This window comes from Bacillus sp. FDAARGOS_527, from assembly GCF_003812125.1.
GTDB lineage: Bacteria > Bacillota > Bacilli > Bacillales > Bacillaceae_G > Bacillus_A > Bacillus_A paranthracis.
Window position 1 is genome coordinate 1,596,916 of the sequence record NZ_CP033795.1, and the last position, 230,686, is coordinate 1,827,601.

The window sequence follows — 230,686 nt, forward strand, 5'->3', positions numbered from 1 at the left end:
AGGAACATAAAGGGATAATAGCAGTTCCGAATTGTTCAGCATTACAGATGGTAACAGCTCTTCAGCCAATACGAAAAGTATTCGGATTAGAACGAATTATCGTTTCCACTTATCAGGCTGTATCGGGTTCTGGTATTCATGCAATTCAAGAATTAAAAGAACAGGCTAAGTCAATACTTGCAGGTGAAGAAGTGGAGAGTACTATATTACCAGCGAAAAAAGATAAAAAACATTATCCAATTGCATTTAATGTACTTCCTCAAGTAGATATATTCACGGATAATGATTTCACCTTTGAAGAAGTAAAGATGATACAAGAAACGAAGAAAATTTTAGAAGACCCAAACTTGAAAATGGCAGCTACTTGTGTGCGTGTTCCAGTTATATCAGGTCACTCAGAATCGGTTTATATAGAGCTTGAAAAAGAAGCAACTGTTGCAGAAATTAAAGAAGTATTGTTTGATGCACCAGGTGTTATTTTGCAGGATAACCCTAGTGAACAGCTGTATCCAATGCCATTATACGCAGAAGGGAAAATAGATACATTTGTCGGTAGAATTAGAAAAGATCCTGATACACCAAACGGATTCCATCTTTGGATCGTTTCCGATAATTTATTAAAAGGTGCGGCGTGGAACTCGGTGCAAATTGCAGAAACGATGGTGGAAGAGGGAATCATTTAGTATGAAGGAAACTAGGGAACTGTTAAAGATTACAGTTTCCTAGTTTTTATTTTATAACTGTTCGCTTTATTCCAGCCGTATTTGATTTGAAAGACAGTAAAAAACATCAAGAATGAATACAGTTTATTTGGTACAATATGGATAAATTCAATAAGGGGGAATTAGATGTATCAAGTAAAGGGGTATTTTTCATCGCTAAAAGGAAGTCATTATGAAATCGGTAAGCAACAAGGGGAATTTGTAAAACAACATCCTTACCTTATTCCGCAATTTATACAGAAAGAAAATTTAATATCGCATCAGCATTGGACAGAATCTAGAAACATATTACATAATTATTGTCCAGGAATTAATGAAGAGATTGAAGGGTTTTGTGAAGTATTAAAAATTCCATCTGAAAATATGATGTATTATTATCAAACACTATTAAAAGCAGGTTGTAGCCATTGTGCTGTTTTACCTAAAAAGACAGATTTAAAGCATACTTATGTATTAAGAAACTATGATTTGTCACCAGTAATAGATGATATGCGTTTTTGTTCGACTCATGTTGAAGGTGCATATGCACATAGTGGCTTTTCTACTCAATATTTTGGCCGAACGGAAGGAGTTAACGAGCATGGATTATCTGTTACATTTTCAGCATGTGGTCAACCGGTTGGAAATATTGCGGGTTTAAGAAAGCCAGCGGTAAGTGGTTTACAATGTTTTGCGGTCATTAGAGTATTATTGGAGAAATGCAAAAATGTGCAGGAGGCTAAGTCACTAATAGAAGAAATACCAATTGCTAGTAATATGAATCTAATAGTAGCCGATCCTGTAGATGCAGTATGTATTGAAATATTTGATGGATATAAATCAATAATCACAATTGTTGAGGAAAGCCAAGATTTTATCGTATCAACAAACCATGCAATTAGTTTACCTATTCAAAAACTGAATAGTAGAAGATTAGAACAATCTACAAACCGATATCACACATTGTATGAACATTTAAATCGAAATGAACAAGTGAGTATAGAGTCTTTAAAAGGATTAGTACAAAAAGAATATCCTGCCGGGCTGACGGTGCATAATTATGAAGAATGGTTTGGAACTTTACATTCCGTATTATTTGATTTGCATGAATGCACAATGAATATTTGTTTTGGGTCTCCACTTTTAAATGACTGGTACTCGTTGGAGGTTGGAGGGAGTCTTCCTTTTTCTGAGGTGAATGTGAACTTTGAAAATAAAACTTATACTGATTTTTGGAGAGAAGAGAATAATAAATTGATTCCAAAAGGGTAAATGGGGTAATATGGTAGCACCGAAGGAAGGTTATTTATACTGGAGGGATTACCGATGCTAAACATTTTATTAATGATTGTTTTTATCATTTTTTTAGCCGTTTCCATGTATATTGCGTATCAAAAAAGAAAAAAAGCAGAAATAAAAGGATTGAAGAGTGCATTAACTTCAATTTGTTTCTTTTCACTTGCAATTTTTAATTTGTTCGCATATTGGTTTCAGTTCGGCGGTATGTTGACAGTGCTATTTTCAATCGTATTATTGTTAGTTGGGGCTTATTTCACAAAATATATTCCAATTTCCAAAAAGGTACACTAAAATTTATAGTTAATACTTTATTTCATTATGAAAAGAGATTATTCTACTAGGTCGTTATGAAATGACTTCATAGGATAATCTCTTTTGTTCGTTTAATTTTGTAAAGAATGTACGGTTAGTTTCAATTGTTTAATAAATTCTCGAGTTGCAGCACACATATATTTATCTTTTCTATAAATAAGCCCTATTTCTATTGTTGGAGTAGGATTTTCTATTTTAATAGCTTGGATGTTTTTATTTTGTAAAAAGTCTATATACGGTTTTGGTAAAACTGTAATTCCCATGCCTTTTGAAACCATTTGGATTAAAGATTCCATTGTACTAATTTCTAAAATTGGTTTTGGTTTAAAGTTGAATTTTTGACAATGGGATGTAATTAATTCGGTTAAAAAGAAATTTTTAGGTAAAAGAATTAAAGGGTAATTCTGCAATTCAGCAATAGATACATGATTATGTTCAGCTAATTGATGACCAGTTGGTACGACTATTATAAGTTCACTTTTGTAGAGAGGGGTAGAAATAATTTCTTTATCTTGCACCGGTAGAAATGTAATGCCAATATTTAGTTCGTTTTGTAATAATTTTTCACGAATATCTCCTGTGCGAAGTCCTAATACAGAAAGTTCTATATTAGGATATAAATTATTAAAATTTAAAATAGCTGGTGGTAGTAAGTAATTTACGACGGTTAATAATGATCCAATTGTTAAGGAACCTTGTTGTAATCCGTTTAAATCTTGAATAGCAGAACGGGCTTGTTCAACTTCATGAAAAATTGTTTTACTATGTAATAATAAAATCCTCCCAGCTTCGGTTAAAGATATTTTTTTACCAATTCGATCGAAAAGGGGCATTCCAACTTCATGCTCTAATGCACGTATTTGTTGACTTAGTGAAGGCTGTGAAATATTTAATTTCTCAGCTGCTTTTGTGAAATGCAATTCTTTTGAAACAGCTAAAAAATATTCAAGTTGTCGTAATTCGATTTGGATCACCTCAAGTATAATAATAGGTTTTACCTATTATTATTATATAAATAATTGGATTTAACAATGATTTTTTAGGTTTTATAATCATCTAAAAGAGATAGTAGTGAAAATAAATCGAGTGAGAAAATACATGGAACAATCTTAAAGGAGGAAATAGAATGGCTAATGAATACCAATTATTATCTTTAAATATAGGGTTACCGAAAGAGGTTACATACGGAGGAAAGGTAATTCATACAGGAATAAATAAGAAACAAGTAAAAGAACCGGTGTTTTTATCCTTTGTAAAATTTAATGGAGATGGTCAAGCGGATTTAGTTCATCATGGTGGAGTAGATAAAGCGGTTTGTGTGTATTCGGGAGAACATTATGGATATTGGGAAAAAGAGTTGAATCAAGTACTTATATATGGAGCATTCGGAGAAAATATAACAATTAGTGGTATGTGTGAAGAGGATGTTTGTATTGGTGATACATTTCAAATTGGAGAAGCAATTGTACAAGTAACGCAGCCAAGGCAACCTTGTTTTAAATTAGCTAAGAAATACAATATCCCGAAGTTACCACTATATTTTCAAGAAACAGGATATACAGGGTTTTATTTTCGCGTATTAAAAGAAGGATGGGTATCACCTGCTGATACATTAAAGTTACTGAAGTCGGATCTAAAAGGTGTGACAGTAGCTTTTGCTAATCGTATTATGCATAAGGAAAAACAAAATTTGGAAGGGACAAAGAGGATCTTAGAAGTACATGCACTTTCTACAAGTTGGAGAAATACATTTGAAAAGCGAATGAGAGGAGAAGAAATGAATACGAAGGAAAGACTAGAAGGGAAAAAATAATAAAAAATATTTTTTTATAAATGGTGCATTTCTATTAGTAAAAACGAATTAGAAAGCGCTATTTTTATATTATAAACTTATTAATATTCAAAAATCTTAATATCTTTTTATTCGACTTATTTTCGAATAGTCGAAACATAAAATTAATTAGACTTTTTTTTTATATTTTATGATAGTATATTGATTGGTAAGACCTATTACTTTAAGAGCAGGTTCTACAACTATATCTAATTTGATGGAATTAACATATGGAGGGACAACATGGGGAATGTTGAAAGTTTTGAAAAACTTCTTTTAGAAGAACCGAAAAGAGAGCAGTTATTTCCTTTATTTGAAGAAGTGTTTGGGATTCCAAGTCAAACATTGCATGATTTTTCAGAGAGAGGTTATTGGGATGATACATATAAAGCTTTATCATTTTTACAAGAAGATAAAGCGATTGCAAACGTTGCGGTATTCTCGTTACCATTGCTAGTGAATGGTGAAAGAATAAATGCAGCAGGCATTCAATCGGTAATGACACACCCTAATTTTCGAAGACAAGGACTCATGACGCAATTAATGAGTAAAATGATAGAAGAAATCGATAAGAAATGTGAATGCACATTATTGTTTACGGAAAAACCTGAACTATATACATCATATGGTTTTAAAGTTGTGCAGGAGTATTTGATGACTATTCCATATGATAAAAAGAATAATAATGATTCCTTACTTAGAGAGCTAGATTATTATATGGAAGAGGATAGAAAATTAATACATGAAACTATAGATAGTAGCCAAAGACTTTCAAATAATTTTTCAACATTAAACTTCCATCCTTCGTTTTATTTGAATATGTACAATTCGGAATGGAATGAGAAATTGTATTATTCAGAGAAACTAGATGCTCTAATTGTGTATGAAGTAGATAATGAAAAGTTGAAATTATATGGAGTGTTTGCACCAGTAATTCCAGTTTTAGATGAAATATGTGGGGAGATCGCTGAAAGATTTACAGAAATCGAATTTTACTTCTCTCCAGATCAATTAGGGGTTGAGGATGTACAGTTTACAGAATTACAATCAAGTAAGTATTTAATGGTTCGAAGTAATAGAGAGTTGGATTTGAAAGGTTATAAATTCCCAGTATTAGTAGAATTTTAAATGTGTATATAGATGCTTTATTAGGGAGGAACTATGAAAATATCACATATACCAGAACATATTGAGCAACTTACTATAATGAATGTACCTGAATATTATAAGCTTAATAACAATCATGCGCTTATTGTCCGCTCGAAAGCCGAAACAGATTTTTGGCTTAAAACACATTATGGATTCGAAGTAATGAATGGTCATGTATTTTATACAGAGACGATGACAGACTTTCAAGCTGAAGTTCAATTGCGTATGAATCCAAATTCAAAATTCGATCAAGCTGGTCTTTTTGTTATGGTTTCGGAAAAGTGTTGGCTGAAAACTTCATTAGAATATATTCCAGATGGTCCATCTCATTTAGGAGCTGTCGTAACGAATAATGGATATTCCGATTGGTCCACGCAAGACTTTCCGACAGAATTAGCTAACGAGCAACTTCGTTTTCGAATTGTTCGTAAACGTGGTGATTATACAATATATGTGAAGAAGATCCACCAATGAGAACAAATAAGAATCGCTCATTTGATGGAGGATATAGGAAATAAGCCTATTAAAATAGGTTTTTACACGTGTAGTCCGTCTAAAAATAATGGATTTGAGACTGAGTTTTTAGAGTTTACAACTGAAAAAATATAGATGAAAAACCGTATTCTTTTCATTAGGAATGCGGTTTTTATATGTATATAATAAAAAGCACATTTATTGACCGTAAAGTCATTAATGCTTATCATTTAATAATGTTAAATATTAATTTACATAATATAATAGGAATAAGAAAGAAATTACAAACTACAGCGCTTAAATAAGGAGGGATATGAGTTATTCGGGAGTAATTTCATGGGAAAAGGAGATTATGTATGAAATCATTTCGTAAATTATTACAGTATTTAAAACCATACATGTTCTTCGCTATTATTGGACCACTATTTATGGTACTTGAGGTTGCGATGGACTTAATTCAACCGACTATTATGCAACATATTATTGATGTTGGGATAGCAAATCGGGATATGAATTATGTAATAAAAATGGGACTTCTTATGATAGGAGCTGCAGCACTCGGTTTAGTTGGAGGGCTTGGGTGTATGATGTATTCTACAAAAGCAGCTGTTAATTTCGCTACTGACATACGAAAAAATGTGTTTACGAAAATAGAAACATTTTCTAGTGAAAATCGTGATTCGTTTGGAACTGGAAAGTTATTAACGATAGTGACAAATGATATTACATCTATTCAATCGGCGATGACGATGACATTACGTGTTCTCGTTCGTGGTCCTTTGTTATTTATCGGAAGTATCATAATTGTTTTTGTGACAGCACGCGAGTTATTTCCTATATTACTCGTAGTCGTTCCAATTTTATTACTTGCGATTATATTCATTGCGAGTAAAGCGAGCGGGACGTTCAAAAAGGTGCAAGAAGCATTAGATAAAGTGAATACAAAGTTACAAGAAAATTTATCTGGGGTACGTGTTATTAAAGCGTATGTAAGACAAAAATATGAAATTAATCAGTTTGGAAATGTTAATACAAATTTAACGAAGATAAATATTCGAGCGGTGCAGCTTATTTCCTTAATGATGCCAATCATAATGTTAGTTGTAAGCGGAGGGATTGTCGCAACATTATGGATTGGTGGAGAAAAAGTATTTAACGGGACTCTTCAAGTAGGAGCTATATTAGCGTTTATAAATTATTTGAATATCATTTTAATGTCACTTATGTCTATCAGTATGGTATTTATGCAAATCGCGCGAGCATTTCCGTCTGCGGATCGAGTACAGCAAGTTTTAAATACTGAAGTTGATATTACGAGCGAAACAAATGCGCTTGTACCTAAGGAAATTGAGGGGAATATTGATTTTAAAAATGTTAGTTATAGTTATACGAAAAATAATGAATATGTTTTAAAAGATATTTCATTTCGCATATGTAAAGGTGAAAAAGTAGGGGTTATCGGTTCTACAGGAAGTGGTAAATCTACTTTAGCAAAATTGTTACCACGCTTATACGATGTTGATCAAGGTGAAATATGTATTGATGGAATAAATGTTAAGGCATACGATTTACAAAAACTTCGTGGTTCAATCGGGTTCGTACCTCAAAAGGCATTGTTGTTTTCAGGTAGTATAGAAGAGAACTTACGTTATGGAAAAGAAGATGCAACGAAGGAAGAGCTGGAAGTGGCGGCTTCATCAGCTTGTGCGACTGAGTTTATTAACAAACTGGAAGATTCTTATCAATATCATGTAACACAAGGTGCGACGAATTTATCAGGTGGACAAAAACAACGTGTATCCATTGCAAGGGCGCTTGTGAGAAAGCCATCTATTCTTGTATTAGATGATTCTACATCAGCAGTTGATGCTAAATCAGAATCTAACATTCAATCAGCATTAAGGAGAGAATATAAAGGAACAACAACATTATTAATTGCTTCTAAAATCTCATCAATAATAGATGCTGATAAAATTCTCGTGTTAGATAATGGTGAATTAGTTGGTGATGGTACACATAAAGAACTGTTAGAACAATGCGAGGTTTATCAAGAAATCTATCTTTCCCAAGGTGGCAATTTGTATAAGGAAGGTGGGAAAGAACATGCGTAATTTTCAAGGGCAATTTGCTAATAAAGGTGGGCGTAACGCATCAAAGATGGGGAAGGCTAAAAATACGAAAGGAACTGTGATGAGAGTATGGAACTATATGGGCTACCAAAAGGCTGCCCTTACGTTCATTATATTCTTAGTGTTTGTTACGACGTTACTTGGGTTATTAGGTCCGTATTTAATGGGAGTAATTATCGATCAATATATTGTACCGAAAGATTTAAGCGGTACGGCGAGAATGTGTTTGTTACTTATCGCGATTTACGGTGTAACAGTATTCTTAACTTGGTTACAAACATTTGTAATGGTTAATGTTGCATTAAAAACGATACAAAAAATACGACAAGATATTTTTGAGAAAATCCAAACACTTTCTTTACGGTTCTTTGATGTACGTTCTCAAGGGGATTTAATGAGTCGTGTAACAAATGATATAGATAATTTGAATCAAGCGTTGACACAAAGTGTTGTACAAATTATTTCATCAGCGCTAACTTTTATAGGTGTGGCGATTGCGATGTTCGCATTAGATTGGATCTTAGCAATTGTTACTTTAATTACAGTACCTATTATGTTTTTCGTTACAAAAAAACTAGTTGCTTATAGTGGCAAAAACTTTGCAAAGCGTCAAAAAGATTTAGGAGAATTAAATGGATTTATTGAGGAAGCTATAACAGGAGCGGATGTTACAACGTTATACGGGAAAGAAAAAAAAACCGTACAAAATTTCAATAAAATTAATGAACAACTAAGAGTTTCAGCAACGAAGGCGGATACATTTTCAGCTTTTATTTTTCCAAGTATGAACTTTATTAACAACTTAGGTATGGGACTTGTAATTGGAACTGGATCAGTAATGGTTTTAAATGGAATGACAACTGTAGGTGTCATTGCAGCTTTTATTAATTATTCTCGTCAATTCTCAAGACCACTCAGTCAATTCGCAACTTTAATGAATACGATTCAAGCGGCAGTGGCTGGTGGGGAACGTGTCTTTGAAATTATGGATGAAGTACCGGAAATCAAAAATAAAAAAGATGCATTCGTTGTACAAAATTTACAAGGACATGTTGCACTCGAGAATGTTTCATTTGGGTATGAGGAAAATAAAACGATTTTAAAAGAAGTGAGTCTTAAAGCGCGGCCAGGGGAGACAATTGCTTTAGTAGGTCCAACTGGATCAGGCAAAACAACAATCATTAATTTGCTAACGCGCTTTTACGATATACAGCAAGGGCAAATTCATATTGATGGAAAAAACATAAAAGAATATGATATGAATTCGTTGCGAAGTAAAATAGGAGTAGTTTTACAAGATACGTATTTATTTGCTGGGACGATTATGGATAATATACGTTATGGTCGATTAGATGCTAGTGATGAAGAGGTAATCAATGCAGCTAAGGCAGCATCTGCACATTCTTTTATAAAACATTTACCGAATCAATATGAAACGAAAATTGCTTCAGAAGGATCGAATTTAAGTCAAGGACAAAAACAACTTCTTGCGATTGCACGGGCAATTTTAGCAGATGCAGATATATTAATTCTCGACGAAGCAACATCTAATATTGATACGAGAACAGAATTACAAATACAAGAAGGACTAAACAATTTAATGAGAGATCGAACAAGTTTCGTAATCGCTCATCGACTGAAAACGATTGAAAAAGCAGATCAAATCCTTGTTATAAAAGATGGAAGTATTTTGGAAAAAGGGAACCATGAATCTCTCATGGAAGATAGAGGATTTTACTTTGATCTGTATACGAGTCAGTTTAAAATTTAATAAGAATTTTTGATAGGGTGCGGTTTCTCTAGAAAGGAGACACCGCACTATTATATTTGAAAAGATAATTAGAAATGTAGAGTTGAAACTTTTTATATATACGAATTGTTAGCAAAAACTAGCAGCTTCAGTGACAGATGGAAGAATTAATTTACGTGGAATTGTAATAATCTCAAGAGCCATCTGTGCTGAATAGATAAGTATTGGAGTTAATTCTAAAGTGTGAGTTAATAATAATATAAAGCTTGTTAGGATTGCAAAGCTTCCCCAAAAGAAACTTTTTGAAGTGTTACGGAAATCTTTTATTAAGGAAAAGAAAGAAAAAAATGCTGTAACAACAAGAATTAAAAATTTATACTTATCAGCCATTAAACCCCTCCTAAAGAACAATAACTTATATTATAGCGTATTTTTCTGTATTATTATAAAGAGATTTTAAAATGAATGATAAAAAGTAGAGGCCGCAACTTAAAGGAATGACGGATTACCTTGAGCGTAGAGACTGGTGGTATGAAAAGTTAAGTAAAGATTTTATTTTAGTGAAACAGAAAAATCACTCGGCCTCAAAAAGAGGATACTTTTATTGAGTAATCCTCTTTTTTTTAATAAAGGAAATTTAATTGGTTATAATGGAAAGCGCACTGAAAACTAATAAAACGGCCATAATGATGTTAAATGATTTAGTATGCTTCAACAAAAGTTTTTGAAACATGGAACCGAATAATGTCCAACTAAATGTGCTCATTAATCCAACTACACCTAGAAATAATGAAAAAAGTAGATAACTTGAATATGAATTGTAGTAAGGAAGAATAAAAGTTGATACTACAGTTAGTCCGAATAGTATTCCTTTAGGGTTAATAAACTGAAGGGAAATCCCAACTGTAAATAAATTTTTATTATATTTTTCATCGGAATTTATGCTAGTTTTACTTGTGAGTATTTTAAGAGCTAAATATAGCATATATGCTACACCTAAGATTTTTAAAGGGAATTCAATTATAGGTAGGATATTAATTAGTACAATATTAAAGAAGCTACATAATGAAGTGAGGATGAAAAAACCGAAAGCTACTCCGAAGCAAAATTGCATACTCCTTTTTAAACCATGTTGATTAGCGTATGTCATAGCTAAGAAATTGTTAGGTCCTGGTGTGAAGCTACTTATAAAAACAAATAATAAAAAAGAAAATATAGGCATTTCAAAACCCCCTATTTTTTGTATGTTATAATGACCGAAAAGAACAATATAACGTGTGCTTTTTATTGTACATTATGGTCGTTATGTTGTATATATTGTAGGAGTGTTTCTTATGGAAGAAATTCAACTTATTTTGGCGAAAAATTTAAAGACAATACGAGAGAAGGAAAAATTAAGTTTAGAAAAGGTTTCCCAATTAACAGGTGTGAGTAAAACGATGATTGGACAAATTGAACGAGGAGAGTCAAGTCCAACATTAACAACGATATGGAAAATTGCCAATGGTTTGAAAGTGTCTTTTACTTCTTTAATCAATAATCCGCAACCGGATACGAAAGTTGTTTTACGAAATGATGTTCAAGTATTATCAGAAGACAATGGAAGATATAAAGTGTATCCTTCTTTTCCTTTCCAAGATGATAGGAACTTTGAAGTCTATACGGTTGAAATTGAAACAGAAGGAAAGTTAAATTCGGAAGGTCATAAAGAAGGGACCGAAGAATTTATAACGGTATTTGAAGGGGAATTGACAATTGAAATAAAGGATTGTCAATATAAATTAAATAGTGGGGATTCAATTCGCTTTAAGGCGGATAGACCACACTCTTATCATAATTTCGGAAGAACGCTAACTAGGTTAAGTATGACCATACATTATCCGGTTATATAAATTTACTATTACACGAAGAATATAAAGAAAAGTGCGTTGATAAACCATCTATAAAAGATGGTTTTATTTTTGAAATTCATAAAAAAGGACACTCGTTTGAGTGTCAACATAGTATTGCTCTCGCGTATAGGATTGGAGTTTGTTTCTCATATACGTATTGAGATGGTTCGCATTTGAGAAACTACCTTCACCTTTAATGTAACATTGGCAGAGAGCAGTGTAAATTGATAATGTATATACGGAAAATTTAGTATAGATACTTTGTACTATGAATATAGTACAAAGTGTTTCTTATTGCAAAATCACTGTCGTGAAGTTATTAATATATAAGCTTAAGGAATGATGTAATAGTTACTATTTTAGCATTTAAGAATGGTTATTATAAAAAAGAACGAATCATTTTTTAATCGATTCGTATAATTGTTAAAGAGGCACCTGTTGAACCACCCCCAACTAAATTAACTATGGATAATACGCCGAATAGTTGAAGTGAAATTGTATTACCAGCAATTAAATTGATTATTAAATTATTATTATAATTTGAAGTTGATATTGCGGGTGAAAAGATAGATCCGGAAAGTGGAATCGAAGAGTTTAATAGTAGCGATTTAGTATTTTGGAATGGAACTATCATTTTATTATATTAATACTACTAGTTATAGTAACGGTAAAAAGTTTACTTTATGTAAAATCATTTGAGTATGAAAAAGTAGTTATGGAATTTTTCTAAAATAATAGAGGTTTTATTTTGTTAATTAGTAAACAAAATGTGAAATGAGGTAGAAAATTGAACAGCGATGAAAAATTATCTTTGAATAAAGGTATGGTAAGACCAGAAAATATTGGACCTACTTTTCCGGTTCTTCCGCCAATTTATATTCCAACGGGAGCAACAGGAGTAACGGGAGCAACAGGAGCAACAGGAGTAACGGGAGCAACAGGAGCAACAGGAGCAACAGGGTCAACGGGAGCAACAGGATCAGCAGGAGCAACAGGAGCAACAGGAGTAACGGGAGCAACAGGAGTAACGGGAGCAACAGGAGCAACAGGAGCAACAGGGTCAACGGGAGCAACAGGATCAGCAGGAGCAACAGGAGCAACAGGAGTAACGGGAGCAACAGGAGTAACGGGAGCAACAGGAGCAACAGGAGTAACGGGAGCAACAGGAGCAACAGGAGTAACAGGGACAACAGGAGCAACGGGAGCAACGGGAGCAACAGGGGCAACAGGAGCAACGGGAGCAACAGGGGCAACAGGAGCAACGGGAGCAACAGGGGCAACAGGAGCAACAGGTCCAACAGGCGTTATTGGCCCCATAACAACAACTAATTTATTATTTTACACTTTTTCAGATGGAGAAAAACTTACATATACAGATTCAGATGGGCTAGCTCAATATGGTACAACTCACATATTATCTCCTGATGAGGTTTCTTACATTAATTTGTTTATTAATGGAATACTTCAACCACATCCATTATATCAGGTTAGTACTGGCCAGCTAACTTTATTAGATAATCAACCACCATCACAAGGTTCTTCAATTATTTTACAATTTATCATTATTAATTAAAAAAGACAGATTCTTAAATAAGAAGGATCTGTCTTTTTGCTCTACATTAAAATAGTTAAAACTAAGTGACGATAAATTCGATTGTAATTGGAATTCCACCGTCTAATGCATCTCCGCCAGGAATTGTAATAGCACCAGTAGGTCCAGTAGTAACACTGGAGTTCACACTAGGTTGAAGAATGCCGTTTACATATAAGTTGTAATACGTAAAAGTCGGAAAAGCAGTTGCAGTAGTGCCGGCATCGTTTAAACAAGCTGTAGCAGCAATTGCAAAAGCTGCACCTGTTCCTGTACCAGCTCCTAATGTAGATGTAAATCTTCTAGATGCCATAAATGGTTGAATAATTGGCAATTAATTCTCACTCCCTATATTGTTTTTTGGAACGAAGTATACAATAACTTGTCCACTATATTGTATGAGAGTTTTTGATAATAGAAACGGCTTTATGATAATAGAGGGAACACAATTTAAGTAAAGATATTATTGTTATTTATTTGAAAAGGTGGTGTTATTACTTATTATTTGTAAGTTATTGGTTATATGCTAATGCTTAGTTTTAATATTTAAATTAAAATGTGCTTTTAAACCTAAGAGATAAACGTGGAAAAATAAAATAAACTCTTAAGTTTAGGTGTTTAATCTAAGCAGTCAATTATTAAAAACATATAATTAATATGTGAGTCATGAACATAATTAAATTAAGCTTTCAAGTTTAATTATCATTCATGTTTCCTATCTTAAATGAAAAAAATAACTCAATTATTTTTTTCAATCGGATCTTTTATAGTTCTTAGAATAGGAAAACACTCAACTATAAGACAAGTCAGGAGGAAATAAATGTCACATAACAATTGTTTTGGTCATAACAACTGCAATAATCCGATTGTGTTCACTCCAGAATGTTGTAACAATCCACAAACAGTTCCAATTACTAGTGAGCAATTAGGTAGATTAATTACTTTACTAAACTCTTTAATTTCGGCTATTGCAGCGTTTTTTGCAAATCCAAGTGATGCAAACAGATTAGCTTTACTCAATTTGTTTACTCAGCTATTGAACTTACTAAATGAATTAGCACCTTCTCCAGAAGGAAATTTCTTGAAACAATTAATTCAAAGTATTATTAACTTACTACAATCTCCTAATCCAAATTTAGGTCAATTACTTTCTTTATTACAACAATTCTACAGTGCTCTTGCACCATTCTTCTTCTCATTAATTATTGACCCTGCAAGTTTACAACTTTTATTAAACTTATTAACTCAATTAATTGGTGCTACTCCAGGAGGCGGCCCAACAGGAGCAACAGGGGCAACAGGAGCAACAGGCCCAACAGGAGCAACAGGCCCAACAGGAGCGACAGGTCCAGCAGGTACTGGTGGCGGAGCAACAGGAGCAACAGGAGCAACAGGAGCAACAGGAGCAACAGGTCCAACAGGCCCAACAGGAGCGACAGGTCCAGCAGGTACTGGTGGTGCAACAGGTTTAACAGGAGCAACAGGCTTAACAGGAGCAACAGGCCCAACAGGAGCAACAGGCCCAACAGGAGCGACAGGTCCAACAGGAGCAACAGGCCCAACAGGAGCAACAGGAGCAACTGGTGGCGGAGCTATTATTCCATTTGCTTCAGGTACAACACCAGCTGCGTTAGTTAACGCGTTAATAGCTAATACAGGAACTCTCCTTGGATTTGGATTTAGTCAGCCTGGTGTAGGATTAGCCGGTGGAACGAGTATTACATTAGCGTTAGGTGTAGGTGATTATGCATTTGTAGCACCACGCGCAGGTGTTATTACGTCATTAGCAGGTTTCTTTAGTGCAACAGCTGCATTATCTCCATTATCACCTGTTCAAGTGCAGATACAAATATTAACTGCACCAGCTGCAAGTAATACGTTTACAGTACAGGGTGCACCTCTATTATTAACACCAGCATTTGCTGCAATCGCAATTGGTTCTACAGCATCAGGTATTATACCTGAAGCTATCCCAGTAGCTGCAGGAGATAAAATACTACTATACGTTTCATTAACAGCAGCAAGTCCAATAGCTGCAGTAGCTGGATTTGTAAGTGCAGGTATTAATATCGTCTAGTTTGCTGTAATGTCTGTTAGAAATTTGAACTGGCATTTGTATATAGCCCTTCCTAATTGTATTAGGAAGGGCTATATTTTATGGAAAGATAGGTGATAAATCAATTGAGAAAGTACTCTTTGTTAAAAAATCAAAATTAATGATTTATAATCTATTGTTTATGGAATAAGTTATAGGATATGAAAAATTATCTATAAATAAAAAAGATGAATTCTATTAAAAACAGAATTCATCTTTTAAATAAAAGGGAAGTAATTTATTTATCGTGAGTGTTAAAATGTTATTGTACAAATTAGTAATCAACTATTTGTTTTTATTACAGTTACATCCTTTTTTCTTTACATAGCCTTGATTGGCTAAGTCTCTTTGTGATTGGGAATTGGAAGATTGAGAATTCGAAGACTGAGAGGATGTTGATGAACTACTATTTTTATTATGAGAGTAGTTTTTTCGATAGTTATAATTACTCATAGTACTATCACCTCCAATTAAATATATAACTATTATATGTAGCTATTCTATTAATTGTTACGATAATAAATAGGAATGGGTATATAATAAAAAAATCTCCTACGTATTTTCCGAGGAGATAAATAATTGTCCTTTCATAATATAAATTAATATCCCCAGTAAAGAGGAAAATAATATGAGTCTTGGTAATATAAATTTTGTTGTGGATTAGGAGGATGAGTTGCAGGGGGTATCGTTCCGCGGTTCTGATTACAATTTGCTGGAGGACCGATTACTGTAGTGGATTGAATAGGGGATACCGCTTGTTTCCATTGTTGCTCATCGAGACAGTAAGTATGGGCCATTATATTAGCGGGAGTTAATCTTAAAATATCAGAACCAAAAATAACTTCTGGTGTTGGGGCATCGAAAATTGCTAATAAATGAGTGTTATCTGCTGTAGCAATTTCATAATGCCACCACGCTTGTGGAATGTTGGCAACTTGCCCCGGTTTTATTGGTAAGTTTAATATTTGATTTGTAAAAGGGTTAAGTAAAGAAACAACTGCAGAGCCTGAAATGCAGTAAACAAGTTCAGCTGCATTTTGATGTATGTGCGGCTCTACAACATTTCCTGTACTTAAATAGATATCTAATAAAGAAGTGTTTTCTAACGTATTTAATTGTTTCTCGCCAAGTACGTTTATATAGTTTTGAGCATCTTTCTGAAAAAAATTACTTTTATTTAAATCATAAGTGAAATTAGTTGAGGGGGAGGTGTAGTCGATATTAGAAGTCAATTGTATTACCTGCCTTTCTATTAGTAAGTAAGGTTATAAAATTAGGATATGTGTCTAGTGTTTGTTATGTGCGGTTGTTGGTATCATAATAAATTTGCCTATGCCATAAAGAATATGGGTTGTATTTCGTATTTTGAATAACAGACCAATCCTTTTTCATAGAGGTATTGGTCTGTTATTCAAGATAGTTTTTGCTGAATAATTAATTGTGCTTTAGCGGTATTGGCGTAATTTAGCCGCTCTAATGCCGAGTTTTGTTTTAAACCAAAATGGATTTCTATGATGTCAAAATGAGATACCTTTGTTTTAAGTGGAACAGGTATACCGTTTACTTTTGCATTTTTCATTTTATGTGCAATTTTTGGAAATGCAGAGAAAGTAAAATCAATAATTGTAGCACCATCTGGTAAATAAATAGGTTGTAAATCTGAAGTATAAGCCGTTATGGTATTTTCAAATAGTTCGTACGATACTAGATTGTGGAACGCAATTGGATCTGTAGTTAATAAATTGTTATGCACAATTGTATCATTCATTATTTTATAAGATATGGATTGGACATTTGCAGTTCTATTATTTAATAAAGAAAAAATGCCGTTATCTTTTAATGTTTTTGCTAATTGTGTTTGAATGATAATTGTTTGTTCAGTATTATTCATATTGACTTTAGTTTTTAAATTGTTATTAAAATAGCTATTTTCAAGAGTTTTAATTCGTTAGATTGTAGATAATTTGCCTTTTGTAATAATACCTCGCTCATATAAATCCGTCCCTTAAAATTATTTTTAATAGTAATTCTATATAATAGAATAAACCCCCTTTGAAATTATTTTAATTATGTAAAAAATAAAGGTGTTGAGATGAAACTATATTCGTATATCCATTCATACTTTGGATTGATGGAAAAAAGTAAAGAACGTGTTAATTTAATATTACATCAATCATTAATAAGGGGTGAAGGTTCATGTCATTTAGTGAAATGATTAGAAATGAAGTGCTTGGCTGAGCAGGTGTCTCTGAAAAACCGCATCGATTTGGCGGCATTGAAATAAATTATGGCAAGAAAGAACTTGGTCATCTGCATGGAGATAAGTTAGTTGATTTACCATTTCCAAAGTTAAAGCGGGATGAATTAGTAAAACAAGGATTGGTCAAACCACATCACGTATTACCTGAATCAGGATGGATCAGTTATTATATAAAGAGTGAAGAGGATATACCATTTGCAATTGAGTTATTTCGTATGCAATATGACCGAATAAAAAAATAATGAAATAAAATAGATGAGTAAAAATATATTTTCATGTCACATCCCTCCTTAATCGTTCGTCTTGTATGTAGAACGATAAGGAGGGATTTTATTATGAAGAAATTTGATGTAGCAATTGTTGGTGGTGGCCTTGCTGGATTAACAGCGTCTATATATTTAGCGAAAGCCGGAAGAAAAGTGATTGTATTAGAAAAGTCCAGTCGCTTTGGTGGTCGAGGGATGACTATTAATAAAAATGGGATCTGTATGAATCTTGGTGCACACGCCTTATATAGAGGAGGAGCCGCATTTTTAACTTTTAATGAGCTCGGTATGAATCTACCGGGTGGAATTCCATCTACAAAAGCACATGGAATATGGAAAGGGGATATTTTCACTATACCAACAGATTTCCGCTCAATTTTATCAACACCACTACTTTCGTGGTCTGCAAAAGTACAATTCTCACGTCTTATGATTCGTTTAGGGAATTTAGATGTAAGAAAAGTTCAAAAAGTGAGCCTAACTACATGGGCAGAAAATGAAATAAAAGATCCAATGGTTCGCAATATATTTTATGCGCTATGCCGAACAACAACATATACGTTTGCTCCTACAATACAATTAGCATCATCTGTACTAAAGCAAATACAGCTTTCGATAAAAGATGGGGTATTTTATGTAGATGGTGGCTGGGAGACGATAATAACAAAATTAAGAGACATTGCGAATCATGCCGGGGTGCAATTTTTGGATAAAAAGCATGTTTTGGAAATAGAGCATTACGAAGATAAACAAAGAATATATTGTTTTGATGATGAGGTATTTGAAGTAGGTACAGTCATTGTGACGACTCCACCGAAAGAAGCTTGTAACATAATTAAAGGTGTGGAAGGAACAAGTTTGCATAGATGGAGTAAACAATCGGTACCAGTTACTGTTGCTGCATTAGATATTGGTTTGAGACGATTACCTAATCCGACACATCAATTTGCATTAGGGTTAGATCAGCCTATATTTTTCACGAATCAATCAAGAGCAGCTAAATTAAGTGATGATGGATCAATTACAGTGAGTTTAATTAAGTACCATAATCCTGTACTAGAGATGAAACAAACTCATGAAGATAAAGAACAGTTAGAAAGTACAATGGATTTGCTACATCCAAATTGGAAAAGAGAAGCTGTTGCACAGCAATATTTACCGAAAATAACAGTAGTATATGATTTCCCTCATATAAACCGAGTTGAAAAACCAGGTCCTAATATCCCTGAAATGCCAGGTATTTACGTTGCAGGTGATTGGACTGGGCATGATGAAATATTAGCTGATGCTGCAGTAGCAAGTGGAAAACGTGCAGCGTTACACATTTTAAAGCAATTAGAAAGTGAGGGAGTTCATCATGGAAACGGAGCAATTATATGAAGCGTATCAACCATTATTATTTTCGTTAGCATATAGAATCCTTGGGAGTGTTATGGATGCTGAGGATATCGTTCAGGATGTATTTATCTCGTTAAATAATATAGAGGATCTTCAGTCTATAGAAAATATGAAAGCATATTTGTGTAAGGTGGCGACAAATCGTTCAATTGATAAATTACGTTCGGCAGCGCATAAACGTAACGTGTACGTAGGGATGTGGTTACCAGAGCCACTTGTAGAAGAAAGTAATGAGCCATCAGAGTCATTTGTTATGAAAGAATCCCTTTCCACAGCATATTTATTACTTTTACAACAACTGTCTGAGGTAGAAAGGATTGTTTTCATATTAAGAGAGGTTTTCAGTTATGAATACGAAGAAATAGCTTCAATTGTTGATAAGAGTAGTGTGAACTGTAGGAAGATCTTTCAACGCGCACGAAATAGTATATTGGATAAGCCGAAGCAATCAACATTAAGTACGAAGAAAATGGCTGATTATGTTGAAAAGTTTGTATCATCACTACAATGTGGTGATGCGCAAGGTATGTTAGAAGTATTAAAAACAGATGCGATATTGAAAGCAGATGGTGGTGGTAAAGTTACAACTGCGATTCATCCGATTTACTCTGCGGATCGAATTATACGTTTGTTCTTTGGGATTGCACAACGATTGACAGAAGAGTACACTGTTGATTTCAAAATGGTAAATGGTATGCCTGGGGTAATAGTTACAATAAATAATAAAATAACGTATGTTCTTTCGTTTGCATTTGAGGATGAGAAGATTTCAAACATTTATATGATGGTTAATCCTGAAAAACTTATGCATTTAAATGTAAAAATATAAAAAACGCATTTCTTCAGAAATGCGTTTTTTTATTATTTTTCTAACATTTCAAGAGGTACATCTTTTTCACCAGCTACCTCAAATTTAATTTCCCCGTCTTCTTCATAAATACGTGAAATAATCGGTATAGTAATCATTAATTTTTTATGTTGCTTGCGCTTTCGAGCAGCATCTAAGCTAATCACGTTCATTGTAAGCATCCTTTCTTCTAGAAATATATAAACAAAAGAAAATGCGTCCGGAAAGGGCGCTTAATTGAATTTGAAATACCGATTCATTTAAATGAGGTTTATATGATTTAACAACTGCAATTGAATTAAAAATAGTATGAATGGAATAATTGCACGTAGAAATTAACTTTACCAAAAAACGAAACAATATGCTATAAAAAATTATAAATCTTTGTCATATAACGGGAAAAAGGTTTTTGTTTCGCATATAATGAAAGTAGACGAGCAACAAGAGCTTTTTCATCATATTGCTTTAGAAAGGGATGAAAAGAATGGATACATTAGATTCATTATTAATTCAACTTGAACAATATGGAGAAGAGCATGATCGAAATAAAAAAACACGGGAAGAAAAATTACGGAATATTTCTCGTGAGATGGGGCAATTTTTATCAATTTTAGTAAAAGGGTGTAGTGTAAAAAACATTTTAGAAATTGGAACTTCTAATGGTTATTCTACATTGTGGTTAGCTAATGCGGTAGAAGAAACAAATGGAAATGTAACAACTGTAGAGCTTTCTTCAGAACGAGTTGGAGAGGCACTTGCCAATTTTGAAAAGGCAAACCTTTTACAAAGGATTGATGTTCACAATCAAGAAGCAGGGGCATTTTTAGATTCACAACTAGATCATTCATTTGATTTTATTTTCCTAGATTCAGAGCGTACGCAATACATGTGGTGGCTTGAGCATATAAAACGCATTTTACAACCAAAAGGTCTTCTTGTTGTCGATAATGCTACTTCTCATGCGAGTGAATTAGCTGAGTTTATAAAAATGATTGAAGAAGATAAAATGTTTGAAACAGTGTTATTGGCATTTCAAAATGGTGCATTTGTAGCGCGTAAGAAGCAATAGGATTGAACGCAATATAATTATCACATTGAAAAAGGGTGTATGTCAAAAGATTGAGTACAGTAGGATGGGAAGGACGTAATTTATATATGTGACATACGAAGAATCCGCCTTCAGCATGTCGGTCTCTAGGTCTTAAGTCTGAGGAAAATTATGTTGTTTACAGGTATACTTATAGTAAGAAACAGGGAATGAATGCATAAGCAGGTATTTCTTGAAAATTGATTTCATATAGGCTGTTTGCACATGAAATACAATATATTAGATGAAATATAGTGCACATAAATTCGCACATATAAATAAAGGAGCGATTTTGTTGACTGAACTCGAGAAAAAAGAACCCGTATCAATTGTGAAAGATAATAATGTAGAAGTAGTAGTTGATACAGTTATAAAAGATGAAGAACTTGATGAATTAAATAAAGAAGCCGATCTTTATGTACAAAAATTAAATAGCGAGCAAAATACAGATTTATCGAAAGTATTGTCTCAGCTAGGAGATTTAGGGGATAAAGAGCAACAAGCAGCAGGACAAACGTTATCAGCATTAAAACGTCCTGTCACAGCGATGATGAATGGAAAGAACGAAGAAATTCCAAATACATTGTTAGAGTTACGAAAAGTGGTATCAGAGCTTGATCCGAATTCATTAAAAGCAAGTGGTATGAAAAAAATTATGTTTAAAGTATTCAAGAAAAATCCACTTGAAACATACGTGCATAAATATCAATCTATAGATAAGCAAATTGAGGAGATTATAAGATCGCTTCTAATTGGTCGTGATAATTTACAAGAAGATACAGTCGGTCTTGAAATGCTTAAAGAGCAATCACACGATAAAATTCATGCGCTTGATAAGCAAGTATACTTAGGGAAAAAACTTGCTGGCATGCTGGAAGCTGAGAAACAAAATCCAGAACGTCAAAGGGATATTCCATTAATTAATGATGCATTAGAAAAGATTTTAGTGCGTACGCGCAATATGCAGCAAGCGAAAAGTGTGTTATTACAATCTATCGCATCAGTAGACATTATTAAGAAAAATAATGAAAAGTTAACAGAGGCAATTCGTAATGCAATTACGATGACGCAAAACGTTGTAACAGTTTCTGCTGCTATCCAGTTAGCATTAACAAATCAGCGTAAAACAATTGATGCAGTGAATGCAACAAATGAAGCAATTGAGTCTATGGTATTAAGTAATTCTCAGGCATTAAAACAAAATACAGAAGAAACAACGAAATTACTTGAAAATCCTGCAATTAGCATGGATAAATTACGTGAATCATTCCAAAACGTATTTGCTGCAATTGAAGCTTCTGAAAAATCGTCAGAACGTATTATCGAGTCAAGTAAAAAGTTTGTTATTGAACTGGACACATTTAATGATGAAATGAAACAAAAACTCATTCAGCGCCCAAGAAAATAGCAGACTTTTAGAGGAGGTGAAAAAATGAGTTTTATTCAAACTGTATTATTACTACTCGGTACATTGTTTTTAATCGCATTTACTGTCGTTGTTTTAGTTGTATATTTCGGACGTAAACTGTATTTTTCGTGGACGAAGCCATATAAAAGAGCACACGATTCTTTAGATAAGTTATCGAATAAATCATTACCGTTTCTACAAGAATTTACACAACATCCACTCTTTTATCGTTGGATTCGTACGGAAGGAAAAAAAGAACAACATATATTAAATACGCTTTTCTGTGCATCAGGTCAACGTACGAGAGAGCAAGTATTCTCAATGTTACCGAAAGAAAAACAGAAAAAAGTACATGTAATGGCAAAAACGACGAAAAAGCTTACTAATGAAGATATTGATGTAGCAGCGATGAAAGTAAAAGATTTTTTAAGACAAGAAACGCAGCAAACAGTAAAACCGACAGATTTATCGTTTTATAAATTGTATTTTTATGATCGATATCCAGATGCATTAAATACAATTCAAGCGTATAAACGCTCAATAAATCCTTCATTACAAAAAACAGTTGATGATATTACAATTTCAGTATTAAATGCACTGCCATACTATCAAGAGCAACGTATGTTTGAACAACAACATAAACTTGAAACGTTCTTAATGAAAGATTTAATAGCGATGTTATCTTTAGTGGTGCAACTACCACCATCACAACGTCCCGAAAAAGAAGAAGAATTGAAAATCTACTTACAAAATTTCCAAAAAGAAATGGAAGTAGTAGAGCGGGATATTCGTGACTCGATTGATCACGATTTGAATGTGAAGATGAGAGCAGCGACTGAGAAGTTTAAAAATAAATAAAAAGGCGCCTTAAAGCTATAATACTTAGCTTTAAGGCGCCTTTTTATTAGCTATTATTTCGCTTTAACGATAGTAGGACTAGAAGCAACACTTTCATTATGCAATCGATCAACTGCAGTTACTACATACGTATACGTCTCACCAGAAATAACTGCTTTATCTACATAAATTTCTCCAAGTTTTGTTTTTCTTACAGTAGTAAGTAAATTTTTCGGATTTTGTATATCCACTTCATTTTTTCCATTCGCGCGATAAATGGCGTAATAAGCAGAGTCATTCTCTCTATTATCAACGATACCTACAGCAATACCTTCATCTCTTGGAATAGCACCTTTTAAAGTCGGTTGTTTTGGTGGATCATGATCAAGCCAAGGCATAGAGGGGATTAATGCAGGATATTTATATATGTCTTTTGAGAGTCTATCTTTAATTCCTAGTGGATTGTTATTAATATCTTTCAAGCTAAAATGCATACTACCTTTTATTTCAGGATATAACCGATTTAATTCAATTTGTCTTGGGTATTCTTCTGGATCAGACCAAGCTGGGACAGAATTATTATTAATTTTATAGGCCGCCTGACCGATGTATAGGTGGATCGGTTTATTATTTGTTTCTTTTACCCACCAATCTACTAATATGTCATACGCAGCAGGAGTGAAACCTATATTCCAATATATTTGCGGTGTGATGTAGTCAATGTAACCTTTTTGTATCCACTCACGTGTATCAGCATAAAGATCATCAAAGTTTCTTTGGCCGGCAGTTGTGTTTGAGCCAGTCGGATCATCAGCTATATTTCGCCATACGCCAAATGGGCTAATGCCAAACTTTACGTATGATTTTTCTTGTTTGATAGTAGCATTTAAATCTTTTACAAGCTCATTTACGTTGTCACGTCGCCAATCTTCTATATTTGTAAATCTACCGTTATTATATGTTTCATACGTTTTTTGATCGGGGAATTGTTCGCCCGCTACTTTATATGGATAAAAATAATCATCCATATGTAACGCATCAATATCGTAATTTTGTACGATTTCTAAAGCACCTTCAGTTATAAACTTTTTTACTTCTGGAATACCGGGGTTGTAATATAATTTTCCGCCATAAGGTACAACCCAATCCGGGTGCTGTCTTGCAGGGTGATTATTTGATAATCGATTTATATCAGTGTGATTCATCGTTATTCGGTATGGATTAATCCATGCGTGGAATTCTATATTTCTTTTATGTGCTTCTTCAATCATAAATGCTAGTGGGTCGTATCCGGGATCTTTTCCTTGTGTACCGGTAATATATTCAGACCAAGGGCCGTAATTGGAAGGATAAAAGGCATCAGCAGTTGGTTTTATTTGTACAATGACGGCATTCATACCAGTGTTTTTTACATCGTCTAATAATTCAATAAATTCTTGTTTTTGATTTTCAATTGGTAAGCCAGTTTTTGAGGGCCAATCAATATTAAGAACAGATGCAATCCATACAGCACGTAATTCGTGTTTTTTGTACGTAGTAGTTACTTCAGCATAAGTAAAGTGAGGGGAAATGAAAGAGAAAGGGATGAACAAGATGACGATGCAGCATATCATAAACAAACGTTTAACGATCATGTATACGCCTCCCTATCATATGATTATCTAAAATAATATTCGAGGTGAGGTTGGCCTTGCAATAGAGAAAATTGCATATTGAAACATTAATTTAATAGGAAAAATATTTTTGGTGAAATTTACTTTCATTATAACTAAATTCATTTACTACTTCATATGCTTGTTAGTAAAGTGAAACTTCCTTTCATTTGAAGGGTAGTAAATTATAAGTATAGGAGGATTCATAAATGAAGGTTTTGTTCGTTTGTTCTGGAGGAATGTCCAGCGCAATTGTTGTAAACGCTTTAAAAAAGGAGGCGGAGAAAAAGGGTATGAACATGGAAGTGTATGCGATTGGAACAAATGAGGTAGAGGAAGAAGTAAAGAATGGCTGGGACGTTGTAATGGTTGCACCACAAGTTAGACATCGATTTGACTCTGTAAAAAAATTTGCAGAAGAGGAGTCTATTCCGTGTGGTATCATTCCGCCGCAAGCGTATACGCCGCTTGGTGGACCGACTTTATTAAAGACTGTAAATGATTTAATTCGTTAGGGGGAACCGTTATGAATAAGTTTGTCACGTTTCTTGATAAAAACTTATCTGGACCGATGGCAAGACTTTCTGAACAAAGGCATTTACAAGCAATCCGTGATGGAGTGATTTCAGCATTACCATTTATCATCGTAGGAAGTTTCTTTTTAATCGTAGCATTTCCACCATTACCGAAAGATAGTTTCATATCTGTTTGGGCATTAAAAAATCAAACAAGTATATTAATACCATATCGCCTAACGATGTTTATTATGTCTTTATATATAGCATTTGGAATAGGATATAATTTGGCGAAAAGTTATAAACTAGATGCTTTATCAGGAGCACAGCTTGCAGTATGTTCACTGCTATTAACATTAACTCCTGAATTAATTGATAAAAAAGGATTTATGCTTCCGATGACAAATCTTGGAGGTCATGGATTATTCGTGACGATGATTGTTTCTATTTTATCCGTAGAGATTTTAAGGTTTTGTAAGAAGAAAAATGTAATGATTAAAATGCCAGAACAAGTACCGCCATCTGTGTCGCGTTCGTTTGAAGCACTTATACCTGCTGCATTCGTTATTATTATTATGAGTCTAGTAACTGTCGTTTTTAGCATTGATTTACACCATGTTGTTGATAAACTAGCAGCACCATTAGTAAAAGCTGGCGATAGTTACTTCGGTGTAATGATTCCAGTGTTTTTAATTACGTTTTTTTGGTCATTCGGAATCCATGGTGTGTCGGTTGTTGGAACTGTTGCTCGGCCATTATGGGAAGTATATCTAGGGAAAAATGGAGAAGCAGTTGCTAGTGGAGCAGATCAGTTGCCATTTATTTCACCAGAGCCGTTATATCAATGGTTTATATGGATTGGCGGTTCTGGTGCGACATTAGGGCTTGTATTAGCTATGATTGTATTTGGTCGATCAAAATATTCGAAAGCATTATCAAGAACTTGTATTGTTCCGGGTATTTTTAATATAAATGAGCCAGTCATATTCGGCTTGCCGATTGTACTAAATCCAATTTTAATTATCCCATTTATCATTACACCACTTGTAACGGCAACTGTTGCATATTCTGCAACTGCAATGGGATTTGTAACACCAACGCATATTATGCCGCCATGGACATTACCTGCTCCAATTGGTGCTTATTTAGCAACAGGTGGGGATTGGCGTGCGATTGTATTAGTTTTTATAAATATAGCAATATCGTTCCTTATATATTTACCATTCTTTAAAATGTACGACAAAAATATGCTTGAAATTGAGAAGAATGGTGAAGGCGAATCTGTTAATCCATAATCTTTATGCTTTAATTTATGAGTGATAGGTATTTTGCCTATCACTTCTTTCACATGAAGTCCAGAGAGGATGAAATGGAATGAATATAAAATTTAGTTATAAAGGTGTATTTTTATTATTATTTGGAGTGATATGTGCGAATTTACTTTTTGTGCCTTTATTAAGAATGCTACATCTATCACAAATGCATAGTATATGGTTTGTTACAAGCATTGCGGCAAGCATTTTGCTTACAGTAGTTGTTTCTTTCATTGATGGATCGTTTGCATCGAAAGCTCAGTTGTTTTTTAGATTTATATTCTTTTCGATCGGTTGTACGTTTGTAACTTACATGATTGTTTTTTAATAAATAGGAGGTCACGCATGTTATGTATATTGCAGGTGTAATGTCCGGTACGTCATTAGATGGAATAGATGTAGCGCTCGTTCGTATAGAAGGGAGTGGTGTAGATTCTAAGGTTAAACTCATCCATTTTACTACAGTTCCATTTTGTAATGATATAAAAAGTGAAATACAACAAGCATTATCAATAGAAAATTCAAATGTCCAACTCATATGTAGTTTAAATTTTAAGTTAGGTTTATGTTTCGCCAACGCTGTAAAAGAAGTTTGTAAAGAGGCCAATTTTTCTTTGGAACAATTAGATTTGATAGGTTCTCACGGACAAACGATTTACCATCAGCCAAAGCCAGAAGGGAATATGATAGCTTCCACATTGCAAATTGGGGAGCCTGCAGTAATAGCGTATGACACGAACACGACGGTTATCTCAAATTTCCGAACGATGGACATGGCAGCAGGAGGACAAGGTGCACCACTTGTACCATATTCAGAAGTTATTTTGTATCGTGACCCAAGTAAAAATAGACTACTACAAAATATTGGTGGGATTGGTAATGTTACAGTAATACCAAGTCAAAAAAGTGATCAGAACGTTATAGCTTTTGATACTGGTCCGGGTAATATGATAATTGATGAAGTATGTCAAAGGTTATTTCAGTTGCCATATGATCAAAATGGTGAAATTGCAGAACAGGGTGAAGTTGTAGATGAAATTTTGACATATTGTATGAATCATCCATTTTTGAAAATGAATCCACCGAAATCAACTGGTAGAGAACAGTTTGGTGAAGAGTTTGTAAGTCAGTTATTGAAGCGGTATGAAAAGTATAGTAAAGAAAATATATTAACGACTGTCACGATGTTTACAGCAAGTTCAATTGTTTATCATTATAAGGAGTTTATTCTGCCGTATTATGAAATTGCTGAGGTAATTTTAGGCGGTGGCGGCAGTTATAATGACACACTTGTTGAAATGATACGGTATGGATTGAAGGATGAAAAATGTACAATATTCATTCAAGAAGATATAGGCTATTCTTCAGAAGCGAAAGAAGCAATCGCCTTTGCCATTTTAGCAAATGAAACATATCATCGTAATCCGAGTAACGTGCCGAGCGCAACAGGTGCAAAGAAATCTGTAGTTTTAGGGAATGTAACGTACCCTTCAATATGAAGAAAATGAGGAGAACGTATATGAAGTATATGATTGGAATAGATGGCGGGGGAACGAAGACAGAAGCAATTGCATTTGATAAAGACGGAAATGAACTTGTAAGAGCTACTAGTGGATTTGGAAACATATTAATAGATTTTGAAGAAGCTCTTGTGCATATTATGGAAGCGATTGATCATTGCCAGATAAGTGTAGTGAAAGAGCATTGTGTGTGTATTTGTTTAGGATTAGCAGGTATAAGCGGAGCAAATATAAATGAATTAACATTACGTCTAAAACAGAAGTACGGAATACAAATTGAAGTTTTTAATGACGCAATGATAGCACATGCCGCCGCTTTAGAAGGAAAGGATGGAATTTTAACGATTGGTGGCACAGGTGCGATTTGTCTAGGGAGAAAAGGAGAAGTACATGAGTATAGCGGCGGATGGGGACATATTTTAGGAGATGAAGGAAGCGGATATTGGATTGCATTACAAGCTTTAAAGAGAATGGTAAATCAATTGGATCAAGGAGTTAGACTTTGTCCATTAAGCTTAAGGATTCAAGATGAGTTTCAATTATTAACATCGTCTCATATAAAAAGACTAGTTTATAGTTCTTCAAAAGATAAAGTTGCAGCAATCGCACCATTCGTTGTTCGGGAAGCTAGAAATGGGAATGATGCTGCACATGAAATTATGATGCAAGCTGGAAAGGAATTAGCAAGGATTACAATAGATGTTTATAACAAGATGCAATTTGATTTATCAGCTTCCATTGCAGTAAGTGGTAGCATATTGCGTTTCGTTCCTGAAATATATGATGAATTTAAGAAATGCTGTGAGAAAAGCTTAGGAAAAGTTACATTTATATCACAATCACAATCTGCAGTGAAAGGAACATATTATTTAATGAAAAATACATATTTTAAAAAATAGCTGTATGAGAATTTTTGTATGATTTGTAAATATATGATGTTAAAATGTATAAAGGGATGTGGATAGAAACGTACAATATACATAGTTCTTGAATATTGTATAAGTACTCCTACGTAGAAAGTGAATGATTACATGATTAATAGTATGCAATTTTTGTATTTGGTCGCTTCTTATTTATTTGGAAACATATTGACCGCTTATATAGTAACGAAATGGAGACATAACGTTGATATTCGTGATGAAGGAAGTGGTAATCCTGGTGCAAGAAACATGGGCCGTGTGTATGGAAAAGGGTATTTCGTCGCTACATTTTTAGGCGATGCGATCAAAGGGGCAATCGTTGTTTCTATGGCAAAATACCTTTTTGAAGATTCTACATTTGTAATGCTAACATTATTGGCTGTAATAATTGGACATATTTATCCAGTTTTATTTAAAGGTAAGGGCGGTAAAGGTATTTCAACATTTATCGGAGGATTAATCGCATTTAATTATTTAATAGCGCTTACCCTTGTTGCAGTTTTCATTATATTTTATTTAATCTTTAAAGGATTTACGAAGCCAGGACTAATTACAATTGCTTGTTTACCACTTTGCATGATTTTGTATTCTTACTCAATTGTTACGACTATTTTAAGTGCACTCATCATTGTACTTATTTTATATGTAAATCGCGAATGAAATAAACATTTAATAAGTGGGGTTAATCTCCACTTATCATTTTTTATTAAATAGATAAAGGAGATAGGGCATGGGGTTAATTTATAAAGTTGCTGATCAAGTTTGGGAATTTGAAAGTATACATAAATTGAATTATAAAACATTTGTAGAAGAAATTCCGCAACATGAAGAAACGAAAGATCGTGTTCGTATAGATCGTTTTCATGAAGAAAATACATATTTAATTTGTTTAGATGACGATAAGTTAGTAGGTATGGTTGCGTTGCGAGGAAAACGACCATTCTCGTTAGATTATAAAATTTCAAATCTAGATTTTTATTTGCAAGAACATGGAGAAAACGTATATGAAATTCGTTTACTTTCAGTAGAAAGTGAATATCGAAATGGAAGAGCGTTATTAGGTTTAATTCGCTTTTTACATCGTTATTTGCTTCTAAATGGATATGAATTGGCACTCATTTCTGCAACAACACGTGAACTACCTTTATATGAGCAAATGGGATTCAAATCTTTCCATTCGTTAGTTGGTACAGAAGCAGCAGCATTCCAGCCCATGTATGTTACCCCTGCTATGTTTGAAGCGTCGAGTGTTGGGGGAATTATGACGAAAGAGTATACGTTTTTACCCGGCCCAGTAGATATTGAAGAGAATGTTCGAAAGGCATTTTCTACTAAGCCTATTTCACACCGTTCTAAGTCATTTCAAGTGACGATGGATAATGTAAAGAAACGATTACTTCAAATGACAAAAGCAAAACGTGTGCAAATGATGTTAGGAACAGGGACATTAGCGAATGATGCCATTGCTTTACAGTTACGTTCTTTAAAAGGAAAGGGGCTCGTATTAACAAATGGGGAATTTGGTAATAGATTAGTCGGGCATGCAACACGTGCAGAGTTACATTTTGATACGTATAAAAAAGAAATAGGAGAATCGTTTATCTATACAGAATTGGAAAAAATAATGGGAGCTGGACATTATGAATGGCTTTGGTTTGTTCACCATGAAACATCAACTGGAATGTTAAATGATTTAGACGAGCTAAATGTTTTATGTGAAAAGTATAAAGTGAAACTATGTGTAGATTGTATTAGCTCAATTGGAGCGATACCGATAGATTTAAAGGATGTATATTTTGCGAGTGGCGTGAGCGGAAAGGCAATTAAATCGTTTACTGGATTATCTTTCGTTTTTCATAATCATAATGTGAAAGTAAACGAGACATTACCAGCCTATATGGATATTGGTATGTACGAAGAAAATGAAAGTATTCCGTATTCCCATTCATGGAATTTAATTTATGCATTGCAAGAAGCGTTGAAGAGATTTGAAGATGAAAAAGCATTTGTAAAAATTAAAGAGACATATGATTATATGGAAGAAGCTATGACTAGTATAGGCCTAAAACTTGTTTCACCTAAAGAACATGCCGCACCAATTATACTTACGATTCAATTAAATGAAGGTCTTTCTTCTAAAGCGGTCGGTGATGCGTTAGCATTACAAGGATATATTGTCCATTATGAATCAGCGTACTTACAAAAGAATAACTGGATCCAAATCGCATGCCTAAATCATTATAAAGAACGTGATATGAAGAGGATGTTAAATTGTTTGCAGATGTATGTATTACAGAGTGGGGTACATATATAAAGACTTTTTCATTTCGTATAAAGGAGCTGCGACTTACGAAAACTTAGGAATAGAACATTGGAAGAGGTGTTAGTATGATAACTAAAAAACTACCATTGCATATAGACGATATTAAAAAAGCTCAAACTATTTTGGACAGAAATGTTCGTAAAACTCCATTAGTAAAATCATTTTATTTGACTAGTAAAACAGGTGGAGAAATTCACTTGAAATTAGAAAATATGCAATTAACAGGTTCGTTTAAATTCCGTGGTGCGTTTAATAAAATGTCACAGCTGACAGATCAAGAAAAAGAGAGAGGAGTAATTGCTTGTTCTGCTGGTAATCATGCGCAAGGAATTGCTTTATCTGCTCATTTACTCGGTATTAAAAGTAAAATTGTAATGCCGATTTCTGCCCCTCAAGCGAAAGTTGATGCAACGAGAGGATATGGATCTGAAGTGGTTTTACATGGTGAAACCTTTGATGATGCGAAGGCAAAATGTGAGGAGATTATTAGAGAAACAGGTGAAACATACTTACATCCATATGACGATGTAGAAGTAATGGCTGGTCAAGGTACAATAGGATTAGATATTCTTGATGGTATGTGGGATGTTGATACGGTCATTGTACCAATTGGTGGAGGAGGAATTATTTCTGGAATTGCTGTTGCATTAAAATCTTTTAATCCGTCGATTCATATAATTGGTGTCCAAGCAGAAAATGTTCATGGGATGAAGGCATCTTATGACAAAGGTACAATTATAGAACATTATGAGGCACCTACGATAGCAGATGGTTGCGCGGTAAAAGTACCAGGCAATTTAACTTTTGAAGTTGTAAAAGAATTAGTAGATGATATTGTAACAGTATCAGAAAAAGAGCTGGAAGTAGCGATGAAAGACTTATTACAACGCGGGAAAGCTGTTGTAGAAGGTGCAGGCGCATTAGCTACTGCTGCTCTACTTGCAGGGAAAGTGGATACATATATTAAAGAAAAAAAAGTAGTAGCAGTTATATCTGGTGGGAACGTAGACTTACAGCGTATATCGAGTGTTTGTGAACAATTTTTTGTGGCGAATGAAGTGAAATAGTTTCATGAAAAAGGAGCTAAGTAATATTATATTAGCTCCTTTTTCATTATGTTTGTGCGGGAGTAAATAATGACTCCATTTTTACTTTGCTCTTTTCTCGAATTTCAGCGTCTGCATGGCGCATCACGTATTTATGAGCTACAGCGATCGCCAAAACATCATCTAATAAGCCAATCCCAATAATAGCAGCTATATCTGGAATAAAGTCGATTGTTAATACGTAATAGGATAGAGCGGCTAATATGATGAATTTCGCTTTAGTAGGTAACCCTTTTTTTCTCATTGTGTAATATAAAATAATACTTTCATATACGCTAGATTTACCGAGATCTGCTGAGCTTTTCTTGAATTTTTTCCAAAGTGTCTGTTTCTCCATATAAACACTCCTTTTACAAAAAATAGATTTTTTAAAAGGATAGACAAAGAAGTGAGAGACTAATCAATTTCATAGTTTTTCTTAATGTATATTTCAATAAAAATAGGGAATTACCTGTTCAAAATAATAGAATGTTGGTTATGTAACAACATACAGTGTATGTGTTCGTTCCAAGTAAAGGTACTACGTAGATAATGTTTGGTGGTAATACGTATTAAAGTTCATTTTTTACATTAATCTCTGCATTCGTACAATGTTGAATTACTTCTAAATAATCTATTGGTGAGAAATTTAGTAATTCTTGAATAGCCCCTTTACTCGCTGGTGATTCATAAGCTTCTAATGTGATTCTGTTATTAATCGATTAGCTGCTTCATCTAGCATTTCAGGTGTTACTTTGTTTTGAATTATTTTTCCTCTCTTTTCTCTCATCTTCTTAAAAGTTGTCACTTCGGTGATGTTTTTTTTATTTTTCAGATGAAGCCGATGAGTTTGAGTTTTAGAATTTTATCGTGGTATTATTTATGTAACAAGGGGATATTGTAAGAAAAAAATACAATTTGAGGGGAAGATGGGAATGGGAATTTATAACTATGAAGCGAAAGAGGATTTGCAAGTAGGGGAAGTTTGTTTAGAACGAGATATTTATGAAATTATTAATTTTTACAAGAAAGGTTCAATAGTTTTATGTGATTCAGTATCTCGTTTCAGTGCGAATTCAGACAGAATGTTTGAAGTGATAAATAGGATAGAAACATATATGCATAAAAATGAAGACTATACATATCAGGTTTCGGATAGACCTAAGTTGATTTATGTAGTTGAACAGGTAAGATAAGGAAAGCATTCATAACGGATGCTTTTTTCTTTGCTATATAGAAAGTACACATTAAACGTAAATTTGAACGAAATGTATGTAAATGATTTAGTTTTTATTAAACATTTATTAAGTGGTATGGGGGAAGAAAAATGAAGATAATAGAACTACCAATTGAATTCGAATTTAACGAGCAAAAACAATGTATTTATCCAAGTTTAATAATAGTAAACGATGAATTAACTTTAGTAGATACAGGGTATATGAATTTTTTACCTTTAATTGAAGAGGCAATTTTAAAACATGGATACAAGATGAAAAACTTAAAAAATATAATTATTACTCATTATGATGACGATCATATAGGATCTTTATATGATTTTAAAGTGAAATATCCTCAAGTTAATATTATTGCTAGTGAAATTGAATCTAACTACATTAATGGTGATATAAAATCAGAGAGATTAGTTCAAGCAGAAGAAATGTTAGAACGTATGCCAAATGAAGAAAAAGAATTTGGTAAATGGTTTATACAACAGTTAAAAAATATAAGACATATTTTCGTCGATGAAAAAGTACATGATGGACAAATGATTTTGAATGGTGAATGTCAAATAGTAGCGACCCCAGGACATACTTCGGGACATATTTCATTATATTTTCCGGACTTACACAGTGTAATTACAGGAGATGCAGCCGTTCAAGATAATGGTGAATTAGTAATAGCTAATCCGAATTTTTGTTTAGATATAGAAAAAGCGGAAGAGTCTTTAAAGAGGATTAAAGACCTTAAAGCTGTAAAGTATTATTGCTATCATGGAGGGAAAGTCAATATATAAAATAATAAAAAATCGATCTTTCTTATATAGAAAAGATCGGTTTTTTAATTCATAGATTCTGCAATTTGAATTAAAGCCTTTACGTTATATTTTCCTTGTATATAGCGTTTGTTACCAACTGCAAGTATATATTGAAAACCATTCTTCTGAAAGATAAGTTCATATGCTGAATCAAAATGAGGATTATATAATGCTTTTATATTATTTTTTAAGCTGTAGAGCTTAGCTCCCCTATAACATTGAAATATATGTATTGGAGGGGAGAAGATGAGTTTATTGTTTGATGTAATAATGGATATAATTACATTTTATCCTCGAAATGACATGAAATTAAAACATCATATTGCCAAATTAAGCGAATTTGAGTGGTTTCGAAAGTTACACGAAGATACAAAGTATACAAGATTAATTTGGAGTAATAGAAAAGTTAAGAAGTTCATTTTGTCTTCTGCTAACATGGAAGCATTAATAAATTCTGAGAAAAAACAAAAAGAACTTGTCCAACTAGTACATGATGAATATAAAAAAAGAAGATAAGAATTTTTTTATTTTTCATATTTGGGGAAACAAATGGTACAATGAAAGCTAATGTGAAAAATAAGGAAAAGAAGTGGTCAATGTGAAAAACTTTTTAGAATTAGGAATTAGTGAAACGTTTAATCATACATTACGTGAAAATGGAATTACAGAAGCAACCCCAATTCAAGAGCAGGCAATTCCTGTTATACTGTCAGGTAAAGATATTATTGGGCAGGCGAAAACAGGAACGGGTAAAACGTTAGCATTTGTGTTACCAATTTTAGAAAAAATCGATCCAGAATGTAGCGATGTTCAGGCTTTAATTGTTGCACCAACAAGGGAACTAGCACTGCAAATTACAACTGAAATTAAAAAAATGCTTGTGCAAAGAGAAGATATTAATGTATTAGCGATTTATGGCGGTCAAGATGTAGCACAACAATTGAGAAAGTTAAAAGGTAATACACATATTGTTGTTGCGACACCAGGACGATTATTAGATCATATACGACGTGAAACAATTGATTTGAGTAATCTTACAACCATTGTACTAGATGAAGCGGATCAAATGCTTTATTTCGGTTTCTTATATGATATTGAAGATATTTTAGATGAGACACCTGGTAGTAAACAAACGATGTTATTCTCAGCAACGATGCCAAAAGATATTAAAAAATTGGCAAAGCGTTATATGGATGAACCGCAAATGGTTCAAGTACAAAGTGAAGAAGTAACGGTAAATACAATAGAGCAACGTGTCATTGAGACGACAGATCGTGCAAAGCCAGATGCACTTCGTTTTGTTATGGACCGTGATCAGCCATTTTTAGCAGTTATTTTCTGTCGTACAAAGGTTAGAGCGAGTAAGCTTTATGATAATTTAAAAGGACTAGGTTATAATTGTGCTGAACTTCATGGTGATATACCTCAAGCGAAACGTGAAAGAGTTATGAAGAGTTTCCGCGAAGCAAAAATTCAGTACTTAATTGCAACGGATGTAGCAGCTCGTGGACTTGATGTAGATGGTGTAACGCACGTATTTAACTATGATATCCCTGAAGATGTAGAAAGCTATATTCACCGCATTGGCCGGACAGGACGTGCAGGTGGATCAGGTCTTGCAATTACGTTCGTTGCAGCGAAAGATGAAAAACATTTAGAAGAAATTGAAAAAACGCTTGGTGCACCAATACAAAGAGAAATAATCGAACAACCGAAGATAAAACGTGTAGATGAAAATGGAAAACCGGTACCAAGGCCGGCTCCGAAGAAATCAGGCGAGTATCGTCAAAGAGATAGCCGTGAAGGTTCAAGAAGTGATTCAAGACGTGGTTCGAGAAATGGCTCAAGAAGTGATGCAAGAAATAGTTCAAGAAATGAAAACAACCGATCATTTAATAAGCCAAGTAATAAAAAAGGTAGTACAAAGCAAGGTCAGCAAAGACGTGGCCGTTAAATAGTTATAATTGTAAAGAGTCGCAAAATGTTGTGGCTCTTTTTTTGTTTGTATAGAACAAGGATGATAGCAAGAAAAAAACGGAAATTTCATTCACCGTATTTAAAACTTACAAAGGAAAGTTTATAGTCCAAAACCAGTAGAACAAGGGTATTACAACCATGTCGTAATTCAAGAACAAGTGCAACTTACGTATGGACAATATTTAATCGAAAAAAATCGAGAGAAAGCAATTCGTACTAGCTCCTCTGATGATGATACGAATTATGAAAAAATCAATTGGTATAACGATATAAAAACATCTTTTGCAAACAAAGAATTGGCCGATTTGGTGAAAGAAATTTGTAACTTTGTTAGTTTTGTTCGATGGGAACTCGAGATGCACAACTGCCATCCTTATTGGGAAGTTACTTACTACGGCGATGAAGATAATGTAGTGTGAAGTTAACAGAAGGGATAGTATGCGAAATAAGAAAAAGGACTAGCAGTCGTACCTGCTGTCCTTTAATAGGAGAAAAAGTAATCTTGTTGAGAACTACGCATAAACAGAAAATCTGCTTGTGATTAGTTTTACCCTAAATATAAGTGTCTATACAAAAAAGGGATAAGTAAAAAATACTTATCCCCGGAAGGGAAATCCCAAGCACCAAAATGGCTCGTATTGGTCTGCAGGTTCAAAAGTAGTATATGTAAAACAAAAAATCTCATACAAAAAGCAGACAACGATTTTGGTTGTCTGCCAGTGAGCTCAATGAGTTAGCTAATTGTGATAATTTGCATCCCCATTGCGAGAAGAGTGAAGCTGCTAGTTCAAACAGCTTGTTCGTATTATTTTCGATTCCCTAAAAAATATACAGAGAAAGCAGATAAGTGAAAAATCTATCTGCTTCTGCTGTAACAAAAGAAAGAAGTATTAGCCGTGGACACGGCGGCTTGAAAATAGTATGTATTTTTATTTGGAAAATATTCAGGGGGTGAAGAAACATGGAATGTTTAATAAATGGTGTTTGCGAAATTAATCAACTAATTAGTAAAACAAAGTAGAAAAAGAATGAGCAAATATAACAATAAAAAGGTAAATGTTCAAAAGAGTGATGAGTATAAAGTAAAACAGAATAGCTATATTAAAGCTTGATTTTCATAAAAAATAAAGCACACATATAAGTGTGCTCTTATGAACGCTTTAGATTTGTGTGACTACATAGTCACCATACAATAAAATATGCTTGTTTGATATAAATGTGTGTCAAATCTATAACATATATTTTGGGGTGTATAAGGAATATTAAATGTTAATTAGCCAAGCATATTGTTTTTATTAACGAATTTGTGCAACTGTTAAAGCGGCAGAACGAATATCTACTGTACCAATTACTTCAACGGGTACAATTTGAATTAAATCACCAGGGTTTAAGTTTATTAGAATGACACCGCTGGATACATCTACTTCACCAGTGCCAATGATATTAGAACGGACTGCGGTTCCTGATCCTGCAATAATATTAGTTGATGAGTTTAGTGTTAAGAAAAAGCGCGCTGCTTCCGGGGCTACTGGAACATTATCGAGGCTGATTGTTAATGTATAACTGATTTGATAAATACCAGCTACTTGAATTCTAATACCAGTTCCTGTACTAATTGTATCATTGATTACAGGGACAGTAATGTTTGGATTTGGGCCCGTACTAGGTAGTAGTAGTGGCGTGAATAGTGTAGCAAATTGAGGTGAAGTAGCATTAAAAGCAAAACCGAGAGCTGGTAGTGTACTGGGGGCTTGTGCTCTACAATTAAAGTTCGTGAGCTTACGACTAGATGATCGCATATTTTCACTCCTTTCTTTCATTTAGATTGCGTGAGTAACAACCTCACGTTTTGGACAAGCACAATACAATATATGAAAATTTATAGTGAATAGTGCAGAAGTGTACTGTTATGGGTAATACTAATTGCCTATTGTACAAAGGAGATACTACGCTTACAGAAATAGTTTGTAACCTAAAGTTGAAAAAATAGTATGAATAGAGTTAAAAATGCTATTTAGAAATGAAAGGAAACATAATAAAAAGGAACATACATATAAGCATGCTCTTTGACAAGAAAGGTAGATTTTTATGAGTGGATTCCTCCATACAATAATATATGCTTGTCCGGTTAATAGTTGAGAAAGGGAGAATGCATATGGAACGAATGGAAGCGTATAACAAAATAAAGATTTCATTTTATAGTAAAGGGGAATAAATATGTGTATTTATTGGGAAAGCGTAGTTAAAGACTTCTTTAAGAGGTAAGGACTGGATCAAAATAAAAGAGCAGCTAGCAAAAGCTAACTGCTCAATACAAGGAGATACAGAGAAGAATACTTTACATGAATGTTGGCATACAGCCTACATTCAGTATTGACCGAATATTTATTTTAAATCCAATTTATTTAAAGTAAACATCCCAACAGATAAAATAGCTGCGCTTGCTACAGAACCTAGCCAGTCTCTCCAGCTTAATGTATTTAAAGATGCATCTGTTAAATCCATAATTAAGAAGATAGCAAACATTAATACACCAAATGCTAAGCATCCCCAAAATGTTTGCAAATATTTAATCATCTTATTTCGGAACTTGCTCATATAAATCACCCTTATTAATAATTTATATTTTTATAAATAAATTATCGCATGTGCAAAAATTAAAAGTATGAAATATGCAAAATTACATATTGGAACTTAACAAAATAATCCATTCATAAGTAAATAGATCGAACAGAGGGAAACCGTTTCGTATGAATCAATTTTCATTTTTTGAAGTCATCGATGAAAAGGAGATGCGTAGATTTGTGGTAAAGGTGCTGAAAAACTACAAAGTATTGTGCGTTTGAATGAAGAATCAAGAAAAATAGGATCAAGCGGGGGCATCGTTCTTTTCCTCAAATGAAAGGTGACGGTAAGAAACATGAGATACATTTTAAACAAATTAAACGGACGTTGAAAAATAAAAATTTATAAAGGAAATAGAAAGTAGGGAGTTGTATATATACGATAATAGGAAACTTTTTACTAACTAAGCATATAATTTAAATAGACCGACAGTCGGTCTGATGGGAAGGGGAACTTGAATGCGAATAGTAAAGGAATATGAGGAGCGTAGAAAAGAAATTTTAGAAACGGCTGAACGTTTATTTATTACGAAAGGTTATACGAAAACAACAGTAAATGACATTTTAAAAGAGATAGGGATAGCAAAGGGGACTTTTTATCACTATTTTAAGTCAAAAGAGGAAGTAATGGATGAGATTATTATGAGGATTATTAAAGAAGATGTTGCTAAAGCGAAAGTAATCGTCTCTAATCCAAATATACCAGTATTAGAAAAGTTATTTCGAGTGTTAATAGAGCAATCGCCAAAATCAGGGGATGTAAAAGATAAAATGATTGAGCAATTTCATCAACCAAATAATGCAGAAATGCATCAAAAAAGTTTAGTACAATCTATTATTCATTTATCTCCTGTATTAACGGAAGTTTTAGAGCAAGGAATTGAGGAGGGGATATTTTCAACTTCATACCCACAAGAAACGATTGAACTATTACTATCCTCAGCGCAAGTCATATTTGATGATGGGTTATTCCAATGGAAACCGGAAGAAATGATGAGGAGAGCTAAAGCTTATATTAAAATGATGGAAGTATCTGTTGGAGCGAAAGAAGGATCCTTTGATTATATGATGGAGGTTTTAATGAAACAGAAATAATGTTTTTCTGTTTGTTTATTATAGACCGACAGTCGGTCTAGGTTAAATGAAGGGCGTGATTATGATATTTATTAGTATAAAACCTTCGATGAAAGATTTTTATTTAATGGTGAGTGGGCAAATTATTACTATTTTGGGTTCAACACTTTTACGTTTTGCGCTGTCATTATATGTACTAGATATAACTGGGCGTGCTGATATATTCGCAGGATTATATGCAGTAACGAGTATTCCGTTTTTGCTAGCTCCTCTTGGGGGAGCGATAGCAGATTGTTTCAATCGCCGTAATGTAATGGTTATATTTGATTTTATAAACGCTGCGATTGTATTAAGCTTTATAGTTTTGTTATTTACTGGATCTGTATCTATCCTATTGATTGGAACAATTATGTTTTTACTAGCAATCGTTAATGCAATGTACGCACCAGTTGTAATGGCAAGTATTCCGCAATTAGTTCCAGAGAAAAAATTAGAACAAGCGAACGGTATCGTAAATGGTGTGCAAGCATTATCTAATATAGTTGCTCCTGTATTAGGAGGAATATTGTACGGCATAATTGGTTTGAAAATGCTCTTGATAATAAGTTGTCTTGCTTTCTTTTTATCTGCGATTTTAGAAATGTTTATTACAATACCTTTTATAAAGAGAGTACAAGAAAGCCATATCATACCGACAATTGTAAAGGATATGAAAGAAGGGTTTATATATGTTTTAAAACAACCATTTATTTTGAAAGCTATGTTACTTGCAACTTTACTAAACTTAATTTTGACACCGTTATTTATTGTTGGAGGACCTATTATTTTACGAATAACTATGCAGATTAGCGATACGATGTATGGAATTGGGATGGGGTTAATTGATTTTGCCACCATATTAGGTGCATTGTCAATCGGTTTCTTTGCTAAAAAGTTACAGATGAAAACATTATATTATTGGATGCTTATTATAGCTCTATTAGTAATACCGGTGGCGCTATCGGTCACACCATTTATTCTTAATTTAGGACACTATCCACCATTTATCCTCTTTATACTTGCTTCTATTTTAATTGCAATGATCATGACAATTGTATCCATCTATGTGATTACTGTAGTTCAAAAGAAAACACCAAATGAGAACTTAGGAAAAGTAATGGCAATTATAACAGCGGTATCCCAATGCATGGCACCGATTGGGCAAGTCGTTTATGGTTTTATGTTTGAAGAATTCAGTATGAAAATTTATTTACCTATATTAGTTATTAGTTTCATAATGTTATTAATAGCAGTTGTGACGAAGAAAATACTATCGAATGAAGGGAACTAGCTTTATATGATTAGGAGAATGTTAAAAAGAGATTTCTCTCAAAATAAAATGATAATTACTATTTTATTTATGTTTATCATGTTATCAAGTCTTTTAATGGCTAGTGCTTCAAGTAATGTTATCAATCTATTGAACTCAATGGATCAATTGGTTAAAGTATCAAACGCACCGCACTTCGTACAAATGCATGCAGGAGAAGTAAATCAAAAGTCAATTGATTCCTTTGTAGAAAAAAATCCGTTTGTAAAAAAACAGCAAACGGCTGAGATGGTTCAAATAAATGGATCTAACATTTTTATTAAAAAGAAAAATCAAGCAGAACATAATAGTGTAATGGACATTAGTTTCGTGAAACAAAATAGTAAGTTTGATTTTTTATTAAATTTAAATAATGAAGTGGTCGATGTTAGGAAAGGGGAAATAGGTGTACCCATTTATTATATGCAAAAATATAATTTGCGGATGGGAGATAAAATATGGGTTATTAAAGATAATAATGAACTGGAATTTACGATTTCAGCATTTGTTCGTGATGTTCAAATGAACCCATCAATCGTTAGTTCAAAACGATTTGTAATAAGCAATAAAGATTTTGAAAGAATAAAAAGAAATTTTGGAGAAAGCGAATATCTTATTGAATTCCAGCTAACAGACGAAAATAAAATAAATGAATTTGAAAATCTATACGAGTCATCGAACTTACCACAAAAAGGTCCCTCTATTACGTATTCACTATTTAAAACACTCAATTCATTAACAGATGGAATAATAGCTGCAGTACTTATCATAATAAGTGGATTATTAATGTTAATTGCAATGTTATGTATTAGATTTACGATCATTACTTCGATGGAAGAAGATTATCGAGAAATTGGTGTTATGAAAGCAATTGGGATTCATAACAAAGATATTCAAAAATTATATATAACAAAATATATTGTGATTTCAGCTGGTGGATGTATAAGTGGATATATACTCTCACTATTTATTACAAAAATCTTCACTTCAAATATCACCCTTTATATGGGGGCGGCAAATAAAAGCATTTTACACAATATTGTGCCATTCATAATTACAACATTGTTATTTTTAGTCGTTATCCTGTTCTGTCGTATTATTTTGCGGAATTTTAGGGGAATTACAGCAATAGACGCTTTACAATCAAGAGATAAACTAGGAAAAAGAAAGATTAGAAAATCCTTTTCACTCAAACAAACTAAATTTACAAATGTAAATATATTTATTGGTATACAAGATGTTATAAAAAGATTTAAGTTATATCGCGTATTAAGTATCGTATTAATAATAGCTGTGTTTATGATTGTTGTACCTATTAACTTTTTGTATACGATTCAGTCACCGAAGTTTGTTAATTATATGGGAACAGGAAAAAGTGATATTCGAATAGATTTACAGCAAACTGAAAATATAGAGAAACGATTTAAGGACGTTATATCATATTTACGAAATGATGATGAAGTAGAAAAATATGCAACATTTGTAACGAGTACATTTAAAATGGTAAGCGCTGATGGTACACATGAAAACTTACATGTAGAAGTGGGAGACTTCACTACATTTCCATTAGACTATATGCAAGGTAGGGCACCAAAAAATGAAAATGAAATTGCTCTTTCTTATTTGAACGCAAATGAATTAAAAAAGAATGTAGGGGATTCTATCGTTTTATTTGTTGATGGGAAAGAGAAAACACTTACGATTAGTGGTATGTATCAAGATGTAACAAATGGCGGGAAAACAGCTAAAGCGAGCTTTTCTTATAATAACGAAAACATATTATGGTATGTAGTAAATGTAGATTTAAAGTCTAATGTTGATTTGCAAGAAAAAGTGAAGGAGTATAAACAAAAATTTAGTTCTGCAAAAATAACAGATACGGATGATTATTTAACGCAAACTTTAGGAGAGACAATTAAACAATTAAGACTTGTGACTCAAGTGGCTATTTTGATTGCGATATTGATATCAGTTTTAATTACTGCAATGTTTTTTAAAATGTTATTAGCAAAAGATTCTTCGCAAATTTTAATTATGAAAAATATCGGTTTTTCTTATAAAGATATTCGTATACAGTATATAACTCGTTCTATTGTGATCGTATTATTAGGCATTGTGACAGGGACATGTATAGCTGCTACGTTTGGTGAAATGTTAGTAAGTTGGTTAGGCTCATTTATGGGAGCAGCTCATATAAAGTTTGTCGTAAATCCTATCGTTTCTTATATAATATGTCCAGCTATTTTATTTATATCTGTGACTGCAACAACACTTTTCAGTAGTTTTACTATGAAGCAAACAAACGATGTAAAGCCAAATGGGGAGTAGGGGTGTATCACTTGAAAAAAATTGTAGAAGTAAAGCAAGTAAACAAAACATATTCAATAGATGGAAATGCAAATTATCACGTGCTAAAAAATATAGATTTAGAGGTTTATGAGGGAGAATTTGTATCGGTTATGGGGCCTTCTGGTTCTGGGAAATCGACGTTACTATATAATATTAGTGGAATGGATCAAATGTCATCAGGAAGTGTGAAAATTGGTAGTAAAGAAATATCTTGTATGAAAGAAGAAGCGTTAGCCAAATTGCGCCTGACTGAAATAGGATTTATTTTTCAGCAGAGCAACCTTCTTAGAAACTTGAATCTATTTGATAATATCATCTTGTCAGCATATTTAGCGAAATGTGAGAGTAAGAAAATAGTAAATAAACGTGCTCTAGAGCTAATGGAGAATATGGGGATAAGTGATATAGCGTCACATTATATAACCGAAGCATCTGGGGGGCAATTACAAAGAGTCTCTATTTGTAGAGCGCTCATTAATAATCCAAATGTTATTTTTGCAGATGAGCCGACTGGTGCTCTAAATTTAAAATCAACAGAAGAAGTAATGCAAATCTTATTAAATATTAATCGTGATGGAACTACTATTATGTTAGTGACTCATGATGTAAAGGTAGCAGCGAAAACAGAAAGAGTGCTCTTTATGGCGGACGGAGAAATTGTTAGTGAGTTACAGTTAGGTAAGCTTAGGAACGATGATTTAAAAGCGCGAGAAGAGAAGTTGTTAAACTGGTTAGCTGTACTTGGATTTTAAAGAGAAAAACTCCTATTGAATGTAGGAGTTTTTCTTTGTCTTAAAGTTCTAAAAGATATATAATAATTTTCTGAATATTAAAATTGGAGGGGTGCAAATGAAAAATGAAACGTTGCACACGCAAGAAGATATTATTAAAATGCTGGATTCATTATTAAGACCAGCAGAACCATTTTGGAATGAATTTTATGCGAATAGAGAAAAAGATGTTCCGTTTTTTGAAAATGTTCCAGATGAGAATCTAGTTTCGTATATACAAAAAAAGCGGGTTTCAAAAGGAAAAGTACTGGAACTTGGATGTGGTCCGGGTAGAAACGCAATTTATCTAGCAAATGAAGGGTTTGATGTAACAGCAGTAGATTTATCTATAGAAGGCATTAGCTGGGCGAAAGAGAGGGCGTTAGCAAAAGGAGTAGAAATTGAATTTATTTGTAATTCAATTTTCAATTTAGAGGTTCAAAATGAATTTGATTTTGTATACGATTCGGGCTGTTTGCATCATATTCCACCACATAGAAGAGTCAATTATGTGGATTTAATTAAAAACGCATTGAAATCAGGTGGTTATTTCGGATTAACGTGTTTTGCGGCAGGCGATTTAGATGAGCGAAATGGCTCAGAAATAACAGATTGGGACGTATATAGAAGATGGAGTCTGCAAGGTGGTCTTGCTTATTCGGAAGAAAAACTAAGAGAGATATTTAAAGGATTTGAAGTGATTGAAATTAGAAAGATGGAACAGATTGAACAACCAAATACTATGTTTGGAGAATCATTTCTTTGGACAGCATTATTTAAGAAGAAATAAGAATGTAGATAATTGACAAACTCATCGTTTTTATAGACAATACACTTATGAGAATGTATGTTCGTTTTTGTTAACCGATGTATATTTTGCATAAATACATAACAAGGGGTTGTCTCTAAATGAGTAACACAAATCAAAAAATTACTACGTTTTTAATGTTTGAAGGAAAAGCTGAGGAAGCGATGAATTTTTACACGTCGCTATTCGATCAATCAGAAATTGTAAGTATCTCTCGTTACGATGAAAACGGACCTGGTAAAGAGGGTACTGTCATTCATGCAACGTTTACGTTACATGGGCAAGAGTTCATGTGCATTGATAGCTATGTAAATCATAATTTTACATTTACACCAGCTATGTCTCTTTATGTAACTTGTGATACGGAAGAAGAAATTGAAACGGCTTTTAATAAACTAGCGGAGGATGGAGCAGTACTTATGCCTTTAGGTGCCTATCCGTTTAGTAAAAAATTTGGTTGGTTAAATGATAAGTATGGTGTGTCTTGGCAGTTAACACTTGCTGAATAAAAAAGAAAAATTGTAGCTTATTTGTTTAATGGGTTCGGTTAAGAGCTTGAGAAATTAAATAACATTAATAAAGGTATTCCAACTGTCAACAGGTTTGTAATGCCTTTTTATGAGGATGATTTTGGTGGAACAAGGATATTAGATAAGCATATTAAAACATTTATTGCTACAAAAGCTATAAAGTTAAAGGTTGATTAAGAATTTTGACTTGTCACACGAGACTTTAGTCGAAGAAGGTTCTTAAAATAGTATATATAAAAGGAAAAGGGTGGCACTTTCCATCCTTTTCTTTTTATATAATTAGGTTATGCTTTTTATATTAAGAATTTTGTTGGCCGAATCTTTTCCCAAGTTTAGCTAGCAGTTCAGGCTGATCCCCTTGGCTCATTACAACTTCAACAAAGGTAAGTTGATCCTTATCATTACTTATTTTAGTTAAGACTTCTTGTAACTCTATTTCATTTTCCACTTTACATGTTAGGCTTTTTTCTTCTGTTCCGAATACGTTCGCTAGTTTTGTGTAATCCCACATTTGTATGTCATTATACGGTTCGTTTTGACCATGAATTGCACGTTCAACAGTATAACCATTGTTGTTAATTAAAAATATAATTGGGTTTAAATTTTGACGTAGTATAGTTGATAATTCTTGGACAGTTAATTGAAAAGAACCATCACCAATAATTAAAATGTTGCGCCGCGATAAATTAGCGAGCTGTGTACCAAGTAGAGCAGGTAATGTATAGCCGATCGATCCCCATAATGGTTGCGCTACATATGTAGTGTCGTTTGGTAAAGGGATAGTGGCACTACCAAAGAAAGGTGTTCCTTGTTCTGCAAGTAAGACGTCCTTTTCTTGTAAGAAATGGTATATTTGTTGACAAAAACGTTTTTGTGTAACCATTTGTGGCTTTGGATTAAACTTTTCAGTAATAGATAGTGATTCTGAAATAAATGGCTTAATATCAAGCGTTTCCCCATTGCGATGCTCAATTAAGTCACTTAAATGTTGTAAAACATCTTTCATTACAACTGGTCCATATTTTTTATCTGTAATTTTCACAGTGTAGGGATGAATTTCAATAACTTGTTCTTTCATAAAACCTTGTGTGAAGCCACCTGTAATAGTATCAGTTAACTTCACACCAATACTAATAATACAATCAGATTCATCAATTCGTTTACGCAAGTATGGAGAACTTACATCACCAGTATAAATCCCTATAAATTGAGGGTGTTTTTCTGGGAATATTCCTTTTCCCATACTTAACGTTGCGATGGGAAACCCAGTTTTTTCTACGAATTGATATAAATATTCTTTAGCGTGAAATCGTTCTACTTCAAAATCCGCTAAAATTACAGGTTTTTTGGCACTGTTTATTTTTGAAGTGGCATGTAGAAGCATTTTATCCAGCGCATCTTTATTACTTACAACTGGTTTATGTAAAATCGGTTCCGTAGGTTTATTAATTGGTTTATTATACACATCAATCGGTAATTGAATATGAACAGGGCGTTTCGCACTCCAACATGCACGTAACACACGGTCAATTTCTTCAGCGGCATGCTCAGGTGTTAATTTTGATTGTGCCACCGTGATTTCTCTATACATATTAGAAAAATGATCGAACTTTCCATCACCTAACGTATGATGAACGAGTGCTCCATTTTCCATTACTGTTGTTGGTGGTGTCCCCGTAATTTTTATAACAGGTACATTTTCGGCATATGATCCAGCAATACCGTTAATGGCGCTTAATTCTCCAACACCGAAAGTGGTAATAAGAGCAGCGATTCCTTTTATACGAGCATATCCATCAGCAGCATATGCCGCATTTAATTCATTACAATTGCCAATCCACTCTACATTTTCATGTGCTATTACATCATCTAAAAAAGCCAAATTATAATCACCAGGGACACCAAAAATATGCTCAATTCCTAATTCGCTTAGTCGGTCTAATAAATATGTACTTACAGTATATTGCGTTTTCAAGTGAATCATCTCCTCATTGTTTTGCTGTCTTGTAATAAACGAAAGTAGCTCTAGAGTATGGATTTAAAAATTCATTACGAGAATGTGGTATAATTTACATACAGGGGGAAAGTAGATGACACAACATAAAGAAGAACAGATGAATGAAGCATTAGCCTTATTTTACTTTGCATATAAAACATTTACTGAAAAGCCAGATGAAATTATAAAAGAGTATGGCATACAACGAGTACATCACCGAATTTTATTTTTTATCGCACGCTTTCCAGGTATAAGCGTAAATGAGTTATTATCACTGTTAGAAATAAGTAAACAGGCTCTACACGGACCATTACGACAACTTGTGGAAAAGGGCTTAATTGAGAGTAATGAAGCTACACATGATCGCCGTGTGAAACAGTTATCTTTAACAGAACAAGGTGCCGATTTAGAGAAAAAACTGAGCGATGTACAAAGACAACAAATGGGTGCTATTTTTTTAAAATTTGGTGAATCGTGTGAAGAAAATTGGCATCAAGTTATGAATGAAATGGCACATAGCCGATCAGGTTTTGACGCTTGGCTATCGAAACGGGAAGTTGCAATCGATCAAAAATAATGAGAAATATATCTGTTTTTATAGTTTGAAAAAGAACAAAATTTATCCATACATTTGGCAACTATGGAGCTATCATAGAGTGAATGGATAAAAAGATACATTACTAGATACTTTATACGTGTACGCAATGGAACAATAAAATTCACATTTCGGAGAGGGGAATTATAATGATAAAACTTGTACTTATTCGTCACGGACAGAGTTTATGGAATCTTGAAAATCGTTTTACTGGATGGACAGATGTAGATTTATCAGAGAAAGGATTAAGTGAAGCGAGAGAAGCAGGAGCGATATTAAAGAAAAACGGATATACTTTTGATGTAGCTTATACATCTGTATTAAAACGAGCAATTCGGACGTTATGGATTGTACTTCATGAGATGGATCTTGCCTGGGTGCCAGTACATAAATGTTGGAAGCTAAATGAAAGACATTATGGTGCATTGCAAGGGTTGAATAAAGATGAAACCGCGCAAAAATATGGTGAGGAGCAAGTTCATATTTGGAGAAGAAGTATTGATGTAAGACCACCTGCTCTTACTGAGGATGATCCCAGGTATGAAATGAATGATCCAAGATATAAAGCACTGAAAAAAGGTGAGTTTCCATTGACAGAATGTTTAGTGGATACGGAGAAAAGAGTACTTGCTTATTGGCATTCAGAAATTGCGCCGAAATTAAAGAATGGTAACAAAGTAATCATTTCATCACATGGTAACACAATTCGCTCGCTAGTAAAATATTTAGATAATCTTTCAAGCGATGGTGTCGTTTCATTAAATATTCCAACGAGCATACCACTCGTGTATGAATTAGACGAAAATTTACGTCCGATTCGCCATTATTACTTAAGTATGGATGGAGAAGTACCTGAAGGAGAAATTCCGAAACATATTACTTTTTAACATGAAAATTTGAAACCCATGCTTGTCTACATATACAATGTAGATTCAGGATAAAAGACGTGGCACCTTCTAATGTATATGCAATGTAGCTAAATTTAGAAGCTTGTCCACGTCTTTTGTCATAAAGAGAGTTGCTTGTGCATGTAATGATATCGTGAGTAGTTTTTGAATGGAGGGTGATGTCATTGGTGATCTCTAACATTCGAATCGGCTTATTTATTTTAGCAATCGTTTTTCTAATACTTGTTTTCTTTTATTGGAAAAACGAAGAGTTGTACGAGGAGAAGAAGCAACGTATTAGAAAGACTTGGTATGGGTTGTTTATAATATCAGTCACCGTGTATTTCATGATAAAAGGAATTGATTTAACCCTCTGGAAAAATCTTTTAATGTTCACTGCAATGGTTATTTTCGTTGATATTGCATTTATTTTAACACCTAATATTTCAGAAATATGGGGAGCGAAATTTAGCGATATCGGCAAGACGGTTCAATCGATAAAACGGTCATTAATTGCTTCTAAAGCAAGAGGAGAAATATACACATCAATCATTCAAAATGTCAATCCAGTAGTGTTCGGTACGATGGAATGGCATACGGAGGAAGAATATACAAAAAGCTTAAACGTATTTTTAGATTCGTATGGGGAAAAGATTGGAGCAAAAATTGTTGTATTTGAAGCGGCAAAGGAATTAAATACAAACTTTCGTGGTATCCGTTCTCAATTTAGTACGATTATTCCGTTAGAGTACATTGAGCAATTGAATGAGCAGAGAGCAGTACAAGTAGAAAATGTCGGAATTATACCAGCAAAAATAGTGAGTGATGTTTTCATTGTTATTGATGGGAAGAAAAATAACCTGCAAGATCGAGATTTTGAAAATGTATATAATTTAACAATACATCATAGTTATTTTAGTAAATAAGGACAGAAATTTTTTCTGTCCTTTTCACTTATACATAAAGGTAAAGCGAATTTAGACAAACTTGTATAAAATCGGACAATCATTCCTACACTAGCACGTAGAGGTGATTGTAGTGATAAAAGATTATGACAATGATTTTTTTAAAGAAGATAATGAAGATACAACAGATTTCTCGTTAATAAAAGGAGATACATTACAGCAAGTAGAAGAATTAGAAGAAGAATTAAAAAGAAAATGATACGTGTACATGCTATTTATATTTACGATATAATATAAATAGAAGATTGTATCTTTTTGAAAAGGGGGAGAAGAGATGGCTGAAGTAAATGTACAAAAGTCTTCATTTTTTAAAGAAAAAAAAGAAGAACCAAATACAGATTTCTCTCTTGTGAAAGGTGCATTAACGGAAAATATAAATCGGTTAGAGAAATTAATGAATAATGGTACTTCAAAATATATGAGAGCAAAAAAAGAGAAAGAAAATGCATAGTGCATTTTCTTTCTCTTTTTATATGCAATTTAAATGTTTAACAAGCAGATATTAAAGCATGAAATAGAAAGTGAAAATAATGAATCATGGTATAATGATAAAAGACTTACATATTATTTTGTCATTTTGAGAGGAGCTTAAAAATGTATTCTACTTTAGAACAATTAACAAAGCACCCTGTATTTTATCATTTTGCAGAAATTTCAAAGATTCCTAGAGGATCAGGTAATGAAAAAGAAATTAGTGATTTTTTAGTTGGCTTTGCGAAAGAGCGTAATTTAGAAGTGATTCAAGATGAAGCATTAAATGTCATTATTAAAAAAGAAGCAACTGCTGGTTATGAAAATGTACCAGCTATTATTATTCAAGGTCATATGGATATGGTTTGCGAAAAAAATCAAGCAACCGTACATGATTTTGATAAAGATCCAATTGAATTGCGAATTATTGGGGACATGTTATATGCAAATCAAACGACTTTAGGAGCTGATAATGGTATTGCAGTTGCATATGCATTAGCTTTATTAGATTCAAAAGACATTCCGCATCCAGCACTAGAAGTAGTTATTACTACTGAAGAAGAAACGACAATGGGCGGAGCTTTCGCTGTTGATTCAAATCATTTTGAAGGAAAGATTTTTATTAATATTGATTCTGAAGAAGATCATAAATTACTTGTAAGTAGCGCAGGTGGTGCAAAAGCTGTTGAAACGATTCCAGTAATTTGGGATGAAGCACCAGCGAATATGGATGCATACCGTTTATATGTTGGCGGTCTAAAAGGCGGACATTCTGGTATGGAAATTGATAAACAACGTGGTAATGCGAACAAAGTATTAGGACGAGTATTACATGATTTATCAGTAAATATTCAATTTGATATAAGTGAAGTTCACGGTGGATTAAAAACGAATGCAATTCCGCGTGAAAGTGTAGCTACAATTTTATTATGTCAAGAAGATGTAGAGAAGGTAGAAGAAAAGTTAGAATCATGGACACGAGTATTACAAGAAGAAATGCGTGCTGTTGATCCAGATGTTCATGTTACACTTACAAAATTAGATGAGAAAGTAGAAAAAGTATTTGCTAAAGAAACACAAAAGCAACTTATTTCATCATTATTCTTAATTCCGAACGGCATTCAAAGTATGAGCATGGATATTAAAGGTCTAGTAGAAAGCTCAACAAATTTAGGTGTTATTGAAACGTTGCAAGATGAAATTAAATTACGTAACGAAGTGAGAAGTTCTGTAAATAGTTTAAAACAACATATTGCAGATGAGATTAAATGTATTGCGGAATTAGTTGGCGCAACATTTGAAATCGAGTCAGAGTATCCAGAATGGCCATACAATCCGAATTCACAAATTCGTAATTTATTTGAAAAAGTGCATCAAGAAAAATACAATAAAGATGTTGAAATCTTCGCTGTACACGCTGGGATTGAATGTAGTGTATTCGTTCAAAAGATGCCTGAATTAGATGCAATTTCATTCGGTCCAGATATATTCAATGTCCATACTCCAGATGAACATATTAGTATTTCTTCTGTTGTGAATAACTGGGGATTCTTCGTTGATGTAATGAAGGGTACGAAAGAATTAGCTAAGTAATAATGATGAAATGAAAAGTAGCCTATAAAATTTTATAGGCTACTTTTTTGTATAGAGTTTTATTAGAAATTCGTTTTTATGTAAGTATTTCATTTTTGCTTTTATTTGTAAAAGAGATTGTAGCAAAGATTGCTCCGGATATCGCTCCGATTAAAGTCGTAAAAATTGCACTCCATGCTGCAAATGACATTATTACAATACCATTATATATAGTAACATCGAATGTATCTCCATGCTTTAAGTCACCAACTGCTAACTCTTCTATAAAATCTGCATTATGATGTAATAAAAAATAGTTTTGCCACCGCCAAGTATCTAAAAATCGTGATTCTTTTTGTGTAGGTTGCGATTCAGCAGAGGCAGGTGGGAGCGTACCAATTGTATTTGAATATAAAAATACTCCAACAGTCAATGCGCCAATAATGGTTGATTGCCTTAAAAATTTCATCTTTTAGACCTCCTAATTAATAAAGAATTTAGAAATCGTTTTTGTAAAAAACTAGCTGTGAAATCTAAAGGATGATAATATCTTCTATAATCATATTAACATTTATAGTAGAGATATGGTTCATAATAAAGGGGGAATACATATGTGGAAGCGATTTGTAGCGATTGGTGATAGTTTTACAGAGGGGATAGGGGATGAAGTTGAGGGTATAGCATTAAAAAGCTGGGTAGATCATTTTGTTCAACTGTGTGTAAACGATATAGAATATGCCAATTTTGCAAAGCGTGGGTTAGTAACGAAAGAAATTCGCTCGCAACAATTGGAAAAGGCGTTAACTTTTAATCCAGATTTGGTTAGCCTCATTGCAGGTGCAAACGACGTATTAAAAGGACGTTGGAATCATTATGCATATAAGGAAGATATGAAATGTATGATAGATACATTAAGTAAAACAGGTGCTGATATTATGATAGCAAACCTTCCAGATTTTACAGTCAGACTTCCATTTTCTACAGAAAAAAAACAAGTGTTAAAAGAACAATTATTAGAGGCAAATGAAGTTATACTTTCATTGAGTAGAGAGCATCAGCTTCATCATATTGACTTTTGGAATCATCAGTTAGTTAATGACAATACGCTTTGGTCTAAGGATTTCATTCATCCAAACTCAAAAGGATATGTAAAAGTTGCTGAACTGATCTTTAGTAGTTTGCCTGTACATGATGCTTCTAAATAAGCTTTTGAATGAACTAATCCCTTGCGCAGGGGGCTTTTCATATTTTCTGTTGCAGAACCCTTAGTATAAGGGTTCTTTTTTGTATCAAAAATCTAAAAAAGATACAATTGGAGAACTCGAACTAAATGGAACAAATGAAACTTGTATCTTGTCTATATATTGAAACCATAATAAAAGTGAGGGTAGTTTTACGTTTATTCAAATAAGTTTGAGGTGTGGAAATGGAACAGACGTTTATTGAAAAGTGTAATCATGATGAGCTGGACGATGTTATAAAAGACTATTGGCAAGATGTATGGAATTATTCATTTATTATTACGAAAGATCCACACTTATCAGATGATATTACGCAAGATGTATTTATAAAGGTATTTAAAAATTGGAATTCATTTCGAAAGGAGTCATCTATTAAAACGTGGATATTAAAAATCACAAGAAATACGGCAATAAACTATTTGAAATCATCTTATTTTAAAAGAATATCTTTAATAGGTTTTTTTAGTGACGATAAGCAATCCCAGTCGGCAGAACAAGAATTTTTTAAGCAAGAAGAAATGAATGATGTTTGGAAAGTTGTATTAAAACTACCTAAAAAGCACCGCGAAATAATAATATTGGATGCAAAATATGAATTATCTTATGAAGAAATGGCTGAAACACTAGGAGTATCCATTGGAACTGTAAAATCTAGATTAAGTAGAGCAAGAAGTAAGGTTTCAAAATTAATAGGGGAGGGTAGTAGTGATGAACAATAAACAAAATCCTGACTGGTATAGAAGATTAAAAAAAGGCCCAATGGAACACCGTAAAAACGAAGAAGAATATATTTATAAAATAAAGCAATCTATATATGAAAGTAATGAGGGAGGCTCTCTAAAACAAACAAGAAGATTTCGTAAAAAAGCATTGCCAATTGTTGTGGTTTTAGCTTGTACATTTTTATTTTTTATTGTTCAACAACCTTGGCTTGATGATAATAAATCACCGGTACAAAGTAGTACACAAATTAAGCCTAAAACAAAAGATGAGTCTGCTCAAGATCCATCACTAAAACAATTTATGAATGAACTATATCAAAGTACGAACTCAAAAAATGAAAATGAGCTATACAAAGCGTTAAATGATGAAGTTCTATTTAAAGGGAAGAGTTATAAGAAGGATGAATTGAAGTTTGATGAAGATATTTTTCATGAGTTGCAAGTCGCTCTTACAATGGGAGGAGAATTTGCGAATGATACAAAACAAGTATACAGAGTACCAAGTGGATTGACAGAAAGTAACCAACCAAAGCAAGCACACTTTATATATGCAACTGTTACTGGAAATAAAACGAAAATTTTAGCTGAACCAAAGCGAGAATCACAAGTTTTATATGAAGTATCTAACGAAATGGTAAAAGCTTGGATTCCAGAAAAAGTGCAGAATGATGAATATATAAAAATTTCGACAATTAACGGTAATACTGGATATGTACAAAAAGAGTATGTTTTAACTGACATTAAATACTCATTTATGTTTGAAAAGAATAATGAAGGTGAATGGAAAATAATAAATATAGATTCTATTTGGTAAAAAAGGAAGGTTCACTTTAATGAACCTTCCTTTTTGTTTTTATTCTCTTTTTGAAGAGTATTCCAGGACTCTAAAATTTCTGATGTAACGAGAGCAGCAATGTTTTTTTCTGAATTACTACCAGGAATAACGACAGAAACGGCAATCTGTGGATCTTCGGTAGGAGCATATGCAATGAATAGAGAATGATTGATCATTCTTGCTTGCTCATTTGGAAAACCTGTAATACCTGTTTTACCAGCGACGTCGAAGGGCAACTTTTTAATCTCCTCTATATTTTGACTCATTCCACCTTGCATGACACTCCAAAAGTTCATTGGGTAACGATTTGAACTTTCTAAAATTGGTTTAAACTTTTTTGTTTCTTTACCATCTTTACCAATAATAGCACTTACGATTTGTGGTTTATATTTATCACCTTTACTTGCTAAAGTTGCTGCATATTGAGCAAGTTGAAGAGGAGTATGCACTTCATTTCCTCCCCAAGAGGCATTTAATAAAGCGGAAATTCCATTTTCAAACTTATTAGAGGGATGGAATTCATATTGTCCGTCTTCTTCAAAGGGTAAATCAATCCCGGTTTTAGAACGTAGGCCGAATTGCATTAAATAATCTGTCCATATATGTGCCACTTTTTCTACATTTCCATTATGTTGGTTAAATAATGGTAGAGCTACTTTTGCTGTCATAAATGTGTTAGATGAATTAATGATAGCCTGCCTCGGTGTAATCTCACCTGTTGGCGTTCCGGGTGCATTTGTAATGTTATTTTGATTATCATACTCAAAAGTACCGTTATCTAAATACGTATCTTCAGGTTGAAAAAGCTTTTCGTTTAATCCAATTAAAATAGTAAGTGGCTTTATAGTAGAAGCCATATTTACATAAGACTCACCATATTTTAATTTTTGAATTGCTTTATTTTGCGAAAGTGATTTTATGTTATTTATTTTAGTTGTTACATGTGTATGTAATATATTTGGATCAAAAACTGCTGAGTTGGCCATAGTTAAAATCGCGCCAGTTTTTGCATTGCTCACTACAGCATAACCACCTTTAGCATCAGGTAATTTCTTAATTTGTGATCGTAATGCTTCCTCTGATTTTTGTTGCAATTTAGAATCTAAAGCTAGCCTGATATCCTTACCTTTTTGTACTTTTTGAATGTTCCATAAGAACTCTTTGTTATTCATTTTAAAAATAAGAGTTTTACCCGGTTTTCCTTTTAAATCACCTTCATATTGCAGCTCAATCCCACTTTTTCCAACCGGCATATGCTTTGAATTAAGGTTACTTTCTACATACCCAATTACCTGTGAACCAATTTCATGTTTAGGATAATATCGAATCCATTCATCTTTAATTATTACATTATTCGGTTTGTTTTTGTTTATGAATGCAAGTTCATTCTCAGCTATATCAGAGTATAACGGTATATCATGCATAGTCTGTTTTTTACAAGATTGTTGTAATTGAGATTTTATGCTCTCTGAAGAAATATCATGTTGAAACTTACTTGAAAATTGATCGAAAAAAGCTAATGTGTTTGATGTATCTTGTTTCGATAACTTTTCATCATTAGAAGTACAATATAGAGACTTAACTTTCTTATTTGTAGCTAGTATTACACCATTTTGATCAAAGATTTTTCCTCTTTCGGCTGAAGAAGTTGCGATAGTAATTGAAATGAAGTTGATTTTAAATAAAATTAGTAAAATCAAACCTACAATAGAAAGAACCGCAAAAAATCCCCATTTTTTTATTTTTGTATGTAACATAAAATCCTCCCTTTTGTAGCCTACTTCATCTTATAGTTAATTATTTTTTTTGTAAATGTGGAACAACTTTATTATTTAGATTGTCTATTAAGTACTACAGCATGAAGAAAGGAATAATCAGTATGAAAAGTTACTAGTCAGCCTATGTGTAAATATATTATGAGTCACATTGCAAGCGACAAAAAACAAGTGAGAAAAAAGGAAGGGAGATGTATTAATTACGCGGCTATACAAAAAGGAATTAATACTTACAAAGATTTAGAAAAAAAGATAAGACACTATTTATAACCGAATAATGGTTTGTAATATATAGGGAACGTTTAAGTATTAGTGAGGAGTTCCGGAAGAATTATATGGAGGATTTATGAAAGAACAAAAAGGAAAGAAGCAGAAGACATATATATCTATTCGATTAAATATAATGTTCCTTTGTATATTTTTACTATTCTCAGCTATTATTATGCAGCTAGGAAAAGTACAAATCGTTGAGGGAGAGGCTTATAAGAATCAAGTGGAAAACAGTCAAAATGCAACAACTAGCATACCAGTTCCGCGTGGACAAATTTTAGATCGAGAAGGGAAAACGGTCGTTAATAATAAGTCTCTTCGTACAATTACGTATACAAGGGTGAAGGGGATTACGAGTGACGATATTTTAAAAACAGCAAAAGACTTGGCGAAAGTACTAGAAATGCCTGAACAAGATATTAATAAATTAACTGATATCGATAAAAAAGATTTTTGGATGCAGTTGAATACGAAACGTGCGGATACAAAGATTACTAAAAAAGATATAGAAAAGTTTAAAGAAAAGGGAATAGAGGGAAAAGAGTTAGATAAAAAAATAGAAGATTTAAGACGAAATCGCGTTACAGAAGTAGAATTGGGTGAATTAACAGAACAAGATTTAAAGGTGTTAGCTATTAAAAGTAAAATGAGTTCGGGTTATCAACTAACACCACAAATTATTAAAAAAGATGTAACAGATGAGGAGTATGCACGGATAAGTGAAAATCTTGCGAATTTTCCAGGAGTAGATGCAACGGTTGATTGGGAACGTAATTATGTAAATGGTAATTTGTTTCGTTCCGTATTAGGTAATATTACGAGTAGTGAAGAAGGTCTGCCAAAAGAAAATTTAGATTCTTACTTAGTACGTGGATATAACCGGAATGATCGTGTCGGAAAAAGTTATATTGAACAGCGATATGAAGATGTATTACATGGTACAAAAGAAGAAGTGAAAAATGTTACTGATAAAGCAGGAAACATTGTTAGCACAGAAATAATCTCTAAAGGAAAAAGTGGTAACAGTATAACATTAACGATTGATATGGAATTACAAAAGAAAGTGGAAGAAAGTATAGAGAAAAACTTGAGAGCTTTTAAGAGTTCTGAGCCGCTGCTCGATCGAGCTTTTGTCGTCATGACGAATCCAAATAACGGACAGGTTTTATCGATGGCAGGCAAAAAGATTGTAGAAAAAGAAGGAGTACTAGAGATTGAGGATTTGGCATTAGGTAACATGACAACTTCGTATGAGCTAGGGTCTGCTGTAAAAGGTGCTACTTTATTAACGGGATATGAGACAGGAGCAATACATCCAGGAGATCAATTTTATGATGCACCGATGAAATTTAAAGGTACACAAGCCAAGAAATCATGGAATGTATCCGGATTTGGTAATATTAATGATTTACGTGCTTTGCAAGTATCTTCGAATGTATACATGTTCCAGACAGCTTTAAAAATTGCGGGAGTTAATTACGTACCAAATGGCTCATTGGACATTAAACAAGGAGCATTTGATACGATGCGCTATTATTTCAAGCAATTTGGTTTAGGTGTCCCAACAGGTATTGATTTACCGAATGAAATAATTGGACAAACGAGAAAAGTAGATAGTCAACCTGGTTTTTTACTAGATTTTTCTATCGGTCAGTATGATACGTATACGCCCTTGCAATTAGCTCAATATATTTCAACGATTGCGAATGGTGGTTATAGAATGCAACCTCAAATTGTACAAGAAATACGAGAACAATCAATTAAAGAAGAGGTTGGTAAAGTTATTCGTTCTATAGAGCCTGTCGTATTAAATCGGATTGATATGAAGACAGAATATATTGATCGAATAAAAGAAGGGTTTAGATGGGTATTCCAAGAAGGGGATGGAACTGGCGTAAAGCATTTCAAAAATGCTCCATATAAACCAGCAGGAAAGACAGGGACAGCCCAAACTGTGTATGGTGGAGATGATCCAATTGGTAGAAATGCAAAAGGAGAACGTATGGAATGTTACAACTTAACGTTAGTTGGATATGCTCCATATGATAATCCAGAAGTAGCATTCTCAGTAGTAGTTCCGTGGCTTCATAATGATAAAAGTGGAATTAATTCTATAATCGGAAAGGAAGTTTTAGATGTATACTTTGATTTGAAAAAGCAGCGTATGCATGATGAAGCTGCTAGTACAGATAATTCGAATCAAAATTAGTAAAATTTGTGTACTTTTCTCAGGGAAGAACCCCCTGTTTGTATAAAGGCATTTATAAGTAAAAAGATGAAATGTGAAATAAGAGATAGCAGCGGTCATAGTTGTTATCTCTTATTTTATTAATAACTGTGATACGAGCGATAAAAATTTTTAAGTTTATGGAACAAATTTGTTTCGGTGATTGTCTATTATGTGTACGTATAAAAAGGTATTAAGTATTTGAAAGGAATGATAGTTTTGAAAAACAAGAAAATGCTAAAAATAGGGATGTGTGTTGGTATATTAGGTTTAAGTATTACAAGCCTAGTAACTTTTACAGGAGGTGCATTGCAAGTTGAAGCGAAAGAAAAGACTGGACAAGTGAAACATAAAAATCAGGCGACGCATAAAGAGTTCTCTCAACTTGAAAAAAAATTTGATGCTCGATTAGGTGTATATGCGATTGATACTGGTACAAATCAAACAATCGCTTATCGACCTAACGAAAGGTTTGCCTTTGCATCAACTTACAAGGCTTTAGCGGCAGGGGTATTACTGCAACAGAACTCTACTAAGAAATTAGATGAAGTTATTACTTATACGAAAGAAGACTTAGTGGATTATTCACCTGTTACAGAGAAACATGTAGATACTGGAATGACACTAGGAGAAATTGCGGAGGCTGCTGTTCGTTACAGTGATAATACTGCAGGGAACATTTTATTTCATAAAATAGGCGGACCGAAAGGATATGAAAAAGCGCTTAGAAAGATGGGGGATCGGGTTACTATGTCTGATCGCTTTGAAACAGAGTTAAACGAAGCTATTCCAGGAGACATTCGTGATACTAGTACAGCAAAAGCAATTGCTAGGAATCTTAAAGATTTTACGGTCGGAAATGCGCTTCCGCATCAAAAGCGTAACATTCTTACAGAATGGATGAAAGGGAATGCTACAGGAGACAAACTTATTCGTGCAGGCGTGCCAACTGATTGGGTAGTTGCAGATAAATCAGGAGCTGGAAGTTACGGGACAAGAAATGATATTGCTATCGTTTGGCCGCCAAATAGATCACCAATTATCATCGCAATATTATCTAGTAAAGATGAGAAAGAGGCTACCTATGATAATCAACTAATTAAAGAGGCGGCTGAAGTTGTAATTGATGCTATTAAATAATAATCTCTTAGTTATTTCAGTTCTTTACCATATGTTATTGGATGTATAAAATTAGAAAACGATTCTTTTTCGTATGAAAAGAATCGTTTTTGTATTTTGATTATTAAGAGGATAAAGGTAAAATAAATATATATGACGTATCCGATGTGAAATTTCATGTACTGTACTATATTCAATAAAAATCAAAAATGTATTATATAATTCTGTTAACATAAAATAAGTGTTTTATAAAAATAAAAGGAGAGAATATGAAGAGAAATATTAATAGAATCATATTGTTTATTGGCATATTAGTAGCTTTTATTACTTTTTTATATTTACAGAACAATTTAATAGGTATAACTGAGGTTAAAATAACCTCTAGTAAAATACCCTCCTCTTTTAAAGGGTATAAAATTCTACAAATTTCAGACTTACACAATAAACAATTTGGCAATAAGCAAGGTGTGTTAATTCAAAAAATTGAAAGTATAGACCCAGATATTATTGCGATTACGGGTGATTTAATTGACAGTAAATCATACGATGCAGAAGTTAGTATGCAATTAATACGAGAAATTGTAAAGAAGTATCCTGTATATTTTGTGACAGGAAACCATGAACAATGGTCTGGAAAGTATAACCGTTTAGAAAAAGAGTTGAAGAAATATGATGTCAATGTTTTAAGGAATGAACATGTAGGCATTCGAAAGGGTGAGCAAGAAATAAACTTGCTAGGTATTGATGATCCGGAGTTTGTAACTGGAAACCGTGATGAAGGAAATATTATAATAGATGAAATTAAAAAAGCGAAAATTGAAATGCAGCCAGATAAATATAATGTATTATTATCCCATCGGCCTGAATTTATAAAGGAATATACGAATGAGAGGTTGGATTTGGTTTTATCGGGACATGCTCATGGAGGGCAAGTTAGATTGCCATTTATCGGAGGATTAGTTGCGCCAAATCAAGGTGTTTTACCTAAATATACAGCGGGTTTATATGTAGAACAAAATACATCAATGGTAGTGAGTAGAGGATTAGGAAATAGTATCATTCCGCAAAGGATTTTGAATAGGCCAGAAATTGTAGTCGTGCAGCTAAATTAAGCTGTACGATTTTTTTATACAAAAATGAGTAAAGGGGCTTTCTGTATTTTGCAGGAGTAAACATTACAATTTTGTTAAAAATTTTCTACGTTACATAAAGTAACAAAATTTGACCCTCAGTGTTTGTTATAGTGTAAATAATCAAAAAACTTAAAATTTGTCGAGTGAAAAGTGTGATAAGTAATTCATGTAAAAAACTTAAAGGGGTGTACACATGCATAAAGAATACGAAATTGAAGAGTATACGGCGATTGAGGAACAAATACATTATTATTGTAAATGTTTATTAGTAACTCATCCTGATCAAATTATAAAGTATTTAGAAAAAAGATTAGAAAAATATGCAGAAACATTACAATATGCACATTTATATCCCGACACAGTTATATTACCGTTACAGCAATTAGTTATCGAATATTCTTTAGATGTTGCTAGAATTAGGAAATATATGAATTTAAAAACGTAAAGCAAATTATATAATTTAAATGAAACAGAGTCGACTTTAAGAAAGGATATTCTAATGTCGACTCTGTTTCATTGTTTAATATTATTGACGGAAAACCATACTAATCAATGAAGTTTGACATATAATTACGCAAGAGTAAAATAAAAGTGAGTACTCACTCATTTTAGAGAAGGGGGAAGAATACGTGAAGCAGCCTGCCATTATTTTACGGACTGTATCAAAAAGTTTTGGGAAAAAAGAAGTTTTACACAATCTTTCATTACAAGTTGAAAAAGCAGAGATATTTGGTTTAGTTGGGCCTTCAGGTTCTGGGAAAACGACTCTTATTAAATTGATTGCAGGTATTAACGAAGCAACGGAAGGTGAAGTGCTTGTTTACAACACGAACATGCCTAATTTAAATGAAATGAAAAAAATTGGTTATATGGCTCAAGCTGATGCATTATACGAAGAACTATCAGCATATGAAAATGCAGATTTTATGGCAACGATGTACGGATTAAAGGGAAAGCATAAAAAAGAAAGAATTGAAGAAGTTTTTGACCTTGTACAATTATCACAACATATGAAAAAGCAAGTGCAGCATTTTTCAGGCGGGATGAAGAAGCGTTTATCATTAGCAATAGCACTCCTTCATGAACCAGAAATATTAATTTTAGATGAGCCAACAGTGGGGATAGATCCGCTTCTTAGAAAAACGATTTGGGAAAAATTTTATGATTTGAAAAAGAAAGGCACAACGATAATTGTAACGACACACATTATGGACGAAGCTGAATTTTGTGAACGTCTAGGGTTAATTAGAGAAGGAAAGCTAGTTGCGACTGGTACAACTGAAGAATTGAAAAAGCGGGTATCATCAGGAAGGATTGAAGATGTCTTTTTGTTGGAAGAGGTGGCTGAATTATGAGAGTTACCGGTGTAATCATTCGTATTATTCGCCAATTTTTTCGAGATAAACGTTCGTTAGCGATGATGTTTGGGGCACCTATGTTATTACTTTGGTTATTGTCGCTAGTGTTTACACAAAAAGACTATGTACCGCATATTGCTGTTGTTGATATGCCCGCTCAGTTAGTAAAAGTGATGAAAAATCAGGAAGCGTCAATTTATGAATATAATATAGAAAAGGCAATGTCTGAGCTGGAAAATCAAAAGGTAGATGCAGTCATTCGTTTAGAAAATGGAAAAATGAATATTGTATTAGAAGGTAGCGATTCGTCAAAAAATCGTGCTGTACTTCAAATATTACAAAAAAGTACAGAGAAGAACGATATATCGATTATGAAACCTGAAGTGAATTATTTACATGGCTCTAAAAACTTTACAATGTTTGATGGACTTGGTCCTGTATTAATCGGTTTCTTTACCTTTTTCTTTGTATTCATTTTATCAGGGGTATCTTTCGTAAGAGAACGTTTAAGTGGTACTTTAGAAAGGTTATTATCAACTCCAATTAAAAGAGGGGAAATAGTTGTAGGATATATTATTGGTTTTGGGATCTTTGCATTTATACAATCCATTATTATCGTAAGTTTTTCAGTTTACATTTTAGACTTGTATGTAGCTGGCTCCATATGGCTAACGCTACTTATTACATGTATGCTTTCTTTAACGGCATTAACTTTAGGGACGTTTTTATCGGCATACGCAAATAATGAATTTCAAATGATCCAGTTTATACCGCTTGTCATTGTGCCACAAATTTTCTTTTCGGGTTTGTTTCCAATTGAATCGATGAATAAGTGGCTTCAAATGTTAGGGAAATTATTTCCACTCACATATGGCGCTGACGCAATGAGACAGGTGATGATTCGAAATCAAGGATTTACAGAGATTGCATTAGATCTTACCGTATTATTACTTTTTTCAATATTATTTGCAGTAGGAAATGTATTTGCTTTAAAGAAACATCGCAAAATATAAAAATGACAAAAAGGGGCTTTATAAATGCAGAAAGATTGGCTGGAGGAATTAATAGCTGCAACTAACACAGATAAACGAAATCAACGTCAAATGCGTATATTAGAGGCGGCTGTTGATATGTTTGGAGAAAAAGGATATGCTTCAACTTCAACAAGTGAAATTGCAAAGCGTGCTGGTGTAGCGGAAGGAACAATCTTCCGCTACTATAAAACGAAAAAAGATTTATTATTAGCAGTCGTCATGCCGACATTAACAAAGTTTGCTGCACCATTTTTCGTACAAGCCTTCGCAAAGGAAATATTTAAATCGGAGTATGAATCGTATGAAGGGCTTCTAAGAGTTGTTATTCATAATAGATTTGAATTTGCAAAAAAACATTTTCCAATGATAAAAATATTAATTCAAGAAGTGCCATTTCAGCCAGAACTGAAAAATGAAATACAACAGTTAGTTGAAACAGAATTACTGTCACATTTTAAAAAGTTGATTGCAAAGTTTCAAGAAGAAGGGGAAATTATTGAAATGCCTCCATCTTCTGTTTTACGACTTACTTTATCAGCTGTATTAGGTTTATTATTAACACGATTTTTATTATTGCCCGAAGAAAAATGGGATGATGAAGTGGAAATTGAACATACGATTCAATTTATATTGTTTGGATTAACGCCACGAATTTAATTATAGGCAAAAATGTGATGCAATGTGAAGTACATTTTTTACATTTAAGAAAATAATAAATCGCCTTTAAAAAGGCGATTTATATACAATATATATTTTTGATAAATAAGTACTTGTTTACTAAAAATCTTCTAAATTAACGTGTTTCTTTGTCTCTTCTTCTAAGACCTAATAATCCTGCTAGTCCTAATAAACCGAGCCAAGCCCAATTATTATTTCTATCACGATTATCATTTAAATCATTTGTTGTATTTACATTTCGAGTTCTTACATCATTATTAACTCTGTCTAAGTTATTGTCATTAACTCGAGTTGAAATGTCAGTGTTATTAACTCTATTCATATTAGTTCCATCATATTCAGCTTGGGCAGATGTACCTAAAAACATAATAGATAGTGCTAAAACACTTACAATAGATGATAATTTCTTTTTCATAACGCTCCCTCCTTTCTTACGTGTTAATTTCTCCAGAGTATGTGTATATTATTCGTTTCACAGTATCTAAACCATCATTATAGAGCGCACATTTATAGAAAATAGAGTTGAACGATTGCTAATATATTATTTGATATATATTTGTCATAAAATTAAATGAATCAAACTTTGCTTAAAATGTTAATCTTAGTACAATTTATATTATACGGACTAGCACTAAGGAGGTAATGAGATGCGACAATTTGCAAAACCAACAATCGTCGTAAGTAAATGTTTAGAATTTGATGCTTGTCGTTATAATGGAGAGATGATTCCAGATGTAACAATACGAAATTTGCAGCCATTTGTTACATTTATACCTGTCTGTCCAGAAGTCGAGATTGGATTGGGGACTCCTCGTGAAACGATACGCATTGTAGAAGAAAGTGGTGTGAATAGGCTTGTGCAACCGTCTACAAGAGAAGACGTCACTGAAAAAATGAATCAATTTTCAAATGAATTTTTACAAACGATATCTGATGTAGATGGTTTTATTTTAAAGAATCGCTCACCAAGTTGTGGTACGCGTGATGTGAAAATTTATTCTGGTTTTGAAAAAGCACCAGCAAAAGGAAAAGGACCAGGCTTATTTGGTGGTGCAGTATTAAAAAATTTTTCGCATCTTCCAATTGAAGAAGAAGGTAGATTGTCGAATTTTATTATTAGAGAACACTTCTTTACAAGGCTATTTACAATCGCATATTACAAGATGATTAAACATAATAAAAATATGAAAGATCTTGTATCGTTTCAGTCGGATAATAAATATTTATTTATGGCATATAATCAGGTGAAACAAAAGGAATTAGGGCGTATAATTGCAAATCACAAAAATGAAAAGATTGAAGTTGTATTTGAAAACTATGAGAAGACTTTATATGAATTGTTTATGCGCACACCCCGCTATACATCAAATGTAAATGTATGTGAGCATATTTTTGGATACTTTAAAACAAAGCTGAAAAAACAAGAAAAAGATCATTTTTTAAATTTAATACAAAAGTATATAGAAAAGAAAATTCCGCTTAGTAGCTTACTTGCGATTTTAAAATCATGGGCTCTTCGATTTGATGAAAAGTATTTATTAAGACAAACATATTTCGAACCATATCCTGAAGCTTTAGTAGAGATTTCAGATTCAGGTAAAGGTAGAGATTATTAAACATAAAATTACATAATTCGACAAGAAAACTCCTATGTTGTTGTAGAACAATGTAGGAATTTTTTTGTGCATTAGTACAGAATCTGTTTTAAAATTAAATTATGACAGAATTATAACAATTATCTAACTAATGTTCTTGTCTTTTCATTCGTAATGTTTGTAGTAGAAACTCGCACGCTGTCGAAACTCAATATTCGATAAGGGGTGTGTAGCGGAATGGAATTTACTCTAACTCGCGAAAAACAAATGATTAAAGAAATGGTACGTGACTTTGCTGAAAAGGAAATCGCACCGAAAGCTGTGTATTATGACAAAACTGCAGAGTTTCCATATGAAACATTTCAAAAAATGGGCGAACTAGGATTATTAGGCATCCCATTCCCAGAAGAGTATGGAGGTTCAGGTGGCGATACAGTATCGTACGCGTTAGCAGTTGAAGAAATTGGTCGTGCTTGTGGTGGAACAGGATTAAGTTACGCTGCAACAATTTCATTAGGTGCTTCTCCAATTTATTATTTCGGTACAGAAGAACAAAAACAGAAATATTTAGTTCCAATGGCATCAGGCAAAACGTTAGGTGCTTTCGGACTAACTGAGCCAAATGCTGGATCTGATGCAGGTGGCACACAAACGAAAGCTATATTAGACGGAGACGAGTATGTTATTAGTGGTGAGAAGTGTTGGATTACAAATGCAGAGTATGCAAATACAATTATTGTAACCGCTGTCAACGGTGTTGAAGAGAATGGTAGAAAACGTATTTCTGCATTTATCGTACCGACTACTAGTGAAGGGTTAACGATTTCAAGCCCTTACGATAAGATGGGCGTACGTGCTTCTAATACTTGTGAAATCGTACTTGATGGTGTACGTGTACCGAAAGAAAATATTCTTGGTGATGTAAATAAAGGATTTAAACAATTCCTATATACACTTGATGGAGGACGTATTTCAATCGCAGCATTAGCTGTTGGTATTGCGCAATCTGCATTTGAACGTGCATTGCAATATGCGAAAGAACGTCAACAATTTGGAAAGTCAATTTCTAATTTCCAAGCGATTCAATTTAAATTAGCTGATATGGCGACTGAAGTAGAGCTAGCGCGTAATTTAGTACATAAAGCAGCTTGGTTAAAAGATAACGATAAACCGTTCGGTAAAGAAGCGGCTATGGCAAAACTTTTCGCATCTGAGGCTGCTAGTCGTATTGCAAATCAAGCGGTACAAATTCACGGTGGATACGGCTATATGCGTGAATATGAAGTAGAACGACATATTCGTGATGCAAAACTATTAGAAATTGGTGAAGGAACTTCTGAAATTCAACGTCTCGTAATTGCTAGACATTTAGGATGTAGATAAAAAGGAGGAATCACTATGTTTCAAAAAATATTAATTGCTAATCGCGGGGAAATCGCAGTTCGTATTATGAAAACTTGTCAAAAACTTGGCATTCGCACTGTTGCTATTTATTCTGAGGCAGATGAAAATGCCTTGCATGTAAAAATGGCAAATGAAGCTTACTTAGTAGGTGGGCCACGTGTCCAAGAAAGCTATTTAAACCTTGAAAAAATTATTGAAATAGCTAAGAAGACAAATGCTGAAGCAATCCACCCGGGGTATGGATTATTATCTGAGAATCCATCTTTTCCGGTTCGTTGTAAAGAAGAAGGAATCGTATTTATCGGTCCATCAGAAGAAATCATTACGAAGATGGGAAGTAAAATCGAATCACGTATTGCGATGCAAGCTGCAGATGTGCCAGTAGTTCCGGGTATTACTACAAATATTGAAACTGCTGAAGAAGCAATTGAAATTGCTAAACAAATTGGTTACCCATTAATGTTGAAGGCATCCGCAGGCGGCGGAGGCATTGGAATGCAGTTGATGGAAACTGAGCAAACGCTCACCAAAGCATTTGAAAGCAACAAAACGAGAGCACAAAACTTCTTCGGTAACGGAGAAATGTATTTAGAGCGCTATATTGCAGATGCACATCATATTGAAATTCAGCTTTTAGCAGATACACATGGTAACACAGTGTATTTATGGGAGCGTGAATGTTCAGTACAGCGCCGAAATCAGAAAGTAATTGAAGAAGCACCTTCACCATTTTTAGATGAAGGTACACGAAAAGCGATGGGTGAAGTTGCTGTACAAGCTGCCAAAGCTCTAGGGTATACAAATGCTGGTACAGTTGAGTTTCTAGTAGATGATCAGAAGAACTTCTATTTCTTAGAGATGAATACGAGATTACAAGTAGAGCATCCAGTTACAGAAGAAATTACAGGTTTAGATCTTGTAGAACAACAACTTCTAATTGCATGTGGTGAAAAATTATCGTTTACACAAGATGATGTAAAACGTAGTGGTCATGCCATTGAGGCACGTATTTATGCAGAAGATCCGAAAACTTTCTTCCCATCACCTGGGAAAATTACAAATTTAACGCTTCCAACAAATGTACGTATCGATCACTTTTTGGAGAATCAAGTAACGATTACACCTTTCTATGATCCAATGATTGCGAAAGTCATTGCTCATGGTGAAACGCGTGAAGAAGCAATTTCGAAATTACATGATGCTCTGGAAGAATTAAAAGTAGAAGGTATTAAAACGAACACGCCAATGCTGCTTCAAGTATTGGAAGATGATGTGTTCAAAAGTGGTATTTATACAACGGGTTTTGTAACGAAACAACTTGTTAAAAAATAAGATTTAACAATACTAAGGGGGAAAAAATGATGACGAAAGTATATGCATCGATGGCAGGAAATGTATGGAAGATTGTTGTAGGAGTAGGAGATACAGTAGAGGAAGAGCAAGATGTCGTCATTTTGGAATCTATGAAAATGGAAATTCCAATCGTTTCAGAAGAAGCTGGCACAGTTATGAAAATTAATGTGCAAGAAGGCGATTTTGTAAATGAAGGAGATGTATTACTAGAAATTGAATAGGGAGATATAGGGGGAAGCGAATTGAAACTACCTAATTTTGCTGTCATTAAAGAAGTCGGGCCACGTGATGGCTTACAAAATGAAAAAAAGATTGTTGGCACAAAAGATAAAGTAAAATGGATTCAACTACTTACAGAGGCTGGATTATCGTACGTTGAAGTTTCCTCATTCGTTCACCCTAAATGGGTCCCTGCATTAGCAGATGCAAATGATGTGTTTTCTGAGCTGAAAAGGGATCCTAATGTTACATATGCAGCGCTTGTTCCAAATCAAAATGGTTTGGAACGAGCTTTTTTGCAAAATGTAGATGAGGTGAATGTTTTTTTATCAGCAAGTGAATCTCATAATAAAAGTAATATTAATAAATCCATTAAAGAAGCATTAGTTGTAATTGAAGATATAACAAAACAGGCATTATTCGAAGGGAAAAAAGTAAGAGGCTATGTTTCTACTGTATTTGGATGTCCTTATGAAGGGGATATAAGTCTCGTAGCAGTTGACGAATTATGTAATCAACTATTTTCATACGGCATTTATGAAGTATCTCTTGGCGACACAATCGGAGTAGCAAATCCACTACAAGTAGAGCAAGTTTTAGAGCATTTATTAAAGAAATATGATGCTTCGCAGTTTGCAATGCACTTCCATAATACGTACGGAATGGCTCTTGCGAATGTAGTAAAGTCTTTAGAATATGGTATTACAACATTTGATAGTTCTTGTGGTGGCCTTGGGGGATGTCCATATGCACCAGGAGCATCAGGTAATGTTGCAACTGATGACTTAGTTCATATGCTCCATAAGTTAGGTATCCAAACGAATATTGATGAAGAGAAGTTATTGAGAGCGAGTCAATTTATTCAGAGTAAATTAAATATCCAATTACCGAGTCATGTGTATAGAGCGCTTCAACATAAAACGATAAGTAGGTGAGAAGATGCTACAATTACAAAACATTTCAGTTGATTATGTAACACCTCACGTTGTAAAGATTTCCTTAGATCGTGAAAGACAAGCCAACTCATTATCTTTAGCTTTATTAGAAGAGTTACAAAACATTTTAACTCAAATAAATGAAGAGTCAAATACTCGTGTAGTTATTCTAACAGGTGCTGGTGAAAAAGTGTTTTGTGCTGGTGCTGATTTAAAAGAACGTGCTGGCATGAATGAAGAACAAGTTCGCCATGCTGTTAGTATGATTCGCACTACTATGGAAATGGTTGAACAATTACCACAGCCAGTTATTGCTGCTATAAATGGAATCGCACTTGGTGGTGGTACGGAATTAAGTTTAGCTTGTGATTTTAGAATTGCGGCTGAATCTGCAAGTCTTGGTCTTACTGAAACTACACTTGCAATTATACCAGGAGCAGGTGGTACGCAGCGTTTGCCAAGATTAATTGGTGTTGGTAGAGCGAAAGAATTAATTTATACAGGTAGACGTATTTCAGCACAAGAAGCAAAAGAATATGGTCTAGTAGAATTTGTTGTACCACCTCATTTACTTGAAGAGAAAGCGATTGAAATAGCAGAGAAAATTGCTAGTAATGGTCCGATTGCTGTTCGATTAGCGAAAGAAGCAATTTCAAACGGTATTCAAGTTGATTTACATACCGGATTACAAATGGAAAAACAAGCGTATGAAGGTGTAATCCATACGAAAGATAGATTAGAAGGATTACAGGCATTCAAGGAAAAACGCACACCAATGTATAAGGGGGAGTAAATATGTTAGACCAAAAACAACAATCGAATACATTTGAAGAACGAGTTGAAACGATTAAACAAGGCGGCGCACCAAAATATCATGAACAAAACAAAGCGAAAGGTAAACTATTCGTTCGAGATCGCTTAGCTCTTTTATTTGATAATGGTGAATATGTAGAAGATGCATTATTTGCAAATTGTGAACAAACAGGATTACCTGCTGATGGTGTTATAACAGCAACGGGAAAAATACATGGTCGTACTGCATGCGTAATGGCAAATGATTCTACGGTAAAGGCTGGTTCATGGGGCGCACGTACAGTTGAAAAGATTTTACGTATTCAAGAAACGGCAGAAAAATTACGTGTTCCTTTATTTTATTTAGTTGACTCTGCTGGGGCGCGTATTACTGATCAAGTTGAAATGTTCCCAGGGCGCCGCGGGGCAGGAAGAATCTTCTATAATCAAGTGAAATTATCAGGTAAAGTCCCGCAAGTATGCTTATTATTTGGACCTTCTGCAGCTGGTGGTGCTTATATTCCAGCCTTTTGTGACGTTGTAATGATGGTAGAGGGAAATGCATCTATGTATTTAGGATCTCCTCGTATGGCTGAGATGGTTATCGGTGAGAAGGTAACTTTAGAAGAGATGGGCGGAGCTCGTATGCATTGCTCTGTATCAGGATGCGGAGATGTTTTATGTAAGACAGAAGAAGATGCGATTACACAAGCAAGACAATACATTTCATATTTTCCAAATAACTACTTAGAAAAGACTCCATTGGTTACACCTCAAGAACCGAAACAATTCGATAAAACGTTAGAAGAAATCATTCCAGAAAATCAAAATGCTCCTTTCAATATGAAAGATCTTATTAATAGAGTTATTGATGAAGGTTCTTTCTATGAAGTGAAAAAATTATTTGCTCAAGAACTCATTACAGGTTTAGCACGTATTGATGGTAAGCCAGTAGGTATTATTGCAAATCAACCGCGAATGAAAGGCGGCGTATTATTCCACGATTCAGCTGATAAAGCAGCGAAGTTTATTAATTTATGCGATGCATATCATATTCCGTTATTGTTCCTTGCAGATGTACCTGGATTTATGATTGGTACAAAAGTAGAACGTGCTGGTATTATTCGTCACGGTGCAAAAATGATTTCCGCAATGAGTGAAGCAACTGTACCGAAAATTTCTATCGTTGTTCGTAAAGCATATGGTGCTGGTTTATATGCGATGGCAGGTCCAGCCTTTGAGCCAGATTGCTGCCTAGCATTACCGACAGCTTCTATTGCGGTAATGGGTCCAGAAGCCGCGGTCAATGCTGTATATGCAAATAAGATTGCAGCTTTACCAGAAGAAGAGCGTGATAGCTTCATTGCTGAAAAACGCGAAGAGTATAAGAAGGATATTGATATTTACCATTTAGCATCAGAGATGGTCATTGATGGTATTGTTCATCCAAACAATTTAAGAGAAGAGTTAAAAGGACGATTCGAAATGTATATGAGTAAATATCAAGTATTTACGGATCGTAAACATCCTGTTTATCCAGTTTAAAAGCCCTATTTAGGGCTTTCTTGCTCAAAAAGTTAAGGAGGGGAAAACATTGAAACAAGCAGTTTGGTTTCCAACAGAAGAGTATAAAGAAAAAACACGCTTATATGGTTGGATGAAATCATTGGGGTATGAAGACTATGAAACGTTTTATAATAAATCTATTGAAGAAACAGCTTGGTTTTGGGGAGAAGCTGAGAAAGCGGTTGGCTATCAATGGATGAAACCTTATACAGAAGTGTTAGACCTGCAAAATGGTACGCCGTTTGCACAGTGGTATAATGGCGGAACATGTAATGTTGTAGAATCGGTTTTATCACGCTGGCTTGCAGACGATGAAACAAGAACACAACCAGCACTTCAGTATGAAGGGGAAAATGGAACTTCAAAATCATTTACATATGAAGAGCTTGATAGCTGGGTAAGTCGCGTTGCAAACGGTTTGAAACATGCAGGTATTGAAAAAGGTGACCGTGTCACAATTTATATGCCGATGATTCCAGAAACAGTTGTTGCGATGCTAGCGGTTATGAAGATCGGAGCAATTATTTCACCAATATTCTCAGGATTTGCGTCTGATGCAGTCATGACACGTGTGCAAGCGGCAGGATCTAAAATGATTATTACTGCAGATGGTTTTTCACGCCGAGGTAAAGTTGTTTCATTAAAAGACGAAGTAGATAAGGCTTGTGAGCATTGTCCAACTGTTGAAAAAGTTGTTATCGTGCGTCATGCAGGAAATGATTTTACACCGCATAATTATGATTTCTCATGGAGTACGTTAGAAAAAGAAAAGCCATTTGTACATGCTGAAGAAATGCATAGTGATGATCCATTAATGCTCATTTATACATCAGGTACAACTGGAAAACCGAAAGGGACAGTACATACTCATGCTGGATTTCCCTTAAAGGCAGCTTTTGATGCGGGGTTCGGAATGAATATTAAACAAGGTGACCGCGTATTATGGGTAACTGATATGGGATGGATGATGGGACCATTTTTACTATTCGGTTCTCTTATTAATGGGGCAACAATGGTTATGTACGAAGGCGTTCCGGATTTCCCAGAAGCAGATCGTTTATGGGAGACAGTTGATAAATATGAAATTACACATCTCGGTATATCACCAACATTAATTCGTGCGTTAATGGCAAAAGGTGATGAGTATGTAAATAAACATTCGCTTAAGAGTTTAGAAGTATTCGCCTCAACAGGCGAGCCTTGGAATCCAGATCCTTGGATGTGGCTATTTGAAACGGTTGGAAAAAGTAATGTACCAATTTGTAACTATTCAGGCGGGACTGAAATTTCTGGTGGAATTTTCGGAAACGTCCTTATTAAACCAATTGCACCGATTAGCTTTAACGCTTCTTTACCAGGAATGGCAGCGGTTGTGCTCGATGATCAGGGCAATCCGATTCGTGATGAAGTTGGAGAATTATGTTTAGAGAAACCTTGGGTTGGTATGACGAAAAGTTTCTGGGAAGATGATGAGCGTTATGTGAACACATATTGGTCACGTTTTGAAAATAAATGGGTTCATGGTGACTGGGTGGTTTATGATGGTGAACAATATATTATTACAGGACGCTCAGATGATACGCTAAACATTGCTGGAAAACGCATTGGACCTGCTGAATATGAATCTATTCTTGTGAAGCATAATGATGTCATAGAAGCTGCTGCGATTGGTGTACCAGATGATGTAAAAGGTGAAGTTTGTCATTGTTTTGTAGTATTAAGAGACAATGTAACATTCTCAGGTGAATTAAAGAAAGAATTAATGAGTTTAGTAAACTCTCATATTGGAAAAGCATTATGTCCAAAAGATATTCATGTTGTAGAAGATTTACCGAAAACGCGTAATTCTAAAGTAATGCGACGTGTCATTAAAGCTGCTTATTTAGGGAAAGAATTAGGTGATTTATCGTCACTTGTGAATCCTGAGGTAGTTCCGTTTATTCAGGGGTTGCAGTCTAGTAAATTATAAAATTAAAGCATGTATAATGTGAACTGACCTCTAATTGTTAGAGGTCAGTTTTTATGTATACAGAATAGTTTAGTACATGTGTTTGTTTTTTCTTTTCTATGTTTTTGCCTCATACACTTTGAAGCTAGTGGACATACTATATTAATAGAAATGACTAGGGGGTGAGATTTTGGGATCTCGTTATAGTAATTCTAGAAAAAGGTGTTCATGTAAACAGTGTTCAGGCAAACAGGATGATTGTTGGGATGTTTTTGAAGAGTGTAAAAAAGAACATGAAGAGCAAAATAAGGCATGTGACTGTTGCTGTGTACAAGGAATTAGAGATGAGCTGAGAAAGTTAGTAAACAGATCAGTGCGTATTACAACAGGAAGTAATAATTATGCAGGAACTGTTTCTTCCGTCACTTGTGATGTTGTAAAGCTTGCTAATAGTGCTGGGGTAGTTACAGTAATTATTTCAGTTTGTAAAATTGAAGCGATTGAACCATTATTGACATAGGGAAAAGAGTAATTTCGCTTTTTTGTAAAGCCATTCTTAAGAATGGCTTTATTTTAATTTTTCATATAAAGGAGAATATATTATTTATATAGAAATAGGTTTGGGGCTATAAAGTATGATGTATGAAAGGAGCATAAAAGTGGTTAAACTGGAAACTTTTAATAAGTCTGATTTCAAACAATTAATGGGTTGGATTGACTCTGAAGCGTTTTTAATACAATGGTCAGGAAATGCATTTACATATCCTCTAAATGAACAACAATTAGAAAATTATATAGAAAGCTCAAATACACTTGCATTTAAAGTAATAGATGAGGAGTCTAAGAAAGTAGTTGGTCATATTTCACTTGGGCAAATAGACAATATTAATAAGTCTGCAAGGGTTGGAAAAGTGCTAGTTGGTGATACAAAAATGAGAGGACGTTCTATAGGGAAACATATGATGAAGGCAGTACTTCATATTGCATTTGAAGAATTAAAACTACATAGAGTAACACTTGGTGTGTATGATTTTAATACGTCCGCCATTTCTTGTTATGAAAAAATAGGATTTGTAAAAGAAGGTTTATTAAGGGATTCAAAAAAAGTAGGGGAAACGTATTGGAATTTATGGGAAATGAGTATGTTAGAATATGAATGGAGAGCTAAAATATAATTGTTTTCTATAATTATGTTATGTTAATTAAAAGGGGATTGGGGGAAAATGATGAATAAAAAGACGAAAATCATTACAATTGCAGCTGTTTCAGGAGGAGGTAAAACTACTGTTACTGAAAGATTAACTCATAAATTAATGAATTCAAAAGCTCTATATTTTGATAGCTATAACTTTGATAACTGTCCTGCAGATATTTGTAAATGGATTGATGATGGAGCAAATTATAATGAATGGGTACTCACACCATTAATTAAGGATATTCAGCATCTTATACGAGATAGTAATGTAGATTATATTATTGTAGATTATCCTTTTGCATACTTAAATAGTGAAATGCGACAGTTCATTGATGTAACTATATTTATCGATACGCCTTTAGATATTGCGATGGCTAGAAGAATTTTGCGAGATTTTAAAGAAGATACAATGAGTGAAATACATAATGATTTAAAGCATTATATAACATATGCTAGAAAAGGCTATTTGGAGGCGCTTCATACTGTAAAGCCAAATTCAGATATTGTTTTGGATGGAGCTTTATCTATAGATGAAATAATTAATCAAATTGAAGAAGAACTTTATCGGAGAGAAGTAATCGTCCATGGTTAAATGTATAGAGGGATATGTACAAGTTGATGATTTTAAAATGTATTCAAGTATTCAAAAAGATGAGCCGCAATATATAATAGATGCTGTAAAGTGGATAATCGAGGTAGGGGAGAGATAAATGTGTACACTTTATTTCGATACAATTGGCAAGTAAGAGATGATTGGTTTAAGTGGTGTGAGCAACTTTCAGAGGAAGAATTACTCCGCAAACGTGTTGGTGGTGTTGGAAGTATTTTAGAAACATTATTTCATATTGTTGATGTTGAGTATAGCTGGATTAATGCGCTTCAAGAAAAAGAAGATCGGGCACCGCAGTTTAAAGAGTATCAATCTATCCAAAAAGTGAAAGCGTTATCTGATTTATATAAAAGAGAAATAGAAGATTTTTTACAAGTATGGTCAGCTAACTTAGAAGGTAAAATATTAAAAGCTTCATGGACAGATAAAACATATACATATGGTGAGGTCTTAAGGCACGTAATTGTACATGAAATTCACCATATCGGTCAGTTATCTATATGGGCGAGGGAGTTAAATCTTCAGCCTGTTTCAGCGAATTTAATTGGGAGAGGACTATAGATTTAGAAAACGGCTTGCATTGTAAATGTAAGCCGTTTTTTATATATAAGAAGATTTCCTAGTTGAAATCCTCGGATTTTTTTTGACGTATATGTAAGAACATTAAAATTGTAATAATAAAGAAAATCAACAATGTTTGTATGATCAAATTTTTAAACTGAAGCAAAACTGTCCAAGATGTAACAGCATCTTTAAATGCTTGGAGTGCAGAGTACGAGGAGGGGTCAAAGCCGTACTGTAGTAATTTTTTAGTTTCAATAAAAGTGCTGTTTTCATTATCGGCGTCTAATATTACTGAAATAAGTCTAGTATCTCCTCGTTTTGCTGTACTGACAAAACTATAATTACCATTAGTTGAAAAACTAGTTTGTAAGCCATCAACACCTTGGTGTTTAATGTTTTTATTAAGGGAATATATCATTTTATTGGTGTTGAAAACTTTCGTATCTTTGAAGGTGAACTGGTAAGAGGTTAGTTTTGTAACGTTCAGTACATCTGGAAAGTCTGTTACTAATTGTGTTGCTAGTTTAGCAACTTCAATTGCTGTTGTAGTTGAAAGTTTATTTGTATCGTTATTCATTCCAGTAGCGTTTAGAAACGGAGATGATTGTGATAACTTTAGGTGTTTTGCTTTTTCATTCATTAACTGTGTGAATTTATCTTCGTTTCCAGCGATGTGTTCTGCAAGAGCAAGTGCGGAACGATTATTTCCTGTCAATAACAGTGTATGAAGTAAATCACGAACCGTCGTTTTATCTTTCGAAGTTACTTGTATAGGACTCGTTTCTGCTCGGAAAACTTCGTTACTTATTTTTACTACTTCATCTAACTGTATAGTTCCTTCATTTAGTTGTTCCAGTGTGATATATTCAGTCATTAATTTAGATAAAGTAGCCGATTGTATAGGAGTTTCTTCATTTTTTGTATAAACAACTTCACCTGAATGAGCATCTATTAAAATAGCTGATTTAGCTTGAATAATTGGGCCATTTACATAAAGATAAAAATATAAAACGATAAGTGCAGTAATAACAAAAGATAATAATAAAATTGTGAATTTTTTTAAGAATTGCATAAGCGATCCTCCTATTATGACATCGATAATAATATTGTAAAAAGGAATGCTTAATTAGGAAGAAAGAAAAGGTAAAGAATTTCTAAAGAATTATAAAGGATTATTAAATTTTGGATGTTACTGGAAAATAAAAGGTCCAATTTCTTATATCGTAAGAAATTGGACCTAAAATTAAGCTGTATTAACATTTATATGGTTGTAGTTTTACAGTGAATGTTGTTTTTTTGTCATCACTATACACTTCGATTGTTCCTTTATGCAATTCGACAATACTTTTTGCAATTGCCAATCCGAGTCCAGATCCACCAGTGTTTGTAGAGCGCGATTTCTCAACGCGATAAAAACGTTCAAAAATATGAGGTAAATCGGTACTTGGAATAGGTTGGCCGTAATTGGTTATATCGATTGCGATCATATTATTACTTTCATAAGCAGTAATATCAATATAATCACCATCGTTACCGTAAGCGATAGCATTAATAATTAGATTTTCAAATACGCGTACTAATTTGTCTCCATCAGCTAATACCATTAGCTTCTTTGATGGGAAAAAGGGACGACAATCAATATTAGCCTCTTGCAGCTGTATTCGAAATTGAACTGTTAATTGTCCAAGAAGCTCCACAATATCAATAGGGACAGAATATAAACTTAATTCTTTATTTTGAACACGTGTATATTCAAACAAATCATTCATTAATGCGTTAAGACGAGTTACTTTATCGTAAATGACCTGTATATAATGACGTAATTCTACTTCATCTCTATAATTATCATGGTGGATTAAATTCACGTATCCAACTATAGAGGTAAGTGGAGTACGTAAATCATGCGATACATTTGTAATCAGTTCGCTTTTTGCTTGTTCTGCCTGTCTTTCTTCATCAATCGAGACTTTCAATTGTTCAACAATTTGATTAACCCCGCTTGCTAACTCTTCTAGATAATTATGGTTTACGATAGAAACTTTATGATTGAAGTTTCCATTTGCAATATAGCGAATCTCTTCTATCATTTTTTTTATACAAGTTTCATAGTAAAGCTTTCTTTCATGACGATAAAAAATGTATAGGTAAGATGAGAAAATAGAAAATAAAAATAAATAAGAGACAATCATCATCCATAGAGATTCTTTTATTCCTTTATATTTTTCATAACCAAAAATTCTAATGAATTCTTTGCCAAGTTCGCTTAACGTAAGCGAACTCTCAATTACACTCGTAACGAGGCGATATATAATTAATTCAGTAATAGGAGTGAGTGTGATAGCTAATAAGAGCCAAAAAATAAGTTTCCATTTCGGGATATCTTTTAATATATCAAATGCTTCATTTCTCAATTTTATAGCCTACTCCCCAAACAGTATGAATAAATTTTTCTCCATTCATTCCTGTTTCAAGTTTGTCCCGTAAATTACTAATGTGGACCATTACAGTTTTATTTGAACCATAACCATCTTCATTCCAAACACGTTCAAAAATTTCTTCGGAACTAAATACTCGTCCTGTATTACTCGCAAGTAAATATAAAATATCAAATTCAATAGATGTAAGTTTAATATATTCTCCATTTACTTTTACAGTATGATTATGTTTGTGAATTTCAGCAGAACGAATGCGAATCATACCATCTTCATTTTTGGGAGAAGTAGCATTTTGGAAAGATGATCTTCGTAGTAAAGCTTTCACTCTAGCTACTAATTCTAATGGATTGAATGGTTTAATCATATAATCGTCTGCACCAGTCATAAGACCTAATATTTTATCCATATCTTCTGCTTTTGCACTCAGCATAAGAATAGGTACAGTATTATTTTCACGAACTTCTTGGCAAACTTCTAATCCATTTCGTTTTGGCATCATAATATCCAAAATCATAAGGTCAATTTCATATGTAGAAATCATTTGTAATGCTTCATCGCCATCATATGCTTTATAAATGTTATAGCCTTCATTTCGCAAATAAACAGCAAGTAATTCAACAATTTCTTTATCATCATCAATAATTAATATATTTTTATTCATTATGTAGTTCCTTTCCTTACAAATCATTAACATTACTATAATATCAAACATTTATGTACTTGTAGCGATGATTCTGTATAAAATTTCATGTAACGTATTAAAAAAGGGATTACAACATTTATAACGAATACAAAACACAAGGATATTAAGATTATATATTATATTGAAAGTTAGTTTTAAGGAGGATTTACTATGTTATATAAGGAGATATATTCATTTTCTCCAACTGGAAAAATAGAAAATGATATTAAAGATTTTTTATTAAAATATAATCAGAAGCCTACATATAAACATTCAATTCGTGTAGCAAATGAGGCGAGGAAAATTGCAAAAATGTTTTATGAAGATGAAGAAAAAGCAGCGATTGCGGGATATTTACATGATATTAGTGCAATTTTTCCAAATGAAGTACGGATTGTAGTTGCTGAAGAATTTGGAATAGAGATATTAGAAGAAGAACGAAAATTCCCAATGATTATTCATCAAAAACTTTCGAGAGTAATCGCAAAAGAGATATTTAAAGTGCATGATGAAGAGACTTTAAATGCAATTTGTTGCCATACCACACTGCGTAAACATGCAACGAAGATGGATTTAGTGTTATTTGTTGCTGATAAAATAGAATGGGATCAAAATGGGACACCACCATACTTAGTAGAAGTAAAAAAGGGGATAGAAAAATCTTTAGAACATGCAACTTTTGCATATATTTCATATTTGTGGGATAGAAAAGATACGTTGAAAGTTTTACACCCTTGGCTAGAAGATGCATATTGGCAGTTAAAAGAAATTGTAGAGTAGAAAGAATATAAAATACAGTTAAAAGAATATATGAATGAAATATTTACTGGGGTTACATTAGTACCATACATATAATAAACACTTATTTGAAGATATATTTTCAAAAGAAGATAAAGTGTTTTTAATAGCAAATGTTTATTGACTTAAAAAGGGAAATGTAAAAAATCCACACTTTTTTTTTGAAGATGAAGAAACTGACTTGTATTGTACATATCAATTTTCATTAAAATATTTCGCTGGTGATATAAAGTATAAACGACTTATTAAAGCGGCGAATCATGAAGATTTACCAGGTCTTTATCCCCGTTTAGGACGCAAAAAAAGAAATTTCTTATCCAGATGTATTTCTCATAAATGCAACAAAAGATATTATCATGTTTATGCATGATGATAGAGGAAGTGAAGTAATTTCGAAGAATAAAGAAACAATACGAAATTTATATGAGAAATATAAAGAGTGGATACCAGATTATAAAAGAGAAAGCATAGATAAATTATTTAAATGACAGTGAGGGAAGTGAAGTTTGTAATGAAACGTATTGCAATCGTAGCCGCTTGGGAACCTGAACTTACGTATTTGCATCAATCTTATCCAAGTGAACGCATTGAAAAAAAAGCCGCTTGGGAATTTCATTTTCATACTATAAATGATCTGGAAATTATTTCAGTTATAACTGGTGTTGGGAAGGTAAGTTGTGCTAGTTGTGTACAATTATTAATTAGTGAGTTTCAGCCGGATGAGTTGTTTATGACAGGGATATGCGGGAGTTTATCAAATAAGGTGAAAAATGGTCATATTGTAGTGGCACTGAACGCAATACAACACGATGTCACTGCTGCTGGTTCGGGTGAAGATGTTTTTAACTTATATAATGGTAGAACAGCACCTATTGAAACAACAAAATCACTTGTAAGAAGAATAAAAAAAATACGATCGTATGATCCGATTCATTTCGGGACATTTTTATCTGGAGATCAACGTATCCGTAGTTCGGAAATGAGATATTTACTCCATACTGTATATGGGGCATTGGCAGTTGATCAAGAAGTGGCAGCTTTTGCTTATGTATGTCAAATCAATAAAAAACCTTTTTTATGTTTAAAAGCTGCTTCAGATCAAGCAAATGATAAAACGAAAGAGGAACAAAAAATCTTTAAAATGTTAGCATGTGAACGAGCGTGTGAGCATTTAATTGCTTTTTTACGTGTATATGAGATTAATGTAGTAAATCATAGATAGTAAGAGGGGTTAATATTGGAAAGTACAAATAAAATAGCTATTTTGGGTGCAAACGGAAAAGCTGGAAAAATTCTTGTAAATGAAGCGTTAGAAAAGGGATATCAAGTAAAAATATTAACGAGAAACTCTACAAATACAGAGAAAATAAATGAAAATATAGAGACTATTATTGGGGATGCACGTAACTTTTCAACGATACAAGACTTACTTCAAGGTTGTAGTGCTGTAATTAATGCAGTAGGTCAACCGAAAAATGAATCTTACATTTTTAGTACAGTAACGAAGCATATTTTAGAAGCGATGAAGGAGTCTAAAATAAAAAGATATATTGTAATTTCCGGAGGTTCTTTAAATGTTACGGGAGATCAGAAGGGAATTGTAAATAAAATAGGAGCTACTTTGTTTAAATTGTTTTTACCAAAAATGATGCAAGATAAATATAAAGAATTACAAATTATCCAAAATAGTGAGGTAGATTGGACAATTGTTAGATTACCATTTGTTATAGAGGGAAATGGTATTGGAAGTATAAAAGAGAGTTTAGTTGATATGCCAGGAATTAAAATACAAAATGGCGATATTGCACCGTTTGTTATAAAACAAATTAATAGTGATAGATATGTAGGGAAGTGTCCGTTCATTTCAAATTAAGCAGTAGAATTCAAAATTAAAGTATGATGTGACTAGTAGATCTTATGTATTTGAACGTTAAGTTTAACACGAGTAAGTGGGGGATAATTTTATATGATTCAATATAAAAGATGCAGTGAAATAAATATAGATTTAGTGTATGAAGCTTTTAGGGATGGGTTTTCAGATTATATTATTAAGATGGAAGTTTCAAAAGAAGATTTTATAAAAAGGTTTTTTGGAGCTGAAGGGAATTCGTTAGAACACTCGTTTCTTTCTTTAGACGGTGACAAACCAGTTGGTGTAATACTTGGTGGTATTAAGATTTATGAAAGTATAAAAACAATGCGTTGTGGAACATTAGCTATTCACCCTAAGTATCGCGGTATTGGTGTGAGTCAAAAGTTATTTGAACTGCATAAAGATGAAGCGATTCAAAACGGGTGTAAGCAACTTTTTCTTGAAGTCATTGTAGGTAATGACCGGGCGATTCGTTTTTATAATAAATTAGGCTATGAAAAAGTGTACGATCTATCTTATTATAATTTAAAAGATATGACTAAAATAATGCTTAAAGAATGTAAAGGAATTGAAGTAAAACAATTAGAATTCCCTGCTTTTAAAGTTGAAATTCAGAAATGGTTACACTTCCATATAAACTGGCAAAATGATATGGATTATATCGAAAAAACAAATCATACATTTTATGGTGCATATGTCGATAATGATTTAAAAGGTTCTATATGTATAAATGAACAAGGTAAAATTAGTTTTATTTTCATAGACAAAGATTATAGAAATCGTAGTATTGGATCAAAATTATTACAAGTAGCAAGAGATGAGTTGAATTTAGAAAGTTTATCAATTGGATTTCCAAATAACAATTTACTAGAAGGGTTTTTAAAGAAAACTGGATTTGAAAAGAATTCTTTAGCACAATATGAAATGTATTTATTGATATAATAAGCGGGAGAATTTATTCTTTCGCTTTTTATTTTTGTACTATATTGATATTTTACTTTGTATAATATTCTTTTTTTATGTAGAATAGATAGGATGGGAGGGGATGAAATGAATAATGGATTAAAGTTTAAGATTTTTGAATTGCATTCTTTCGTTCAAAAGACTTATTCTGATATGAAAATAGCATGTGATATTGCTATTTATCAAGAAAACACTTCTAAATATTTAATTTCATTAGGTTTTTTAAATAAATCATACATGACTTATATAGAAACAAAAAGATTTTATCGTGAAAATGAAGAGCTTGTAAGTGTAGAATTTGATAATTTCTTTGATACATATGATATATTAGAACAGGAGTTAAAAAAAGTTATTTCAACTGAAGATAAGAATCCTTCATTGTTACATAGTAGATTTGATCAGTTTCAGCAGAAAGTTGAAAATATAAATGACCTAATAAAAGTAATGCAAAATGCTCGTTAATGAATGCTTTTTCTGTTTTATATAGAAATTATGCATTAAAAATATATTAGGGGTATTACATATTGAAGAGGTGACTTTTGTTGATTACAGAAGTCATCTTTTTACATTAGAAATAGATTGTATAAATTTTAGTAATTTCATATTTTAGGAAATCATAAGAGGGAAATAACATGAAAAATAAAAAAGAAATAGCTATAGTTGCATTAACAACAGGATTAGCTTTGACAAGCATAGTACCATACGAGAAAGGTTATGCGGAGGAAACGGATCAAATGCAAGTTGATATTCAAGAGGATTCGTTCCGTACAGGTGAACTTACAAAACCATCACAAAAAACGCCAGAGAACGTAGTGAAAGATGCACTTAAGGAAAAGACGGAACATGCTTTGTCTCCAAAACAAGTTAGTGGAGACAAAGGGGTAGATTACAAGGTTCTTCAAAAACGTGGTTCATATGATGGGACTACACTTGTTCGTATGCAACAAATATATGAAGGTAAAGAAGTATACGGACACCAATTGACTGCTCATGTAGATAAAAAGGGTATTATTAAAAGTGTTTCAGGGGAAAGTGCACAAAACTTAGAAAAAGAAGATTTAAAGAATCCTATTAATTTATCAAAAGAAGAAGCAAAACAATATATTTATACGAAGTACGGAAATGATATTCAATTTATTTCTGAGGCAGAAGTTAAGGAAGTTATTTTTGTTGATGAAAATCGTGGGCAAGCTACAAATGCATATCAAGTTACATTTGCAGCTGCCACACCAAACTATGTATCTGGAACTTATTTAGTGGATGCTCATAGTGGTGATATGTTGAAAAATATGGTGCAAGAGTCAGATTTAAAAGTAAATGAAGAGCGTGTTGAAGCTATTCAGGAGAGTAAAAAAAGTAATTTTAAATCATTAACCGGGACTGGAAAAGATGATTTAGGAATAACTCGTACATTCGGTATTTCTGAACAAAGTAACGGGAAATATGCGCTTGCTGATTATACAAGAGGGCAAGGAATTGAGACGTATGATGTAAATTATAGAGATATTACTTTTGAAGAAAAATATTATCCTGGTATATTAACAACTAGCACATCAACAACATTTAATGACCCAAAAGCGGTAAGTGCTCATTTCTTAGCGACAAACGTATATGATTTTTATAAAGACAAATATAAGCGTAATAGTTTTGATAATAAAGGGAAAAAAGTAGTTTCAGTTGTACATGCATGGGATTCTGGAGAAACAAGTGATCCTAAAAATTGGGGGAATGCATTTAGCGCTAATATTAACAATGTTAGTATGCTTATATATGGTGATCCAATGGTTAGATCGTTTGACATAGCGGGTCACGAATTTACACATGCGGTTACATCTAGTGAATCTAATCTTGAATTTTTTGGAGAATCTGGAGCAATTAACGAGGCGTTATCTGATATTATGGGAACGGCTATTGAGAAATATATAAATAATGGGGAATTTAATTGGACAATAGGAGAACAAAGTGGATCAGTTCTCCGTAATATGAAAAATCCATCTTCAGTCAAATTTTTTAATGGAGTACCGTATCCAGATGATTATAGCAAATACAGTGATTTAAACGGAGAGGATAATGAGGGCGTTCATTTCAACTCAAGTATTATTAATAAAGTCGCGTATTTAATTGCACAAGGTGGCACTCATAACGGTGTAACTGTAAATGGTATTGGTGAAGATAAAATGTTTGATATTTTCTATTATGCAAATACTGATGAATTGAACATGACTTCTAATTTCTCTGAATTAAGATTAGCGTGTCTTAAAGTTGCAACAAATAAATATGGGGCAAATTCCATTGAGGTTGAAACGGTCCAAAAAGCTTTTGATGCAGCAAAAATTAAAGGAACAGTGAAAGAAAACGAAAAAACTGAGGCAAACCAAGTCCCAGAGCTAACAGTACCGCCAACAATTACACTACGTGTCGGTGATAAGTTTGACCCAATGAGCAATATAAAAGCTATTGATAAAGAAGATGGTGATTTAACAAATCGAGTAGAACATAAAGGTGATGTAGACACTTCTAAACCAGGCAAATACATTGTGGATTACTCTGTCGTTGATTCTCAAGGTGGGAAAGCAACGGTAACACAGACCGTAATTGTAGAGAGGGATGGAGAAACATCAGATCTAAAACCTACATTAACAGTTCCTATTGCAACGACAATTACTGTAGGAGAATCATTCGATCCGATGGAAAAAGTAAAAGCTATTGATAAAGAAGACGGCGATCTTACTTCTAAAGTAAAAGTTGAGGGGGAAGTAGATACCTCTAAAGTCGGTACTTACATAGTAACGTATACAGTTACAAATTCTAAAGGCCATGAAGAAATTGCGAAACAAACTGTAACAGTCACAGGTAGAGAAGAAGTTAAGAATGACATACCAATACTAAAAGTACCTTCTACAACTACAATTACTAAGGGAGATGAATTCAATCCAATGGTAGGTGTATCAGCTACGGATAAAGAAGATGGTGATCTTACTTCTAAAGTAGTATATAAAGATATTGGAGATACCACTAAAGTTGGTACTTTTGAAATAATATATAGTGTCACAGATTCTGTAGGTAATAAGGTACATGCCATACAAAAAGTATTAGTGAAGGATACAGACGCTAGCAAAGCTAAAGGTAGTACTAATAACAGTAATAGCGGTAATATCCAAAACAACAGTAATTCTGATAAAAAAGAATCTACATATAAAGAGCTTCCAAACACGGGGGGCAGTACAACTAATAGTACAACAATGGGCTTATGGATGGTTTTTGCAGGTATAGTGTTCACTTTAGTTCGCAAATTTAGAAAAATATAAAAGTAGATAGTACAGCTTATTTGTTTGAAGAAGGTGTAAGAGCTGCTGAAATTTGCTATGAATTTTTAAAGCAAGAGGGGCATATGCGGTGCGGTGTTCCTGATGCATTTTTCCGAGATGAGGCGTACCAAAATGTAGTTCAAATAGGTGGACCTGGCCCAAAAGATCACCCAGCAGCAAGTCATAAAATTGTCCATACCTATAAAACAATAACGAAAATGTTTGAAACTGCTGGATTTGAGGTAGTTTTACTTGAATATTGTGATGAAAATGGTCAGTTTTATTATAATGAATGGGATGCAAACGACGGTGTTATTTTCCGTTCGAAAAGGTATGATTCTAGAAATAAAGGTGATAAACTTGGTTTTCCATCGTTAATTGTTGATGCGATTAAGCGGTAAATCATTCAACAAAAACAGGAGTAATTCTATAAATTTATGAGTCGCAAATGCGGCTCTTTTTATTTGAGCGTAAGTCTATATTTTGGGAAGAAACGTGCATAAATGATATTTATTTTTCAAGATTATTTAAATTGATTTAGAAAAGATTAAAGTTTTTCTCATCACGTTTAACTTTAAATTACTACTTCGTTTATATAAAGATTTATTTTATATTTATATTCGTGTAAAATAAATTAAGAACATACATTCTATATAGGGAGGCAATCAATATGATAGCTGAAATCGGGAAACTAACTAATGGATATATTGTAAAATTTGAACGCGAATTTCCATATACAATAGAGGAAGTTTGGTCTGCTTTAACAGAAACCAGTAAGCTGAAAAAATGGATGTCTAATTTACAGGTTGAAAGCCTTAAAACAGGTGGAGTCATAAAGTTTGATATGATGGATGGTTCATTCATAAATATTGATATTTTAGAATGTCAATTAAACTCAGTACTTGAATTTACTTGGGGTAAAGATCGTGTCCGATTTGAAATACATAAAGAGGAAAATGGTTCTCTTTTACTTCTTAAAGAATACATTCATGAATTAACTGATCATACACCGAAAGATATAGCAGGTTGGCATATTTGTTTAGATCTTTTTTCTGCCGTTTTAGAAGGAGAAGAAAAAGAATTTTCTAAAGATAAATGGCAACAATGGTTTGAAATATATAAAGATAAGGTTTTTGAATTAAGAGGATAATAACGTTAAAGGTTATATTAATTATGTAATTATTATATTATAAAAATAATTGTTGAGATTAAAAACGGTTGATGAGTGGTATTGTTGTTTGTTAATTTTTTTGTTTTATTGTCTGTTTTTTTGCATTTAACAGAAATATATACTTGAATGAAGTATATATTTCTGTTAAATTTATCCTATGGATAGAACGAGTTTAATTAAAGGGCATTTAGAAATGTGTGTATTATCTATTTTGTCAAAAAAGAAAAGTTATGGTTATGAGATTATGAAAGAGCTAGAAGTACACAATTTAAAATTGAAAGGAGTAGGAAGTATTTATCCAATTTTAACTAAGTTAAAAAATCAAGATTGGGTTAATACTTATCAAGAAGTAACAGACAGTGGTAAAGTTAGAATTTATTATGAAATTAATGAAAACGGTAAAATACGTCTTGAGAAGAAAATTAATGAGTGGTTAGAATTGCAATCGGATATTCAAACATTATTAAAAAGCGGTTTGAAAGGAGACCTTCTGAAATGAGGAATAGATTGATAGGTAAAGAAAAGCAATTTTTAACAGACGTACTAAAGGAATTAAAGCAATACGATATTAGTTTAGAAGAAAGGGAAAATATAAAGCGACAAATATTAGAACATATTCAAGAATGTCGTGAACATGGTGAAGACAGTATAGATGATTTAGGTACCCCTCAATTATTTGTTCAAGATTTTTTAGAAATAAATGAAATTGATTTACAAGTTAAAATGAAACAACTTCAAAATGAAAAAGGAAAATACAACACATTTGTCTTACGTGGCATATTCATCGCATTTATTACTTACCTTATCTCGCAAACTACATTTTCAATATTTTTAACTGAATCATTTAACCAAACTAATAGTAAAGCTATATTTGATTATAATATTTTATATCGTATATCAGAGAATCAATGGTGGAACTCATTATTAATAATGAGTAGTTTTACAATCTCTGTAGTAGTATTTATTAGTTTAGTAAATTATAAAAAAAGAAAGCTATCTAAAGTATAATGAAGAAAACTATTTATAAATTATTCCAAATATGTATTCTTTGTAATGTATTAGTATTATGTATCGTTCATCCAAAAGTGTATGCTCAGCAAAATATTAAAGCTACTTTAGATAAGTATATTGAAGAATTTATAAATGAACAGAATATTCCAGGAGTTGCTGTTGCAATTGTACATAATAAAGAAGTATTCTTCACAAAAACGATGGGGGTTATTGGAGAATCTGAAAAAAGGGTAACTAGTAAAACGCCATTTGCAATCGGCTCAATAAGTAAATCTTTAACAGCTTTAGCTATAGTGAAATTAATAGAAGATAAAAAAATAAAATTAGAGGATCCAGTTCAACGATATCTCCCCTGGTTTAAACTAAAAGATGCTCAAATATCCTCAACTATAACAATCCAACATCTACTAACTCATACAAGCGGAATCAACACATATGAAGGCTTAGCATTATCAGATAAGCAATCTAAAAGTTCTACAGCATTAAAAGAAAATGTAATGAAACTTTCAAATGTAAAAGTAACTGCTTCACCAGGTGAAAAATATCAATATAGTAATGCAAATTATATTGTTTTAGGCGCACTTATTGAAGAAGTTACAAATGAAACATATTCATCATATATGGAAAAGTATATTTTTCAGCCGTTAAATATGAATGGTGTGGCAGCAAGTAAAGAAACTGCATATGAAAAAGGTTATTTAACGGGTTATCAGTCGTGGTTTGGCATACCAAGAAAAAGTGTAGTGTCCTATGATAATGCCGGGGCACCATATGGTTATATTACCGCGAATTTGGAAGATATGATTCAATTCATTATGTTTTTGAATCGCCAAGAAAATCTTCAATTTTTAAAGCAAGAAAACATGGATCTTTATCTTTCACCACTTTATAAAATAAATTCAGAAAAAAGTTATGGTTTTGGATTAAGAACAACAAATATAAATGAAAGCGAAACGATGATTTGGCATTCAGGATCAACGCCCGATGCTCGTGCAGAAATATTTACTTTAAATAAAAGTGGCTGGAGTGGTGTGATTTTAACAAATAAAAATCATGTATTAGAAGAAACCGCACTATCAGAATTGAAAAAGGGGATTATTAGTATTTTGAATGGAGAAGAACCGGTTGATATCCCTAAAAACATCCCATTAATACAAATTGTTTTGTTGCTAGTTACACTTATACTTTTCATAATATCAATTATGTTAATTAAAAAGTATAAACATGTGAAAACTGTAAAAAAGGTAATTTGGTTATTCATAGGGAGTCTATTTCTACTATCATCTATTATTTTTATCCCACTGCTTACTTATAGTACAAGTTCACCATGGCGTACGATAAAAATATTTGCGGCAGATATAGGTTTACTTACAAGTATTATAGTAATTTTATTAGCTGTGAACGGATTATTATCAATCTTCATAGGTTTAAGACGAAAGAGGTTATACAATATAATTCAAGTGTTATAAACAGTTGACTCTCACACGATGTCATTGTTTAAGATAAAGTTGAGCTTCGAAGTAGATGTAATTTATAGGAGGAAAATATGTTTAAAATAGGGGATTTTTCAAAACTATCTTCCATTAGTATTCGTATGTTGAGGCACTACGACAAAGTGGAATTATTACAACCAGTAAAAGTCGATGAGCTGAGTGGAGATCGATTTTATTCAGCAGACCAATTAAAAAAAGTAAATCAAATTCAAACATTAAAAGGTATGGGGTTTAATATTGCTACCATTAAAGAAATAATAGAATGCAATAATATAGATAGCATAAAAGAGCAATTTTTAAATCGTAGTGTTCAAATTAAAGAAGACATGACTAACCTCCAAAAACAATTACGTCTCCTCGAAGATTCAATGAAATCGATGAGAGAGGATGTAGTTGAGATGAACTATCATGTTTCAATAAAGGAAATTCCAGAAAGAAATGTAGCTAGTGTTAGAAAGATTATTCCATCTTATAATTGCGAAGAGGATTTATGGGGTGTATTAATGCAAGAAATACAAATGAAAAATATTAGTATTGCCCATCCGAGTTATAGTATTGCAGTTTTCCATGATCGTGAATACAAAGAAAATGATGTAGATGTAGAAATACAGCTAAGTATTCTAGGGAAGCACGAAAATACAAAAGACGTTACATTTAAAAATGTGGAATCAGCTAATGTAGCTTCTATAACAGTTAATGGAAGTTATGAACAGATGACAGCTGTAAATGAAGCTGCGGCAAAATGGATTGAGACAGAGGGTTACGAATTAGCAGGTCCAATGTTTAATATTTATCATGTGAGCCCAGCGATGGAATCGGATGCTAATAAATGGGTTACAGAAGTTTGTTATCCAGTTAAATGATTGTAAAGAAAAAAGGCATTATAATATGCCTTTTTCTTTATAAACTTATCCATAATTGCAATTAACCAATCATAGTTATCTTTCCTTCTATTATAGTTTTCGTATCGGACTATATAAAGCAATAAAGACTTCAATTAATTTAGTAAAAGCAGCTAAAGCAAATACAAAGACAGGATTATAAGCTGAAATAATACCTCCTACTAACGCTCCAAGTGGCATAGCTAATCGTGTAAGTACACGTGAAAACCCTAAAACTCTCCCTTGCATATTTGATGGAACTGTTTCCTGGCGAACGGTGGCTACAATTGTATTCCATGCAATATTGCAAGTCATTGCAATACCGAAAGCAATTCCGGGAGCAAGCCAATATGTACTCCAAAGCGCAAAAGTTAAGCCAATTGCTCCAACAAATAGGAGTAATGGAATTAGAAGACCACATTGCAATCTCTTTTCTAAAGGAACTGCAATCAAGCTTCCTAAGAGCCCGCCTATTCCAATTAGTGAATAATTAAAGCCACTTTGTTCCGGCGTAAGTTGCAATGTGGATAGTAAATAATACATGAACACACCTAAAACCGCACTTGCTCCAAAGTTTCCAATCATAGCTTGAAAAGATAAAGCTAAATTTAAACGGTCATTTTTGAGCCATTTACATCCATTAACCAAATCAGCTAGTACATTTTGAAGTGTATTTTTATCTTGGCATTTCTTGTTTACGGTTTTCATAGACGGTAATAATATCACAGCAATTAATGTTGCAATAAATGAAAGAACATTAATCCAAAGCATCTGAAAGCCACCAATAAAAGAAATGAAAACCCCAGCTATCATTGGACCAAATAAACTAGCCAATTGATTAACCATTTGATAGAAAGAATTGGCCTTCGTTAAGGATGCTCCAGCAATTTGCGGAATGACTGTAACAGTGGTTACATCAAAAAGCATGGACATAACTGCTAACATAAAAGTAATTATGTATAAATGCCAGATTTCTAATAGATGTAATGAATGTAGTATTGGAACAAGACTTACTAAAATAATATTAGTAATATCCGCTACCAAAAGTAACTTTTTTCGATCATAACGATCAATTATTACACCAACTAAAGGGCCAAATAAAACGATTGGCAATACGTTAATAGCAAATAAAGAACTCATAATTACAGCTGAACCGGTTAATTGATAGGCAATCCAAGGTAACGCAAAAGTATATAGTGAATCCCCAATTCGTGAAATGAGTAAACCCAAAATAAAAATCTTGTATTCTTTAGTAAAAGTTGTCTTTACGGTAAGGCTACGTTCTTGCATAAGTTTCACACTGTTTATACCACCTTTATTATAGAGAAATTTGAAAATAATTCGTCCAATACTTGTCATATATAGAATTCTTTAATTTTTTGGTGAATCCTACTTTTTACATGTATTTTAAGGAGGAAATAAAAATGAAGAATGTAAAAGCAGTCTGTACTGTTTTAAATAGTATGTGTGGTTGGGGAGAGATGTAGATTACACACATAAATAAACCATAAAAATATTATGTAAACTATTTATGCATATGGAATATATTTTCCTTATAATTTGTATTTTATAATATATAATAGAAAGTAATTAAGGCCGGTTATTTGAAAGGAGTGATGTTTTATGAACAAACAGAAGAAAATCAAGCATGAGGTAAAAATAATTTGAGTATGCGTATCATACCTCTATCAACTACGTTCGCTCAAAGCTAGGAGCAGCACATGATAAATATTAAAATTGGAAAAAATCAATACCCATTAACATTGGCTGAGGAGCATAATTTTGATTGGTTAAAGGATGTAGAAGTGTTTACTGTGTTTGATCAGCAAGATTCAGGAAATATTAGCTTTGGTATTATTGAAAATGGAAAACGTTATTTTTTGAAGTATGCAGGTGCACGCAATTTAGAATACAAAGGCAAGATAGAGGACGCGATCCAACGATTAATGAAGGCAAAAGAAGTGTATGAACAAATTCAACATCCTTTACTAGTTCCATATATTAATCCTATTCAAATGCAAAACGGATTTTGTTTAAGGTTTCATTGGATTGATGGGGAATGCATGCACAATCATTGGGACTTTACACCGTTTGAAAAGCACCATGCACCAAATTCGCCTTTTGTTAAGCTAAGACAATTATCAGTGACGGAGAGACTTAACATATTGACACAAATTTTTGAGTTTGCAGCCTATGTGGAGTCATTAGGATATGTCATGGTTGATTTTTATGACGGTAGTATTTTATATAATTTTGAGCAATCAAAACTTACGATCTGTGATATTGATTTCTTTCAAAAAAAACCTGTATTCAATAAAGTTGGGGAGGATTTTTGGGGAGCAGGTCGTTTCAAAGCACCTGAAGAATATGAACTGCATGCACAAATTACAAGCGAAACGAATGTGTTTGTGTTAGCCGGAATTGCTTTTGCTTTTATTGGCGGGAAAAATGATAAAAGCTATGAGAAATGGGAGAGCACACTAGAATTATATAATATATGTAAAAAAGCTCTACATAAAGAAAAAAATAAAAGATATCGCACTGTTCAAGCGTTTTATGAAGATTGGCTGGCATATATAGGGGAAATTGATGGATCTTTTTCACAAAGAATCAATAGCATAAGCGTTAATAGAGGGGAAAATACAAAATGAACGAATTAGAGTACAAAAACTTTTATGATAAAGTAGGAAGAGTAAATGGTTGGGATTTTAGTAAAATAAAATGTGAAACTGTAGGAGATTCATGGGACTTTTACGGGGAAGTGAAAGAAAGATGTAAACTTTCAGACACCCTACTTGATGTTGGTACAGGTGGAGGAGAAAATGTACTTAATATAGCATCTTCAGCTAAATTGCTAATTGGAATTGATAATTCTAACGGCATGATTGAAACGGCACATTCCAATTTAAAAAAATCAGGTGTACAAAATGTTGAGTTTTTTCAAATGAATTCTGAAGCGTTAACGTTTCCGCCTGCCCATTTTGATATCGCTTCTAGTTGTCACGCACCGTTTATAGCATCTGAATTAGCAAAAGTAATGAAACAAGGTGCTTTTTTCTTAACACAACAAGTAAGCGAACATGATAAATTAAATCTGAAAGAAGTATTTGGCAGAGGACAATGCTTTGGTGAAAGAGACGGAACTTTAAAAGAAAAGTATATGAGGGAACTTATTAGTGCGGGATTTAAAATCATACAAGTACGTGAATATGATGTTACTGATCATTACAGTACGCCTGAGGATCTTATTTTCTTATTAAAACATACGCCTATTATTCCTAATTTTGGAGAAGAGGAAGAGGATTTTAATATTTTGCAAAAGTTCATTAAAGCTAATAGTTCTGAAAAAGGTATTCGTACGAATTCAAAAAGGTTTATGATTATTGCTGTAAAATCTTAATGTATTTTATTGTAAAAGCTGCTTTTCGTTTAAGGCAAGGCAGCTCTTTTTATATAGAAACAATGCAGGGGAAACTTGAAAAAATAAAATTAAGTAAAGTGTTAATCAAAAAAATGAAATATGGAGGATAATGGTGTTGAAATGTTACTGTACTAGCAATGAAAGAAGCTAACATATTCATACTAAAGTTGTAGCTTTTATATGAAAAATCCATCCTTCCGTTTGATTTTATCTATTTATAATTGTAATACAATACGTATAGATAGTATGAAATAGGGGGACGTAAAATGATTACACATATTTCTGATATAAAACTACAAACTGTTTCCATAGAAGGGGTAAAACAAGTTTATAGGGACGTATTATCTTTTCCAATAAAAAAAGAAACAGCATCCTACATTCAATTTGAAGTAACACCATATACAACAATTAGTTTTCAAGAAGTGTATGAGCCAATTGCACCTGCGCACTTCGCCTTTGAAATTTCATATTCAAAATTTCATGAAACAGCAAAATGGCTTGAAAATTCTGGGTTATTCATTGTGAAATGGAAAGATGGAAATATAATTGGTGAGGAGAATAATCTATTCAATTTATACTTTAAAGATGGAGATGGAAATCTTCTCGAAATTATTGCACATAGTTATGTTAAAGAAGATGTATTAATACCGCATTCACCATTAAACGTTTTATATGTAAGGGAAATCGGTCTTCCCGTTAAAAGTGTACCTGTATTTACGGAATGGTTGAAATTAAATCTAAATTTGAAAACAATGGAAGATAGGGATATTTTTAACTTTGTAATAGGCGGCACTGCATACATTGTTGCAACTTGGTGGCAGCGACCATGGATTCCGATTGCGATGAAAGCTTTACCACCGAAAGTACATGTTTCTTTTGGAACACCAGATCAAGCATTTTTACAACGCATACAAAATAATTTGAAGAAAAATAGTGTTCCATATGAATGTAAACATAATGAAGTATCATTTATTCAGCAAGGGTATTCATTTACTATCTTGCATACACCAAATCTCCATGCTCATATTCCAAGTAAATTAAACTTACCGCTTTCTATTTAAGGATGGAAAGCGGTAAGTTTTTTTGTATAGTCGTGAAGAAGGTTTTAGCTAGGGTTATAGTGAATGTAAAGAGAAGTATAAGATGTTATTCTAATTTATGTTAAGGGGAGAAATGAAGTGGTTTTAGGTAATCCAATTGCAAAAGGGAATACAGCGGAAATTTATCTATATGATAATAAGATTGTGAAATTATTTAAAGAATATCTTCCAGATACAGAGTCTATGAATGAAGCAAAAAAACAAAAATATGCTTATTCATGCGGGCTGTCAGTTCCAAACGTATTTGAAGTGATAAAGATACAAAATAGACAGGCAATTATTATGGAATACATAAAAGGGGATAGTATTGGTAATCTCCTGCTTAATAATTTAAATAAAGCAGAGCATTACATATGTTAAACTCAATATAAATAAGGAAGGAGAGTTTAATATGAATATTTCTAGAAAAATAGAGGTTGAGCAATTACGAAATGCGAAGAGCGAGCTGTTTGATAAAGATGTATTAAACATATTGAATGGTCAAATGATGTATGAAGAATTTAAAAATGAAAAGCTAATGGGTGATTCTGATTACGCACCATTTAATGAAGCGATGTGTGTAAACCAAGTTACTACACTAGTTTTTGATAAAGAATTTATTAAGACAAGGGCAGCAGGACATAACAGTTCAGTAGAAAGTTACACAAAAAAGGTTATAGATCCATTAAAGAAACTTTTTACGAAAGAGTATAAATGTATTGTTTTATGGTTTGGTGAAGATATGTTTTGTCAAATGAACTTACTTACAATACTTTCATACCTTGAACAGTCTCGTTATGAGGGGAAGGTATACTTAAATAGCTTCAGAGAAGATGAATTTAAAGTAAATCAAATTGAACTTGAATTAGGAAATTATTCTTCGGTATACAATGAAGTATTAGTAAATCATAAAAAGACTTTCTATAAGGTACCACCTGTAATGTATCAGGCTATAGATCTATATTTAAAAATGCTAAAAGAAGATAATGCTGTAATGAAATTTATCTCTAAAAATAAAGATTTATCAACTCAAGAATTATTAACAAAGTTGTTTCAACTATTTCCAACAATCGGATATGGTGATTCTCAGTATATAGAGCTGATTAATAAAATAAAGAAGAAAGCTACACCAAAAATATAGGTGCAGCTTTCTTCTTATAATTGCTCAAGTAATTCTAATTCTTTTTCTACAAATGCCATTAGTTCCTTAATTGTTTCGCTAGAAAAATCAAAACGAATTCCAGCAGCTTCATATACTTCTGTTAAAGATTTAGAGCTACCTAATGATAAGGCCTTTTTATAATTTTCAAGTGCTTGTTTAGGATTTTCTTTATATTGTTTATACATTTGCAGCGCACCAAGTTGTGCAATTGCATATTCAATGTAATAGAATGGTATTTCGAATATATGTAGCACAGGTAACCAGCCAGTTGCAACCCAATTTTCATACCCCTCAATATTTACTACATTCGATTGATAAGTGTTATGTAATTCTAAATATTTTCCATTTCTTTCTTTAGCTGTATGATTAGGATTTTCATACATCCAATGTTGGAATTGATCAACTATAAGCATTTGTGGCAAATATTTAACAATATCTTTAAAGAACTCTAATTTTACTTCTATAAATTCTTCTTTATTTTCATAAAAAGTATCCCAATACTCCATCGAAAACAATTCCATTGTCATACTAGCTAGTTCAGCTGATTCTGAAGGGATTTCTAAATACTTTTGAAGTTCTAACTGTTTCATACAATCATTATGAATACTATGGCCCATTTCATGGAGGAAAGTAGTAACATCATAATGTGTATGATTGAGATTCATGAAAATAAAAGATAATTGAGATGCAGGTAAATATTCGCAAAATCCTCCTGGTCCTTTTCCTTTACGACTTTCTAAATCTAAGCAATTATTTTTATGCATACGTTCCAGTAATGCGGAAAATTCAGGGTCAAGTTTGTGTAAAATATGAGAACTTTTTTCGATTAAATCACTCGCTTTTTCAATAGGTTTTAATACTTTTTGATTTGGTGCAGTTGCTTTTAAATCCCATGGACGAAGACTTTCTACTTGAAGTTCAGATTTTTTCTTATTATATATTTTATCGATAAGTGGTACTACGTATTTACGAATAGATTCAGCAAGCTCATAGCAATCTTCTGGTGTATAATCAAAACGTTCATGTTTTTTAAACATATAATCACGATAATTATGTAATTGAATGTTTTTTGCTTTTTGGTCACGGATTACGATTAATTCATTTAATATATGTTGTAATTTATCTTCAACAGATAAGAATGTTTCAGAAATGAGCGTTTTTGCTTTTTTTCGTATATGACGATCCGGATTTTGTAAGTAAGATTGTAGTTCTGTAATTGTTTTTTCTTCACCGTTCCATAATGCAGTTAAACCACCTGTGATTTCGAAGTATTTGGTTACTAATTTGTCTTCGTTCACTTCTAAATCAATATTCTTTTCACAAAATAATGTTTGCGCATTCTTAATTTTTTTATTTAGTAAGCTGTACGTTTTTGGATCAAGTTCCATTCGAAAAGGGGACTCTAAATATTTAGTATCAAATGAATTTTGATAACGTTTCAAAAGAGGTCGTACATATTTTTGATCATATTCAAAAGTATCTTTTATTTCTTTATTATCTGTATTACATTGAAAAGCGATATAGTGCAACCTTAATTGTTCTTCAATTCCCCAAATGAAAGTAGACTGTTTTTTTAACCAGTTTTCAAGTTCTAGCTTTGAAGAAATCATTTCATTCAATAAAGTAGAAAGAGTATTTTCTAATTCTAGAACGTTACTAATATCAATTGTATTTAAACGCTGCATGACATATCCCTCACTTTTTATTTGTTCATGAAGATATTCTATTTATTAATTGTAATTTCCTTTTTAAGAGGAGGAAATGTGAAATAATGTTAAATTTTAAAATTATAGAAGGTATTTATATGTGAAAGTAAAAGTTTATCGTAAATGAAAATTTACGGAGGGAAGTGCAATGAAAAGAGGAAAGAAGTTGATTGTATTTTTATTTTCAATTGCTTTATTTTGTGCTTGTGAGCCTGAAAGGGAAGAATCCAAAAGTGAAGATTCTAAAGTTATGGATATTGCTACAGCGACAGTCAAGGAGGAATCTTTTTTTAGTGCTGCTATATGGGATGAAAAGGAAAGAATAGTAGATTTAGAGATTGCTGATAGCGAAAATGCTAACGAAATAAAAAAAGAAATTAATAAAAGATTGCAAATTCAAGGCATTATGTCCTATAAAGTAAATATATCTCAAAGAAACAAGGAGATTGTAAATGCAGAACATAGATGGGAGTTAGTTTTTGGACAGATATTTGATGATGTATTCAGAAAGAATGGATATGAAGGGTTTGGTATTCAGCAAATAAATTATAAAAAGAATCAACCTGTTACCATAGATATAAAAACTAAGATTAGCGATGATGAAGTAGGAGCGAGAGAACTTGGACAGAAAATAGAAAAAGAAGTTGAAGGTGTACTTAAAACAGAAGCAATAAAGAAATGGATTGAAAATGATTCATATGCTATTGGGATTTACGATATAGAAAATCGGAAAATTAACTAATTGAGGAATGGATGGTATATAAATGAAAAATTGATGTAATTAAATATAGAATTGCTGAAGGAGATGTAATATGTATAAGTATTTACATATTTTAAATGATATAGAAAAAATGATTCAACATGGAGAGATAAAAGAAGGACAGAAATTACCATCAATACGGTCACTCGTTGCGCAATATGAATGTAATAAGGCAACAGTTATACGTGCGCTTCATGAATTAGAAAAGCGTCACATTATATATTCTGTCCCTCAAAGTGGATACTACGTTGTTAAGAAATCTGGGAGTACTATAGAAAATAAAGAGATAATTGATTTCGCTTCTTCGGCACCAGATCCAGATGTGTTCCCATATTTAGATTTTCAGCATTGCATTAATAAGGCTATTGATACTTATAAAAATGATTTGTTCGTATACGGAACACCGAAAGGGTTACCATCTTTAATTCCAGTCATTCAAAAACAGTTGGCAAATTATCAAGTGTTCACGAAAGAAGACAATATTTTTATAACGTCAGGCGTGCAACAGGCACTTGCAATATTAACTTCTATCTCATTTCCAAATGAAAATGAAACAATATTAGTTGAACAGCCAACGTATCATTTATATATAGAATATCTAGAAATAAATAAAGTTCCAGTAATCGGTATTAAACGTACGAATGAAGGTATTGACTTAAATGAATTGGAACGTATTTTTCGAACAGGTAAAATAAAATTCTTTTATACAATACCAAGATACCATCATCCACTTGGAACTTCTTATTCTAAAGATGAGAAAGAAGAAATTGTACTATTGGCTAAGAAATACAATGTATTTATAGTAGAAGATGATTATTTAGCAGATCTAGAAACAGATTCAAAAGCCGATCCGTTATATAGCTTGGATCATAGTAATCATGTCATATATTTGAAAAGTTATTCTAAAATTATTTTTCCGGGTTTACGAGTTGGTGTAGCAGTTATTCCACCGGTTATTTCGAGTGCTTTCCATACATATAAAAAAATTTTAGATATAGATAGCCCAATGATATCCCAAGCTGCTTTAGAAATTTATATAAAGAGTGGCATGTTCGAACGCCATAAAAATAAAATTAAATCTTCCTATAATAATAGATCTAAAAAACTAGCAGAAGCATTAGAAAGAATGCAAAGTGAAACCCCGCTTTTATTCACATATAAAAAGCAAAATACAATTGGAATCCATACTTGTTTAGAAGTACATAAAACAAGTATTTCGGATATGTTGATACAAAGACTAAGTGAAATGCAAATCAGTGTTGATACGATTGATAAAAATTATTTGAAAGGTTTTCCGAAACAAAGACTATTAAAGTTGAACGTATCGAATGTAAAGGAAGATAGGATTGAAGAAGGAATTCGTAAAGTAATGGAGGAAATCAAACAAGTGGAACGTCTAAATTTTCAATTTAAAAAAGAATAAAATGATATTTTTAGAGCACTCAATAGCTGAGTGCTCTTTTTATTTTTGACATAAGTAATTTAAATGGAAATAAACTACCAATAAATGTTAACCTTAAAGTATATTTATTTTGAATAGGAGGGTGATGAAGTCTATGGCGGTACGTATAGTCGATGATTTACAACAATTATCGTTGTTGCTTATGTTTTTAAGTACTTTTATATTTTACAGATACTTAAAGAAGGTTAAACGAGATAGGAAATTGACTGGTTTTGAATGGACAATGTATTTTGTCACGCAATTTGCGACATTAATTTGGGCAATGACCTATTTTATTAAACACTTAGCTGAATCCTAATTTCTATTCATTTAATCTAGTTTACTGTTATCTATTAGGAATATAAATATAGTCCGTATCTAAATCAATAACAACATCGCTCAAGACGTTTTCTTGTAATAACTTTGGGATTTGTTCGTAATGATATCGTACACAAAATAAGTTTAGAAGATCTTCATTAGATATCTCTTCATTTTTTACATTTAAATACATTATTATTAACTCGTTAAGAGAACAGTTACGGCCAAAAACATACTCATTAATTCCATATCCATCAAATTCAATTATCATATTATCACTGTTGGATGCTAGCCAACGTTATAGCTTAAATTTTAGATGAATTTATTATACATTGTTTGAAATGTAGTGAGAATATATTTTTATAAAATGTGAGGGTTATAAATGGAACAAAATAAATTAGTTTTAGAAGGACCAAAACGTCTTAAGTGGGAAACGCGCGAAATTAAGTCTATACAGAATGATGAAATTATCGTTAAAACAATTGCAGGTGCAATAAGCATTGGAGCAGAGTTACCTCAGTATAATGGATCCGATGTTACAGATACACACCCTATTTATCCAAGAAAAACTGGATATGAAAGTTACGGTGAAGTGATTCAAGTTGGTAATAAAGTAAAGAATTTAAACATAGGCGATAAAGTAGTTTCTTTTTATGGACATGAAACGATAGGAGTAGTTAATGGGTATAAAGTAATTCGAGTACCTAGTTATATAAAACCTAAAGTAGCTTTATTATCTATTCTTTCGTGTGATGCTGCTAAAGGTATATTGAAACTAAACCCGCGACAGGATGAAAAGGTACTTATAACTGGAATGGGAGTTATCGGTTTACTTACTTGTTATTTCTTAAAATACTATATAGGTGTTGAGCATGTGGATATTGTTGAACCTGATAGAAATAGAAGGGAATTTGCACAGAAATTTAGTGTAAAAAACACATTTGATGCAGAAGAACAGATAGTAGAAACATATAATTATGGTTTCGAATGTTCTGCTACAAATAGTGGATTCCATACATTACAAAAAACACTTAAAACTAATGGACAAATATGTATACTTTCTGATGGTAATATTGAAGAACTAACATTAACCGCTGATTTTTATGAGAAAGAACTGCGGATCATTGGTTCAAGTGACGGATATAATTATCAACAACATGCAGATTGGTTTTTTAGTCAAATAGAAAAAACACCATGGATAGAAGAGATTTTTCAACATGAAATACAACATACAGGACTCATTCAATGTTTTGAGGAATTAAGTCAAGGAATAATTACCCCTTTAAAAGTATTTGTCTCATATGAATAATGAACAAAATGACCAGGTACTTGTCACATAGCCCACATATGTTTAGACACTAATATGATAGCAGAGCGCGGAGTAACATGTACGGGGATTCTTTAATAGGTACAACGGGTTGTGAAAACAGAGAATGGTTTTTGCTCTTTCATTATGTACAAATAGTATATTATCTTTCTCAGTGTACATATTAAGTAAAGAGTTTAATATCAAACATAAAAGGGGGGATAATATGAATGAAAATAAGAAAAATGAAGAATTGATTAAATTTAAGAAACAATGGTTTAATGAAGATAATCAACCAATAGCTGGAATAGAGTTAGCTTTACCGCCTGATATAGGCAGCATGTTAGACTCCAAATCAGTTGATGATGAAAGTGAAGAAAGTAATAATGAATAAGTTTAATCTATATGCATCCATTCGGGTGCTTTTTATTTTTTTGATAATGGAAGATGGATTATCAAATCCTTATTGAAAAAAGGTTGGTTAAAATAGATTCTTTTTCAGTATATGTAAGTTTAATTTTTACAAAAAAGTTTAATTAAAATACATTTAGAATGCTATATGAAATGGGAATGCTAGTAACATTCACCATTAAAGGATTGGGCTATTATGAATATGATTTTTGAAAGCATTATTTTAATTCTGACTGGAATTATTGCATTAAAAATGACAGGTAGTAAATCTGTTAGCCAAATGACAAGAGCTGAAATTATTATAGTAGTATCAATTGCACGTATTATTGTGGAGCCTGTATTAAGTCGGAAAGTAGGCCCATCTATATTTGCAGCTGTAATATTTGCAGGCGTCCTTCTTATCATTCATTTCTTTGAATTGAAATCAAAGAAGATGGAACAATTCCTAAATGGCAGTAGCATTATAGTAGTAGAAAATGGAGAGATTGTAAAAGAGAATTTGATGAATGCGAAAATGTCGGAACAACAACTATATATGCAATTAAGAGAAAAAGGGATTCATGATTTAAAGAGTTTACAGCAAGTTACAGCTGAACCGAATGGGCGAATTGGTTACCAATTAATAGAGAAAGCTCAACCGATAACTTTAGAAATGTTAGAAAAAGTAATAGATCAGTACAATATAAAAAGATAATTTATCTTAAGAAAAATCAATACTACAACGGAAGTATTGGTTTTTCTATTTTTTACACACTAATATAGGGGAAATAATAAGCCAATCTTAAAATTAGATATAGGCTTATTATTATGCTATATTCAATGAACCTATAGTGAATGTGGTAAAAAATTAATTTGGCATAGGTAACCGCAGCACTAAAATTTATAAGTTTTTAATGTGATACTAAAAATAGGATTAGAACAAGGAGATAGAATCATAATGGAATTTTGGGAATCAAGCTTTATTGAGAAGCAAACAATGTGGGGGTTTGAACCTACAGAATCTGCAATTTTGACAAAAGATTTTTTTGTGGAAAACAATGTTAAAGACATATTAGTTCCGGGTATTGGCTATGGAAGAAACGCAAAGGTATTTATCGAAAATAGTATAAATGTAACAGGTATTGAAATTTCGAAAACAGCGATCGATTTAGCAAGAGAAAACGGACTAGAAGATGTTAGTATTTATCACGGTTCAGTAAACGAAATGCCTTTTGATAATAAACTGTATGATGGGATATTTAGTCATGCACTTCTTCATTTGTTGAATGAACAGGAAAGAGAGAATTTTATTAAAGATTGTTATAATCAGTTAAAACCTGGTGGATATATGGTTTTTACAACTGTTTCTAAAAAAGCTCCAATGTACGGAAAAGGAAAACAGTTGGATAAAGATTATTATGAGATAATGGAAGGCGTAAAAATGTTTTTCTATGATTCTGAATCTATAAAAAAAGATTTTAATCAATATGGATTAGTACAAGTTTCGGAAATTGATGAACCAAATAAGAACATGGCAAATAAACCTTCAATCAACTTTTTAACGATAAAATGTAAGAAAGAACTATAACTAAAAGTTATTAAGAATGATTAAATATGTTTATATATTAATTATGCACAAATAAAGAGGACAAGCATATAATAGAAATACCTTTTAACTTTAAGTAACCTTAACTTTCGTTAATAGGGTATCTCAAAATCCCCAAAAGAGCACTTGCGGAAACAAGTGCTCTTTTATTTTTTGTTTATTTAAGATGAATAAATTTCGTTAAACCCGTATGGGATTTTAAACCATTATTTTATATAAAGTGGTAAAATAAATAGGGGAAATGTTTAAGGGGGCGGGAGATTTGAAACTAAAAGAGCTGGCGAATTTGTTATTGGTTAAAGAAACTATTGGCGATATGAATGTAAAAATTACGGGATTAGAAATGGATTCTAGAAAGATAACTAATGGAAACCTATTTATATGTGTATCAGGTATCGATGGTTTTCTTAAAGATCGACATCAATTTGTTGAAGATGCAGTGAAAAATGGTGCTGTAGCACTAATTGTAGAAAGGGATGTAAATATTGAGATACCTAAAATAATTGTTAAAGATGCTAGGTATGCTATGGCAGTTATTGCGTCACATTTCTATGGTTATCCATCTAATAAAATGAAGTTAATTGGAATTACAGGGACAAATGGGAAAACAACTACTTCCTATTTACTTGAAAAAATTTTAAGTGATTATGGATATCACACGGGGCTCATGGGGAATAACGGAGTGAAAGTTGGTTCAAAATGGTATCCTACTGATATTAATACGCAAGAACCTCCAACACTTCAACGGAATTTGCAGATGATGAAAAATCAAAATGCAGATTATTGTGTTATGGAAGTTACGTCACAAGGGTTACATATGGAAAGAGTTAAAGGGTGTAACTTTAAAATAGCTGTTTTCACAAATTTAACACAAGATCATTTAGATTATCATGAAACATTTGATGAATATAAGCATGTAAAAAGTCTTCTTTTTGCGAGATTAGGAAATGATTTATCTACTATAGATAAAAAATAGCTGTTTTGAATGCAGATGATCCGTCGGTAGAATACTTTAAAAAAATTACTTCAGCCGAGGTTATCACATATGGAATACATAATGGAGCAGATGTTCAAGCGAAGAACATAACTTTAAGGCCAAAAGGAATTCGTTTTTTAGTTTCGTCCTTTAATGGAGAAATAGAGGTTAACCTTAATCTTGTAGGTCGTTTTAATGTTTATAATGCATTAGCAGCAATAACAGTTGCAATGGTTGAAGGTATCCCGCTTACAAACATTTGCGATAGCTTATCTAACTTAAAGAGTATTGAAGGTAGAATGGAAATTATAGATGAAAATCAAGATTTTCTTGTAATAGTGGACTATGCTCATACACCGGATGCGTTAGAAAATGTTCTCTCTACAATTAGCGAGTTTTCAAAAGGTAAAGTTATTACTGTTTTCGGTTGTGGTGGGGATAGAGATGCAAAAAAACGATCTATCATGGGTGGAATTGCTGGAAGTTATAGCGATTTTGTTTTTATTACTTCTGACAATCCACGTTCGGAAGATCCGCAGGCAATAATGAAAGATATTGAAAAAGGATTTTTGCAGAATAATAATTTGAATTATAAAGTAGAAGTAGATCGTGAACTTGCAATAAATCACGCAATAAACATGGCATCTTCTAATGATATTGTTTTGATTGCAGGAAAAGGGCATGAAACGTATCAAATTTTAAAAGATTCAACTATTCATTTTGATGATAAAGAAAAAGCTCGACAAGCAATTATTAATAAATGAATGAATGAATTCAATTACTAGCTGAATAGTATTTTTAATAAAAATAATGTTTTAGATAAAGCTAAAACTAATAACGAAGCAATTTTTTGAAGAATTTATAATTGAAAGGTAAGGGTGTTTCTCTGAATATATGAGGGAAAAACCCTACCTTTTATAGTTTTATTTCTGAACAACAAACGTAATAGCATTTGTTTTTAATAGAATGTGTCTTTCGTTTCGGATTATATCATAAGCTAATTCTTTTATTTCAACTTTCATTTCCTTCCAGTCTTCATAAATATTTTTTAATAGATATATCATATCTTCAGTAGGAAGGTTAATTTCAATTAAAGCATCTAACTCTTCATTTGTATGTAAGTCAATTTCTTGTATGTTCGAATTAATAATTAAACAATTCATACCGCCGCTTTTTGTACCTTCTTTCATAGAATGGAGCACTTTTTTTAAATCTTCTTCTGATTGAACATGCTCTAAACTGGATACTGCAACGATATAATCATAAGTATTACGTTGGATGTAGTAGTTTTCAATTGCTGCTTGTTCTGTTTTCATATTATTAATTACACCATATTCTTTACTATAAGTTTGTAATTTTGTTAAAGCAGAATCAAGTAAATCCACACATGTAACAGTACCACTCGCATTTTGAATCTTTTGGGCAATGGGAATACTATTTCTTCCAACGCCAGAGCCGAGATCAAGTACTTGCAAGTTGTTTTTTCCTTCAAAATAATCCATTAAATCCATAACTGTTTTAACCGGTTTGTACAGCCAAGAACCAGTTTCAAATAGTTTGTATTGTTCATAGCAAAGGTCATGATATTTCTTTTCTTCTTGTCTTATGTAATCTATACGATTCATAGTGTTTCAGCTCCAATATTATTATTGCAAAATGAATGGGTAGGACAACCTTTTACATTTGTTTGAATTCGAAAAATACCACCAGCATGTGGATATTGCTTTAATTCGTCATCCGTCATTCCTGTTCTGGCTGTTGTAACATATAGGTCGGTTAAATTAGGCCCTCCAAATGTACAAGATGTTACATATAGCGCTGGAATCGGGATACTTAATATTTGTTCACCAGTTGAAGGGTTCCATCTAGTAATCTTTGAACCTCCCCAATGAGCAATCCATAAGCAACCTTCCTCGTCAATTGTCATACCATCAGGTAGACCGTCATTTTCGGGGAAAATAATTACATCACTTGGATTACGAATTACTCCAGAGCATATATCATAATGAAAACGAACTACTTTTTTAGTAGGTGTATCGATATAGTAAAGGTATGTATGGTCAGGTGACCAAGCTATGCCATTTGATGTATTTACATGTGAAACTTTTTTCTCTACCTTTAAATTATTATTTAAACAATACAAGGAGCCAGCAGCATTAATACCGTATGTATCTGTAGTACCTGCCCAAAAACGTCCTGCCGGATCGCATTTTCCATCATTAAAACGATTTTTAAATAAATGTGGTTCAGGGTCAAAAATATGTGTCAGTTTTTCTGTTTCTACATTAATAGAATAAAAGCCATTTTCCATAGCTAGGAGTAGTATGTCATCTAAATATGGAACAACACAGCCAATTTGTTGATTGAGAGCAATTACTCGGTTTGTATTATCGGTAGGACTAAATATGCATAATTGTTTCTCCACAATATCAACCCAGTATAAAAGTTGCTTTTTTTCATTCCAAGATGGTCCTTCAGCTAAACTTGCTTTCGCATCTAAAACTAATTCTATATTACTGTCCAAGATGTTCACCTCGCTTTATAAGATATTTATATAATTCGATAAGAATAGAGGCAAACCTTTTAATCAGAAAATATTAAGATTTGTACCATGGAAAAACTGATTTTCTCGAGTGATTAAAAAAATGTATAAATATTGAGAGGAAAATGCATATGATGTTTTATGAAATTGTTTGTTTTTCTTGTGAAAATATATTTCGTGTTTATGAAGGCAGTGAAAAATATAAGCGATTTAAAGAGAAACCAAAAGGGGTATATTGTTGTGATGAGTGTAGCCACAAAATTCAATTAGAGGCGATAAAGAATTTTTTAGATAAGTATACGCTTTTGATTCGGAAAAGTTTGACAATAAAACTATTTTAAATTATCATATAAAAAAACTAATATGTAAAATGGTATGGAAGAGAAGAGTAGTTAAGAAAGAATACGTACAGAGAGCTCTGGTAGCTGAGAAAGAGCAGTATACATCTTAATGAAAAAAGACTTGGAGCTGCGCAAGGAACTAATTTATTTAGGGATGGTGCGACGGGATCTCCCGTTATAGAGATAGGGTATAAGCATATTTTGCCGTACCTGAAGAGGTTAATATGGCGACATATTAACAAACTGAGGTGGTACCACGAAGCTAATAACTCTCGTCCTCAAGATGAATAATCTTGGGGTGGGAGTTTTTTTAGTGCAAAAAAATGAAAATGTGAGAACAAAAATATAATTGAGGTGAGTAGTATATGCATTGGGCATATGAAGTAGCACACGAATTAATTAGAAAACATCCAAACAAAGAAACTTTTGTTTGCGCATCTGGAATTAGTCCATCTGGTTCTGTTCATATTGGGAACTTTCGTGAAATCGTAACGACTTATTTTGTTGTAAGGGCGCTTCAAGATTTAGGGAAAAAGACTCGTTTTATATTTTCATGGGATGATTACGACAGATTTAGAAAAGTCCCTAAAAATGTTGATTCATCTTTTGTAAAGTATATCGGAATGCCATACTGTGATATACCAGATCCGTATGGATGTCATAATTCATATGCCGAGCATTTTGAAAAAGAGTTTGAGGAATCGCTTCAAGTATTTGGGATTGAAGTGGAATTCATATATCAACATGCTGAATATAGAAGTGGAAGATATAACAAAAACATATTGGAGGCTTTATATAAAAGAAAAGAAATATATGATATTTTAATGAGTTTTAAAACGGGAGAGTGTAGTGAAGAAGAGCGAGAGGGCTTTTATCCGGTTACATTATATTGTGAGAAATGCGGGAAAGATGCGACAACGATTACACATTTTGATGAAGTATTAAAAACAGTTCGGTATGAATGTGAATGCGGAAATCAAACTGAATTATCGGTATTAAATACAAATGAAATGAAACTGAATTGGAAAATCGATTGGCCGATGAGATGGATGATAGAGGATGTTGTTTTTGAGCCGGGCGGAAGAGATCATTCATCAGAAACGGGTAGTTATAATGTATCAAAAGAAATTGCGAGAAAAATATTCAATCGTGAAGCGCCTCATTATATTGCTTACGATTTTATTGGAACTAAAGGGCATCATGAAAAAATGTCTAGTTCCTCAGGGAATAGTATTACACCTAGCGAGTTGCTAAAAGTGTATTTGCCCGAAGTGATTCTATTTATGTTTGCAAAATATAGGCCAGACGCAGCGTTTCATATCGGTCTTGATGAAGATGTAATTCGCAATTATACAGAATATGAACGATTGAAAGATAGTTATGAGAATAAAACGCTCAAAAATGAAGATTTATTTGATGCAATTAAGCTTTCTAGAGTAGATAGCGGATTTAAAGAATATCCGAAATTTAATCAAGTAGCAGGAACGTTACCGTTATTAAATTTTGATTCATCTATTTTACAAGGTATATTAGACAAAATAGATAGGAATTATGCATTAGAGGATATGGTAGCGATAAGTAAACGTGCAGAGTATTGGGTTAGAAACTTTCAATCTGAAAAATTAATGGCGGTAAATCAAGAGAGAAATATAGAGTTTTACAACACATTAGATGAAAGACAGAAAGAATGGTTAGTAGAAGTCTGCAACATACTTCGTTCTAACAAAGATTACTCTAACTTAATGGAACAATTGTACGCGCTTTGTCATCATGAAAATAAAAAAATAATGAAAGAAAATCAAAAACAATTATTTATTATTATATATAAGCTCATTATGAATCAGTCCAGTGGCCCTCGAATACCGTTATTAATACATGTTGTAGGAGTTGAAAAGTTCATCACATTATTAGATTTTTAAAAAGCTCAAAGAAATGCAAGTACTTAAAGGGCTAAGTACTTGCATTTCAAATTCTATTACCGTGAATACATTTTCGGACATTCGTCACCACTAGGTTCATAAAAACAATGACTTTTAAACTGTCCTACAAATGGCTGGTTATACCATTGGGGTGGACAAGATCCAACTGGACGGAAATACCAAAGAGCCCATCGTGCAGGCCAGCGCCATTCACCTTGTAAAACTTTTCGTGCGATTTCTTTTTCTGACTCACGAGCACGTTGATAAAAATATCCGTATTGCACTGCTTCGAATCCACCAGGGCTTTGATATACAGCGTCACGTACAGAACGAAGTTGTTTAAAATCTAAGCAATCACAAAATACACGATTTACTACAACGCAGCCAACAAGTTGTTCACCTTGTCGACCTTCGCCTTCAGCTTCAGCACGCATTAAACGAGCTAGTAAATCAACATCGCTTTCGTTATATGGAATAAGGGGCATAGTGATACCACCTTTCTTTACCTGTTATAGTAAAGAGTGTATGTATGAAAATAAGCTAAGTGCTTTTCTATATGTAAATTCATTAATTATTAAAAGGAGCTTTTATGAAAAAAGCTAATTATTAATTGTAGACTAATATAAAGAGGAGAGATAATATGCATCGAATTCAGAAAGACCATATCATTTACGCAATGTCACCAGAAAATCAACCATGTATGGAAGTAGAAATTGGGAGTCGACTTATATTTGAAACATATGATTGCTTTGAAAATCAAATTAATTCTGAAGATGTTGTGTTTCAAGAATTAGATTGGAACCGGATTAATCCAGCGACTGGTCCGGTATATATTAATGGTGCAGAACCTGGGGATATATTAGTTGTTACGATTGAAAAGATAAAAATTGCAGAGCAAGGTGTTTTAACTACAGGGGTGAATCTTGGCGTAATGGGTGAAGAGCTACATGAAAATACAGTGAAAATCGTCTCAATACATAATGAACATGTTCTGTTTTCAAATGAACTACAAATCCCGATTAATCCAATGATCGGTGTAATTGGAACAGCGCCGAAAGAAGCGAGCATTTCATGTGGCACACCACATGATCACGGCGGGAATATGGACTGTAAAGAGATAAAAGAAGGGACAACATTATTATTACCTGTAAATGTTCCTGGTGCTCTATTAGCATTAGGTGATTTACACGCAGCGATGGGTGATGGTGAAATTGGTGTTAGTGGAGTAGAGGTTGCTGGTGAGGTAACCGTAACAGTCCAAATTATAAGAGGGAAAAAATGGCCATTACCAATGGCTATTCAAAAAGAAAAAGTAATGACGATTGCTTCAGAAAAATTGCTAGATGATGCAGCGAATCGTGCTGTACGTAATATGGTGACATTTTTACATGAAGAATTAGAAATGTCTAAAGTTGATGCAACACTTTTATTATCGGCTGCCGGCAATTTAAAAGTTTGTCAAGTGGTTGACCCGCTGAAGACTGCTCGAATGGAATTAGGGATGAATTATGTGGAGAGATTGGGGTTTACTATGAGTGAATTCCATATTAAATAAGAAATGATAGAAGAAGGATGATTTTGTATAAAAGTATCTTTTTTGATTTACGGATTATATAAAAAAAGGTAGTATTTATTTTATATAATTGAATATAAGATTGTGGGTCGAAAAAGGAGTAAACACATGGTTAAAATTATGATTGTAGAAGACGATATGAAAATTGCAGAACTATTATCAACACACGTTGCGAAATATGGGTATGAAGGAATTATTGTATCGGATTTTCATAATGTATTAAATATTTTTTTAGAAGAACAACCAGAGTTAGTTTTATTAGATATTAATTTACCGAGTTTTGATGGGTACTATTGGTGTCGTCAAATTCGCGGAGTTTCTACATGTCCGATATTATTTATTTCAGCTCGTGAAGGTACGATGGATCAAGTCATGGCGCTAGAAAACGGTGGCGATGATTTCATTTCAAAGCCATTCCATTACGAAGTTGTAATGGCTAAAATTCGAAGTCATTTAAGGCGTGCTTACGGAGATTATGCACCGAAAGTAGAAGAACGGATGGTTGAGCAACAGGGTCTTTGTTTATATCCTGAAAGGCTTGTATTGAAGCTTAAGAAGCAAGAAATTGATATAACGAGAAATGAAGCTATTTTATTAGAAATGTTAATGAAAAATTATCCGCGTGTTGTGAGTAGAGAAGTGTTATTAAATAAATTATGGGATAGCGAATCCTATGTTGATGATAATACATTAAGTGTAAATACGACACGTGTTAGAAAAAAGTTAAAAACGTTACATATTGAGAATGCGATTGAAACAATTCGTAGTGTTGGATATAGATTGCATATTACTTGGGATACTGGTATGGAAAAATGATAAGGCTGTTTATACGTGATCATATACCACTTATTTGCTTTACAGCGATCCAACTACTAGCCATATTCCTCGTATATTGGTTTGATGGACATAACCGTATTGCGACGGCATTGTATGCAATGTTTTTAGGTGCCTTTTTTATGGTAGGCTATTTACTATTTCGTTACTATACACATCGTTCTTTTTATGAACGTTTAGCAAACCCGATGCAATCTTTAGATGAATCGGTTCAAAAATCTGATTTTGCAGCTATATCTGCTGCTCTTCAAGACTTGCTTGAAGTACAATATCGCCATTATCAAAATCAACTCCAGATACAAGAGAGAAAAAATAATGATCATTTAACTTTTATGAATCAGTGGATTCATCAAATGAAAACACCTTTATCTGTAATAGAATTAATTACACAGGATGAAGTGGATCCACGTTTTGAAAGTATAAATGAGGAAACAGATAGGCTGAAAAAGGGGCTAGAGATGGCACTGTATGTCGCACGTTTAGAAGCATTTACACAAGATTTTTATGTGGAAAGAGTACAATTACATAAAATAGTGAATGATTCTGTGCATGAACATAAACGTTTCTTTATCCGGAATTTTGTATATCCAGAGCTTAAAATTGATAAGGACATTACAGTAGAAAGTGATGCGAAATGGTTACAATTTTTAATTGGACAAATACTATCAAATGCGATTAAATATTCATCTGGTAGTCGAGAGAAGATTAAAGTGAAAGCTTGTAAGGAAGGTAATAATGTTATACTTGAAATTGCTGATAACGGTGTAGGAATACCGAAGCAAGATTTACCAAGAGTGTTTAAACCTTTCTTTACAGGAGAAAATGGTAGAGATTTTAAAGAATCAACTGGAATGGGGCTATATCTCGTATATGAAATTACGAAGCAATTAGGGCATAGTGTAGAAATCCATTCAGAAGTTGGTAAAGGTACGGTTGTACGAATTAAATTTTATAATGTATAAATAAGTGATCTAGGCTAAAGAACTTTGGAAATAAGTTTTTTAGCCTTATTTTATCTCGTTTTAATGGGGGGCGGATTGCTCATTAAAGTCCGATTGATGAGGGATAATAATTAGTGGGTGATAAAGAAAACCCCCACTGGTTAAAGTTTACCTTTATGGCGATTATATGGAATGGTAAAAGGTCATCTTAGTATACATAATGCCACGCTAATAAATACGATTGTTAAATTAGAAGTATTTAATAAAAGTTGATGAATAGTTTTTGTAAGAAAAAAGCTATCCCTTTGAAAGAGATAGCTTCATGAATCCAGCCTATGAATAAGTGTATCAACATTAATAAGTATAATGATCAAATTCGTGATATATTTTGTGGACTATAATAGAATTAGTCTTTTGTTTTTTCATGATACAGTATTGTAATTAAGTAAACAAACTTAATAATTTATATCCAATTAATCCTAAAATAGTGATAGGAACCATCATTAAGAAAGAAGAAATTCGATTAGCATTAGAGCGTTCTAATACAAGAATCAAGATAATCCCGACTATGACTTCGGTATATCCAACAGGTAACATGTGATTATAGTCTTCAAAATTTAAAAGAATGTGAAGTCCATCCGTTACAAAAACTCCACCAATAAGTGCACTTCCTAATTTATGAAGTGGATTTGTAGTATCTTTCCATAGAAAGCCTGCAATTCCAAAGATAGTTCCTCCAATGAATGCACATGTTATCCATACAGAAATAAAATAAATAGAATGAGATACATTTTTAAATATTATTGCATAACCATAGTAGCCTAGTACCATACCGAGTAGTGCAAGGATACCAGAAAGTATAGCTGTACGCTTAGAATAACTAAAGCTAGCCACAAAAAAGGATGGAACTAACCAAACGCTTCCTAGGTTAGCTAATGAATTCCAATGTCCTGGAAGTATACCTTGTCCCAATTTCGTTAGTACACCAACAAGTATCCCTACTATAATCGGGAGGATAAAAATCCTTACAAACATATTTAACTTTGTGATTTCTAATGTCCTGTCCATAAATTCAATCCTTACATTAATATTTTCTGTAAAGATATAATAGCTTAACACAAGGGAATAATCAATAAAAATTTATCGAAAAACAATAAGTGATTATTGGATAACGAATAAGATTTTGTTTTTATATAAAATTTATTACTGTGGAAACCTAAAGGGCGTATTACAATCAATGTAATTTGTGCTTATTCAACATGAAGTTAAGGAATGATAAATAAATCTAAAAGAAAGCAATCTTTTTAACAGCACATATAATTACATTTACTCATACAGTACTAGTATGGTACAATATGGTTATTAACGACGGAAAGGAATGATGGGTGGACGATGATTAACTAATCTTATTTTTAAATGTTGAAATTCAATATATTTCAATTTCTAAAAAATAGGATTAGTCTGCCCAATTTCCATACAACGGTATTGCTATTTATGTTGCGCAATAGCTTATTTGGGTATAAATATTTTAACGACTAATCCTGCCAAATTTATTTGGGAGGATTTTTTTATTCTCCCTTAATGAAAGGGATCGGTATTATGAAAGAACTATTAAAATTAAATGATGTTTATGTTGAAATAAAGGAAAATACTTTGTTAGAGAAAATGAATGTGACAGTAAGACAAGGGGATGTTATCGGATTAATCGGCAAAAATGGGGCTGGTAAATCAACGTTACTTCAATTAATAAATGGGAAGATTGAACCATCAAAAGGTACTGTTGAATGGATGCAAATGAATATGACAACAGCATATGTTGAACAAGAAAAAGAATCTTTCGTTAGTAAGGATATAATTGCAAAAGAAGCAGAACTTCTTGCGAAATGGGGCGTGCCAACGAATGATTTTTTTACTTTAAGTGGTGGTGAAAAGCTAAAAGTTCGATTAGCAAAAGGATTTGCTGAAAATCCTAATGTCTTAATATTAGACGAACCGACAAATCATCTAGATGAGATGAGTACAGAATTTCTCATTAAGCAAATTAAAAATATGAAAGGTACAGTTATCGTCGTATCACATGATCGATATTTTTTAGATGTTGTCGCGACTAGAATATGGTCAATTGAGGATAAGAAATTAATTGATCATAGCGGGAATTATACGAGTTATATGAAAGCACGTGAGCATAAAAGAATGACGCAGCAGCGTGAATATGAAAAACAACAAAAGAAGATAGAACAAGTAGAAACTCATATAAAAGAATTAAGCTCATGGTCACAAAAGGCACATGCGCAGTCCACAAAACAAGAAGGTGTGAAAGAGTTTTATCGTGTAAAGGCGAAGCGAATGGATGCGCAAGTAAAATCGAAACGAAAACGTCTTGAAAAAGAGCTTGAGAAAACGAAAGTTGAACGTGTGAAAGAAGATTATTCGGTTGAATTTTCTATTCAAGCGAATAAAAAAGTAGGGAAACGTTTTTTAGAAGTAAAACAATTACGGAAAGAATTTAATAATCGGCTATTATTTGAAAACGTTAATTTTACAATTCAGCACGGTGAGAAGATTGCGATTGTTGGCCCAAACGGTAGCGGGAAAACAACATTACTAAAGATGATTATGGGAGCGGAAACTGCTCAAGGCGAAATATGGATTTCACCATCAGCAAACATCGGTTATTTAACACAAGAAGTATTTGATTTACCACTTGATAAAACACCAGAAGATTTATTTTATAAAGAGACATTTGAAGAAAGAGGAAAAGTCCAAAATTTAATGAAACATTTAGGATTTGAATCTTCCCAATGGAAAGAGCCGATACGATATATGAGTATGGGAGAACGAGTAAAATGTAAGCTAATGGCTTATATTTTAGATGAAAAAGATGTACTTATTTTAGATGAACCAACGAATCATCTGGATTTGCCTTCACGTGAACAGCTCGAAAATACATTAGCTGAGTATAACGGAACACTCGTTATTGTTTCTCATGATCGATATTTTCTGGAGAAAACAACAAACACAAAACTTGTGTTTGTAAACAATACGATACAAAAGCAACTTGAAGAATCTACGAAAACAAGAGATGAAATTGAAGAGCTACGTTTAACGTTAGAAACAGAAAGACAAGAAGTATTAGGGAAATTAAGCTTTTTAACTTCTAAAGATAAAGAATATAAAGCACTGGATGAACGATTTAAGGAACTTACGAAGCAGATTAAGGAACTTTAATGTAAGTAAGGGGGATTAACATGGGAGAAGAGAGTTTGACTAAGTTATTTAGAATAGATTGTGGAGATCTATACCTACAAGAGTTTACGGTCAATGATGCAGAGAGTATTTATCAAATACATTTCAATTAAAGGCGTAAGTTAAAAATATAACTTTGGGAATGAAAAGATCGATAAAGTAATCGGTCTTTTCTTTTTCGTATAATAAAGATAGGATATTGTATTTCCTACCACTATACAATTATTATAAGATAGTTATGCGTTAATTTTAATTTGTAAATAGTATTATTATCAGTTTTTTTAGAAATCTTACAAGCGTGTAAGATAAATGAAAGATGAATCAATATGAGCTATAAGAGAATTCATTTACACTCTATTGTGAGAAGTGCAAATGAAGGGAGAATAGAAATGGAAATTTTACATGCGAAAAATATTAGTAAAGTATATAAAGGGAAAATACCTTTTAAAGCATTAGTAGATATTGATTTATCAATTCAAGAAGGTGAATTTATAGGGATCATGGGGCCATCTGGTAGCGGGAAAACAACGTTATTAAATATGGTATCTACTATCGACTCTCCAACATCGGGAGAAATAGTAATAAATGGTACGAATCCTTTCCAGTTATCATCTGAAGATTTGGCTTTATTCCGTAGAAAACAATTAGGATTTGTATTCCAATCATTTAATTTACTTAGTACGCTTACAGTGAAGGAAAATATCGTATTGCCGATGACATTAGATGGTGTTTCTGTGCAAGAAATGAATAAACGAGTAGAAGAAATTGCAGAGAAATTAAATATTACAGATATATTGAATAAAAGAACGTTTGAAATTTCAGGGGGACAAGCTCAAAGAACAGCAATTGCTCGTGCAATTGTTCATAAGCCGCAATTATTACTTGCTGATGAACCGACCGGGAATTTAGACTCTAAATCTTCAAATGATGTAATGGAGATGCTGGATACGCTTAATAAGGAAGAAAAGGCAACGATGATGTTAGTTACACATGATCCGTATGCAGCTAGTTTTTGTAGCCGAGTAATCTTCATAAAAGATGGTCAACTGTATAACGAAATTTATCGTGGTGAAAGTCGGCAAACCTTTTATCAAAAGATTATGGATGTCCTTTCTTTGTTAGGAGGGAAAAGGCATGACTTTTCGTCAGTTCGCATTTAATAATATTTTTCGAAATAAGCGTACATATGCTGCCCATTTTTTAAGTAGTGCATTTTCGATTATGATTTTCTTTACATATGCCCTTTTATTATTCCATCCTGATTTACAGGGGGAGTTGAAATCGACAAGTAAAACAATAAGTACATTTGGTACATTAGGATTTCAAATATCCCAAGGTTTGATTTTTGTCTTTTCATTTTTCTTTATTTTATATTCAGTGAGCTCGTTTTTAAAAACGCGTAAGAAAGAATTTGGTATTTTAATGATGCAAGGTATGTCAATGAGACAGCTTAAGCAGTTATTGTTAATTGAAAATATGTTAATCGGACTTGGTTCGATTTGTATTGGGATCCTCATTGGCCTCATATTTTCTAAACTAGTTTTACTAATCAGTGCCAGTGTATTAATGATTAGTAATGGTTTACCTTTTTATATACCAGTGCAGGCTGTATTATTAACAGTTTTCACGTTTCTTGTCTTATTTTTAATCGTTTCGTTAGTTACATTTAAAACGGTTAAAGTAACCGAACTTGTGGAACTTATTCAAGCTGGAGAAAAGCCAAAGCCTGAACCGAAAGCTTCAATAATATTATCGTTACTTTCTTTAATTAGTATAGGGTATGGATATATTTCAGTATTTCGCTTTATTCAAAATCATAGTTTTATCATGCTCGTAATGGGTGTGCTCTTAGTAATTATAGGAACGTACTTTTTATATACACAATGTAGCGTTTATATATTGCATCTTGCGAAAAGGAGTGAATTTTTCTTTTTAAAGAGAACAAATATATTAACGTTTTCAGAATTAATTTACCGTATGAAAGATAATGCAACTATGTTTTTTATAGTGTCTATTATTTCAGCAGTTGCTTTTACAGCAATTGGAACTATAGCTGCTATTGGGAATAAAGAATTGGTAAGAATGACAAACCCATATACGTTTCTTTATATAGGTCCTGAAAAAGACAAAGTGGTGGATAAACATCTATCTATTATAAAAAAACATCTTGCTGATGCGAATATTCCATATCGAACAGCTTCATCTTCTTATAAATATACAGAAAGTAATGTATATGTAATGAAGTTAAGTGAATATAACGAACTTGCGAGAGCGCTAGGATATCAACAAGAAACAATTGAAAAAGAAGATGAAATATTACTAATCCCTGGAATGGTATCACAAAAACAAGAATTTAAAAATGGTGATTATAAAAAGAATATTGAAGTCATTGAAGGAGATTGGATAAAGACATTTCGTGTGAAAAAAGCTGTAGAAAATTTAGTTTTACCACATGATACTAGCGGTATTTTTATCGCAGTTCAAGATCGTGTATATGATGGTATTCCTTTTAATATCAATCAAGATGATGTAGTTATTCAACATCGTACATACGGATTTGTTGTAGATGACTGGATAAAGACGAAAGAAATTTCAAATCAATTAAATAGTATATTCAATGCAGATGCAAGAGAAGGTAATTTCTATTTTCAAGCTTTGACTTTAAGTTTGTTAGAGGCAAAACAAACGAATGGATTATTACTTATGGCAAGTGTTTTAGTTGGAATCGTCTTCTTCACATTTGCCGCTAGTTTTATTTACTTCCGATTATATACTGATTTGGATCGGGATCAACAACAATATAAAATGATTTCGAAAATGGGATTAAGTAAGCGAGAGTTGAAAAAAGTTGTAACGAGACAGTTATTATTAATGTTCTTTTTACCGATTACCATTGCAGTAATACACACAGTGGTTGCTTATATGGCATTACAACAATTAGTCGATTTTTCTATTTTAAATAGTTCTATTGTAATTTTAATTTCATTTATCTGTATACAAGTTTTATATTTCTATATAACTCGTTGGCGTTATTTACAAAAGCTTTATAAAACTATGGAACAGTAGGGAATATGAGTAAGTAAGACTGCATAAAAGCATGTAAAAACAATTTGAGTTATGAAAGGAACTGTGATGAAGAAAATATTATCTATTTTCATTTTAAGTATATTAATGTTAATAAGTTTAAGTGCATGCTCTAAAAATGAAAACAGATTTCCAGCTAACGGTGTATTAATCATTGGAGATGAAAATAATACTTTATCAATTATGAATCGTTATCAGGAAATTACGAAAGAAAATGAAGTGTTTTCTGTGAAAACGGGTACATTTAGAAATGGACAAGTTTTAATTTTAAATGAATCTACAGCACAAGCGTTGATTAAAACAAAGATTTTTCGTGAAAGAGAGAATGGATCCAAATTTAGACCTATAGATACGTTACCTAAGTTACCAAAAGAAGGCTCGATTTTGTTGGCACAAGAAGATGAAAAAAATTTAAAAAGTATTGAATTAGAAGGAAAGGAGTTTGCTGTTAAATACGGTAGTGATGCTTGGATAGGTAACACTCGTAAATATCCAACACAAGCGTATGTAATTGTAGCAAAAGATAGTGTGTATAAAGAATTAAAAGCAAATGAAACGAAAATGTATCTTCTCCACCTGAACAAGTCTTTAGGTGATGAAAAACCTAAAATGTCGACAGATAATACATTAATAAATGAAAAAGTAAAAGTAGAAAAGTTAATTAAAGATCATCAAGGGGAAGTATCATTTCAGTTTGTAACGATTGGAGAAAAATCTTAAAAAAGAGTTCGAGGTTGATAGAAATTTTATCAATCTCGAACTCTTTTTACTTTAGAGCATTCATATAACATAGATTACATTACTTCATTTAATCGAGTCTCACTCGTTTCTTCCATCGCATTTGAATTTTGAACTGAATTATTTTGTGCTTCTTTTTCTTTACGAGCCTTTTGTAGCATTTCAAGTATAATCCATAAAGGAACACCTTTATCTTTTAGCATCTTCCATAAATCTAATTCATTAAATTTATGCTCAGGTTGTTTCGTCTCTTTTTCAGATGAACGAATATCAAATTTGATGGGATCATTTGATTTTTTATCTTCAAGTTTAGTAGAAGAGATAGTATTATGCTCAAGATTAGATGGAGTTATTTTAGTAGGTTGAGATAATGTATGAATATTTGATCTGATTTGCATGCTTTTTCCTCCTTTTCAAGCAATGAGATTAGTTTTCTTATGGTTTTTAAATCTTTTTAACATGAGGAAACTATACCTAATTATAAATTCAAATAAATAGATTTACAAGGTGTATTGTAAAAAGTAAATGTTTACTTGAATTAATATTTATCAACATTTGTATATGTTTTCTATATATACAACGTATATATAATAATTTACATTATGTTTAAGTTATTAAAGCATGCTGTAAAGTGAAAAATGTAAACGTTTTATCAGGGGGAGGAAATATGGGGAAGTTATTTTTAAAAATATGTTTTTTTGCATTAGTGGCTGTTTGTTCATTGGTAGCGAAAATAACATATGCTGAAGAGAGTCAACAAAATAATTATCCGATCATTTTAGTAAATGGGTTTGCCGGATGGGGTAGAGAGGAAATGCTAGGGGTTAAATATTGGGGGGGTGTTCATGATATACAAGAAGATTTGAAACGCAATGGTTATACAGTTCATACCGCAGCTGTTGGACCAGTTTCTAGTAACTGGGACCGTGCATGTGAATTATATGCCCAAATTAACGGTGGAACAGTAGACTACGGTGCCGCACATGCTGAGAAACATGGACATAATCGTTTTGGTAGAACTTATAGTGGTTTTGCGCCGAATTGGAGTGAAACAAATAAAGTTCATTTAGTTGGGCATAGCATGGGTGGACAAACGATTAGAACATTAGTACAGCTATTAAAAGAAGGCAGTTTTGAAGAAAAAAATTATGTGAAAAATCACCCAAACACCAAAATATCACCATTATTTGAGGGCGAGAAATCATATGTTCATAGTGTTACAACATTAGCAACTCCTCACAACGGTACAACACTTGCGGATGGTAGTCTTCTACTACCGTTCGTTAAAGATTTACTCATTACAGCTGCAAGTTTTGGAGGAAACGATAATTTATCACTATATGATTTTAAATTGGATCAATGGGGCATAAAGAAAAATGTTGGAGAGTCCTTTTTCCAATACAGTAATCGTATTCTAAATAGTTCACTTTGGAAAAATACAAAAGATATAAGTCAATGGGATTTAAGTACAGATGGTGCAAAGGAGTTAAATAATTGGGTAAAGACGCAACCGAATGTGTATTACTTATCCTATAGTGGACATGCATCACAAGCGGCACCTATAACAGGTTTACATTTGCCTCATATAACGATGAATAAAGTGTTAATGGGGAATGCATTTTTCTTAGGTTCCTATGCAAGGTATGAAGAAAATCGTCCATTAATTGATACTACTTGGTGGCAAAATGATGGTGTAGTAAATACAAGTTCTATGATTGCACCTTCTTCTAATGCTACCGTAAATAATAATGAGTCATTACAGATTGGGAAATGGAATCATATCGAAACGAAAGCAAATTGGGACCATCTCGACATGGTAGGATTAAGTATTTCAGACACGTTAGGTTTTTCTAACATTCAAGAGTTTTATAGAACAATTGCTGAAAAGCTATCACGTTTACCGAAATAGGTAATAATAAAGCGCTCTCGATGGAATTCGAGGGCGCTTTATATTATATTGAAAGAGGGATTTGGTAGAAAAATATGGGGGGATATTATGAAAATTAAAGTTGTACTATCAGGATATGGAACAGTAGGAAGAGAGTTTATAAAATTACTACATGAAAAATGTTCATATATATATGAAACATATGGTATAGAGTTAGTTGTAAGTGGCGTATTAGGCAGAAATGTTGCAATACATAATGAGGATGGATTATCTATTCACAACTTATTAATGTATGGTAGCAGTAGTGCTGCAATTGAAAAGTATATAGAATATCATCCGGAGGAACGTGCGACAGATAACATAAGTGGTACAGTGCTGGTAGAATCAACAGTTACAAACCTTAAAGATGGAAATCCAGGGAAACAATATATAAAACAAGCGATTGAGAAACAAATGGATATAGTAGCAATTTCAAAAGGTGCGCTTGTTACAAACTGGAGAGAAATAAATGAAGCAGCAAAAATTGCGAATGTACGAATTCGATATAGTGGTGCAACTGCGGCCGCATTACCGACACTTGATATTGGTCAATTTAGTTTAGCTGGTTGCCATGTTGAAAAAATAGAAGGAATATTAAACGGGACAACAAATTATATTCTTACGAAAATGAATGAGGAAGATATTACGTTTGAAGAAGCACTGAAAGAAGCGCAACGTAAAGGAATTGCTGAGACGAACCCAATATTGGATGTAAGCGGATCTGATAGTGCTTGTAAATTGTTACTTTTGACAAACAGTTTAATGGGAACAGAGCATATGCTTACAGATATATATATAAAAGGAATTGAACATGTTACAAAACAACAAATTCGAAATGCTAAGGAACAAAATAAATTTATTAAATTAATAGCTTCAGCGTATAAGGACCAGGATGGTAAAGTGACTCTTAAAGTAGAACCGTACGAAATAGATAAGGATCATCCGCTAGCAAATGTAAATGGGACAGAAAAAGGGATTACGTTCTTTACAGATACGATGGGACAAGTTACTACAATTGGTGGTGCATCAAATCCACGCGGAGCCGCAGCAGCAGCTTTAAAAGATATAATTAACTTATACCGTAAAGATTTATCCCTTAGTAACAGGTAGTAAAACGCCTGGTTCGTGAGGGCTAATAATCAGTGAGCTTAATAAACAATCCCATTGATTAAAGTTCCACTTTATAAGACCGTACCGCCCTTTATAAAAAATACATATGTAGTGGACCTTTTGAGAATGAAATAAATATGCAAAAATGATTGCAGGGGGTAAGGAATTGTTTAAAGATTTTAAAGTTGTCAAAGAGCGTCCCGTTTATATTCAATTGAAAGATTATTTAAAAAAGATGATTATGAAAGGGCATTTGCTCGGGGATCAAAAAATTCCTTCGACGAGGGAACTTAGCGAATTATTAAGTGTGAGCAGAAATACTGTGCTAGCTGCTTATGCGGATTTAGAGCAAGAAGGACTTATATATGCAGTTAAAGGAAAAGGGAATTTTGTTGCGAAGGTTGATATTTCAAACACTTCGTCTGTTGAAATAGATTGGAAAAATAAAATTAATACAGTTACTTTATTAGCGGATGAATTAGATTTAATGAAACATGGTGTTCGCTGGGAAAAAGGAATGATTGTTTTTAACAGTATCGCTCCGGACGAAAAGCTATTTGATGTGGAAAATTTCAAAAGAGCTTTTCTTACGCGTATGTCCATTGAAGGTGATGTCGTATTAAATTACGGATACGCAAAAGGCTATAGACCGTTAATGAAATATTTACTTCATTATATGGAAATGAAAGGTGTAGATATTTCGAATAAAGACATTTTAATTACAAATGGATTTACAGAAGGGTTAGACATTGTTCTATCCTCGTTATCAAAGAAATCAGGGCGGGTTATTTGCGAGAATCCGACTCATCATGCTGCACTCAAACTTTTCCGCCTACATGGTCTTGAAGTGGATGGAATAAATATGAATGAAGATGGTATTGATACGAACGAAGTGGAAAAAAGCTTGCGTGAAAAAGAGTTTGATTTTGCGTATTTAATTCCTTCCTATCATAATCCAACCGGTATTGTTACGAGTTCAGAGAAAAGAACGGAACTGATGAGATTATTTTCAAAATATAAGGTTCCTATTATAGAAGATGGATTTAATGAGGAACTACGTTATTCAGGTTCACATTTAGCCCCACTATTAACTTTTGCTGGTGCTGGTAATAATGTGATTTATATTAGTAGCTTTTCGAAGGTACTTTTCCCTGGTTTACGTGTTGGATGGATCATTGCAGATAAAGAGCTGATTCATTATTTAGAAAGTGTAAAAAGAGCAAGAACAATTCACACATCTACTTTAGATCAAGCTGTTCTTTTTCAATATTTACATGAAGGATATTTTGAAAAATATTTAAAAAAGGCAAGGTCTGTTTATAAGAAAAAATATGAGTTAGCTGTTGGGGCGTGTAACGAGTACATTCCGTTTCAAAGAATGACCGGTGATGGTGGACTTCATTTATTTATAGAGTTAGAAGAAAAAATTCATGCCCGCACACTTTTGCAAAAGTGTTATGAGCAAGGGGTTACTTTTTCTCCTGGAGATGTGTTTTATTCTGATGGAGAAGGAGCGACCACTTTTCGATTAGGATTTTCACGCCTGAAAGAAGAAGAAATAGTTCGTGGAATCAAAATAATCGGTGATACAATAAAAAACGAAATTTGGAGTTGAGGAAATGAGAATTGGCGTTATTATGGGAGGAGTATCCTCTGAAAAACAAGTATCCATTATGACTGGAAATGAAATGATTGCAAATTTAGATAAAAATAAATATGAAATTGTACCAATTACATTAAATGAAAAAATGGATTTAATCGAAAAAGCGAAAGACATTGATTTTGCATTGCTCGCATTACACGGAAAATACGGAGAAGATGGAACTGTTCAAGGAACGCTTGAAAGTTTAGGTATTCCTTATAGCGGAAGCAATATGTTATCTAGCGGTATATGTATGGACAAAAATATTTCGAAAAAGATTTTACGTTATGAAGGAATAGAAACACCAGATTGGATTGAACTTACAAAAATGGAGGATCTAAATGTTGATGAATTAGATAAATTAGGATTTCCGTTAGTGGTAAAACCAAACTCTGGTGGCTCGAGTGTGGGGGTAAAGATTGTCTATGATAAAGATGAATTAATTTCAATGCTGGAAACGGTGTTCGAATGGGATTCTGAAGTAGTAATAGAGAAATATATAAAAGGTGACGAGATTACATGTTCCATTTTTGATGGAAAACAATTACCTATTATTTCAATTCGACATGCGGCGGAGTTCTTTGATTACAATGCGAAATATGATGATACTAGTACAATTGAAGAAGTTATTGAACTTCCAGCTGAACTTAAGGAACGTGTAAACAAAGCGTCACTGGCTTGCTATAAAGCATTAAAATGCAGCGTTTATGCAAGGGTGGATATGATGGTGAAGGATGGTATTCCATATGTAATGGAGATTAATACATTACCAGGGATGACGCAAGCGAGTTTACTACCAAAAAGTGCAGCTGCAGCGGGAATTGAATATAGTAAACTATTAGATATGATTATTGAAACTTCATTAAGAGTAAGAAAAGACGAAGGATTTTAAGTAGTGGTATCATGAATAACTTTTGACAGTTACATGAAGTATGTTATGATGAATACAATACGAAAATTAAATATTTTATCCACTAGGGGGGCCTATTATAGGCTGAGATCAAATTGGAATTTGAGACTCTTAGTACCTGATCTGGTTAATGCCAGCGTAGGGAAGTGGGAAAGACATTGCTATTTAATAAATAAAAACTGTCAATTTCACTTTCTTTACGCCTGTAAAGAAAGTTTTTTTGTTTTACAGATTTAATAATGGTGGGTAAATACTTAAATTTTATACATAATTGGAGGGACTTAAATGACTTTTTCACAATCATTACGTAAAGAAGTAGATTCAATTTGGGAAGCTAGTTTTCATCATCCTTTTGTAAAAAAACTTGGTGAAGGAACGTTAGATTTAGCTAGTTTTCGCTATTACGTGCTTCAAGATTCATATTATTTAAGTCACTTTGCTAGAGTACAAACTTTAGGAGCTGCAAAAGCACTGGAATTAGAAACGACAGCTCGTATGGCACACCATGCTCAAAATACATATGAGGCGGAATTATCTTTACATGAGAATTTTGCGAAGAAATTAGGGATAACACAAGAAGAAAAAGATACTTTTATCCCTGCTCCAACTGCATACGCATATACTTCACATATGTATCGTGCTGCGTATGAAGGGCATTTAGGTGATATCATTGCAGCTATTTTACCTTGCTATTGGTTATATTATGAAATTGGTGAGCGTTTAAAAGAGTGTCAGCCAGAAGAGCCAATTTATAACGAATGGATTTCTGCTTATGGATCTGATTGGTTCCGAACGTTGGTTGAAGAACAAATTACACGATTAGATGCAATAGCTGAAAAAGTAACAGAGGCAGACCGAAATCGAATGAAACAACATTTTATTATTAGCAGCCAATATGAATATTCATTTTGGGAAATGGCTTATACATTAGAAAAGTGGCCGATAAGTACAGAAGAGAAAAACGTAATAGGATAAAGAGAAGAGGTATTGCTATTCACAGGTATGAATAATACTTATGTATATAATTTAACAAAAGAAGTATCACAAAAAGGCGCATCAATCTAAGTGCGTCTTTTTTCAATTTATCCCGCTTTAATGGGCAGTAAGACCCCCGCCTCAAAACAAAATTCAGCGAAAGAAAAGAATTTAGGTGGGGGGGCGGGCTGCCCATAAAATTCCGATTGGTTCAACTAATAATCAGTGGGGGATGAAGAAAACCCCCACTGATTAAAGTTTCACTTTATAAAAATGAGCCCGTGGAAAAATAACCTAAAAATAGGTACATGAACAAGGTGCATCATCTAGTGATAGGTCATATTTTGTAGGTGTACGTATTGAACTTAGCTTATAGCGCTATTTCTACTAAGATTTAACAAACAGAAATATAGGAAAGCGTCGAAAGGTTTAAAGTTAATAAACGGAGGTCATGAAAATGAATCAGTTTCAACAAGAACTACAAGCGTTAAGCCTTAATGATTACCAGTCTGGAAATGTTGTGTACTGGGACCAGCAAAACCAATATCCATATTACTATATTGAAGATGCTGCTGGTCGCTGTGGCGGATGTGGCGGTCGTTGCGGTGGATTTCGTTGTGGTGGATTCCGTTGTTTTGGTTGCTTCGGTTGTTTTGGTTGTTTTAGTTGTGGCGGCTGTGGTAGTTGCTCTAATTGTTTTAATGGTACTTCTGATGCTATTGTAATATATGAATATTGATTTGAATTTTATTAAAAAAGACACGGCTTCCAGTGTCCCAACTTACGACGAGAGTTTTATGAGGAAACTTAAATAGGTCAATTTAAGTTTCTCTATAATATATGAAACTGCAATTAGAAAATCAGTTATTTTTTAAAGGAGTTAATGGGTATTTGTATGTGCTGAAATCCTTATTAAAAACATCTTGTACTAATTGGATAGTTTCATGATCATAAAAACTATCGTATGTTGGGAGCCGTGGGAATAAAGGATCAGTAATATCAGCATCTGCAAAATTCCCTTTAAAAATCGCCCTGTCCTTCTGATGATGCCATGATTTGGTTAGTATATGTAAAGGGGAAGTTTTTAGTTGATATATTTGTTCGAGGCGAATAATTTCAGTAGAGAAATTTTCAAGGTAGATATACTTTGTAACAAACTCCTCCTCACCTGGTTCATACTGCTGCATTAAATGTGGATCTACTTGTTCTAAATCCATCATTTGTGCTTTTAAGTAGTAGAGAAAGATTTTAAATGAAATAGGTTTATTACAAAATTCATAACCATAATAAAAATTCCGAATAGGATTCCATGCTGGGTTTTCTATGTAAGGGGGAGCGATTAATGAGAAGAATGAACTTACAGCTCTTGTATACGGGTTTCTTACTAACTTATAGGTATCTTTTTCTTTTGAATATAAAGCTGCAGCTAATTCAATAAAGTAGTCCGAGGAGTTTTTATATATTTCATTTTCATAATTATGGATGAAAGAATCGTATTTTATGGCTTGTTTAAATAAATTTATTTGATAAAAAAACCAATGTGCAAGAGAAGTACAGCCACTTTTTTGACTCCAAAATAAAATTAAAGGGAAGTTGGAATTAAAGAGGGGAACGCGTCCGTATTTAATCATATTTGCAAAAGACATAGTTATCCTCCATTCAGTTATGTCAATTATGTTTAGTGTATGAATAGAGAACTTGGCATATGAACAAGAGAAGAGAAGTAGAATAGATAGTTTAAAACAATATAATTTTGAAATGAAAGCGTTAGTTTTTACAAGAATCTTTACACCTATAAACAAACATAGCAGGCAACTGACTGGATTGCCCGCTATGTTCATACACTGCACGGAGGAGTGCCTTCCGTTTTGAAAGAGCGAAGCCCAGGGAGAGAGCGCTCAGATGTAGTATGTGTAATGAAAAAAAGATTATTCGTAAATGAGAATGAAAAATTATTTTATAAGGACTGGCATTCGTTTAGTTTCAAATCTTTCAAAGTCTATAGGACAATATGCAAACGTTGCTATAGGTTCTGAAGTCTCGTTTGTAAAAAAAGTGTGGTTTATTACTTCACCAGAAGAAGAATAAAAAGTGATTTTGGTTTTTGATATAGGAGGTAGCGTTATTACCAGTGGTTTACTTGTCATACTGATCAGCTCCTAAACTAGTTGGTTCTATATGAACGTCATATGTATTCAATAAATGTATATGAATTCATTTTATAAAGTTAGCACTTTGTGAATTGAGAAATTTAACAAAATAGTTATTTGAATTAGTTTTATCTATAAAAAAAGAGCTATATTAAGACTCTTTTTAAAAAGGTTTATTAATCATTTGTTTTCTAACCAAAACAAAAAATGTACCTGCAACAACACAGGTTGCATAGATTTTGCCACTTATGCCACCAAAAAATTCAAGTCCGAAAGGTAGTAAAAAAGTAGCAATTCCTACTATGTAAGCAAATATGCCGAATAATTTAGCTAGTTTATTTTTATCACCAATAAAAGTAGCATCTTGGTATCCAGCAATAAGAAATAATTGTTTTTTAATATGAATCAGATAACCCATTATTACAATGATTAGACCAACAAGTGTGCAAACTACAAATCCACTCATTATATTCACCTACCTTATTTAAATTTTACCATATTTAGGTTGGTATAGTTATTGTATTAAACAAAAACATGCACAAAAATTGTGCATGTTTAATAAAAAGCTATGTCTTGTCTATGTATATATATGTTTGGTTTATATGAATCGTGAGTCTGTTTGAACAAAAGGGTTATTTATTTCAAATATAAAGAGCGCCTTTTAGGGCGCTTCATGATCAAGACTAATATTGAAAAAGAATACCGCATTATATTTTATGTATGTTCTTACAAAGTGTGCAGTTTAAAAAATCTTTCTTTAGCACAACGAAGCAGCTAGTTAATAAAACTAACTGCTTGTTGTACAAAAGAAACGCTCCGCTTACAGAAATAGTTTGTAACTTTAAGTTACAAAAATAGTATGAACAGGGTTAAAAATGTTATTCAGAAATGAAAGGGAACAAAATAAAAAAGAGCACCATGCATCAGTGCTCTTTAAGATAGGAGGTAACACTTTGAGCTGGATAGTTAGGTTAAAAGTATATGGCGTAGAAGAGAAATAAGACCTGAAATTTATAATTAACTTAATACAAAAAAGCAGTTAACAATCGTTAACTGCTCCGTCCTCAGAGAAAGAGGAAAAGAACATTACAGAGGTCACTGTCAATTCAAGCTGTATCAGCCCATTTATAGTATTGGACATAATTTAGAATTTTATTCGGACAGACAAACTCAAAAAAGGCAGCTAGCAAAAGCTAACTGCTCTGGTGAATAAGAAGAACACAATGGTCATTCGTATTCAACCTTGGTGTACCTATATTATTAACATGTTTTAGAAATTTATTCAATAAAAGAGCAGACAGCAAAAGCTAACTGCTCGACCCTCGATCAAGAGAGCTAGAGTGGGAAGAATTTAAAGCTGATTTTTTTAAGTCCTATATAGTATTGGTGAAATTTAGGGATTTATTCGCGTGAAACATAAAAAAAGCAGCTTGCAAATGCTAACTGCTGTAACCATGGAATGTGGTTTGAAATGGGGTGTCTATAGTATTGACGGAATATTGGGTTTTATTCAGGTGGGGAGAAGGAAATGAATATATTTAGGCTGTTCCAACTTGGCTTTGGTCTGCAACATCCGAATCGAATGTATTTGTTGCACTAACGCAGTTAAATGTATTGAGAACAAAAGCAACATTTGATGCACCTGAACCATTATAAGCTTGTGTATTTTCCTTTGGAGAAACATTATAGAAATCACCTAAGTTGAAAAAACCGTTACTATTTTGTATGACCATATTTCCAACAAAAGATGGCATAATTTTCAACTTCTTTTCTAGAAAGTATTTAAATTAGTATATGGTGTATGCGTCTAGTGGTTCACTTGAGTTATAAAATTTGAAGAGATATTTGTTGAAAACTTAATGAGATAATCATTTTGTTTGGGTATATTTCAATTTGTAACTTTAAGGTTGCTGCATTTTCTTTATTTTTTTAGTTCCTAGAATACAACTAATAATTGCAATCAAAGCACTTGAGGAAATAGAATTTACTGTCCAATAAATTCCGGTTCCAGTAATTAAGTCAATAATTAAAAATTTCTTAATTGATGAACCTTTTATTATATGAAAAACAAATTGATTGTTTCTGTTACCCAATACTGTCACTCCCTTTATCTTTTTTTATAAAAGCATATGACAAGATATACTTCTTCTATTCTTCTTGTCTCACGAAAATTGATTAGGGATCAAAAAAGAGCAGCTACCCAAAGCTAACTGCTCAAAAAAACTTGTTGGAAGCTACTTGAGAAAAGGTAGATCGGTAATAGTACGAACGGAATATTGAGTTTTATTCAGGTAATTACGTTACATGTTTGACGATATAGTCTTTTATTAGTAAAAAAGCTACAAGAAGAAACATTACGTCAATCGAGAACCAAAACATATCTTTTTGAGGTTTTTTAAACTCTGATATTATGGAAAACATTAAAAATAAGGCAACGGCTATTACAATACAGAGTTTAATTATATCAGACATTTATAGCACTCCTAACTTTTAATCTTTTTTATTACATAGCTATTTCCAATGTTGAGGAATTTAAAAAGTGTTTTATGAGAATTCAAACAAAATAACCCTATGAATAGAAAGCGAGGTTTTGAAAATGGAAGATAACGTAAAGCTTTTAGGTGATGATGGGATGTTAGGGATGGAGTACAAGGAAAGACAAATTTATGTATTTAACACAGAGGGCAATGCGATGAATTACTTTCAACAAAAGAACAGGTTCAAGAGGATATTGATTTTCTTGAAGAATGTAAAATGGAAATGAAGTAAAAGTTCAATAGAGTAGATCGAACGGAGGGGAAGCGTATCGTATGAATCAAAAGGAAATTCCAGATAAGGAAATAAGCATTATGTATGAGCGTAGCTTTGCCTATGTTGGAAAACTCAAGAAGAAGTGGGAACGTGAAGGAAAATGGATATGGATAAAAAAATCACTTTTAAAGCTAAGAAGGATATTTATTGGGAGGACTGGGAGCATTTAAGGTTAGTTTTTTCAAGAGGAAATGTGTATCCAGGTACTCTTCATAAAGATGGATGTGTAACAGCAGAAACCCTTTATTATGAAGGAGTTTCCGACTTATATAGATTCTGTAGAAATAATTTAAACCAAAGCGTTATTTTGCATAAAAAAATAGGAGTGCTTGACCAGAGCACCTCATGACACTAACAACACCTATAAGATTATATGAGTACTTTAACTAAATATGCTCAATCCTTATTTAAACAGAAAAAGAACGCCCCGGAAGGCGCTCTTTGAACAAGATTAATATTGAAAAAGTATCGGCAATTAAATTTTATGTATGTTTTTAGTGTGTGTGCAAGTTTGAATAAAATTTTTATTTGGTTAGTAAGTAAAAAAAGAGCACCTGACCAGAGTGCTCCGTCTATTACTATGAACAACAATCCATAATAATATATGTGATTTTTGTTTAGTGTTGATAATTTTTATAGTTTTTACAAAACCCTTATTTGAAAATTAAAGGTCGCCTTTGGAGAAATGCGACCTAATCAAAACTAATATTAAAAAAGAATACTCAAGGTATTGTATATATAGCTTTTAGATAGGTGTAAATTTAGAACAAAATCGTTAAATTAATCGGAAAAATATACAAAAAAAGAGCACCTTGTATAGGTGCCCCTTAGTAAATGTCACAAGATAATCACTACATCCTTATTTAGCTGTAATATTTATCGCAAGAGTTGTTTGCGCTATTACAGCAAATACAGAATGTTTTTTCAACGAATATACTAACACCACCATTTTCGTTAGTTGCATTTGTGAAAATAAGACTTTCAAAATCTTCTACTTGAAATATTCTAGTATCAAGTGCCTCTAGAGTAACAGTAATTGGTCTAGAAGATTTTCTTGTCACAATTGTTACTGTAACAGGAGGGAGACCACCAATAACGAAAAATTGAAGTAATGTTTTATTATGATTATTGGTTAAATCTTCAAAAGCTGTAATTGTTGAGTTAGGGGGAACGAAAATATCTAGTAGTATATTTCCATTTAAATTAACTCCAGTACCGGATATCGTGTGTGTTGCAATAGTACAGTTAGCTTTTTGTTGGTTGGAATTAGATTTCTTTTTATAACATTTTTCACCATGGTTGTAAAAGTAATCAGCCATACTTATCATACTCTCCTTTTTCTTAATATCTTTATATTTTATTTACTGAAAAGGAGGAGTGCTTGTACGAAAGCATAAAATCTACTTTATAAAATTGAATAAAAACGCTATTTGAATAAAAGTTAGTGGGTTAGTTTTTAACACTCATTGAAATTAAAAATCATAACATATTTTGTAATAACTTATATGGAAGTGAGTTGAATAATAATGTTTTATTCACATTTTGATACTCGAGCCAGAATACGGCCGTATGGTACGGTGGGTATCACGTTTAGTGGAATACAAAGTACAATTCAAGCTGCTCAACAAGCATTACAATTACAACAACAAATGCAACAAGGTACACAACCGTACTATTCATCTATGGAGTATTATTACCCAATGTATCACACTATACCATCTGAAATGCCTTTTTCAATGATTCCATATGGAACTGTATACAATTTATAAATAATGTGTCGGGAATGAAGTCAAGTATTTAATAGATTCATTTTCAATACATAATTTTAAACTTGTGATAAAAATTTCATTTTGTCATAAATAAAAAAGCGATTGTTTTCGCAACCACCTTTCAGTAAAACAGAGCAACTTTTTCAAATATAAATTATGAATGATAGTAGAAAAAGTTATGGGATATAATCCCATTTTTATAATTCAAGTGACGAACTTAATTTATAAGAAAAGAATGAATACATTATATGAAAACTTGTCTAACAGGGTTACAAATAAAAGAGCAGCTAGCAAAAGCTAACTGCTCAGGTAATGGAGAAAGATACCCATGTCATCTATAGTATTGACGGAATATTTGGTTTTTGTAATCAACGATTGTAAAATACCCAATAACAACGGTTTTAAATTCCCCAAAAATAACAGATAATCGTTTCGAAACAAACATCAAAGATGGAGTGAAGAAACGGTGCTGAAGATTGGGGAGTTTTTTATGATTAGAGAGTTATTTCAGAAAGGGTGGACGAAAACAGCCATTGCAGAAGCAACAGGCTTCGATCGTAAAACGATCAGCAAATATCTAAAAAGCAATCAGTTGCCGGAACGTAAGGCAAGCGAGCAGCAGAAAGAGAGTAAGCTCGAACCCTATAAGTCCTACATCCTTCAACGAGTCAAAGAAGGAACAACCAACTGTGTCGTACTGTTAGAGGAAATTCAAACGATGGGTTACGAGGGGAAGATGACAATTTTAAGAGACTTTGTTCGTCCTCTTCGTCAACAGCCAAAGAAACAGGCAACCTTACGGTTTGAAACACCACCAGGGAAACAAGCCCAAATGGATTGGGCGTACGTGGGAAAATACTTAGTGAATGGCAATCTGCAAGACATTTATGCATTTGTGATGATATTAGGTTATTCCCGAATGAAGTACGTAGAGTTTACAACCAACATGAATCTCGAAACCCTCATGAAGTGTCATATGAATGCTTTTTCTTACTTTAATGGGGTACCAGAACAAATTCTCTATGATAATATGAAAACCGTTGTAATCAAGCATAGTCCTGTAGAGATTCGTTTCAATCGCAAGTTTGAGGATTTCTTAGCCTACTATGGGATTGTGCCAAAAGCCTGTCGTCCTAAACGTCCGCAAACAAAGGGGAAAGTAGAAAGAACCATTAAGTATTTGAAAGATAACTTCTTTCAGCGAAAACACGAACCAACTTTACATGCATTAAATGAAGCCGTACGTACATGGTTGGATCAGATAGCTAACAAGAAAACCAATCAGACTACTAATGAGTCACCATTTCAACGATTTGAGCAGGAACAGAAGTTCCTGCAGATATGGGGAGTGAAGCCTCTGTTTCCCACTTCACATTGGGAAACCAGAGAAGTCAGTCGGGACTGTGTGGTGTCGTACCGCGGAAAAAGGTATTCAGTTCCTTACCGTTACGCTGGACAAATGGTTAAGATTAAAGAAACACTCGATCATCATTTAGAGATTTACGATGAACGTGAATGTATCGCAAAACATCCGGTTCTTACAGGAAAAGCAACTACTCATATCCGAATGGAACACTATGATGGGCTACATACAAAAGAAAAAGGGCAGAAAGCGAAGAACGTTGAAGATTTGGCGACCGACGGTCTTCACTCTCATACCCCATCTCCAAATGTGGAAAAACGCCCTCTCGCTGCTTACGCAGCACTGGAAGAAGGTGAGTCTGTATGATGAACGAACTCTTATTGGAGCGTTTAAAGAAGCTCGGCTGGCATCATACAGCCAACCAACTTGATAGTTTACTAGAAGACGCTTCTAAGGATAATGTATCATATTCTGAGTTTCTTCACACTATCGTTTTGCATGAAACGGAGCAACAAGATTCTGATCAACTAGAAAAGCGAATGAAACGGGCAAAGCTGCCTTACACCAAAACGATTCATGATTTTGACTTTACATTTCAACCAAGTCTGAGCGAGAAAAGGGTCAAGGAAACCTTAACATGTCGCTTTATTGCCAATGGGGAAAATCGCATATTACTGGGTCCTCCGGGTGTAGGAAAAACTCATTTAGCCGTCTCCTTTGCGATTGAAGCGATTACCCAAGGATATACAGCCCTATTTTTGTCGGCCGACGACTTAGTGGCTCAGTGCCGCAAGGCCAATGATAAAGGGACACTCCAGCGACTCGTAAATCGTTGGAGTCGTCCAGACGTGTTAATTGTAGATGAAGTAGGTTATTTTCCTTTTGATGAACTAACCGCCAATGTTTTCTTCCAGGTTGTTTCAAAGCGATACGAACAAGGAGCAATGATTTTAACATCTAATAAATCGTACCTTGAATGGGGAAAAGTTTTTGGTGACGATGTATTGGCAACGGCTATCTTGGATCGCCTCTTACATCATGCGATTACATTTAACATCAAGGGTGACTCCTACCGTTTGCGAGAAAAGAAAAAAGCAGGAATTTATCCTGCCCAAACAACGATTTAGCCGTTCATAATGGGGAATTTCATTTCGTTGAAATTGGGGAAATTTGAATCGTTGTTGACAGTTTTATTCAAGCGTTAAAAAAAGCCAGGATTTCTCCCAGCAAGTCATAGGGTATTCGTCTATAAACGAATTTACTTATATTGTAACGTAATATCTAACTGTATGAGATGTTAATATTATTAAGTTTTTAACAAGATAATTACATTTATTAACTAATGTTTAAGTCAGTTTTAAACAAAATAATCCTTTTATAAGTAAGTGGATCGAACGGAGGGGAACCATATCGTATGAATCAACCTTCTAGGCATGTAAATGAAAAGGAAATACGGCCTTTCGTGATAGAAGAGTTACAAGAAATGGAAAGGTCTTTTCTAACGTGTTAGTTACCTCAATGTATATGATCTATCTTTTGGCGCCTGGGCGAGGGTGCTTTTTTTATTGCACCTTTTGATGAGGACAAGCATATATTGAAGTGTAGTACAAGTTCACTCGCTTGTATCTATCTCGTTTCAATACTCATAAGAAACTCCTTATCACATTAAGAGAGCACCTACTGGCGCAGGTGCTCTCTTTTTATTGAATAAAATGGACATTTGGATAGAAAACACATCCTTAAAATAACCTTAATTTAACTATGGATTTAATAATACCTGAAAAATAAATGGTATAATTTTCTAAAGAAACTCAAATAAAGTTTATTTTAGAAAAGGGGTAGAGGGAAAATGTTTCAAAAGCTTAAATTTTATTTAATGAGCATATTAATTAGTGCATTTTTAGGTGGGATTATCATAGGTGCTAATTTCTTGGTTCATAACATATATAATTTAGCTGCAGGTAAATTATATCATTTTAATATGTGGTCTTCTATTATTATATTTAGTGTCGTATTCATTTCGGGTTTCTCGTACATGTTAAAGAAGGGACCAGATATACTTGGTAATGATTAAACCAATAGCAATTATTGTAGGCGCTACCGTGATCTGGGTGGCGTCTTGTTTGTTGTTAAAGAAAGATAAGCGCAAACGTGTTGCATTTCGCAAAACAAACGAAAAAAGAAAAGCAAGAATCAAATGATTCCTGCTAAGGTAAAAAATTTAATAATTGAACGATAGAGATAATAAACTCTGGTGAAATATTAATCTCGAATTTAGTGTTCATATAAAAACTCCTCTCTTTATTCAGTGCTTACATGGGTATATACAAACAAAACGCAATTTCGTAACAAAAAAAGAACAAAAATATATATAGTTACTAAGGTGAAGTTTATGTAGAAAATAACGGTGATTAGGTGGTGAAAATGGCGGTTTTAAGCCAATATATAAAATTATGAATATGACCTAAATATCGTAAGTTATGAAAACCATTGATACCAATGCATTTCCTTAGTTGACAGTTTACATAAATAAGATTCTTTTGAGGTGATTTTGTGGGAGTTCATATAAATAAAATAAAAACTCACTTTAAACATTTCTTATAGCTAAGAATACTTATGTAAATAGGGGAAACAGATTTGATTCTTGGAATGAGGGGATAGATGTGGATATAACGCAAAGTATGGCAAGAATAGTTGTTAATGGGATAGATCTTCCGTTTACTTCAGTTAGGACAACTGTATGGATTAATGGACCTGCAAATGATTTAATTGTTACGACTAGACAAAGAGTAAATGAGCTTTATCGTTTTATGTGGTCACGGGTGCCAGTCATGCTAACGATGTATTTTATTCAGGGGGCGGACATAATGAGATTTGCTAGAGTTGCAGGAGTTGATGAAAGTATAACGGGAGAATATATATATCATTTTATTTGGTGATAAGAAAACCTTTAAGTAGCCTAACGACTGGTTTTTATTTTATAAAGAAAAAAGCCCTATCCAGGGTTAGATGATTTTCTTCATGCCACAATGACGGCATTCTCTTAAGAAGATGAAATTTTTAATGGAACTTTTGAATACGGAATTGCCGCAATTATCACAGCGACCGCTGATTTTATCAGGATGTTCTTCGTATGTGTATATTTTGCTCAAATCGTATTTTGGTTCTTGTTCGTTATTTTCCATTCGTTTCACCTACATATCAATCTGATTTTAAACAACTGAATCATAATAATAATAAGTGTTCACGTAGTGGATGCTTTTTATTTTGCAAAAAGAACCTACAAATCTGCAGATTCCCCTGATAATGATTTATGAAGTAAGACCCGAAAATTAATTCAAAATCGTTTGTTAGTTCAATCTGTTCTATAATCATTGTTTCTAATTTTCTTTTTTATATCTAAAAATCCTATAAGCATAATTGCTACCAATACTAATTTAGTCCAATGAAATTTTTGATGGAACATTAGCCCATAGAAGAAGTCACAAGCATATATTAGCCCGATGATGGGGAACAGCCAAATCATAAATTTTAAATCTTTTAAATGGTATTTGTAATTGTTGATTTTTTTCCACATATGTATCAACCCCATGCCCATCAACTTAAGAACGAAAACAAAATGAACTTTCGTTCAAACAAACTAAAAAACACGTAATGTACTTTTGGTATTGAAAAGTACACACACCAAATAAACTCTAACGAGTTTCATTTTAAAAATTATGCAGCTTTCTTTTGTTTTCCAAACCCATTATACTCATAGACAACACCCATAATATCAAAGATAGTTTTCTTCTCATATCGATGAGATTTCCGTCCATTCTTCTGTAGGAGGTCGAACAAACGGATTAAAATCTTTGTTAGATTTTGGGTGTTTCTCTGTATCGCTTGATATAACAGCGATACATGATCTTGAATCATCCCAATGGCTTTATATTCACTTAATTCTCTTTTGTTCTTTTGCAAAAGAAGTTTACGCATCTTAAACATCGTAGAAGAACAGATAAAGATGGCAATAAGTCTTCCATACACATGACATTCTAATCGCTCTTTTTTGATAGTTTGCCAATGATGAATTTGAAATAAGGATTTCCACGTTTTAAAAATAATTTCTATTTGCCAGCGAAGGGAGTAAAAGTCATGTATTTGTTCCATCGGAACAACTCCTTCAGGCGTATTTGAGACATATATGTTGATACCCGTTAATCGTTTACTCTTTTCTGAAAATGTAATACCCTTTTTACTTTCAGTGTAACTTTGTTTTTTTCTACGTTCCTGTATCTGTTTGTCTGTTAAACGATAGATAATTACACGTGTGAATAGTTTTTGATTCTTTCCAATGTAAGCTTCTTTTATTTCGTATGTTTGACCGGGTTTTAAATTGTTCATAATATGTTCTAAATCAACTTGGATATACTGTGATTGCTTTTTTACGGTTCCGTTTCGAAAGTATTCTGGAAACGGATTTTTTACATACACGGTATGGTTTAATTTTAATCTGGATATATAATAAGCACCTCGTTGATCCATTTGATCTAAGTCTTCTAATGAAAAATAACCTAAATCACGGATACATAAATCGCTTGGACGTAATGTGTCTAAGCATTCTGTTCCAAAGGTCTTATCATTATTTTTTCCTGGACCTATCTGAAAGTTTAGAAACTGTCCGCTATGTAAGTCATATTCTAATTGAATCTTGATACCCGCTGTTTGTGCACAACCACCTGATCCAGGATATACATGGGCTAAATGTTTTGGTACTTGGAAAATCGTCGCATCTAAAATACGAATTCGTTGAAAATACATGAGCGCCGCGCTTGAAATGGCCGATGTTTCACAGATTTTACTTTTCCATAATGCCGAAAAAATATATTTCAAAAATTCAACCGCTTTTTTATCAAAGCGTTTATTGAGTCCTTCTGGACTCATAAGAGTGCCTGTGGCCGCATGTAATTGACTGCATAGTCGAACAAGCGAGTCACTCGCTGTACGTTGACTTACCCAAATACATATGGTAGCTAATTCATTTCCAGAAAACTTTCGTTTTCTTTTTACAAAACCTAATTCTTTTGCGAGTTCTTCCAAAAGAGAAGGGGTTAAATGACGATACAGTTCTTCAGAAAATAGTTGTAATTCATCTTGAATCGAAAGATTCATAAAAAATGTCACCCTTTCTAGCTAGCTTTTTAGAAAGAATAACGTTTTTTGTCACTTGGGGGTAGTGAAAATTCTTAAGTTGATGGGCATGTGTATCAACCCCTATTCTTATGATGTTCTGTAGTTTTTCTTGATAATATCTCGCATGTTTAAGATAAAGAATAGAAGGAAAACCAAGGCTATGATACCGTTAACCCAATAGTATGTATGTCCTGTTGTGAATCCAGTATAGAAAGAAAGGGAATTCCAAATTAAAAGGATGGTTGAACAGATAGTAGAGATCAATAATGAACTAAAGTTTCTCATGATTTTCACCTCGATTCAAAATGTTTTAGAACTTATTTATAATTTTACATTTAAATAAATAGATTTTCAAGAAGAGGAATAAAAAAGAACCCGCTGGAGTTCGGGTCCTTTCACAAGTGATGGTGTATTCTCGGCTCGGGAACGGGGAAAAACACAAAAATATAATACGTCTAGTTTTAGAGAATTTCAATACTAAATTAGAGTTATTTCGGAGGAGGATGAAGAATGGTTAATAACAAGTTAGAGATTAATATTAATGTTGATACATTTGAAACATTAAAACAAATTAAGGAAGTAACAGAAGCTACTAATGAATTTGGTGCTATATTAGAGAAGCAGACGGTATCGCCTATATTGAAGGTTACAACGTTAACTTACGTAAAGGATCAGGTACAAGCTATTCTATGATTCGCCAGTTAAACAATCCAGAAGCTTATATTGTATGGACTGAAAAAGATGGCTGGTTAAATCTTGGTGGAGAACAATGGATTAAAAATGATCCATCTTATGTGAAATTCAGTAAGAAAAGCACAGTGATTTCTTCCATTGTAGGGAAGCGTGTTGTTTCAAAGGTTAACAATCTACGTTTCTATGATGCTCCATCTGGGCAGGATAAGGATGTTGCTGGTTTTGTAGATGCAGGTGTAGGATTTACGATTGATGCGAAGGTAAGTGCAAATGGTTCACCACAATATAAGGTGAAAAATAGTAGAGGCAAAACATACTATGTAACAACTAATGAAGCCTATGTACATGTGAAGTAGGAAGAGAGTCTGCTTATATTGAGCAGACTCTCTCTTTGTTTAAAAAGATTAAATATAATAATCAGGATTTTCAACCATTTTATTTATAAATTCCTCTAAAGAATCCGCTATTTTTGTAGAGCTCGAGTAAATAGGACATTGGCCTAATTCATTTTCTTCTTTGAATTTAATTGTTAAAAAATTTAATTCTGTTGCTTCAAAGAAAACCAGCGATTCTTCATCATCAACACCATCTATATTGGGGTTGTATTCATAAATATCTTCCCTTAAACGAAAATCAGAAACCGAAAATGGGTCCATAAATCTATTAAAAAAGAACCTATCTGATGCTTCTAAAAAACCATAACCAATTTCCTTGTAAAAATCTTTTAATTCTTTAGGGAATTTCATTTTTAACAACTCTTCTGCCTCTTCTATTTCCTCACTTTTTAAAGGATAGAAAATAGGTGTTTGGTCAGATTTTACACTTTCATTAGCTACAACATACTTTTTCAAAAAATCAAACATAGCTTTCGTTACCTCCGTTAATTACTTTTTAAAAATTTCTCTTGAGATACTGTCCTTAGCGTGTATACCACCTTGATGTTCATCAGGGTATTTAGCTGGGTGCATATTCCACCATTCATGTTCTCCGCCATGTGCATTTTCAATAAAATGATGTGCATCAAATGGCTTATCAATTCTCCGTGATACTTTACCTCTTCTAGAAATAACTTTCTCCGTATATGTAGGCCATGTTTGGCCTGTTTCTTTTTCCCATTCAGCTATCAGTTTATTTTTTATAGTATTGAACTCAGCCCTTCTTTGATCTACTTCTTCTTTGCTTAATCGTTCATAAGCATTCTTTTCTAAAGCTTCCTGAAGCAATTCTCTTTGATTTTCAGGGATTTTTCTGTTTGTTATTTCTTCTACTTGGCTAAGATATTCTTGGAATCTAGGTGTATTTAAATTACCAGGGTCAGCAAACATAAATGTATTACGTGCATCTTCTAAAGAATTAAAAGAAGTTTTTGGAATATCTCTAAACTCACTAACGCTAGCATATGCAAAGCGATCTCCCATTTGCAATTTATTCGTAAAATGCGAAATACCTTCTGAGAATTTTGCTACACTCGCACCCTTTGCGAGTGTAGTGACTTTGCTTATGCCTTTATCACCAATAAGTCCTAAACCAACTTGAGTTAAAGCATAACTTCCCCATTTTGCACGACTTTCTGCGTCACCATTTATTACATCATTAATAAATGAATCTGACAATACAAGTGACAGAGTCTGACCGCAAAGGAATGAAACAGCATTTTATTATTAGCAGTCAATATGAATATTCATTTTGGGAAATGACTTATACATTAGAGCAGTGGTCAGTGAATAAAGAAGCGAAAAAGGTAATAGGATAGTGAAAAGAGGCTGTCCTAAAAGGTGCTTTTTAGCCAAAACCGAATAGAAAGTGAAAGGAAGAAACGTTGATTTAATAACGTTTCTTCCTTTTCAATTTCATGTGATTTTACTTCGAAAGAGACTTATGAGACAACCTCTTTTATAATCTTTTGTAAAATTATTGTAAATCCCAAATACAATACGTGACTAATATTGTATAATCTTAATATATTATATTTGTTATATAAAAGGAGGGATATGTATGAAAATTTCTTTTAACTTTTATCAGAGTCATGTCATTAATATATAAGTCGGATAAGCGATATTTGCTATTCTTTTAAATAATTAAATTATGTGATAATACTTTAGTTTTTTTGTGATCAAGAAAAATGAAGAAAGGAAGTAATCATTTTATGGAAAAATTAAAGTTGTTAACATTTGAAAATATAGTAGAACCTCTTTTAAACGAAAGTGTATCATTTATATATTTTCCTATTGATTGGCTCGATATTGTAGAGATACATTATAAGACATTTTTATTAACGAGTAAGTTGAAACGATTGAATGAAAGATTATATGATATGTTTTCTGATATATTATTTATTCAACATAATCCATATGTATTGAATGAAAATACACCGTGGATTGTGTGTAAAGAGCCTATTAGAAAAGAACAACTCGATTATATTTTCCAAAGTTGGTATGAGATTATTCATGATTGGAAACCTAATAAATTAATAGAATCGCCAAAATATGAATGGCATTACGATTTAATTTCTAATTTAACAGTACTACATGATAAGGAAGTATATTCTAAATGGGTGCCCGCTTTAATTTCACATATTTTTTGTGAACGTCCTGTACAATTAGAAAATATAAATGAAGAATATATATATTTTTCTCCTCTTAGATCACAAAATATTTGTGAGGCGATGTCAGAGCCTATTAAAGATGAAAAAACACAAGACTATTTCGCCTATGTATTTCGGTTCGAATATATAACGCGCGGAGGAGAGAACATTCCATTATTAAATGTTTCAATAGGAATTCGGAGATTTTATCAAGAATATAACCATCCAGACATTCCTTTGCTATTAAGACGAAAACGGGGCATGATATTAATTTCTACTCCAGAATTTGCATTGAATAATAAGAAATTACGATTTGTAAAACTAAAAGTTCAGCAGGCTACAAACGGCATCAAATGGATTAAGATATTTAGAAATTTAAAAGATGATTTTCGTATAGGTGGAGAAGTTGAATTAGATCATATTCTTCAATATCCGAAAGATTATATGCTGGGAGAAAATCTTAGGGTGTTGCTTCCATACAATGAAAGAATATATAAAGTTCAAGGTACTAAAATAAAACCTGGTATAAAAGTAGAGGAGAGAGAGTATTTATTTAAAGGTTTTCAGCAAAAATTCACTTATTTCACATTACTACCAGAATGCAAAAAGATGGAAACAGATAATAGGAAAGAATTATTCCCTTTAATTGCACCAAAAGGATTAGAGGCTATAACGCTAGAAATATGGTCTGAAAAAATATCGCTGGAAGTAGAACAAGCATTATTTGAAAGTAAAATGGTGTTAGCTCAAATCAGTGAGTCGTCATATGTATTACATGCAGATTCTCCAGTATTGTTAAAAATAGTAAGATGTAATATTGAAAAAGTATTGCAAAATCCATATAAGATGCAATATTGCCAGAAGTATAAAACGAATTTAGTAGAGGATGTTATGAAAGCGGTTTATGCTACTGCAGGTAAGCGCAATGATGCGACATTGGCGTTAATTGCAATGAAAAATTGTGATGGACGTGAAAAAATTGATCCAAAGCAAATTGTTAGAGAAGGATTTGCACGAACAAACCGTATTTCAGCATTTATTAATTTATTTATAGGCCAAAGTGTGTCTCGTAAAACGATTATAAATGGTATTTTGAGTTTATTAGAACAAAAAGGATTTTTAAAACGTAGTTGGAATAAGATAAATTTACCTTGTACATATGTTAATTTATCAATTGAACGAATCTCGAAATTTGATTTCTTACCCATTTTTTCAAAAATAAAAGGAAAAGAAATTTCATATAAATTATATGGGAATATAGAGTGGCAAACGATTGATCGTTTATTATTAAATGTAGACAAACATAACATCTTTTTGCCGCAGCCTTCAAAAAGAAATGATATGGGCATTCAATTTAAACAATTTGTTTCTGAAACATTAGCGGAAATTTTACAACCTGCAAAAGAGCAAAATGAGCAAGTATACTTCATTATAGATGCGAATGTAAGAAAACATTGGATAAAAGAGTTACAAAATGAAAAAATTGATATAGATACTTTCCCTGACATTGTTCCAGATGTGCTAAAGGTTCCAAACTTAAATGCTGTAAGAATAAATACATCTTTTGATGTACCCAAATACGGTGTGATAGAATGTGATGACGTACTAGATAGTACGAGTTTATATATAGATCAAAAGGGAATGTATTATAGCACTGGTGAGTATCTGTGTAATGATAGTGAAACATTGCATCGATATATACTTGAAATATTACCTCTAGGTGTAAAAGCTGTTGAAAGGAACTATATTGCCAAAATGGTACATTACATGTGCTGTAATTCAAGTATGCTTTTGGAAAAGAATATACACATGCCATATTCTATGCATATGGCGAAAGTAATAAAGAGCTATATGACTGATATAGATGCAAGAGAGTTTAAAGAGTTTGATGATGAATTGGATGTAGATATTATAAAAATAGAAAAGAAAGATTCAATTATTCTACTGTAAATAATAATAAACAAATCCTGCTCATTATATCGATCAGGATTTGTCATTTTTTCATGTAAATAAGGATATCTTTTGTCATGTATCTTCTCTTTTATATATTTACTTTATTTCCATACAGGATTAAGATGTTTTTTAGAAATAAAAAACTACACCATGTGGAAAAGCAATATGAATGAATTCAAAAGAACTTGGAAAGGAATGAGGAATTGTGAAGAAATTAGATGTGCTATTCATGCTATTGAGCGGCCTCTTTCCAGTTGCAGGAATTATGAAACAAATCCCACTAGAACAATCTTTATATATTGGAGGCCTTTTATTTTTCACCAGTTTCGGTAGTTATTTTGCGAAAAAAATATATTCACGTATATGTAGCTGGATAGCATATGCGCCATTTATTACACTATTGTTAGTTATTTGGCATCAAGATATTTCAACAAGTTCAATCATAGCGAATGCGAAAATCGCTGCTTGTATCGCTTTAATCCCATGTTTATTCCGTTTTCGTACATATGGGCTTACTTTCGGTTTATTCGCATTATGGGCCGCTTTACTATGGGATATTAAAGAAGTGCAATCGTTAGTCATACTTGAACGTATGTCGAGTTTAATGACAAGTAATTTCAAATATCTTATGCTTTTAGTTGGTGGACTTATATTAGGTGGATTAATTGCTATGTTATTACACCGTAAAGAAGAGGATTATAAAGAAAATATAACTTTATTTCAACAAAAAAAGAAACGTAAAAAGCAATCATTTCAGATTCCGATCCCAAGATTACCGAAATTTAAGTTAAAATTATTTAAGTTTGGTGGCAAAGTATCGAAACAAAAAACGCCTGAAGAAATACGTGAGCATAATTACGAAGAACCAACTGCAGTTGCAACATATGAAATGGCAGAGCAAATACCTCAATATAAAGAAGAGACTGCTCAAGGACAAACAAGGATGGAACGTCGTAGAAATAGGTATAATGCATAAGAAATATTAGTAAGCCTTTAATGATTTATCATTAAAGGCTTTTTTGTAATTACATATAGATTGCTAATGAGAAATTTATAGCATAATCTAAAACTGAGGACTCCAATAAAATAATGGGAGGATAAAATGCTTATTATTATATATATTGCCGTCAGTATATTATTTTTAGTTAGCTTTTTACATGTTTACTGGGCTTTCGGAGGTAAGTGGGCGACAAATAGTGTTATTCCGACTAAAGATGGAGAAAAGGCGTTTACACCAGGTGCAGGAATGACATTGATCATTGCGTTATTATTAAGTATGGCAGCAATAATTTTATTACAACAAACTAATATTGTTCATTTTGCATTTCCTAATAGTATTGTTCAAGTGGCATCCTGGGTGTGTATGATTGTATTTCTCATAAGAGTAATTGGTGAGTTTCATTATTTTGGTATTTTTAAGCGAAAAAAAGATACTCAATTTGCTAGAATGGATACTGTTTTATATATACCACTTTGTGCATTTTTATCTCTATCATTCTTATTAGCGATTATAACTTGAACATAAAATGGTGGCTGTTTTCTTCAAAATAATATAAACGTGAATTGGCAAATGTAAAAGTGAAAAATCTAGGGGTAAATAAAAAGGATGTAAGCGCCTTTTTACCGAATTATAGATTATTATGAAAGGCGGGTGCACGATGAAGTATGTAAAAGTCAGTATGAATGGCGGAAGTGAACATAAATTCTCGATGACTTTAGAACGGTTTGAAGAACTGATTACAACAGAGAATGGACTATTAGAAAATAAATTAGTTAGTATTGAAAATGTAATGATTAATCCTACTAATATATCTTCTGTAGTTGAAAAAATTGGTGTACCGGCTAAGTTTATGGAAGCTTAAAAATCGGTACATAAAAAAACATCCACGGGGGATGTTTTTTTATGTATAAATATGTTAATTGTACAAGGAATTTATGAGGAGAATTTATAGTGATACTTCGTACATGCACAAAAAATAAGTACAAGCATATATTAGATAGTGGGACAAGACCTTCGTGTCCTACTTAATACTCAGAAAAACCTCTATCACATGAGAGCATCTGATTGCAGGGTGCTCTTTTTTTTATCCCACTTTATCCGGATCTTTAACTTTTAATTTTAAACATATCTTTGATGCTCATAAATATTAAAAATAAAATAATAGCAAAAATTAAGTTAGATAAATAGAAATCTTGATGAAATATTAATTCAAAGATGACATCAAAAGCAAATAAAAAGGCGATAGTAGGTAATATACAAATAAATATAAATCTCCAATTTTTTAGATAATGTTTATAATTAGGAAATACTTTCTCCATAAACATAGCTCCTATATTTTTTATTTTCTATATAATTATACATTTAAATAAAAGGATTTACAAAAGGTTATTTAGCAATCTTTCTAATACATGATTTGACTAAAAAACTTTTAAAGAGTAACACTTAAATGATACACTATAATCCACGTTATTTTTGAAATGAATTGAGGGGTTTACATGATAGATAAAATTAAAAATGCTGTAGAGGATATGCACGAAGATGAAGCAAAACATTTACTTCAAAGTATTCTAATCCAATTAAATTTATTAAAAGAAAACTATAGTGAAGATACTATTAAAAATTTGATGGATATTCCTAAGCAACTAACGAGTAATACATCTTATAAAAGAAGTGTAAAAGAAGTCTCACACGTACATATTGCATTTGATGATTCAACAGCTGGATGTTTAAAGCATATGCTTGGTCAAGAAGAACGATTGGAAGAGATGGTTGTTGCTTTTTCTGAATTCTTTTCAATTGGGCCGATAAATAAGTTACATATGAATGAAGGGCAACTAGCAAGACAGGAATGGTTAGTAAACAACTTAAATGCTTATGAAAATTATTTTGAAGAAGAGTATTTACCAAGGTTTTTAGAAACTATGAAAGAACTATACGCTATTCCTAGTGAAACGCCTATTACAATTTGGAAAGCCGATAACGCACATGAACATGTAGGTCTATGTTTTGCAATGGCGCAATTAAAAGATAAGAAAAATATTCGCGTTATGAATACATCTGAAGCAAGTAAAGAAATATTAAAACTAGAGTATGTGATTCGTGGAACAGGAGAGTTACCACCTGAAAGTTTAGCTCTAATTCAAAAAAGTTTTGTAAAATTGCCGTATTTAACTGTAGAGAATCGTCTGCAGTTTGAACATGAGTGGGATAGTCTCTCGAAAAGTACGGGGTTTTTAAGAGTTTGGACAGACAATGAAGTGCGTTCTGTACAAGAAAATTATTTTGATCAATTTATTATTGAATGCGCGAAAAGTATAGGTGCTGATCAAGAATTCCTAAAAGCTCCTAGAGTAATTGGTGAAGCACTTGGTCTTGTAGAGCAATCAGTTGGCGATACGTTTTTAGAATATCGCTTAAAGGAATTAATTAAACAAGAAGTATTTGAATTTGAAGGTTCATTAGATGAAATGCGTTTCTATAGTGTGAAATTAAGAAAATAATACATCTATTCCGTTTATGAAAAAGCTCGTATTTTTAAAATACGAGCTTTATTTTTTGTTGAATTTAGGCTATACATAAGATTCCCAGAGAGGGCATATCACATATGAATGGTAAAGGTAATGAACAAAAAGAAGGTGATTTATTAATATGTATAACCAACAAAATTATCCATATGGTCAAGCGATGTATTATAATCCACAAAACTACGGGTATGAACCTACAAATGAAGTGAGAGATATGGAGCAAGAAGATTATAGACCAGATGATGCGGAAGATGCTCCAACGTCACCACCACCGTCCCAAGTGCCATCGTTACCATCCACATTTGCTTCACCTGCACAAGCTGGTAATATGAAATCATGGATGTGTAACTGTCTAGGAAGATGGGGCTATTTACGTTTGCATCGTTCAGGACCTTTCGGAAGAGACTTATGGTTCTTTCCGACTGAAGTGAGAAGAAATGGAGTATCAGGTTACACTTGGCAAGGTGGTCGTCGTCGTAAAGTAAGTTATCACTATCAACAAATTAGTAATTTCATGTGCTTCGCATAAAGAAAAGTGAGAGAGTAGAAAGATTTTACTCCCTCACTTTTTTATTTTTCAATATACGAAGTAAGATTTCGTGTAAAAATTTACAATTTTCTCGTTTTTGTTAGCGTATAATGCATATGTTGGTTGATTTTCAAAAACAAATGAGAGTGAGGGGATACAATGTCAATGAAAAATAAAGTTGGGCTAAGAATAGAGAATGGCATCAATTTAGCTTCAGCTCAGTTTAAAGAAGATGCATATGAAATTTATAAAGAATCTCGTAAAATGCAACCTATCTTATTTGTGAATAAAACGGAATTAGGTGCAGAGTGGCTTATTACAAGATATGAAGATGCTTTACCACTATTAAAAGATAATCGCTTAAAAAAAGATCCGGCCAATGTGTTTTCTCAAGATACATTGAATGTGTTTCTTACTGTTGACAATAGTGATTATTTAACGACGCACATGTTAAATTCAGATCCACCTAATCACAATCGTTTACGATCACTCGTACAAAAAGCTTTTACACCGAAGATGATCGCGCAATTGGAAGGAAGAATTCAGCATATCGCAGATGATTTATTGAACGAAGTCGAGCGAAAAGATTCATTAAACCTTGTTGATGATTATTCATTTCCTTTACCGATCATTGTGATAAGTGAAATGCTTGGCATTCCAAAAGAGGATCAAGCGAAATTCAGAATTTGGTCTCATGCTGTCATTGCTTATCCAGAAACACCAGAAGAAATAAAAGAAACTGAAAAGCAACTATCTGAGTTTATTACATACCTTCAATATTTAGTTGATATGAAACGAAAAGAACCGAAAGAGGACTTGGTTAGTGCTTTAATACTTGCAGAAAGTGAAGGACATAAACTTAACGCTCGGGAACTATATTCAATGATAATGTTACTAATTGTTGCAGGGCATGAGACAACGGTAAATTTAATAACAAATACGGTATTAGCACTTCTTGAAAATCCGGATCAATTACAGTTATTAAAAGAAAATCCAAAGTTAATTGATGCAGCAATTGAGGAAGGATTACGATATTATTCCCCGGTTGAGGTTACAACTTCAAGATGGGCAGATGAACCTTTTCAAATTCACGATCAAACAATTGAAAAAGGAGATATGGTTGTCATTGCCTTAGCTTCTGCAAACCGTGATGAAACAGTATTTGAGAATCCGGAAGTTTACGATATTACTCGCGAGAACAATCGCCATATTGCCTTTGGACATGGTAGCCATTTCTGCCTAGGCGCTCCACTTGCTAAGTTGGAAGCAAAAATTGCTATTACTACGTTATTTAATCGAATGCCTAAACTACAAATAAAAGGAGATCGAGAAGAAATTAAATGGCAAGGTAATTATTTAATGCGTTCTTTAGAGGAATTACCATTAACATTCTAGAATATTTGTTGTAAGACATGCATACATAGAAAATGATTTACATAGAGTATGTATGTGTAATTTAAATTCGAAACGGAAGGGTGAATACATCCCAATGATCAACTAATTCTATTTGTAAGAGATCTTCGTTAAAAAACGAAATATTCTTCTGAATAGGATTAGTCTGTACATTTATAGAAAAGGGATGTATTTCGCTCTGCGAAAAATATAGTCTTTTCATATGATTTGTGCTGCCTCCTGTTCAGAAGATGAAATAGGAGGCTTTTTTATGTCGACAAATGTAGAAACGAAACAAAATAATGGGGTATCACAAGTATTAAAAAACCGGTTTGTACAAGGGATTTTAGCATCAGCATTATTTTTACAAATTGGAATATGGGTTCGGAACTTTGCTGTATTACTATATGTAATGGAAATGACAAAAGGCGATGCTTTTGCTATTTCGATGATTTCAGTTGCGGAGTTTGCTCCAATTTTCATCTTTTCCTTTATTGGTGGAACGTTTGCTGATAGGTGGAAGCCGAAGAAGACAATGGTATGGTGTGAAACGTTAAGTTCTATTTCGGTATTTGCTGTATTAATTACTCTAATGTTTGGAACGTGGAAAATCGTATTTTTTGTAACGCTTATTTCTGCAATCCTTTCGCAGTTTTCTCAACCATCAGGGATGAAATTATTTAAACAGCATTTATCGGCAGAACAAATCCAATTAGCGATGTCTATTTATCAAACAATATTTGCGATATTTATGGTGTTAGGACCAATTCTTGGAACATTTATTTTTCATAGTTTTGGAATTTATATTTCAATCATTATTACAGGTATCGCTTTTTTACTTGCAGCAGCTGTGTTGTTATTTCTTCCGAAAGATCTTGAGAATGATAATGAGAAGAAAGAAATCACTCTATTACAGGAAATGCTCGATGGAATTAAATATGTGAAAAAGAAAAAGGCATTAACTTTGCTAGGGCTTTGTTTTATGGCAGCAGGACTAGGAATTGGTTTAATTCAGCCGTTAGGTATTTTTATTGTGACTGAGCAGTTAGGATTATCAAAAGAGAGTTTACAATGGTTACTAACAGTAAATGGTGCAGGAATGATTGTTGGCGGTGCTTTAGCGATGGTGTTTGCAAAAAACGTTGCGCCGCAAAAGATGTTAATTATCGGTATGCTTGGTCAGGCAATCGGCATCGGTATTATAGGTTATTCCACCAATTTATGGGTAACACTCACAGCACAACTTTTTAGCGGTTTAGCTCTTCCTTGTATTCAAATAGGTATTAATACGCTCATTATTCAAAATAGTGATACTGATTTTATTGGTCGTGTAAATGGCATTTTAAGTCCGCTATTCACCGGTTCAATGGTAGTAACAATGAGTATTGCTGGTTCATTAAAAGAAATGTTCTCATTAAGTACGATGTACGAAGGCACAGCTTTACTATTTATAATTGGATTATTATTTATTTTACCTATATACAATTTAAAGCCAGTTATAGCAATAGAGAGTGAAATGAATAGGAAAGGAAGTGCTGTGCAACATGAATCCTAATCCAAATGTTAAATACCCTATTGAAGGAAATAAAAATGTTCACTTTATAAAAAATACAATAACGAAAGCTAATATACTCGCCGGAGATTATTCATATTATGATGCGAAAGATGGAGAAACATTTGAAGATCGAGTATTACATCATTATGAATTTCTTGGAGATCGCCTTATCATTGGAAAGTTTTGTTGCATTGCAAATGGAGTTACCTTTATTATGAATGGAGCGAATCATCGGATGGATGGATTTTCGGCATATCCATTTAATATATTTGGAAATGGGTGGGAGAAGTATACACCTAATTTGTCTGATTTACCTTACAAAGGTGATACAGTTATAGGAAATGACGTTTGGATCGGTATGGATACAACAATTATGCCTGGAATAAAAATAGGGGATGGTGCAATAATAGCAGCTAAATCGGTTGTGACTAGAGACGTTGCACCATATACAATTGTTGGTGGAAACCCTGCAAATAAAATAAAGGAACGATTTAAAAATACAATAATAGAGGAGTTATTGCAAATTCAATGGTGGCATTTTGATATTGAAAAAATAACTGAAAATATAGGTGCTATTGTACAAGGAGATATAGAGCCATTAAGAAAGCTAAAAAGGTAATAAAAAATGCATAACAAAAAGTATCATACCTCCGAATTTTGTTAATGATAATAGAACGAGGAGGTGTGATACTATGGCACAAGACGTTTTATGTGAAGTAAACAACTGTAAATTTTGGGCTAACGGCAATAAATGTAGCGCAGACGCAATTTATGTAGTAAGTCATAAAGGAAAACAAGCATCGACTACAGAAGAAACAGATTGTAAAACTTTCGATCCGGAAGTATAAATTTTTGAAGGGTAGCCAAATCGTGGTTGCCCTTTTATTAATTATAGTATTGATAATAAATCTCATTTTCATTCATTGTTTTTAACTTTTATTGTTATTTTTTCATATTTTCTTCATAAGTGATGTAATCCAGAGCAATTCATGTTCGATACGTGATTTACTAAATTCAATGACTTCTGTAATAAAAGGTGAACTAGCATTAAAGATTGAGTAGTAGTAAGTTGTTTATGTAGTATGTCTTGGCGTATTGTTAAAACTTCTTTTCTAGCTTCATAATCAAGCTTTTCAAAAAGCGCGATACGAACAAGAAATTCTATATTGTTTGTCGCGAGTTTTTCGGGAAACTCGCGCAACATTTCAGAAAAGATTTCTTCTCCTGTTTCAGTTATGTCGTACATATTTCGATTTGGCTTACCGACTTGTGTATGTACCTTTTTCGTTATAGCCCCCATACTCTCAAAACGTCGAAGAGAAGGATAAAGCATATTATGATTTAATTCAAAATTCTTACCTATTCGCTTAACACTCAATAAACTGTTCAGCAAGGTACAAATTTACTGTACCTTGTTTTTTTATTTCTCAATTGTAAAATTTTAGTTGGTTATTTAGTATGGAAGTGTGTGAATAAGAGTAGAGGAGGATGCTTATGTTAACGTGTAATGGAAGTAAGACGTTCCAAACATTTATTAAAGCTGTAACGGATTTAATAAATAGTAATTTGTTAGAAGATCAAATTGTTTGTGGGATTGAAAAATTATTAGAAGAACTTTTAGAAAAGAAAACATGGCTTCCGTTAGAAAAACAGAAGGCGAATTCGGCTCAATATGCACGACACTTGCTTTATGAAGATCCTTTAAATCGTTTTGAAGTATTAGCTCTTGTATGGAAAGATGGACAATCGACTCCTTTGCATGATCATGATGGCACATGGGGAGTAGAAGGCGTATTTACAGGAAGAATAATGGTGCAGAACTTTATACAAACGAAGCAGTTTGAAAATTCACTTGTTTATTTAACTCATACAGGAAATCTTTATTTGGGAGAAGGAGAAACAGATAAAGTCATTCCACCAGCTGATTGTCATATTCTTGAAATAGCAGAAAATGAAAGCGTTGTCACTATTCATGTTTACGGAAAACGTTTAGAAAAGTTTAAAATATATGTCCCAACTGAAGAAAAGAATGTGTACATGTGTGAGACGAAATATATTAGTTATAGTTCATAGTTTAAAATCAGAAGCTTTTCTTTAAAAAGAAAAGCTTCTGATTTTATTTTTAATTATTTCTTGACCTGAAACGCTTTTCATAAATTATAACTAAAGAGAACCTCACGAGACCAGTGTGAAAACGATACCTTGAATATAGGTAGAACTCGTGTATTTTAGAAAGTGGTGAAGAAATAATGAAATTAATAGCAATTGATTTAGATGGAACCCTTCTTTCAGGGAATAAAATGATTAGTACAGAGAATGCAAAAGCAATTCGAGCATGTCAAGAAGCGGGCCATGTTGTAGCGATTTGTACAGGACGTTCTATTGTCGATATTGAACGATTATTGTTAGAAGCTGATTTAGAGTGTCCGATCATTGCAGAAAATGGTGCACTTATATATAAAGATAAAAAAATGATGAAAAGATATCCAATTCAAAATATGCAGGCACTTAAAATAGTAGAATATCTTGAAGAGAATGGTTTATATTATCAACTTTATACAGATAAAGGCGTATATGTTCCAGAATATGGAGTGGAAAGTGTACGCAGGGAAATTGAGGATTTGAAAAATTCAAAAACAAATGTGGATATACAAGAATTAGAAACAATTGCAGCATTATACCTTGAGCATACAGCATTTCATAGTACGGAAAGTTGCAAGTCAATTGTAGAAACAGAAATACACGTGCATAAATTGTTGCCATTTTCTTATGATATAGAGAAATTAAAAAAACTAAAAGAAACATTTCTTCATAATTCAGATTTAGCAATTACATCTTCATATTGGCACAATTTAGAGATTAATCATCGAGATGCTCAAAAAGGGAATGGATTATACACTTTAGCTGAATATCTTAATATTTCAGTTGAAAATACTGTTGCGATAGGTGATGGGCTAAACGATGTTTCTATGATGGAAAAAGCGAACATTTCAATTGCAATGGGAAATGCTGTTGAAGAAATAAAAGCGATGTGTAAATATGAAACATTATCTAATGAAGAACATGGTGTTGCACATGCTTTATATAAATATGTAATGTAACATAAAAAGAAAAAAAGAATCCAATTGGATTCTTTTTTTCTTTTTATTAGGGGTAAGGTATTCTATGAGATTCATAGAAGCCTTATTACATTTTATTATATAGAATATATTGGAATAAATGTTTATATTTTTCATGATAATTGTGAAAATTTTATGAACTTTATATGTAATGTATTTTTATATTGCTACTAGTGTGTATAAAACTATGTCAAAACTTAACGAATGTAAGGATGTTAAGGAGAGTTCATGCAACATAAAAGATCATGATTGGCTTAGCTAATAATCAGTCGGAGATGAATAAAACTTACTAATTAGAGTTTCAATTTGCATGCATATATTTTTTGTTTTTAATTGAAAAATAAAATTTGTTCGAATAATTATTCTTCAGCTATATACCTACAGGCACATTCTTCGTATAATGGAGAAGTATGAATTTAAAGTTTGTATGAATTTTACATATTGAGGTGAAAAAGGAATGAATGCGCGGCTAATGGAACTTATTGATGTGAGTACAATAGAAACCATGGCAGAACAATTTTATCAATTAACCAACATATCACATCAACTTCTTGATGCTGAAAAAGAATGTATATTTTCATTTGGAATAAATGAAAAGAAAATATGTAAACTTCCCAAAATTGAAATCCCCATTTTTTTATACAATCAATATTTAGGATCTTTTGTTGTATGGTCTCAGAAAAGCGAAATTTTCAATTCCCAAAAATACTTTGAAATGCTTTCAAATCTAATTATAGGTGGAGTAATGAAAGGATTTCAAAGTAAAAATACAACGTTACTTACTCGAAAAGAGGAGGAACTACATACAATCTTACAAAACATGCCTATTATGGTTGATGCACTTGATTATAATGGAGATTTTGTTTTGTGGAATCGCGAATGTGAAATTGTAACAGGATATACTGCGGAAGAGGTAATTGGAAATCCAAACGCACTTCGCTTACTGTATCCTGATCATAATTATCGTCACGAGATACAAAAGAAATTTTTGACTCGTGGAAAGAACTTTAGAGATTGGGAAATGCGCTTAACATGTAAAAATGGTGAAATTAAAACGATAATGTGGTCCAATATATCAGAACAGTTTCCTGTAAGTGGATTTAGTTATTGGGCTGTTGGTGTAGATATTACACATTTAAAAGCAATAGAAGAGAAATTAATACAACAAACGTCTGAATTGGAATTAATTTTTCAAGCTTTACCAGACTTATGTTTCTTAACAGAAGATGACGGCACAATTATTGATTATAAAGCAGGATCCCCTACAAAATTTTACGTACCCGCAGAAGCTTTTATGGGAAAAAAGTTTTACGAAGTATTACCAACTTCAGTAGCACAAAAATTTCAAGAAGCAATTTTTCAAGTGAAAGAAAAAGGAACAAATGCAATTGTTGAATATCCGCTTACAATTAATGAAAGTATCGATTTCTTTGAAGCTAGATGTTTACCGTTATTACATGATAAAATTATGATTATTGTACGGGATATTACAGAGCGGAAAAAGACAGAAGAATTGCTAAATAAATCAGATACACTTGCAGCAATTGGTCAATTAGCAGCTGGTGTAGCTCACGAAGTTAGAAATCCATTAACAGTCATTAAAGGGTTTATACAGTTATTCCAAATTAATAAAGAAGATCAAGAAAAATATTTTGATTTAATGCTTTCTGAAATTGAAAGAATAGAAGCGATTCTTCAAGAATTTTTGTCGATTGCTAAAACAGACGAAATAAGTACCGAAAAGAAAAATATTTATCAAATATTTAAAAATGTCGTCTCATTAATGAATACAAAAGCAATTATGACAAATATTCAAGTTGAATTATATACAAATTCCAAGGATATAATCATTGAATGCTCAGAAAATCAACTGAAACAAGTATTTATTAACATTTTGCAAAATTCAATCGAAGCTATGCCAGATGGTGGGGAAATTTCAATTCACATAAAAGAAATTGGTAAAGATGGTATCATTATTAGTGTAATTGATAAAGGAATAGGAATACCTGAAGAAAGAATTAAAAGATTAGGTGAACCATTCTATAGTACGAAAGAAAAAGGTACCGGTATTGGATTGATGTTAAGTTATAAAATTATTGAAAGTCATCAAGGGAATATAAGTATTATGAGTGAGGTTGGTGTCGGGACAACAGTAACGATTTACTTGCCAAAAATTCAGAGTAAAAAGCCTTTATCAAATTATGATGATAGATTAGAATCAATACGTTCAATTATTAATTCTTAAATACCCAATAACGAAAAGTCAAGCTTTTCGTTATTGGGTATTTTTGTATTTAATTTAGAAAACTTTACCTTTTCTTTAGATTTGCTTTAATTTCTATTAAGTTTTTATCAATATATTAGTATTTGTGCAAAGTAATGTATAGAAAACGTGCATTACTTTTAATATATAGATTCAATTATTAATAGAAATACAGTAAGGAGGAGATTATGACAAGGTGAAAAAACAAAAGAAAAAAAGCGATAGAGCAGTACCGATGCGGTTAAACATTTTATTCTTATGTGTATTTATATTGTTTTCTGCCATGATTATACAATTAGGTAAAGTACAAATTATCGATGGTGAGACGTATAAAAATGAAGTGGAGAAGAGAGAAAATGCAACCGTAAGCCTTTCTGTGCCGCGGGGAAAAATATTTGACCGAGAAGGGAATCCAGTAGTTGATAATAAGTCTTTACGTACAATTACATATACAAAGATGAAAGGTGTAAAATCAGAAGAAATATTAAAAACAGCAAGTCAACTTGCAGAGATAATTGAAATACCACAAGAAGATATAGATAAACTAACTGAGACGGATAAGAAAGATTTTTGGATGCAATTAAATCCGACACTAACCGAAAAATTAGTATCTAAAAAAGAAATAAATAGGTTCAGAGATAAAGATATTACCGGGAAAAATTTAGATAAAAAAATTGAAGAGTTAAAAAGAAAACGAGTTACGGATAAAAATCTTCAAGATTTAACAGATAAAGATATAAAAGTGTTAGCTATTAAAAGTAAGATGACTTCTGGTTATCAAATGGCTCCACAAATTATTAAAAAAGACGTTAGTGAAAAGGAATTTACTATAATTAGTGAAGGTTTAGCAAATCTCCCAGGTGTAGACGTGTCGGTTGATTGGGAGAGAGTGTATGTGAATGATGGATTATTCCGATCCGTTCTTGGAAATGTTTCTAATTCTGATGAAGGATTACCAAGTGAACGATTAGATTATTACTTAGTACGTGATTATAGCCGAAATGATAGGGTTGGAAAAAGTTATATCGAGCAGCAATATGAAGATGTACTTCATGGTACAAAAAAAGAAGTAAGAAGCGTTGCAGATAAACAAGGTACTACAATTAGAACGGAAACAATTTCTGAGGGAAAGAGCGGTAAGAACTTAACTTTAACGATAGATATGGAATTACAGAAAAAAGTAGAAGAAAGTATAGAAAAAATATTAAAGGCATATAAAGGATCTGAATCTATGTTGGACCGTGCTTTCGTTGTAATGATGAATCCGAAAAACGGACAAGTATTATCAATGGCTGGGAAAAGACTTGTAGAAAAAGACGGGAAAACAGAAATTGAAGACTATGCATTAGGTACAATGACTAGTTCATATGAGCTGGGATCAACAGTTAAAGGTGCCACAGTTTTAACTGGATTTGAAACGAAAGCTATAACACCAGGTACTTATTTTTATGATGCACCTATGAAGTTTAAAGGTACTAGGGAGAAGAAATCTTGGAAAGAGTTTGGAAACATTGATGATTTAAGAGCGTTACAAGTCTCTTCAAACGTTTATATGTTTCATACAGCATTAAAAATTGCAGGTGTGGATTATGTGAAAAATAGTTCATTAAATATTAAACAGGAATACTTTGATAAAATGAGGTACTATTTCAGACAATTCGGATTAGGTGTTCCAACGGGTATTGATTTACCGAATGAAACAGCTGGACAAATTGGTAAAAAAGATAATCAGCCGGGTTTCTTATTAGATTACTCAATTGGTCAGTATGACACGTATACACCACTTCAGCTCGTACAGTATATTTCAACAATTGCAAACGGTGGATATCGAATGAAGCCACAAATTGTACAAGAGGTAAGAGAGCAAACGTCGCAAAAAGATGAGATTGGTAAAGTGGTGCATGCAGTAGAACCAATTGTTTTAAATAAAATTGATATGAAAGAGGATTATATAAATCAAGTAAAAGAAGGATTTAGAAAGGTATTCCAAGAGGGTGATGGAACAGGAGTAAGGGCGTTCCAAAAAGCATCTTATAAACCAGCAGGTAAAACAGGAACAGCACAGACAGTTTACGGTGGAGAAAGCGATATTGGAAGAAATGAAAAGGGCGAGAGAAGAGAATGTTATAACTTAACGTTAGCAGGGTATGCGCCATATGATAATCCAGAAGTAGCATTCTCTGTAGTTGTGCCGTGGGTTATGAATGATAAATCTGGTATTAACTCTGATATTGGAAAAGAAGTTTTAGATGCTTATTTTGAATTGAAAAATAAGAGAATGACTGGATAAAATTTACAAATAGATAGCTCTCAAGAAGGTTAAAACATATGAAATAATATAGAAACTAGAGTCATTTAATTTAGGGATAGATTCAAAATGGGTGATAGAAAGGTAAAATCATTCTATCAATTGTTCACGTTTTATAAAATAAATCATATATTGATAGCATAGGACAAGCTGAAAAGCTTATTCTAACCTCACAGAACACTCCTTATCACGGTTAGGCATCTACTTATGTAGATGCCTTTTTTAATTAAATAACTGACAATTATTTATCAATCTAAAGTAGCAAGTATATTAGGACTATTAGGGGAAGATTGACGGTAATTATTACAGTATGATTATTAAGAGCGTTGAAATGTAAGGAGTGAGAAAGAAGTGCTAAATATTTTAATGTCCCATTTGTCATCATTCCACACGATAAAGACCAGCCAATGATAGCACAAAGATTAACCGAACTGGAAGCAGCAAATCGGTTATTGAAAGAGCATGTTAATGTGCAAACGTTAAGAGAAGCGGTAACAGATGTTCTTTCAAATGAAAAGTATAAGCATGGAATACGAAAACTGAAAGATAGTTTTTTAGATTGTGGTGGTTCAAAAGAAGCAATTACCGTGATTACATCTCTTTTAAATAAATAGTTTAGACAATGGGCTCTACCTTTATGCTTTTATATGATTATCCTGCAAACTGCACAGCAGTATTTGCATGTAAAAAAGCAGTATCAAAAACAGGAACAGTAAGGTCGTCTTTGGAAATGAGCAATGGTATTTCAGTGCAGCCTAGTAGTATACCTTCTGCGCCATTTTGAATTAATGATTTTGTAATTTGTAATAGCTTTTCTTTTGATGTTTCTGAAATAATTCCTTTACTTAATTCATTTAAAATAACATGATGAATAAAATTTCTTTCCTCTTCATTTGGGATGATTGTCTCAATGTTATAGTTTGCTAGACGTGATTTATAGAAGTCTTGTTCCATCGTTTGTTTCGTACCCAATAATCCGATACGCTTTATATTCTGTTCTACCATTTCTTTAGCACTTACATCACCTATGTGAAGAAGTGGAATGGATATTGCACTTTCTACTTCTTCAGCAAATAAATGGACCGTATTGGAACACATTAATAAACATTCAGCTCCGGATTTTTCAACCTTCTTTGCAACAGTAACTAATTCGTTTTTCACTTCTTCATATTGATGATTTTGTAATAAAGTCGTTACTTCACCAAAGTCCATGCTATATAAAACAAGCTTTGCATTTTGGTCGTATTGAGAGAGTGTAAGTGTATTAATATGTTTATAATATAATGATGTAGATTCCCAACTTAGTCCGCCAATTAAACCAATTACTTTCATCGTACATTCCTCCCGTAACTATTTTAAATTTATTATTTCATAATTCCGATAAGAATACAATGATTTAAACGTGCCGTTAAATAAAAAAAAAAATAATTAGAAAAGTGTTGAAATTTATACTTCTTAATGCCATAATACGAATTACAAATTAATACTTATCCAGAGAGGTGGAGGGAACGGCCCTATGATACCTCAGCAACCCCTATGTAAATGTATAGGAAGGTGCTAATTCCGCGGAGAACACGATGTGTTTTTTGGAAGATAAGAGGATTCTTAAATGTGAAAGAAAATGACCTCTTATGTAAGAGGTCATTTTTTGTTGTATAGAAAGGGAGTGTCGATGCATAATTCATTTTCAAAATAAATATAGAGTAATAAAAGTTGACTATTAAGAGGGGGGAATTGTTATGAACAAATTATCAACAAAATTAGTAGTGGCAATCGGAATTGGAGCAGCATTATACGGGATATTAGGACTTTGGGGATTTTCTATTGCACCAAATACATTTATTAAACCTGCATTAGCTATTTTAACCGTTTTTGGAGCGTTATTTGGTCCAGTGGCAGGACTGTTAATAGGACTTATCGGTCATACCGTAACAGACACAATCGCTGGCTGGGGTATTTGGTGGGGATGGGTTATTAGTTCAGGCATTATTGGCTTTGCAATGGGGTTCATTCAAAAAAGAGTTGGCTTTAGTGTGAAAAACGGGACATATAATAAGGGAGATATTTCTTATTTAGCCATTACTGGCTTAATTGGAATTGTCATTGCTATTATATTTGCTGGGGCATTCGATATTATTGTAATGGGAGAACCGTTTGATAAAATTGTTATACAAGTGTTAGGTGCAACAATTGCTGACGTTATTGTATTTTTAGTTCTTGGATTGCCAATTACAATAGGCCTAGCTAAATCAAATAAGAAACATACACATTTAAAAATTGAAAAGTAGGGATATTAAAATGCAACCAATTATTTCTTTTGAACAATTCAACTTTCAATATAAGCATGCAGCGCAGCCTACTGTGAAAGACATTACATTTCATATATATCCTGGGGAAAAAGTGCTAATTGCTGGACGAAGTGGTTCAGGGAAATCAACGTTAGCTCATTGTATGAATGGGCTAATCCCATTTTCTTATGAAGGGACTAGTACTGGTAATATTTTAATTGCTGGAAAAGATCCGAGGAAAAAGAGTGTTTTTGAACTAAGTAAACATGTAGGCACAATTTTGCAAGATCAAGATGCACAATTTATTGGTCTTACAGTAGAAGAAGATGTAGCCTTTTATTTAGAAAATGAATGTGTAAATCAGGATGAAATGAAAAAGATTGTCTCGGAGTCATTAAAAAAGGTAGGGATGCATACTTTTCATAAACAGAGTCCGCATGAATTATCTGGAGGGCAAAAACAAACTGTTTCTTTAGCGGGTTTGTTAACAACAAATGCTCCTATATTATTGTTCGATGAACCGTTAGCAAATTTAGATCCAGCTAGCAGCTTACATACAATTGAACTTATTAAAAATATACATAAGCAATATAATAAAACAATTGTAATTATTGAACATCGAATAGAAGAAATGTTAAATCTGGATTTAGATAAAATTATTTTAATTGATGAAGGGGAAATTGTTGCGATAGGGACACCAGATGAGATTTTAGCGTCAAATATATTACCCTCAATCGGATTAAGAGAACCTATGTACATAGAAGGATTAAAAAGATTACATTTTGATAGTAATAATGACGTAATATATCCACTTGAAAATCTTCATAAGGAAAGTATTAGTGGCGTAATAAAAGAGTGGATGGAGAAAAAAGCTTTTTGTAAAGATACTCCTACAAAAAAAGAATTATTGAAAGTAGAGAATTTATCATTTTCATATCCTAATAAACAAAAAGTATTAGAGAATGTAAATTTATCCATATATGAAGGAGAAATTGTAGCACTTTTGGGCCATAACGGAGCTGGAAAATCAACATTAGCTCATAGTCTTATAGGAATAAACAAAACAAAAAATGGCAGGATTTTAATTGATGGAGTAAATATCAATTCTTGGTCTATACGTAAACGCGGTGAGATTATATCTTATGTCATGCAAAATCCAAATCACATGATTACACAACCTACTGTTATAGAAGAGGTTTCATTCACATTAAAATTACAAAAGGTTTCAAAGGAAGAAATTAAGTTTAGAGCGGAGGAAGCGTTAAAAATTTGTGGTTTGTATACATTTCGAAATTGGCCAATTCAGGCGTTAAGTTATGGACAAAAAAAGAGATTAACGATTGCATCTGTACTAACAGCAAATCCAAAACTTATCATATTAGATGAACCGACAGCGGGACAAGATTATTATCATTATAAACAGTTTATGTCGTTTATTAGAAAATTAGCTAAAAAGGGAATATCATTTATTTTTATCACACACGATATGAATCTCGCATTGGAATATGCAGACAGGGCGATAGTTTTACACGAAGGGAGAATTATTGCGAATCATACCGCATCCATTGTATTAGGTCATCCAGAAACGTTAAAAAGAGCGAACTTAAAGGAGAGTTCTTTATTTAAACTCGTTAAATTTAGTGGTATTGCAAATCCTGAAAGGTTTATGGAACTTTATTTTGATGTTATTAGGAGGGAGGAAGGTGTATAATACATATTTTCATCGCATGGACGGAGCAGTGAAATTGTTGTTATTTATTTTTTGTATGACGCTTACCTTTTTATTTTTTGATTTTCGCGTATTGCTATTCGTATTTATAATTGGATGTATCGGACTTTTAGTTGCTAAAATTCCATTTCGTAAAATTTTTATTGTTTTTACTGTTATATTTACATTTAGTTTATTAAATTCTGTCATGATCTTATTTATTACACCAACCCATGGATCTGAATTAACTGGATCGTATACTTCATTTATGTATATTGGATATGCAACAATTACATACGAAACATTATTTTATGCAGCTACACTTTCGTTAAAGTATTTTACGTTATTACCATTTACACTTATTTTTATTTATACGACTGATCCAAGCAAATTTGTGAGTAGCTTAAGTAAATTTCGAATTCATTATAAAATTACTTATGCGATAAATATTGCATTACGTTATATACCTGATATTCAATCTGAATATAAAGTTATTAAACATGCCCAAGAGGCGAGAGGAGTAGCTTTCGAAAAAGGAGAAGCAAGTTTATGGATCCGCATGCAAAACCGTGTCTTAATTTTCTGGCCTTTAATTATTCATTCTTTAGAGAGAATCGATACAGTTTCAAACGCAATGGATTTAAGAGGATTTGGAAAGAAGGATACACGTACGTGGTTCTATACAAATAAAGCGAAAAGCGGAGATCTCATTGCTTTATTTGTAGGTGTTTTTATTTTAATTGCTGCAGTATATGTAAAGTTACATGTATTTCAAAATTTCTGGTATCCATTTTAAAGCACTCTCAAATGAGTGCTTTTACTTATTTTTATATAGACATGCTCAAAAAAGGGATATTTACATAATGTATAATACGAACCAGTTAAAATGATCAACTACCTATTAGTTTTCAAACCAAAAGGAGGAGAAAATATGAGTTACGGTGGTTCTTGTGGTTTTGGTGGAGGTTTCGCTTTATTAGTTGTGTTATTTATTTTATTAATTATCGTTGGATGCAGCTGCTGGGGCGGAGGGTACTAATTTTTAGTTAGTCTCCACAAATGTAAAACTAAAAAACATAGAAGATACTTATGTATCGAAACAAATAAAAAAGGAGCATAATTGCTCCTTTTTTATTTATTGTTAGATGCGTTTGTATTACATTTCGGAAATGTAATTGTCAAAGTAGTACCTTTATTCATAACGCTTCGGATTTTCAAATTACCTTGCATCGTTTCAATGATCTTAACAGCAACCATTGTACCTAAACCTGTACCTTTCGTTTTTGTACTAAAATACGGTTCGCCAAATCGATTTATTTGCTCTTGTGACATACCAATTCCGCTATCTTCAATTCGTATGATAACTTTATTATTACTAATAGAAGAGGAGATATTTAAAGTACCGCCATTAGGCATTGCTTCAATACCATTTTTTAATAAGTTTAAAAAACATTGCTGAAAGTGCTGTTTATTACCAACTATTGTTGCCGTAGAGAAATCTTTTGTAATATGTATTGTATTCATATTACATAAAGGTAAGATCATATTAATAACTCGATTTAATTCTTGTTCTACTGAAATCTCATCTAATTTTTCTGAAGCAGGTTTGGCAAACGTTAAATAATCATCAATAATTCCTTGGGCGTGATGTAATTCTTCGAGTATATGCTTAATATACTCGTCTCTTGATTCTGGAGTTAAATTTGGTGTTTTTAAAAGTTGTGTAAATCCTTTTACAACAGTTAAGGGATTTCTTACTTCGTGCGATATACTAGCAGCGAGTTGGCTAACAATCTCCATTTTTTCCATTTTAATTAACTTCGATCGCATGCATACTGCATCTTTTAAAACTTCATTAAAATAAACTACAAACAGCATTAAAACGGTTGGTAATATTATGAAATAAATGATGTACAAATTATTCACTTCAAAATCTGATAAAGTTAATACAATTACAGTTGTAAATATTGCTAAGAAAAATGTTAAAAACATTGCATAAGCTACTTTAATTTTTCTATTATACGTATTAAATTTTGCGGATGCGAATGCTGTAATGATAAACATTGTTCCATACACTACTATTGTTAACATACTAAATCCATAAAATGAAAATCTTGTAATTAATAAAATAGCAAACAATGTTATACCGACAGGGAAGCCACCATAAAGCGTACCTACTATAACCGGTATTTGTCTTAAATCATGAATACAATTTTCATCCATATAGATAGGATAGCGCATACATAAAATAAGAGGGATACTCGTACAAAGTATAATAAGTAGTTTTTTATATTTCTTCAAATTGCGCCCGCTATCATATATAAAATAAAAAATAAATATGCTACTTAAAATGTATAGAAGGTTATTTAACACGTGTTGATTGATATACACAAAGTTCATAATATTTGCCTCGTTATTTTTAATTTCCTTTTCATATATATTATCATGATAATAGTATAAACTATATATTTGTTTGAATAATATAGATTTATATCTTTTTAGTATTCGACACGTTTACCCACTCTTCATAAAATTCTTTAACTGATGCATATCGTTCGGTTCGGTTTTCATTTACTGCGCGATACGCTATTTCATATAAATCCCTACTTGCTTCCCATTTTGTAAAGGAGCGATCTTTTCCACCACCTAAAATCGCGAAAGCCATTGCCCCCATATTAAATACATTTGTTCTCGAATCAATTATAGCGTTTAGTTCAAATTCTTCAGGAGACATAAAACGTGAGGAACCCCATAATCTTCCCATTTTATTTACGTATGGTTTTTTAGAATATAAATCAATATCACAAATTTTCGTTTTATTTGCATTAAAATTATACATAATACTACCATCATAAAAATCTATCGCTACATATTTTTTCTTTTCGACATATGTATGGAAAGAAAAAATGGAATTTAAGGATTGAACTCGTTTTCTAACAGGTAAATGCTTAAATTTATAAAATGGAGAGTTTGGATTTTTATATTTTTCAGGAGGCGGGAAACTCCAGTGCGAATGAAGACATTCACCATCAAACCAATCGAAAATTAATACATATCCAGATTGAACTGGAAAGTGTTCAATTAGTTTTATAAGCGAGTTGTGTTTTAATTCCTCGTATAGGAAAACTGAATTTTTCAAACGTTCAATAGCGTCGTTTATTGTTCCTTCGTATGCAATTGTTTGTGCCCCTGCGTATTTAATGAATTTTTTATGGCCATTTTTTTCAACACCAAAACTTATATTACCTGAATCTTGCTGGTCAAAAACTGCAAATACGGTTCCTAATTTCAATAGCCAATCAAAATTATGATGTTCTTTTAACTGGAATGTAACTTGATTTAACTGAATTTCAACTGGAATATCTTTCATATTATACCTCGCATTTATTATAATTAAGTTATATATTTCAGTATTCGACACGTTTTGTAAAAATCCTATGTGAATCACATGAAATTTATATAAATATAATAATAAATAATTATAAAAAGGTGGATAAAATGGAACAACAAATCGTTATTAAACCATATGAAAAAGAGTGGCACGAAGAGTATTTAATAGAAAAAGAGAAATTTATTTCTTTATTCGGGGAAGATTGTATTGCTATTGAACATATAGGGAGCACATCTGTACAAGGGTTAGGAGCGAAACCTTTAATTGATATGATGATTGGCGTAACAGATTTGCAAATTATCAAAAAGTGGATTGAAGATTTATTAAAAATTGGATATGAGTATGTTCCAAAAGAAACACCTAATTGGCGTTTTTTTAGAAAGGGAAAATGGAGAGCGGGTACTCATCATTTACATGTTTATATTTATAATAGTGACGAATGGAAAAACAATCTTTTATTTCGAGACTTTCTAATAAAGCATGAATGGGCACGTAAAGAATATAGAGAACTAAAAGAGAGACTTGCAGCTACATATCCTTTTGATCGTGTTTCTTATACAAATGCAAAAGCACCATTTATTCAAAAGATATTAGAATTAGCTAAAACTCAAAAGAATTAACATTACAGATTTTTATCTGAAAAAATTTAAAAAATCCCTTCCTACGTTATTTATAGGGAGGGATTTTTTCTTTTGTCATAACGATATACATCTAATTATTGGAGACAGATTAGTTTATTTATTTCAATATTTCTAGTACATTGAAAATATTAAGGGGGAATGAAGCAATGAAAGCAATTTTACATCAATATAAAAAAGGGGTAGAGGGGTTAGAATATAAATTTTTATCTGAAACAAATCCTAATGCCGGGGAAGTAAAAGTAAAGTTAAAAGCAGCAGGATTAAATCATAGGGATTTATTTATTATAAACAATAGAAAAGAAATGGATCTACCGTTAGTAATAGGGTCAGATGGTGCAGGTGTTGTTACAGAAATAGGAGAAGGTGTTTCAGCTGATTTATTACAAGCCGAGGTTATTATTAATCCTAGTATTGGATGGGAGAATATTGCCGAAGTACCAGAGTTACCAGAGGTGTTAGGGGGACCAAAAGATGGAACGTTTGCTGAATATGTAATAGTGCCCGCTGAAAATGTAGTAGGAAAACCGTCATATCTTACTTGGGAAGAGTCTGGCGTTTTGGCTTTATCGGCACTGACTGCATATAGAGCGCTTTTTACAAAGGGTAGATTGAAGTGTGGAGAACATGTTTTAATTCCGGGGATAGGCGGCGGTGTAGCGACATTTGCTATGTTATTTGCAAAAGCAATTGGCGCAAAAGTAAGTGTTACTTCAAGGGTAGAGAACAAAAGAAAATTTGCCGAAACATATGGCGCAGATTTTTCTTTTAATAGTTCTGGAAATTGGGAAGAGAGTTTATGCGGAGGAAAAGTAGATTTAATAATTGATAGTATAGGTCCAGCAACATTCTTAAAATACTTTGATGTATTAAAACCAAATGGGAGAATTGTTAATTTTGGTGCAAGCTCCGGAGATAAAATTGAATTACCTTTACGAGCGTTATTTTATAATCAAATCGATATTATGGGGACATCTATGGGTAGCAGTGAAGAATTTAATGAAATGATTAAGTTTATAGAGAAATATAAGATTAAACCAATTATGGATAAAGTTTATTCGTTGGAAGAAGCGATTCAAGCGTTAAGACGTATGGAGCAGGGAGAACAGTTTGGTAATATCGCTCTACGTATGGAATAAAAATAGGATTTAATAACCTATGTTTTTATATGTATATGTTATGTAATATATACACTTTTAGTTAGTGGGTTATATGATTTTAAAGGTTTTTCCATCATATATATTTTTAATGCGTGTAAATAGTTACATAATTGTCAAATGAAAATTAGTAACATGAATAAAGTGAAAATCTAAATGTGTGTAAATGTTGTATACTGTATAAATCAAGTAAACTTGTATCTTAATTTCAAGTGAAATAAGAAATTATAAGGAGAGAGTAATGTGAATTACGCAGTATTTCAATGGATAAACAATTTAGCAGGTACATCTGTACTCTTAGATAAGGTAATGATTGCTATTACAAATAGTGCTGCATATGTGGCTATTCTATTCATGCTTATCTTATGGTTTCATAACGGAAAGAAAGAGAATGCGATAAGAAAACAATATACAGTGTTGTATACGACACTTTCAGTAATAATTGCATTGCTAGTAAATGTTTTTATTCATTTAGTATACTATCATCCACGTCCTTTTGTATCATATGATGTGAATCAACTAGTACCCCACGCAGAAAACTCATCCTTTGTTAGTGATCATTCTGTACTTGTATTATCGATTGCATTCATGTTTATTCTTAGAGGAGAAAAGTTAAGATATATCGCACTTTTGTGGGCAGTATTAGTTTGTATATCACGTTTGTATGTAGGTGTTCATTTTCCTTTAGATGTAATGGGTGCGGCTGTCATAACGATTTTAACAAGCTGTTTATTATTGCAGAAAAAACGTATTTTTGAACCAATAGCAAAACTTGTTTTCAAAATGTATGCATTCGTAGCGAAACGAATTCGTTTTTTAGAGAAATATAACCATGTAGCTTAAATTTCATAACTAGCCTTTTATAGCTTAGGAAAAAATCCCCCTTTGGAAATTCAGAGGAGGATTTTTTGTTGTATACAAGTGAATAGATTACTTGCAATAACAATTTGAGTGTTATACAAAAAGAGTGAATATTCTTAAATTTCACGTACTGTATTTTAAGTATTTAAATAACTGACAATAACTATAACTAGTTTCACACTGTTTTAAAGGAATTCATACGAAAACTTCGAAACATATAGTATTGAAAGTAAAAACTACATATTTTGTAGCACATCTTTGTAGTAATTAATGGTGAAAGAAAGGAGCGAAATATGCATAAACTTCAAACGAATAAAGGCGCGCGGTATTTTATGATTGCTTTTATTGTTTTGTTTCTTATTATGCTTTTGCGTTTTTTCTATATTCAAGCAGTAGGGGTCGTGCATAATGTGAATGTAAAGGATCTTGCAACTGAACAACATAATAAAAATGGTGTTTTGGAAGCGAATCGTGGCACGATTTATGATCAAGCCGGAAAAGTGCTCGTTCAAGATTCAACAACGTATCGTGTTGTTGTGAATTTGAAAGGTAATGGCAAATTGAAAAATAAAGATGAAACCGCAGCGCAATTAGCTGATGCGCTTGAAATTAATAAAGAAGATGTGTTAAAGAATTTCCATGAAGGGCGTACGCAAGTTGAAATCGGAAAAGTTGGCCGGAATTTGTCTAGGGAAAAGAAAGAACAAATTAAAAAATTGAAAATCCCAGGTGTTTCTTTTATGCCTGAGAAAGCAAGAGTGTATCCAAATGAAGATTTTGCATCTTATATACTTGGTTTTGCTAGACCAGACGATAAAGGAAATACAGAAGGGAAGTTTGGACTTGAAAAAAGTTTAGATAAATATTTGCGCTCGACAAATGGGAATATAGAATATGTGGGAGCGCGAGGAGGTATCCCGCTTACAAATGATATAGGAAAAATTGAACCCGCTAAACATGGAAATAACGTATATCTTACGCTCGATAAACAAATTAATAGTTTTTTAGAAGAAGCGATGAATAAGGCGCAAGAGCACTATGACCCTTCTATGTTAGTAGGTATTATAGCGGATCCAAAGACGGGGAAAGTTTTAGCTATGTCTAGTAAACCTAGTTTTAATCCTAATAAAGGGGATATTGAATACTTTTTAAATGATCCAATCGCAAATGCATATGAACCAGGTTCAACGATGAAAGTATTTACGTTAGCTGCAGCAATCAATGAAGGTGTATATAACGGGAAAGAATATTTTCAATCCGGCAAGTATTCAGTAGGTTCATCGGATATAAAAGATCATAATGGTGGGTTTGGATGGGGATCTATAACATTTGATGAAGGTTTTGAAAGGTCATCAAACGTAGCTTTTTCTATTTTAGAAGATCAGTTATTAAAACCAAATAAATTTAAGCAATATATGAATAAATTTGGTTTTAACCAAAAAACGGGAATAGATTTACCTGGTGAAAGTAAAAATACTTTATTATTAAATACACAAATTCAACAAGTAACAACTTCTTTCGGACAAGGTTCTACAGTAACTCCAATTCAATTAATCCAAGCTGCAACCGCTATAGCAAATGACGGGAAAATGATGCAACCATATATCGTTGACAAAGTTGTAAATCCAACAAACAAGCAAGTTATTATGGAAAATCAACCGAAAGAAGTTGGCAATCCGATAAAAAAAGAGACTGCGGACAAGGTAAGAGACTTAATGGAGCGTGTTATTACGTCTTCAAAAGGTACAGGTACAATGTATAAAGTCGATGGTTACCCAATAGGAGGCAAGACAGGAACAGCGCAAATTCCGAATCCTGAAAATGGACGATATATGGAAGGAAAAGAAAATTATATTTTTTCATTTTTAGGTATGGCTCCAATTGATGACCCAGAGTTAATTGTATACTTAGCTATTAAGCAGCCAAAGTTAAAGGGAGATGAATATGGAGCTCAGCCACTCGCTGAAATATTTAAACCAGTTGTGAAAAATAGCCTTGAATATTTAAAGGTGAAACCATATACAGAACAACAAATGACCGATGCAACGAAAAAATCCCAATTAAAAGTGCAAAACTATGTGAATCAATCAATAGATACGGTAGAGAATAATGTAAAAAAAGAGAAACTCCAACCGATAATTTTAGGAGAAGGAAAAATTAAAAAACAATATCCGCAGTCTGGTGAAGTAATGAGTGAAGGTGATCGTATATTTTTATTAGGAAACAACGCAACAATGCCCAATTTACAAGGTTGGTCCATGCGTGATGTTATGTATTTTTCTAAACTATTAAAATTAGATTTAAAAACTTCAGGTACGGGTTATGTAACAAATCAAAGTATTGAAAAAGGACAAGCTATACAAGAAGGCGATATATTAGAACTAGAATTAGAACCACCGTTACAACCGTTAGTAGAGGCAAATACAAATTAATTCAGGAAATATGAAGGGTCTATATATAATAGACTCTTTTTTTAATGATTCAAGTAATTTCACGCACCGTAATTTTTAGAAAAAATAATAAATAAGATTTTTAACAGTTACTAAAACAGAAAAACCTACATATATTGAAATTAGAACGACTGTTCAAATTTTTGTATGAAACGACGGAAGGAGTCTACATTGAATAAAAGACGATACGATAGCGATTTAGCCAAAGAAATAATAGCAGAGAAGGCGACAGAATTATTTTCCTTAAAAGGATATACAAGAACTTCAATTGATAACATTGCAAAAGCCTCTGGTTATAGTAAAGGACATATATATTACCATTATAAAAATAAAGAAGAATTATTTGTTTATTTAGCTAAAGACAGTATGAGAAATTGGTACGATAAATGGGAAATAGCAGAAAAACAGTATACAAACGCTACTGGGAAATTATATGGGATAGCTAAATTTGTACTTTATAATTACAAAACGCCATTATTAAGAGCAGGACAAGAACTTGCCTCTGATCCGAGCGCGAACCCTTCTACAATTCAACAACTCTATGGTTTAGCTGTTATCCCTTTAAAAACATATCAAAAAATTTTGGATGAAGGTATACAAAGTGGTGAATTTTATATAGAAAATGTTGAGGATTCAAGTCTTTTATTAGGTTCATGGCTAGGTGGATTATGTCAATTCATTCATTCATTTGAAACAGAGAAATTAGAAGTTTTATTTAATGAAGCCATTACGATTTTTTTACTTTCTATTTCAAACAAACATGCGTAGCATTACAAGCGAATTAGAACGATTGTTCAAATCTTTACACTCGTCCGTTTTCATTATATGTATTAACAACAGGAGGTTTTTTATATGGATGAACAAAGAGTCGCAATTATAACTGGCGGAGCTTCTGGTATCGGTAAAGCTTTAGCTATTCAATTAGCAAATAAAGATATATTTGTAATTATCGCAGATATTAATGAAACAAGTGGTCAAGAGCTTGTAAATAATATAAAAAATAATAATCAACTAGCTAGGTTTGAATATTTAGATGTTACTAACGCTGAATCCGTAGAGGAACTTATTATAAAAATAGTCAATGAGTTTGGTAGAATTGATTATATGTTTAATAATGCTGGAATTGCTATGTATGGAGAAGTATTCGATATGTCTTTAGATAATTGGAAACATATTATTGAAATAAATTTATTAGGAGTAATTTACGGGACACAATTGGCTTACCAATTCATGAAAAAACAAGGATTTGGTCATATCATTAATACTGCGTCTGCAACAGGTTTAGGACCTGCTCCACTTTGTACCGCGTACGCAACAACAAAACATGCTATCGTCGGTTTAACAACGTCATTACATTATGAGGCAGAAGAATACGGTGTAAATGTAAGTGTACTTTGTCCAACTTTTGTAGATACACCCATATTTGAAAAATCAATTGCAATTAATATGAATAAGGGTCAAATTATAAAACAATTAAAAACAAATAAGCCGATTTCAGCAGACAAGTTTGCTGAAATTGTACTGAAAGCTATTCATAAAAATAAATTAGTTATATGTCCAATGCCGTTTAAAAAAACAATGGACGTATTCTTTACCTTATTTCCTTATCTTCATAAAAAGCTAATGCGTTTCATATGCCGAATTGGTCGAAAAGCAAAAATGACCCAACTATAAATATCTGATTATTTTTTATTTACAGTTAAATACAAATGTGATAATATGGGAAAATCAAATGCAGTGAAGAGAAGAGTAAATAAAATGAATTTTTCACAGAGAGCTCCATTTAGCTGAAAAGGAGTAAAAATTCTTTATTGAACCAAGCCTCTGAGCAGCGCATCGGAACCTATAATTAGGGGGTGGTGTGACGGGAGCTCCCGTTATAGAGCTATGGTATAAGCATGAATTAGAATGCAGTACCAGATAAGGTTAATATGGTGACATATTAACAAACTAGGGTGGCACCGCGATGATAAATCTCGTCCCTAAGACTAACGGTCTTGGGGGTGGGATTTTTTTATTGGTTTAAAACACTTTGGAAAGCGGGGGCCTAAAATGAAAAACTTACTTAACGATTGGAAATATCCTTTATTACTACTGTCCGGAGTTGGTATTGCAAATTTAGGGGCATGGATTTACTTAATAGCACTGAATGTACTTGTCTATCATATGGGTGGCTCAGCCTTAGCTGTTGCTACTTTATATGTAATTAACCCATTAGCTACTCTATTTACAAACGCTTGGTCAGGAAGTATGATTGATCGTTTAAATAAACGGAAATTAATGATTTACCTCGATATATATCGCGCGGTATGTATCGCTATTTTACCATTACTTCCATCACTTTGGGTCGTTTATGTATTCGTATTCTTTATTAGTATGGCCAATGCAATTTATGAGCCAACTGCGATGACGTATATGACGAAATTAATACCAGTTGAACAAAGACAACGTTTCAACTCATTGCGTAGTTTAATAGGGTCTGGTGCCTCTGTAATTGGACCATCGATAGCGGGAGCATTGTTAATAGCAAGTACATCAGAGGTTGCAATATATATAAATGCTATAGCGTTTCTCTTATCAGGAATAATTACATTGCTATTACCTAATCTTGATAAAAAACCTGATATTCATACATCAAATGACAGGTTGTCTTTAGCTGTACTAAAAAAAGATTGGACCATCGTTTTAAATTTCAGTAAAAAGTCTTTGTATATCGTTTTCGTGTACTTCTTATTTCAAGGGATGATGGTGTTAGCTGCCGCAAATGATTCACTTGAATTGTCATTTGCGAAAGAAGTTTTATTGTTAACAGATAGTGAATATGGTTTTTTAGTTAGTATTGCTGGAGCCGGATTTATTTTAGGAGCAATAACAAATACAATTTTATCAAAAAAATTAACACCTTCATTTTTAATTGGAATAGGATCATTTTTCATCGCAATCGGTTATATAATTTATGCTTTTTCAAATGAGTTTTTAATAGCTGCTATCGGATTCTTTATTTTATCTTTCTCTATGGCATATGCAAATACAGGATATTATACCTTTTATCAAAACAACGTTCCCGTTCACATAATGGGACGGATTGGAAGTATATATGGACTAGTAATTGCCGGCATAACCATTTTGATTACGATTCTATTCGGAGTTGCAACTCAATTTATTTCTATACAACTTGTAGTTATTGTAGGATCATTGGTAATGTTACTTATAACTATTATATTGTGTGTGTTTACTTTATTGCCATCACATTCTAAAGTGCATTCTTCTGAGTCAATACATTCGAAATAATTCTCTTAGTTTTGATTTGAATCTTACGATGTTCAATAGGAGGGTTATCCCTCCTATATATGGAAATATAAAAAAGGAGAACAATATTGATAAACGAGGGTGATTTTTGTAATGAAAACAAAAAATCAAATAGATAACATTGTAAAAGAAATATATCGTCATATAGATTTCTCTGGGGTAATTTTAGTGAAAGAAAAAAAGGGCATAGTTTATGAAGAAGCGTTTGGTTATGCAAATCGAAATGAGTATATAAACAATACGCTACAAACTAGGTTTGGAATTGCCTCCGGCTGTAAAATATTCACAGCAATTGGCATTTGTCAACTTGTTGAAAGAGGTGTAATTACTTTTCATACAAAGTTAAAAGATTGTTTAAGTATTAAATTTTCAAATTTCAATGAAGATATTACAATACATCACCTTCTGACACATAGTTCGGGTATTCCGGATTATTTTGATGAAAGTATTTTGGATAACTTTGAGGATCTTTGGAAAGAAACTCCTATGTATCTATTAAAAAATTTAAAAGACTTTTTACCATTATTTCAAAACAGAGATATGATGTTTGCGCCTGGAAGTAAGTTTCACTACAACAATGCTGGTTTTATCATACTGGGGTTAATAATCGAAGAACAGACAGGACTTAAATTTACGGAGTATATAGAAACAAATATATTTAAATTAATTGGTATGAATGATTCTGGCTATTTTTCTTTAGATAGATTACCAAAGCAGACAGCTCTCGGATATATAAAAGATGAAATTAGCCAGACATGGAGAACAAATGCTTACTCTATTCCGATAAAAGGTGGTTCTGATGGTGGAGCTTTTATTACTGCGCCAGACATGATGAAGTTTTGGGAAGCGTTATTTAACTATGAAATCATAAGCCAAGAATATACAAAAATACTTTTAACTCCTCACATCCAAGTAAATAGTTATCAATCTTACGGCTATGGAATATGGATTGAAATAAGAGAAAACAAGATATTCAAATATCATGTAATGGGATATGATCCAGGCGTCAGTTTTCGCTCGGCCGTATATCCAGACTTAGGGATTACATTAGTTATTCCGTCAAATAAAGGGGCAGGACCCGAAAAATTAATGATAGAAATAGAAGGAGCTTTTTAATTATATGGATATAGAAATTAGATCGTATAGAAAAGAGGATGAAACCCGTTGGGTACGTTGCCGTGTGTTATCTTTTCTAGATACAGCATATTATGATAATGTACTTAGAGAGAAAGAAAAATATGAAAATTCTACTATTGAATTAGTAGCTGTATATGAAAATCAAATTGTGGGTTTAATAGATATTGAATATGAATTAGAAGAACGTACAGTTTGTTCAAGAGGAACTGGTCTTGGCGGCATGATTTGGCATATTGTTCCGTAGAATGAAGATTGGTAATCAGCTATTAAAGGAAGCGGAGAAGTTAGCGAATGAACGTAACCTAAATCGCCTGGAAGCCTGGACTAGGGACAATCCATGGGTACATGGATTGTACGAAAATAACGGATTTGTAAAAGTAGATTCCTATTTACACGTATATAGCGATCATACAGACGAGATAAAAGGTGTAATGAAAAGTAATATAGATCAGTTATATCCAATTCAAACATTTGCTCATTATACAGGTGAAAATAAAGAAGACATAAGAAAACAATTTAAACGAGTGCATGATTGTTTTTGTTTTGAAAAGTATTTTAACTAACAATTCATACGTGTTAAAGTATACATTTATTTTGAATAAAGATGATAAAAGACGTACGAGTCAAAAGTACGTCTTTTTACTTTTATAAATAAGCTTATGGCTATTACATGATATACCGTAATAAAAAGACGATAGTATAATCAAAAAATATATTATGAATTAACGAAAACTGTAAATACAATCATCCCTTGTTTAACAATGCTGTGAACGGTAATACTAAATAACATTGAACTTTTATAACAAGGGATGATCATATGATATTCATTTACACGGATTTCGGCGGAACGCATTCAACTGCACTTGCAGCAGCCTATCATTTAAATAAATTACCAACGGATCGTAAGCTAACAAAAGAAGAAATATTAAATGTGGATTACTTTAATAAATTGAAAACTGAAGATATGGGGAAAATTATTTTTCATGGAGTAGATGAAAATGGTAACCCGGTTTATACGATTGGATGCGGCGCATCAAAAATCGTTGTACCTGCGATGAAGCATTTAGGAGAGATTCTGCAAAAACATTATCAAAGTCATGAAAAGATTGTTTTTTCTAATACATCACCAACAGTACCTTTACCAATGACTTTTGGCGGTCTGTTTTCTAGAAGGTTTCACATCGACTTTATCGGTGTACCATTACTCGTATGGGGTGCAAAACTTAGCTGTGATAATGTACAAAGACTTGTTAGTTATACGAAAGAAGCCGGCCGATTAACAAATGATTATGTTGTGATTTTAGATAATGAAACTTTTAAATAATGTAGGATAAAAGGAAAATCAAGCAAATTTCTTGATTTTCTTTTTAATTTGTGAAAAAGACAAGAAATATTCACATTTATCATCTATCTACTATAGCCAAAACAATAAAGTCCTGTTACTATTACAGGGATATTCTCTTTTCATAACATAAATATATAGAAAAATTAGAAAAGAGGAATTGAATTAAGGGAGGAACAACATGAAGCGTGTTGCTTGGATTACTGATAGTACAACTGCGAGTTTTACAACAGAAGGAGATAACTTTGTTATCCCAATTGAAGTTATTATTGATGGTGTGTCGTACAAAGATTGTGAAGAAGGTGTGCGTGAGCGCGTTTATAATGCTTTAAACGAAGGTAAAACTGTCACTACATCACAACCTAACATAGGGGAAATGGTAGAGTTATTTTCGAAATGCAAAGAAGAATATGAAGAAGGATTTGCAGTTGCTATTAGCGGAAAAGTAAGTGGAACCTATCAAAATATGAAGTTAGCTGCAGAAATGGCAGGTTTCCCATTAACGGTATTAGATAGTGAAACAACAAGTTATCCAATGGACGAACTAATTAGAAAAGCAAAATCGTTATACAATGATGGTATGACTTTACAAGATATACACAAAACATTAGTAGATGAAAAAAGAAGACCTTTCCACGTATTCCCGAAAAGTTTAAAAGGCCTTTATGCAAGTGGACGTGTAAAGGGAGTTCAATTTTTACTTGGAAGTTTATTAAGTGTCAACTTAATATTAGAAGTAAAAGGCGGAGAGCTTTTACTTGAAAAGAAAGTTCGTAAAATCCAAAAATGTCGAGAATACATTAAAAATGAACTTGAAAAAGAATTGCCAAAAGTACTTCACATGTTCCATGCTAACGATAAAGATGGAGCTGAAGAATGGATTTCAGATATTAGACAAGCATTCCCTGAAATGGATTTCAAATTATATCCATTACCAATTTCATTTGCGGTACATGCAGGTGAAGGTACAATAGCAATTAGTTATTAAGAAGAAAACCCGTAAATGATACGCGGGTTTTTTTATTTATAAATGGTGCATACCACGCCACCATCAAGTTGAAGTTTTATAGCACTCTAGAACGAAATTTGTGTTAACTCGAAACAAAAATCTTATTTTATCATTTTTGGAGAGCAACCACAATTTCTTGACTTGATTTGAGATTAAAAATATAAACCTTTTCCTACTGGCTGAACAGTTTCTAGTACAATATCAACCATTTCCTCATTAAGTAGGGTCCTTATAATCCAAGCTGATAGTTCTTGAGCAGCAAAACAGCCCGCAGCAGTCGAGATATTTCCTTCGTTTACGAAACTTTTCTCAATAACGTCTACACCAAATTCTTTAAGCTGTGCTACTGCTGAGGGATATGTAGTAGCTTTTTTACCAGTTAGTAATTTTTTAGCTCCTAATAGTAGTGAACCAGAACACATAGATCCTATTAATTGTCTTTGAGGATCTACATGAATGCTATTAATATATTGTTGATTTTTATATAAATCCTTTACACCTTTACCACTTGCAAATATTACAGCGTCGGCAAAAGGGATATCAGATATGCTTCCTGTCATGGGAATACGCAAGCCAGACATAGATATATGAGATTGTTCCGTCCCTAAAAGCTGGACATCCCAATCGGAAATACCACCGACTAAACGTACACGATTTAATAAATCCCATGGTAGAAAAACATCTATATCGGTAAAGTTATCGAAACAGACTATTGCAATTTTCATTTTCTAACCCTCCACTTATGTATATCATTTTATTAATAATATAAACATCTCTTTTTTATGTTCTATATCCAGTTATAAATCCCTGTATATTACACGTAGAGGAAGGAGAAGAGGTGTAGTGATTTTTTAACTCCTCTAAACATAAACAGGTATAATATCTTTTTCTTTGTTTCTATCGATTTTTTGTACAAAACCAAGATCTGTAGTAATAAATAGTAAGGTATTTGGGATGAAAATCTTTAAAATTCTCAAGGAAATAGGTGTAATTTATTACACATACAAATTACTGGAGTGAAGAAATTCATCAACCTATCTCGGAAAGAATTGACCAAGCTTTAAAGCTTGGTACTATATTATTAGGCACACCTATATAAAAAATACCCTCTTTTCATTCCATAAATAATGTTGATAAAAAAGAGAAAGGATTTTTAAAGGTAAAAATAGAAATCTATATAAAAAAATATTTAAATGGTAGGGATATTATGAAAATCGGTAAGTTTGGAGAAGTAAATAACATAAGTATTGATACGATTAGACATTATATGGATCTCAGTCTTATTATTCCTGAAAAAAAGGGAGGCCATTATTTTTTTGATGAGTATTGTCAAACAGATTTAGAACTTATAATACATTACAAAGATCTAGGATTTAGCTTGAATGAAATTAAAGAACTATTTTTTTATAAAAATTTAGCAAAATCTATGAATTACGAAAAAGATACCTTTTACCAATCTTTATTTAAACTAAAATATGACAAAATGGAACAGGAAATAGAACTTTTGGAGAAGAAACGGGATAAATTAAAGGGAGTGTTACATGATTTATTATTAACAAATGAAACTTCCAATACAATTATAGGGATAGATTTAAGTATACTACATTTACTTACATGTTCTAAGTGTAGACAAAAACTAATTCTTCAAGATGGAATTATTAATAACAATCAAATTACCGAGGGAAAGTTAATTTGTAATTGTGGTGAAGAATATATAATTACTTCAGGAATAATAACTGCTGGTAAATCATTTAAAGCAAATGAGCGAACGTCACTTGAAAATATTATTTCGGATTATATTCATGAAACTGATAATGCATATTTGGAAAATATGCATAGAGAAGGGGAATGGGCGAAAAAGAAACTAATACATTTAGATTTAAATAACAAATTAATACTAGATATAGGATCAGGACTTGGGTTCTTTTTGAGGAGCATTTATGAAGAACTACCCGAAGATTGCCTATACATCGCAGTAGATAGAGATTTCAATAAACTTTTATTTTTAAAAGACGTATTAGCGAGAAAAAATCCGAGAAGAAATATTCTCTTTATCTGTGCAGATTTTTTGAACATCCCTATTCAAAATCGGTCAGTAGATATTGTAATTGATCACTCTGGTACGAGCAATTATAGTTTTGAACATGCGGATTTTTTACTTCACGAATTAAACCCACTTTTTAAATCCAATTGTTATTTATTAAGTTTATTTATTTTATTTAAAAATTTCAGCTTAAATAGCCAAATTACAAATAATTTTCGAGCAAATTTTACACTTTCAAAAATAAAGAAAGAACTCCAAAATCTACAGTTTCAATCCATTGATGAAAGTACTTCAAATTATTTGAAACGAGGCGGAAAGTACGAGGATTTCTTTGTTCAAGGTGAAGAAATTTATACATATTCATTTTTCGGAAAAAGATGGGGTTAACCCCATCTTTTATTTATTTCCCCTTAAAATTATTCAAATCGTACATATTGCGATTGGGTTGACCCAAGAACTTACAATGTACGTAACACAAAATTAGGCAGGGGGAAAAGTTATGACAAGTTTACGGTTACATATAGAAAATAAAAAAAGAAACCAAGAACTAAGGAATATTTGTTTATATTCAATTGCAAAAACAGTATCAATATTCGGTAGCTCTATTTATAGTTTCGCATTAGGATTGTATGTATTACAAATAACCGGATCTGCTTTAAATTTTGCGATTACGCTTATTTTAGGAACGATTCCAATGATTGTTATGAATCCATTTGCCGGTGTAATTGTTGATAAGGTTGATAAAAAGAAACTCGTCGTTTGTATGGATGTACTAAGCGGATGCTTATTAATAACTGTTTATATAGTAAGCAACTATTATGGGTTAAACTTATTCATCATTTATACTACTACCTTTCTGATGACAGTATTTACAACATTTTTTGTAATAGGTTTAGAGGCTGCAAAACCAAATATCGTCTCTAAAGAGAGACTAATGAGTCTTAACTCTATAAGTAAAATTATCGATTCTATATCTTTAATTCTAGGGCCTATGTTAGGGGGCATTGTTTTTGCAGTCTTTGAGATGAACACTTTTATAATCATTAACGGTATTTCATTTATCCTTTCGGCTATATCCATATTGTTTATCAACTTTAAATTGTGCGAGCAATACATAAATAAGGAATGTTCAATAAGGGAAATTAATTTTATGAAAGATATAAAGGAGGGATACTCTTACTTAATGGAGCGGGAGAGCTTAAAAAATACGTTTCGTATTTTAATTTCACTTAATTTTTTTCTGGGATTTTCTGTAACTGTTCCATTGCCATACATTATGAATACAGTTCTCAATATTAGTTCTAAACAATTTGGTTTGATCCAAGGGACTTTTCCAATAGGTATGATAGTTGGTGCAATAATAGTAAAAAAGATAACGAATCGTTTTTCTTATTCCTATCTATTGAAAAAAACAAGTTTTATGATGGCAATTTTTATGATAGTTTCAGGTGCACCTGTTCTATTCAAAAGTATTGAAGTGAATAAAATTGTATTTGTGACCATGTACTGCGCCATTATGTTCTTTTTAGGGTTAATGATAGCATTAATCGATATCCCTTTAATTTATTTTATGCAAAGAGAGATTCCAGATGAATATAGGGGCAGAGTGCTTAGTATTGGATTAAGTTTAGGTAAAATGATGCAGCCGATAGCACTGGCATTATCAGGTCTATTATTAAATCATATTCCATCCTACACGCTTCCAATTGGAGGAGGAATCGTATTTCTTATTTTAAATCAGGCTTACTCAAATAAATTGAATTTAGAAATTCATTCAAAAGGGTATAGTGTTGAACGTAATTAAATAATATCGAAATAGCGCAGGATCATCATCCTGCGCTTATCTATCGTAATTCAGCTGTTTTTCTAATAACAATCTTATCAATATCGTCTTCTTCATCACCAATAAATAACCCGCGTTCTTTTAAATACGCCTCAAAATATAAATCTGCTTCTGCACGTTCATCATATGGTTTTACAGATAGAACGAAACCTAATTTGTTTTGTTCCTCTAAATGAGAAGTGGAAATGTATGCCGGTACATTGTGGCGTAAAAAGAGTTCTTTAACCGGAATAATCATATCTTTCATTAATTTCGTTAACATACCCATTTCAAACTCGAAATTAAAACGATCTATACTACATAAATCGGCGAATACTACACCAATAAAACCTGTATTATATACTTCTTGATATTCTACTTCCTCGTTACCGTAAAAATTCTTTTCGATTAAATAATTTATAAAGTAAGCAACACCGTCACTTTGTTCAAAAGGCTTGGTTGAAAGAACAAATCCGATTTTCTTTTGTTTATGTAAATATACACATGACATGTATGCTGAAATGTTATGCTCTTTAAATAGAGAGCTTGTTGCCCCAGATAGACCATCTAATACGTGATGAACAATTTGAAGTTTTTTACGGGCGAAATAATAGGATTTCTTTTGTAACTCCAATGTATCAATAAAGACAGAGCCGATAAAGCCTGTATTTGAAATGATAGGTGTTTGCTTTTTTCTTCCTCTGCGCTTTGCTTGAGCCATTGTAAAAATCATCCCTTCATGTACAAGTAAAATAAAAAGAACGTTTGTTCGTATATTTATATTTTACTATTAAAACGCTATAAAGTAAAGGGTTTTTGACGAAAAAAACAACAAAAAAGACACCTGTAAAAGGTGTCTTAAACGCTGTAGGGAAGAGGGTTCATCCATACAATTTATATTATGATACAGAAACAATTTCTTCTGTTTCTTCTACATCTAAATGACAGTCCATTGTACGAACATCTTGATCTTCATGACTTCCGAAATAAATAGTAATTTTCATATGTATCGCTCCTTTATTCTAGGAATACCTAAAATAATTACTAGTAATGTTAATATTTATTATATACCACTTTTTTCATTCCGACAACGTTATATCGTTTTTTATTCTTTTAGGGCGCAAAGAGTAATGTAAAGAGATATTTTTATAGAAATAGGTACATTTCTTATATGTTATATTTAATACTGAAGTATTCGAATACAAATTTTATGAAAGGAGCAAAATGAATGAATTTTAAACAGTTACTAATTGATAATTTTACATATAAAACTTCATATATTGCGCGGCAGACACAGGGAATGAATGTAAAAGAAACGAAGGATTACATCGCTGTCGACTGTGGTTTACCTGCAGATACATTTAATATCATTACTTTACTAAACAATAATGTAACGGAAAATATCGAGAAATTATATAAGGAGGTAGCGTACTATAATCAAAAGAAATATCCAATGAGTGTTTGGTTTTGGGATGATAGGTACGAGCAGACTATAAAAAGCGAATTAATAAAACTGGACTTAAAAGAAGCAGAACAGAATATTGCAATGGTCGCAGAATTAAATACAATTCATCCAACAACAAACTTGCCAGAAGGTTTTACGATACAAAAAGCATCTTCGTCAGGACAAATTAAAAAGTTTGGAGAAGCGTTAGCTAGTCTATTTGGTACATCAGAGGAAGGGAAATATGTACAAGCATTCTACAATCAAACTGCTTCTGCCCATTTATGGAATAGTGAAAATATGAAACTGTACTTAGGGTTTTATAAAGATGAAGTCATATCGGTTGGTTCATTAGTATGTACACAAGATAGTATTGGTATTTATGATATAGCAACGAAAGAAGAAATGAGAGGAAAAGGATTTGGTTCTACTATGTTTCATTACTTGCTGCAAGAAGCAAAGGAATTAAACGTTGCTCAATGCGTATTACAAGCTTCACCTGATGGGATTAATATTTATAAAAAGTCTGGTTTTCAATCTGTTGGACAAATGACTGTATTTGAAAATCGACATTTATTTGAATAAATTATCCAAGCCAAATTGCTTTCATGTAGGAGCTAATACATCATTATGAAAAAGATTTATATCGTTACAATCATTTGCGCCTTTCTAGTAATAGGTACTTTTGTTTATTATAAAGTAAATGAACTTAAGTACACGAAAGCTATTAATCAATCAAATCACATAAAAAATATTTCACATAGAGGCGCCTCTGCCTATGCGCCGGAACATACAATACCAGCTTATACATTAGGACAACAATTAAAAGCAGATTATATAGAAATAGATCTTCAAATGACAAAAGATGGACATTTAGTAGCTATGCATGATGAAACATTAAATCGTACTACAAATGGGACAGGACTAGTTAAGGAACATACATTAGAAGAATTAAAGCAATTAAAGGCAGATTCTTCTTTTAATGAAAAACATCCAAATTTAGCAAAGAGAGAATACGAAAATGCTAAAGTTCCAACACTCGAAGAAGTAATTGAAGTGTTTGGGCATGAAGCGAACTATTATATTGAAACAAAATCACCTGATGAATATCCAGGAATGGAAGAAAAGTTATTAGAAATTATCAATCACTATGAAATACAGGATAAAGTTATTATTCAATCATTTAGTGAAGAAAGTTTGCAAAAGCTACATAGTTTATATGTTAATATACCTCTAGTCCAATTACTATCTTACAAAAAAGCAGTTCAATTAACTGAATCAGAGATAAAAAAGTATAAAACATACTGCATCGGTCTTGGTATGAACTACAAATATATTGATGCAGCTTATGTAAAGAGAATAAAGAAACATGGATTAGAAGTTCATCCATTTACTGTAGATAATGAACAAGATATGAAAAGGTTACTTTTATGGGGAGTTGACGGGATATTTACGAATTACCCTGATCGTTTACATTCATTATTAAAGTCTTAATTAAAAGATACTATTTTTAACGTAATAATTTATAGAGGTTTTCGAGTAATATATAATTAAATTAATCTAGTTAAACTAAAAAGGAGTGTAAGTAGGATGAATGTATTAGCTGTTGTTCCACGCCTCTATGTTTCAGACTTACAAACTCATCTAGAATTTTACAAAATACTATTAAGGCAAGAAAAGCCACAAGAATTTCAAATGAATGGAACGCATGTAATTAGATTTACAAATTTACTTTTAATAGAAGAAGTGGATGAACCACTTAAGAAACGCGTTGCAGTAACAATCGTAATTGATAATCTCCAAGAAGTAAAAAAACTAATCTTAAACTATAATGGTGTAATTATCACTGAACCAATACAAATACCCACAGGTATGAAAATGATAGTTCGTCATCCAGATAATAACATCATTAAATACATAGAGCCGACATTAAAATGAAATTCGAAAAAGAATCCAAGACTTAAATTGGATTCTTTTTATTTAGCTCTAAGTGACTAACTTAAATCAATACGATTTTAAATTTATTAATATTACATTGAGCATGATTTTTCATAATAATCATCAGAAAGTAACGAAAATGTAATGAATTTTAACTACGCTTTTTATATTTTTTTGATACACTGGCTACGAGAGGAATACCGATTAATGTAGGTAAAAACCAAAACCATATAGGCGGCAATAAATTAATTATGGGGATATGAATACCTACGTTCACTAATAGTGCGGTAACGGCACCAATATAAGAACCTAACATACCTTTAATATGGTGGTGAAGCCAATTTTTCCAACGTTTTTTTCGTGCAAGGTAGCCATAAATCGCAAAAGCATAAGAGAAAATTGCTATATAAAATAAATATGCGATTTTATCCCAGTTTATAATGGATAATATAATTGCAGTAAGGGTTATGACCACATAGGATGCATGATATATTTCACCCCATTCCGTATGTTTTCCTTTCTTCTTTTGAGCAACCATCGCCACAATACCGGTAATTAAGCATATTGTCCCAAATAATATGTGGATGGTTAAAAGAATGTTAAAAATGCTCATAATAATTCCTCCTTTTTTATTTTTATAGTATTGCAGTATAGGAGAAAAGTTGAAAAACATCGTTTGTTCGTCTTAATATATTGAAATAAAGGTACTCTTAGAACAAATTTAAACGGACAAATTTTCTTGAATTTAGTGAAACACGTATTACGTGAAATGAAGGAGAGACTTCCATGTTTACATCTATTACATATTTACAATCAGGGAATGACAAGCAACAAAAAGTATATGATGTTTTAAATAAACTAAACATAATGGAGGATTTAGCTTTGTATAGCCCCGTTCTTTGCGGGACAATTCCTATAAGAATTGATACGCTTCAATCTGACTTAGATATAGTAATGGAAGTACATAACTTTGATGTTTTTGAACAAGAAATGAGATCTTTATATGGCTCTTATGAAGGATTCAAAATAATAAAGAAAAAAATTAAAAATACTGAATCGATAAAAGTAAATTTTGAATTTGAAGGTTTTAAATTTGAATTATTTGCTCAGCCTAAGCCAGTGCGTAACCAAAATGCATATAGACATATGATAGTAGAGCACATGCTATTAATGCAGCATCCACATATAAGAGAAGAAATTATTCGCTTAAAAGAGAACGGTTTAAAAACAGAGCCTGCTTTTGCTCAAGTATTAAACATTGACGGGGATCCTTATGAAGGACTTATTGTGTTGGGGCAGGAAATGCGGTTGTGGTAAATAAAATACACAAAAACTCCTCTATGGAAAAAGAGGAGTTTTTATTATGTCATTAACTTACGAATTAATTCGCTTAACAATTTAATACCGTTAGTCATTTGCTCTGGAGAAGCATATCCATATGATAAACGAATGTATCGATCTGATTCCTCTTCATAGATACGTCCCGGGTTTAATAGAATCCCTTTTGATAGTGCCTTTGAAAATAATTTCTTCATCGGAATGCTAGGTACTACCTTTAGCCATATAAAAAATCCACCACTAGGAATATCCCAGGTGGCAATATCTGCACAATACTTATGTAAAGCTCGTATCATTATTTGTCTTCGTTCTTTTAGTTTAATTCTTACGTTTGCAACATGTTCCTCATAAAATCCTTTATTTATCCATTCAGCAGCAACTCTTTGAGATAATGAACTCGATCCATAATCTGTTTGCATTTTTATATCTGATAATCTATCAATAACGGGTTCTGGACCGATAACCCATCCAATTCTAAGTCCTGGGGTAAGCGTCTTAGAGAGACTACCAATATATAATATATGTCCATGTTTATCTCTCGATTTTAAAGGATCTGGGGGCGGTGCATCAATCCATAACTCGCGGTAAATATCATCTTCAATAATAGGTAACTGTTCCTTTTCACATATTTTTAATATTTCTTTTCTCCGCTCTTTAGACATTAATATACCTGTTGGATTTTGAAAACAAGGAATTGAATATAAGATGTTTTTCTTCTGACTGTATTTAATTCGTTTTAATAACTCGTTAGGTAATATACCGTGAGGATCCATAGATATACCAGATAGATTTATATTTGCTGATTGAAATACATGAAGTGAATATAAGTAAGAAGGTTGTTCAAGTAAAACGGTAGACTCTCTATGTAAAAGACCAATTGATATTAATTGCAATGCTTGTAATGCACCCGAGACGATTAATATGGAACCCGGTGATGCATGTATTCCAAATGATTTTACGTATTTACTTATTGCTTCACGTAACGGATAAAACCCTTTTTGTTCCTCATATCCAAAATAGTCTAATTCCTCACTTACTTTCTTCATAATGGACTGCATCGTTTCTAATGGAAAAAGATGAGGAGAAAGTTCGCCTTTACTAAGATGGATAAGTTTGTTATTTGCTTCTGCTTCATTTATTTCTCGTACCATTAACTTGCTTGGTTTATGAATACCAGCCTTTACATATTCACTCCAATCAGGTGGTGGATTTGTTGCTAATAATGACCATGTATTATTCGTTACAATTGTTCCTGCTCCAATTTTCCCTTGAATCAATCCATCAGCCATAAGTTCATCTAGTGCAGTTATTACAGTACTACGATTTACTTGAAATAATTTCGCTAACTGCCGTTGACTAGGAATCTTACTTCCTATAGGCCATTCTCCATTTTCAATTTTTTCTTTCATATAGTCTACTATCTGCTGATACTTAGGTAGTTTTTTACTAGTGGTCATCAAAAAACTCCTTCGCTCACTTGAAAAATGCCAAGTGGTTGGTTTTTACGATAAAAAACTGGTTGAAGACATTGTATCAACTATTAAATATGATGGGAAGAAATAATTGGTAATTATAAAGTGGTTGGTTTGAAGGGGGAGAGAAAACATGAATTATAAAAAATGGGATTATCGAATTATATGTGCTCATTCTTTTACAATTTTAATTTGGGGAACGGCCTTTCCGGCAATTCGTATGGGCCTTGAATCTTACACACCTGAACATCTTACTTTACTTCGTTTGTTAATCGCTTCATTCATACTTCTTTTGTTTTCGTTTTTATACAAACTACGATTACCTAATCTAAAAGATATTCCAGCGATTTTTTTATTTGGTGCTTTAGGATTTACTTTTTACCACATTGCATTAAACTATGGTGAAAAAACAGTAAATGCTGGATCGGCAAGTTTAATCGTTTCAGTTACTCCTATAGTAACGGCAGTTCTTGCTTTTGTTTTTTTAAATGAAAAAATGAAAGCAAATGGATGGATCGGTGGTGTAATTAGCTTTATAGGAATTGCTTTCATATCATTTAGTCAAGGGGGGTCTATTCAATTTAATAGCGGGGGATTATTTATATTATTAGCAGCCGTTTCAGAAAGTCTATTTTTCGTTTTTCAAACATCGTACTTAAAAAAGTACGGCTTCTTGCCATTTACCATATATACAATTTTATCTAGTACTGTATGTATGCTTATTTTCTTACCGGGAATGTATCAAGAAATACTGGTGGCTCCTCTTGAAGTGAATTTGAGCGTTATATATTTAGGTTTATTTCCAACAGTACTCCCGTATATTGCATTGGCCTATATTATATCTCATACTGGTGCTTCCGAGGCAACAAGCTCTCTATATTTAACGCCAGTAATTGCTTGTTTTATAGCTTGGGTATGGTTAGGTGAAGTACCTACTTTTATTTCGGTAGTTGGTGGAGTAATTACTATACTTGGAGTTTTAATAGCGCATGTATCATTAAAGAAAGATATTCGAAGTGAAAAGTACAACGATATAACTGGATAAATTCTATTTAGAAATGATAATTCCCTGTTTTTTATAATTAAGAAACAGGGAATTATTTCACTACGTTGAATATGTAAATATATTCTTAATAAAGGGGTTTAAAATATTGAATATCCAGTTAAAGGTTGTTACGAGAGAGAATTGGGAAGATGCTTTAAAGCTGCAAGTTAAAGATAATCAGACGAAATTCGTTCCATCTGTAGCAGTTTCACTTGCTAAAGTATATATAAAACCAGATGGGGACGCTGTAGAATACCAACCATTTGCGATATACAATGGCGATCTAATGGTTGGTTTTGTTATGCATGCTGTTGTAAAAGAAACAACTGATATGTATTGGATAAACGGATTTATTATCGATCAAAAGCAGCAAGGTAACGGTTATGGAAAAGCGGCATTACAAGAAAGTATATATTTAATAAAAAATACGTTTAAGGCGTGTAAAGAAATTAGATTAACAGTACATAAAGATAATATCTCTGCAAAGAAATTATATGAAAGTTACGGTTTTCAACCATTGGGACATGATTATGATGGTGAGGAAGTTTATCGTTTATTCGTTTAATTATTATGTAGCAAAGGTGTGAAATGAATTATGCAATTTACTGAAGTCAAAATTGAAGTATTTATCCCTGAAGAATACATTGAAATGTTGAGGAATGAGTTAAATAAAATTGGTGCTTGTAAAACGGGAGAATATGATCATTGTCTGTCCTATAGTTCTGTGAAAGGATACTGGAGACCGTTAAAAGGCGCATCACCTTTTAACGGGGAAATTGGTCAGATTTGTGAAGGGCAAGAATGTAAAATTGAAATAAAGTGCAAACGGGATCTTGTAAAGGATGCACTTGAAGTTATTAACGAAATTCATCCGTATGAAACACCTATGATTTATATTATCCCGATATTAAATGACTATTTTAATCAAATATAAAATAAATGAATGGGAGGAATAACAATTGAAAAATAAATTTCATCATATTGTACGAGCTGTTATGATTAAGGATAAAAAATTGTTAGTGGCTGAATATATTGGCCATCACTATTTTTTACCAGGTGGTCATGTTGAAGTTGGCGAATCAGCTGAGAATGCATTAATAAGAGAACTAAGGGAAGAGCTCGGAGTAAATTGTAGTATAAAACAATTTTTAGGAGTCATAGAAAACCGATGGCAAGATCGAGAAGTTCTTCACCATGAAATCAATCATATTTTTGAGATAGATTCACAAGAGCTACATATTGATTTCATACCAAAATCTAAAGAATCTCATTTGGCGTTTCACTGGATAGATTATAATCAAGAAGCTTTACATACTTATAAAATCATGCCAGAACCTTCAGTTAAAGAGTTACTAGAAAGAAAATTAAGTGATGAACTACTAAACTGTTGGATTAGTAATTTTTAAAAACCTCTATTAATAATAAATTCGTCCAGCAAAAAGTGATTAAGAAAATAGGCTGAAAAACAAGGTACATCACCTAGTGTAAGTTCATATTTTGTTGATGTACGTATTCAAGTATATAGCCATTTGTTTCTACTTTGTTTATTAAAATTTATTAACTTCAATATGTGGACGGAATTTATATTTATAAATGGAGGGGTTTCATAATGAATCAGTTTCAACAAGAACTACAATCATTAAACCTTAATGATTATCAAACTGGTAATGTTGTGTATTGGGATCAACAACAAAGTCAATATCCATACTACTACATTCAAGACGATGCACGTCGTTGCGGCGGATGCGGAGGTTGTGGTGGACGCTGTGGCGGATGTGGCGGCAGATGTGGTGGTTGTGCAGGTCGTTGCGGCGGATGCATAGGATGCGCTGGATGTTTCGGTTGCTTTAATTGCTGGAACTGGTGGATCATTTAAGTATAGAACATCAAAGATATTTTGCTTGAAGGAAAGGTGTGAAAACTATTTTGCACTTTTCTTTCAAGCTGTAATTTTTATGTGTATTAAGGGGGATTTATTTGTATACATATGATAAGTTGATTTCTTGGGTAGAAAATATAAAAGAACAAAACCATAGCTCTGCAGCAGCGCTTTGCATAATGAAAGATAACAAAATTGTACTGGAGCATTATAGTGGCTATCACTCAAATACATCTACAAGCAAGAAAGTAACAGCATCTTCACAATTTAACGTTGCTTCTACTAGAAAAAGTTATTTAGGATTAATGATAGCGTATGCGCTTTACGAGGGGAAAATAAACTCTATTGATGATGAAGCGATAAAATATTTTAAAGACTTTGATCCTGTATTGCTTAGTAAAACGACGATAAGACATTTAGTAACACATTCGCACGGATTAGAAGAAACGAATGACGGGATAATTTTTCGTGAATTTGAACCGGGGCAAGGATGGGCGTATAGAGATATTAATGTAAGAATGATGACACGTCTTATTTATCAGCTATATAACAAAAGTTTTCCTGAATTGTTAAAAGAGCGTGTGTTTAAACCTGCTAATTTCCAAGAAACAGGATGGAGAATACAGCAAGATGATAATTTAGTTGCAGTTGTTGATGATCCAAATAAAGACGCAATTAGTGAAATTGGTACAGTAGATGACGGTACTGAAAAAAATCTGTTTGTCTCCGCTAGAGAATTTGCACAGTGGGGCAACCTTCATTTAAATCAAGGTATGATAGATGATAAACAAATTGTTCCAAAAGAAGTTATAAAAATCGCTACGAGTTTGCAGAGTCCAACATATGCAAATAAAGAGCTACCACAAAATGGCTTGTTTTGGTTCGTTCAAAATGAACCTGCACAATTAAGTGAACTAGGCGAACGTGTACCAAAAGGCTCGTATCAGATATTAGGAATTACGGGACCAACTATATTAGTAATACCTGAATATAATGTAGTTGTTGCGAAAATGTATAATAAAAGATACAACTACGGCGGTGATAATTATTTATATTATTTACGTGAATTTAGTAATTTAGTCGTTGATACATTTCGTAACAGTAATAGGGCATAATTACTCCTATAACAAAAAGGAGTGATTGAAAGTGAAAGATAAAGTGAACAAAAATAAAAAGCAAAATATAAAAGATGTAAATACAGAGCAAAATGCGATCTATAGCGATCCAAAAGATGCAGCTAATATGCAAACGGTACCGCAGCCGAAAGATTTTGATGAAATTGAATATTAATTTTTCGTTTATCCGACCATATGATGAATCAAAAATACATCTTAAGTCCCATCACATGATTGAAAACTTTTGGTACTCTATATACATAAGCATTTGAAAATGTCTTATCTTAACAAAGCTTTCTTTAAGTAAACCTAATATAACCTGCAAAAAGACACTTCATAACGGAGTGTCTTTTTGTGTACATGAATTCAATTTCCATTTTTCATGCAGTATCTTGCTTTTTATGATGGTTATACTAACTGTGAAAATTCATGTCACGATAAAAGAAGGGGACAGTTAGTATGAAACAAACTTCTATAAATCCGTTACTAATTGTTCTAGGTACAATCATTGTTCAAATTGGCCTTGGAACAATTTATACATGGAGTTTATTTAATCAGCCCCTTGTAAGTAAGTTTGGATGGAACCTTAATTCAGTTGCTATAACTTTCTCCATTACAAGCTTCTCTTTATCATTTTCAACATTATTTGCAGGAAAGTTACAGCAAAAATTAGGGCTTCGAAAACTCATCGCTACTGCAGGGATTGTGCTGGGACTCGGTTTAATACTAAGTTCACAAGTTTCCTCCTTACCATTACTATATTTATTAGCTGGTGTAGTAGTTGGTTATGCCGATGGAACTGCTTATATCACATCACTATCTAATTTAATTAAATGGTTTCCGAATCGGAAAGGGCTTATTTCAGGTATATCTGTATCAGCATATGGAATGGGCAGCTTAATCTTTAGATATATAAACGGAAATCTGATCGACAGCCTTGGTGTATCACAAGCCTTTTTATATTGGGGCATTATCGTTTTGCTTTTAGTATTAATTGGATCGTTCTTCTTACGTGAGGCAATTGTAAGTAATGCTGTAACGGAAACATTACACAATGACTATAATCCGCGTGAAATGATGCGGACGAAACAAGTATATCTTTTGTTTTTTATGCTATTCACATCGTGTATGGGCGGTCTATATTTAATCGGTATGGTAAAAGATATCGGAGTGCAGCTCGTTGGACTTAGCGCAGCAACTGCCGCTAACGCCGTTGCAATGATTGCAATTTTTAATACAGTAGGTCGTATTGTTCTTGGAACGTTATCAGATAAAATAGGTCGAATGAAAATCGTTTCTGCAACGTTTATTATCATTGGATTGTCAGTCTTTACATTAAGTTTCATTCCGCTAAATTACGGCATATATTTCGCATGTGTAGCAAGTGTTGCTTTTTGCTTTGGCGGTAATATCACTATATTCCCAGCTATTGTTGGAGATTTCTTCGGATTGAAAAATCATAGTACAAATTATGGGATTGTATACCAAGGTTTCGGATTTGGTGCACTTGCAGGATCATTCATCGGGGCGCTTCTTGGAGGATTTGAACCAACCTTTATTATAATCGGCGTACTTTCTGTTATCTCTTTCGTTATATCTATTTTAATTCGTCCACCAAAAGCAGAAAAGAAAAAAGAAACACAACATTTATATCGAAAAGTAGCTTAAGTTTAAAAAGAGTCCTCATAAAGGGCTCTTTTTATATTACACAACATTTGATTTTCCCTTTTTAGCCATTGTGTAGGAAGAATACACTTACTTAATATTTTAGAAGCAATAAAGTGGTTTATTAACGAATCAAGTAGCAGATAAGTAAAATATTCATATTGTTTTATAAAAGAATCAAAATATTGATAAAAAACTACAGTTAATCCGCTTCGCTAGTAGGCATACATTTCATTATAAAGGTAGTTGGCTTATTTTGGTTATAACTATAATTTCTTCTTTTATTGCATTTACTTCAACAAATATTGATGATATTTTTATACTCCTTGTTTTATTTTCACAAGTAAAGACAGGAGTATGTAAGGAAGAAGATAGAACTTTCCAGGGGAAAACTAAGATAAAAGAACTTTATATTGTTATTGGACAATATTTGGGGTTTAGTGTAATTATTTTTCTAAGTATTATTGGTTCCTTAAGCTCTTTTTTCATTCCTATATCGTGGATCGGATTATTAGGATTCGTGCCAATTTATATGGGGATTAAAGGACTATTCTCGCTTCGTTCTAACAAAAGTAATGAAGTCATTGATAACACTTCTGGCTCATTATTTAAAGTAGCTGCGATTACATTAGCTAATGGAGCTGATAATATCTCAATTTATATACCAATGTTCACTAGTCAATCCTTGGAAGCAAATTTTGTTACATTAATTATCTTTTTTTGCATGATAGCAATATGGTGTTTTATTAGCTACACATTGTTAAGAGCTCCTATTTTAGCTAAAGTACTTGAGAGAAATTGTCATATTATCGTTCCAATTGTTCTAATTGGTTTAGGAATGTTCATTCTTTTTCGCAGTAATACAATTGAATTATTGTACTAATACGTTCAAACTAACGGAAGTTTTAAGTAAAAAGAATCAAACGCGGTAAAAAGCTGTACTACAAATAAAATGTAGTACGGCTTTTTTAAATTTTAGTGAAATGAAACAGTGCACTACGACAATTAAGTTAGACAGGATATTACGATTATTAAATTGAATAGATACTTTAAAAGGAGCGTGATAATTAAAATGAAAATAGTAAAACAATGGGTCCAAGAAGATAGTGATTACATAAGAGAAAAAGTAATTGAATATAATCAAAAATATATTTCAGATGAAGAGAAAAAGCCTTCAGAAAAAATTAGTTTTATAGTGAAAAATGAAAATGAAGAAATAGTAGGCGGAATAACTGGAATTACATTTTGGCACCACGTACATGTTGATTTCTTATGGGTTTCTGAAGAATATAGACACGAAGGTTATGGAACCAAGTTAATAAAACTTATTGAAGAATTTGCACTTGAAAAAGAGTGTAGCCTAATCAATTTAGATACTTTTAGCTTTCAGGCACCTGCTTTTTATAAAAAACATGGATATAAAGTAATTGGAGTAAGTGAAGATCACCCTAAAGGGCATAATCGATACTATTTGGAAAAAAGGTTAGAAAATATATAGAATCCCAAAATGAATCAATCAAATCATAAAGAGCGTACGTTGAATAATTACTTTCAAAATACGTTCTTTTTATTTAGAAATGAAGGGGGATCAATTATTACCTTTACTAAGGGTAGATAAATGAAATACTCTATTAATTTTTTTATATTTTAAAACGATTAAATGGTAGAATGTAACAAAGATAGAAAATTCCCATTATTAGAGGTGGACTTAGATGAAGAAAGTAAATGTTACATATGCACTTTTATACGATAAAACAAACGAAAAGATCTTAATGGTTAAAAACAAAGGGAAGAATGGTTCTTATTACACACTACCAGGTGGCGCGGTTAAATTGGGAGAAACGTTAGAAGAGGCAGTAATTCGGGAAGTGAAAGAAGAAACCGGTCTACATATAACTGTAAAGGGTATTTGTTACATTAGCGAAGCTTTTTTCGAGGAGAGAGGACACCATGCAATATTCTTTAATTTTTTAGGTGAAATAATCGGCGGGGAAACAAATATAACAAGGCCAAAAGAAATTGAAGAGATTACTTGGATGGAATTACATAGAGCAGAACCGCATTTACGTATACCAGAACACTTATTAAATATATTACAAAGGAAAGAAACAGTACCTTACTTTTTTAACGGAACAATCATTCATCAATCTTCATAAAACTATCATTTCATGTAAGGCGGGGAAAAAATGGAGTTTATCGTTAATCATAAACATTTCACTCAAGCACTTTCAGAAGTAAGTAAAGCAATATCTACCAAAGCTATAATTCCTATACTATCCGGTATAAAAATAACTGCAGATCAATCTGGAATTACTTTAATCGCAAGTAATTCAAATATTTTCATCGAAAAATTCATCCCTAGTTCCATGGATGACGAACAAATTACGACTACCTTAAAAGCAGGAACAATTGTTGTACCTGCAAAATACTTCATTGAAATTATAAAGAAAATGCCAAGCGATATAGTAATAAAAAGTAAGAATGAGCAAACAATTACCATACAATCAGAAGAAATCACATTAAACTTAAATGGCTTTCCAGCGAATGAATTTCCTAACGTACCACAAATAGACGATCATGCAGAAATACAAATAGAAACAAAACAATTGATTGATGCGTTTAAACAAACAGTCTTTGCAGTAGCGAAAAATGAATCTAGACCCGTTCTTACTGGAGTACATATCGAGTTAGACCATAACAAATTAATATGCGCTGCAACTGACTCTCATAGACTAGCTATACGTGAAACATTAATTTCTACTAATATGAAAGCGAATTGTATTGTACCAAGTGCAACCATTAATGAGCTTTTAAAATTAATGAACAGCAATTTAGAATTCGTTTCTATTTATCTATCAGAAAGTCACATTATTTTTACATTCGGCACAACTACGTTATATTCACGACTAATTGAAGGGAAATATCCTAATATTTCTACTCTCATTCCAAATGAATTTCAAACCGTCATTAACATAGATAGACAAAGAATGTTACAAGGGGTAGATCGATCAAGCTTATTAGCAAGTGAATGGGCAAATAACAATGTTAACTTAGAAATTGTAAACGAATCTACAATTCAAATTTCTTCTAATGCTTCTCAGATTGGAAAAATATCTGAGACACAACAGATAGATGCAATTCAAGGTGAAAAACAATTCAATATATCTTTCGATGGACGATTTATGTTGGATGCTTTAAGGGCAATAAAAGAAGAAACGGTTACTTTAAGTTTCAGCGGTTCTATGAGACCAATATTAATTGAAGCAGGGACACAATGTGCAGCAATCCATCTTATATCTCCAGTTAGAGCTTATTAAAAACGGAGGAAGGAATCACATTATGTACAAGCACACTTTATGTTTTATAAAAAGAAATGAAGAGATACTTATGCTAAATAGAAAATATGACCCTGTAAAAGGATTGTGGAACGGGGTAGGAGGAAAGATAGAAAAAGGAGAAACACCGTTAGAAAATGTGATTCGTGAAATAAAAGAAGAGACTAATATAAAAGTTACGCATGATCAAATTCAATTTAAAGGCATTATTAAATGGGAGGATTCTTCATATTCTGGCGGAATGTATGTTTATCTAGTAGAGTTACTTCATGAATTTATATATCACACTCCAAAAAAAGTCTCAGAAGGAATTCTAGATTGGAAAGAGATTTCTTGGATTCTTAGTGATTATAATTACGGCGTAGGAGAGATGATACCTAAATTTTTAGTTGAAGTGCTCCACAATGAATTCATATTAGAGCATAATTTTATTTTATCTAATCATAAATTAATAAATTATAGGAATCAGAAATTAGTTAAGCAGGATAGGTTACTTACTTCTTTATATAATACTATTCGCTTATAAATAACAAACTAAGAGAAAATGAAAATTTCAGATAGGAGATTCGATATGTGGACAACAAATATTATCAAAACTCCAAGAGGAAAGTTTGAATATTTTCAAAAGGGAGAAGGACCTCCACTTTGCGTTACTCATTTGTATAGTGAGTATAATGATAATGGAAATACTTTTGCAAACCCATTTACTGACCATTATAGTGTTTATTTAGTTAACTTAAAGGGATGTGGCAATTCAGATTCGGCTAAAACTGATTCTGAATATAGTATGACCGAAACGATTAAAGATTTAGAAGCGATTCGAGAAGCTTTATATATTAATAAGTGGGGGTTTGCTGGTCATTCGACAGGAGGGATGTTAGCTCTTGTATATGCGACTGAAGCACAAGAAAGTTTAACGAAAATAATTGTTGGTGGCGCAGCGGCGAGCAAGGAATATGCATCTCATAAAGATAGTATATACTGTAGTAAAAATGTAAAATTTAATAGAATCGTATCAATTATGAATGCATTAAATGATGATAGTACAGTACAAGAAGAAAGAAAAGCATTAAGTAGAGAGTGGGCACTTATGTCTTTTTATTCTGAAGAAAAGCTTGAAGAGGCATTAAAATTGCCGAATAGCGGAAAGACAGTTGGCAATCGGTTAAATTATTTTAGACAAGTTGAATATAAAGATTATGATGTTCGTCAGAAACTTAAATTCGTAAAAATCCCAAGTTTTATATACTGTGGTAAGCATGATGCGCAATGTCCCTACATATTTTCTCGTGAAATAGCAAATTTAATCCCGAACGCAACATTAACTAAATTTGAAGAAAGTAATCATAATCCATTTGTTGAAGAAATAGACAAGTTTAATCAGTTTGTCAACGATACATTATAATCAATAAGTAAAAAGCGAATCTTTTATATAAGACAGATTCGCTTTTTATTATAATTAGACTTTTTGCCACCAAGCATACCTAGGATAGTCTGTAGATTTTAACGTAATAGATTCGCCAATTTGAGGCGTTGTAATTTTAACTCCTAAACGGTTAGCTTCTTTCGTAACACGTTCTATCGGGTCACTCCATTCGTGTAACGCTAATGTAAAAGCACCCCAATGAATTGGAAGAAGTAATTCTCCTTGTACATCAATATGAGCTTGTACTGTTTCTTCAGGCAACATATGAATTGCAGACCACCTTGGATCATATTGCCCGCATTCCATTAACGTAAGATCGAATGGACCGTATTTTGCATCAATCTCTTGAAGATCTTCATGCTCTAAAGAAAAAGCACCACTATAACGTTTACTATTAAACAGAGGAAACGGGGAAGAGGCATCTCCAAACTGTGGCTATTTGTAGTTTAAACGAAATCATTTTATCTTTCACCGTAATTGCAGTACATTTAATAAATTTGTCAAATTCATTATTTTTATATACAAAATAAAAACCATGCAGCAGCAGATAAAACGAATACTAAGTAAATGTAAATTGTTTTAATTTAGTAAATTTCTTCTTACAAGTAACAAAGAACATACGTTTCGTTGTATGTTAAAGAAGAAAATATGTCTCTAATTAGTAAAAGAAAGGAGAGGATGTAAGTGCAAATAGAGAGAAAAAAGAAATCAAAATGTAAACTATCGAAATCTGAAATAACTCAGCTATATACAGAAGGGAAGAGTACCTCAGAAATAGCTACGCTTGCCAATGTGTCTGCTAGGTATATACGTATGGTTTTAACAGACAATAACGTTCCAAGGCGTGCTATAGGGAGTTGGAAGAGGAAGTATGCTATAGCAGAAGATTATTTTAAAACGTGGTCAAATAACATGGCTTATATTTTAGGATTTATAGCAGCTGACGGTGTTATACCAAAAGAAAATCAATGCGTCAGTATATCACAAAAAGAAAGTTATATTTTAGTAGACATAAAAAAAGAACTAAAAACAAACCAGCCACTTTACCAAAACAAAAAGACCGGCGTATATATGCTAAACATTAATAGCAAAACAATAAAAGACGACCTTATGAACATACATGGAATTAATCCATGTAAATCTTTTAACATTGAATTTCCTTTTGTACCAGAAGAATATTTACATCATTTTGTGCGAGGGTATTTTGATGGGGATGGTTACGTCAAGTATGAAACTTATACAGTAAGCTTTGTAGGAGGATCATATAGCTTTATGAATTCTTTACATCAAATTCTTCAAAATCGCAATTTACGAGTCGATTTACTAAAACAAAACAAACATTATCGCGTTATTTTATCTGGAAGAAGATCAATACAACTATTTTCAAATTGGATTTATAAAGACAAAGATATTTATTTGCATAGAAAATATGAAGTGTTTCAGAAAGAAAGTCTGAGTTTAGACCAATTACAAGACCGAAAATTAAAACAAACTCAAACTGCCGTTAAACAAAGAAAACAAAATTTCCTTAAAGAATATATGAAAAATAAATGTAGTGCTACAGCTTGCTCTAATTTAAAAATAAGCGAATCCACTTTTAAACGTTGGTTAAAAAATGATAATCAATTTAAAAAAGACTATGAAAGAATTCATTCATTATAAAAATGCAAGAAACCTTAGTATATCTATGCTAAGGTTTCTAACTTGATATTATTAGAGGATATTTATTTTCGTTTATAGAACTTAGTAAATACATAGATTTTACAATAAATTTACTCGTAAGGGAGGGAATATGAAATGCCCACTAATAATAGTCCGGAGAATATATTACATACAGCTTATGAAACTAAAATGATTTCATCTGGAGATAATTCACCATCTATAAAAATAAAAGGAACGAAACTTCAATATTTACTTGTATTGATTCATCTTGGTTTTGAGTCAAATGCTATAAAAATGATGTTAAATTGGACGAATGATGAATTTGAAAAGCTCGTTAATTTATTAGAAGCAGAGGGGCTATTGAAACAAATAGGAGGGAGGTACTATCCAACGTGTATGATTATAACAGCTTGTGAAGGAGAAAAGCTTTATAACCTTTGTGAACCTCTAATTAAACCAACACTTAAGATCATTGAAAATCATTCAAGTCATATTGAAGATATTTCAAAAAGAATCGACACGTTTAATCATTTATCTAGAGAATCTTATAGTCTTTTATTGTATAGTGGTGTGTTATTAGATTTTGGACAAATAAATTACATTGAAGGAAACTATTTAAAAAAGAAACGACCTTTAAGAAATAAGAATCGATATTATTATGCTATTCAAGAACAAGAACTAACAGATATAGAGGCTTTCGGGATGTATGGTAATACATATTTAGATTTAGGAGAAGTTCAAATTGGTCTTTATGGAAATTCTCGATATTCAACATTAAATTTAATAACAGCAAACAACGAAATATTTGAAGAATATTTTCAAAACACTAATACTGATATTAATTATAAGAAAAAGCAATTAGTAAAAGGTTTCGTAGCAGCAGATAGACAAAAAGACTTACATTTAAACGTAGTTTACGAAAAATTAGGCTTATATCAAAATTCACAACCTGTTATCCCGGTGTTTAAAAGAACAGACTTATCTACGCTTAACGAAATTGCAAACACAATCAGTGAAGATTTAGTCTTATTGTTTAATGAAAACGATAAACTTTTAAAACAATACTTTGCCGGCAGCAGATACTCAAAAGAAATTACTTATGAAGAGTTTTTTATCTGGTGGTATCACTTTTTCTATACAAAAGTAACTGAAGAATTAATAAAACAAGGTGTAATTATAACAAGCACACAAAAAAATCAAACGTACATAATCCATCAATAACTTTAAATTAAAGTGATAATATACTTTTACAAATGTAGCAGCTGAACGGTAAATAATTATTATAGTAAAAAAGGGATAATCTGAATTTAAAATCTAATATAAAGAAAACAAGATATTTAAAGAGGAGAAGAGCCATGCAAAAGAAATTTATCAATCCAGAAACGATGCCACCAACTTTTGGATACTCACATGTAGTGGAAGTTAGTAACGCTAAACGAACGATTTACATATCTGGACAAGTAGCAATTAATACAGACGGTCAAATTGTTGGAATTAATGATTTAGCTACACAAACACGACAAGTATTTGAAAATATTAAAATCGCATTAGAAACATCAGACTTAAACTTCAATGATGTAGTAAAACTAACATTTTTCTTAACAGACATTTCTCAAATGGCCATTGTTAGAGATATTCGAGATCAATACATTGACATTAATAATCCACCAGCAAGTTCAGCTGTCGAAGTTAGAAAGTTAATTAACGATAACTTATTAATTGAAATTGAAGCAATTGCTGTAGCAAACTAATTTTAAAAACGTATTTTTATTATTTAAAGTCTAATTTATATAGCGGATAAAGCGAATAACTACACAATCAGTCACACATTACTAATTCAGTGAAAAAGGGGAGCATAACACCTAAAACTAACATTTAATAAGTTTATTATTTTTAGTAAGTTAACATAATATATATTATAGGCAGTTACATAAACAAAGCAATATCAGGTATCAAAAACCAAGTAAACTATACTTAATGAGACGAAACAGAGATTTTTAGTGAGATTCACATAAAATCTTCTTTAAACGCATTTATACAGTTTTTTAGCTTTTTTTTATTTATAAATTCATCACAGCAAATCTTAATCGATTATTGATTAAGATTTAACGAATCAAAAACATTTTTGATCAGTAACAATTTTTTTATGCGGAAAAATCTTTTTACAAAATATAAATTAATAATTTTATTTTATGTTGTACTTTATAAATTTATTGCTATTTACACACGTTTTACAACTTTACATTATTTCTTGTTATTTCTGTTATTTACGCTTGACTTTTATTATTCGTATTATCTTACACTCTAGTTAACATAACGTTTATTTTTAACATAAAAAAATCTCCCTCACCTTCAGGAAGATTTTTTAGCTTGCTAGTATTTCATTTATATCTTTTTAGTAGCAATCCCAGTTGTAAATAACATTGGAAAAATCTAGATTTAACAAATCTTCTTTTTTAATAAAGAAATTAGCAACACCAGAATCTCCCCACATAATATTTAATGAGTCGTCTGTATCGATTTGTAGTAATAATATATCATGTTGTTGGTATTTTTCTTCCCATTCCCTTGGATCTGTCTGTGTAAAAAATGGATAACCACCAATTTTATGTCCGAAATCTTTACATAAATCATCATACAGTTCGCCTAATTCTGTATTATTTTCTTCATCAACAATTTCTTCCCAATCAATATCCTCACTAAACATCTTTTCAAATCGATAATCTCTAGATGTTATGGGTTGATAATCTAATTCAAATTGTAATTTTGCTGCTTCAGGTATGATAAAGTCTTCTATTTCTAAAATGTTTAAATAACTAAAATCAGTAATTACCTTATTTAAATCTTCAGTAATTTTAGAATGATAAATAATTCGAAAGTCTTTTTGGATTGTTGGGTGATCAAAATCTGCTCCATAAAGCTCATCATCAGTACTTACGAAAAACTGCAATATTCCTTTTTGGGGCATATATTCAACATGCGGAATTTCTTCAAAGTTTAACTGTGCAAGTAACATCATAGGTTGTCCATTTGAATCTTTAGGATGCTCTTGATCTATAGGTAAATACGGATAACCACCAAACTTACTCTCAAAAAGAGTTGTCTCTGCTTTCGTTCCAGTCACTTTAATATACGGTTTCACACTTTCTTCTAAAATACTACGATACTGCTCTAGTTCTTTCGGAATTTGAAGTTGATACGTATTTTTCATCACATTTGCCTCCCTTTCATAATGAATTGAAAATGCCTTACTTAATTATATAGCAAGAGATAGCTTCATGAAAAATTGTTAAAAGTCCGTTTTCACCCTCGTTTTTTGCGCACTTGCTGGACAAAGTAAATTATGTTCTAAAACCTTTTTATTAATAGTCCGAATTAAATTCGCTGCTTCTGCAGTATTTGTATTTTCTTTTAGTTTTTCTTTTAAGTCATCAATTTCCTTTGAAATCTCAATCCACCTAGGTAAAACATGATTATTTTTCAAAGTTCTATACAGTTGTTTTTCAGGATTGTACGAAAGATCTTTATCAAGATTCAGTGGTTTCCCTTTACCAGGTAAATTATCAAAAGACCCTTTCTTTTCTTTTACCAGGTAAATTATCAAAAGACCCTTTCTTTTCTTTTACCAGGTAAATTATCAAAAGACCCTTTCTTTTCTTTTACCAGGTAAATTATCAAAAGACCCTTTCTTTTCTGCTTCTTTAACGATAGAACTAATATGATCCTCATACGTATAGGACCAAACTTTCTCATCTTTTACTAAAATCTCTTGCTTTTTTTAGTTTTTTATCTAGTTCTTCTTGATTCATAGATTCTCTCTCCTTTTTATTTTTTAGTGTCGTTTTTGTAAGTTCTAATGCCCTTAATCCATCGAATAGCTTTTCTCGCCACCACACGCTATCATGTCCGCCTTGAAACTCTTCATAAGGGGTTTGGTATTTCTTTTCTTCTAAAGCTCTATATAGCCGTTTATTAGCCGTTAAAAGAGGTTCGTTTTCAAGTTCACCTACTGCTATGTAAGAATTGAGATGAGTCGTATTAAAATCTATTGATGAAATTTGATTTTCAATCCAAGGAATTGTATTTTCGTAATTATCCTTTTCCCAATGTACGGATCCAGACATTGACAACACATTTCCGAAAATATATGGATTTTGAAGTGCTGCATAAAAAGCTGCTAGGCCACCAAGACTGAAACCTGCAATTGTTGTATGTTTCGCTTCTTTATGCACACGATACTTAGCCTGAATCCACAGAAGTAATTCCTTCCTTAAAAATGTATTCATTTTATCGTTATAAGTTAGCTCTTCTAATCTATCAACAGGATCTATGGCAACAGCAATACACGATGGGATTTCTTTTTCGTAAATTAAATAATTAAGTGTTTTTGTGATTGAAAGGTCATTAATGAATGAATTCCCATCAAATACAATGAGAAGTTCTTGAAGATGTGAAGTGTGAGAATAATCATGAGGCGTATAAATATGAATTTTACGTGTGTTATTTAAAATCGAACTATAAAAAGAATATGTTTCAATCTTTCCGGATGGATAATCATTTGAAGGAAAACGACTGCTATACTGCACTTCCATATCTATTTTTAACACAGACGCTTTATTGGCACCTTCTCCAAATACATTTTCATTGAATGGGTCTAGTCGGTACTGTTCACTACGCTTTCTCCAATCATTTTTGAAAAAATCATTTACTGTAAAATAATAAGTTGAAATGAACCTTTTATTCGTCCTAAACGTAACATACCAAATATCTGTCTGTAACAATCGTTGTAATTGATTTACAGACAAATCCCAACCAGGAAAACTACCGACTACATAAACATTTTCAGTATTTTGATCACCTAACCATATATACGTTATAAGTTTATACTGATTATCTATAGGACATTGTTCTACTAGTGGTGTATGATTTGACTTGATTTCATCCAAAAAAGTATAAAGAGCTTTTTCGTTTCCATTCTTTAATTGATTTTTAAGCTTCTCTAACTTAGGACTGATTATTGTAGTCACCTCTCTTCCTCCTTTGTAGTATTCTATATGTAGTTTTTCATTAGAATCCCTATATAAAAGTAGTCGTAAGTTATGTGTTTAGAGAAGTTATTGATTAGAAAAATGATCAATTGCTTGAATAGAAAGTTCCAATGATTTTATTCTTCTTTCTAAAAGAGTTCTTTGAGGACTCCCGAGCTTTGACTTAACATAAATCTTTTCAATTGATGGAAGCAAACCGATTAGAACATTTCGAGCGTCTGCTAAATCCTCTTGCGTGTAATGATGGGTTTCTTGATTCCAAATACTTTCTAACATAGCTAAGCCGATACTAGCTGCTTTGAGTCTTTTTTTCACTAAAGTAGTGTTTGAGCCTTTTTGAGTCATTTGAGATAGCGCATTTTCAAGTTTACGGATTGTTGACTGTAAAGATTTAATTGATTCTACTTTATCTACATTTGATACGTTTTCCATATTAAACCTGTCCCTTCTTCGTTTCTAAATTAGTTTTCTTGATATTTGATAATACCATTTAGAAGCGAATTTTACTCGAAATATTTGAGTTGGACATGAATTGAAAGGAAAACAGCTAACAAACTTCTATCTCCTCCCTCACACATTCTCTATATGTACTTCTTTTTTCTCGTTAAAATACCTACATGGATAAGTTGTAAATATTGTATATTTTATGAACAAAAAACGTACAAGCAGCATAACTTGTACGTTTTTAACCAGTAAGGTAATAAAGTAATAGTTTTCGAGTCTTTTCATAATTCATGAAATCTCTATACAAAATGGGATACTTAACAATTTCTGTTTCTAAAAAACGATATTGCGGAAACCACTCAAAAAACGATTTTCTTAACCACTTTATTTGTTGAAACGTAATGTTCTGTACGTTTCCATTTAGTATAGAATTTAAAGTAGCTGCTGTATGCATCCAATAATGATTAAAATCAGCGTTTATACAATCATCTTCGGTAAATTTACTTTTTAAGTCTCGCTGCAATTTTGCTGTAGCACGATAAGGAAACGGTTTATACAGCAGACTAGGCATTTTCTGCAATTCATTAAAAATAACCCTTTTTCCTAACTTCAACTTTCCACCCCTTTATTTCTCTATCCAATTTAATAAGTTTTCATAATGATATTGAGCATCTGTATAGCCAAGATTATATAAATTAACGAGCTTTTCTTTACTTCTTTCTATTCCGCTTATTGGAAGCTGTACGCTAGGCTGAATAATATAAAAGTTGTCTTTTTGTTTTATTTGATTCATATAAGATATCGTCTCATTATAAAAACGATAATGTTCAACTAAAGATTCTGCGATATTTGGATATTTCCTATATAAAATTTTAGCTAGGCCAGAAAATTTATTTCGCTGTTTCTCATATCCTTCTGGTTTTGTCATAATTACAACGTTCTTTTCATAACCATCAGTTTGCGCTTTTAAAACTGGTATAGGATCTATAATTCCTCCATCTAGCAATTTTCGATTATCATATTCTACAGCAGGTGCTATAAACGGCACTGAGCTAGATGCACGAATGATTTTTAAAATATCATTTCCATGTTCTGCTTTATTATAATAAATAGCTTGTCCTGATTCGCAATCAGTCGTTCCTATAACAAACTGTTCATTTGAGTTTAAGAAAGTTTGAAAATCAAATGGTATAATTTTATTAGGTACTTCATCAAATAAAAAATCCATTCCGAATAATTCACGTTTTCGAATTAAATTTCGATAAGATATATAACGATGATCTGCTACTAACTCTGTATTTACTTTTTTATTTCTCCCTTTTTGACGTGATAAATAAGTTGCTCCCATACAAGCTCCAGCGGATACACCAACTACATAAGGGAAAAATAAGTTCTTTTCCATAAAATATTCGAGTACGCCTGCAGTATATAAACCTTTCATTCCTCCGCCTTCTAATACTAAACCGATATTTTTCATGCTATATCCCTCTGCTTTTTTTTCTTACTTACATATTAGCATAAGATATTAAGATGAGGTTATATAAATGAATTGCAATAATAACCAGAAACTACTAAAGTAATATCATAATTTCTTAGTAAATAGCATGGTACAATATAAGTAATACATTCCACAAATAATGGAGGAGGAATTTCCTATGGGTTTATTTAGCGGTATTTTAGGAAATGCATCAAATACGAGTACAGAAAGTGTAGAACGTGATTTAGAGAAGATTATGTTAGACGATGAGAAAGTTGAACATGCTTATAAATTAATTCGTGATTTAATCGTATTTACAAATCGTCGTCTTATTTTAGTAGATAAACAAGGAATATCAGGTAAAAAAACTGAGTATCATTCTATCCCTTATAAAAGCATTACACAATTTAGCATTGAAACAGCTGGGCATTTTGATTTAGATGCAGAACTTAAAATTTGGGTATCTAGTTTGAGTACACCAATTACGAAAGAATTTAAAGGTGACGATAGTGTTTTAAGCATTCAAAAAGCGTTGGTAACATATACGACGAAATAGTGTATTTTTGCATGTTTATTCATTTTAAAAATTACTAATCCGATTATTTTGGAAGAATATACATTAAAATTGTATATTTAATCTAAAATAACATAAAAAGGTAAAGCGTATTTTAAACGCTTTACCTTTCTTTTTTGTAATAAATAAGTGTAGTTTTATCATTTAATTTCTTAGTTACTTCTGTTCTTTTATATCCCATCTTTTCGTATAGAAAACAATTTCTTTCTTCTTCTAAAATCGTAGCAAGTTCAAAACTTCGTGCTTCTGGAAACATCTCTTCAATTAAAATAAGTACCTTCTGAGCAATTCCTTTCCCTTGATAGATTGGATGAATAAACATTGGACTGATCCAAAATTTATAAGGTAGTTCTTTTTGGGATATACATATCGCTCCAACAAGTTTCGAATCTATTATCATCTTATAAAAATTACTGCTGGGATTATTTATTCTAAATATAGTTTTTTCAATAGATTCATTTGCTGGGTTTGTTTCATAGTCTTTATATTTATGTAATAAAGGGTTAAATGAGTCTATTTGCATTTGAAATAAAACTGCTGCATCACTTTCTGTTGCCTTCTCTAATGTAATCTCCATGTTACCAATTTAGTCGTTTTCTTAATGAAGTTATATGAGCTGTATGATGACGACCATGCCATGCATATAGTCCAATTGCAGCAGCAAGTTTTGTTTCACCAGTATCTGGATGGTTAAATGTCTTTTCTAGATCTTCAAGTTCTAAAGAATATAAAAGGTTAACCCATCTTTTATGTAATGACTCTAACATTACTAATGAAACATCTACTGGTAATTTAGAATCAGGTAATTCTGCCCACTTTTCTTCTTTATATGGTTTAATCGTTGGATTCTTTTCTGTTAGTGCTAATTTAAAGCGTATATAGCTATTCATGTGGCTGTCAACAACGTGATGGACTACTTGACGAACTGTCCATCCACCAACGCGGTACGGTGTGTCTAACTGCTTCTGATCTAAATCTTTAATAGCTTTCGTTAGTTCATTAGGTAAATCTTCAATTTCTTGAATCCATGTATCTATCATTTCTTCCGTTATAGGACGTTTGTATGTAAATTGCCCAATTGGATATCGTAAATCATTCATGAATAAGTCCCCCTTCTTATAAGCGCGAATTATTTCTCCAAATATAATGTACAAAATTCACCTGTTTCCCATTTAATTGTACAGATGTTGTATCTGCTTCGTTTTGATAAGAAGAAAATCCGCTTTTTTCTAGTACAATTTGTGATGCAAGATTATTAGAAGTTGTTTTAGCATGAACCTCATTAATTTCATTATTTTTTGCTACGTCTAAAATTAATTTTACGGCTGCAGTTGCAACTCCTTTTTTAGTAAATTTTTCTCCGACCCGATAACCTAACGAACTGATTCGAGTCTCCGAATCTATATCTACTAAATTTATTCTTCCTACAATTTCATTTTCTTCGTTACGAATTAAATAAAAATAAGATTCTCCATCCGCCTGTTCTATTAATAAATTATCTAGTAGTTTTTGGAAATATTCAAAATCAAAATATTGCGAGCCACGATTAGGTACCATTGTTTCAAAAAAAGACTTATTCGTAAGTTCAAACGTAAATAAATCCTTAGCATCGTGTTTCTTTAATTGTTCTATGTATATTTTCATTTCGATTACCCCTTCTATATCTACTAACTGTTATATATTCTTTTTTAATCAACTACTTTCCTGCTATTTCTTTCGTTTCAGTAACACAGCAAGTAGCACTTTCGGATGAAAAAGATGAAATGGACTACGAATTAAATTCATCACTTTTACTAATCGAATATAAACATCAGAATCAGTTGCAGATAGTTGATATATTTGTTTCGTATACCATAGCTGAAATTTTTGTTTTATCGTTAATTCTCTTTTTAGCTGTGGATGACGTGATATTTCCGTTGTTGTCATTTCCCAAGGAGTTTGTATGATATGAGCGGTCTCTTTATAAAACTGCTGTGTAAATGCATGATCGAGCTTTTGTCTCCTTTGTAAAAGTAACTGCAATTGGTGAGCTTCCATAGCTGCAACTGAAACACCTTGCCCGAAAACAGGATCAAAACGACAATGTGCATCTCCAACTACTAACAATTTTTCGGGTAGATTATTCACTAAATCAAATCGCCGACGTACTTGATACGGAATTTTGTACGTTTTGATATCTGAAATTGCCTCCGCTTTATTTAGGAAATCTGTAACATTGGAGATTGATAGATTTTCAGCAAAATTATAAAATTCCTCATCTGTTTGTGGTGCTTTCTCACTTGCATACCCGCTGAAAGTAACAAAATAACGATTATCCTCAATCGTTTGAATAAGGACACCATGCGGATTGTCAGGGAAACTTGGAGACATTAGCATATTACAACAGTCTAACTCCTCATTTTCTTTAAGTTTAAACATTTTCGTTGCGTAAAATAAATCAATACGAACTTTCTCTTCTTGTACTTCAATTTCGTATTCTCGTAGCCACTCTATACTTTTTGAACTAAATCCACTTGCATCAACAACAATATCTGCATGTATTTCTTCTTGTGTGTCTGTCTCTAAACATTTAACTTTTACACCACATACTTTGTTAGCTTTTCTGTCTACTATTAACCCTTCCACTAGTGTTTTAAATTTACTGGTGATATTTGAAATTTGATATATTCGTTTTTGAATATGCCATTCAAGCAAAAACCTACTTTGTTGAATCATATGTACTTCCCCTATGAACGGCTGTTTCCATAGACCAAATTGATGCCATTTTAAATCACGAGTAAAGTTATTTACGATACTACCTGCTTTTATTAATTCATTCATAATATTAGGAAACAATTCTTCAATTGCGTTTTCTCCACCTTTTAATAACACATGAGGATGATTACTTTGTGGAACTCTTTTTCTCGAAGACTTTCCATCCCATCTTTCACCAGCTTCTATAATGATTACTTCTTTAAAAGAAGTTGATAATGCTTTTGCTGCGAACTTTCCTGCCATACTTCCACCAATAACGATAGCCTTATTAAACATGTTTTCCCCCTTAATAAAAAGAGATCCTGCCTTGTATGAATGAAACAGGATCTTAAACAAATTAACTTCTTTATCATTATACTTAAAATACATCAGTAAATTGCAACGTTAAAATTAAAATACCTAATCCCCATACGTAATACGCGAATACTTTTAAAGAGTGACGTTTTAAATATTGAATCATCCATGAAACGGCTATGTATCCAAAAAACGCTGCTGATAACGTCCCGACAATTAAAGATGTACTAGAAATAGATTCTGCTTTCCCTTGAAAAACATCTGCAAATTGCAAAATGATAGCTCCGACAATAGCTGGCGTTGATAATAAAAAAGAAAAGTAAGCAGCGGTTTCGCGGTCTAACTTCCTCCATAATGCAGCGACGATTGTCATACCAGAACGAGAAATAGCCGGAAAAATAGCCGCTGCTTGAAATGAACCGATGATAAATGCATCTTTATATGTAATGTCATCCATTTTTTTACGACCATTCTTTTGTTTATCCGCCATGTAGAGGAAGAATCCGGTCACTAAAAACTCCCAACCAATCGTAATACCTGTTTTTGAAATATCCTCAAAAAAGTCTTTAAATAACAACCCGATTACAACCGCAGGTATCGTCCCAACAATAAGTAGTAGCATCAGCTTTGAAAACGGATTTTTGATTAAATATATAAATTCTTTTTTGTAATAAATAAACACCGCAAGTAAAGTCCCAATGTGCAGCATCGTATCTAAAAACAATCCTGCTTCATCTAATTGAAACAAATGCCTTCCTAAATAAAGATGACCTGTACTACTTATCGGTAAAAACTCTGTTAAACCTTGTATGATCCCTAATATAAAAGCTTCTAACCAATTCATGATGGGCCCCTTTCTTGTTTGCTTGTACCAATATATGAAGGTTAAATTTTCGATATGAAAAAAACTATATTTCTCTATGAATTTACTTTCAATTCATGGATATATATGTAAAAAGGGATGAGGAGGCTTACTATGCGGAAACATACAAAATTCGGCAATGTATTACTGTGGATAGGACCTATCCTTGTATTTGTAGGGTTATGTATGACAAATGTTATTTCTGATATTCCTTTCTTTTTTGGAAAACATAAAACAATTGGAATTGTACTTATATGTATAGGTGTAGTTTGTTTTATTGCTGCTAATCATTTAAAAAAAGGAGAAAAATATGAGGGATAAATCTAACTAAAAAAACAATCCCAGTATATGTGCTAGGATTGTTTTTTATTGCTTATTTATAGAATACTTTATCAACGTTATATTTTGCTTTGTATTCATTAATGATATATGTTTCGTAAATTTCTCTTTCTGTTGGATCTTCTACGATACATGCATCAATGCGGTATACTTCATCACGGTGATTTTTAATTGGAGAAACATTGTCTTCGAAATGCTTCTTAATACGTTGTCTAATTTTACGAGCTTTACCTACGAAAAGTAGTTCGTCATTAATATTGTAAAACATAAAAATGCCGCCTTTATCTCTAGGGAACAAGTGGAAGTCGATAAAACCATTGATTGGCGTAATTCTTGGCTCGTCTCCTCTAATAACTTGTTTACGTTCAGTAATTGTAACATCAACTTCAGGGATACTAATTTTAATCAAGTTCATTCACGTCCTCTTTTATTATAAAGATAAATAATAGCATACATATGTAAGAAAAGCTACGTTCATAGCCATATTTCATTTTATAATTCAAATATTATAGGTGTATCATGTAAACTCTTCTTCCAAATCATATGATCACTTGATTCTCCCCAATAATCTTTCAGTACATAACTAGGCTCTCCAAACTTCTTTGTCCATATACTTTGCGCTTTTTTGTATCCACTATCTAAACAGTACTCTGTTATACCTTTGCTAAGTAACGTAAGAAATATTGCATTTAGTAGTAAACTCCCGATACCCTTTTTTTTGATACTCCGGCAGTATAAAAACAGTTCCTATTTCATACAAATCCTTAAGTACACCGCCTGTACAACTATTAATCAATGTACTTGCTGGACCAACTTCAATTGTACCAATGATTTTATCGTTATTTGTATCTATTGCTAATAAAAAGTAACGTTTTTCTCCATTACTATCAAAATCTGTTTTCAAATATTGCTTTTTCATGTTAATTTCATTTTCTATGTCATCCAATAGTTGTGATAATCCTTCGTCTTTATATGTATTCGTAATAACTATACGGAAAAATAAGTGTAGTTCCTCTAAATCATCCGAATTTGGTCTCCTAATTGCAACGTTATACATGTTTTAAGTCTCCATTCTATACAAGTGTTAAAACCATACTCTATATACTCTATTCAACAATATTCTACAAAGCCCTGCATAGATCCAGCAGTATAGAAAACTCAGTATAAATATTGATAAAATCATTTTTATATCCATAGTTGTATGAATAGTAGGACCAAGTACTGGAAAACGGAAAATATCGAGAACTATCATAATTCCTATAAGTAGACAAATTGCAGAAAAGGAAACAACCCAAATTCTCCTCTTGAATTGTATAAAGGAAAGCCCTAAGGCTATACCTAATAAACCTGTAGTAAAGGGAAAAACAATTAGTTCACTTGGCTCAATAATAAATAATAGGAGAATAGTAAGGAAATAAGAAAGTACTCCCTCACGAATAGAGTAGCAAATCGCCAAAAAAATTGGTAACGTCGCAAAAGGGCTAATAAATAACCCTATACCAGGAATTAAGTTACCTGCTGCTTGAAACATGGTGGCCAAAGCACTCATTAAAGCTGTAATGACTACTTTATTTGCTAGGGATAATTTTCTTTTATGAACAAAGTCCTCATTATTCTTTATCATAAGTTGACACCAATAACGTACAAATCGATTCATCAAAATACCCCCTAAAGATATCTCATCCATCACTTTCTATCTTATTCATTCACTAGTGGTTTATGAGCTGCGTTCTACTTGTTATGAGTTAATATACAATAAAAGGCTTTTAGGGGGAGAACTTGTACGTTTTAAAACAAAGGGAATTCCTTGTATGATTAAACTACGAGTGTATATCGTATTAAGGGATAATTTCAAAAATGGTACCTTTGTTAAAATCAGTTACTTTCATAGAACCGTAAACTCCTAAATATAACCTAGTTTGATCCAAATTTGTTCCTAAACTCATATAATAAGCTGCTTGCGTACCAAAATCATAATCAGTTTCAATAACATGAAAATCAGTATGTTTACCATCTGTACCTGCTCTAGTATATGCTAATACACCTTTAACTGGCGGCCGAGACTCTTCTTTTCTAGCAAGGTCAGTAAACACAACACTACCATGTAAATTCGGGATTGCAGTTCCCATATATGGTTGAACGCCTGTTAGTGAAGTTCCTCCAAACTTATCCGGTCTTGGATCTTTATGAAAATAACTAATGAGTGGCTGAATTCGCTTCACTGATGTTTCTATTGTTTCATTATAATAAGCCATTGTTCTCTCATCAAAAGTAGGATTTTCAGAACAGTGTTTTATAAAAGAAGTAGGCAATTCTCCTTCCCATCCTCTCCAACCAAAATTAATAAATCCATCTTGATTGGGGGTGAGTCTCATTACATGCATTTGAACAAGTTCGGTAACCCGGATTGGTTTATATTGAACAAATGAAAAAATAGACTCTACAATATCCTGTCCGACATTACCTGCATATTTAATATACTGATTATAAAACCTTTGGAATGAAATACCGGTTATATTACGAACACCTTTCGCAATTACTGTAAGTGTTTCTTGTATAGATAGAGGAAGTTCATTAAAGCGTGTAACGACTGGAGGATTATTTATGAATATATTTTTACTTACATCGATTTCAATAATTTTACCTGCTATTTCTAAATCATCTTGGCTTAAATTGAACGGATCATAACCTGAGCCACCATCTCCATTTGTAAAAACAAGTTTCCCCGTCTCTGGAGAAAAGTTTAAAGTATTTACTCCATTATGATTAAAAAATGGGCGTTTTATATGAAGTAATGTTCTACGTTTTTGAGGGTGACCGTTTGATTGTAAAATCCATTCTTCAATTGTATCGATATGATCATATTGCGTATCTCTATTTAGCCATTTTAAATTTAAAGTTTTCGGGTCACAAGGATTCGGTTTAAATTGTTCAGAAAGTGCACTAGGTCCTTGAGTGCCAGCTACTGAATAATGAAGATAAAATAAACCGTTTTGATAAAATTGTGGATGAAATGCTAGTCCTAGCAATCCTCGTTCATCATAGCCACTACTAGAGACACCTTCTTCAGATGTGCCTAATTTTATAATTCGCGGACGAATATTTAAAAATGTTTTTATGACGCCATCTCCTATGTAGAAAACCTCTCCTAATTGCGTTGCGATAAATAGCCTTTCAGCCGATTCACCTGGAAGAATTGCTGTTTTTATTACAGTGGGTAAATTTATGTTATGAACAATGGGTCGTAAACGAACTTTAACTTTTGTCAATTAACTTTACACCCCTTTATATTCTTTTTAATAGAAGAGTATGATTAGAGTGATCTTATTAGTATCAAATAAGTAGCATTCCTTTTTATTACATTTTTGTATAAAATGTAATTATAAATAAACTAGGGGGCTACTTATGACACTCTTACTACAAATCATCTTACCACTTATATTTGCGCTATATTTATTTACCCTCTATCGTAATACAACTATTGGAAAAGCTGCTTTTCTTTTAGCGGTCATTATTGGGATTTTTGGATTAGAGAACATTTTTCAGCATGCTAATCTAACAGATCATGCTATTTATCCATATTGGGGCAGTTTGAAGGCTGTTGTTATTATTTTATCAGTCGTATTTCTATTTAAAAAAGGTGGTTTAACAGGAAAATATTGATTTATAATGCTGTACATATTTTATTGTTACACTGCTTTTAATTTATAAAAAAGAAATGTTTATGTAAAAACACGAAGGGATGTGTTACATATGTCTATAAATATTATTTCTATAGTTTCTATCATAATATGGATTGTGTTGATTACAGAACTTATAAAACCTTCAAAAGAACAGAATGGACGAAAAATAGTAATGTTATTAACTGCTGGTTCCGCATCAACACTTATTTTGACGGTTTCATTTATTCAAAATTTGATTTTTTTAAATTGTTCAATTCTTGTTCTACTACTATCTTTGTTAGCTAACACTTTTATTGTTTTAATAGTCTTTTGTTTAATTCCCACAATGCTGTTTTGTTACTATCCCATTTCAAAAGCGTTACTGCTTCTTCAAAGGATAACCATTTATAATGTAAGTGTTCTTTAGATAATGAGATGTTTTTTGTAGGGACGTTAACTCCAAAAGAAAATTCTTTTATTACATAAACCTCTTCACCCCAAAGGAATTCTCCAACTACATCCTCTACTGGTAGTGAAGACACAGAATCTAATTGTATATATGAACATTCTCTTGTAATACCAGCCTCTTCAAACGCTTCACGTTTTGCTGATTCAATAGGAATCTCACCGTCTTCACCACCACCGGCTATCCCTTGCCAATAAGCATAATCACTTCGGTTGAAAATCGCGTATTGAATAGAATCGTCAGTTTTTATATAAGGAAATATCAATACTTGATACGGTGCTCTCATTGCTTAACCTCCTCTCGAAAATAAGCTTTAAATAAATATAAATAAAGAGCAAACATCACAATTTCACCTTAATAATGCAGGTTTATGGTGTCAGCTCTTTATTTTTAAAGTATTTTATTTTTCATAAATAGTCTTACTCTTAACAGAGAAAAAAACTGCTTATTTCCTATCGAATTTGCTTAGCGTATTTTTTCTATATCTTATGTTATTCAATTGCGCCTGCAACGTCATAATCATTTAAATCTAATTCAATTGGTTGTCCCAGCGCTAACTTAGCAAGTTCTGATCCTAAATATGGACCTGCAGTTAAACCTGAGGCACCTAATCCGTTTGCAACGAGAATACCTTCAAAGTTAGGAAGTGGGCCAATTACAGGTAAGAACCCTGGAGTAAATGGTCTGAATCCAACTCTCGTTTCAAGCATAGTAGCATTTTCTAAGCCAGGTGCAACTGTTAATGCTTTATGGAATACTTCATTTAAACCACCAGCCGTTACACGGTGATCGAAACCAGTATCATTCTCATGTGTTGCACCAATTACGACATGGCCATTGTCAAATGTTAAAATGTATTGATCATTTGGCGGCATAACAACTGGCATATTTTCAGTTGCTGTATTTTCCATTTGCAAATGAACAATTTGTCCTTTTTGGAACGTAACTAAGAAGTTAATTCCTAATGGGTTTAAGATTTCGTTCGCCCATGCACCAGCCGTTACAATAACCTTCTCTGCTAAAATTGTTTCATCGTTTACTTTAACACCCGTAATATGATTACCTTCACGGACTAATACTGCATCACCTTTTAAAAAAGTTGCGCCATGTTTTTTCGCAGCGCTTATTAATGCGTTGCGTAATAATCTTCCGTTTACTCTTGCAGCACCACTAATATGAACAGAACTATATTCTTCTGATAATGCCGGGAATAATTTTTTCGTTTCTTCAGCTGATAAACGCGTAATTTCACCAATCTCAGGTGCATCTTCACGGCGTTTATAAGCTCGCTCTTCCATTTGATCTAATTTTTTCTCATCAGTATGTAAACTAATTGCACCTACACGGTTATAACCTGTGTCCGTTTCACCGTCGTCTTCTAATTGCTGAATTAACGAAGAATAGTAACGTGCACCGCCTTTAACGATTTTATACCATGCTTTATTACGACGTTGCGAAAGCCATGGACAGACAATACCTGCTGCTGCATCTGTTGCTTGACCTACTTGTTGACGATCCACGATAGTAACGTTCGCGCCAGCCTTAGCAAGATGGTAAGCAGTAGACGCACCTAAAATTCCCGCTCCAACTACAATATACGATTTCATTTCAAACACCTTTTCTCTTTTACTAATTATATAAATATAAGAACATCCCTTAGTATAATGGAAGGAATACTTTTTTCAATGTACTCATCGCAATTAATTGTTGCATCATTGTGACTTTCCTAATCTTATTTTTTCTTTTTGCGGAATAAATCAATTGTTTTATAGCCTTGTGATAGAACCTCAATCATCTTTTCAAAACGTTTTTCACGTGTTTTTTCTTGTTTGACAGAAAACAGATTACGTGCCCAATCTTTTTTGTATCCAGGTGTTAAACTTTGATAAAACTTAAGTTCATTTGGATGATTAGCTAATAAAGCTTCAACATCTTGAATTCGATCTGCATAATCAGCTACACATTGGCTCATTGCAGGCGTTTTCGTCGCTTTTTTCTTCTCACGCTTTAAACCTACAACAGTAAAGATGTCATCCATACTTACCATTCGCGCAAATTTAATATCGCTTTCTCCCACATATCCATCTTCTCCAACGTTTAATGCTGGAAACATCTCATCACGGTGAATAAACGTACTGTAGCGAGAATTACCTTTTTTCGGATATGCGAAGAATATGTATCCTTTTTCAATTAATAATTCTTTATTACTAATAATATAATTCGTTTGTTTCACCATTTCATCCAGTGTTTCTACAAAAATAAAAATGGCATCGTGTTCTTTTGAAAATACAGTTTCTTTTCCTGTAAAAACTTCGTAATCACTTGGTTCATTAATAACAACCATATTCGTATACTTATTAAGTTTCAATTTATCGATAATTGACATGAAGATCTTCCTTTACATTCAAAATTCATTGTTTATACTTTTTCATACTGTTCTAGTGTATTATATCTATTAAGAAAATCAAACTTTAATAGTTGTTTTAAATTAAATTAATAAAATAGCCGGTTCTTATTCAGAACCGGCTAGCTATTCGCGTTATCATAACTCAATAGCAAATAAAGTATATAAAAGATCTCTATATTGCTCTTCTGTAACTTCACGTTTCGTTTTTTCACCGTGAATCATTGTAGTTAAACTAGTATTTGTTAAAGAGACATGGCCAGATTCCGTCAATTTGACTGCAATCGGTCCTTTATTAAAAATAGATTTCTCATCTTCTATTACTCTTTTTTGAACATCATTTACTACTGCCTCATCAATGATACGATTATAAAAAGCATGACACACTTTCCACTCACCATTCGTATCTTTTCTTTCTAGAACGTAATTCCCTTTACTCGTATCTTTTCGTATCACTCGATACGTACCATTTTTAGAAGAAACAGGCTCACTAGTAAAAGGTACCGGGACTAGAGGTACTAATGAAGCAATACCTACATCAATTACGTATCGTGCTTTATCATAATTTAGAATAATCGTTATATGTCCATTCTCAAGTGCCCATGCGTTTATATCATTTTTATATACGGTACCTAATGCGAGTTGTACATCATAACCACAATCTTTTAAAAAGTAATAAAAAAGCGTATTTAATTCATAACAAAGTCCACCGCGGGATCTGCTTAAAATTTTATTCTGTAAATTTTCCATAGTAATTGTATTCGTGTTACTTGCTATAACATCTAAATTCTCAAATGGTATAGTGTGTGCAAATGCAAAAAGAATTGTATTTAATTCTTCAAACTTCACTTTATTACGCTTTGCAAGATTCAATCTTGTAAAAAGCTTATGTTGTAGACTTGTCATAGTCAGCACCCCTTAAAATGTATAAGTTAAACTAGTATATGCTGATTGTAATTTTGATGGGGTACTGAAACAATGTACATTTCGTTTAACTGTACCGGTACAAAAAGTCTAACCAACAAGATTACTTAAGATAAGAAGCTACGAATACAAATGTAATAGTTTGTCTATAGGTAAATTATTATGATCGCTTAAATCAACAAAATACTGAAGCTGCCACATTTGGCTCTTTTTAGCTTGGTTGCTAACAGGGGTATCCCAGATCGGATAAGTCCTCATAGCCATCTTGCCTTTTTGATTTTGTGTTCTCAAGATTTTTTCTTTAAGAAGAATATCTTTAGGGAAAATAAATTGTCCTAGTTTGTTATCATCTATACAAGTAATAATTAATAAGTCAGGAGCAGCGTCATAAGAGAATGCTTGATTTTGCATATCGTCATCTTTCTCCCAAAAAGAAACAAATTGACCAATTTTATTAGGAGTAATTTTTGATTTTCTAAAACGAATGGTTTTGTTATTTAAGTGAAATAAACATCCTGCATATTCTGCGTTTTGCTTTTCTTCTTTTAGATTCGTAATTATTAAATTGTTAGGTTTGTAAACTATATTGTTTAAATGTCGGATTGTATCATTAAAATTGTTCAAGAAAACTCCCCCTTTATTCATTTCTTAGTTTACCACAAACGTCAGTTCTTCTATATCGTATATAATCATGAACTAAGTGAAATCGGGGGATTTAGCAGGATATAATTATTACTTTAATGTACTTAGTTTTTCAATTGCTTGTTGTTCAGTTGCTAAGTAAAAAATATCTTTACCTTTATTACATTCATAAATAAAATCCTTTAAGCTTTTACTAGTATACATAGAGAAATCTCCAACAATAGCAAATTTCACCTTGTAGTTTATAAACTTTTGAAGAATATCGCCCGCAAGACGTGTTTTTAGATCAAAGAAATCTTCACTTATTAAAGATTTATGGATAATAATATGCTTCGCATCTACCTCATATTGAACAGTTGCCATAGTATCTAATGCAGATTGAACATCGGATATTAATACCTTATCATTTCTAATGACCGCAATATTGATTCCATCGATTACTACTTTCTTTATTTCCATAGTCTCACCCCTTTATAATTTACACAGTATAAGTAAAATTGTTTTACAAAACTTCGTATGAATCATAGATTAAATTAACCGCAGCTATTAAAATTGCCTCTATTTTTTATTGCTAATACGGTCAATGAAATTAATTTTACTTGTTAAAAAAATATTGTGGCGTAACATAACTTAACAAGCTATCCAAAGTGTTAATCTCGGCATATGGTTGTATTTTGGTAGTATTCTTGATTTTCTGAGGGTTAAACCACACACCTTTTATATTTGCATTTTGAGGACCAGCAATATCCTTTTCTAAGTCATCTCCAACAAATAATACATCTTCTGGTTGCACATCAAGTTTATTTAATGCTAGTTCAAATATACGTTTATCCGGTTTACTCAATCCTACTTCTTCAGAAATAATGATCGTATCAAAGTAATTGTTTAAATTCGTGTTAATTATTTTAGCCCTTTGCCTCTGACTTGAGCCATTTGTTATAATTCCAACTTCAAAGTGCTTCTTTATATGATGTAAGAAATGAATAGTATTTTTGTCTATTGAAAAACATTTAGGGAAATTTTTATTCCAAAAATCTTGGATATAATTGCGTTGCAACCTATACTTCGGCGGGAATTCATCAAACAACGATTCTAAAACTATTGCTTTATCACTCATGCCGTATTCCCTTTTATCATATTCTTTAAATTTCCGTAGCATATTGTTTTTAACTGTATCACTAACATCTTCATAACATTTTTCTAAAACAAATAAAAACAATGTATCTACTGCCATATCCCTATTAAGTAACGTATCATCTAAATCAAACAGCATAGCTTTATAACCCATCAAATAAATTCACAACCTTTCTATATTTCCTAGATATCATCAAAAGTAATCAAAAAAACAATTCATATGAAAGAGCTCGTAATAGAACGATATTCTAAGAGTTAAATCAAAAATCCTTTTTCTATTTGTTAATTGATGTGAAAATAAACAATTTCAACTAAGGTAGTAGGTGAATTTTTTAATCGTAATCTCGAACTTTCAGATTAATTTGAAACTCTTTTGTGATAAGCTGTACGTAAAGATTAAATATAAAGGATGATTCGTATGCAAATTAGACCAAAGGCAAGTGAATATAACTCTTATTATGCAACGTATGTTAACTTAGTATCAGACGGAAATATTATACATATTTTAGAACAACAAATAGAGGAAACGAATCTTTTATTAAAAGAGATTTCTGATAGTGAGGGACTTTTCCGATATGCTCCTACTAAATGGAGTATAAAAGAAGTAATCGGTCATATTGCAGATACAGAACGTATTATGGCGTATCGCTTATTATCTATTGCTCGAGGCGAGACAGCAGAACTTCCAGGCTATAACGATGATATGTATGTTCTTAAAGCTGCTTTTGATAAGCAATCTATGCAAGATCTTATTGATAATTTAATAGTTGTTCGCCACTCTACCGTGCATTTACTGAAAAGCTTAGATCAAGACACTTGGTTACAAAGAGGAAATGCGAACAAATCTGAAGTTACAGTTCGTGCATTAGCATACATCATAGCTGGACATGAGCTTCATCATCTACAAATTATAAAAGAACGTTATCTAGGTTCTAATGCATATCCAGTAAGTTAATGCTTGAAGAAAAAGAGTCCCATTTATGTAGGACTCTTTTTCGCTATTTATAAAATTCACCACGCAAGATGCAAACGAGCCCTTATACATAATTTTCTTCAGACTGATATACTATAAACACAATAGTTCTAGAAAGGTGATAATATTATGTGTGAACAACAAAATAATAGGGATAGAGATCAAAAAATGATGTTTTTTATGCAAGGAGTTCCCACAAATAGAGTTAACATGAATCAATTGCCAAAATGGATTAGAATCTTCGGCTATTGTGCCTTTGGTTGGATGATACTATTTAGTTTCATTATGATTGTAGGTTTAATTCTGCAATAACGATACATTCAAAATGTTAACGGAACAGCATTTAGATTATACATCTAGGTAATAAAATAGCTTGTTACCTAGATGTACTACCCATTCCTTTTCATCTTCATGAATGTAAATAAGTGCATTGAACATTCAACTTTTGAAGAATAGTAATGAGGGTGATAAAGGTTTATACTCACAATCCTTTTGATTTGTTTTTGGATGGTAAAACATGTTTCTCTACTCTTTCATATTGAGTAAGTAATTGCCTAATAAAAGATAATTTCGGTACTAACCAATACGAAATTATCGCTGAAATACACCCTATTAAAGCCCCTGCTGCAATATCAAAAGGATAATGAACCCCTACCCAAATACGAGAAATCGCTACACAAAATGCAAGTATAAGCCATAGCCATCCAGCTTTTTTACGCACAAGCGAAAATGAAAAACAAATTGAAAAAAAGAGAATCGTATGGTCACTAGGAAATGAATTATCTACAGCATGGTCGACAAGTTTATTAACATGAGGCAATACTGCAAACGGTTGATAATTCAAATGAAATTTCCCTGCTACTTTTCCAATCACCTCAGCAATTACAAAAGCAACCATCGCTTGAATAACCATCATCCTACTTTTTCTAGATCCAATAAACCAATAAGCTAAAGTAATTAAAACTAAAATATATACCATATATTCAGCCAAAAATACTATGGTCGGGTTTAGGAATGAATATTGTTTACCTAAATCATTAATGGCTCGAAAAATATCGATATTGAATTGAGAAAAAGACATTTCAAATCCCTCCTTATTAGTAAGGTGTCTTACTGATTGCCATATACTTTTATTACATGGATAGTGTTGTTTATTGTACCCACCTAAAAATACCGACCTCTTATGACACCGCTTTCTTCTTTTTCACTTTAATAAAAAAAGAAAAAGGAAAACATCGAACTTTCTTACAATCATTCATGCATTCTTACAGTTTTGTCATTTTCTCGTCACTTTGAAAATAGATTCATCGTCTTGCCTTTTGCTATATTCACAAACTCGTATATCTACAATTACGGAAACCCTAATCACACATAAAAAAGAGAAGAACCTTGGCGAGTTCTTCTCTTTTTTATTGATTAAATTGTAATACAATTACAGTATGTGAAATTATACTATTTTAACTTTAAAACAAATGAACTTAACGCAGGAACTTTAATTTTATTGTCATGCACAACATAAAGGGATTTACTTCCCGCCTGCTTCCCGTCTACTAGTACTTTCCAAGGACCTTTCGATGGAAGTGTTATTTCAACAGCTTCTCTATTTGCATTGTGAGCCACCGTAAAGTATTCATTTTTATTCCCCTCTATTGTATAAGCTACAGTATTTTTCGGAGCATCAATAAATGATATATGTGTTTTTATTTGCTCTGCAGATGTCATTCGAAAAGCTGAGTGCTTTTTGCGTAATTCTATTAACCCCTTCATATAATCTACTTCATTGTTAAATGCTGCACGGCGTAACCAATCCATTTGGTTAATTGAATCGGGAGATTTGTAACTGTTATGATCACCATATTTCGTGCGCATAAACTCTTGTCCCGCATGTAAGAACGGAATACCTTGTGATGTTAATAAAATCGAAGAAGATAATTTATGCATTTGTTTTCGCACTTCTTCACTGTCACTTGGATTAGTCAACTCAATTTTATCCCATAATGTATGATTATCATGTGCTTCCACATACGTTAGTACCTGCTCTGGATCTTGATAAGTCGACGAATTTGTATCGTAGTCAATGCCTGCGGTAATGCCTTTTTTAATACGGTCTTCCATGTTTTCCTTTCCATTTACAAACCCATTTTCTTTCTCTTCAAATACACTACCTTTTAATCCATCACGTATATTATCGTTAAAATGAGCAATCCCTTTCATTTTCTCTGCATTTTTTTGATTTGCTTTCAACTCTGCTGCAAGAGGTGTATTTAAATCCCAACCTTCTCCATGCAGTATAATAGAAGGGTCAATTTGATTAACAGCTTTACGTATTTCATTCATCGTTTCATAATCATGAATACCCATTAAATCAAAACGGAATCCGTCTAAATTGTATTCTTTTGCCCAATATGTGACGGAATCTATCATAAATTTCCTCATCATTTTTCTTTCTGAAGCCGTATCATTTCCTACACCGGTTCCATTTGCAAATGTTCCATCTTCATTGTAACGATAATAATAACCGGGAACTAACTTATGAAAATTAGATTCAGCAGCATTATACATATGGTTATAAACTACATCCATAACAACACGAAGATTATTATCATGTAGTGTTTGAATCATTTGTTTTAATTCAGTTATTCGAACAGTTGGCTCGTATGGATTTGTAGAATAGGACCCCTCTGGTACGTTAAAGTTTTTTGGATCATATCCCCAGTTATATTGTGGTTCGTTTACATTCTCTTCATTTACTGAAGCATAATCAAATATCGGCAAAAGCTGAACGTGTGTAACACCAAGATCTTTTATATGATCAAGTCCTGTTTTCACATCTTCAGGCCCTCTTGTTCCTTTTTCTGTTACACCTAAATATTTTCCTTTCTGTTTAATGCCACTTTCGGGCTGAATAGAAAGATCACGTACATGCAATTCATAAATAATAGCATCTTCCGGATTTTTTAATTTAGGCTTTTTGTTAGTGTTCCATTTTTTCGGATTTGTTTCTTCTAAATCAATAACCGCACCTTTATCTCCATTTACAGAAGCAGCACGTGCATACGGATCAACTGCTTCTTTCCACTTATCACCAATTTTTACCTTATACGTATAATAGAGACCTTTTTGATTCCCTTTAAGTTCTGCTTTCCAGGTGCCCTTTTCACCTTGTTGCATATTTATTTCAGTACCTATTTTATCGTTCCATTTTTTATATGTAACTAACTTCGCTTCACTCGCAGTAGGAGCCCATACACGGAACTTTGTATGTTGCACGGTATATGTATTTCCTAAATCGTTACCACCATAATAAAATAAATGATCAAATTCCTCACTACGAATGACTTTACCAATTTCAGTATTCGTATCAGCTAAGTTTTCTATTTTAACTTTGTATGTTTGTTTTAAATCAATTTTCTGTTCCGTAATTATTTTCACCTTATTCGTAATATCTCCACTGTTTATATCATAAGGAGTAATATTCTTAATTTTAATACCTTCAATTTCGATTTTCTGTTCCTTAATATGAAATGGAGCATTCGTCGTTACAGTGATTTCATTGAAACTATCAATAGTTGCTTTTTGAATTGATAGATCCGAAGAAGGCTTAGCGTTATATACCTTTTCATCACCAGAAAGAATCCATACTTCAGCACGACCGTCCTTTATATTTTCAATCCAACGATCCCCACCATCTTTTTCCCACTCATTTGTACGAATGATGAATCCTACACGATTATAGTCACCATCTATATTAATCTTAGCGTACTTTCCAAATTCATCTTCACCAGTAAATTCATAAGATGTACCATTTGCATTTTCTCCCCATAACCAAAGATTCCAGTCTTTTGTATTTCCAAGCTGCTCTTTGTAATGAATGATAACTTCAGTTGTTTTCGAATTTGAAACTGCCTTTACACTTTGAATAGAGAAAATAGATGCGAACATAACAATTATAGTAAGTAATAAAACTGATTTGTTAATTAATCTTTTTGTCATTTGCACTACATACACCCTTTCTTTAAATAGTACGGACGATTTATTATGCCCGTACTACATTACACAATTTAAATTAATCTAGAAATCTCTTTTGCTTCCCCCCGTATTGGTTATTTTCACATATGTATTTCAATGATCTTTCCAATACGAAAACGTTTGCATTGATTGTTAAAAAAATAGTTTATTTATGTCTTCATATATCTGTAAATACGAAAAGATCAGGGAAATTATTTTAAAACAATCGTTTGTTATCGCTTTCATTTTATAGCACTTCCCATTAAGGGGTCAATATATTATTAATTTTCTGTTTTTATATACTATAAACCTAAAATCTTTGTTGCAACTTCTTAAAGGTAGAGTACCTAATGATTGCTTAGTAAGTTTATTTTTCAAATACATTGGTATGAAAAAAACAGCTAATATCCTTAAAACGACATTAGCTGTTTTTCATAATGTAATAATATATGAATAAGAACTATATTTCTAACTTACTTAATTTTTGCTGCATCAAATGCCTTTTGTACCGCTTGAACTTCAGCTGAATTCGCACCATATTTATTAGTTGCCACTCGAATACATGCTGCTCTTAATTCTTTGAAATTAGAAGTCATGTTTAACTCATCTGTATTTGCATAATAGAAAATATCAAACATTTTATCTTCACCAATTCCTTTAACAGTTACTCCGTTATGAGTTCCGCCTTTTGCAATAAGATATGCAACTTTATTAATAATGCTTGAATTAAAATGAACGCCACCTTGATCCCATCCATTAAAATCGTTAAATTCACTGTAATCATCTGGATAAGGTACTCCAAGTGAAGATGGAACAGAAGCTGGGTTTTCCATATCACGGAAGACAGATCCAGTTTGTTCTCCCATCGTCCAGTTAAAGCTTCCATTATTTACGTATTTCTCAATAGATGTTCCCATAATATCAGATAGTGCCTCATTAATCGCACCAGATTCACCGTAATATTCAAGATTAGATTCACTAGAAGTAACAGCATGTGTAAATTCATGCCCAGCTACGTCATATGCTTTGACGATAGGATCTCCATACACAAGCATACTACCATTATTAGCACTTAACGCATTCTGCCAATTTTTCGGATCATTCGTATCTCCAGAATCCCAAGCATGTACAACTGAAACTACCTTTTGTCCCTTATTATCAAAACTATTACGATTGTATTTATCTTTATAAAAATCAAACACTTTTGTTGCTAAGTAATGAGCACTTACTGCTTTTGGATCGTTAAATGTTGTCGAAGTACTAGTTGCTAATGTACCAGGATAATAGCTTTCTTCTTTCGTAATATCTCTGTAATTCACATCATATGTTTCAATTCCTTGCCCTCTTGTATAATCAGCCAGAGCATATTTGCCATTACTTTGTTTAGAAATGCCAAATGAACGAGAGATACCTAAATCATCTTTGCCAGTGCCTGTTAATGACGTAAGACTGCTTTTTTTACTATTCTTTAAAGCGCTAACTAATTTGTCACTGGCTTTTAAGTTAGACTCTTGCACCATATTTTTTAACATATCACCATTTTGTGCATTTACTAAATATGTACCAGAAACATATTTTGGTGTGGCAGCTTCAAATGTAACCTGGTACGCATTGCTAGCTTGGCCATTATTTTCATCAACAAAAATAACTTCCTTAACTTCTGGCTCCGAAATAAAATTGATATCGTTCCCGTACTTCGTATAAATATATTGTTTCGCTTCATCTTTTGATAGATTGATAGGCTTTTTCAATTCTTCTTGTTTTAAATTTTGCGCGCTATCGCCTGAAACACTTTTAATAACACCGTTATTATCTACGTGTGCAGTTAATTGATGGCCATATACTTCTTTTCCTTCATATGTTTGTTGTATACGTACAAGTGTAGTCCCATCATATGAATCACGTTTTTGAAGAACTTTATAATCTACTCCAGTTTCTCCATTGACTTGCTTTGAAGAAAGGGCTTGTTCTGTTTTCTCCTTAAGAGCATCTTTTACTACATTCTCTGGTGCCTTTTGTGACGGTTGTGTAAGTTCACCTGAACGGAATGATTCCTCCTGAATTTGAACTTGTAGTTGATCTGTTTCCTCTGCATGACCTACTCCGTATGGTGCTACTGCTGTTAAAGCTAAACCTGTTGTTAATGCTACCTTAGTTAATGTCTTTTTGTTTTTCATTTTTTCACCTCGTATAATTTTGAAATAGAAAGCTTGTACAAAGTATACTT

At 32.5% G+C, this 230,686-nt stretch carries 226 protein-coding genes, 26 pseudogenes, 2 riboswitches and 2 other annotated features (1 of these 256 cut by a window edge); of the genes and pseudogenes, 177 read left to right on the plus strand and 75 right to left on the minus strand.

Annotated elements, in window-relative coordinates:
* The 3 genes from EGX95_RS10585 to EGX95_RS10595 all read left to right on the plus strand — a co-directional run.
* On the plus strand, positions 1-683 hold the 3' portion of the coding sequence (locus EGX95_RS10585) for an aspartate-semialdehyde dehydrogenase (protein WP_001290627.1). Its footprint begins 361 nt before the window's first position; the window shows 683 of its 1,044 coding nt (coding positions 362-1,044); its start codon lies off the left edge, out of view; its stop codon occupies positions 681-683.
* 165 nt (positions 684-848) lie between these two features.
* Positions 849-1,973, plus strand: a complete 1,125-nt coding sequence (locus tag EGX95_RS10590; protein ID WP_000285211.1) for a C45 family autoproteolytic acyltransferase/hydrolase — start codon at positions 849-851, stop codon at positions 1,971-1,973.
* A 54-nt stretch (positions 1,974-2,027) separates the two neighbouring features.
* Positions 2,028-2,291, plus strand: coding sequence for a hypothetical protein (locus EGX95_RS10595; RefSeq protein WP_000932119.1), 264 nt, complete (start codon positions 2,028-2,030; stop codon positions 2,289-2,291).
* A gap of 92 nt (positions 2,292-2,383) precedes the next feature.
* Here EGX95_RS10595 and EGX95_RS10600 read toward each other — a convergent pair whose 3' ends face one another.
* Positions 2,384-3,286 carry a LysR family transcriptional regulator gene (locus EGX95_RS10600; protein ID WP_000614449.1) on the minus strand — a complete coding sequence of 301 codons (903 nt, stop codon included), beginning with the start codon at positions 3,284-3,286 and terminating at the stop codon, positions 2,384-2,386.
* 152 nt (positions 3,287-3,438) lie between these two features.
* Between EGX95_RS10600 and EGX95_RS10605 the strand changes: the two genes are divergently transcribed.
* The 5 genes and pseudogenes from EGX95_RS10605 (at position 3,439) to EGX95_RS10625 (ending at position 9,666) form a co-directional block, all read left to right on the plus strand.
* Positions 3,439-4,125, plus strand: coding sequence for an MOSC domain-containing protein (locus EGX95_RS10605; protein ID WP_001262984.1), 687 nt, complete (start codon positions 3,439-3,441; stop codon positions 4,123-4,125).
* A gap of 261 nt (positions 4,126-4,386) precedes the next feature.
* Positions 4,387-5,271, plus strand: coding sequence for a GNAT family N-acetyltransferase (locus EGX95_RS10610; protein ID WP_000528697.1), 885 nt, complete (start codon positions 4,387-4,389; stop codon positions 5,269-5,271).
* Positions 5,272-5,304: 33 nt separating this feature from the next.
* Positions 5,305-5,901: pseudogene (locus tag EGX95_RS10615) on the plus strand (DUF1349 domain-containing protein).
* Positions 5,902-6,122: 221 nt separating this feature from the next.
* A complete protein-coding gene (locus EGX95_RS10620) occupies positions 6,123-7,877 on the plus strand; it encodes an ABC transporter ATP-binding protein (protein WP_000834810.1) in 1,755 nt (584 codons plus the stop codon).
* A complete protein-coding gene (locus EGX95_RS10625; RefSeq protein ID WP_001243535.1) occupies positions 7,870-9,666 on the plus strand; it encodes an ABC transporter ATP-binding protein in 1,797 nt (598 codons plus the stop codon). Before EGX95_RS10620 ends, EGX95_RS10625 begins: the two co-directional genes overlap by 8 nt.
* Positions 9,667-9,774: 108 nt before the next feature.
* Here EGX95_RS10625 and EGX95_RS10630 read toward each other — a convergent pair whose 3' ends face one another.
* Positions 9,775-10,035 (minus strand): hypothetical protein, encoded by a 261-nt coding sequence (locus EGX95_RS10630; RefSeq protein WP_000774129.1) that lies wholly within the window; start codon positions 10,033-10,035, stop codon positions 9,775-9,777.
* Positions 10,036-10,130: 95 nt separating this feature from the next.
* Between EGX95_RS10630 and EGX95_RS31120 the strand changes: the two are divergent.
* A pseudogene (locus tag EGX95_RS31120) lies at positions 10,131-10,253 on the plus strand (hypothetical protein); the annotation flags it as partial.
* A gap of 29 nt (positions 10,254-10,282) precedes the next feature.
* On the opposite strand, the gene EGX95_RS10635 reads toward EGX95_RS31120, so the two are convergent.
* Positions 10,283-10,867, minus strand: a complete 585-nt coding sequence (locus tag EGX95_RS10635) for a LysE family transporter (RefSeq protein ID WP_001121298.1) — start codon at positions 10,865-10,867, stop codon at positions 10,283-10,285.
* 112 nt (positions 10,868-10,979) lie between these two features.
* On the opposite strand from EGX95_RS10635, the gene EGX95_RS10640 reads away from it, so the two are divergent.
* Positions 10,980-11,537: a helix-turn-helix domain-containing protein gene (locus tag EGX95_RS10640; protein ID WP_000391322.1), complete on the plus strand. Its 558-nt coding sequence runs from the start codon at positions 10,980-10,982 to the stop codon at positions 11,535-11,537.
* Between the two features lie 403 nt (positions 11,538-11,940).
* Here EGX95_RS10640 and EGX95_RS10645 read toward each other — a convergent pair.
* Positions 11,941-12,141, minus strand: a pseudogene (locus tag EGX95_RS10645) (BclA C-terminal domain-containing protein); the annotation flags it as partial.
* A 183-nt stretch (positions 12,142-12,324) separates the two neighbouring features.
* On the opposite strand from EGX95_RS10645, the gene EGX95_RS10650 reads away from it, so the two are divergent.
* Positions 12,325-13,110 carry a DUF4183 domain-containing protein gene (locus EGX95_RS10650; protein WP_123805505.1) on the plus strand — a complete coding sequence of 262 codons (786 nt, stop codon included), beginning with the start codon at positions 12,325-12,327 and terminating at the stop codon, positions 13,108-13,110.
* A gap of 61 nt (positions 13,111-13,171) precedes the next feature.
* On the opposite strand, the gene EGX95_RS10655 is transcribed toward EGX95_RS10650, so the two are convergent.
* Positions 13,172-13,462 carry a DUF4183 domain-containing protein gene (locus EGX95_RS10655; RefSeq protein ID WP_001121647.1) on the minus strand — a complete coding sequence of 97 codons (291 nt, stop codon included), beginning with the start codon at positions 13,460-13,462 and terminating at the stop codon, positions 13,172-13,174.
* Positions 13,463-13,948: 486 nt separating this feature from the next.
* On the opposite strand from EGX95_RS10655, the gene EGX95_RS10660 reads away from it, so the two are divergent.
* On the plus strand, positions 13,949-15,205 hold the full coding sequence (locus EGX95_RS10660; RefSeq protein WP_123805506.1) for an exosporium glycoprotein BclB-related protein: 1,257 nt from the start codon (positions 13,949-13,951) through the stop codon (positions 15,203-15,205).
* A 617-nt stretch (positions 15,206-15,822) separates the two neighbouring features.
* On the opposite strand, the gene EGX95_RS10665 is transcribed toward EGX95_RS10660, so the two are convergent.
* Together EGX95_RS10665 and EGX95_RS10670 are read right to left on the minus strand one after the other, a co-directional pair.
* Positions 15,823-16,455, minus strand: a complete 633-nt coding sequence (locus EGX95_RS10665; RefSeq protein WP_000203243.1) for a cupin domain-containing protein — start codon at positions 16,453-16,455, stop codon at positions 15,823-15,825.
* 179 nt (positions 16,456-16,634) lie between these two features.
* Positions 16,635-17,159, minus strand: a pseudogene (locus EGX95_RS10670) (TGS domain-containing protein); the annotation flags it as partial.
* 260 nt (positions 17,160-17,419) lie between these two features.
* Here EGX95_RS10670 and EGX95_RS10675 point away from each other — a divergent pair.
* From EGX95_RS10675 to EGX95_RS10685, 3 genes and pseudogenes are all read left to right on the plus strand, one after another.
* A pseudogene (locus EGX95_RS10675) lies at positions 17,420-17,725 on the plus strand (luciferase family protein).
* Between the two features lie 93 nt (positions 17,726-17,818).
* A complete protein-coding gene (locus EGX95_RS10680) occupies positions 17,819-19,129 on the plus strand; it encodes a phytoene desaturase family protein (protein ID WP_000713003.1) in 1,311 nt (436 codons plus the stop codon).
* A complete protein-coding gene (locus EGX95_RS10685; protein WP_000447140.1) occupies positions 19,107-19,976 on the plus strand; it encodes an RNA polymerase sigma-70 factor in 870 nt (289 codons plus the stop codon). Before EGX95_RS10680 ends, EGX95_RS10685 begins: the two co-directional genes overlap by 23 nt.
* Before the next feature lie 32 nt (positions 19,977-20,008).
* On the opposite strand, the gene EGX95_RS30360 is transcribed toward EGX95_RS10685, so the two are convergent.
* Complete coding sequence (locus tag EGX95_RS30360) at positions 20,009-20,167, minus strand: hypothetical protein (protein ID WP_001100983.1); 159 nt, start codon at positions 20,165-20,167, stop codon at positions 20,009-20,011.
* Positions 20,168-20,469: 302 nt separating this feature from the next.
* Between EGX95_RS30360 and EGX95_RS10690 the strand changes: the two genes are divergently transcribed.
* The 3 genes from EGX95_RS10690 (at position 20,470) to EGX95_RS10700 (ending at position 23,347) form a co-directional block, all read left to right on the plus strand.
* A complete protein-coding gene (locus tag EGX95_RS10690; protein WP_002027690.1) occupies positions 20,470-21,063 on the plus strand; it encodes an O-methyltransferase in 594 nt (197 codons plus the stop codon).
* Positions 21,064-21,376: 313 nt separating this feature from the next.
* Positions 21,377-22,489, plus strand: a complete 1,113-nt coding sequence (locus EGX95_RS10695) for a toxic anion resistance protein (RefSeq protein ID WP_000137402.1) — start codon at positions 21,377-21,379, stop codon at positions 22,487-22,489.
* 24 nt (positions 22,490-22,513) lie between these two features.
* Positions 22,514-23,347 carry a DUF3974 domain-containing protein gene (locus EGX95_RS10700; protein WP_000008358.1) on the plus strand — a complete coding sequence of 278 codons (834 nt, stop codon included), beginning with the start codon at positions 22,514-22,516 and terminating at the stop codon, positions 23,345-23,347.
* 53 nt (positions 23,348-23,400) lie between these two features.
* Here EGX95_RS10700 and EGX95_RS10705 read toward each other — a convergent pair whose 3' ends face one another.
* Complete coding sequence (locus tag EGX95_RS10705) at positions 23,401-24,960, minus strand: glycoside hydrolase family 10-like protein (RefSeq protein ID WP_000635972.1); 1,560 nt, start codon at positions 24,958-24,960, stop codon at positions 23,401-23,403.
* 227 nt (positions 24,961-25,187) lie between these two features.
* Between EGX95_RS10705 and EGX95_RS10710 the strand changes: the two genes are divergently transcribed.
* The 8 genes from EGX95_RS10710 (at position 25,188) to tdcB (ending at position 32,636) form a co-directional block, all read left to right on the plus strand.
* On the plus strand, positions 25,188-25,493 hold the full coding sequence (locus EGX95_RS10710; RefSeq protein WP_000865891.1) for a PTS sugar transporter subunit IIB: 306 nt from the start codon (positions 25,188-25,190) through the stop codon (positions 25,491-25,493).
* A gap of 11 nt (positions 25,494-25,504) precedes the next feature.
* Positions 25,505-26,788: a PTS sugar transporter subunit IIC gene (locus EGX95_RS10715; RefSeq protein ID WP_001032281.1), complete on the plus strand. Its 1,284-nt coding sequence runs from the start codon at positions 25,505-25,507 to the stop codon at positions 26,786-26,788.
* 79 nt (positions 26,789-26,867) lie between these two features.
* The gene (locus EGX95_RS10720) at positions 26,868-27,134 is read left to right on the plus strand and encodes a hypothetical protein (protein WP_001021968.1); all 267 of its coding nucleotides are present in this window, start codon (positions 26,868-26,870) and stop codon (positions 27,132-27,134) included.
* A 22-nt stretch (positions 27,135-27,156) separates the two neighbouring features.
* The gene (gene anmK / locus EGX95_RS10725; RefSeq protein ID WP_000274984.1) at positions 27,157-28,305 is read left to right on the plus strand and encodes an anhydro-N-acetylmuramic acid kinase AnmK; all 1,149 of its coding nucleotides are present in this window, start codon (positions 27,157-27,159) and stop codon (positions 28,303-28,305) included.
* Between the two features lie 20 nt (positions 28,306-28,325).
* Complete coding sequence (locus tag EGX95_RS10730; protein ID WP_000876573.1) at positions 28,326-29,225, plus strand: BadF/BadG/BcrA/BcrD ATPase family protein; 900 nt, start codon at positions 28,326-28,328, stop codon at positions 29,223-29,225.
* A gap of 132 nt (positions 29,226-29,357) precedes the next feature.
* Positions 29,358-29,906 carry a glycerol-3-phosphate 1-O-acyltransferase PlsY gene (plsY, locus tag EGX95_RS10735; protein ID WP_000610862.1) on the plus strand — a complete coding sequence of 183 codons (549 nt, stop codon included), beginning with the start codon at positions 29,358-29,360 and terminating at the stop codon, positions 29,904-29,906.
* Between the two features lie 70 nt (positions 29,907-29,976).
* A complete protein-coding gene (locus tag EGX95_RS10740) occupies positions 29,977-31,560 on the plus strand; it encodes an aminotransferase class V-fold PLP-dependent enzyme (protein WP_000523075.1) in 1,584 nt (527 codons plus the stop codon).
* 74 nt (positions 31,561-31,634) lie between these two features.
* Positions 31,635-32,636: a bifunctional threonine ammonia-lyase/L-serine ammonia-lyase TdcB gene (gene tdcB / locus EGX95_RS10745; RefSeq protein ID WP_000628918.1), complete on the plus strand. Its 1,002-nt coding sequence runs from the start codon at positions 31,635-31,637 to the stop codon at positions 32,634-32,636.
* A 46-nt stretch (positions 32,637-32,682) separates the two neighbouring features.
* On the opposite strand, the gene EGX95_RS10750 is transcribed toward tdcB, so the two are convergent.
* The gene (locus EGX95_RS10750) at positions 32,683-33,012 is read right to left on the minus strand and encodes a YkvA family protein (protein ID WP_000415065.1); all 330 of its coding nucleotides are present in this window, start codon (positions 33,010-33,012) and stop codon (positions 32,683-32,685) included.
* Positions 33,013-33,229: 217 nt separating this feature from the next.
* Positions 33,230-33,373 (minus strand): annotated as a pseudogene (locus EGX95_RS31045) (SMI1/KNR4 family protein); the annotation flags it as partial.
* Positions 33,374-33,589: 216 nt separating this feature from the next.
* Here EGX95_RS31045 and EGX95_RS10760 point away from each other — a divergent pair.
* Entirely contained in the window at positions 33,590-33,850 is a 261-nt protein-coding gene (locus tag EGX95_RS10760) for a hypothetical protein (protein WP_000513513.1), read from the plus strand.
* 131 nt (positions 33,851-33,981) lie between these two features.
* Positions 33,982-34,668, plus strand: a complete 687-nt coding sequence (locus EGX95_RS10765; RefSeq protein ID WP_000691136.1) for an MBL fold metallo-hydrolase — start codon at positions 33,982-33,984, stop codon at positions 34,666-34,668.
* 44 nt (positions 34,669-34,712) lie between these two features.
* Here the strand turns inward: EGX95_RS10765 and EGX95_RS30735 are convergent.
* A pseudogene (locus tag EGX95_RS30735) lies at positions 34,713-34,913 on the minus strand (hypothetical protein); the annotation flags it as partial.
* Positions 34,914-34,935: 22 nt separating this feature from the next.
* On the opposite strand from EGX95_RS30735, the gene EGX95_RS10775 reads away from it, so the two are divergent.
* From EGX95_RS10775 to EGX95_RS10785, 3 genes are all read left to right on the plus strand, one after another.
* Positions 34,936-35,205, plus strand: a complete 270-nt coding sequence (locus tag EGX95_RS10775) for a hypothetical protein (RefSeq protein ID WP_000054541.1) — start codon at positions 34,936-34,938, stop codon at positions 35,203-35,205.
* Positions 35,206-35,278: 73 nt separating this feature from the next.
* Entirely contained in the window at positions 35,279-36,643 is a 1,365-nt protein-coding gene (locus tag EGX95_RS10780) for a DEAD/DEAH box helicase (protein WP_001992407.1), read from the plus strand.
* A gap of 181 nt (positions 36,644-36,824) precedes the next feature.
* Entirely contained in the window at positions 36,825-37,085 is a 261-nt protein-coding gene (locus EGX95_RS10785) for a hypothetical protein (RefSeq protein WP_063246703.1), read from the plus strand.
* An 876-nt stretch (positions 37,086-37,961) separates the two neighbouring features.
* Here EGX95_RS10785 and exsF read toward each other — a convergent pair.
* Both exsF and EGX95_RS10795 read right to left on the minus strand, forming a co-directional pair.
* Positions 37,962-38,465: an exosporium protein ExsF gene (gene exsF, locus EGX95_RS10790; RefSeq protein ID WP_001257912.1), complete on the minus strand. Its 504-nt coding sequence runs from the start codon at positions 38,463-38,465 to the stop codon at positions 37,962-37,964.
* 586 nt (positions 38,466-39,051) lie between these two features.
* The gene (locus EGX95_RS10795) at positions 39,052-39,264 is read right to left on the minus strand and encodes a hypothetical protein (RefSeq protein WP_000033168.1); all 213 of its coding nucleotides are present in this window, start codon (positions 39,262-39,264) and stop codon (positions 39,052-39,054) included.
* A 485-nt stretch (positions 39,265-39,749) separates the two neighbouring features.
* On the opposite strand from EGX95_RS10795, the gene EGX95_RS10800 reads away from it, so the two are divergent.
* From EGX95_RS10800 to EGX95_RS30365, 7 genes and pseudogenes are all read left to right on the plus strand, one after another.
* Positions 39,750-40,385: a TetR/AcrR family transcriptional regulator gene (locus EGX95_RS10800; protein ID WP_001223571.1), complete on the plus strand. Its 636-nt coding sequence runs from the start codon at positions 39,750-39,752 to the stop codon at positions 40,383-40,385.
* 61 nt (positions 40,386-40,446) lie between these two features.
* The gene (locus EGX95_RS10805; protein ID WP_000576283.1) at positions 40,447-41,694 is read left to right on the plus strand and encodes an MFS transporter; all 1,248 of its coding nucleotides are present in this window, start codon (positions 40,447-40,449) and stop codon (positions 41,692-41,694) included.
* A 6-nt stretch (positions 41,695-41,700) separates the two neighbouring features.
* Entirely contained in the window at positions 41,701-44,040 is a 2,340-nt protein-coding gene (locus tag EGX95_RS10810; protein WP_002080522.1) for an ABC transporter permease, read from the plus strand.
* An 11-nt stretch (positions 44,041-44,051) separates the two neighbouring features.
* The gene (locus tag EGX95_RS10815) at positions 44,052-44,813 is read left to right on the plus strand and encodes an ABC transporter ATP-binding protein (protein ID WP_000724599.1); all 762 of its coding nucleotides are present in this window, start codon (positions 44,052-44,054) and stop codon (positions 44,811-44,813) included.
* A 97-nt stretch (positions 44,814-44,910) separates the two neighbouring features.
* Entirely contained in the window at positions 44,911-45,621 is a 711-nt protein-coding gene (locus tag EGX95_RS10820; protein WP_000787481.1) for a class I SAM-dependent methyltransferase, read from the plus strand.
* A 119-nt stretch (positions 45,622-45,740) separates the two neighbouring features.
* The gene (locus EGX95_RS10825; protein ID WP_000072484.1) at positions 45,741-46,148 is read left to right on the plus strand and encodes a VOC family protein; all 408 of its coding nucleotides are present in this window, start codon (positions 45,741-45,743) and stop codon (positions 46,146-46,148) included.
* A gap of 105 nt (positions 46,149-46,253) precedes the next feature.
* Positions 46,254-46,346: pseudogene (locus EGX95_RS30365) on the plus strand (methyltransferase); the annotation flags it as partial.
* Positions 46,347-46,467: 121 nt separating this feature from the next.
* On the opposite strand, the gene EGX95_RS10830 reads toward EGX95_RS30365, so the two are convergent.
* Positions 46,468-48,153, minus strand: a complete 1,686-nt coding sequence (locus EGX95_RS10830; RefSeq protein ID WP_002027713.1) for an alpha-keto acid decarboxylase family protein — start codon at positions 48,151-48,153, stop codon at positions 46,468-46,470.
* Positions 48,154-48,259: 106 nt separating this feature from the next.
* Between EGX95_RS10830 and EGX95_RS10835 the strand changes: the two genes are divergently transcribed.
* The 6 genes from EGX95_RS10835 (at position 48,260) to pepD (ending at position 52,676) form a co-directional block, all read left to right on the plus strand.
* Positions 48,260-48,742 carry a MarR family winged helix-turn-helix transcriptional regulator gene (locus EGX95_RS10835; protein WP_000191904.1) on the plus strand — a complete coding sequence of 161 codons (483 nt, stop codon included), beginning with the start codon at positions 48,260-48,262 and terminating at the stop codon, positions 48,740-48,742.
* A gap of 167 nt (positions 48,743-48,909) precedes the next feature.
* A complete protein-coding gene (gene gpmA, locus EGX95_RS10840) occupies positions 48,910-49,647 on the plus strand; it encodes a 2,3-diphosphoglycerate-dependent phosphoglycerate mutase (RefSeq protein WP_000594123.1) in 738 nt (245 codons plus the stop codon).
* A 188-nt stretch (positions 49,648-49,835) separates the two neighbouring features.
* Positions 49,836-50,573, plus strand: coding sequence for a type II toxin-antitoxin system SpoIISA family toxin (locus tag EGX95_RS10845; protein WP_002027714.1), 738 nt, complete (start codon positions 49,836-49,838; stop codon positions 50,571-50,573).
* Positions 50,574-50,685: 112 nt separating this feature from the next.
* Positions 50,686-50,811, plus strand: a complete 126-nt coding sequence (locus EGX95_RS10850) for a hypothetical protein (RefSeq protein WP_000588712.1) — start codon at positions 50,686-50,688, stop codon at positions 50,809-50,811.
* 75 nt (positions 50,812-50,886) lie between these two features.
* The gene (gene spoIISB, locus EGX95_RS30370) at positions 50,887-51,063 is read left to right on the plus strand and encodes a stage II sporulation protein SB (RefSeq protein WP_000852618.1); all 177 of its coding nucleotides are present in this window, start codon (positions 50,887-50,889) and stop codon (positions 51,061-51,063) included.
* A gap of 143 nt (positions 51,064-51,206) precedes the next feature.
* Positions 51,207-52,676 carry a beta-Ala-His dipeptidase gene (gene pepD, locus EGX95_RS10855; RefSeq protein ID WP_000287521.1) on the plus strand — a complete coding sequence of 490 codons (1,470 nt, stop codon included), beginning with the start codon at positions 51,207-51,209 and terminating at the stop codon, positions 52,674-52,676.
* A gap of 76 nt (positions 52,677-52,752) precedes the next feature.
* Here pepD and EGX95_RS10860 read toward each other — a convergent pair whose 3' ends face one another.
* Positions 52,753-53,124 (minus strand): DUF5065 family protein, encoded by a 372-nt coding sequence (locus tag EGX95_RS10860; protein WP_000670600.1) that lies wholly within the window; start codon positions 53,122-53,124, stop codon positions 52,753-52,755.
* A 142-nt stretch (positions 53,125-53,266) separates the two neighbouring features.
* Here EGX95_RS10860 and EGX95_RS10865 point away from each other — a divergent pair, with 142 nt between their 5' ends.
* The 3 genes from EGX95_RS10865 to EGX95_RS10875 all read left to right on the plus strand — a co-directional run bounded on the left by EGX95_RS10865 (position 53,267) and on the right by EGX95_RS10875 (position 55,432).
* Complete coding sequence (locus tag EGX95_RS10865) at positions 53,267-53,860, plus strand: SGNH/GDSL hydrolase family protein (RefSeq protein ID WP_000265892.1); 594 nt, start codon at positions 53,267-53,269, stop codon at positions 53,858-53,860.
* A 221-nt stretch (positions 53,861-54,081) separates the two neighbouring features.
* The gene (locus EGX95_RS10870; RefSeq protein ID WP_000438318.1) at positions 54,082-54,615 is read left to right on the plus strand and encodes an RNA polymerase sigma factor; all 534 of its coding nucleotides are present in this window, start codon (positions 54,082-54,084) and stop codon (positions 54,613-54,615) included.
* Complete coding sequence (locus tag EGX95_RS10875) at positions 54,605-55,432, plus strand: hypothetical protein (RefSeq protein ID WP_001060779.1); 828 nt, start codon at positions 54,605-54,607, stop codon at positions 55,430-55,432. The genes EGX95_RS10870 and EGX95_RS10875 overlap by 11 nt, the downstream gene beginning before the upstream one ends.
* A gap of 11 nt (positions 55,433-55,443) precedes the next feature.
* Here EGX95_RS10875 and EGX95_RS10880 read toward each other — a convergent pair whose 3' ends face one another.
* The gene (locus tag EGX95_RS10880) at positions 55,444-57,210 is read right to left on the minus strand and encodes a peptidoglycan D,D-transpeptidase FtsI family protein (RefSeq protein ID WP_000903318.1); all 1,767 of its coding nucleotides are present in this window, start codon (positions 57,208-57,210) and stop codon (positions 55,444-55,446) included.
* Positions 57,211-57,574: 364 nt separating this feature from the next.
* Here EGX95_RS10880 and EGX95_RS10885 point away from each other — a divergent pair, with 364 nt between their 5' ends.
* The 7 genes from EGX95_RS10885 (at position 57,575) to EGX95_RS10915 (ending at position 65,026) form a co-directional block, all read left to right on the plus strand.
* Positions 57,575-59,707, plus strand: coding sequence for a peptidoglycan D,D-transpeptidase FtsI family protein (locus tag EGX95_RS10885; RefSeq protein WP_000662963.1), 2,133 nt, complete (start codon positions 57,575-57,577; stop codon positions 59,705-59,707).
* 228 nt (positions 59,708-59,935) lie between these two features.
* On the plus strand, positions 59,936-60,865 hold the full coding sequence (gene bla, locus EGX95_RS10890) for a class A beta-lactamase Bla1 (RefSeq protein WP_014297836.1): 930 nt from the start codon (positions 59,936-59,938) through the stop codon (positions 60,863-60,865).
* A 248-nt stretch (positions 60,866-61,113) separates the two neighbouring features.
* Complete coding sequence (locus EGX95_RS10895; RefSeq protein WP_000827832.1) at positions 61,114-61,956, plus strand: metallophosphoesterase; 843 nt, start codon at positions 61,114-61,116, stop codon at positions 61,954-61,956.
* A gap of 214 nt (positions 61,957-62,170) precedes the next feature.
* Complete coding sequence (locus EGX95_RS10900; RefSeq protein ID WP_000548624.1) at positions 62,171-62,422, plus strand: hypothetical protein; 252 nt, start codon at positions 62,171-62,173, stop codon at positions 62,420-62,422.
* Positions 62,423-62,606: 184 nt separating this feature from the next.
* Entirely contained in the window at positions 62,607-63,332 is a 726-nt protein-coding gene (locus tag EGX95_RS10905; RefSeq protein WP_000812698.1) for an ABC transporter ATP-binding protein, read from the plus strand.
* A complete protein-coding gene (locus EGX95_RS10910) occupies positions 63,329-64,348 on the plus strand; it encodes an ABC transporter permease (protein ID WP_001266739.1) in 1,020 nt (339 codons plus the stop codon). The genes EGX95_RS10905 and EGX95_RS10910 overlap by 4 nt, the downstream gene beginning before the upstream one ends.
* A gap of 24 nt (positions 64,349-64,372) precedes the next feature.
* Positions 64,373-65,026, plus strand: coding sequence for a TetR/AcrR family transcriptional regulator (locus tag EGX95_RS10915; RefSeq protein WP_001168200.1), 654 nt, complete (start codon positions 64,373-64,375; stop codon positions 65,024-65,026).
* A gap of 136 nt (positions 65,027-65,162) precedes the next feature.
* Here EGX95_RS10915 and EGX95_RS10920 read toward each other — a convergent pair whose 3' ends face one another.
* Positions 65,163-65,462, minus strand: coding sequence for a WGxxGxxG family protein (locus EGX95_RS10920; RefSeq protein WP_000728163.1), 300 nt, complete (start codon positions 65,460-65,462; stop codon positions 65,163-65,165).
* Positions 65,463-65,694: 232 nt separating this feature from the next.
* Between EGX95_RS10920 and EGX95_RS10925 the strand changes: the two genes are divergently transcribed.
* The 13 genes and pseudogenes from EGX95_RS10925 to EGX95_RS10980 all read left to right on the plus strand — a co-directional run bounded on the left by EGX95_RS10925 (position 65,695) and on the right by EGX95_RS10980 (position 77,225).
* A complete protein-coding gene (locus EGX95_RS10925) occupies positions 65,695-66,663 on the plus strand; it encodes a YbgA family protein (protein WP_001248653.1) in 969 nt (322 codons plus the stop codon).
* 216 nt (positions 66,664-66,879) lie between these two features.
* Positions 66,880-68,025 (plus strand): acyl-CoA dehydrogenase, encoded by a 1,146-nt coding sequence (locus EGX95_RS10930; protein WP_000397274.1) that lies wholly within the window; start codon positions 66,880-66,882, stop codon positions 68,023-68,025.
* A 15-nt stretch (positions 68,026-68,040) separates the two neighbouring features.
* Positions 68,041-69,378, plus strand: a complete 1,338-nt coding sequence (locus EGX95_RS10935; protein ID WP_000486740.1) for an acetyl-CoA carboxylase biotin carboxylase subunit — start codon at positions 68,041-68,043, stop codon at positions 69,376-69,378.
* Positions 69,379-69,404: 26 nt separating this feature from the next.
* A complete protein-coding gene (locus EGX95_RS10940) occupies positions 69,405-69,620 on the plus strand; it encodes an acetyl-CoA carboxylase biotin carboxyl carrier protein subunit (RefSeq protein ID WP_001985297.1) in 216 nt (71 codons plus the stop codon).
* A gap of 21 nt (positions 69,621-69,641) precedes the next feature.
* Positions 69,642-70,553 (plus strand): hydroxymethylglutaryl-CoA lyase, encoded by a 912-nt coding sequence (gene mvaB, locus EGX95_RS10945; RefSeq protein ID WP_000775430.1) that lies wholly within the window; start codon positions 69,642-69,644, stop codon positions 70,551-70,553.
* A gap of 4 nt (positions 70,554-70,557) precedes the next feature.
* Complete coding sequence (locus EGX95_RS10950; protein ID WP_000939790.1) at positions 70,558-71,346, plus strand: enoyl-CoA hydratase; 789 nt, start codon at positions 70,558-70,560, stop codon at positions 71,344-71,346.
* 2 nt (positions 71,347-71,348) lie between these two features.
* Complete coding sequence (locus tag EGX95_RS10955) at positions 71,349-72,890, plus strand: acyl-CoA carboxylase subunit beta (RefSeq protein ID WP_000886752.1); 1,542 nt, start codon at positions 71,349-71,351, stop codon at positions 72,888-72,890.
* Positions 72,891-72,939: 49 nt separating this feature from the next.
* Positions 72,940-74,880 (plus strand): AMP-binding protein, encoded by a 1,941-nt coding sequence (locus EGX95_RS10960; RefSeq protein ID WP_000806496.1) that lies wholly within the window; start codon positions 72,940-72,942, stop codon positions 74,878-74,880.
* A gap of 169 nt (positions 74,881-75,049) precedes the next feature.
* Complete coding sequence (exsK, locus tag EGX95_RS10965; RefSeq protein WP_000535714.1) at positions 75,050-75,379, plus strand: exosporium protein ExsK; 330 nt, start codon at positions 75,050-75,052, stop codon at positions 75,377-75,379.
* Between the two features lie 115 nt (positions 75,380-75,494).
* Complete coding sequence (locus EGX95_RS10970) at positions 75,495-76,034, plus strand: GNAT family N-acetyltransferase (RefSeq protein WP_000990081.1); 540 nt, start codon at positions 75,495-75,497, stop codon at positions 76,032-76,034.
* A gap of 51 nt (positions 76,035-76,085) precedes the next feature.
* A complete protein-coding gene (locus EGX95_RS10975) occupies positions 76,086-76,646 on the plus strand; it encodes a nucleoside/nucleotide kinase family protein (RefSeq protein WP_002080528.1) in 561 nt (186 codons plus the stop codon).
* Between the two features lie 49 nt (positions 76,647-76,695).
* A pseudogene (locus tag EGX95_RS30375) lies at positions 76,696-76,764 on the plus strand (alpha/beta hydrolase); the annotation flags it as partial.
* 2 nt (positions 76,765-76,766) lie between these two features.
* Positions 76,767-77,225, plus strand: coding sequence for a DinB family protein (locus tag EGX95_RS10980; protein ID WP_000288276.1), 459 nt, complete (start codon positions 76,767-76,769; stop codon positions 77,223-77,225).
* 58 nt (positions 77,226-77,283) lie between these two features.
* Here the strand turns inward: EGX95_RS10980 and EGX95_RS10985 are convergent, their stop codons facing one another.
* From EGX95_RS10985 to EGX95_RS10995, 3 genes are all read right to left on the minus strand, one after another.
* Positions 77,284-78,300, minus strand: coding sequence for a D-alanyl-D-alanine carboxypeptidase family protein (locus tag EGX95_RS10985; protein WP_001160078.1), 1,017 nt, complete (start codon positions 78,298-78,300; stop codon positions 77,284-77,286).
* A 181-nt stretch (positions 78,301-78,481) separates the two neighbouring features.
* The gene (locus tag EGX95_RS10990; protein WP_001243301.1) at positions 78,482-79,639 is read right to left on the minus strand and encodes a sensor histidine kinase; all 1,158 of its coding nucleotides are present in this window, start codon (positions 79,637-79,639) and stop codon (positions 78,482-78,484) included.
* Entirely contained in the window at positions 79,629-80,324 is a 696-nt protein-coding gene (locus tag EGX95_RS10995; RefSeq protein WP_001038811.1) for a response regulator transcription factor, read from the minus strand. Before EGX95_RS10995 ends, EGX95_RS10990 begins: the two co-directional genes overlap by 11 nt.
* A 192-nt stretch (positions 80,325-80,516) precedes the next feature.
* Here EGX95_RS10995 and yqeK point away from each other — a divergent pair, with 192 nt between their 5' ends.
* The 13 genes and pseudogenes from yqeK (at position 80,517) to EGX95_RS11060 (ending at position 91,825) form a co-directional block, all read left to right on the plus strand.
* Complete coding sequence (gene yqeK, locus EGX95_RS11000; RefSeq protein WP_000965884.1) at positions 80,517-81,125, plus strand: bis(5'-nucleosyl)-tetraphosphatase (symmetrical) YqeK; 609 nt, start codon at positions 80,517-80,519, stop codon at positions 81,123-81,125.
* Positions 81,126-81,137: 12 nt separating this feature from the next.
* A pseudogene (locus EGX95_RS30740) lies at positions 81,138-81,631 on the plus strand (DUF3885 domain-containing protein).
* Positions 81,628-82,365 (plus strand): phosphorylase family protein, encoded by a 738-nt coding sequence (locus tag EGX95_RS11010; RefSeq protein WP_000218296.1) that lies wholly within the window; start codon positions 81,628-81,630, stop codon positions 82,363-82,365. Before EGX95_RS30740 ends, EGX95_RS11010 begins: the two are co-directional and overlap by 4 nt.
* Before the next feature lie 15 nt (positions 82,366-82,380).
* Positions 82,381-83,016, plus strand: a complete 636-nt coding sequence (locus EGX95_RS11015; protein WP_000446322.1) for an SDR family oxidoreductase — start codon at positions 82,381-82,383, stop codon at positions 83,014-83,016.
* Between the two features lie 93 nt (positions 83,017-83,109).
* On the plus strand, positions 83,110-83,958 hold the full coding sequence (locus EGX95_RS11020) for a GNAT family N-acetyltransferase (RefSeq protein ID WP_000617046.1): 849 nt from the start codon (positions 83,110-83,112) through the stop codon (positions 83,956-83,958).
* 108 nt (positions 83,959-84,066) lie between these two features.
* Positions 84,067-84,441, plus strand: coding sequence for a hypothetical protein (locus EGX95_RS11025; RefSeq protein WP_001059027.1), 375 nt, complete (start codon positions 84,067-84,069; stop codon positions 84,439-84,441).
* A 170-nt stretch (positions 84,442-84,611) separates the two neighbouring features.
* A complete protein-coding gene (locus EGX95_RS11030; protein WP_000791137.1) occupies positions 84,612-87,287 on the plus strand; it encodes a M4 family metallopeptidase in 2,676 nt (891 codons plus the stop codon).
* A gap of 23 nt (positions 87,288-87,310) precedes the next feature.
* A pseudogene (locus EGX95_RS11035) lies at positions 87,311-87,688 on the plus strand (SAM-dependent methyltransferase); the annotation flags it as partial.
* Between the two features lie 269 nt (positions 87,689-87,957).
* Positions 87,958-88,437 carry an SRPBCC family protein gene (locus tag EGX95_RS11040; RefSeq protein WP_000559854.1) on the plus strand — a complete coding sequence of 160 codons (480 nt, stop codon included), beginning with the start codon at positions 87,958-87,960 and terminating at the stop codon, positions 88,435-88,437.
* Positions 88,438-88,615: 178 nt separating this feature from the next.
* Positions 88,616-88,957 (plus strand): PadR family transcriptional regulator, encoded by a 342-nt coding sequence (locus tag EGX95_RS11045; protein WP_001997521.1) that lies wholly within the window; start codon positions 88,616-88,618, stop codon positions 88,955-88,957.
* Positions 88,954-89,466 carry a hypothetical protein gene (locus tag EGX95_RS11050; protein ID WP_002080533.1) on the plus strand — a complete coding sequence of 171 codons (513 nt, stop codon included), beginning with the start codon at positions 88,954-88,956 and terminating at the stop codon, positions 89,464-89,466. Before EGX95_RS11045 ends, EGX95_RS11050 begins: the two co-directional genes overlap by 4 nt.
* The gene (locus EGX95_RS11055; RefSeq protein WP_000751425.1) at positions 89,466-90,938 is read left to right on the plus strand and encodes a serine hydrolase domain-containing protein; all 1,473 of its coding nucleotides are present in this window, start codon (positions 89,466-89,468) and stop codon (positions 90,936-90,938) included. Before EGX95_RS11050 ends, EGX95_RS11055 begins: the two co-directional genes overlap by 1 nt.
* A 77-nt stretch (positions 90,939-91,015) precedes the next feature.
* Positions 91,016-91,825 carry a MerR family transcriptional regulator gene (locus tag EGX95_RS11060; RefSeq protein ID WP_000472611.1) on the plus strand — a complete coding sequence of 270 codons (810 nt, stop codon included), beginning with the start codon at positions 91,016-91,018 and terminating at the stop codon, positions 91,823-91,825.
* A gap of 90 nt (positions 91,826-91,915) precedes the next feature.
* Here EGX95_RS11060 and EGX95_RS11065 read toward each other — a convergent pair whose 3' ends face one another.
* A complete protein-coding gene (locus tag EGX95_RS11065) occupies positions 91,916-93,142 on the minus strand; it encodes an MFS transporter (protein ID WP_000772535.1) in 1,227 nt (408 codons plus the stop codon).
* A gap of 422 nt (positions 93,143-93,564) precedes the next feature.
* Here EGX95_RS11065 and EGX95_RS11070 point away from each other — a divergent pair, with 422 nt between their 5' ends.
* The 5 genes and pseudogenes from EGX95_RS11070 to EGX95_RS11090 form a co-directional block, all read left to right on the plus strand.
* On the plus strand, positions 93,565-94,494 hold the full coding sequence (locus EGX95_RS11070; protein WP_000608204.1) for a serine/threonine protein kinase: 930 nt from the start codon (positions 93,565-93,567) through the stop codon (positions 94,492-94,494).
* A complete protein-coding gene (locus tag EGX95_RS11075; protein WP_001003854.1) occupies positions 94,491-95,243 on the plus strand; it encodes a class I SAM-dependent methyltransferase in 753 nt (250 codons plus the stop codon). Before EGX95_RS11070 ends, EGX95_RS11075 begins: the two co-directional genes overlap by 4 nt.
* 287 nt (positions 95,244-95,530) lie before the next feature.
* Entirely contained in the window at positions 95,531-96,325 is a 795-nt protein-coding gene (locus EGX95_RS11080) for a VOC family protein (protein WP_000627959.1), read from the plus strand.
* A gap of 117 nt (positions 96,326-96,442) precedes the next feature.
* A pseudogene (locus tag EGX95_RS11085) lies at positions 96,443-96,718 on the plus strand (aminoglycoside phosphotransferase); the annotation flags it as partial.
* Positions 96,714-97,484, plus strand: a pseudogene (locus EGX95_RS11090) (AraC family transcriptional regulator); the annotation flags it as partial. The pseudogenes EGX95_RS11085 and EGX95_RS11090, both read left to right, overlap by 5 nt.
* 14 nt (positions 97,485-97,498) lie before the next feature.
* Here the strand turns inward: EGX95_RS11090 and EGX95_RS11095 are convergent.
* A complete protein-coding gene (locus EGX95_RS11095) occupies positions 97,499-99,190 on the minus strand; it encodes a M3 family oligoendopeptidase (protein WP_001189369.1) in 1,692 nt (563 codons plus the stop codon).
* A gap of 169 nt (positions 99,191-99,359) precedes the next feature.
* On the opposite strand from EGX95_RS11095, the gene EGX95_RS11100 reads away from it, so the two are divergent.
* From EGX95_RS11100 to EGX95_RS11110, 3 genes are all read left to right on the plus strand, one after another.
* Positions 99,360-99,953 carry a DUF4030 domain-containing protein gene (locus tag EGX95_RS11100; protein ID WP_000820254.1) on the plus strand — a complete coding sequence of 198 codons (594 nt, stop codon included), beginning with the start codon at positions 99,360-99,362 and terminating at the stop codon, positions 99,951-99,953.
* Between the two features lie 70 nt (positions 99,954-100,023).
* The gene (locus EGX95_RS11105) at positions 100,024-101,394 is read left to right on the plus strand and encodes an aminotransferase-like domain-containing protein (RefSeq protein ID WP_000280087.1); all 1,371 of its coding nucleotides are present in this window, start codon (positions 100,024-100,026) and stop codon (positions 101,392-101,394) included.
* Between the two features lie 133 nt (positions 101,395-101,527).
* The gene (locus EGX95_RS11110; RefSeq protein WP_000290885.1) at positions 101,528-101,731 is read left to right on the plus strand and encodes a hypothetical protein; all 204 of its coding nucleotides are present in this window, start codon (positions 101,528-101,530) and stop codon (positions 101,729-101,731) included.
* 27 nt (positions 101,732-101,758) lie between these two features.
* Here EGX95_RS11110 and EGX95_RS11115 read toward each other — a convergent pair whose 3' ends face one another.
* Positions 101,759-102,001: a hypothetical protein gene (locus EGX95_RS11115; protein WP_000582702.1), complete on the minus strand. Its 243-nt coding sequence runs from the start codon at positions 101,999-102,001 to the stop codon at positions 101,759-101,761.
* A gap of 111 nt (positions 102,002-102,112) precedes the next feature.
* Between EGX95_RS11115 and EGX95_RS11120 the strand changes: the two genes are divergently transcribed.
* The 5 genes and pseudogenes from EGX95_RS11120 to EGX95_RS11135 all read left to right on the plus strand — a co-directional run bounded on the left by EGX95_RS11120 (position 102,113) and on the right by EGX95_RS11135 (position 106,772).
* The gene (locus tag EGX95_RS11120) at positions 102,113-103,039 is read left to right on the plus strand and encodes an alcohol dehydrogenase catalytic domain-containing protein (protein ID WP_000437340.1); all 927 of its coding nucleotides are present in this window, start codon (positions 102,113-102,115) and stop codon (positions 103,037-103,039) included.
* A 223-nt stretch (positions 103,040-103,262) separates the two neighbouring features.
* Positions 103,263-103,430 (plus strand): hypothetical protein, encoded by a 168-nt coding sequence (locus EGX95_RS30380; RefSeq protein WP_001004886.1) that lies wholly within the window; start codon positions 103,263-103,265, stop codon positions 103,428-103,430.
* Positions 103,431-103,643: 213 nt separating this feature from the next.
* The gene (locus EGX95_RS11125) at positions 103,644-104,141 is read left to right on the plus strand and encodes a DUF421 domain-containing protein (RefSeq protein WP_001055960.1); all 498 of its coding nucleotides are present in this window, start codon (positions 103,644-103,646) and stop codon (positions 104,139-104,141) included.
* 243 nt (positions 104,142-104,384) lie between these two features.
* A complete protein-coding gene (locus EGX95_RS11130) occupies positions 104,385-105,014 on the plus strand; it encodes a class I SAM-dependent methyltransferase (RefSeq protein ID WP_000397618.1) in 630 nt (209 codons plus the stop codon).
* 259 nt (positions 105,015-105,273) lie between these two features.
* Positions 105,274-106,772 (plus strand): annotated as a pseudogene (locus EGX95_RS11135) (UDP-N-acetylmuramoyl-L-alanyl-D-glutamate--2,6-diaminopimelate ligase).
* 159 nt (positions 106,773-106,931) lie between these two features.
* Here EGX95_RS11135 and EGX95_RS11140 read toward each other — a convergent pair.
* Both EGX95_RS11140 and EGX95_RS11145 read right to left on the minus strand, forming a co-directional pair.
* Positions 106,932-107,633 (minus strand): class I SAM-dependent methyltransferase, encoded by a 702-nt coding sequence (locus EGX95_RS11140; RefSeq protein WP_001079465.1) that lies wholly within the window; start codon positions 107,631-107,633, stop codon positions 106,932-106,934.
* A complete protein-coding gene (locus tag EGX95_RS11145) occupies positions 107,630-108,532 on the minus strand; it encodes an SMP-30/gluconolactonase/LRE family protein (RefSeq protein ID WP_000377987.1) in 903 nt (300 codons plus the stop codon). Before EGX95_RS11145 ends, EGX95_RS11140 begins: the two co-directional genes overlap by 4 nt.
* Positions 108,533-108,675: 143 nt before the next feature.
* On the opposite strand from EGX95_RS11145, the gene EGX95_RS11150 reads away from it, so the two are divergent.
* Both EGX95_RS11150 and lysS read left to right on the plus strand, forming a co-directional pair.
* Positions 108,676-108,891, plus strand: a complete 216-nt coding sequence (locus EGX95_RS11150) for a DUF2197 domain-containing protein (RefSeq protein WP_002027742.1) — start codon at positions 108,676-108,678, stop codon at positions 108,889-108,891.
* Positions 108,892-108,917: 26 nt separating this feature from the next.
* Positions 108,918-109,174, plus strand: a binding site (T-box leader).
* 82 nt (positions 109,175-109,256) lie between these two features.
* Positions 109,257-110,810 (plus strand): lysine--tRNA ligase, encoded by a 1,554-nt coding sequence (lysS, locus tag EGX95_RS11155; RefSeq protein ID WP_000558617.1) that lies wholly within the window; start codon positions 109,257-109,259, stop codon positions 110,808-110,810.
* Positions 110,811-110,866: 56 nt separating this feature from the next.
* On the opposite strand, the gene EGX95_RS11160 is transcribed toward lysS, so the two are convergent.
* Positions 110,867-111,295, minus strand: coding sequence for a cell wall hydrolase (locus tag EGX95_RS11160; protein ID WP_001128417.1), 429 nt, complete (start codon positions 111,293-111,295; stop codon positions 110,867-110,869).
* Positions 111,296-111,450: 155 nt separating this feature from the next.
* Between EGX95_RS11160 and EGX95_RS11165 the strand changes: the two genes are divergently transcribed.
* From EGX95_RS11165 to EGX95_RS11175, 3 genes are all read left to right on the plus strand, one after another.
* Entirely contained in the window at positions 111,451-112,365 is a 915-nt protein-coding gene (locus tag EGX95_RS11165; protein WP_000554780.1) for an acetamidase/formamidase family protein, read from the plus strand.
* 126 nt (positions 112,366-112,491) lie between these two features.
* Positions 112,492-113,199: a response regulator transcription factor gene (locus EGX95_RS11170; RefSeq protein WP_000238973.1), complete on the plus strand. Its 708-nt coding sequence runs from the start codon at positions 112,492-112,494 to the stop codon at positions 113,197-113,199.
* On the plus strand, positions 113,196-114,179 hold the full coding sequence (locus tag EGX95_RS11175) for a sensor histidine kinase (protein WP_002080538.1): 984 nt from the start codon (positions 113,196-113,198) through the stop codon (positions 114,177-114,179). The genes EGX95_RS11170 and EGX95_RS11175 overlap by 4 nt, the downstream gene beginning before the upstream one ends.
* Before the next feature lie 420 nt (positions 114,180-114,599).
* Here the strand turns inward: EGX95_RS11175 and EGX95_RS11180 are convergent, their stop codons facing one another.
* On the minus strand, positions 114,600-115,226 hold the full coding sequence (locus tag EGX95_RS11180) for a DUF6518 family protein (protein ID WP_000376252.1): 627 nt from the start codon (positions 115,224-115,226) through the stop codon (positions 114,600-114,602).
* Positions 115,227-115,757: 531 nt separating this feature from the next.
* Here EGX95_RS11180 and abc-f point away from each other — a divergent pair.
* The 5 genes and pseudogenes from abc-f to EGX95_RS11205 all read left to right on the plus strand — a co-directional run bounded on the left by abc-f (position 115,758) and on the right by EGX95_RS11205 (position 121,208).
* Positions 115,758-117,386, plus strand: a complete 1,629-nt coding sequence (gene abc-f / locus EGX95_RS11185; RefSeq protein WP_002080540.1) for a ribosomal protection-like ABC-F family protein — start codon at positions 115,758-115,760, stop codon at positions 117,384-117,386.
* Positions 117,387-117,406: 20 nt separating this feature from the next.
* Positions 117,407-117,505: pseudogene (locus EGX95_RS31050) on the plus strand (acetyltransferase); the annotation flags it as partial.
* Between the two features lie 288 nt (positions 117,506-117,793).
* Entirely contained in the window at positions 117,794-118,564 is a 771-nt protein-coding gene (locus EGX95_RS11195; protein WP_000404256.1) for an ABC transporter ATP-binding protein, read from the plus strand.
* Entirely contained in the window at positions 118,539-120,470 is a 1,932-nt protein-coding gene (locus tag EGX95_RS11200) for an FtsX-like permease family protein (protein WP_123805509.1), read from the plus strand. Before EGX95_RS11195 ends, EGX95_RS11200 begins: the two co-directional genes overlap by 26 nt.
* A gap of 66 nt (positions 120,471-120,536) precedes the next feature.
* On the plus strand, positions 120,537-121,208 hold the full coding sequence (locus EGX95_RS11205) for a lipoprotein BA_5634 family protein (protein WP_000722812.1): 672 nt from the start codon (positions 120,537-120,539) through the stop codon (positions 121,206-121,208).
* A gap of 74 nt (positions 121,209-121,282) precedes the next feature.
* On the opposite strand, the gene EGX95_RS11210 is transcribed toward EGX95_RS11205, so the two are convergent.
* The gene (locus EGX95_RS11210; RefSeq protein ID WP_001167181.1) at positions 121,283-121,624 is read right to left on the minus strand and encodes a DUF3914 domain-containing protein; all 342 of its coding nucleotides are present in this window, start codon (positions 121,622-121,624) and stop codon (positions 121,283-121,285) included.
* Between the two features lie 269 nt (positions 121,625-121,893).
* Here EGX95_RS11210 and EGX95_RS11215 point away from each other — a divergent pair, with 269 nt between their 5' ends.
* The 6 genes from EGX95_RS11215 (at position 121,894) to EGX95_RS11240 (ending at position 128,529) form a co-directional block, all read left to right on the plus strand.
* Complete coding sequence (locus EGX95_RS11215) at positions 121,894-123,135, plus strand: esterase/lipase family protein (protein WP_000517052.1); 1,242 nt, start codon at positions 121,894-121,896, stop codon at positions 123,133-123,135.
* Between the two features lie 87 nt (positions 123,136-123,222).
* Complete coding sequence (locus tag EGX95_RS11220) at positions 123,223-124,263, plus strand: homoserine dehydrogenase (RefSeq protein ID WP_000695912.1); 1,041 nt, start codon at positions 123,223-123,225, stop codon at positions 124,261-124,263.
* A 166-nt stretch (positions 124,264-124,429) separates the two neighbouring features.
* Positions 124,430-125,878: a MocR-like pyridoxine biosynthesis transcription factor PdxR gene (locus EGX95_RS11225; protein WP_000471643.1), complete on the plus strand. Its 1,449-nt coding sequence runs from the start codon at positions 124,430-124,432 to the stop codon at positions 125,876-125,878.
* Between the two features lie 4 nt (positions 125,879-125,882).
* Positions 125,883-126,797 carry a D-alanine--D-alanine ligase gene (ddlB, locus tag EGX95_RS11230; protein ID WP_001219730.1) on the plus strand — a complete coding sequence of 305 codons (915 nt, stop codon included), beginning with the start codon at positions 125,883-125,885 and terminating at the stop codon, positions 126,795-126,797.
* Positions 126,798-126,871: 74 nt separating this feature from the next.
* Positions 126,872-126,977: riboswitch (TPP riboswitch) on the plus strand.
* 123 nt (positions 126,978-127,100) lie between these two features.
* Positions 127,101-127,790 (plus strand): thiaminase II, encoded by a 690-nt coding sequence (gene tenA, locus EGX95_RS11235; protein WP_000144500.1) that lies wholly within the window; start codon positions 127,101-127,103, stop codon positions 127,788-127,790.
* 457 nt (positions 127,791-128,247) lie between these two features.
* Positions 128,248-128,529 (plus strand): heterocycloanthracin/sonorensin family bacteriocin, encoded by a 282-nt coding sequence (locus EGX95_RS11240; RefSeq protein ID WP_123805511.1) that lies wholly within the window; start codon positions 128,248-128,250, stop codon positions 128,527-128,529.
* Between the two features lie 121 nt (positions 128,530-128,650).
* Here EGX95_RS11240 and EGX95_RS11245 read toward each other — a convergent pair whose 3' ends face one another.
* From EGX95_RS11245 to EGX95_RS11265, 5 genes are all read right to left on the minus strand, one after another.
* On the minus strand, positions 128,651-129,436 hold the full coding sequence (locus tag EGX95_RS11245; protein ID WP_000006505.1) for a sulfotransferase family 2 domain-containing protein: 786 nt from the start codon (positions 129,434-129,436) through the stop codon (positions 128,651-128,653).
* Between the two features lie 306 nt (positions 129,437-129,742).
* Positions 129,743-129,937, minus strand: a complete 195-nt coding sequence (locus EGX95_RS11250; RefSeq protein WP_000202163.1) for a hypothetical protein — start codon at positions 129,935-129,937, stop codon at positions 129,743-129,745.
* A 166-nt stretch (positions 129,938-130,103) separates the two neighbouring features.
* Complete coding sequence (locus EGX95_RS11255; protein WP_000012885.1) at positions 130,104-130,406, minus strand: DUF3784 domain-containing protein; 303 nt, start codon at positions 130,404-130,406, stop codon at positions 130,104-130,106.
* A gap of 1,072 nt (positions 130,407-131,478) precedes the next feature.
* Positions 131,479-131,694: a spore germination protein gene (locus EGX95_RS11260; RefSeq protein WP_001138996.1), complete on the minus strand. Its 216-nt coding sequence runs from the start codon at positions 131,692-131,694 to the stop codon at positions 131,479-131,481.
* A 147-nt stretch (positions 131,695-131,841) separates the two neighbouring features.
* Positions 131,842-132,033 (minus strand): hypothetical protein, encoded by a 192-nt coding sequence (locus EGX95_RS11265; protein WP_000528279.1) that lies wholly within the window; start codon positions 132,031-132,033, stop codon positions 131,842-131,844.
* Positions 132,034-132,750: 717 nt separating this feature from the next.
* Between EGX95_RS11265 and EGX95_RS30385 the strand changes: the two genes are divergently transcribed.
* Entirely contained in the window at positions 132,751-132,921 is a 171-nt protein-coding gene (locus EGX95_RS30385; RefSeq protein ID WP_001072109.1) for a hypothetical protein, read from the plus strand.
* Positions 132,922-133,614: 693 nt separating this feature from the next.
* Here the strand turns inward: EGX95_RS30385 and EGX95_RS11275 are convergent.
* Entirely contained in the window at positions 133,615-134,070 is a 456-nt protein-coding gene (locus EGX95_RS11275) for a hypothetical protein (protein ID WP_000796400.1), read from the minus strand.
* 207 nt (positions 134,071-134,277) lie between these two features.
* Here EGX95_RS11275 and EGX95_RS11280 point away from each other — a divergent pair, with 207 nt between their 5' ends.
* The 5 genes from EGX95_RS11280 to EGX95_RS11305 all read left to right on the plus strand — a co-directional run bounded on the left by EGX95_RS11280 (position 134,278) and on the right by EGX95_RS11305 (position 138,822).
* Entirely contained in the window at positions 134,278-134,520 is a 243-nt protein-coding gene (locus tag EGX95_RS11280) for a DUF3947 family protein (RefSeq protein ID WP_000500017.1), read from the plus strand.
* A 466-nt stretch (positions 134,521-134,986) separates the two neighbouring features.
* On the plus strand, positions 134,987-136,249 hold the full coding sequence (istA, locus tag EGX95_RS11285; protein WP_002073783.1) for an IS21 family transposase: 1,263 nt from the start codon (positions 134,987-134,989) through the stop codon (positions 136,247-136,249).
* Complete coding sequence (gene istB / locus EGX95_RS11290; RefSeq protein ID WP_000980839.1) at positions 136,246-137,010, plus strand: IS21-like element helper ATPase IstB; 765 nt, start codon at positions 136,246-136,248, stop codon at positions 137,008-137,010. Before istA ends, istB begins: the two co-directional genes overlap by 4 nt.
* Positions 137,011-137,732: 722 nt before the next feature.
* Positions 137,733-137,957 carry a hypothetical protein gene (locus tag EGX95_RS11300; RefSeq protein ID WP_000486796.1) on the plus strand — a complete coding sequence of 75 codons (225 nt, stop codon included), beginning with the start codon at positions 137,733-137,735 and terminating at the stop codon, positions 137,955-137,957.
* Positions 137,958-138,564: 607 nt separating this feature from the next.
* Complete coding sequence (locus EGX95_RS11305; protein ID WP_095211490.1) at positions 138,565-138,822, plus strand: hypothetical protein; 258 nt, start codon at positions 138,565-138,567, stop codon at positions 138,820-138,822.
* 66 nt (positions 138,823-138,888) lie between these two features.
* On the opposite strand, the gene EGX95_RS30745 is transcribed toward EGX95_RS11305, so the two are convergent.
* The 4 genes from EGX95_RS30745 to EGX95_RS30755 all read right to left on the minus strand — a co-directional run bounded on the left by EGX95_RS30745 (position 138,889) and on the right by EGX95_RS30755 (position 141,343).
* A complete protein-coding gene (locus tag EGX95_RS30745) occupies positions 138,889-139,068 on the minus strand; it encodes a DUF8096 family protein (protein WP_012580603.1) in 180 nt (59 codons plus the stop codon).
* A gap of 170 nt (positions 139,069-139,238) precedes the next feature.
* Entirely contained in the window at positions 139,239-139,460 is a 222-nt protein-coding gene (locus tag EGX95_RS30750) for a hypothetical protein (protein WP_000265601.1), read from the minus strand.
* A 140-nt stretch (positions 139,461-139,600) separates the two neighbouring features.
* The gene (locus EGX95_RS11320) at positions 139,601-141,037 is read right to left on the minus strand and encodes an IS4 family transposase (protein ID WP_061184285.1); all 1,437 of its coding nucleotides are present in this window, start codon (positions 141,035-141,037) and stop codon (positions 139,601-139,603) included.
* Positions 141,038-141,145: 108 nt separating this feature from the next.
* On the minus strand, positions 141,146-141,343 hold the full coding sequence (locus tag EGX95_RS30755) for a hypothetical protein (protein WP_080001936.1): 198 nt from the start codon (positions 141,341-141,343) through the stop codon (positions 141,146-141,148).
* Between the two features lie 225 nt (positions 141,344-141,568).
* On the opposite strand from EGX95_RS30755, the gene EGX95_RS11330 reads away from it, so the two are divergent.
* On the plus strand, positions 141,569-141,751 hold the full coding sequence (locus EGX95_RS11330) for a hypothetical protein (protein ID WP_002080549.1): 183 nt from the start codon (positions 141,569-141,571) through the stop codon (positions 141,749-141,751).
* Positions 141,682-142,107: pseudogene (locus EGX95_RS11335) on the plus strand (N-acetylmuramoyl-L-alanine amidase); the annotation flags it as partial. The gene EGX95_RS11330 and the pseudogene EGX95_RS11335, both read left to right, overlap by 70 nt.
* A 48-nt stretch (positions 142,108-142,155) precedes the next feature.
* On the opposite strand, the gene EGX95_RS11340 reads toward EGX95_RS11335, so the two are convergent.
* The gene (locus EGX95_RS11340) at positions 142,156-142,614 is read right to left on the minus strand and encodes an SMI1/KNR4 family protein (protein ID WP_000459260.1); all 459 of its coding nucleotides are present in this window, start codon (positions 142,612-142,614) and stop codon (positions 142,156-142,158) included.
* Between the two features lie 21 nt (positions 142,615-142,635).
* Positions 142,636-143,379, minus strand: a pseudogene (locus EGX95_RS11345) (hypothetical protein); the annotation flags it as partial.
* Between EGX95_RS11345 and EGX95_RS11350 the strand changes: the two are divergent.
* The 5 genes and pseudogenes from EGX95_RS11350 to EGX95_RS11370 all read left to right on the plus strand — a co-directional run.
* Positions 143,367-143,504, plus strand: a pseudogene (locus tag EGX95_RS11350) (TenA family transcriptional regulator); the annotation flags it as partial. The pseudogenes EGX95_RS11345 and EGX95_RS11350 overlap by 13 nt on opposite strands.
* 393 nt (positions 143,505-143,897) lie before the next feature.
* Entirely contained in the window at positions 143,898-146,285 is a 2,388-nt protein-coding gene (locus EGX95_RS11355; protein WP_000413146.1) for an RNaseH domain-containing protein, read from the plus strand.
* A 208-nt stretch (positions 146,286-146,493) separates the two neighbouring features.
* Positions 146,494-147,264: a DUF3959 family protein gene (locus EGX95_RS11360; protein ID WP_000732167.1), complete on the plus strand. Its 771-nt coding sequence runs from the start codon at positions 146,494-146,496 to the stop codon at positions 147,262-147,264.
* Between the two features lie 126 nt (positions 147,265-147,390).
* On the plus strand, positions 147,391-147,807 hold the full coding sequence (locus tag EGX95_RS11365) for a DUF3995 domain-containing protein (RefSeq protein ID WP_000905442.1): 417 nt from the start codon (positions 147,391-147,393) through the stop codon (positions 147,805-147,807).
* A gap of 139 nt (positions 147,808-147,946) precedes the next feature.
* Positions 147,947-148,150, plus strand: coding sequence for a hypothetical protein (locus tag EGX95_RS11370; protein ID WP_000878375.1), 204 nt, complete (start codon positions 147,947-147,949; stop codon positions 148,148-148,150).
* Between the two features lie 244 nt (positions 148,151-148,394).
* Here EGX95_RS11370 and EGX95_RS11375 read toward each other — a convergent pair whose 3' ends face one another.
* Positions 148,395-148,607, minus strand: coding sequence for a hypothetical protein (locus tag EGX95_RS11375; RefSeq protein WP_000416564.1), 213 nt, complete (start codon positions 148,605-148,607; stop codon positions 148,395-148,397).
* Positions 148,608-148,784: 177 nt separating this feature from the next.
* Between EGX95_RS11375 and EGX95_RS11380 the strand changes: the two genes are divergently transcribed.
* The 6 genes from EGX95_RS11380 to EGX95_RS11405 all read left to right on the plus strand — a co-directional run bounded on the left by EGX95_RS11380 (position 148,785) and on the right by EGX95_RS11405 (position 154,137).
* Positions 148,785-149,789, plus strand: coding sequence for a DUF1835 domain-containing protein (locus EGX95_RS11380; RefSeq protein ID WP_000565678.1), 1,005 nt, complete (start codon positions 148,785-148,787; stop codon positions 149,787-149,789).
* A gap of 148 nt (positions 149,790-149,937) precedes the next feature.
* Positions 149,938-150,342 (plus strand): hypothetical protein, encoded by a 405-nt coding sequence (locus tag EGX95_RS11385; RefSeq protein WP_000282708.1) that lies wholly within the window; start codon positions 149,938-149,940, stop codon positions 150,340-150,342.
* Positions 150,343-150,501: 159 nt separating this feature from the next.
* Positions 150,502-151,737: a cytochrome P450 gene (gene cypA / locus EGX95_RS11390; RefSeq protein ID WP_002027768.1), complete on the plus strand. Its 1,236-nt coding sequence runs from the start codon at positions 150,502-150,504 to the stop codon at positions 151,735-151,737.
* Between the two features lie 268 nt (positions 151,738-152,005).
* Complete coding sequence (locus EGX95_RS11395; RefSeq protein WP_000106379.1) at positions 152,006-153,289, plus strand: MFS transporter; 1,284 nt, start codon at positions 152,006-152,008, stop codon at positions 153,287-153,289.
* A complete protein-coding gene (locus EGX95_RS11400) occupies positions 153,279-153,908 on the plus strand; it encodes a Vat family streptogramin A O-acetyltransferase (RefSeq protein WP_063246811.1) in 630 nt (209 codons plus the stop codon). Before EGX95_RS11395 ends, EGX95_RS11400 begins: the two co-directional genes overlap by 11 nt.
* Positions 153,909-153,981: 73 nt before the next feature.
* Positions 153,982-154,137, plus strand: a complete 156-nt coding sequence (locus EGX95_RS11405) for a DUF1540 domain-containing protein (RefSeq protein WP_000046091.1) — start codon at positions 153,982-153,984, stop codon at positions 154,135-154,137.
* A 102-nt stretch (positions 154,138-154,239) separates the two neighbouring features.
* Here EGX95_RS11405 and EGX95_RS11410 read toward each other — a convergent pair.
* Positions 154,240-154,691: pseudogene (locus EGX95_RS11410) on the minus strand (PadR family transcriptional regulator).
* Between the two features lie 92 nt (positions 154,692-154,783).
* Here EGX95_RS11410 and EGX95_RS11415 point away from each other — a divergent pair.
* The 5 genes and pseudogenes from EGX95_RS11415 to EGX95_RS11435 form a co-directional block, all read left to right on the plus strand.
* Positions 154,784-155,362 carry a cysteine dioxygenase family protein gene (locus EGX95_RS11415; protein ID WP_000954453.1) on the plus strand — a complete coding sequence of 193 codons (579 nt, stop codon included), beginning with the start codon at positions 154,784-154,786 and terminating at the stop codon, positions 155,360-155,362.
* 176 nt (positions 155,363-155,538) lie between these two features.
* On the plus strand, positions 155,539-156,390 hold the full coding sequence (locus EGX95_RS11420; RefSeq protein ID WP_000766401.1) for a Cof-type HAD-IIB family hydrolase: 852 nt from the start codon (positions 155,539-155,541) through the stop codon (positions 156,388-156,390).
* Between the two features lie 475 nt (positions 156,391-156,865).
* Positions 156,866-158,653 (plus strand): PAS domain-containing sensor histidine kinase, encoded by a 1,788-nt coding sequence (locus EGX95_RS11425; RefSeq protein ID WP_000994083.1) that lies wholly within the window; start codon positions 156,866-156,868, stop codon positions 158,651-158,653.
* A 214-nt stretch (positions 158,654-158,867) separates the two neighbouring features.
* The gene (locus EGX95_RS11430) at positions 158,868-160,961 is read left to right on the plus strand and encodes a peptidoglycan D,D-transpeptidase FtsI family protein (protein ID WP_000744299.1); all 2,094 of its coding nucleotides are present in this window, start codon (positions 158,868-158,870) and stop codon (positions 160,959-160,961) included.
* 371 nt (positions 160,962-161,332) lie between these two features.
* Positions 161,333-161,593: pseudogene (locus EGX95_RS11435) on the plus strand (glycosyltransferase); the annotation flags it as partial.
* A gap of 37 nt (positions 161,594-161,630) precedes the next feature.
* Here EGX95_RS11435 and EGX95_RS11440 read toward each other — a convergent pair.
* Positions 161,631-162,311, minus strand: a complete 681-nt coding sequence (locus EGX95_RS11440) for an aspartate/glutamate racemase family protein (RefSeq protein ID WP_000864404.1) — start codon at positions 162,309-162,311, stop codon at positions 161,631-161,633.
* Between the two features lie 152 nt (positions 162,312-162,463).
* Positions 162,464-162,579: riboswitch (SAM riboswitch) on the plus strand.
* Between the two features lie 139 nt (positions 162,580-162,718).
* Here EGX95_RS11440 and EGX95_RS11445 point away from each other — a divergent pair.
* From EGX95_RS11445 to EGX95_RS11460, 4 genes are all read left to right on the plus strand, one after another.
* Complete coding sequence (locus EGX95_RS11445) at positions 162,719-163,267, plus strand: ECF-type riboflavin transporter substrate-binding protein (protein WP_001038200.1); 549 nt, start codon at positions 162,719-162,721, stop codon at positions 163,265-163,267.
* Positions 163,268-163,277: 10 nt separating this feature from the next.
* Positions 163,278-164,978, plus strand: a complete 1,701-nt coding sequence (locus EGX95_RS11450; RefSeq protein WP_001182476.1) for an ABC transporter ATP-binding protein — start codon at positions 163,278-163,280, stop codon at positions 164,976-164,978.
* Positions 164,971-165,771 carry an energy-coupling factor transporter transmembrane component T family protein gene (locus EGX95_RS11455; protein ID WP_000282906.1) on the plus strand — a complete coding sequence of 267 codons (801 nt, stop codon included), beginning with the start codon at positions 164,971-164,973 and terminating at the stop codon, positions 165,769-165,771. The genes EGX95_RS11450 and EGX95_RS11455 overlap by 8 nt, the downstream gene beginning before the upstream one ends.
* 135 nt (positions 165,772-165,906) lie before the next feature.
* Positions 165,907-166,014 (plus strand): YjcZ family sporulation protein, encoded by a 108-nt coding sequence (locus EGX95_RS11460; protein ID WP_000120182.1) that lies wholly within the window; start codon positions 165,907-165,909, stop codon positions 166,012-166,014.
* 92 nt (positions 166,015-166,106) lie between these two features.
* Here EGX95_RS11460 and EGX95_RS11465 read toward each other — a convergent pair whose 3' ends face one another.
* Both EGX95_RS11465 and EGX95_RS11470 read right to left on the minus strand, forming a co-directional pair.
* Positions 166,107-167,375, minus strand: a complete 1,269-nt coding sequence (locus EGX95_RS11465) for a sensor histidine kinase (protein ID WP_001012258.1) — start codon at positions 167,373-167,375, stop codon at positions 166,107-166,109.
* Between the two features lie 88 nt (positions 167,376-167,463).
* The gene (locus tag EGX95_RS11470; protein WP_000651947.1) at positions 167,464-168,345 is read right to left on the minus strand and encodes a protein kinase family protein; all 882 of its coding nucleotides are present in this window, start codon (positions 168,343-168,345) and stop codon (positions 167,464-167,466) included.
* Positions 168,346-168,473: 128 nt separating this feature from the next.
* Here EGX95_RS11470 and EGX95_RS11475 point away from each other — a divergent pair, with 128 nt between their 5' ends.
* From EGX95_RS11475 to EGX95_RS11525, 11 genes and pseudogenes are all read left to right on the plus strand, one after another.
* Complete coding sequence (locus EGX95_RS11475) at positions 168,474-168,986, plus strand: GrpB family protein (RefSeq protein WP_000437687.1); 513 nt, start codon at positions 168,474-168,476, stop codon at positions 168,984-168,986.
* A 167-nt stretch (positions 168,987-169,153) separates the two neighbouring features.
* Positions 169,154-170,143, plus strand: a complete 990-nt coding sequence (locus EGX95_RS11480) for a zinc-binding dehydrogenase (RefSeq protein WP_000644320.1) — start codon at positions 169,154-169,156, stop codon at positions 170,141-170,143.
* A 261-nt stretch (positions 170,144-170,404) separates the two neighbouring features.
* Positions 170,405-171,004: an undecaprenyl-diphosphatase gene (locus EGX95_RS11485; protein WP_001104979.1), complete on the plus strand. Its 600-nt coding sequence runs from the start codon at positions 170,405-170,407 to the stop codon at positions 171,002-171,004.
* Positions 171,005-171,315: 311 nt separating this feature from the next.
* On the plus strand, positions 171,316-173,454 hold the full coding sequence (locus tag EGX95_RS11490) for a penicillin-binding protein (RefSeq protein ID WP_000549354.1): 2,139 nt from the start codon (positions 171,316-171,318) through the stop codon (positions 173,452-173,454).
* Between the two features lie 189 nt (positions 173,455-173,643).
* Positions 173,644-174,240, plus strand: a complete 597-nt coding sequence (locus tag EGX95_RS11495) for a TetR/AcrR family transcriptional regulator (RefSeq protein WP_001042681.1) — start codon at positions 173,644-173,646, stop codon at positions 174,238-174,240.
* Between the two features lie 84 nt (positions 174,241-174,324).
* The gene (locus EGX95_RS11500) at positions 174,325-175,146 is read left to right on the plus strand and encodes an SDR family NAD(P)-dependent oxidoreductase (protein WP_000344375.1); all 822 of its coding nucleotides are present in this window, start codon (positions 174,325-174,327) and stop codon (positions 175,144-175,146) included.
* A gap of 54 nt (positions 175,147-175,200) precedes the next feature.
* Positions 175,201-175,459: a binding site (T-box leader), on the plus strand.
* A gap of 65 nt (positions 175,460-175,524) precedes the next feature.
* Complete coding sequence (locus EGX95_RS11505; protein ID WP_000793386.1) at positions 175,525-176,763, plus strand: MFS transporter; 1,239 nt, start codon at positions 175,525-175,527, stop codon at positions 176,761-176,763.
* A 111-nt stretch (positions 176,764-176,874) separates the two neighbouring features.
* Positions 176,875-177,897, plus strand: coding sequence for a serine hydrolase domain-containing protein (locus EGX95_RS11510; RefSeq protein ID WP_000850783.1), 1,023 nt, complete (start codon positions 176,875-176,877; stop codon positions 177,895-177,897).
* A gap of 4 nt (positions 177,898-177,901) precedes the next feature.
* Positions 177,902-178,481: pseudogene (locus tag EGX95_RS11515) on the plus strand (GNAT family N-acetyltransferase).
* A 254-nt stretch (positions 178,482-178,735) separates the two neighbouring features.
* Positions 178,736-179,242 (plus strand): DUF3189 family protein, encoded by a 507-nt coding sequence (locus tag EGX95_RS11520; protein ID WP_000576331.1) that lies wholly within the window; start codon positions 178,736-178,738, stop codon positions 179,240-179,242.
* Between the two features lie 199 nt (positions 179,243-179,441).
* A complete protein-coding gene (locus EGX95_RS11525; protein WP_000831948.1) occupies positions 179,442-180,248 on the plus strand; it encodes a DegV family protein in 807 nt (268 codons plus the stop codon).
* A gap of 173 nt (positions 180,249-180,421) precedes the next feature.
* Here the strand turns inward: EGX95_RS11525 and EGX95_RS11530 are convergent, their stop codons facing one another.
* Complete coding sequence (locus EGX95_RS11530; protein ID WP_000684438.1) at positions 180,422-180,994, minus strand: DJ-1/PfpI family protein; 573 nt, start codon at positions 180,992-180,994, stop codon at positions 180,422-180,424.
* A gap of 287 nt (positions 180,995-181,281) precedes the next feature.
* Between EGX95_RS11530 and EGX95_RS11535 the strand changes: the two are divergent.
* The 3 genes and pseudogenes from EGX95_RS11535 to EGX95_RS11545 form a co-directional block, all read left to right on the plus strand.
* Positions 181,282-181,350: pseudogene (locus EGX95_RS11535) on the plus strand (glutamine amidotransferase); the annotation flags it as partial.
* 126 nt (positions 181,351-181,476) lie between these two features.
* Complete coding sequence (locus EGX95_RS11540) at positions 181,477-182,700, plus strand: MerR family transcriptional regulator (RefSeq protein WP_000690076.1); 1,224 nt, start codon at positions 181,477-181,479, stop codon at positions 182,698-182,700.
* 112 nt (positions 182,701-182,812) lie between these two features.
* A complete protein-coding gene (locus EGX95_RS11545; protein WP_000202839.1) occupies positions 182,813-184,117 on the plus strand; it encodes an MFS transporter in 1,305 nt (434 codons plus the stop codon).
* 40 nt (positions 184,118-184,157) lie between these two features.
* On the opposite strand, the gene EGX95_RS11550 is transcribed toward EGX95_RS11545, so the two are convergent.
* Positions 184,158-184,856, minus strand: coding sequence for a hypothetical protein (locus tag EGX95_RS11550; protein WP_000035797.1), 699 nt, complete (start codon positions 184,854-184,856; stop codon positions 184,158-184,160).
* A gap of 507 nt (positions 184,857-185,363) precedes the next feature.
* Between EGX95_RS11550 and EGX95_RS11555 the strand changes: the two genes are divergently transcribed.
* The 3 genes from EGX95_RS11555 (at position 185,364) to EGX95_RS11565 (ending at position 187,517) form a co-directional block, all read left to right on the plus strand.
* On the plus strand, positions 185,364-186,164 hold the full coding sequence (locus EGX95_RS11555) for a GNAT family N-acetyltransferase (protein WP_001009766.1): 801 nt from the start codon (positions 185,364-185,366) through the stop codon (positions 186,162-186,164).
* A gap of 45 nt (positions 186,165-186,209) precedes the next feature.
* Positions 186,210-187,073: a glycerophosphodiester phosphodiesterase gene (locus EGX95_RS11560; protein WP_000725532.1), complete on the plus strand. Its 864-nt coding sequence runs from the start codon at positions 186,210-186,212 to the stop codon at positions 187,071-187,073.
* Between the two features lie 96 nt (positions 187,074-187,169).
* Positions 187,170-187,517 carry a VOC family protein gene (locus EGX95_RS11565; protein WP_001101470.1) on the plus strand — a complete coding sequence of 116 codons (348 nt, stop codon included), beginning with the start codon at positions 187,170-187,172 and terminating at the stop codon, positions 187,515-187,517.
* Positions 187,518-187,668: 151 nt separating this feature from the next.
* On the opposite strand, the gene EGX95_RS11570 is transcribed toward EGX95_RS11565, so the two are convergent.
* Positions 187,669-188,130: a DUF2306 domain-containing protein gene (locus tag EGX95_RS11570; protein WP_000021737.1), complete on the minus strand. Its 462-nt coding sequence runs from the start codon at positions 188,128-188,130 to the stop codon at positions 187,669-187,671.
* Positions 188,131-188,303: 173 nt separating this feature from the next.
* Between EGX95_RS11570 and EGX95_RS11575 the strand changes: the two genes are divergently transcribed.
* The gene (locus EGX95_RS11575) at positions 188,304-188,834 is read left to right on the plus strand and encodes a DUF4269 domain-containing protein (RefSeq protein WP_000495179.1); all 531 of its coding nucleotides are present in this window, start codon (positions 188,304-188,306) and stop codon (positions 188,832-188,834) included.
* A 44-nt stretch (positions 188,835-188,878) separates the two neighbouring features.
* On the opposite strand, the gene EGX95_RS11580 is transcribed toward EGX95_RS11575, so the two are convergent.
* On the minus strand, positions 188,879-190,312 hold the full coding sequence (locus tag EGX95_RS11580) for an efflux pump transcription regulator NorG (protein WP_000213546.1): 1,434 nt from the start codon (positions 190,310-190,312) through the stop codon (positions 188,879-188,881).
* Between the two features lie 148 nt (positions 190,313-190,460).
* Here EGX95_RS11580 and EGX95_RS11585 point away from each other — a divergent pair, with 148 nt between their 5' ends.
* From EGX95_RS11585 to EGX95_RS11645, 14 genes are all read left to right on the plus strand, one after another.
* The gene (locus EGX95_RS11585; RefSeq protein WP_001107015.1) at positions 190,461-191,372 is read left to right on the plus strand and encodes a DMT family transporter; all 912 of its coding nucleotides are present in this window, start codon (positions 190,461-190,463) and stop codon (positions 191,370-191,372) included.
* A 106-nt stretch (positions 191,373-191,478) separates the two neighbouring features.
* Positions 191,479-191,937, plus strand: a complete 459-nt coding sequence (locus EGX95_RS11590; RefSeq protein ID WP_001025603.1) for a GNAT family N-acetyltransferase — start codon at positions 191,479-191,481, stop codon at positions 191,935-191,937.
* Between the two features lie 30 nt (positions 191,938-191,967).
* On the plus strand, positions 191,968-192,306 hold the full coding sequence (gene cutA, locus EGX95_RS11595; protein ID WP_001160783.1) for a divalent cation tolerance protein CutA: 339 nt from the start codon (positions 191,968-191,970) through the stop codon (positions 192,304-192,306).
* A gap of 25 nt (positions 192,307-192,331) precedes the next feature.
* A complete protein-coding gene (locus EGX95_RS11600) occupies positions 192,332-192,778 on the plus strand; it encodes an NUDIX domain-containing protein (RefSeq protein ID WP_000790757.1) in 447 nt (148 codons plus the stop codon).
* Between the two features lie 203 nt (positions 192,779-192,981).
* Positions 192,982-193,248, plus strand: coding sequence for a heterocycloanthracin/sonorensin family bacteriocin (locus EGX95_RS11605; protein WP_001071388.1), 267 nt, complete (start codon positions 192,982-192,984; stop codon positions 193,246-193,248).
* A gap of 101 nt (positions 193,249-193,349) precedes the next feature.
* Positions 193,350-194,366, plus strand: a complete 1,017-nt coding sequence (locus tag EGX95_RS11610) for a serine hydrolase domain-containing protein (protein WP_000288915.1) — start codon at positions 193,350-193,352, stop codon at positions 194,364-194,366.
* Positions 194,367-194,397: 31 nt separating this feature from the next.
* A complete protein-coding gene (locus EGX95_RS30390; protein ID WP_000653680.1) occupies positions 194,398-194,541 on the plus strand; it encodes a hypothetical protein in 144 nt (47 codons plus the stop codon).
* A gap of 284 nt (positions 194,542-194,825) precedes the next feature.
* The gene (locus tag EGX95_RS11615; RefSeq protein WP_000815152.1) at positions 194,826-196,034 is read left to right on the plus strand and encodes an L-lactate MFS transporter; all 1,209 of its coding nucleotides are present in this window, start codon (positions 194,826-194,828) and stop codon (positions 196,032-196,034) included.
* A 253-nt stretch (positions 196,035-196,287) separates the two neighbouring features.
* Positions 196,288-196,914, plus strand: a complete 627-nt coding sequence (locus EGX95_RS11620; RefSeq protein ID WP_000237130.1) for a cadmium resistance transporter — start codon at positions 196,288-196,290, stop codon at positions 196,912-196,914.
* A 189-nt stretch (positions 196,915-197,103) separates the two neighbouring features.
* A complete protein-coding gene (locus EGX95_RS11625) occupies positions 197,104-197,529 on the plus strand; it encodes a GNAT family N-acetyltransferase (protein ID WP_000706729.1) in 426 nt (141 codons plus the stop codon).
* 214 nt (positions 197,530-197,743) lie between these two features.
* Complete coding sequence (locus EGX95_RS11630; RefSeq protein ID WP_000757633.1) at positions 197,744-198,187, plus strand: NUDIX hydrolase; 444 nt, start codon at positions 197,744-197,746, stop codon at positions 198,185-198,187.
* Between the two features lie 30 nt (positions 198,188-198,217).
* Positions 198,218-199,348 (plus strand): DNA polymerase III subunit beta, encoded by a 1,131-nt coding sequence (gene dnaN / locus EGX95_RS11635; protein WP_000394450.1) that lies wholly within the window; start codon positions 198,218-198,220, stop codon positions 199,346-199,348.
* A gap of 22 nt (positions 199,349-199,370) precedes the next feature.
* A complete protein-coding gene (locus tag EGX95_RS11640) occupies positions 199,371-199,892 on the plus strand; it encodes an NUDIX hydrolase (protein WP_000276539.1) in 522 nt (173 codons plus the stop codon).
* 45 nt (positions 199,893-199,937) lie between these two features.
* Positions 199,938-200,771 (plus strand): alpha/beta fold hydrolase, encoded by an 834-nt coding sequence (locus EGX95_RS11645; RefSeq protein ID WP_000269899.1) that lies wholly within the window; start codon positions 199,938-199,940, stop codon positions 200,769-200,771.
* A gap of 54 nt (positions 200,772-200,825) precedes the next feature.
* Here the strand turns inward: EGX95_RS11645 and EGX95_RS11650 are convergent.
* Positions 200,826-201,227, minus strand: a pseudogene (locus EGX95_RS11650) (MBL fold metallo-hydrolase); the annotation flags it as partial.
* Positions 201,228-201,476: 249 nt separating this feature from the next.
* Between EGX95_RS11650 and EGX95_RS11655 the strand changes: the two are divergent.
* The 3 genes from EGX95_RS11655 to EGX95_RS11665 all read left to right on the plus strand — a co-directional run bounded on the left by EGX95_RS11655 (position 201,477) and on the right by EGX95_RS11665 (position 204,205).
* A complete protein-coding gene (locus EGX95_RS11655; protein ID WP_001165403.1) occupies positions 201,477-202,454 on the plus strand; it encodes an LAGLIDADG family homing endonuclease in 978 nt (325 codons plus the stop codon).
* Positions 202,455-202,589: 135 nt separating this feature from the next.
* On the plus strand, positions 202,590-203,675 hold the full coding sequence (locus EGX95_RS11660) for a hypothetical protein (protein WP_001142883.1): 1,086 nt from the start codon (positions 202,590-202,592) through the stop codon (positions 203,673-203,675).
* Between the two features lie 134 nt (positions 203,676-203,809).
* Complete coding sequence (locus tag EGX95_RS11665; protein WP_001169709.1) at positions 203,810-204,205, plus strand: RidA family protein; 396 nt, start codon at positions 203,810-203,812, stop codon at positions 204,203-204,205.
* 644 nt (positions 204,206-204,849) lie between these two features.
* Here EGX95_RS11665 and EGX95_RS11670 read toward each other — a convergent pair.
* The 5 genes and pseudogenes from EGX95_RS11670 to EGX95_RS11695 all read right to left on the minus strand — a co-directional run bounded on the left by EGX95_RS11670 (position 204,850) and on the right by EGX95_RS11695 (position 209,423).
* Positions 204,850-205,665 (minus strand): YwqG family protein, encoded by an 816-nt coding sequence (locus EGX95_RS11670; RefSeq protein ID WP_000799790.1) that lies wholly within the window; start codon positions 205,663-205,665, stop codon positions 204,850-204,852.
* A 78-nt stretch (positions 205,666-205,743) separates the two neighbouring features.
* Positions 205,744-207,481: pseudogene (locus EGX95_RS11680) on the minus strand (DnaJ family domain-containing protein).
* Positions 207,482-207,568: 87 nt separating this feature from the next.
* On the minus strand, positions 207,569-207,934 hold the full coding sequence (locus tag EGX95_RS11685) for a hypothetical protein (RefSeq protein ID WP_000432681.1): 366 nt from the start codon (positions 207,932-207,934) through the stop codon (positions 207,569-207,571).
* 253 nt (positions 207,935-208,187) lie between these two features.
* On the minus strand, positions 208,188-208,559 hold the full coding sequence (locus EGX95_RS11690; protein WP_000765969.1) for a YxiJ-like family protein: 372 nt from the start codon (positions 208,557-208,559) through the stop codon (positions 208,188-208,190).
* Between the two features lie 12 nt (positions 208,560-208,571).
* Positions 208,572-209,423 carry a patatin-like phospholipase family protein gene (locus tag EGX95_RS11695; protein ID WP_000789258.1) on the minus strand — a complete coding sequence of 284 codons (852 nt, stop codon included), beginning with the start codon at positions 209,421-209,423 and terminating at the stop codon, positions 208,572-208,574.
* 178 nt (positions 209,424-209,601) lie between these two features.
* Here EGX95_RS11695 and EGX95_RS11700 point away from each other — a divergent pair, with 178 nt between their 5' ends.
* Positions 209,602-209,979, plus strand: a complete 378-nt coding sequence (locus tag EGX95_RS11700; RefSeq protein ID WP_000522480.1) for a PH domain-containing protein — start codon at positions 209,602-209,604, stop codon at positions 209,977-209,979.
* Between the two features lie 121 nt (positions 209,980-210,100).
* On the opposite strand, the pseudogene EGX95_RS11705 reads toward EGX95_RS11700, so the two are convergent.
* The 5 genes and pseudogenes from EGX95_RS11705 to EGX95_RS11725 form a co-directional block, all read right to left on the minus strand.
* Positions 210,101-210,574: pseudogene (locus EGX95_RS11705) on the minus strand (GNAT family N-acetyltransferase); the annotation flags it as partial.
* A gap of 1 nt (position 210,575) precedes the next feature.
* Positions 210,576-211,097: a YfiT family bacillithiol transferase gene (locus tag EGX95_RS11710; RefSeq protein ID WP_000999075.1), complete on the minus strand. Its 522-nt coding sequence runs from the start codon at positions 211,095-211,097 to the stop codon at positions 210,576-210,578.
* A gap of 16 nt (positions 211,098-211,113) precedes the next feature.
* Positions 211,114-211,641, minus strand: a complete 528-nt coding sequence (locus tag EGX95_RS11715) for a GNAT family N-acetyltransferase (RefSeq protein WP_000708335.1) — start codon at positions 211,639-211,641, stop codon at positions 211,114-211,116.
* A gap of 63 nt (positions 211,642-211,704) precedes the next feature.
* Positions 211,705-213,027: an FAD-dependent monooxygenase gene (locus EGX95_RS11720; RefSeq protein ID WP_000482048.1), complete on the minus strand. Its 1,323-nt coding sequence runs from the start codon at positions 213,025-213,027 to the stop codon at positions 211,705-211,707.
* 82 nt (positions 213,028-213,109) lie between these two features.
* Entirely contained in the window at positions 213,110-213,889 is a 780-nt protein-coding gene (locus tag EGX95_RS11725) for an undecaprenyl-diphosphate phosphatase (RefSeq protein WP_001104267.1), read from the minus strand.
* Between the two features lie 132 nt (positions 213,890-214,021).
* Between EGX95_RS11725 and EGX95_RS11730 the strand changes: the two genes are divergently transcribed.
* A complete protein-coding gene (locus EGX95_RS11730; RefSeq protein WP_001225587.1) occupies positions 214,022-214,228 on the plus strand; it encodes a hypothetical protein in 207 nt (68 codons plus the stop codon).
* A 52-nt stretch (positions 214,229-214,280) separates the two neighbouring features.
* Here EGX95_RS11730 and EGX95_RS11735 read toward each other — a convergent pair whose 3' ends face one another.
* The 4 genes and pseudogenes from EGX95_RS11735 to EGX95_RS11750 form a co-directional block, all read right to left on the minus strand.
* Positions 214,281-214,661 (minus strand): nucleotide excision repair endonuclease, encoded by a 381-nt coding sequence (locus tag EGX95_RS11735; RefSeq protein WP_001048949.1) that lies wholly within the window; start codon positions 214,659-214,661, stop codon positions 214,281-214,283.
* Positions 214,662-214,738: 77 nt separating this feature from the next.
* A pseudogene (locus tag EGX95_RS11740) lies at positions 214,739-215,303 on the minus strand (GNAT family N-acetyltransferase).
* Positions 215,304-215,330: 27 nt separating this feature from the next.
* Entirely contained in the window at positions 215,331-215,903 is a 573-nt protein-coding gene (locus tag EGX95_RS11745) for a YybS family protein (RefSeq protein ID WP_001079218.1), read from the minus strand.
* Between the two features lie 181 nt (positions 215,904-216,084).
* The gene (locus tag EGX95_RS11750; RefSeq protein ID WP_000169971.1) at positions 216,085-217,515 is read right to left on the minus strand and encodes a PQQ-dependent sugar dehydrogenase; all 1,431 of its coding nucleotides are present in this window, start codon (positions 217,513-217,515) and stop codon (positions 216,085-216,087) included.
* 136 nt (positions 217,516-217,651) lie between these two features.
* Here EGX95_RS11750 and EGX95_RS11755 point away from each other — a divergent pair, with 136 nt between their 5' ends.
* Positions 217,652-217,909, plus strand: a complete 258-nt coding sequence (locus EGX95_RS11755; RefSeq protein WP_000173557.1) for a hypothetical protein — start codon at positions 217,652-217,654, stop codon at positions 217,907-217,909.
* Positions 217,910-218,219: 310 nt separating this feature from the next.
* On the opposite strand, the gene EGX95_RS11765 is transcribed toward EGX95_RS11755, so the two are convergent.
* The 7 genes from EGX95_RS11765 to EGX95_RS11795 form a co-directional block, all read right to left on the minus strand.
* Positions 218,220-218,660 carry an NUDIX hydrolase gene (locus tag EGX95_RS11765; protein WP_001202593.1) on the minus strand — a complete coding sequence of 147 codons (441 nt, stop codon included), beginning with the start codon at positions 218,658-218,660 and terminating at the stop codon, positions 218,220-218,222.
* Positions 218,661-218,865: 205 nt separating this feature from the next.
* The gene (locus EGX95_RS11770) at positions 218,866-219,981 is read right to left on the minus strand and encodes an NAD(P)/FAD-dependent oxidoreductase (RefSeq protein ID WP_000844364.1); all 1,116 of its coding nucleotides are present in this window, start codon (positions 219,979-219,981) and stop codon (positions 218,866-218,868) included.
* A 125-nt stretch (positions 219,982-220,106) separates the two neighbouring features.
* A complete protein-coding gene (locus EGX95_RS11775) occupies positions 220,107-220,760 on the minus strand; it encodes a YdeI/OmpD-associated family protein (protein ID WP_000022240.1) in 654 nt (217 codons plus the stop codon).
* A gap of 156 nt (positions 220,761-220,916) precedes the next feature.
* A complete protein-coding gene (locus tag EGX95_RS11780) occupies positions 220,917-221,684 on the minus strand; it encodes an arylamine N-acetyltransferase family protein (protein ID WP_000202760.1) in 768 nt (255 codons plus the stop codon).
* Between the two features lie 138 nt (positions 221,685-221,822).
* Positions 221,823-222,326 (minus strand): MepB family protein, encoded by a 504-nt coding sequence (locus EGX95_RS11785; RefSeq protein ID WP_001058774.1) that lies wholly within the window; start codon positions 222,324-222,326, stop codon positions 221,823-221,825.
* Positions 222,327-222,434: 108 nt separating this feature from the next.
* Positions 222,435-222,803 carry a DUF4180 domain-containing protein gene (locus EGX95_RS11790; protein WP_000403460.1) on the minus strand — a complete coding sequence of 123 codons (369 nt, stop codon included), beginning with the start codon at positions 222,801-222,803 and terminating at the stop codon, positions 222,435-222,437.
* A gap of 136 nt (positions 222,804-222,939) precedes the next feature.
* On the minus strand, positions 222,940-223,632 hold the full coding sequence (locus tag EGX95_RS11795) for an HAD family hydrolase (protein ID WP_000540743.1): 693 nt from the start codon (positions 223,630-223,632) through the stop codon (positions 222,940-222,942).
* Positions 223,633-223,896: 264 nt separating this feature from the next.
* On the opposite strand from EGX95_RS11795, the gene EGX95_RS11800 reads away from it, so the two are divergent.
* Together EGX95_RS11800 and EGX95_RS11805 are read left to right on the plus strand one after the other, a co-directional pair.
* Positions 223,897-224,433 (plus strand): DinB family protein, encoded by a 537-nt coding sequence (locus tag EGX95_RS11800; protein ID WP_001167114.1) that lies wholly within the window; start codon positions 223,897-223,899, stop codon positions 224,431-224,433.
* A 147-nt stretch (positions 224,434-224,580) separates the two neighbouring features.
* Positions 224,581-224,763 (plus strand): hypothetical protein, encoded by a 183-nt coding sequence (locus tag EGX95_RS11805; RefSeq protein WP_000333407.1) that lies wholly within the window; start codon positions 224,581-224,583, stop codon positions 224,761-224,763.
* Positions 224,764-224,932: 169 nt separating this feature from the next.
* Here the strand turns inward: EGX95_RS11805 and EGX95_RS11810 are convergent, their stop codons facing one another.
* The 3 genes from EGX95_RS11810 to EGX95_RS11820 form a co-directional block, all read right to left on the minus strand.
* Complete coding sequence (locus EGX95_RS11810) at positions 224,933-225,532, minus strand: undecaprenyl-diphosphatase (protein ID WP_123805513.1); 600 nt, start codon at positions 225,530-225,532, stop codon at positions 224,933-224,935.
* A 371-nt stretch (positions 225,533-225,903) separates the two neighbouring features.
* Positions 225,904-228,450, minus strand: coding sequence for a type I pullulanase (gene pulA / locus EGX95_RS11815; protein ID WP_001178494.1), 2,547 nt, complete (start codon positions 228,448-228,450; stop codon positions 225,904-225,906).
* Positions 228,451-228,932: 482 nt separating this feature from the next.
* Positions 228,933-230,636, minus strand: a complete 1,704-nt coding sequence (locus EGX95_RS11820) for a M4 family metallopeptidase (protein WP_002080571.1) — start codon at positions 230,634-230,636, stop codon at positions 228,933-228,935.
* Positions 230,637-230,686: the final 50 nt, after the last annotated feature.

Bases quoted from the DNA above. Each gene is read 5' to 3' on its own strand.
- EGX95_RS10915 (WP_001168200.1), top strand. From the start codon at position 64,373: ATGCAGAAAGATTGGCTGGAGGAATTAATAGCTGCAACTAACACAGAT.
- EGX95_RS11105 (WP_000280087.1), top strand. From the start codon at position 100,024: ATGTATAAGTATTTACATATTTTAAATGATATAGAAAAAATGATTCAA.
- EGX95_RS11165 (WP_000554780.1), top strand. From the start codon at position 111,451: ATGCATCGAATTCAGAAAGACCATATCATTTACGCAATGTCACCAGAA.
- EGX95_RS11695 (WP_000789258.1), bottom strand. From the start codon at position 209,423: ATGAAAAATATCGGTTTAGTATTAGAAGGCGGAGGAATGAAAGGTTTA.
- EGX95_RS11060 (WP_000472611.1), top strand. From the start codon at position 91,016: ATGTTTAAAATAGGGGATTTTTCAAAACTATCTTCCATTAGTATTCGT.
- EGX95_RS11735 (WP_001048949.1), bottom strand. From the start codon at position 214,661: ATGAACTTGATTAAAATTAGTATCCCTGAAGTTGATGTTACAATTACT.
- EGX95_RS10760 (WP_000513513.1), top strand. From the start codon at position 33,590: ATGGGAATTTATAACTATGAAGCGAAAGAGGATTTGCAAGTAGGGGAA.
- EGX95_RS11505 (WP_000793386.1), top strand. From the start codon at position 175,525: ATGAAAAACTTACTTAACGATTGGAAATATCCTTTATTACTACTGTCC.
- EGX95_RS11570 (WP_000021737.1), bottom strand. From the start codon at position 188,130: ATGAGCATTTTTAACATTCTTTTAACCATCCACATATTATTTGGGACA.
- EGX95_RS11200 (WP_123805509.1), top strand. From the start codon at position 118,539: ATGACTTTTCGTCAGTTCGCATTTAATAATATTTTTCGAAATAAGCGT.
- EGX95_RS11425 (WP_000994083.1), top strand. From the start codon at position 156,866: ATGAATGCGCGGCTAATGGAACTTATTGATGTGAGTACAATAGAAACC.
- EGX95_RS10595 (WP_000932119.1), top strand. From the start codon at position 2,028: ATGCTAAACATTTTATTAATGATTGTTTTTATCATTTTTTTAGCCGTT.
- EGX95_RS10630 (WP_000774129.1), bottom strand. From the start codon at position 10,035: ATGGCTGATAAGTATAAATTTTTAATTCTTGTTGTTACAGCATTTTTT.
- EGX95_RS11070 (WP_000608204.1), top strand. From the start codon at position 93,565: ATGATAAATATTAAAATTGGAAAAAATCAATACCCATTAACATTGGCT.
- EGX95_RS10835 (WP_000191904.1), top strand. From the start codon at position 48,260: ATGACACAACATAAAGAAGAACAGATGAATGAAGCATTAGCCTTATTT.
- EGX95_RS11365 (WP_000905442.1), top strand. From the start codon at position 147,391: ATGCTTATTATTATATATATTGCCGTCAGTATATTATTTTTAGTTAGC.
- EGX95_RS11160 (WP_001128417.1), bottom strand. From the start codon at position 111,295: ATGCCCCTTATTCCATATAACGAAAGCGATGTTGATTTACTAGCTCGT.
- EGX95_RS10910 (WP_001266739.1), top strand. From the start codon at position 63,329: ATGAGAGTTACCGGTGTAATCATTCGTATTATTCGCCAATTTTTTCGA.
- EGX95_RS10930 (WP_000397274.1), top strand. From the start codon at position 66,880: ATGGAATTTACTCTAACTCGCGAAAAACAAATGATTAAAGAAATGGTA.
- EGX95_RS11220 (WP_000695912.1), top strand. From the start codon at position 123,223: ATGAAAATTAAAGTTGTACTATCAGGATATGGAACAGTAGGAAGAGAG.
- EGX95_RS10955 (WP_000886752.1), top strand. From the start codon at position 71,349: ATGTTAGACCAAAAACAACAATCGAATACATTTGAAGAACGAGTTGAA.
- EGX95_RS11330 (WP_002080549.1), top strand. From the start codon at position 141,569: ATGGTTAATAACAAGTTAGAGATTAATATTAATGTTGATACATTTGAA.
- istB (WP_000980839.1), top strand. From the start codon at position 136,246: ATGATGAACGAACTCTTATTGGAGCGTTTAAAGAAGCTCGGCTGGCAT.
- EGX95_RS11245 (WP_000006505.1), bottom strand. From the start codon at position 129,436: ATGTCTTTTGCAAATATGATTAAATACGGACGCGTTCCCCTCTTTAAT.
- EGX95_RS11355 (WP_000413146.1), top strand. From the start codon at position 143,898: ATGGAAAAATTAAAGTTGTTAACATTTGAAAATATAGTAGAACCTCTT.
- EGX95_RS10825 (WP_000072484.1), top strand. From the start codon at position 45,741: ATGAGTAACACAAATCAAAAAATTACTACGTTTTTAATGTTTGAAGGA.
- EGX95_RS11795 (WP_000540743.1), bottom strand. From the start codon at position 223,632: ATGGGTTATAAAGCTATGCTGTTTGATTTAGATGATACGTTACTTAAT.
- EGX95_RS10605 (WP_001262984.1), top strand. From the start codon at position 3,439: ATGGCTAATGAATACCAATTATTATCTTTAAATATAGGGTTACCGAAA.
- EGX95_RS11805 (WP_000333407.1), top strand. From the start codon at position 224,581: ATGTGTGAACAACAAAATAATAGGGATAGAGATCAAAAAATGATGTTT.
- EGX95_RS10900 (WP_000548624.1), top strand. From the start codon at position 62,171: ATGCATAAAGAATACGAAATTGAAGAGTATACGGCGATTGAGGAACAA.
- EGX95_RS11055 (WP_000751425.1), top strand. From the start codon at position 89,466: ATGAAGAAAACTATTTATAAATTATTCCAAATATGTATTCTTTGTAAT.
- EGX95_RS11125 (WP_001055960.1), top strand. From the start codon at position 103,644: ATGAATATGATTTTTGAAAGCATTATTTTAATTCTGACTGGAATTATT.
- EGX95_RS11560 (WP_000725532.1), top strand. From the start codon at position 186,210: ATGAAAAAGATTTATATCGTTACAATCATTTGCGCCTTTCTAGTAATA.
- EGX95_RS11540 (WP_000690076.1), top strand. From the start codon at position 181,477: ATGAAAATCGGTAAGTTTGGAGAAGTAAATAACATAAGTATTGATACG.
- EGX95_RS11140 (WP_001079465.1), bottom strand. From the start codon at position 107,633: ATGAATCGTATAGATTACATAAGACAAGAAGAAAAGAAATATCATGAC.
- EGX95_RS11685 (WP_000432681.1), bottom strand. From the start codon at position 207,934: ATGGAAAACGTATCAAATGTAGATAAAGTAGAATCAATTAAATCTTTA.
- EGX95_RS10775 (WP_000054541.1), top strand. From the start codon at position 34,936: ATGAGTTTATTGTTTGATGTAATAATGGATATAATTACATTTTATCCT.
- EGX95_RS10970 (WP_000990081.1), top strand. From the start codon at position 75,495: ATGATGTATGAAAGGAGCATAAAAGTGGTTAAACTGGAAACTTTTAAT.
- EGX95_RS11615 (WP_000815152.1), top strand. From the start codon at position 194,826: ATGAAACAAACTTCTATAAATCCGTTACTAATTGTTCTAGGTACAATC.
- EGX95_RS10690 (WP_002027690.1), top strand. From the start codon at position 20,470: ATGAAAAGAATGGATACATTAGATTCATTATTAATTCAACTTGAACAA.
- EGX95_RS11385 (WP_000282708.1), top strand. From the start codon at position 149,938: ATGTATAACCAACAAAATTATCCATATGGTCAAGCGATGTATTATAAT.
- EGX95_RS11585 (WP_001107015.1), top strand. From the start codon at position 190,461: ATGAATTATAAAAAATGGGATTATCGAATTATATGTGCTCATTCTTTT.
- EGX95_RS11420 (WP_000766401.1), top strand. From the start codon at position 155,539: ATGAAATTAATAGCAATTGATTTAGATGGAACCCTTCTTTCAGGGAAT.
- yqeK (WP_000965884.1), top strand. From the start codon at position 80,517: ATGTTATATAAGGAGATATATTCATTTTCTCCAACTGGAAAAATAGAA.
- EGX95_RS11075 (WP_001003854.1), top strand. From the start codon at position 94,491: ATGAACGAATTAGAGTACAAAAACTTTTATGATAAAGTAGGAAGAGTA.
- EGX95_RS11020 (WP_000617046.1), top strand. From the start codon at position 83,110: ATGATTCAATATAAAAGATGCAGTGAAATAAATATAGATTTAGTGTAT.
- EGX95_RS11370 (WP_000878375.1), top strand. From the start codon at position 147,947: ATGAAGTATGTAAAAGTCAGTATGAATGGCGGAAGTGAACATAAATTC.
- EGX95_RS10810 (WP_002080522.1), top strand. From the start codon at position 41,701: ATGATTAGGAGAATGTTAAAAAGAGATTTCTCTCAAAATAAAATGATA.
- EGX95_RS11640 (WP_000276539.1), top strand. From the start codon at position 199,371: ATGTACAAGCACACTTTATGTTTTATAAAAAGAAATGAAGAGATACTT.
- EGX95_RS11050 (WP_002080533.1), top strand. From the start codon at position 88,954: ATGAGGAATAGATTGATAGGTAAAGAAAAGCAATTTTTAACAGACGTA.
- EGX95_RS10920 (WP_000728163.1), bottom strand. From the start codon at position 65,462: ATGAAAAAGAAATTATCATCTATTGTAAGTGTTTTAGCACTATCTATT.
- EGX95_RS11725 (WP_001104267.1), bottom strand. From the start codon at position 213,889: ATGAATTGGTTAGAAGCTTTTATATTAGGGATCATACAAGGTTTAACA.
- EGX95_RS11770 (WP_000844364.1), bottom strand. From the start codon at position 219,981: ATGAAATCGTATATTGTAGTTGGAGCGGGAATTTTAGGTGCGTCTACT.
- EGX95_RS11175 (WP_002080538.1), top strand. From the start codon at position 113,196: ATGATAAGGCTGTTTATACGTGATCATATACCACTTATTTGCTTTACA.
- gpmA (WP_000594123.1), top strand. From the start codon at position 48,910: ATGATAAAACTTGTACTTATTCGTCACGGACAGAGTTTATGGAATCTT.
- EGX95_RS10700 (WP_000008358.1), top strand. From the start codon at position 22,514: ATGAGTTTTATTCAAACTGTATTATTACTACTCGGTACATTGTTTTTA.
- bla (WP_014297836.1), top strand. From the start codon at position 59,936: ATGATAGTTTTGAAAAACAAGAAAATGCTAAAAATAGGGATGTGTGTT.
- EGX95_RS11395 (WP_000106379.1), top strand. From the start codon at position 152,006: ATGTCGACAAATGTAGAAACGAAACAAAATAATGGGGTATCACAAGTA.
- EGX95_RS11530 (WP_000684438.1), bottom strand. From the start codon at position 180,994: ATGAAAATTGCAATAGTCTGTTTCGATAACTTTACCGATATAGATGTT.
- abc-f (WP_002080540.1), top strand. From the start codon at position 115,758: ATGAAAGAACTATTAAAATTAAATGATGTTTATGTTGAAATAAAGGAA.
- EGX95_RS10800 (WP_001223571.1), top strand. From the start codon at position 39,750: ATGCGAATAGTAAAGGAATATGAGGAGCGTAGAAAAGAAATTTTAGAA.
- EGX95_RS10995 (WP_001038811.1), bottom strand. From the start codon at position 80,324: ATGAATAAAAATATATTAATTATTGATGATGATAAAGAAATTGTTGAA.
- EGX95_RS11630 (WP_000757633.1), top strand. From the start codon at position 197,744: ATGAAGAAAGTAAATGTTACATATGCACTTTTATACGATAAAACAAAC.
- EGX95_RS11755 (WP_000173557.1), top strand. From the start codon at position 217,652: ATGACACTCTTACTACAAATCATCTTACCACTTATATTTGCGCTATAT.
- EGX95_RS10610 (WP_000528697.1), top strand. From the start codon at position 4,387: ATGGGGAATGTTGAAAGTTTTGAAAAACTTCTTTTAGAAGAACCGAAA.
- EGX95_RS11445 (WP_001038200.1), top strand. From the start codon at position 162,719: ATGAACAAATTATCAACAAAATTAGTAGTGGCAATCGGAATTGGAGCA.
- EGX95_RS11775 (WP_000022240.1), bottom strand. From the start codon at position 220,760: ATGTCAATTATCGATAAATTGAAACTTAATAAGTATACGAATATGGTT.
- EGX95_RS11170 (WP_000238973.1), top strand. From the start codon at position 112,492: ATGGTTAAAATTATGATTGTAGAAGACGATATGAAAATTGCAGAACTA.
- spoIISB (WP_000852618.1), top strand. From the start codon at position 50,887: ATGGCTGAAGTAAATGTACAAAAGTCTTCATTTTTTAAAGAAAAAAAA.
- EGX95_RS11010 (WP_000218296.1), top strand. From the start codon at position 81,628: ATGACAGTGAGGGAAGTGAAGTTTGTAATGAAACGTATTGCAATCGTA.
- EGX95_RS11025 (WP_001059027.1), top strand. From the start codon at position 84,067: ATGAATAATGGATTAAAGTTTAAGATTTTTGAATTGCATTCTTTCGTT.
- EGX95_RS11240 (WP_123805511.1), top strand. From the start codon at position 128,248: ATGAATCAGTTTCAACAAGAACTACAAGCGTTAAGCCTTAATGATTAC.
- EGX95_RS10975 (WP_002080528.1), top strand. From the start codon at position 76,086: ATGAATAAAAAGACGAAAATCATTACAATTGCAGCTGTTTCAGGAGGA.
- EGX95_RS11415 (WP_000954453.1), top strand. From the start codon at position 154,784: ATGTTAACGTGTAATGGAAGTAAGACGTTCCAAACATTTATTAAAGCT.
- EGX95_RS11450 (WP_001182476.1), top strand. From the start codon at position 163,278: ATGCAACCAATTATTTCTTTTGAACAATTCAACTTTCAATATAAGCAT.
- EGX95_RS11340 (WP_000459260.1), bottom strand. From the start codon at position 142,614: ATGTTTGATTTTTTGAAAAAGTATGTTGTAGCTAATGAAAGTGTAAAA.
- EGX95_RS10940 (WP_001985297.1), top strand. From the start codon at position 69,405: ATGATGACGAAAGTATATGCATCGATGGCAGGAAATGTATGGAAGATT.
- EGX95_RS11280 (WP_000500017.1), top strand. From the start codon at position 134,278: ATGTTTTATTCACATTTTGATACTCGAGCCAGAATACGGCCGTATGGT.
- EGX95_RS11625 (WP_000706729.1), top strand. From the start codon at position 197,104: ATGAAAATAGTAAAACAATGGGTCCAAGAAGATAGTGATTACATAAGA.
- EGX95_RS11180 (WP_000376252.1), bottom strand. From the start codon at position 115,226: ATGGACAGGACATTAGAAATCACAAAGTTAAATATGTTTGTAAGGATT.
- EGX95_RS11460 (WP_000120182.1), top strand. From the start codon at position 165,907: ATGAGTTACGGTGGTTCTTGTGGTTTTGGTGGAGGTTTCGCTTTATTA.
- EGX95_RS11260 (WP_001138996.1), bottom strand. From the start codon at position 131,694: ATGCCATCTTTTGTTGGAAATATGGTCATACAAAATAGTAACGGTTTT.
- EGX95_RS11115 (WP_000582702.1), bottom strand. From the start codon at position 102,001: ATGATAATTGAATTTGATGGATATGGAATTAATGAGTATGTTTTTGGC.
- EGX95_RS10870 (WP_000438318.1), top strand. From the start codon at position 54,082: ATGGAACAGACGTTTATTGAAAAGTGTAATCATGATGAGCTGGACGAT.
- EGX95_RS10660 (WP_123805506.1), top strand. From the start codon at position 13,949: ATGTCACATAACAATTGTTTTGGTCATAACAACTGCAATAATCCGATT.
- EGX95_RS11510 (WP_000850783.1), top strand. From the start codon at position 176,875: ATGAAAACAAAAAATCAAATAGATAACATTGTAAAAGAAATATATCGT.
- EGX95_RS11030 (WP_000791137.1), top strand. From the start codon at position 84,612: ATGAAAAATAAAAAAGAAATAGCTATAGTTGCATTAACAACAGGATTA.
- EGX95_RS11380 (WP_000565678.1), top strand. From the start codon at position 148,785: ATGATAGATAAAATTAAAAATGCTGTAGAGGATATGCACGAAGATGAA.
- EGX95_RS11765 (WP_001202593.1), bottom strand. From the start codon at position 218,660: ATGAGAGCACCGTATCAAGTATTGATATTTCCTTATATAAAAACTGAC.
- EGX95_RS11130 (WP_000397618.1), top strand. From the start codon at position 104,385: ATGGAATTTTGGGAATCAAGCTTTATTGAGAAGCAAACAATGTGGGGG.
- EGX95_RS11790 (WP_000403460.1), bottom strand. From the start codon at position 222,803: ATGGAAATAAAGAAAGTAGTAATCGATGGAATCAATATTGCGGTCATT.
- EGX95_RS10710 (WP_000865891.1), top strand. From the start codon at position 25,188: ATGAAGGTTTTGTTCGTTTGTTCTGGAGGAATGTCCAGCGCAATTGTT.
- EGX95_RS10625 (WP_001243535.1), top strand. From the start codon at position 7,870: ATGCGTAATTTTCAAGGGCAATTTGCTAATAAAGGTGGGCGTAACGCA.
- EGX95_RS11580 (WP_000213546.1), bottom strand. From the start codon at position 190,312: ATGACCACTAGTAAAAAACTACCTAAGTATCAGCAGATAGTAGACTAT.
- EGX95_RS11745 (WP_001079218.1), bottom strand. From the start codon at position 215,903: ATGAATCGATTTGTACGTTATTGGTGTCAACTTATGATAAAGAATAAT.
- cypA (WP_002027768.1), top strand. From the start codon at position 150,502: ATGTCAATGAAAAATAAAGTTGGGCTAAGAATAGAGAATGGCATCAAT.
- EGX95_RS11470 (WP_000651947.1), bottom strand. From the start codon at position 168,345: ATGAAAGATATTCCAGTTGAAATTCAGTTAAATCAAGTTACATTCCAG.
- cutA (WP_001160783.1), top strand. From the start codon at position 191,968: ATGCAATTTACTGAAGTCAAAATTGAAGTATTTATCCCTGAAGAATAC.
- EGX95_RS11550 (WP_000035797.1), bottom strand. From the start codon at position 184,856: ATGGCTCAAGCAAAGCGCAGAGGAAGAAAAAAGCAAACACCTATCATT.
- EGX95_RS10720 (WP_001021968.1), top strand. From the start codon at position 26,868: ATGAATATAAAATTTAGTTATAAAGGTGTATTTTTATTATTATTTGGA.
- EGX95_RS30755 (WP_080001936.1), bottom strand. From the start codon at position 141,343: ATGAGAAACTTTAGTTCATTATTGATCTCTACTATCTGTTCAACCATC.
- EGX95_RS11700 (WP_000522480.1), top strand. From the start codon at position 209,602: ATGGGTTTATTTAGCGGTATTTTAGGAAATGCATCAAATACGAGTACA.
- pepD (WP_000287521.1), top strand. From the start codon at position 51,207: ATGTATTCTACTTTAGAACAATTAACAAAGCACCCTGTATTTTATCAT.
- EGX95_RS10730 (WP_000876573.1), top strand. From the start codon at position 28,326: ATGAAGTATATGATTGGAATAGATGGCGGGGGAACGAAGACAGAAGCA.
- EGX95_RS11565 (WP_001101470.1), top strand. From the start codon at position 187,170: ATGAATGTATTAGCTGTTGTTCCACGCCTCTATGTTTCAGACTTACAA.
- EGX95_RS11195 (WP_000404256.1), top strand. From the start codon at position 117,794: ATGGAAATTTTACATGCGAAAAATATTAGTAAAGTATATAAAGGGAAA.
- EGX95_RS10880 (WP_000903318.1), bottom strand. From the start codon at position 57,210: ATGTTACATACAAAAATAAAAAAATGGGGATTTTTTGCGGTTCTTTCT.
- EGX95_RS11400 (WP_063246811.1), top strand. From the start codon at position 153,279: ATGAATCCTAATCCAAATGTTAAATACCCTATTGAAGGAAATAAAAAT.
- EGX95_RS11715 (WP_000708335.1), bottom strand. From the start codon at position 211,641: ATGAAAATATACATAGAACAATTAAAGAAACACGATGCTAAGGATTTA.
- EGX95_RS11040 (WP_000559854.1), top strand. From the start codon at position 87,958: ATGATAGCTGAAATCGGGAAACTAACTAATGGATATATTGTAAAATTT.
- EGX95_RS11555 (WP_001009766.1), top strand. From the start codon at position 185,364: ATGAATTTTAAACAGTTACTAATTGATAATTTTACATATAAAACTTCA.
- EGX95_RS10640 (WP_000391322.1), top strand. From the start codon at position 10,980: ATGGAAGAAATTCAACTTATTTTGGCGAAAAATTTAAAGACAATACGA.
- EGX95_RS10950 (WP_000939790.1), top strand. From the start codon at position 70,558: ATGCTACAATTACAAAACATTTCAGTTGATTATGTAACACCTCACGTT.
- EGX95_RS11605 (WP_001071388.1), top strand. From the start codon at position 192,982: ATGAATCAGTTTCAACAAGAACTACAATCATTAAACCTTAATGATTAT.
- tdcB (WP_000628918.1), top strand. From the start codon at position 31,635: ATGATAACTAAAAAACTACCATTGCATATAGACGATATTAAAAAAGCT.
- EGX95_RS30750 (WP_000265601.1), bottom strand. From the start codon at position 139,460: ATGTGGAAAAAAATCAACAATTACAAATACCATTTAAAAGATTTAAAA.
- EGX95_RS10805 (WP_000576283.1), top strand. From the start codon at position 40,447: ATGATATTTATTAGTATAAAACCTTCGATGAAAGATTTTTATTTAATG.
- EGX95_RS10820 (WP_000787481.1), top strand. From the start codon at position 44,911: ATGAAAAATGAAACGTTGCACACGCAAGAAGATATTATTAAAATGCTG.
- EGX95_RS11670 (WP_000799790.1), bottom strand. From the start codon at position 205,665: ATGAAAAATACGTATCAACTTCAAATTCCGAAAGAACTAGAGCAGTAT.
- anmK (WP_000274984.1), top strand. From the start codon at position 27,157: ATGTATATTGCAGGTGTAATGTCCGGTACGTCATTAGATGGAATAGAT.
- EGX95_RS11660 (WP_001142883.1), top strand. From the start codon at position 202,590: ATGCCCACTAATAATAGTCCGGAGAATATATTACATACAGCTTATGAA.
- EGX95_RS11800 (WP_001167114.1), top strand. From the start codon at position 223,897: ATGCAAATTAGACCAAAGGCAAGTGAATATAACTCTTATTATGCAACG.
- EGX95_RS11110 (WP_000290885.1), top strand. From the start codon at position 101,528: ATGGCGGTACGTATAGTCGATGATTTACAACAATTATCGTTGTTGCTT.
- EGX95_RS10795 (WP_000033168.1), bottom strand. From the start codon at position 39,264: ATGAGCAAGTTCCGAAATAAGATGATTAAATATTTGCAAACATTTTGG.
- ddlB (WP_001219730.1), top strand. From the start codon at position 125,883: ATGAGAATTGGCGTTATTATGGGAGGAGTATCCTCTGAAAAACAAGTA.
- EGX95_RS11305 (WP_095211490.1), top strand. From the start codon at position 138,565: ATGGCAAGAATAGTTGTTAATGGGATAGATCTTCCGTTTACTTCAGTT.
- EGX95_RS11320 (WP_061184285.1), bottom strand. From the start codon at position 141,037: ATGAATCTTTCGATTCAAGATGAATTACAACTATTTTCTGAAGAACTG.
- EGX95_RS10740 (WP_000523075.1), top strand. From the start codon at position 29,977: ATGGGGTTAATTTATAAAGTTGCTGATCAAGTTTGGGAATTTGAAAGT.
- EGX95_RS11545 (WP_000202839.1), top strand. From the start codon at position 182,813: ATGACAAGTTTACGGTTACATATAGAAAATAAAAAAAGAAACCAAGAA.
- EGX95_RS10705 (WP_000635972.1), bottom strand. From the start codon at position 24,960: ATGATCGTTAAACGTTTGTTTATGATATGCTGCATCGTCATCTTGTTC.
- EGX95_RS10985 (WP_001160078.1), bottom strand. From the start codon at position 78,300: ATGCAATTCTTAAAAAAATTCACAATTTTATTATTATCTTTTGTTATT.
- EGX95_RS10860 (WP_000670600.1), bottom strand. From the start codon at position 53,124: ATGAAATTTTTAAGGCAATCAACCATTATTGGCGCATTGACTGTTGGA.
- EGX95_RS11820 (WP_002080571.1), bottom strand. From the start codon at position 230,636: ATGAAAAACAAAAAGACATTAACTAAGGTAGCATTAACAACAGGTTTA.
- EGX95_RS11215 (WP_000517052.1), top strand. From the start codon at position 121,894: ATGGGGAAGTTATTTTTAAAAATATGTTTTTTTGCATTAGTGGCTGTT.
- EGX95_RS11210 (WP_001167181.1), bottom strand. From the start codon at position 121,624: ATGCAAATCAGATCAAATATTCATACATTATCTCAACCTACTAAAATA.
- EGX95_RS11710 (WP_000999075.1), bottom strand. From the start codon at position 211,097: ATGAATGATTTACGATATCCAATTGGGCAATTTACATACAAACGTCCT.
- EGX95_RS11520 (WP_000576331.1), top strand. From the start codon at position 178,736: ATGATATTCATTTACACGGATTTCGGCGGAACGCATTCAACTGCACTT.
- EGX95_RS11720 (WP_000482048.1), bottom strand. From the start codon at position 213,027: ATGTTTAATAAGGCTATCGTTATTGGTGGAAGTATGGCAGGAAAGTTC.
- EGX95_RS11665 (WP_001169709.1), top strand. From the start codon at position 203,810: ATGCAAAAGAAATTTATCAATCCAGAAACGATGCCACCAACTTTTGGA.
- EGX95_RS11205 (WP_000722812.1), top strand. From the start codon at position 120,537: ATGAAGAAAATATTATCTATTTTCATTTTAAGTATATTAATGTTAATA.
- EGX95_RS11480 (WP_000644320.1), top strand. From the start codon at position 169,154: ATGAAAGCAATTTTACATCAATATAAAAAAGGGGTAGAGGGGTTAGAA.
- EGX95_RS11500 (WP_000344375.1), top strand. From the start codon at position 174,325: ATGGATGAACAAAGAGTCGCAATTATAACTGGCGGAGCTTCTGGTATC.
- EGX95_RS11100 (WP_000820254.1), top strand. From the start codon at position 99,360: ATGAAAAGAGGAAAGAAGTTGATTGTATTTTTATTTTCAATTGCTTTA.
- EGX95_RS11120 (WP_000437340.1), top strand. From the start codon at position 102,113: ATGGAACAAAATAAATTAGTTTTAGAAGGACCAAAACGTCTTAAGTGG.
- EGX95_RS11575 (WP_000495179.1), top strand. From the start codon at position 188,304: ATGTTTACATCTATTACATATTTACAATCAGGGAATGACAAGCAACAA.
- EGX95_RS11095 (WP_001189369.1), bottom strand. From the start codon at position 99,190: ATGCAGCGTTTAAATACAATTGATATTAGTAACGTTCTAGAATTAGAA.
- EGX95_RS10620 (WP_000834810.1), top strand. From the start codon at position 6,123: ATGAAATCATTTCGTAAATTATTACAGTATTTAAAACCATACATGTTC.
- EGX95_RS30745 (WP_012580603.1), bottom strand. From the start codon at position 139,068: ATGGAAAATAACGAACAAGAACCAAAATACGATTTGAGCAAAATATAC.
- EGX95_RS11045 (WP_001997521.1), top strand. From the start codon at position 88,616: ATGGATAGAACGAGTTTAATTAAAGGGCATTTAGAAATGTGTGTATTA.
- EGX95_RS11300 (WP_000486796.1), top strand. From the start codon at position 137,733: ATGTTTCAAAAGCTTAAATTTTATTTAATGAGCATATTAATTAGTGCA.
- EGX95_RS11810 (WP_123805513.1), bottom strand. From the start codon at position 225,532: ATGTCTTTTTCTCAATTCAATATCGATATTTTTCGAGCCATTAATGAT.
- EGX95_RS10885 (WP_000662963.1), top strand. From the start codon at position 57,575: ATGAAAGAACAAAAAGGAAAGAAGCAGAAGACATATATATCTATTCGA.
- EGX95_RS11275 (WP_000796400.1), bottom strand. From the start codon at position 134,070: ATGGCTGATTACTTTTACAACCATGGTGAAAAATGTTATAAAAAGAAA.
- EGX95_RS10750 (WP_000415065.1), bottom strand. From the start codon at position 33,012: ATGGAGAAACAGACACTTTGGAAAAAATTCAAGAAAAGCTCAGCAGAT.
- EGX95_RS10875 (WP_001060779.1), top strand. From the start codon at position 54,605: ATGAACAATAAACAAAATCCTGACTGGTATAGAAGATTAAAAAAAGGC.
- EGX95_RS10590 (WP_000285211.1), top strand. From the start codon at position 849: ATGTATCAAGTAAAGGGGTATTTTTCATCGCTAAAAGGAAGTCATTAT.
- EGX95_RS11645 (WP_000269899.1), top strand. From the start codon at position 199,938: ATGTGGACAACAAATATTATCAAAACTCCAAGAGGAAAGTTTGAATAT.
- EGX95_RS10925 (WP_001248653.1), top strand. From the start codon at position 65,695: ATGCGACAATTTGCAAAACCAACAATCGTCGTAAGTAAATGTTTAGAA.
- EGX95_RS10895 (WP_000827832.1), top strand. From the start codon at position 61,114: ATGAAGAGAAATATTAATAGAATCATATTGTTTATTGGCATATTAGTA.
- EGX95_RS11440 (WP_000864404.1), bottom strand. From the start codon at position 162,311: ATGAAAGTAATTGGTTTAATTGGCGGACTAAGTTGGGAATCTACATCA.
- lysS (WP_000558617.1), top strand. From the start codon at position 109,257: ATGCATTGGGCATATGAAGTAGCACACGAATTAATTAGAAAACATCCA.
- EGX95_RS10830 (WP_002027713.1), bottom strand. From the start codon at position 48,153: ATGATTCACTTGAAAACGCAATATACTGTAAGTACATATTTATTAGAC.
- EGX95_RS11490 (WP_000549354.1), top strand. From the start codon at position 171,316: ATGCATAAACTTCAAACGAATAAAGGCGCGCGGTATTTTATGATTGCT.
- EGX95_RS30360 (WP_001100983.1), bottom strand. From the start codon at position 20,167: ATGAACGTGATTAGCTTAGATGCTGCTCGAAAGCGCAAGCAACATAAA.
- EGX95_RS11080 (WP_000627959.1), top strand. From the start codon at position 95,531: ATGATTACACATATTTCTGATATAAAACTACAAACTGTTTCCATAGAA.
- EGX95_RS10865 (WP_000265892.1), top strand. From the start codon at position 53,267: ATGTGGAAGCGATTTGTAGCGATTGGTGATAGTTTTACAGAGGGGATA.
- EGX95_RS10635 (WP_001121298.1), bottom strand. From the start codon at position 10,867: ATGCCTATATTTTCTTTTTTATTATTTGTTTTTATAAGTAGCTTCACA.
- EGX95_RS11375 (WP_000416564.1), bottom strand. From the start codon at position 148,607: ATGGAGAAAGTATTTCCTAATTATAAACATTATCTAAAAAATTGGAGA.
- tenA (WP_000144500.1), top strand. From the start codon at position 127,101: ATGACTTTTTCACAATCATTACGTAAAGAAGTAGATTCAATTTGGGAA.
- exsF (WP_001257912.1), bottom strand. From the start codon at position 38,465: ATGCGATCATCTAGTCGTAAGCTCACGAACTTTAATTGTAGAGCACAA.
- plsY (WP_000610862.1), top strand. From the start codon at position 29,358: ATGATTAATAGTATGCAATTTTTGTATTTGGTCGCTTCTTATTTATTT.
- EGX95_RS10935 (WP_000486740.1), top strand. From the start codon at position 68,041: ATGTTTCAAAAAATATTAATTGCTAATCGCGGGGAAATCGCAGTTCGT.
- EGX95_RS11780 (WP_000202760.1), bottom strand. From the start codon at position 221,684: ATGACAAGTCTACAACATAAGCTTTTTACAAGATTGAATCTTGCAAAG.
- EGX95_RS11250 (WP_000202163.1), bottom strand. From the start codon at position 129,937: ATGACAAGTAAACCACTGGTAATAACGCTACCTCCTATATCAAAAACC.
- EGX95_RS11525 (WP_000831948.1), top strand. From the start codon at position 179,442: ATGAAGCGTGTTGCTTGGATTACTGATAGTACAACTGCGAGTTTTACA.
- EGX95_RS11475 (WP_000437687.1), top strand. From the start codon at position 168,474: ATGGAACAACAAATCGTTATTAAACCATATGAAAAAGAGTGGCACGAA.
- EGX95_RS11405 (WP_000046091.1), top strand. From the start codon at position 153,982: ATGGCACAAGACGTTTTATGTGAAGTAAACAACTGTAAATTTTGGGCT.
- EGX95_RS30385 (WP_001072109.1), top strand. From the start codon at position 132,751: ATGAATCAAAAGGAAATTCCAGATAAGGAAATAAGCATTATGTATGAG.
- EGX95_RS10680 (WP_000713003.1), top strand. From the start codon at position 17,819: ATGAAGAAATTTGATGTAGCAATTGTTGGTGGTGGCCTTGCTGGATTA.
- EGX95_RS11255 (WP_000012885.1), bottom strand. From the start codon at position 130,406: ATGAGTGGATTTGTAGTTTGCACACTTGTTGGTCTAATCATTGTAATA.
- EGX95_RS10715 (WP_001032281.1), top strand. From the start codon at position 25,505: ATGAATAAGTTTGTCACGTTTCTTGATAAAAACTTATCTGGACCGATG.
- EGX95_RS11730 (WP_001225587.1), top strand. From the start codon at position 214,022: ATGCGGAAACATACAAAATTCGGCAATGTATTACTGTGGATAGGACCT.
- EGX95_RS11465 (WP_001012258.1), bottom strand. From the start codon at position 167,375: ATGAACTTTGTGTATATCAATCAACACGTGTTAAATAACCTTCTATAC.
- EGX95_RS30380 (WP_001004886.1), top strand. From the start codon at position 103,263: ATGAATGAAAATAAGAAAAATGAAGAATTGATTAAATTTAAGAAACAA.
- EGX95_RS10685 (WP_000447140.1), top strand. From the start codon at position 19,107: ATGGAAACGGAGCAATTATATGAAGCGTATCAACCATTATTATTTTCG.
- EGX95_RS10765 (WP_000691136.1), top strand. From the start codon at position 33,982: ATGAAGATAATAGAACTACCAATTGAATTCGAATTTAACGAGCAAAAA.
- EGX95_RS11150 (WP_002027742.1), top strand. From the start codon at position 108,676: ATGCATATGATGTTTTATGAAATTGTTTGTTTTTCTTGTGAAAATATA.
- dnaN (WP_000394450.1), top strand. From the start codon at position 198,218: ATGGAGTTTATCGTTAATCATAAACATTTCACTCAAGCACTTTCAGAA.